Origin of the sequence: Corynebacterium drakensteinense, assembly GCF_041224285.1 — a bacterium.
Lineage (GTDB): Bacteria > Actinomycetota > Actinomycetes > Mycobacteriales > Mycobacteriaceae > Corynebacterium.
On sequence record NZ_JAXOFP010000002.1, the window covers coordinates 1 to 230,686 of the forward strand.

The following is a 230,686-nucleotide window of genomic DNA, read 5'->3' on the forward strand; positions in this document are numbered from 1 at the left end:
TGCCATAAAGCTTTTAGCATCGCTACGGATTGCCCGGTGTATTTCTGTGAGCCTGGTTCGCCTTGGCAGCGAGGGACTAATGAAAACACCAATGGGCTACTACGGCAGTATTTCCCAAAAGGAACAGATTTGAGTCTCTACACTGCTGAAGACCTCGAATTCGTAGCGATGCAGTTAAACCGCCGACCACGCAAGACGCTAAGTTTTGACACCCCGGCCGAACGAATGGCAACCCTGCTAGAGTCAACCGAAACGTAGGACGTGTTTCCACGACCCCCAGAATTCGCCTTAGCTTCCGAAACACAAAAGTCCCTTTCCATGGAAAGGGACTTTTGTGCTCGATGAGAAGCGCTGGTTAAAGCTCAGCAGCTTACAAGTTATAAGCCTGCAGCAGGTTCAGAGCTACGATAGCTGCAATCCAGATCAAGGCCAACACAATGGTGTAGCGCGTCAGGTTCTTCTCCACCACGGTCGAACCCGAAAGGTTGGACTGCACTCCGCCACCGAAGAGGCTCGACAAACCGCCGCCTTTGCCCTTGTGGAGCAGGATAAAAATCGTCATCAAAACAGCTGTCACCAGCAAGATGATCTGCAGCGCTAGTTGCATTCAGGTGTTCCTTCACAAAGAGTGCGAATTAATTGCTTATACCGACCATTGAGTATACCCCAACAGCCAAGCAATGGGTGATCGACCAGCCACTAAATTTGCGCGACCGAAGCAGCAGCAAGTTTAGCGAATTCTTCGCCATCCAACGATGCCCCACCGACTAAGCCACCGTCGACATCGGGCTGTGCGACGATCTCCGCAATGGAATCGGTTCGCACTGAGCCTCCATAAAGAATGCGAACGGCATCGGCGGTTTCCTCATCGGCGAGCCGCGCGATCAGCTCACGCAGAGCCTTACACACTTCCTGTGCATCCTGCGGCGATGCGGCTTTGCCAGTACCAATGGCCCAGACCGGTTCATACGCCAACACAGTATCTTTCAACTGCTGTGCGTTTAAGCCCTCGAGTGACTGCCGGGCTTGGTCGACGATGTAGTCGAGATAACTTCCCGACTCGCGGATATCCAGCGATTCGCCCACGCACACAATCGGTTTGATGCCATGCTGGTGTGCGATCTGCGCCTTGTGTGAGACCAATTCAGAAGTCTCGTGGTGGTAATGACGACGCTCCGAGTGCCCGATGATAACCCAGGTACAGCCAAGTTTTGCGAGCATCGGTGCGGACACATCGCCGGTATACGCGCCCTTTTCTTGCGCTGCGACGTTTTGTGCACCATAGCTGATCCGCATTTTCTCGCCGTTCACCACCGTTTGAATCGACCGCAGATCGGTAAACGGTGCCAAAACAGCGATGTTTACCTTCTCGTAATATTCCTTTGGCAAGGCGAAAGTCAGCTTCTGGATGTTTTTGATGGCCTCGAGGTGGTCGAGGTTCATCTTCCAGTTACCGGCAATCAACGGAGTACGTGCCATGTGTTTCTCCTAGCATGGATGGAAATCAAGCAGCTGTTAAAACTGCATCATTTGTGAATCTACGTCGGTCGATATACACCAATGAAGGTCGGGGCAAAAACCGATTGTGAATCTTGCTTTAGCGTTCCAGTACTGCGACGCCAGGAAGCTGTTTGCCTTCCAGGAATTCCAGAGAAGCCCCACCTCCCGTAGAGATGTGGCTAAAGCCGGTTTCGTCCAGACCAAGTGCACGCACAGCGGCCGCGGAATCGCCACCTCCGACGACGGTGAATGCACCATTGCCGGTTGCAGCGATAATCGCCTTGGCGACGCCTTCGGTACCGTGCGCAAACGGTTCTTTTTCAAACACGCCCATCGGACCGTTCCAGAACACAGTGCGCGATGCCGAAATAACCTCGGCGAATTTCTCCACCGATTGTGGACCGATATCTGGAGAGAGCCAACCTTCTGGAATCTCAGCGAGCTCCACCACCTTTGTGTTGGCATCGGCAGAAAATTCATCAGCTGCGAGTAAGTCCACCGGCAAGCAGATCTTGTCGCCGAAGCGCTCCAACAACTGCTGGCAGGTATCGATCATGTCTTCTTGCAACAAGGAATTTTGCACGTTATATCCTTGCGCTGCCAGGAAGGTGTAGCACATGCCTCCACCGATAATGATGTGTGCAGCCTTATCAGCCAGTGCTTCAATCACGCCAAGTTTGTCCGAAACCTTGGATCCGCCCAGCACGACGGTGTAGTCCTGCGCTGGATCATCCGCCACAGCGGACAATTTCTCCAACTCGGCCTCTACCAAGTATCCGGCATAAGCCTCCAGCTCATTGGCGACGTCGTAGACAGAAGCTTGCGCGCGGTGCACGACGCCGAAGCCATCGGAAACAAAAACTCCACCATCAGCTGCTAATTCTGCCAACTCCTTGGCAAATTCTGCGCGTTCTGCCGCATCTTTCGAAGTTTCGCGCGCATCAAAGCGAACATTTTCGAGCAGCATTACGTCGCCATCATTCAAACCATTGGCACGCTCATGTGCATCCTCGCCGGTGACATCCTGAGCCAAAGCGACCCACTGCCCCAGCGATTCTGACAACGCTTCTGCTACCGGGGCCAGGGAATATTTCTGGTTGAATTCGCCTTTGGGGCGGCCTAGGTGTGCTGCGACGATGACTTTCGCACCAGCTTCAACCAGCGCCTGAATCGTGGGCAATGCGGCGTTGATGCGGCCCGGATCTGAGATGGTGCCGTCATCCGTCAACGGGACATTCAAATCAGCACGCAATAACACGTGCCGAGAATCCAGGTCCTGTTCCAACAGTTCCGCAAGCTTTCGAAATGCCACTGTATCTTCCTTTACGAGTTCAGAATAGAGTGCTTGTTTTAAGGTTTTCTGCGCCGATCTGCCGCATCCCGGCCTGTATTGTACGGCGCAACGTTATCGCCGAAAAGACACCAACGTTGACGCCAAGGTTGATGCCAACGCTGTGCTGCTGCTCAGCTCTAGAGCTGTGCGCCCACGTGCTTGCACAAGCGCAAAAGCTGGCTGCTGTAGCCCCACTCGTTGTCATACCAGGCAACCACCTTAACCAAGTTTTCGCCGATCACCTTCGTCAACGGTGCATCGAAAATGGCGCCGTGGCCATTGCCGACGATATCTGTGGAGACCAGAGGCTCAGTCGAATATTGCACGATGCCGGCCAGTTCGCCCGCAGCAGCATCGTTAATGGCAGCGTTGATTTCGTCAACGGTGACCGCACGTTCTGCTTGGAACGTTAACTCCATCGCGGAACCGGTCAGTGTCGGAACCCGCAGCGCGTAACCATCAAGTTTGCCGTTAAGCTCTGGGATGACGACGCCGACGGCTTTCGCCGCACCCGTCGAGGTGGGAACGATATTGTGTGCAGCCGCACGTGCACGGCGCAGATCTTTATGCGGGCCGTCGACAAGCTGCTGGTCACCGGTGTAGGCATGCACCGTCGTCATCAAACCCGAGATAATGCCAAACTTCTCGTGCAGCACCGAAGCGATTGGAGCTAGACAGTTGGTGGTACACGATGCCGCTGAAATCACGTGATGTTGTTCACTGTCGTAGCTATCTGAATTGATGCCGTAGACAAAAGTAGCGTCAACGTCTTTGCCTGGAGCAGAAAGAATTACCTTTTTCGCACCAGATTCCAGGTGTGGGTGGGCTTGTTCACTGGAGCGGAATTTTCCGGTTGCTTCGACCACAATATCGACGCTGTGGGTCTCCCAGTGCAATTGCGACGGATCTTTAATGCTGGTCAGGGCGATCTTAGTGCCGTCGACAAGCAAGTTGTTGTCGTCGTCGACGGACGCGTCTGCGTCGAGAATGCCGAACACAGTATCGTACTTCAGCAAATGAGCGAGTGTTTCTGGTGCTGCCACGTCGTTGATGGCAACTACCTCGAGATCGCCTGGCGACTCAAGAACGGCGCGCAAAAAGCTGCGCCCAATGCGGCCAAAGCCGTTAATTCCTACGCGAATCATAGCGCCATGCTACCGCGAATCGCTCTCCCCCGTGTGGGCAGCGTCCGCCGTGCGTGCGCCAGTGTCGTCCGCGTCATTGACATCATTGGCTGAATCGACATCATTGGCTAGATCGTCGTCGAAAAGATCCTCGTCGATACCCTCTGTGGTGTTGGGAATGCCTAATTCCTCAGCACGCTTGTCTGCCATGGATAGCAACCGCCGGATTCGCCCGGCTACGGCGTCCTTCGTCATCTGCGGGTCGCCGAGCTTACCAAGTTCTTCCAACGACGCCTGACGGTATTTCACGCGCAGGTTTCCGGCATCTGCCAAATGCTCTGGCACATCATCGCCCAGAATCTCCATCGCCCGGTGTACACGGGCCGCGGCGGTCACAGCCGCACGAGCAGAGCGACGCAAGTTCGCGTCGTCGAAATTAGCCAGCCGGTTCTGCGAGGCGCGGGCCTCGCGGCGCAAGCGTTTGTCATCCCATTCCAAGCGCGTTACTTGTGCACCCATGCGGCTCAGCAGCGCACCAATGGCTTCTCCATCCCGGATGACGACGCGATCGGTTCCGCGCGATTCTTTCGTTTTCGCGGCAATTCCTAATCGACGAGCACAGCCCACCAACGCGAGTGCAGCTTCCTGGCAGGGGCACGCCACCTCGAGTGACGACGAGCGCCCCGGTTCCGTCAGAACACCTTGGGCCAAAAAGGCGCCACGCCAAGCCGCTTCGTTATCTGCAATAGTGCCCGAAATCACCTGTGGGGGCAGCCCGACGACGGCATGCCCGGATTTCGTCACCAACCCGAGACGACGAGCAATCTTTTTCGCATCGCGCGTGATGTTGAGCTGATAACGCGGATTCTTCTGCGCACCAGCCGGACCAATGGACGTCGGATTCACCGCGATATTAAACAGTTCTTCGAGATCATTGGCTAAACGCTGCGCAACAGCGCGTGAGCTCAGCTCCACCTCGATTGCCAGAACATCACCGACGACGTCCATGGTTCCTGCTAGTCGCAGGATTGCCGCAACTTCTGCACTCCGGGCGGATTGCTTAGTAGGTGCTACCCGGGTGAGTTCTTCTTTGACTTGCTCTGTGAGCCCCACAGCATCACCCTGCCTTTCGTCGTTGTGTCATCGTTGTGCCGTGTCTCATCGTTGTGCCGTCATTGACTGGCTGCTAGCGCTTCTCATCGTGGTGCCGCGCATACGTCGTGTAGACCTCGCGCAGGACTTCTGCCAGCTTCGCTTCATCGTGCCGCGAGCTTTCTTTGCCAGAATCATCGATTTCGCGCACATCAGCAAAAACCATCTCTGCGTGCACAATGCGCGCGGCTTTTCGCAAATACTCGCGTTCTGCATCCGAGGTTACCGACGCGGAGTCACAAATGACGACATCGACTTCTAACCCTGGGGCATGCTGGGCAAGCACGTGAATGTGGCGCTCATAGGAGAATCCCTGGGTTTCACCGGGTTCACCGTTCAAATTCAGCACCAGTACGCGTACACCGGAACAATCATTGATGGCGCGCACAACCTCCGGCAATACGAGGTGCGGAATCACGCTGGAAAACCATGACCCCGGCCCGATCGTGAGTAATTCTGCCGCCGTAATAGCCTCCAAGGCCGCCGGGTTGATCTGCGGGGTCGCCGGGATGACGCTCACGCGCCGCACCTGGCCCGGAGTCGAGGCAACTGCAACTTGGCCGCGCACCGAGCGCATCACGCGGGGATCGTCGTCAAGCCCGGACACATCAGCCTGAATATCCAACGGCTCAGTGCACACCGGCAGCACCCTGCCCTGCGCCCCAGTCAATCGTGTGACCGCATCCAAGGCGGCTTGTTCATGTCCAAGAATTTCTTTCAGACCAGTAATCAGCAAATTGCCTAAAGCATGTCCCGCCAACGCACCCCTGCCGCCAAAACGATGCTGCAGGGTTTGCTCCCAAAATTGACCTTGCTCATCATCGCGCACAGACAAAGCCACCAGTGCCATGCGCAAATCGCCCGGCGGGATCATGTCGAATTCTTTGCGCAACCTGCCGGAGCTACCGCCATCGTCGGCAACCGTAACGATCGCCGAAATCTCTGTCGGGCCCAGCCGCCGGGCAGCTTTCAGCGTCTGAAACAACCCGTGCCCGCCGCCCAACGACGCAACGCACGCAGGCATAGTCGGCTCAGTGCTGCTGGGCTCTTGTGCACTCGGATGGTGCGTGCTTTCTGGGTCTGCTGAGCCGTTCCCAGTAGACGGTGTCGTGCTTGCAGCCATATCGCAGTAATTATTCCTATTCGGGGCTAGATATAAACGGGGTCTAATCAGTTCTACGTCGAGGTTAACCGGGGCTAGAACTCGTGCTGTTCGAAGTTCATGGGTTCGGGATTCCCGCAAACTCGGGGTGTGTCCAAAGCTTGCGGTGTCCGGGCTTGTGGTGCCCCGGGTTCGTTGTAGCCCTGGTTAGCCCTGGTTTTCGTAACCGGTAAAGGTTGGGAGATTACGGGCGCTCGAAATCGCGGTGCATCACGTTGATTTCTAGCTCCTCGCGCTCTCGTAGTCTGCGCGCAATCTCTTCTGAGATCGCCACTGATCTGTGGTGGCCACCGGTGCAGCCAATAGCCACTGTGATGAAGTTTTTCCCCTCGTGGCGGTAACCGGCGAGCATAGAATCCAGCATGTTCTCGAAGTTGGCGATGAAACTTTCGGCAGCCGGACTCGCCAAAACATAATCGGAGACGGGGCCATCGGTGCCGCGATATTCCCGTAATTCCGGAATCCAATACGGATTCGGCAAAAAGCGCACGTCAAGCATCAAATCGGCATCGCGCGGGGCTCCGTGTTTGAAACCGAAGGACTCGATGGTCACGTGCTGTTTGTCCAGCCCAGTAGAGCCGAAACTTGCTTCCATCGCGCGACGTAAATCATGCACAGAAAGGTTCGAGCTATCGATAATGACGTCAGCACGCTCTTTCAGCGCAGAAATCGCGGCACGCTCCCGCTCAATGCCGACGTGCAGGGTATCGCCCTCTTGCAACGGATGGGTCCGGCGTACCGAATCAAAACGGCGAATCAACACGTCATCGCGAGCGTCCATGAACAGCATTGTGACCGGCATGCCCCGACGCTCGAGCTCATCCATCGCTGAGAGAATCGAGCCGCCGAACATACGCGAGCGCACGTCAGCCACGACGGCGACCTTATCGACCGGCGAATTTTCATCAGCACACAAGTCCAACAACTGCACCATGAGTTCTGGTGGGAGGTTGTGCGCAACATAAAAACCTTTATCTTCCAGCACACGAGCAGCCGTCGACAGCCCGGCCCCGGACATTCCGGTTAACAAAATTGGGGACGTGGCGAATGCGGTCATGATTTCATCCTAGTCGGTTGTCTCACCCACGGTGTAGTGCGGAATAAATATTCTCTGCCAGCGCTGGCCCGAAGCCCTTGACTGCAGTGATTTCCTCAATGCTGGCCTGTTTGAGCTTTTTCACTGAGCCGAAATGTTTCACCAGATCGGCCCGTCGCGCCGGGCCGAGCCCAGGAACGGCATCGAGGGCGGAAGTGCGCATGCGTTTGGAGCGTTGCTGCCGGTGATAGCTGATGGCGAACCGGTGTGCCTCGTCGCGAATATGCTGCAGCAGATACAAAGCCTCGCTGCCGCGCGGCAAAATGATCGGCTCGTCGTCGCCAGGCACCCAAATTTCCTCCAGGCGCTTGGCCAAACCAATCAGTGCTACATCGACCACGCCTAGCTCGTCAAACACCTTCTGCGCAGCGTTGACCTGTGGCAAGCCACCGTCAACCACGAACAACTGCGGCGGATACGCAAATTTCTTGCCGTCGGCGGATTCTTCGGTCACGTCTTCATCGGCAAACGTGGTCGCTTCGAGTTCTTCATCAGGAACATGCAACTTGTCTTCCTGGTGCCGCTTGAAACGCCGGCGGGTAACTTCCGCGATGGAAGCCACGTCGTCCGAATGGCCGTCGCCGGCTGCTTCTTTGATGCGATAGCGACGGTAGCTAGCCTTGCGCGGCAAACCGTCTTCGAAGACCACGAGCGAGGCAACCACGTCAGTGCCTTGGATATGCGAGATGTCGATACACTCGATTCGCAGCGGCGCAGTATCCAAAAACAATGCCGATTGCAGGTCCTGCAACGCAGCAGAGCGCGCAGTAAGATCGCCAACCCGTTTGAGTTTGTGCTGCTTCAGCGCATCCGTGGCATTACGGTGGACGGTTTCCATCAGTGCCTTTTTGTCACCGCGCTGCGGCACGCGCAGTTCCACGGGGCCGCCGCGTAAATCCGCCAATACCGTGGCCACTTGCTCGCGATCCTGCGGTTCGGTGTGCACCATGATTTGCCGTGGAATCACTGTGCGCGTCGGATTGCTTGCAGATTCTTCCGCATCCGCGCGGGCCTCCTGATCCACCCCTCGGCGATCGATGAGCTTGGCGTCTTCTGCGGCCTCCAGCTGCTCGCGCTCTGCGGCATCCGAATAGAACTGCACCAAAAAGTTTTCGATCAACTCGGGTAGCCCGGTGAGCTTTTCGACGACCCAACCGCGCTGGCCGCGAATGCGTCCATCGCGAACGTGGAAAATCTGCACTGCAGCTTCCAGTTCATCGTCAGCAAAAGCGATGAGATCGGCTGCGGTGCCGTCGCCAAGCACCACGGTTTGTTGTTCCATCAACTTGTCGATAGCCCCGAGATCATCGCGCAAGCGCGCGGCCCGCTCGAATTCGAGCTCTTCGGAGGCGTGCTCCATCTCAGCGGTCAAACGCTTGACGACGTCGTTGGTGCGCCCCCGCATAAACGAGACCAACCCGTTGACAGTTTCGCGGTGCTCGTCAACGCTAACTCTGCCAATGCACGGGGCATCGCATTTCCCGATATACCCCAGCAGACATGGCCTGCCGAGACGCTCATGACGACGATAAACTCCGGCGGAACAACTGCGCATCGGAAACACGCGCAACAACAATTCCATGGTTTCGCGCACTGCCCAAGCATGCGAATACGGCCCGAAGTAGCGCACACCGCGCTTGCGGGGGCCACGGTAGAAAAACACGCGCGGAACTTGTTCTCCTACCGATACCGCGAGCATTGGATAGGTTTTATCATCGCGGTACATGACGTTAAACCGCGGATCAAAACGCTTAATCCAGGTGTATTCCAGCTGCAGCGCTTCCACTTCGCTCGCCACGACGGTCCATTCCACAGAATTGGCCGTTTGCACCATCTGGCGTGTGCGCGGGTGGAGCTGAGTGATGTCCTGGAAATAATTCGATAACCGGGCGCGCAGATTTTTCGCCTTGCCGACATAGACGACACGACGGTTTTCATCGCGAAACTTGTAAACTCCCGGTTCTGTCGGAATTGTTCCGGGGGCTGGGCGGTAAGTTGCTGGATCACTCATGTGCGCGCAGAATCTAGTTTCCTGGGATTATTCTTCTGGCATGTACTGGGCTTCAAGGGCGCGGAATTTCCGCACAGCCTCGATACCGTCTTTGCCATCCGAGGCTTGAATCGCCCACAGCGGCATGTACTCGAACTCGGGAAGCTCGAGACGCGCCATTCGCGCCCCCTCGGGGAAGGTTAAGCCATAAATCAATTCCCAATAATAAAATCGGGTGCCGATGATATTGCGCACTTCGACGCCATCGCTATTGACACGAACCCGTGGTCGAGACAAAGCCAGCCAGACTAACACGGAAATCACTAGGCCGACACCAGGGAACGCGAGGTAATCAATCCCGGTGATCGCCGCGCCGGTAAATTCCAGGCTGAGCTGCCAGGCCATGAAAATGTGCACGGCCATAATGATGGGTATGAGCACCAACGCATAAACACGCAAGCGCCGCGAGCGGATGGTCAACTCCCACGGCTTATCGCTAGTGACAGAGAATGGATCCAACGCGGTATAGGCCGCCAGCTTCTTTTCGTCTAATTGCTTGCGCTCCTGCGCGTGGTGTGGCTGGGAACTCATACGCTAGCTCCTTCCGCTGCTCGCAGTTGGCGCAATGTTGCCAAGGTATCTAACGCCGCAGCCATTGCTTCGCCCCCTTTGTCTTCAATGGAATCAGGGAAACCAGCGCGCTCGAGGGCTTGCTGCTGCGAGTTCACCGTCAGCACACCGTTGGCGACGGGCGTGGATTCATCCAGGCTCACGCGAGTCAAACCTTGTGTCACCGAATCGCACACGTACTCAAAGTGCGGAGTACCACCCCGGATGACACAGCCTAAGGCCACCACGGCGTCATATTGCCGGGCTGCTTGCTGCACCACGACGGGTAATTCAATCGCACCCATCACCCGCGCTTCGACGACGTCTGCCCCAGCCTGCTGGGCAACCTCCACCGCGCGAGCACGCATCTGTTCGCAGACTTCTTCGTTCCAACGGGTCGTCACCACACACACCCGAACGCCTTGGGCATTAGCCAGATTGTTCGCCGGTGCTCCACCGTGTGCCATGTCAGCTCCTTGCTGCTCGTAGTTCGCTATTCGCCCCGAATCTCTTATCGCGCATGGTTCGCATCCCATTCTGCCACCGCTGGCAGGTCATGCCCCATACGATCGCGCTTCGTCCGCAGATAGGAAATATTATCTTCATTTACTTGTGTCATCAGCGGGGTGCGCTTCGACACTTCCACGCCAAAGCCTTCCAACCCTTCTGCCTTGAAGGGGTTGTTGGTCAGCAGGTTTGCGGTGGCAATTCCAAGGTCAGCCAAAATTTGTCCCGCCACGGAAAATTCCCGTGCGTCGGCAGGCAAGCCTTGCTCCAGGTTCGCGTCAACGGTATCCGAGCCGTTTTCCTGCAGACGATAAGCCTTCAGCTTGGCTAATAAACCAATGCCCCGGCCTTCGTGCCCGCGAACATAAATCACCACGCCCTGGCCCGCATCTTGGATGTAGTCAATCGCCTGGTCCAGCTGCTGCCCGCAATCGCACCGGCGAGAGTGGAAGACGTCACCGGTCAAACATTCCGAGTGAACCCGGACCGGCACATCCGTGGCATGTTGCAAGTCGGCGACCGATCCTGCGATCAACGCGATATGTTCAGTTCCGTCGACTTGGTGGCGATAACCAAGCGCGGTCAACGGGCCGGCATCCGTCGGCAAGCTGGTTTCTACTTCCCGCACAACCTGCGATTCATTACGACGGCGCCACTGGATCATTTGCTCAATAGAGATCAACGCCAGATCATGTTCGTCTGCAAATTCGCGCAGTTCTGGCAAACGCGCCATATCGGTGGGATCTTTTTCCGAGACGATTTCACAGATAGCCCCAGCCGGGCGCAATCCAGCCAAACGGGCTAGATCCACGGAAGCTTCGGTGTGACCGTTGCGTTCCAAAACCCCGTTTGGACGCGCACTCAACGGCACGACGTGCCCCGGGCGAGTGAATTGCTCGCGATCGGTCTCTGCGGCAGCCAAGGCGCGCAGTGTTTTTGCACGGGTAGCAGCAGAAATTCCGGTGGTGCCGTCGTTAAAATCCACGGTCACGGTATACGCCGTGCCGCGCACGTCTTCGTTAATGGCAGTCATCGGCGGCAAACCCAAACGATTGAGATCATTGGGCAGCATCGGCGCGCAAATATAGCCAGAGGTATAGCGCACCATGAAAGCAACGAGCTCGGGGGTAGCTTTTTCCGCGGCAAAGATGAGGTCACCTTCGTTCTCGCGGTCCTCATCGTCCACAACTACGACGGCTTTCCCTGCGCGAATATCAGCTATCGCGCGTTCGACGCTATCAAGTTTGATCTCTCTGCCATCCTGGGTGACCTCGGTGCTCATGTGCCTCCACATTAGTGCGTCGTTGACGGAAAGCTATAACCGGTCGCAACTCCCGCGGCCATCAGCTTTTCGACGTATTTGCCGATAATATCGACCTCTAGATTAACCCGTTCGCCCACCGCTAGTTCTCCTAAGGTGGTTTCTGCCAACGTGGTGGGAATCAGCGAAACCTCGAACCAGCTCTCCGCGGATTCCGACTCGCGATGTCCACTGCCCGCACCAGCCGCAGCGGAGGCTGCGGACACTACGGAAACTGCGGAGACAGTGAGCGATACGCCGCTGACCGCAATCGAGCCTTTTTCCACAACATATTTCGCGAGATTATTCGGCAGCTGGAACCGCAGCACGTCCCAGTGTTCAGAGGAGCTGCGCGAAAGTAATTCGGCGGTGCCGTCGACGTGCCCCTGCATTATGTGTCCGCCCAAACGAGCATCTGCCCGTAACGCCCGCTCCAGATTTACTCGACTACCAGGCGCGAGTTCGCCGAGCGCAGAACGGTGCAAGGATTCTTGCATGACATCCGCCCCGAACACACCTGCCTTTGCGTCGAGATCCGCAACAGTCAAGCACACGCCATTGACTGCGATGGAGTCTCCCAGCTGCGCATCCGAGGTGACGATGCCGCCTGCAATGCGCATGCGCACTGCGTCACCGACATCGGCAACTTCCACGACCTCACCCGTCGTTTCTACTAGACCACTAAACATGACATCCCTTTGCTCATTAAATCGTGTGAACTGCGAACGTGTGCACACAAACGTGAGCACTACGGTAATTACTTGTGCACTACAGTAATTTTAGTTTCTCGGCGAACCTGTTCGCTCGCCACTAAGTTACTCTCGCGGTCTGGCCTCATATCCAGCATCTACAGCTCGGCCTTTCCTTAGCTGGGCAGCATCGTCAACAGCAGATCATCGTCGAGTTTTTCGACCGAAGTCAGCTCAAAACGCGATCCGTCGGCCAAGCCCGGCCCGAGCGCTGCTGCAAGCACGCTGCGCCCGCGCCCGAGCAACAGTGGCGCGATATAGGCCTGAACAGCATCGACGTAACCGGAAGCGAAAAAGGAGCTCAGCAGACGCGGTCCGCCCTCCACGAGTACATCGCGGCACCCGTCTTCCCACAACGCTGTCAGCGCGCTGGGTATGTCAGCAAATTGATGGAACCCGAGCCGCTGTAAATTGCTGCATCCCGACAGATCGGCGCTGCCAATAACGACGCGCCGTGGTTGGCTGTCGTAGTAGGCGGTCTCGCCGTTGCCGTCGATATAGCGAGCTGTCAGCGATGGATTATCCGCTAGTGCAGTTCCAGTACCAATGACGATGGCATCGCGGGTACTGCGATCCTGGTGGACGCGTTGACGAGCCGGCACGCCGGTAATCCATTGGCTTGTACCATCGCTAGCGGCACTAAAACCATCCAGCGATTGGGCGAATTTCGCGGTCACGTGAACACGCCCCATCGCGGTGGCTCGCAACCACGGGCCGAGCTCGTCGTCAGGTGCTGCAAGGTCTGCGAGATGTGAAACCGCAATTCCTGCTTCGCGGAGACGCTGCGCGCCGCCCGAGGCGATGGCGTTCGGATCAGCATGCAGATACAACACTGAAGCCACCCCGGCGTCGATCAACGCTTGCGAACAAGGGCCAGTTCGCCCCTGGTGATTGCACGGTTCGAGCGTCACGACGACATGCGCACCACGTGCAGCAGTTCCCACGTAATCTAAAGCGACGATTTCTGCATGTCGGCCACCCGGAGGTTCTGTCGCCCCAACCCCAAGGATCTCACCTGTTTCGGTGACGATGGCAGCGCCCACCGGCGGATTCGGGCTGGTCGTTCCGCGCACGAGGCTGGCTGCCCGGTGCGCTGCAGCCAGGGCTGATTCGATCACCCGGGCATCGAGGATACCCGTTGCATTCTCTCCTGCCATTTAGTGATGGGTGGCCTGGGTCGCTAGTTCCCGTAGCTGCGTAACAGCAGCGCGGGGATCAGCTTTTTTGAACACTGCAGAACCGGCAACGAAGGCATCACACCCGGCTTCTGCAGATTTTTCAATGGTGTGTTCAGAAATGCCACCATCGATCTCGATCACGCAGTCTAAATTCTTCTCATCAATCGTCTGCCGCAGCGCCCGCACTTTATCCAGCTGATCAGGCATGAATGATTGACCACCGAATCCGGGCTCAACGCTCATCACCAACGCGAGATCGAAATGTTCTAGATCCGCGAGATACGGTTCGATCGGGGTTCCCGGCTTCACCGAGAAACCTGCCTTGATTCCTTTCTGCCGAATCTTTTTCGCCAATCCAATGTGATCATCGGTGGCCTCGACGTGGAAAATCAGGCAATCAGCTCCGGCATCGACATAAGCATCAACCCAATCTTCTGGGTTTTCGATCATCAGGTGCACATCGAGGTGTTGCCCCGTGATCTTGTCGACGGTAGCGGTGATATCCGGACCAAAAGACAAGTTCGGCACGAAGTGACCGTCCATAATGTCGACGTGAATCCAATCTGCATTATCCACAGCGCGGACCTGGTCTCCGAGACGGGCAAAATCCGCCGCCAAGATCGACGGCGCAATCAAGGCGCGTTGCTTGACTGCATCTGTCGTCGCGGATGCCGCAGGTGACGATGCGGTGGTGTTAACTGACGATGCGGTGGTGTTAACTGACGATGCGGTGGTGTTAACTGACGATGCGGTGGTGTTAACTGACGATGCGGTGGTGTTAACTGACGATGCAGAGGGATTAACTATCGGGCTCGAGCTAGCAGAATCGCGAACAGACATAACTACTATTCTACGGTGATTCGTGTGCGTGGGTTAATCTTCACCGCGTCGCAAGACGGCAAAAAACATTGCATCCGTTCCATGCCGGTGTGGCCACATTTGCGCCGACAGCGTGGTTGCAGTCGCAGATATACCGGGCATCTCCGGCAGCACTGTGGCAGCAGGTAGTTCTGTAACCTGTGGCGTTTGCTCTGCTTGCACTACTGCATCCACGATCTGCCGCGTTTCGCGAACGTCTGGTGAGCACGTGGAATACACCACGACACCGCCGGGGCGCACCAAGCGCAGCGCAGACTGCACAAGCTGGGTTTGCAAGGCATTCAACTCGGCGATATCGGCATCATCTTTTTTCCAGCGTGCTTCCGGGCGCCGTCGCAAGGCCCCCAAGCCAGAACAAGGGGCGTCGACAAGCACACGGTCGTAACCTGGCGATAATCCCGGGTCCCTACCATCGGCGACATGCACCGTAACCGGAAGATCCTTCACCGTCGACCGGATTAACTCTGCGCGGTGCTGGGAAATCTCCACGGCGTCGACCGTGGCACCATCGATACGCGCCAACGCTCCTAATAAGGCGGCTTTGCCTCCTGGCCCTGCACAGAGATCCAGCCAACGGCCGGAATCAGTTCCACTGAGCTCAACTTCGGCGAGTGCTCGGGCGATCAATTGCGATCCTTCATCTTGGACCGCCGCGAGCGACTGCTGCACCGGTTCCAAGGCTCCCGGATTTCCCCCGGATTCCAGGTAGACAGCATATGGGCTATATCGTCCTTGTTCCCCACCAGTCATCAGCGCGAGTTCTTCCGCACTGATTTCTCCGGGCCGCGCAACCAAATGCACCAGAGGGCGCTGTGAATCGGCCTCGAGCGCTGCTGCCAACTCTGGGTGCACGGTATCTAGTGCCAATTGTGTCTCGGCTGGGTGTGCTGCGTTGTGGGTGATGTCGGTAGTACCAGCGTCAGCACCATCAGCGGCGTCGGCATCGACTCCGTCAGCGGCGTCATGAGGGCCTTGGGTCGCTGCCCACAACGCTGTGTTGAAGGAACGCGCGACCCATTCTGGGTGCGCATGCTCGAAAGCAAGGCCTGCTAGTTCCCCTGGTGGGCGTAGGTCGGTTATCCAGTGCTTCGCAGGTGTGCGCCCGATCGTGCGCAAGATGCCATTGACAAACCCTTTTGCTCGATCGTGGCCAGCAGATTCTACGAGACGTACCGAGGTATCGACCGCCGCGTGATTGTCCACCCGGGTAAACAACAGCTGATAAGCCCCGAGACGCAGCGCATTCAGCACCGGCGTGGCCAAACTATCTAGCTCCCGCGATGAGCAATCCCCCAACACGGTATCGATAATGCCAAGATTACGCAGGCACCCGTAAGTGATCTCCGTGGCGAACGCGGCATCTCTGCCTTTCAGGCCTGCTTCTCGCAAGCTTTTGGGCAACACTAAGTTGGCATAAGCATCGTCGTCACTAACCCGGTTGAGCACGTCAAAAGCCAGCACACGGGGCTTGTCAAGGCCTGCAACCTGGGCACTATCCTGTGCCCCCTTGTTCCTTACGCGCTTGTCCGCAGCCGGGCGCTTGCCCTGGTGCTTATTATGCGGTGGCTTGTGCCCTCCCCGAGCAGATGCATGACGACGTTCGCCGTGATTGCCCTTGCGCTTTTGCTCGGCCGATTTTTCTTGCCTTTTATCCCCCGCTTGTTGTCCGGAACGAGCACGGGAGCGAAAACCTCCAGTAGACGAACTCATGCAAGAATCCCTTCCGGTTGGCTACCTCGCGCCCATGCGGGCGCATCCATCATTTTCTTTCCTGGAGCCTGCACCTTATCCAGCCGCACTGGTGTCGTGGCAGTTCCAACGAAGACGTCGTTTTTACATACATGCAACTCACCCGGTGCGAGTTTCGTATCCCCCAGTACGCTCGCAGCTTTCGAATCAGATGCCACCAGCTGCACCGGCGAAATTTTCAACCGCTGCTCGCCCAACATCGTCCAAGCTCCCGGGCCCGGAGTATAGGCACGGATATGCCGATTCACCGCAAAATCTGGTTGTGACCAGTCGATGTGCGCCTGTTCTGCAGAAATCTTCGGCGCGTAGCTCGCTTCGCCCACCTGTGGTTGCGCTTCCAGGCGGCCGTCGGCAAGCCCGTCCATCGTGGCAACCAGCAGCTGTGAGCCAGAATAAGCCAAGCGCGTCAACAAATCGTCAGCGGTGTCATCGCTGCGAATCGCTTCTGTCACGGTTCCCAGCACATCGCCAGTATCCAGGCCTTCTTCAATGCGAAACGTACTGGCACCAGTGATATCGTCGCCATGCGCAATCGCGGCTTGCACCGGCGCCGCGCCCCTCCACTGTGGCAGCAGAGAAAAATGCAGATTAATCCACCCGTGGCGTGCGACTTGCAACAAATCCGGGCTGATCAGCTTGCCATAAGCAACCACCGCAATAGCCTCTGGCGCAAGCTCACCCAACCACTGACGAACCTGCGCCCCATCGTCGCTATCCGCACGCAAAGTCGACGGCGTCAACACCGGAATGTCCCGTTCACGGGCCAGAGCAGCCACCGGCGACGGCGCAAGACTGCGCCCGCGCCCCTTACGAGCATCCGGGCGGGTCAACACACCGACGATCTCATGCTCCGAATCCAATAAAGCTTCTAGGGCAACCACGGCTGGCTCCGGGGTGCCAGCAAAAACAATGCGCATAGTCCTCCATACTCCTTGATAAGGGCCGCTACGAGCGCACAGCCTAAACACTCAGACTAAACATTCAGCCTAACCGATATGGATAGGGTCTACCTGAATGCGTAAGGGCAACTCATCCTTGCGCACACTCCGAGCAATCGCGGCAACCCGCAATGCTGCTCCAAGCTCGGCACGCGGCCCCAGCGGGCTGCGCACCAAAATCCGCTGTGGTGGTCCGAAACGCTGCTCATCATATTCACCAGGCAAACGGGTCGAATTCGGCAAGTCCACCGGCCCCAAGACTTCGGCATCCTGCGGCAACTCCACAAGATCGACGAACATATCCAGGCTGGCATCTGCCCCATCGATGGCCGCCATATGCACGGCTGGAGGAAAATTAGTTTCCCGCCGACCAGCGAGTTCCGCAGCAGCAGCACCAATCGGATCCCAGCGGATCAGAGCCTGCACCGTCGGCAGCCCCGCGTCTGCGACGACGATGACCGTACCACCGGCAGCACGGGCGTCGACAAGCGCTGCCGCGTGCATCCAGGTCGACAACGTCTCCTCTGCCGCTCGCAAATCCTGCCGTCCGAGCAACGCCCACGTGTCCAGCAATAACGCCGCACCATAGCGCCCACCGTCAACATGAGGCTCCGCACCGGGAGTAGAAACCACCAACACAGGAGCCGACGGCACCGAATCCAATACCCGGGAACCGCCCGAGGTCACCACCCGGGTAGACGGAAAAGCACGTCCCAATTCTTCCGCCGTGCGCTGCGCACCAAGCACCACCGCGCGCAGCTGCTGTGATCCGCACTCGCCACAGCGAAACGCCGAATGTACTGCCCCGCACCAGCGACAAATCGGGACCGAGGCCTCAGCAGCATTAGCGTGCGGTGTGGAACCAGCATTCACATCCTGCCCTGGCAACCCCAATGGTCCGTTACACACTCGGCAACGCGCCGGGTGGCGGCATTTCTTGCACGACAAAGTGGGAATATAGCCTTTCCGTGGCACCTGAATTAGCACGGGTTTGCCGGCTTCGAGTGCGCGCCGGGCGGCCGCAAATGCGAGACTGGGTATCCGAGCTTTGGCAGCCCCAGGGTCTTTTTCCAGCTCGAAATCAGTATCTGCTGCGGCGCGAATCAGCGGTGCAGATTCACGAACCTGCTCGCGAGCAGCCGCGAGGCTGTGCATCCAGCCGGACTCGACCAACAACTGTGTTTCTGCGGTGCGGGAATAACCACCAATCAACAACGAACACGATTCCAGCGCCGCTCGCGTGGTCAACACTTCACGGGCGTGGGTATAGGGTGCGCGCGGATCAATGAGATTCTCATCGCCATCATCGATGACCGCAGCAAAACGCAAGTTCTGTACCGGAGCAAAAGCCGAATTTCGTGTACCAATTACCACGCGCGACTGCCCATTGAGAACAGAAAGAAAACGGCGGTAGCGGGCTTGTGCACCCAATTGCGCGTTGAGTACCGTTACTTGCTTCGGCCCGAGATACTCCCGCAGAGCCTGCTCCAGCCGATCCACATCGCGTTGGTCCGGCACCACGAGCAGCACGCCGCCGCCATCGATAGCGGCTTTCGCCGCCAATGCTGCGAGCGTCATTGGCCACGGCTCCGCTGGGGTCATCTGCCACGCAGCACGCGCGGGTTTGCCAGCCAGGACAGCATCCACGAATGACTGCCCGTAGACATAGCGTGACCAGGCAGAAAGGTCGGGTTCTTCTGGTTTGCCGAGATCCTCCCAGGCACTAGCGAAATCCGCGTTTTCTGCTTGTGCATGCCGGGGCGGTATTGCGTTGCGGATGATATCCGCACGGGTGCCTGCATAGCGCTGTGCCAAAGCCTCTACCAGCTGCGCGGTGTTGGGCGGATAGACCACCTGAGCAGAATAAACCCGCTCGAGGTAACGCAGTTTTCCGGCATGATCAGAATGCGCGCGGCGTTCTAGGACGATGCCGTCGACCAGCCTGCCATGAAAACGGATGCGTACGCGCGTTCCCGGCTGCGCGGCCTCGTCGTCACGCTCAGTAACCAGATAATCGAAGCCGCGGTCCAAATGTGCCAGCCCTAAAAGCGGCAGCACGCAGGCCACTGGACGAGCAAGCTCCATGAGGTTTTAAGACACCCCAGCAGCCGAACGCAGCTGTTCAGTGCGGTTCGTCTGTTCCCAGGGCAGGTTGAGATCATCGCGGCCAAAATGACCGTAGGCAGCAGTCGGGCGGTAGATCGGGCGCAGCAAATCCAGTTCGCGAATGATCACCGCTGGACGCAGATCAAAGGTTTGCGCCACCGCGGCCTGGATGGATTCGTTATCGAGGCCGTGATGGGCGGTACCGAATGTCTCTACGTAAAGACCCACCGGATTGGCGCGACCGATGGCATATGCGACCTGCACCTCAGCGCGATCTGCCAGGCCAGCAGCGACGATGTTCTTGGCAACCCACCGCATCGCGTACGCTCCAGAACGGTCAACCTTCGACGGGTCCTTGCCGGAAAATGCTCCACCACCGTGACGTGCCATGCCGCCGTAGGTGTCGACGATGATTTTTCGTCCGGTCAGCCCAGCATCACCCATGGGGCCACCGAGAATAAAGGAACCAGACGGGTTGATGAGCAAAGTGACGTCGTCGGTATAGAAATCATCCAACCCCGCCTCGGCAATCACATGCTCGATGACGTGAGTGCGCAGTTGCTGTTCGAGCCACTCCTGGCTGACCTCTGGATCATGCTGCGTCGAGATCACGATGGTGTCGATATGCGATGGGGTGTTTCCGCTATAAGCGAAAGTCACCTGGGTTTTCCCATCAGGACGAAGGTGATCGACAATTCCTTGCTTACGTACTTCGGTCAGCCGGCGGGACAAACGGTGCGCCAGTGCAATCGGCAATGGCATGAATTCTGGTGTTTCATTCGTCGCGTAGCCGAACATCAAGCCTTGGTCGCCGGCGCCTGCGAGATCGTCGTCGTCAAGCTGTGAACCTGAGCGTGCCTCGTGGGAGCGATCGACGCCATCACCGATTTCTTGAGATTGTTCGCCAATAGCGATATTGACACCGCAGGTGCGGCCATCGAAGCCAACGTCGGAGCTGGTAAATCCGATATCGAGCAAGGTTTTGCGCACCAGCTGCGGGATTTCGACATAAGCGCTGGTGCGAACTTCGCCAGCCACATGCACCTGCCCGGTGGTCACGAGTGTTTCGACGGCGACGCGTGCATGTTGATCCATCGCCAACAGTGCATCCAGGATGCTATCGGAGATAGCGTCGCAAATTTTGTCCGGGTGACCCTCGGTCACGGATTCGGAGGTAAACAAGCGCAGGCCGGCGGCGCTTGCGCGAACGGGTGCAGCCACGAAAATTCCTTAGACAGCTGAGACAACGACGTACAGTAATTATTTAAAAATAACTGAAACGGTGCGGTAGAACGCACCGGAACCACACTTAGTATAGACAAAGCGGTCTAGAGGTGCAATGGGGAAATTCTCTAATATTCACAGCGGCAGGCAGCTGGCCACCACTATGGTGTTAGAGCTGCACGATGCTAGTCCTGCAAGGAGCTAAAGCTGCACAGCCACTTTGTCCAAAATCTGCGCAGCGACCACATGTTTAGTGCCAGCAGCAACCTCAGCCACTCCGCCGTCTGCGTCCAAGAGGAAACCTTGGTTAGTTGCTTGCCCGAATACTTTGCCCGGCCCCACCTCATTGCACAGCAAAAGATCGCAGCCCTTGCGCTCCAACTTCTGGCGGGCATATTCCAGAATCGAACCGCTGTCATCACCGGTTTCGGCGGCAAACCCCATGATGACGGTATTAGCTGACAACGTGCCCTGCGCCCGAGCAGCCACCAGCCCGGCTAATACATCTGGGTTTTCTGTCATCTCCAACTGGTGCAAGGCAGAGTCGTCATGAGACTTTTTCATCTTGAACTCCGCTGCTTTCGCCGGTCGGAAATCCGAGACCGCCGCTGCCATAATGATGACATCGGCACCCTCGGCATGATTATGCATCGCTTGCTGTAATTCTTGGGTGGTTTCCACGGGAATCACCGTGGCCCCCGGAGGGTGCGGCAACGTGGAATTGTTGGCAGCAACGAGAGTCACATTCGCGCCCCGATGGATAGCGATATCCGCCAAGGCGAAACCCTGGCGACCGGATGAGCGATTACCAATGAACCGAACGGGATCAATGATTTCCTGGGTGCCGCCAGCGCTAATGAGCACGTTGACCCCATCAAGATTGTGATCCATGCACACACCGGAAAACACCGTGCGTGCGATCTCCGCGATGTGTGCCGGTTCTGGTAGTCGACCCGCCCCAGAATCGGTACCCGTCAAACGCCCGACTGCCGGGTTGAGTACGACGATGCCGCGCTCGCGCAAGGTTGCCACGTTCGCTTGCGTCGCCGGATTATTCCACATCTCAGTGTGCATCGCCGGCGCGATGACCACGGGGCAGGTCGCGACCAGCACGGTCGCCGCCAACAGGTCGTCGGCTCGCCCACCAGCCACGCGCGCCAAAAAATCGGCTGTCGCCGGAGCGATGACAATACCGTCAGCCTCTTGCCCGAGACGCACATGCGCGACCTCGTCGACGTCGTCAAAGACTGTGGTGGACACTGGGTTGCCAGAAAGCGCCTCGAAAGTCGCTGCACCAACAAAGCGCAGTGCAGAATTCGTCGGAATCACGCGGACATGATCACCGGCTTCTCCGAAGTCACGGATAATCTGGCACGACTTATACGCCGCGATCCCACCGCACACCCCGACGATGATGTTGCGTGGGGTGTGCGGGACATTCGGCATGCCGCCTGCAATAGTTTCCATGCCGCTCGCTGTGTGTGTCGCAGCGTGTGTCTCAGACGATGTTTCTGCCATCGAAGACGCTCCTGTTTACTGGCTCATAATGGGGACGTAGAACAACCCTACCGCCGTGAACAGGATGGCGATAAAACCGATTGCACCGTAGATGTATTTGTTGGTGCGTTTGACTTCTTCCACAGTGACATCAGATTCGACGCGTTGCTTCAGATCAGAAATGTACTGCCAGGAGCTTTGTTCCACAGGCTTGACCTTCGAGCCCACCAGCACCGCGATCAGGCTTGCTGCCAGTCCGAACAACACTGGGTGGAAAGCCATCGGCCATTCGACGCCACCGAAAGTCTTGATGCTTTCCAGGATCAAAGTGATCACACCACCAAGCAGCATGCCCCAGAAGGCTCCGGTCTCAGAGATCCGCTTCGACTGCGTCGAGGCGAAGGCCACGATGCCCCAGGAGGCAGCAAAGAACGACGCTGCCATGTATCCGATGTCCAAGACGCTCGGGGTAGCAACGTAGGCCAACAGCAACGCGATCGCACCAACGATGAGCATGGACCACCGCGCACTACGGACGTTGTCGGTTTTGGTTTCATCACCGTCCAGGCCCTCGCCGCGGCGGAACAATGGTCCGACGTCGTGCGCGGCGCTGAAACCAACCAGGGACAAGAAAGTCGAGGCTGAGGACAGACCGGCGGCAATGATACCCGTCACCAAAATAACGCCCACTGCCGTCGGCATGATGTTATACGCAGCCCAGATAAAGACCTGTGAGTTTGGCTCGATATCAGGGTTAATCAGGTTAACCGCATAGGCGGCAAACATGATGAAGAGGTAGAAAGCCGGGATAATCAGCAGCGTGATGATGCCAGCGCGAATCGCGGTATGGCTAGATTTTGCCATCATGTAACGCGAAGCCTGCCACGGGCTCACCGCGGTGACAAAGGCCCACACGAGACCGAAAGTGAAGATATAAATCAAGGCCTCGCCGATGGAGTTCAGGCGCTCGCCCGGGCCCTCCACTTGGCCATGCCAGAGCAATCCCTCACGCAGCGTCGGATCGGCAGCGAGTTTGGTGAAAGCCTCCCGTACTCCGCCGGCTTCCCGGAATATCGCGATAGATCCCAGGACACCACCGATGATGAAGAAGAAGAACATCATCGTGTCGGTAATGATCACGCCCTTGGAACCCGAGAGCACCGTGAAAATGGTGAAAGCGACCCAGGTAATAAATACTGCCCAGAAACCATCGATTCCAAGAATCGCCTCGATGACGACGGCAAGGCCACGGGTGACAGTGACCAGGTACAAGCCCATACCCACCAGCACCGAGGCGCCAGCAAGCCCGCGCAAGCGTGACGAATTAAATCGTTTCCCGAAAAATTCCGGGATCGTCAGTGCCTCTGAATCACGCAAATACCGACCGAACAGCACCACGCCGGCGAGGTAGCCCATTTTGGACATCACGCCAAGCAGCAGAATTGGCCACGGGAAGCCGTCGTAGGCCATCCCGGCTTCACCCATCAGCGCAACGGTTGACAGAAATGAGGCAACCAGGGTGCCGACGATGAACAACACCCCGACGTTACGGCCAGCAACAAAGTAGTCGTTTTTATTGCTGATCCCCCGGCTCACCCAAATTCCGACTACCAAAAATCCAATAAACGAGAGGATGACAGTGATGGTAAAAGTATCCACTATTTCTCAGCCTCCCCCTTCTTCTCGGTGGTGCGCTGGGCGTTTTTGAGTTCCGAATTCAGCTTCCAATATGCCAAGCCGAGTCCGATACTAAACACCACGATGTGCAAAATGCTGGGAAATAGCAGTTCGAGCATTCATCACTCCATTCACAAACTGGTCATCCAATAACTCGTCGTACAAAACAATGCGAGCCTAGCGCATTGTTAGGGATTTGTCAGGTTTCTCACACACGAATACCAGCGTTGACACCCTCCCTACCCCCAAACCGGAACACAGCCTTGGCGCTGTGGAGCTCGGCTGGAGCAGTCGACGACGCATCTGCGCCAGGCTTTGCGGGTTGCAGCGCCGGCGGGAAGCTACGCGCACGGCATGACACAGAAAAACCCACCCATCCGCGTGCGGAGGGTGGGAAACAAACTTTCGGCCAAGCGCGCAGCGCTGGTTAAAATGCGGCCGTGTGAGATGCACGGCGCTGTGCAGCATGAGAGATTACTTACACGCTGACGAACACGAACTAGCGGGCTTCCTCGTGATCAAGCAGCCCTTCTTCGATCTCACGCAAGGACAGCGACAATGGCTTCTCGCCTGGCTCTGGGGTTACCAGTGGTCCAACGAATTCGAAGACACCTTCGTCTTGTTCCTGGTAATAACTGTTGATCTGACGAGCGCGCTTGGCAGCAAAAATTACCAGAGCGTACTTCGACGAAACCTTCTTCAGCAACTCGTCGATCGGTGGATCCGTGATGCCTTCGGGCGTATCGAAGACGCTGTCAGTTTTCGTGGACTCGGTAGTCACTACGAGACCAACCCCTTTTCGCGTTGATTATGAAAAATTATGCGTTGCTAGTACAGAGAGTGTGCGCAGCAACTGAGTAGATGGCATTCCTGGCAGAAGCCGTCTGGTAGGCACTGTACTCCCGCTAGCTCTGCAGAAAATTGCGGATGGTTTCTACGGCCTTGTCAAGATCATCGTTGACGACAATATGATCGAATTCGCCTTGCGCGTCCAACTCGACCCGGGCGGTTTCCAGACGACGACGGACGACGTCATCCGGCTCGGTACCCCGGTTGCTTAATCGATCACAGAGCACGTCCCAGGATGGCGGTGCGAGAAACAGTGTCGTGGCTTCCGGCATCTTGGCCTTCACATTGCGCGCACCTTCCAAATCCACCTCCACGAGCACCGGGCGACCATGCGCAAGGGCTTCGTTCACGGGTTGTGCTGGTGTGCCAGACCGTTGCAATCCGGAATGAACTTCCGCCCATTCCAGCATTTCGCCGTTATCGATGGTTTGTTGAAACTGCTCTGGAGTGACGAAATAATAATCAATTCCGTCTGTCTCACCAGGACGAGGAGCCCGCGTAGTCATCGAGACTGAGAAGTAGAGGTCGGTGACGGCATTGCGCAGTTGCTTCACAACCGTGGATTTTCCAACGGCTGTGGGGCCAGCGAGCACGACCAAACGGCCACGTGATGTCACGTCGGGCATAGTTATTAGTTTTCGGAGTAGCCGAAGCGATCCAACAACGCACGGCGCTGGCGCTCGCCGAGGCCACGCAGACGGCGGGTCTGGGCAATCTCCAGATCTTCCATGATTTCACGAGCCTTGACCTTGCCTACCTTTGGCAGAGCCTCCAAGAGAGCGGCGACCTTGGTCTTGCCGATGATCTCATCGGTTTCAGCCTTGTCGAGAACTTCCTTGAGGTTGGTTCCGCCACGCTTCAATTCAGCTTTGAGCTCTGCGCGTGCCTTGCGAGCCTCAGCGGCCTTAGCCAGGGCTTCTTTACGCTGCTCATCGGTCAACTGTGGAAGGGCCACGTGGATTCCTCCGATTCAATGTGGGTTTAGGGTTGTTTTCAACGGCAACTCTAGCAGTCGCCGCCCGAATGGGAATTATAGAGCTTTGACGCTGCCCATGTACGTGCGACTGGCTCACTGGCTGCCGACGTACACAGCATCATCTGCTTTTTGCATATCTTAACACCGTAACCAGGCATTCCGCGATTTTGCGGATCTGCCCGCTACGTATTTCGCGACGTCACAGAGCTGAACGGACCAAACTCGGCACCGGGCCACCGCTTTATTGCGGCTGCATTATGCGCGCCTGGAAAGTCAGCTGCCCGGAAACTTCGATGCCTGCTCAAGTGCTGCTTTACGCAGGTCAGCAACATCTGGTCCTGCCGCGAGAACACTACGTGAGACATTCGGGAAAGCCCAGTTCTCGGTGTCAGCGGCAATGCGTGCGATATCAGCCACAGTTCCGCCTTGTGCGCCAACTCCCGGCATGAGTACTGGGCCGTTGAAGCCCTGTAAATCTGGTGGATTCTGCAAAGTTGCGCCCACCACGACCCCCAGCACGCCGTCGTCATGTGCCGAATTAAATTCTCGGCAATAGTCCACCACGTGCTGCGCCAGGCTCGTGCCATCATTACGGCGGAAGTTCTGGAACTCTACTGCTTCTGGGTTCGACGTTGCCGCCAACACGAAAACGCCAGTACCGGTTTCGCGCGCCGCAGTAAACGCCGGATCCAGCGCACCTAATCCGAGGTACGGAGCCACTGTCACGGCATCAGCGCGCAGCGGCGATGCCGGATCCAACCATGCCGAGGCATAACCGGCCATCGTGGAACCGATGTCTCCACGTTTGGCGTCTGCGATCACCAGAGCACCGGCGCCGCGTAAGTCACGCAGTGTCTCTTCCAGCACGGCGAAGCCCGCAGCACCGAAGCGTTCATAAAATGCCACCTGGGGCTTGACGACGCAGGCAACATCTGCGAACGCAGCGACGCAACGCTGCGAGAACTCCCGCAGTCCAGCCACGTCGTCGGCAAGCCCCCAATCACGTAGCAAACCGGCGTGTGGGTCAATGCCGACGCACAATCTACCACGCTGTGCAGCACGCTCCCGTAACCGTTGGCCAAAGCTCACGGGCGCGGCACTCTGGCGCACGTTGTTATCCTGCGCGCTATTCTCCATGGTTGAGTTCCTGCAAGCTGCGCACGGTCAGTTCATCTCCGCGCAGTGCTTCGATGCCTTGTACCGCTGCGGTAATGCCTTGCACGGTGGTCACCGCGGGGATGCCAACAGAAATCGCGGCAGTACGGATGTCATACCCATCGTGGCGCGCGCCGGAAGAACCAGCCGGGGTATTCAAGATCAGGTCGATATGACCTTCGGTGATCAAATCGACAATCGATTTACCCTCAACATTGCCAGCACGGATTGCAGACGCCTTGTGGGCAATCTCGCACTCGATTCCATTACGACGCAACATCTGCGCGGTGCCTGCCGTCGCCACGAGGTTGAACCCGAGCGAGGCCAAACGCTGGATCGGCACAATCAGGGTGCGCTTGTCGCGGTTGGCCACTGAAACAAACACAGTGCCATGCCGTGGTGGACAACCAAACGCTGCGGTTTCTGCCTTGGCATAGGCTGCGCCGAAATTATCGGCCAAGCCCATAACCTCACCGGTCGATTTCATCTCCGGCGACAGCAACGTATCCAGCGGAGTGCCGTCTGGGCGACGGAAACGCTTGAACGGCATCACTGCTTCTTTCACCGCGATCGGGTGATCCAACGGCAGGGAGCCACCATCGTAAGAAGTCGGAATCATGCCTTCGGCGCGCAGGTCTTGCAAGCTGTCGCCCAGCATGATGCGCGCGGCGGCCTTCGCCAGTGGCACACCGGTGGCTTTGGAGACAAAAGGCACGGTGCGTGAAGCCCGCGGGTTCGCCTCGATGACGTACAAAATGTCGTCTTTCAAGGCAAACTGGACGTTGATCAATCCTCGCACACCAATGCCGTGGGCCAAGGCCTTGGTGGATTCCCGAACTTTATCGATGTCTTCTGGCCCCAGTGTCATCGGTGGCAGTGCACACGACGAGTCACCGGAGTGAATACCAGCTTCTTCGATGTGCTCCATTACACCAGCCAAGTAGACCTCGTCGCCATCGCACAGAGCATCCACGTCGATCTCGATCGCGGAATCCAAGAACCGGTCAACCAATACCGGGTGGTCTTCGCTGAGTTCGGTTGCGCGCTCGATGTAGTTTTCCAAGCTCACTTCGTCGTAGACGATTTCCATGCCACGGCCACCGAGCACATACGACGGACGTACCAAGACTGGGTAGCCGATCTGAGCGGCGACTTCCCGAGCTTCTGCGTACGAGGTAGCAGTACCGAAATCTGGTGCCGGCAGTTGCGCTTTGGCCAAAACCTTGCCGAACACTCCACGGTCTTCTGCATTGTTGATGGCCTCTGGGCTGGTGCCGACCACTGGAACGCCTGCAGCTTCGAGCCGCTCAGCCAAACCAAGTGGGGTCTGTCCACCGAGTTGCACAATCACACCGGCGACGTTTCCGGACTGAGATTCTGCGTGGTAGACCTCCATGACGTCTTCAAAGGTCAACGGCTCAAAGTAGAGACGATCGGCGGTGTCATAGTCTGTGGAGACAGTCTCTGGGTTGCAGTTGACCATGACGGTTTCGTAGCCGATGCGCGAAAGCTCGAGTGCCGCGTGCACACAGGAATAGTCAAACTCGATGCCCTGCCCAATACGGTTCGGCCCGGAGCCGAGAATGATGACCTTATCTTTGTCGCGCTGTTCCGAAACCTCGGATTCTGCATTCGGGTCATATTCGTACGCGGAATAGTGATACGGGGTGTGGGCTTCGAATTCGCCGGCACACGTATCCACTGTCTTATAAACCGGGCGGATTCCCAGGCTCCACCGCAACGAACGCACACCGTCTTCACCAGCGAACTCTGGGCGCAAGGCAGCGATCTGGGCGTCGGAAAGACCCATGACTTTGGCTTGGCGCAGCAGTCGTTCGTCTAAGACTGGCGCAGTGCGCAAGAAATTGCCGAATTCGACGAGGTGTTCCAGCTCAGCGATAAACCACGGATCGATTTCGGAGGCTTCATGGACAGCATCGACGCTCGCACCCCAGCGTAGGGCCAACTCGACATCGTACATGCGGCCTGCGGTTGGACGGCGCAGCCGATCCAGAACTTCCGAGACCTTGGTGGCCTCGCCAGCGATTACCTCATCAGGAACCGTCCACAATCCAAATGGTTTAGATTCCAACGAGCGCATGACTTTGTTCAAGCCCTGGATGTAGTTACGGCCAATGCCCATCGCTTCGCCCACCGATTTCATGGTGGTGGTCAAGGTGTCATCCGCACCCGGGAATTTTTCGAACGCAAACCGAGGTGCTTTCACGATGACATAGTCCAGCGTGGGTTCGAACGCTGCAGGGGTGGTTCCGGTGATGTCATTGGTGACCTCGTCCAGCGAATAACCGATCGCCAGTTTGGCAGCCAATTTCGCAATCGGGAAACCAGTGGCTTTCGACGCCAACGCCGACGAGCGAGACACGCGTGGGTTCATCTCGATGACGATGATGCGACCATCGTCAGGGTTGATCGCGAACTGGATATTGCATCCACCGGTATCGACGCCAACCTCGCGGATGATGTCGATGCCCAAATCGCGCATCTTCTGGAATTCCCGGTCCGTCAACGTCAACGCTGGTGCTACCGTCACAGAGTCACCGGTGTGCACACCCAGCGCATCGACGTTTTCGATCGAAGCAATGACCACAACGTTGTCGTCGCCATCGCGCATCAGCTCCAGTTCGAATTCTTTCCATCCAAGAATGGATTCTTCGATCAGAACGTTTGCATCCGGTGAGGCAGCGATACCGCCACCAGCAATGCGGTCCAAATCCTCATAGTTATAGGCGAGACCAGAACCTAATCCGCCCATTGTGAACGACGGACGCACGACAACCGGCAGACCCAAACGCTCGACGCAGGCGTGGACTTCGTCCATCGTGTAACAGACTTCCGAACGCGCAGATTCACCGCCGACCTTCTCGACGATATCTTTAAACTTCTGTCGGTCTTCACCACGCTCGATGGCGTCGATGTCTGCACCAATGAGTTCGATGCCGTGCTTGTCCAAAATTCCAGCGCGATCTAGCTGGATCGCCGCATTCAGCGCGGTCTGTCCACCGAGTGTTGCGAGCACAGCGTCAATCGGGTGACCGCCGGCGCGTTCTTTGTTGATGATCTTTTCGATGTATTCCGTCTCAATCGGTTCCACATAGGTGGCATCCGCGAATTCCGGATCAGTCATGATCGTCGCCGGGTTCGAGTTCACCAAAGTCACCCGCAACCCTTCGGATTTCAGTACGCGGCACGCCTGGGTACCGGAGTAGTCAAATTCGCAGGCTTGACCGATAACGATAGGTCCGGAACCAATGACCAGGACGTGGTGAATATCAGAGCGCTTGGGCATAACTAAGCTTTCCTTTCCTGGCTGTTCTTATTGCGGCCGTGTTCATCAAGCAATGTAAGGAATTGATCAAATAGTGGGTGTGCATCATGTGGGCCGGCGGCCGACTCGGGGTGGTATTGCACCGAATATGCTAATCCGCTGCGCAGTGCCACGCCTTCAACGGTGCCATCATTCAGGCACGTGTGGGTGATCAGCGCTGGACCAAACTCAGTGGAAAAAGCGCGCTCATCATCGCCACTGTCGACGGCGACGGTGGTCGCGTTACCGGGAGCAGCCAGGGCGAAGCCGTGATTTTGCGAGGTGATATCAATCTTGCCGGTCTCATGGTGGATAACCGGGACGTTGATACCGCGGTGGCCGAACTTCATCTTGTAGGTATCCAAGCCGAGTGCCCGTCCCAACAACTGGTTGCCGAAACAAATGCCGAAGAACGGAATCTTCGCCGCCAAAATCTCTCGCAGAATAGCAACCATCTCATCGGCGGCGGCTGGATCTCCCGGACCATTCGAGATGAACACGCCGTCCGGATTCAACTGCTGAATCTCCGCGAAACTGGTACCAGCGGGTACGACGACCGTTTCGATACCGCGCTGGGCAAAATTGCGTGGCGTGGCAGTTTTAATACCCATATCGAAAGCCACGATACGGTGTTTGGTCTCGCCTACCGCAGAAACCGTATAGCTTTTGTCGACGGAGACTTCCCCCGCAAGGTCTGCGCCAGCCATGTCGGCTTGGTTCTGGACTTCTTCGATGAGCTCGGCGTGTGGGCGTAGCGCCTGCTCGCCAGAGAAAATACCGGCTTTGACGGAGCCATGATCACGCAACCTGCGTACCACCGTGCGGGTATCGATCCCGGAAATTCCGATGATGCCCTGTTTTTCCATTTCTTCCGGCAGAGAACTCGTTGCACGCCAGTTGGATACTCGGTGCGCCAGATCGCGTACGACCAGGCCAGCGACCCAGATGCGGCCGTCATGAGATTCATCATCTTCATCATTCCAACCGGTATTTCCGATGTGTGGTGCTGCCGTAACAACGATCTGGCGGTGGTATGACGGGTCGGTCATGGTTTCTTGATAGCCCGTCATGGCCGTCGTAAAGACCGCCTCGCCGAGGTTTTTGCCGGTAGCACCGAAGCCACTGCCGCTAAAAACGCTGCCGTCGGCAAGGACGAGCACCGCTGGGATTGTCTCCGCTGGGTAGCTACGGGGTGAAGAGAAATTCACTGCTTAGGCCTTTCGCTTAGGATTCCTGTGGTTTCTGTGGGGTTTCTGGTTTCTGTGTTGGGTCGCTAGTGCTCTGTGCTCTGGCGCTGTTGCTCGGCTCCGCGGTCGCGAGCTCGAAACTCAAGCCACCACGCAAAATGGTGTGGGTGACCTTCGCACCGAATTCATAGCCTTCATACGGGTTATTGCGAGATTTCGAGGCAAACTCATCGGCTTTCGACGTCCACGGATAGTGTGGGTCCACCACGGTCAGATTGGCAGGCTCACCCACCGCAATCGGGCGACCATGATCCGGAAGCCGAGTGATTTCTGCTGGCCGCTCAGACATGACGCGGGCGACGAAGCGCCAGTCTGCGAGACCGGATTCTACGAATATCTGGGCGATCACAGCCAGCGATGATTCCAGGCCCAACATGCCGGGCTTTGCGTGCTCAAACTCGACGCATTTATCTTCGCTGCCGTGCGGAGCATGGTCGGTGGCCACGCAGTCAATCACGCCATCAATCAAAGCCTGGCGCAGTGCGAGGGTGTCGCTTTCTTCCCGCAGGGGCGGATTTACGCGGAAAATGCCGTCGTAGGTGCGCAGCTTTTCGTCGTGCAGCAGAAGGTGGTGTGGAGTGACTTCAGCAGTAATCGGGATCTCGTGTTGCTTCGACCAGCGCAGTAATTCCACGGCTCCGGCAGTCGACGCATGGCAAATGTGTACCCGGTTACCGTAGTCGCGGGCGAGCAGCGCATCACGCACGACGATGGATTCTTCCGCCACGCGCGGCCAGCCAGACAAACCGAGCTGGGCCGCAGTCGCACCCTCGTGAGCCACTGCAGTCGCCGTCATGCGGTGATCTTCGGCGTGCTGGGCGATCAACACATTAAGGCCTTTGGCATATTCCAAGGCCCGTCGCATCAGTTGCGGGTCATTGACGCATTTGCCGTCATCGGAAAACATACGGACTTTCGCTGCGCTGCGGGCGAGCATGCCAAATTCCGTGAGCTGTTTGCCCTGTAGACCTTGCGAAATCGACCCCACCGGGTGAACATCACAGACGCCATGCTGTTGGCCCTTGTACCACACTGACTCTGCGATCACTGGTTGGTCAGTCACCGGTTGGGTATTCGCCATGGTAAACACGGCGGTGAAACCACCGCGTGCAGCCGCCTCGGAACCGCTCGCAATCGTTTCCGTATCTTCCCTGCCAGGTTCACGCAGATGAACATGCATATCTACCAAACCAGGCAACAAGACTTTTCCGCCCAAATCGCGCTTGTCATCAGCCGCTAATTGGGCAGCGGATTCCGAGCCGGTGGTTTCGATCGCACTGATGCGGCCGTCGGAAAGCAAAACATCAACCGGATCGCCCTCGCCATACGGGCGGACGTTGTGCAGCAGCAAGCTCCGGCCTTCCGCCGGACGCAAGGTGCCCGTCGGTGGATATGATTCGTGCGTCGGCGTCGGCTCTGATCCCTGAGACGGGTTCTGGTGAGTAGTCATGGTGGATTCCCCTGTGTTCTGCGAATTGTGCGCTGGCTCATTCGCTTGTACCGCTTTTACGTTCCGTTGTTCACTCATAGTGGATTGGCCTCGCGTTGCCTATCCCGCGCTGGCTCCGGCTAGCAAGGTAAACAGCACAGCCATGCGCATGTGCACACCATTGTTCACCTGGCCTAAAACCACGGTATTCGGGTAATCCGCGACGTCATAGTTGATTTCCATACCGCGGAGCATCGGCCCTGGGTGCATAATGATCGCATCATCGCGCAATAATGCCGCACGATCCTTGGATAGACCGTAATAGGTGGCATATTCGCGGTGCGAGGGGAAAAACCCACCATTCATGCGCTCTTTTTGTACGCGCAGCATCATCACAGCATCGGCGCCAGCAAGTTCGCCGTCGAAATCATGACTAGTGCGCACCGGCCAGTGCTCCACCCCATGCGGCAACAACGTCTGCGGAGCGACAAGCACGACGTCTGCGCCCATCGTCGACAACAAATCGACGTTGGAGCGCACCACCCGCGAGTGCAGGCAATCGCCGACGATAACCACGCGGCGACCAGCAATTTCTCCCAGATGCTGGCGCAACGTCATCGCATCCAACAGTGCCTGAGTGGGGTGCTGGTGTGCGCCGTCACCTGCGTTAATGACCGATGGTCCCGTGCCATCGGTATCGACCCAGTTCGCCAACAATTGCGCTGCGCCCGACGATGGGTGCCGGGTAATGATCGCATCAGCACCGATAGCAGCCAACGTCAGCCCAGTATCACGCAGTGATTCGCCCTTGGACACCGAAGACGATGAGGCCGACAAGTTGATCACATCTGCGCTCATCCACTTGCCCGCAGTCTCGAACGACGAACGAGTACGCGTGGAGTTTTCATAGAACAATGTATAAATCGTACGCCCACGCAGCGTCGGGAGCTTCTTTACGTCGCGGTCAGCCAAGGCTTCCGAAAAACGCTCGGCTTCATCCAACAAACCCGTAATTTCGTCCGCGCTCAGATCTGCGATCGACAATAGGTGCTTCACGTTTACTCCCCTCCCGCTTGTGCAGATTCACGGAGTCGGCGAGACAAAATCACCGAGTCACGTCCGTCGATATCCGCATTCAACACGGTGATGTCTTCTGCTCGCGCCGTCGGCAGATTCTTGCCGACGAAATCAGCGCGGATGGGCAACTCGCGGTGGCCGCGATCGACTAACACAGCAAGTTGAATTGCGCGCGGGCGGCCGATATCAGACATTGCGTCGAGAGCCGCGCGAATCGTACGACCCGAAAACAGGACGTCGTCGACAAGCACGACAATCGCGTCATCGATACCGCCGCGCGGAATCGTCGTGGGCTTCAACGCCCGGTGTGGTTTCGAGCGCAAATCATCGCGATACAGGGTGACGTCCAAAGCACCGGTCGCGACAGCCGAGCCGGAAAATTCCTGGATTTTTTCTGCGAGGTTTTCTGCCAATGGCACACCACCCGAAGGGATGCCGAGCAAAATCACCGGTGCCGAGTCTGGCGAACCAATGGCGTTTTTCTCAATGATCTGGTGCGCGATGCGTGCGATCGTGCGCGAAATCGCAGCAGCATTCAACAATTCAGTCGAGTCTGCTTGCTCCACGGACGGTTGTTCCACAGTCATCGTGCCCTCCTTCCCCGCCTCTCTGTGCGGACTTTAAAGGATGCCGATTGCATTCATGGTTGAGTTGATTGGGTCTATGATAGAGACACCGCTTCAGTCTAGCACTAAGGATTACGCGCGTGAGCTTTTCCGCCCAACATCTCGTTCCCGCACCACGTTCGCTGGTGTGGGACTGGCATACCCGGCCGGGAGCAATCAGCCGCTTAACACCGCCGTTTCTCGCCATGACGGCACACACCGAAGCCGCGAGTCTTGCCGACGGCACGACGGTATTCCGGCTGCCGGCGGGTCTGAAATGGATCGCGCGCCATGATCTGACCCGGTACCAGCCCGAGGTCTCTTTTTCTGATGTCTGTTTAAATTCCCCAATTAGACAACTAGCGCAATGGCGCCATGACCACCACTTCGCAGATGGTGTACAACCCGAGACCACACTGATTACCGATACCGTGCACACGCGTGCACCTGCCAGCTTGTTGCGACCAATGTTCGCCTACCGGCAGCGCCAACTAGTATCTGACCTCAATTTCCTGCGTTCGCTTAGTCCAGACGGCTCTATTACACCGGGCACACCTCTGGTGATCGCTATGACCGGCGCTCACGGCTCAGTCGGACGCAGTTTGCGGGCACAGTTAACGACTGCCGGGCATCGTGTCATCGAACTTGTGCGCGGCGAAGCCAAGGAAGGGCAACGCCACTGGAATACCGAATATCCTTCCTCCCACCTACTCAGCGGCGTGGATGTATTGGTTCACCTGGCCGGGGAACCAATTTTTGGCCGGTTTAATGATTCACACAAAAAAGAAATCCGCGAATCACGGGTCGATCCAACCTACAAACTCGCCCGCCTCGTCGCAGATTCCGCGTCGGTTAAGGCCTTTGTGTGTGCCTCAGCCATCGGTTTTTACGGCCCAGAACGCGGCGCGGAGATTTTAGCTGAAGACTCAGAGCGTGGCGACGGTTTTCTTGCCGACGTCGTCACCGATTGGGAAGCAGCCTGCCAGCCAGCCCGTGATGCCGGCGTCCGCGTGGTTAATATCCGCACCGGCGTTGCATTATCCGGTGGCTCGGGGCTATTACCCCTGCTGAAAGCACTGTTTTCTACAGGCTTGGGTGGCAGTTTTGGTGACGGGAACTTCTGGTTCAGCTGGATTGCTCTCGACGACCTCACCGATATTTACACTCGAGCGACCATCGACACGCGAATCACCGGCCCCATTAACGCGGTTGCGCCTACCCCGCTGCTGAACAAAGACCTGGCGAGGGCGCTCGGCGCAGAGCTCAACCGTCCCACGCTTTTGCCGATCCCAGCATTCGGACCGAAGCTCTTGCTGGGCAAAGAAGGAGCACGTGAACTAGCGCTGGCCGATCAGCGGGTTTCCAGCGCGAAAATTTCCAAACTTGGCCACCAATTCCGCTTCGAGACTATTTCCACCGCCCTGGCGCACGAACTTGGTGGAGAACAGCTCTGCTCTGCTGCCGGCGCCTAGTTCCGACGGAGTGTGCCAACCGCGAAGGAGCAAACGAAACGGGCTTCATCCATGAATCCGCGGGCGATTTACCGGTACGGTGGCAAGGGTTAGTAGAAAACCAACCGCGATTGGAAAAGCAGATGACGAATCAGTCCACGCCGGACGCTACAGAGCGCCCAGCGGAAACCGTTGACGACATCGCCGAGGTAACTTTTGAGCGTATCGGCGAGATCTTTGAAGCGGAACAATTACGCTACCGCTTCGAAGAGCAAGAACTGCCAGATGGCAGCACACTGAAGGTGGTACGCACTGGATTCAGCAATGCCGCAATTGCCATTAGCGTGCGCCAGAATATGCTCATCACAGATTCGCTGTGGCGCGGCGAATTGAGCACCAGCGCGGCCGTCGACGTGCTCGCCGTCACCAACTCGTGGAACCAGGCACAATTTGCCCCTACGCTGCGCTTTTTTGAACAAGGCGAGAACTCGCTGGCAATTTCTGCCGTACGGGAAGCCGACGTGAGTGCAGGCATGACCCGCAATCAGCTGGGCGCATTCTTGCTGAGCACGCTCGATGCAGTTGTGGAATCATTCCAAGCATTGGAAAAGCAATTCCCTGATGCTGTCACGTGGAAAGACAACCACGAACACGCAGATACGGGCGCGGACGCCAACCTGCCGAGCGACAACGACGCCAGTGAGCAGAACTAGGAGTGGCAACAATGAGTACAGAAAAACAGCTTGCACCGGCAACGATCGAGCGCGTATCGCAGGCAATGCGCGAATTCGATGTCGAGCTCACGAAGGTCGACGATAAAGAAATTGCTACCGCGAACCTCAACGACACATTGTGCACGTTCGCCGTATTAGGTTCTGCGATGGTGGTCCGCTCGGAAGTTGCCACAGACATCGACTTTGATAAAGCAGACGCAGGGTTGTTCCTCGCGGCGAACCAAATTAACTCCACGTCAATCGGCGCACGCGCGGTGATCGCTGAGCACAGTGGAAAACTGCTGGTTCGCACAGAACGTGACATCGTAGTCGCGGCAGGAATTTCCGATGAGCAGTTGAAAGTCTCGCTCAAAGCCGCGGTTGATGGAGTCATCCGCGCGCAGGATGCCATGGTTGCTGCAGCAGAAGAAATGCGTAAGCTCAACGAACACCGCGACGAAGGCGCACACGAGCTATAACCAACTATCACTAGCCGCTTGAACGTTAGGGGTTCTTCGTGAACCCACGAGGCGGCTAGCGGTGCAACCGGTCGTATTCTTCCTCGACGTTGTAGCCTGGCTCTGGCCAGGACAATTTCATTGCCCGTAGCCGACGAAGCAACAAATACTTCACGACGGTGCGGGCGTAGAGCTTATTATCGCCGGGGACGATGTACCAAGGAGCGTGCTCGGTGCTCGTGCGGTTAATCGCTATCTCGTATGCATGCTGATAGTCGTCCCATTTTTTCCGATTGTCGATATCGGAGGGATCAAACTTCCACTGTTTATCATCTCGCCGCAACCGACGGAGCAAATTCGCTTTCTGAAATTCTGGCGAGATATGCAGCATGACCTTGATGATGTTGACCCCACGTGCCGCTAATTGCGACTCAAAATCAACAATGGCGTCATACCGACGCTCAATTTCTGCATCTGAAGCCAGCTTTTCGACGCGCTGGATAAGCACGTCCTCGTAGTGCGAACGGTCAAAAACGACGATTTCTCCAGCACGCGGTACCTGCTTTTCAATGCGCCATAGGAAATCGTGCTGCAATTCTTCTGCTGTTGGCGCCCCAAATCCCACCGGCCGCATACCCTGCGGGTCAAAGACAGACAAGGCATGGCGGATCATGCCGCCTTTGCCAGAGGTATCCATCCCCTGCAGGACCAACAGCACAGATTCCGTTTCCGGTACCCCCAGGCGTGAATGCGCATAGAGCTGTTCTTGCAGGGTTTGTAATTCGGAATCAAATTTGCGGAACCTGCGCTGCATGCGTTTCCCCCGAGGGTTTCCGGAAAACCCGGGGGTCGATGCTGGATCTATCGCGGACAAATCCACTGGTGGAACGGCCCGCAATTGTTCAACGTGTCGAGGTTTAAAGGCCACGGTTGTTAGTCTAGCTCTTCTGCGTCATCGGGAACGGCATTTTCTGCAGCATTCCCGTCGCTGCCTTCTGCTTCGAGATCACCGCGGTTCATCGGATTGTTCTCTGATGCCGATTGTGCGATGTCATCCAAGACTGCGTGAATATATGGTGCAGCTGAATCCGTGGAATACTCACTCGCTAATTCGACGCCCTCGACAACGGCGACGGCAGCAGGAACCCCTGGATTGAACAAAATCTCCCAGGCAGCAACCCGCATGATCGCGCGATCCACCGCGGGCAGTCGCCCCAGCTCCCATTGTTGGGACAGGTAACGCGCGATCAGATCATCGATCTCGTCGAGCTTCTCTGCTGCTCCGGCAACAATTTCCTTGGTGTATTCTGCTACCGGAGGCACCGGGGATTGTGCCCAACCTGCAAGTTCCACGCGGTCCTCGACGATCGCGACGGGATCCAGGTCGCGGGTCTCAGCCTCATACAAAATATCAGCAGCCCGCCGCCGTGCTCGGTACCGCTTGGTGTGCAAGCGCTTGTCCGAACGGGTGAAGCGAGCGCCAGACGCTGAGCGTTTCTTCTTCTCTGACATACCTTGCGGGTTAGTTGTTGCTACGGGAGAGGTAGTCACCAGTACGGGTGTCGATCTTGACGACGTTACCGGTTTCGATGAACAACGGCACCTGAACTTCTGCACCGGTTTCCAGGGTCGCCGGCTTGGTGCCGCCGCTCGAACGATCACCCTGCAAACCTGGATCGGTGTGTTCAACCTTCAAATCAACGTTGATTGGCAGCTCGGCGAACAATGGCTCGTTGTCGTGGAAAGAAACCTGAATGCGCATGTTTTCCAGCAAGAAGTCAACGGCGCGACCGAACTTCTCGGCATCCAGCTCAACCTGATCGAAAGTCTTGTCATCCATGACGACGTAGTTGGTGCCATCGTTGTACAGGTAGGTCATGTCACGACGGTCCACCGTCGCTAGTTCAGCTTTCGCACCGGCGTTCCAGGTTTTGTCAGTGACCTTTCCGGTCATGACATCTTTGAGCTTGGTGCGAACGAATGCCGGGCCTTTACCTGGCTTGACGTGTTGAAATTCAACAATCTGTTGCAGTTTGTTGTCGATTTTCAGCACAACGCCGTTTTTGAATGCAGTGGTATCAGCCACGAATCAACTCTCCAATATTTGTCTGTTGTGGCATCACCGGAAACTTCGGTGATGCCAGGTACATCTTTGCTTCTGCCAGTATAACCGAGACAACCCAGGCCGATAAAGCATCGGCCTGGGTGACAGTTTGTCGTCCAGGGCCTTCACCTCAAGAAACTCTCGAGAGGTTGTATTTCAGCTACATCGCAAGCCCTACCGTGCGGACGGTATCGACCGTGCCAACCGTGATTACAGTTCACGCAATTGCTTGGTCGGGGTGGACAAGTTCTTCGGCTTGCCCTCAGTGATCACCAGAGTGTCTTCGATACGTACGCCGACCTTGCCTGGGATGTAAATGCCTGGCTCAATCGTGAGCGTCATGCCAGCTTCCAGTTTGCCTTTGCCTGTGGTAGCGGCTGCTGGAGCTTCGTGGACATCGAGTCCGATGCCATGACCGGTGGAGTGCACAAAATACTGGTCATAACCAGCCTCGCGGATGATATCGCGGCAGACGGCATCGACCTCAGCCAACGGCGTACCCGGGGTCGCCGCTCGTACGCCAGCCTCTTGGGCTTTGAGCACGATGTCATAGATTTCACGCGAGAAATCATCGACCTTACCGACAGCGACGGTGCGCGTCATATCTGAGTTAAAGCCTGCGAGATGTGCGCCGTAGTCGATCGTGACCAAATCTCCTTCTTGCAGCGCACGATCGCCGGCGCCGTGGTGGGGCTTAGCACCGTTGAAACCGCTGGCGACAATCGTGTCAAAGCTTGGACGCTCCGCGCCCAGCACGCGCATGCGGTATTCCAAGTCGGCAGCAACCTGGCGTTCGGTCCGCCCGGCAGCAATCTCGCCGGCTGCGATCATGTCTTCCAAAGCCTGGGAGGCGAGCTCTGCCACGCCAGTCAACTTATCAATCTCAACGTTATCTTTGATAAGTCGGATCTTTTCGATCATGCCCGAAACTGGCACCAGTTCGACGTCCTCAGGGCACTGTTTTTCCAGATTTTTGAACTGCTCGATGCTCACAAAGTCAGACTCCACACCTACGCGCCTGGGACCTTCGAGCTTCGCCAACAAATCTTTCGTGATTGCGCTGGTGACCACGGCATCAATGTCTGGCACTTCTTCGGCAATCTGCGTTGCATAGCGACCATCGGTACTGATTGCAGCCGATTGGTCTTTCGACAAAAGCACAGCACCGTTTGATCCCGAAAAACCGGAGAGGTAGCGGACGTGAATCAGGTGTGTGACCAAGAAATCATCGAGGCGCTCTTCGGCAAGGGCTGTCGCGAGTTTACGACGACGCTTGCTAAATCGAGTATCTGCTAAAGCCATTTTTCTCCTCTACCCTTTAGATTTACCTGGTGTTTCTGAAGCCCATATCTTCTACAAGAAACTATCTGTGTTCAGTGTACGGTAAATTGCGGGCCCAATAATCTAAAGCTGCGGTGTACCCATAAATCCCGAGGCCGGCAATCACTCCCCGCGCGATGGGTGACAGATAGGAATGGGAGCGAAAAGATTCTCTGGCATGCACATTCGAAATATGCACCTCGATAAAGCCAGCCTGATCAGCAATTTCTGCTAATGCATCACGCAAGGCTATCGAGGTATGGGTAAACCCTCCTGGATTGATGATCATCGGCCAGTGGTGATCTGCTGCTTCATGAACGTAGTTCAGCAGCTCGTGTTCTGCATTCGATTGTCGGCAGACAACCTCCAACCCGCGAGAGCCGCCGACGGAAATAAGCTCGTTTTCTAGATCGGCGAGCGTCGTCGTGCCATAGATTTCCGGCTGTCTTTTGCCCAGACGATTCAGATTTGGACCGTTGAGCACCATAACCGTTGGTCGCATTGTCGAAGACATTTCTTGTTCACTCGTTTCTCTTGATCCCGTATCGGCGCTTGACCCGCCCGCAGCGGAAGATCGCGGAAGATCTTAGTGGCAGATAGCCTGGTACGCCGCGCGCAATTCGTCATCAGAGGCATCGGCGATTCGCGTGCATTCACCGATTGCGGTGAGTGCGACAAAACGTGGCTTGCCGTCCCGATTCTTCTTATCCCGGCTCATTCCAGCCGCCAATTCGTCGAAATGCCCCGCCTCATAGCTCACCGGAAGGCCCACTGATTTGAGTATCTCTTGGTGCTGGCGCAGCAATTCATCGCTGATGAGCCTGCGGTTGTGCGCCAAATGCGCGATAAACATCATGCCTACTGCGACCGCATTACCATGCCGCCACTGGAAGTTTTCGCGTAGCTCCACCGCGTGGCCGAAAGTATGCCCGTAATTCAAGGTCTCTCGCAGGCCGGATTCACGCAGATCCATGCCTACCACGTTGGCTTTCACCGCGATCGAACGAGTAATCAATTCGGGTAGATAGCCATCTGGATCGAGGCATTTGGCGGGATCGTTTTCATAGCGCTCGATGATGATGCTGTCACTGATGAACCCGGTTTTAATGATTTCCGCGGACCCGGCGATGATTTCTTCTTCCGGCAACGTAGTTAGCCGATCGAGATCAACGAATACGCTGTCAGGTTCATGGAATGATCCAACGAGGTTTTTGCCATGCTCGGTGTTAATTCCGGTTTTACCACCAACTGCAGCATCAACCATCGCTAACAACGTCGTCGGCACCTGAATCACCTTGATTCCACGCATCCAGGTAGCCGCTACGAATCCAGCAAGATCAGTTACGGCACCGCCGCCAAAGCCCAGTACGACATCACGTCGAGAAAAATTGTGCTCTGCCAGTTGATCCCAGAGCTTGCCGACGACCTCGAGCGATTTTGCAGCTTCGGCATCCGGAACTGCAAACAGGTGGACGGTGAGGCCGTGGTTTTCGATCGAGCGCGCTACTTGACGAGCCGGAGCGGCCATCGTCGGCTGATGGATGATGCCGACCGTCTGCGCTCCCGTGTGTTTGGTTCGTTCTGCGATGGCTTCGGTCAGGCCACGATCAACGGTTACCTGATACGGACTCGGGCCATTGACCTCGATAGTCTCCGCAGTTCCCGCGGTGTATCGGTGACCATCTGGCGACGGAGAAAATATATTTATACTCATCTTCTGCTGCTACTTTCCTGTGGCTTACACGCGGTATTACAGAGTTTCCAAAAAGCCTAAAATGTCTGCCACGACTTGCTGCGGGCTGCGCTGATCCGTCCGTGCGCGATAATCAGCAACCTCGCGGTAGAGCGGACGCCGTTGTGCCATCAACCTCCGGTAGCGCGTACCGGCGTCTGCTCCCGCGAGCAGGGGCCGCTGATGCCGGTTATGCGGGCGCGTCGTGCGCTCAATACCGGTGTCGTCACTGACATCGACAAACACTACTGTCTGTTCTTCCAACAAGCTGCGCGTTCCCGCATTAGTGACTGCTCCTCCACCAAGTGCGAGAATGCCCGGTTCTTGCAGGGCATCGGCGATGACTTCGGCTTCCAAGGTGCGAAAATATTCTTCGCCGCTTTCCGCAAAAATTTCCGAGCAGGTTTTGCCGGCTTTTTGTTCAATCACCGAGTCCGAATCAACGAATTGTTGGTTGAGCACCCGGGCGAGCCGACGACCGATGGTCGTCTTACCTGCACCCGGTGGACCAATCAAAACCACCGCTGGCCGTGTGTTTTCTGTACTCATCGTTATTCCTCTACGCCGTCGGCTGCTGCCGAAAATGCGAGTTTTTCATCGACACGCTGTTGATACGCCAGAAAGTTACGGCGGGTTTCAGCAATGCTGTCTCCGCCAAATTTTTCGATGACCGCTTGCGCCAAAACCAAACTCACCATGGCCTCGGCCACCACGCCGGCCGCAGGAACCGCGCACACATCTGATCGCTGGTGAATAGCAGTCGCTGAGGCACCGGTAGCCATATCGACCGAACGTAGAGCACGTGGAACCGTAGAGATAGGTTTCATGGCAGCGCGCAGACGCAATTGCTCGCCGTTGGTGGTTCCGCCTTCCAAACCTCCCGCGCGATTGGTTGCACGGTGCACCCCAGATTCTGTGCGAATAATCTCATCGTGCGATTGTGAACCGCGTGAGCGCGCCTGGGTAAACCCATCACCAATTTCGACGCCTTTGATCGCTTGGATGCTCATCAATGCCCCGGCAAGCTGAGCATCCAGACGCGTCTGGCCAGAAACGTGCGAGCCCAGACCGATCGGCAGGCCATCCACGACGACTTCCACGATGCCACCGAGCGTATCGCCTGACTTCTTCGCCGCTTCGATCTCTTCGATCATCGACGCTTCGGCATCTTTGCCGAAGGCACGCACGGGCGAGGCGTCAATAGTCTCGATATCAGTCGGCGTCGGTGCCGCACCTTCGTAAGGCTGCGACGGTCCAATCGAAATCACGTGAGAAAGCACTTCTACACCGATGACCTGGCGCAAAAAATTACGTGCGACGGTAGCGCATGCCACGCGGGCAGCGGTCTCGCGCGCAGAAGATCGTTCAAGGATATTGCGAGCGTCGTCGTGGTCGTATTTCACCATTCCCGAAAAATCGGCATGGCCAGGGCGGGGTCGGGTCAGTTGTGCTCCGCGACCAGAGTTGAGAGCTTTGGCCACCTCCGGGTCATTTTCATCGACGGGATGTGCCGCCATGATGGTTTCCCACTTGGGCCATTCTGTATTACCAATCATGATGGCAATCGGGCTACCCAGGGTTTTGCCGTGTCGGATACCGGCGAGCAAACTTAATTCATCTGCTTCAAACTTCATCCGAGCACCACGACCATAGCCCAACCGACGGCGCGCGAGTTGGTAGGCAATATCGTCTGCCGTCACCTCAACGTGTGCAGGCATGTTCTCCACCACGGCCACCAGTGCTTGGCCGTGCGATTCCCCAGCGGTAGTCCAACGAAGCATGCAGCCTATTATTCCACATGCAGTATCGAAATCATCACAGTGGCCAGAATCATAGCTGGGCCATGCGCGACAAAACCGCGGCGCAACAACATGGCAGCGCACAAGCTGAGCACAGCCGCGCTACCTGCCGCCACCAACACAGCGACGATACCTCCCGCTGCAGCAGCAATAACCCCCAACGACGCGGACAATTTAATATCTCCCCCGCCCAGGCCAACTGGTGGGCGGGCTGAATCATGCCGCCGAGCAGCCATCGCCGTCTGTATCCAGACCTGCAACAAATACAAGGCGGGCCAGGCAGCACCAGCGAATAAAAGTGCGAGTCTTTCTGGTTGTACTAATGCCCACCCAATGGCAATTACCGCCGCCGGCAACGTCAAATAATCGGGTAACCGATGATCACGTAAGTCGAAATAAACCAAAGCGCCAGCCCATACGAGGCCTACCGCGATGACGATGGCACCGATGAAATATCCCCCAGCAAAAAATTCCCCCATGCCCGTTCAGGCTACCGGAATCCTACTACTCCCCGCGTGGTGACTCTAGGTGTTCACGTAACGCTTCCCACATCTCCTTTTCTGGGGCGGGCTGCGAGGTAAAAGCACGAAATTGCCCGAAGGCTTGGTGCGCCAACATAACATGCCCACCGACGCTGCGGTGGCCATTGGCTGCGGCTTGGATAGTCAGCGGAGTTGGCCAGGGGTCATAGACAACATCAAATACCGGCGCGTGCGCCAGTTTTCGTTCGAAACCAGCAAGTGCAGCGGCAGGCACCGTAGAAATCACCGCATCACAGTCCGGCAGTGGCTGCTCCCACGTCGCACAGCGCCAGCGCAACCCCACTGCTTCAGCCAGCGGTGCCCATTCATTGCTGCGATCGCGCCGGTTAACCACCGTGACGTCGTGGACCCCCAGTGTGCCCAAAGCCCACAACACCGGCCGTGAGGTACCTCCCGATCCCAGCACGATGATGTGTTCTAAAGATCCGCTGCTGCCGGGAAACAATTCAGCAAGTGCTCCCAGCACTCCATCGCCATCGGTATTATCTGCACACCAACCGTGCTCACGACGAACCAAGGTGTTCGCCGTACCGATCATATTTGCCCGCCCACTGACATGATCGGCAAATTCTAATGCTTCGAATTTTCCGGGCATTGTCACAGAAAAACCTTGGTATGCCGGATCCGCCTGCGCTATGAAGTCTGCCAGTTGGCCTTTCGGTACCTCGAATCGATCATAGTGCCAGTGCTCCAGACCGAGTGCTGCATAGCCCGCGTTATGCAAGACAGGAGAGAGTGAATGCGCAACCGGGCTTCCCAGCACGGCTGCCCGGTGGGTTATTGCAGAATCGGTCACCTCTGGCCTATTCATGATGGTCCAAAATTCCAGACTCCAGGGCACGGTCAACATCTTCTAAGTGTTGCTCGAAGGTGTCGTTAAAGACGGTGGTTCCGTCCGCGTCGATCGTGACGAAAAACTTCCAATTTCCTTCGGCTGGGTGTTCCATTGCGTGCACCGCTTCGTCCGAAGGGGCTGCGATCGGCGTCGCAGGCAAGCCGTCCATCGCGTAGGTATTCCACGGAGTTTCACGCTGGCGGTCTGCATCCGAGGTCGCAAGCTCCACATCATCAAGCCCATAGTTGACGGTGGAGTCGAATTCTAAGCGCATCGGCTCATCCAAGCGGTTGAGGATAACCCGTGCAACTTTGTCGAAATCGCCTGCTGGAGCTTCACGTTCGACCAGTGAAGCTGCGATCAGCAAATCGTACGGCGACAGATTCACTGCGCGGGCCCGGTCCACAATATTTGACTCGTTGTAGCGCTGCGTCGTGCGCGACACCAGATCCGTCAAAATCTCTTCAGCATCCATCTGCGGATCGATGACGTATTGTCCCGGAGCGATTAAGCCTTCCAGGCGTTTCGAATCGGCACCCTGCTCGCGTACGCGTTCCAGTGCCCATTCCGGTGCTCCGAGATCTGCTGGGTCTGTCGTCGCAGCGACCGACTCCAGCTCTTCAACGCTCACGCAGTCGCCATCATGGCCATCTGCACAGCTGACATCCGAAATTTGCGTGTAAATTCCCTTACGCACGTTGCCGCCTTTCACGTTGACATCGTGCATGGTAGCGCCGCCATGAACATCGAGCAACTCGACCTGCTTTTCCGGGTCCAGCAAGGCTGCTACGGCAGACTGCGCACTCATTTCTTCTTCCAAGCGGTAAAAACCTGGTTGCACGTTTCCGGCATCAGGGTTACTCGCTGCCGCTGTTTGGAACACCGAATCGGAAGCCACGATGCCGCGTTCTTCCAGCTCCGGGCCTAACGAAGAGATCGAATCGCCTTCTTTGATCTGCACCATTGCGATGACACCGTTGCCGTCGCCGTCGTAGTCATCCACGGAGGCACCTCCTCGGTCGCCAAAAACGACATTAAACGCGATATAACCACTAACCCCGACGATGAGGATGAACGACGCGATCAATACAGCAAGACCCCGCTGTCGACGTTTCACGTACTTTGGTGCCATGCTGCGTTTGACGCGCACGCGAGTCTGATTGCTCATGTAAAAATCTCTTCTTCGTTCGGGTTACTTCAGTGAGTCGTTTTCACGCTGGCGCGCCAGCTGCCGCGAGTCCAACCATGATTGCAAAATTTCCACTGCCGCTGCCTGGTCAATAACCGAGCGTCCGGCTTTTTCCGACACGCCCGATGCCCGCAAAGCTTGGCTGGCAGCGACCGTCGTCAAGCGCTCATCCGCGAACACGACTGGCGTGTCGTCTCCCGAATTACGCAGCCGACGCCGAATGCGAAACGCAATCTCTTTGGCATGCTTCACGCTTTTTGAACCGTGGGCGTGCAAATCGCGCGGTAAACCAACGACGACTTCCGCGGCCTCATATTCCGCAATCAATTCCAGTAGCCGATCAATGTCTGCTTGATCGCGGTCTTTGAATCCGGTTTCGCGCTGCACGGTTTCTACGGGGAAGGCGATGGTGGCTTCTCTATTCGATGCGGCAACGCCCATACGAACGGTGCCGACATCAATTCCAATGCGCCGCCCGTCGATCCCCTGAGAGTGTTCAGGAGAATCAACGCGCGGGGCGTCTGGCTCGAGTGTGCTCACTACTGCGTGTCACCTTCCTGTTTCCTCGTGAAGCCGCACCGCAGGTGTGCTTCCGTTACCTGACGGCAATCGAGATGTCTCCATCGCCGCGCCGCTGTAAAGCATGTGCAGGCTTAGTCTATAACTAAACGGTAACAAACCGGAGACCGGCAGGCACTACGGGACAGTTGGTAGTGATTTTCGCCATCCGCATTGCGTAGGATCCTCGAGATTATGCCTGCGCAATCTCATCGCACACGGCCGCAAAACCTTGCTCGATGCCTGCAGCTTGGCTGCCAGATCCTTGTGCCATATCAGGTTTACCGCCGCCTTTACCGCCGACGTAGCCGCCAAACAGCGATACCAGGTTGCCGGCGGTCAGCCCCTTGTCGACGGCTTCTGGGCTCAGCGCAGTGACGAACGGCACCTTACCTCCATTGTCGGCTGCCAGAACGACGACTGCTGGGCGAGAATTGAGTCGATGGCGAATATCTGCAGCGATCGAACGCAACTGTCCACCATTAACCTCGGCAGGCAATTGTGCGCAGACCACCGCGATACCGTTCACCTCGACCGCATCATTGGCATACTCTGTGGCTTTTGCTGCCATTTGTTGTTGTCGCAACGCAGCAACTTGCTTTTCGGCTTCTTTCAGCTTGCGCGTCAACGATTCGATGCGCTCAGGCACCTCATTGGGCTTGGCTTTCAGCGATTGTGCGACACCGTGTGCCAGTGCGGCTTCCTGCGAGAAGTAGCGGAAGGCATCCAAACCGGAATAGGCCTCGATGCGGCGTGCACCCGAACCGACGGAGGATTCTCCCAACACAGAAACCGGGCCAATCTGCGAAGAATGGCTCACATGGGTGCCACCGCACAGCTCGGTGGAAAACGGTCCGGCGATCTCTACGACGCGAACACGCTCACCATAGTTTTCGCCGAACAATGCGAGTGCGCCCATGTCTTTGGCGTGATCCAGCGACGTTTCCAGCGTGTTGACTTCGTGATCGGCATCGACCACCTGGTTGGTGATCGTCGCGATCTGCTCGAGCTGTTGTGGACTCAGTTGCTCGGTGTAATTGAAGTCAAAGCGGAGATACCCTGGGCGGTTCATCGAGCCAGCCTGCACCGCGGTGGGGCCAAGGACCTCGCGCAGCGCGCCGTGAATCAAGTGAGTGGCAGTATGTGCCTGACGCGCACCATGTCGCCATTGCTGATCGTATTCCGCAGTGACGGCTTGACCGATTTCTATCGATCCCCCCAGCACTTGGCCGCGGTGTACCCACAGCTTCTTGGCGATCTTTTGCACATCGGTGATTTCCACGGTGGCTTCACCAGCCACGATCGTGCCGCGGTCGGCCAACTGACCACCGGATTCTGCATACATCGGGGTAACGTCCAAAATCACTTCGACGCTATCGCCACTGTGTGCCGAGGTCACTGATTGTCCATCACGCACAAGGCCAATGATGGTGGAATTCGTCGCTTGTTCGGAATAGCCGGCAAATTCGGTCGGCTGGTTATCCACCCACTCGCGGTAGACGGATTCGTCGGCATGGGTATTCTTCTTCGCTTTATTATCAGCTTTGGCGCGTGCTTTTTGCTCTGCCATTGCTTTCTCGAAGCCAGCCATGTCGACGTCTAGTCCGGCTTCGGCTGCCATTTCCATGGTCAGGTCAATCGGGAACCCATAGGTATCATGCAGCAAGAACGCGTCAGAACCGGTCAAGACCTTGTCACCGCGCTTATTTAGTTGCTGCGCCGTTTCATCAAAACGGCTGGTTCCCGACTCCAGTGTCTTCAAAAACGCCCGTTCTTCAGCAAAAGATACGGCCAGGATGCGTTCGCGGCTGTCTGCAATCTCTGGGTACGACGGTTCCATGGTGTCCATGACCGTCGACATGAAGGTCTTGATCGTCTCTCCCTGTGCGCCGAGCAGCCGCGCCGAACGGATGATGCGACGCAACAGCCGACGGAGGATATATCCGCGGCCTTCGTTCGACGGAGTCACGCCATCGAGAATCAACATCATCGCCGTGCGCGAGTGATCCGCAATCACACGGAAACGTACGTCGTCATCGTGCTTCGCACCATAGGCAGCGCCGGTGAGTTTTTCTGCGGCGGTGATCACGGGACGCAAAAGGTCAGTCTCGTAGACGTTATCGACGCCCTGCAACAAACAGGCTAGGCGTTCAATGCCGAGACCGGTATCGATGTTTTTCGCCGGCAGCTCACCGAGGATTTCGAAATCGCCTTTGCCGGAACCGGTCGCCTCGCCGCGTTCATACTGCATGAAGACCAGGTTCCAGATCTCCATGTAGCGGTGCTCGTCGGCTGCCGGTCCCCCCTCGGCGCCATATGCCGGGCCGCGATCATAGTAAATCTCTGAACACGGACCACACGGGCCAGGAACACCCATGTGCCAGTAGTTGTCTTCGACACCCATGCGCTGAATGCGTTCGGCGGGCACACCAACGCGCTTATTCCAGATTTCAGCGGCTTCATCGTCGGTCTCGTAGACCGTGACCCATAAACGTTCTGGATCGAGTCCGAGCCCGCCGTCGGCAAGCGAGCCGGTCAGCAGCGCCCAAGCATTCGTGATAGCGCCTTCTTTGAAGTACTGGCCAAACGAAAAGTTACCCGCCATCTGGAAAAATGTGTTGTGCCGGGTGGTGATGCCGACTTCATCAATATCCAGAGTACGCACGCACTTCTGGATCGATGTGGCAGTACCGTTCGGATACGGCGGGTTTTGTTGCCCCAGGAAGTAGGGCTTAAACGGCACCATGCCTGCGTTAACGAACAGCAGGTTCGGATCATCTAAGATCAGCGATGCACTCGGCACCACCTCGTGCCCGCGCTCAGCGAAATGCTGAGTGAACCGCTCTCGAATCTCATGAGTTTTCACTACTTTGCTTCCTTTTCGTTGATAACACGTTGCTACACACGCTGTTTGCCGAGTGTACTAATTCCACCGCTGGGGTTTATTTCTTGCCCCGTACCAACCTACGCAGTCGGCCCAGATATTCCGAAATACGGCTCTCGTTTCCGTGCTCGCTCGGCTGGTAATATACCGCATCCTGCAGCTCATCCGGAATATATTGCTGGTGCACCACCCCGCGCGGATAATCATGTGGATATTTATAGCCTTGCGCATGTCCCAAGCGCTTTGCGCCTGCATAATGGCCATCACGCAGATGCGCTGGCACTGTGCCGGATTTCCCGGCTCGCACATCAGCTAATGCAGCAGTGATTGCTTGGTTGACGCTTGCGGATTTGGGGGCAGTCGCGAGATGAATCACCGCCTGCGCTAGAGTCAGCTTGCCTTCTGGCATGCCAATGAGCTGGACCGCCTGCGAGGCTGCTACGGCAATCTGCAACGCTTGCGGATCGGCCATCCCAATATCTTCGCTCGCCAAGATAACCAGACGCCGAGCAATAAAACGGGGGTCTTCCCCGGCTTCGATCATGCGGGCTAAATAATGCAGCCCCGCGTCTACATCTGAACCACGAATCGATTTGATAAGAGCGCTGGAGACGTCATAGTGCTGATCGCCGTCGCGGTCGTAGCGCACCAAGGCCTTGTCGACACTTTGTGCGACAATCTCAGCGCTAATCTCTTCGACATTCGCACCACTGGCAGTCTCGGCGGCCGCTTCCAGGTAGGTCAGTGCCCGACGGGCATCACCGCCGGCGAGCCGGACGATATCGTCCACTGCTTCTGCAGCAATTGCGACGCGATCAGCCAGCCCCCGCTCATCGTGCACGGCACGCTCGACAAGTTCGGCAATATCACTGGCTTCCAACGGTTGCAAGGTCAACAGCAACGAGCGGGAGAGCAATGGCGAAACCACAGCGAAGGAAGGATTTTCGGTAGTCGCTGCCACCAACAGCACCGTTTGGTTTTCTACTGCAGCCAGCAGTGCATCCTGTTGTGTTTTAGAAAAACGGTGTACTTCGTCGAGAAACAACACGGTACGTTTGCCGTGTTGCGCTGACCGGCGAGCGCTACTAATAACTTCACGGACTTGTTTAACGCCAGAGTCCAAGGCTGAAAGACCGACAAAATGATGGCCCATTTGGGAAGCGATCAGTGACGCGATTGTCGTTTTTCCGGTGCCCGGTGGGCCATACAAGATCACCGAGCTGCGTCCGCGACCTTCGACGAGTTTACGCAGCGGCTTGCCGTCATCAAGCAAATGGGCTTGACCAAGCACTTCATCCAGGCTCGTTGGGCGCATTCGAGCCGCCAACGGCGCATCCGCGCCCGATTGGAAGAGCTCCGCACCACGAAACCGGTCGAAGTCGTGCCCAGCACCACGCCCAGAATCGTCGTCCTGTGCATGATCGCCGAACGCCGAGCCGAACAATGAGTCTTGACTCATTATTTCCAACCGGGTTTTTCTACGCGCTGTGCGATGTTACGGGCGAATTCCGCGATCTCGGGGCTGCTTTCTTCAGTACCCTGCGAACCATACCGCGCCATCGCTTCAAAGGTTTCGAAGATGTCGCGGCGTGCGAGCAGCTCGTCCTCGCTAAAACTGTCTGCAGATCCGACACGCAACAACGCTGCTGCTTGGTCGAGGTCATCTGAAATGTCTTCGCCTTTTTCGAGCATGCCGACCACCCCACTCAGGTTGCCGGCGGACATGGTTGCTAATGTCGACAACCCCCACCCAACTAGGGCTGCAAGCACGCGGGCATGCAGCGTGCGTGATTCGGTCAAGTTGGGGAATACTTCTTTGATTTCGCGCTTCCACGCAGAGATGAAGGTATCGGCTTCCTCATCGGTAATGGGATGGGTGAACACGAACTGCGGGAATCCCGCGATCACGCATGCGATATCGAACGAGACATCACGGAAACCGGCCCATTCATAGTCCAAGAAATGGGTTTTATCGGCGACAATGATGTTATCTGGGGACAAATCAAACGGGGTGAAAGCACGGGCAGAACCGCCGACGACACGCCTGCGAGCTACCTGAGCCGCATCATGGAACGCGCTCGGAATTGTGAATCCAGATTTCTCCAGGATTTGTTCGCCCAGCAGAATCGACTGCTGCAATGCTTCATCGCGGACTCCCTGGTTTTCACCGAACTGCGGGTGATGTTTGAGCATCCGATTCATCAGGATGTCGAATTCTTTCTCGCGCTCCGCGGTGCCCGCGTGCATCCGCCCCAACGACGAACCCAAGTTGCGCAGAATTTTGCCGCGAGTATCGTGCTTCGCGGTTTCCAACAAATCATCGAACGTATCGCCGTCGCCGGAATCGGTCATCACGACGAGCCGCTGATCGATATCATGCGCCAGGATCATCGGACCCGGGCGAACACCTTCCGGCAACGCGGTAGTGAACTGGTACGCAACCACCTCACGCATCAATGCGGCGTCGTAAAGCACCTCGCCAGTCATGGGAACGTACTTCAATACGACGGTACGGTGCTGCAGAAACGGCTGGCTCGCTACCCGGGCCCGCAGTACCGTGGATTCACCAGATCCTGCCAGTGTTTCGACGTCTTCTAGCCGCTGGGAGCCGCCAAAACGATGCGACAGCAAATCCTGCGCGATGCTGACTAATTGCTCTTGGCTAGGCACGTTATTCACTCCATGATCTATGTGATCCGCGTTTACTGTATCGGCTACTGGCGGACCGTTGATTTATTGAGCCCGGTCGTGTGCTGTGTCGTTGTCAGTGATGTACTCACTGTTGCACCTACGTTGGACCCACGGTGGACTCAGTCTCTTACTTCGCGGTGCCCTCGTCGGTTTTCTCGGCATTTTTGGCACCGGCTTTATCAGCTTTCGGTTTGTAATCCACACCCGTTTCTTTACGCTGCGCTGCAGAAATCGGCGCTGGCGCATCGGTCAGCGGGTCCACGCCGCCACCAGACTTCGGGAACGCAATGACATCACGAATGGAATCGTAACCGCCGAGCAAAGAAACGATACGGTCCCAACCAAACGCGATACCGCCATGTGGTGGAGCGCCGTAGCTCATCGCGTCGAGCAGAAAACCGAACTTCTCTTGTGCATCTTCTTCACTGATGCCCATCACGCTGAAGACCCGCTCTTGCAGTTCTTTGTTGTGGATACGGATAGAACCGCCACCGATCTCGTTGCCGTTGCATACTAGATCGTAGGCATAAGCGGTTGCCTCGCCAGGGTTTTCGTCGAAAGAATCGATCCATTCTGGCTTCGGAGACGTAAAGGCGTGGTGAACGGCGGTCCACTTCGAATCGCCGAGTGCAACATCGCCGTCAGCAACGGCAGCCTCGGCTGGTTCGAACAGCGGGGCGTCAACCACCCATACGAATGACCAGTCGCCTTCCTGGATGAGGTCGAGTTTCCGGGCGATTTCGTTACGCGCCGCTCCCAGCAACGCGCGCGAAGAGCGGGTATCGCCAGCTGCGAAAAAGATACAGTCGCCGGGTTGCGCGCCGACGTGCTCAGCAATTCCTGCACGCTCTGCCTCGGTGATGTTCTTGGCGACCGGGCCAGACAACGTGCCATCTTCTCCGACCAGAATATAGGCCAGCCCCTTGGCACCACGCTGTTTCGCCCATTCTTGCCAAGCATCTAGCTGTCGACGTGGCTGATCCGCACCACCACGCATGACGACGGCGCCAACGTATTCGTTTTGGAAGACGCGGAAAGTGGTGTCGCGGAAAAACTCGGCACATTCGGTGATTTCGATATCGAAACGCAGATCCGGCTTGTCCGAACCATATTTCCGCATCGCATCGGCGTAGGTAATGCGCGGAATCGGCTGCGAGATTTCATAACCGATCAGTTTCCACAGCTCCGCAGCAATCTCTTCACCGAGCGCGATGACATCTTCCTGGTCGACGAAAGACATCTCTACGTCCAACTGCGTGAATTCCGGCTGGCGGTCAGCTCGGAAGTCCTCATCGCGGTAGCAGCGGGCAATCTGGTAATAACGCTCCATACCGGCGACCATCAACAGCTGTTTAAACAGCTGCGGCGACTGTGGCAATGCGTACCACGAACCTGGCTTCAAGCGAGCCGGTACAACGAAGTCACGAGCGCCTTCAGGTGTCGACCGCGTCAGTGTTGGGGTCTCGATTTCTAGGAAGTCGTGCTTGTCCAGCACACGCCGCGCAGCTTGGTTAGCACGGGAACGCAGCTTCAAGGCTGCGGCCTGCTTCTGGCGGCGTAGATCGAGGTACCGGTGGCGCAGGCGAGCTTCTTCCCCCACGTCAGACGATGATGCATCTTCGACCTGGAAAGGAAGCGCCTCGGACGTCGACAAGACTTTCAGCTCAGTGACGTTGACTTCGATCTCGCCTGAGGCCAGGTTGGGGTTTTCCGAACCTGCTGGACGTGGTTCAACCTCGCCTGTGATCGCAATGCAGTATTCCGAACGCAGGGCGTGGGCTTGTTCTGCAACCTGAGAATCACGGAAAACGGCTTGCACGTATCCAGAGTGATCACGCAAATCGATAAAGATCACGCCTCCGTGGTCACGGCGGCGAGCAACCCATCCGGCCAAGGTAACTGAGTTTCCTGCAAGATCTTTGCCTAGTTGGCCTGCTGAATGTGTGCGCAGCACGATTATCGACAATCCTTCCGTGGGTCGTGTGGTTCTTGGCAGCTATACGTCATTGCACCTATAGCTCGCGGCACCTACGTGCACTTTTTGCGTGCATGGCAGAAGCCAGCACCGCAAACGGCACTGAACCGAATTTAGACTGTTCCAAGTCTACATTGTTTGCTACGACACGTAGACTAGGCGGCAAACCTACTTTAATTGTTCAACAAATTAATTTTAAATCTTTTATGCAATGCGGAAAGGATTGTTATGACCATTAGCGTCACCGATATCTTCTCAATTGGCATTGGCCCCTCATCCTCACACACCGTCGGCCCGATGCGCGCGGCAAAAGCATTCGTCGACTCCTTAGAATCCGCACCACATGTGGTCAAGGCGCAATTACGCGGTTCTCTATCAGCAACCGGCCGCGGTCATGCCAGCGACCGTGCCGTGATCTTAGGGCTCGTCGGGTGGAACCCACTAGATGTACCACTCGATGCCGAGCCACGCGCTGATCAACCTATCCCCGCCCGCGGTACCGCCACTGGCCCAAGCGGTGAAATCAACTACGAGCTCGATTTCGATAACGAGCCACTACCGCAACACCCCAATGCAGTGGTATTTAGCGCCTGGGACGAAGAGGGCAACAACATTGTCTCGGGTGCGGAATACTTCTCCGTCGGAGGCGGTTTCATTCTCACCCGCGAAGAGCTAGATACAGAGGTGGAAAAAGATGACGAGGTCCCCGCTGGCATGGCTGCGGCCGACGAAGGATCTGCCGTTCCCTACCCATTCAATTCCGGCGCAGAGTTGCTCGCAATGTGCAAGGAATCCGGGTTAGAAATCTGGCAGCTCGTCGAAGCTAACGAACAAGTTTTACACAAAGACGACGGCGGGCTTGATTTCGTCAACGAACACCTTTCGACCGTGTGGGATGTGATGCGCTCCTGCGTCACCGAAGGCATCGCCGCGAAAGGTCATCTGCCGGGCGGCCTGCATGTCCCGCGTCGTGCGCACCGGGTATATGCACAATTGCTCGATGCCGAAGCCGACGCCTCGCATGGATTCGACGCGATGGAATGGGTCAACCTTTACGCACTTGCCGTTAACGAGCAAAATGCGGCCGGTGGGCGTGTAATCACCGCACCGACGAACGGCGCCTGCGGCATCATTCCGGCTGTGCTGCATTATGCCCGCGACTTTCAAGCGAATTTCACCCGCGAATCCGCCCGACGCTACCTGCTCACCGCGGGTGCGATCGGCATGATTATCAAACAGAATGCTTCGATCTCGGGTGCCGAGGTCGGATGCCAGGGTGAGGTCGGTTCCGCATCAGCCATGGCTGCAGCCGGTATGGCGCATCTGCTGGGGTGCAACGCCGCCCAAATTGAAAATGCCGCCGAAATCGCACTCGAGCACAACCTGGGCTTGACCTGCGATCCTGTGGGAGGACTCGTGCAAATCCCCTGTATCGAGCGCAACGCGATCGGTGGCGTGAAATCCATCAACGCCGCCCGCTTAGCAATGTACGGCGAGGGCACACACCACGTCACGCTTGATAACGCCATCGAGACCATGGCTGAGACTGGCCGTGACATGCTCTCGAAATATAAAGAGACCTCCATCGGAGGCCTCGCAAAAACCCTAGGATTCACGGTCAGCCAGGTAGAATGCTAAATCGCGCAGTTGCGAAGCCGGAAGCTACGACGCCGCCGGTTCGCTAGTCTCTAGCGCAACTTCGTGAGCAGCCACTCCCCCAACTGCCCGGCTGGCACCTCGGTCTGCTCGTGGGCGGCGAGGTCTTTCACGGCTACCACACCGTCGGCTAGTTCTGCTTCACCCAGCACCAGGGCGTAGGCAGCCCCCGAACGGTTCGCAGCCTTCATCGCGCCTTTCATGCCCTTGCCGCCGAAAGCCATATCCGCAGAAATGCCTGCCTGCCGAAGTGAATTGATGATCACCGGCATGCGCGCGGCCGCAACCTCGCCCAGGGGAACGCCAAATACTTCCACTCGCTGCTCGATCCCGCGAAGCTCGATGCCTTCGGCCTCCAGGGCCAGAACTGCACGATCGACACCGAGACCAAAACCAATTCCAGACAGCTCCTGGCCACCCAATTGCGCCATCAAGCCGTCATAGCGGCCTCCGCCACCAATTCCCGACTGCGCACCTAGACCATCGTGAACGAACTCGAAGCAAGTCTTGGTGTAATAATCTAGTCCGCGCACCATGCGTGGATTCAGCGTATATTCGATGCCCATCTCGTCGAGAAGCCCGGTGACGGCCTCGAAGTGCGCGCGGCACTCGTCGTTAAGGTGGTCTATCATGAGCGGCGCGTCGACAAGCTGGCGCTGGACCTCTTCACGCTTATCATCCAATACTCGCAAAGGATTAATCTCCGCGCGTTTCCGTGTTTCATCGTCGAGATCGAGGCCGAAGAGAAATTCCTGCAATTTTTCGCGATAAGCCGGGCGACAGTTCTGGTCACCCAAACTCGTTATCTCCAGCCGGTAGCCACGCAGCCCCAAAGCGCGGTAGGCCCGGTCGGCGATCGCGATAACCTCTGCGTCCAACGCCGGATCGTCTACGCCAATCGCTTCCACGCCCACCTGCTGCAACTGCCGATAGCGGCCGGCCTGTGGGCGTTCGTAACGGAAAAAAGGTCCGTTATACACCAGTTTTGCAGGCAGCGGGCCACGGTCCATACCGTGCTGAATCACGGCACGCACGACGCCAGCGGTACCTTCCGGACGCAGAGTGACGGAACGATCGCCACGGTCGGCAAAGGTATACATTTCCTTTGAAACCACATCCGTCGACTCACCCACTCCGCGAGCGAACAATTGGGTGTCTTCAAAAATCGGCAGCTCGATGTGTTCAAAACCAGACAGACGCGCGTGATGAAGCAAAGTATCGCGCACCTTAACAAAGGTCGCCGATTGCGGTGGGATGTAATCAGGTACGCCCTTCGGGGCTGCTGCTTTGAATTTCGAAGTACTCACGAATAACAGTCTAGCCGCTGAGCTGTGTCAAAAATGGATTGGTGGCTTTCTCGTAGCGCATCGTGCTCGTCGGCCCGTGTCCAGGCAAAACCTGTAAATCATCAGGAAGATTCAGCACCACCTCACGCAGCGAGGCATCCATAGCTCGCGGATCAGAAAACGGTAAATCTGTGCGCCCGATTGCTCCACGAAACAACACGTCGCCAGCAAAAACTACGTTATCGGCTTGCAGCATCAAGCACCCCGGAGAATGTCCTGGAGCATGAAAGGTCGAGAACTGGTGGCCCAAAAGCTCAAGTGTCCCTGGCTCATTGCGCTTGCCGACGGTGCCCAATGTGCGTAAGTCTGCGATCGGCACCATGTTGGCAACATCGAAAAGTGCCTGCATACGCTGCGGCAGACCACTGGTATCGCCAAGCCAAAATTCATCGGCGGCGTGAATATAGACCGGTATATCAAATTTTGCGGCAAGATCGCCGGCACAGCGGGTGTGGTCGAAGTGACCGTGGGTCAGAAAAACCGCGTCAAGCTGCAACGATTGCGTTGCCGCTAGGACGCGGTCAAAAGAGTGCATTCCCGGATCAACCACGAATGCGTGGCCGTTATCGGAAACGATATAGCAATTTGTTTGGTACGGGCCTGCTGCGAATCCGGAAATCTCCATGTAGGGATTCTACATAGTTATTCCTCAGCGATATTCCAGAGCGTCAGCGTTGGTTATTTTTGCAGCGCTTCCAAGGCTGCGTCGTAGTTTGGCTCGGAGGTGATCTCGTCCACAAGCTCCACGTGAGTGATCTCGTGGTTTTCATCGGTCACGATTACGGTGCGCGCCAACAAACCCTTCAGAGGGGAGCCGTCGAGCTGCAAGCCGAACTCCTGCCCAAAATTCGAGCGGAATACCGAACCGGTTTTGACGTTCTCAATGCCTTCAGCATCGGTGAAACGACCTTGCGCCATGGGCAAGTCAGCAGAAATGCCGAGAACGACGGTATTGTCCAGCGCGGTTGCTTCCTCGTTAAAGCGGCGAACCGAAGTGGCGCACACGCCGGTATCGACCGAAGGGAAGATGTTCAGAACGAGTTTTTTGCCTGCATAATCGGACGGGGAGAATTCCTGCAAGTCGGAACCCACGACAGTAAAGTCCGGCAACTTGTCGCCTACCTGAGGCAACTCGCCAACGGTGTTCGTGTCTTGACCTTGAAACTTAGTAGTAGCCATATCTCCAACAATAATGACTTGCAGAAATCCCCGCTACCACTTTTCTAGATACAGCAAGGACTGTTGCTTATTTGCTACGCAAGTTCCAGCCACCCCAGAAAATCTCCAGCAGAGCCCAGAAGATGCCAGCGAAAATCCAGCAAACCGCTGGACTATGTTCCGCACCGCACTCCCCGAGCGCAAAACTAATTAGCTAGAATCTTCGCAGATGCCAAACAAGGCGAGCCCCGGCAATAAATCCTCGCCGGGCAATGAAACCACAACAGGAAAGACTAAACGTGGCCGACAATCACACTGATAACAAACAACGTGGCGCCGATGCGCTCGAAGAACTGGATAAGGCGTTGAAGTCGCGGGAGCGCAAAGAAAAATCGCAGCCTTTGGGAATCGCAGCGGTTGCTGCACTCGCGATCGTCGCACTCGTTGGCGGTATTTGGCTCATGGCAACCCGCGACGGTGACGACGCCGAACTCACTGCCGAAGAAGAAACCACCACGACAGACACCCCTGAAGCCGAGCCTCTTGCCATGGAGCGCAAAGACCAGCTCGACGAAACAGTCTCGTGCACCTACGAGGAACGTGACAATGAAGCGGGCGCTTCCGATGCCGGTCTGCCGAAAACTGAGAATGTATCGGCGCGTGGCAACGTCACTGTCACTTTAGAGACCTCTCAAGGTGACATCGGCATGGATCTTGACCGTGAAGTAGCGCCATGTACCGTCAACGCCATCGAACACCTCGCCAGCGAAGGCTACTACGATGACACAGTCTGCCACCGTCTGACCACCGAGGGAATCCACGTATTGCAATGTGGCGACCCCACCGGAAAGGGCTCTGGCGGCCCAGGCTTCCAGTTCGCCAACGAATACCCGACCGATGAGCTCGGCGACGACGCTGCCACTACCCAAGTTGTCTACCCACGTGGGTCTATCGCCATGGCGAACGCGGGTGCAGGCACGAACGGTTCGCAATTCTTCTTGAACTACGACGACTCTCCACTGCAAGCCAACTACACGTACTTCGGCCAAATCGATGAAGAAGGCTTGAAGGCACTCGACAGCATCGCAGAAGCGGGCACTGGAGACGGTTCTGGGGACGGCGCTCCTGCCGAAGAAGTGCGGATTAAAACGGCGTCCGTGAAAAAATCCTAATTTTCACAAACTTTTTATCGGAAATGGTTGCAAATTAAGGTTTGTTTCCGTTAATCTGAATGCGTTCTGCACACACCGACTTCTAAGGAATTCAGGCAACATGAAGTTTTCCCCTCGCAAGGCTGTCCTCGCCGGCGTTACTGCTCTTGCTCTGTCCACCACCGCGCTGACCGCTGCTCCAGCCATCGCTGAAGAAAACCAGCAGAAGACACCCGGAATTTCAGGCTCATCGGAGCTCTTCGAGAAGTCTGGATCGTCCGAGGGCAACGACAAAGAGAGCAAAGAGAGCACTGAAACCTCGAAGCCAGCCGACTCTGAGAAGAAAGAAAAGCCAGCTGAAGACAAGAAGGAAGGCAGCTCTCAAGAGCCAGCTGGAGACAAGAAGGAAGGCAGCTCCCTAGAGAACAAAGGAAGCTCTGAAGGCGGCTTTAACTTCAAGAAGTTCAGCGAGATCCTGAAGGCTATCTCCGGTGTTGTTGGCGTTGCCAGCACCATCTTCGCTTTCCTGAAATCCTTGAAGATCATCTAATAAATCTTCGATCTCAGCGATCGGCTACCGCAGGATAACTTTCGAAGTCTAGACTGCACCCCACGGCTAGGAGCATTTCCTCGCCACCGAAAACCACCCGCCAAGCACTCTGAAAAGTTGCCGGGCGGGTGGTTTCTTTTTGCATCGGTGACGCTAAGCCGTCACACGATAAACGTCAAAAACGCCTTCGGTATTGCGCAAAGTATTCATCAACGCCCCCAACTGTTTACTGCCCGATACCGTGAAGGTAAAGCGAACGGTCGCCACATGATCTTCCGAACAGTGCGAACTCATTGACAACACCGACAAGCTTGATTGTTGGAATATCCCCGTCAGCTCGTACAGCAACCCTTGCCGGTCAAGTGCCTCCAGCTGGAGCGTCGCACTAAACGCACCTTCGGTATCGACGTTGTTTGCCCAAGTGACTGAAAGTACGCGTTCCGGCTCATCACGCAGTTTCGTCGCATTAGTGCAATCCGCGCGGTGCACGGATACACCGCCGCCTCGGGTGACGAAACCAAAAATTTCATCACCAGGCACCGGCTGACAACACTTCGCGATCTTGGCCATAACGTCGGGGTTGCCCTCGACGAGAATCGCACTTCCACTCTTGTCCTGACCCGCTGCCTGTTGCTTCGACTCCAATAGTTGACTCCACGGAGTTCGATCGGCCAGGGCGTCGACTGCATCTTCTTGGTCGCCGAACATCGCCATCAACTGATTCGACACGTGCTGCGCCGAAACATGTCCAGCACCGATCGCGGTATAGAGTGCATCGATGTCTGGATAGTGCAGCTGCGTCGCAACCTGCTTCATTGAAGCGGTGGTAAACAGCCTGTGCATCGGAAGGCCACCACGTTGAATCTCGGCGGCTAATGCATCGCGGCCGGCCTCCAAGTGAACCTCACGCATTTCTTTGGCGAACCACTGCCGGATGTTTGCCCGTGCACGCGGGGATACCACGAAATTTTGCCAATCGCGGGATGGCCCGGCGTTGGGGTCCTTCGAGGTAAAAATCTCTACCCGATCACCCGAGTTAAGCTTTGATTCTAACGCGACCAGCTTGCCATTCACTTTGGCACCAATACAACGATGACCAACCTCTGTGTGCACGGTATAGGCGAAGTCCACCGGGGTGGAATCTGCCGGAAGCGTGATCACATCGCCTTTCGGCGTGAATGCGAAAATTTGGTTCGAGGTGAGATCGTAACGCAGCGAATCCAGAAACTCGTTGGGATCAGCAGCTTCTTTTTGCCAGTCCAGCAATTGGCGCATCCACGCCATCTGATCGACTTCCGCGTCTTTTTCGCTGTTTTTGCCTTTCAGCTCTTTATAGCGCCAGTGCGCGGCAACACCATATTCAGCATTATGGTGCATCTCGTGGGTTCTGACCTGCACCTCCAAGGGCTTGCCAGCACCGGAAATTACCGTGGTGTGCAGCGATTGATAAACACCAAAGCGCGGCTGCGCAATATAGTCTTTGAAACGCCCGGGAAGCGCAGAATATAGCCCGTGAACGACGCCGATCGCGGCATAGCAGCTGTTGACGTCGTTGACGAGAATACGAATTCCCACCAAATCGAAGATTTCGGCGAAATCACGGCCACGCACAATCATCTTTTGATAGACGGACCAGTAATGCTTTGGTCGTCCACGAACTTCGGCTTCGATGCCATTGTCTTTGAGGGTCGAGGAGACTTCGTCGATGATTTCCGCGAGGACGCGATCACGCTGCGGTGCGCGGTCGGCAATCATGCGCACGATTTCGTCGTATTTCTTCGGATAAAGAATAGCGAACGCGAGATCTTCGAGTTCCCATTTCACCGAGGCCATGCCCAATCGATGCGCCAAAGGCGCGATAATCTCAATGGTTTCGCGGGCTTTCTTCGCTTGCTTTTCTGGAGGCAAAAACCGCATCGTGCGCATGTTGTGCAAGCGGTCAGAGACCTTAATGACCAGCACGCGAGGGTCTTTGGACATGGCAACGATCATCTTCCGGATCGTCTCGGCCTCAGCTCCGCTACCAAACGCTAATTTGTCGAGCTTGGTCACGCCGTCGACAAGGCGTGCGACCTCTGCCCCAAAATCGCGGGTGAGATCGTCTAACGAGTAATCGGTGTCTTCGACGGTGTCATGCAATAAAGCTGCCACCACGGTTGTGGTATCCATGCCGATTTCCGCGGCAATCGTGGCCACCGCCAATGGATGTGTGATGTAAGGATCGCCAGAGTTCCTGGTTACGCCTTCGTGTAGACGCTCCGCTGTCTCATATGCACGGTTAATGAGATCTGCATCGGCCTTTGGGTGAAACTCACGATGGATCGACATCAGTGGTTCGAGAACCGGTTTGATCTTCACTTTGCCGGAGGTCAGTGACCTTGCGAGGCGCGCTGACATACTGCGCACGCTCGGTGATGATCGCTTTCCTGCTTTATTGTCAGTCATTATTGCATCTCCGCACTCTAGCGCACTGAATTCGGATAGATAACCACCAGATTATCGTCTCCCAGCTTTGTGCGCCCGTCTAAACCAGGGATTTCCAAGATGACGACGTTGGCGACAATATTGGCGCCGCACGCAGTAAGCAGCTTCTTCGCAGCACCGAGCGTGCCACCCGTGGCAAGAATGTCGTCGACCAGAGCAACATTCTTCCCCGCAAGATCGATTCCATCAGCGGGTACTTCAAGTGCCGCGTCACCGTATTCCAGGCTGTAGTCTTGGGTGTGCACCGGTGGTGGCAACTTACCCTTTTTGCGGATAGCCAGAATGCCTAATCCCAGCTTGTAAGCGACAGCAGAACCCAGCAAGAAGCCACGGGCGTCCAAACCGCCGATGATTTCAGCGCCAGCTGCTTTGCACTGTTCCGCCAATGCATCGACCAGCGTGGCGAATGCGGTAGGATCCGCGAGTACCGGAGTCAAGTCTTCAAAAACGATACCCGGCTGCGGGAAATCGTGGACCCGACGGATCTTTTCTTCCAGAACATTCTGGGCTCCGGCTAGAGTCGTGGTTCTAACGAATTCAGTCACAGTATTTTTCCCAATATCGGCGGTCAATGAGTCAGCTAGCTGGTGATTCGCAGCGCAGCTCCAGATGTGGAACGACGAATAAGCCGGACGTTAGCCGGTTTTCTGCCAGCGATCCATATTCCAGCCTATTCCCGACTCACCAGTATAAGGCACTGCGTGAGCAACGTTGCGGTTAATCACGAACACGCGTGGCTGTGCCGCTAAGGGGATCGCACGCATTTCTTCCCACATCCTCGATTCCGCCTCGCGCAGCCCCGCAATGTCCGCTACTTGCACCGCTGCGCGCACATCCAAGTTCGGCGGATACACCGCACCCAAATAGGCATCAATCTTGCGGGAGGCTGCTCCGGCTTCTTCTGCAGTAGATTCCCCTCCCGCAGAAGATTCGGAACTCGCACCATCACCAGCATCATCGGTGATAAAGAGATCATCCGCTGTCGTTTCTGCTTGGGAGGCATCCACTACTTCGATCTCGGCATGCTGACAGTCCGCAGCGATGGTTTCGACCATTCTTTTTAGGCGCTGGTCTTGGCCGCGATAGCCAATGCGAACCGTCTGGCCTGCAAGTTGACGAGCCCTCTCATGATCAACCGCTGCGTGCGGTTCAGCGATGTCGCGAAGGTGGGCGCGTGCGGGGTCTTCATGCTCGATGCTTTGCCAAAGCACTGGCTCGACTTCGACGCCGGAGGCTTGCGACGAGGTCGCTGCAACCGCTGCTTGGTCAATACATGCAGCAAAGGCTTGCCGATTACCGGCTTCGGCAAAGATCCCATCGTCGGCAAGCAACAAAGCATCCGTGAGTTCGCCGACCTCGGGGTAGACATCGAAATTATTACCCATGGCATCCCGGTCCAACCAATCAGGATCAATCTGGCTGATATCTGCGATGTCAAGGGAATCAGCTTGTACCAGCTGTTCGGAATCGGCACGCGCTGGCCAGACAGCCAGACTGTCCAACTGCGCACTATCCCCGTAATACGCGTCATTGCGGGCTAAGACAGCAGCCCCGTCGTCGTTAACATGATCAATGAGGAAGGGCCCAAACGACACTTGCAGCAGCGCGTCAAAGTTTTCTAGGTCGAAGCCTTCCGACCAAATTCTCGCTGGCTCCCTGAGCGTGTCGACATCACGCTGTTCTAGGGCTTCATGTAACTGTGACTTCGAGATCCCAGCTTTCGAGGCTATCGCATGTGCCGGTAACACGGTTCCAGGAGCGAATAATTCTCGCCAGCGTCCACCTGCGCCTTCCTTGAATTTCACGACGAATCGTGTCGAGCCCGGATGGCAATCAAACTGACTCACATGTTGCATCAGCGGCAACCTGGAATCGAATAACTCGGGCATGACACCGGCTGTATAGGTTAATAAAAAATCTGTGCAGGTGATTGCGGCGCCGTCCGAAAACTGTGCGCCATCCACGAGGTTAAAAAGAACTTGTGGCTCCGGGCCAGGTATGTAACGGACATTGATCAAATCGCTATTTTGGATCATCTGCCCGTGCGGTCCCGGGACATGGACTCCGGGATACAACCGCGCCGATAATTGTTGGGCCGCAGTAGCGCTGCCCTGCGTGGAACCAGCATTCGTCGTTGTCAACGGAGAAGACGACTGAAAATTGAGGTCTTGCGCACCGTCGGCAACCGTGCTGATCCAACCAAGATGATCAGATGCCTCTGGTTCGGGTTCATCAGCGCAAGAAACGAGCACACCAGCCAATGCCAGTGACGCAGTGATCGCTGAAACACGGCGTCGGCCGTGCCGTCGTGCTGATCTTGCATTCGAATCGAGAGACTCCGCCATGGGGTACTTGTTCCTCACTTATTCCAGATAATAAACAGTGAGCGTACGAAACTCGGCGACGATGGGCAAACCTATCGTCGCCGAGTTTTATTCAGGCCGCCACGTACTGCCAGTAGGGTTGTGTCCATTCCGTTGAGTCTCCGGAGCCGGCGCATTGACTGGTGCGTTTTCCGGAGAGGCAAACGTGCGGTGCTCAATGTCGTCGTTGGTGGCTGCATCGGCAGAAAGATCGCTGCCTTGCTCACCACGTGCACGATATTGCGCTACTTCTTCGTTGTGCTTTTTGATCTTCTTACTGCGGTTAACGAGGGAAACCAGCAACGGCGTCGCCAAGAAAATCGAAGAGAAAATGCCTTCGATGACACCAATCAGCTGGACCAAAGCAAGATCACGCAGCGTTCCGATCCCCATCAGCCACACGGCCACCGCGAAAAGCGCGATGATCGGCAGCGCAGAAATCACCGAAGTCGAAATCGAACGCATCACGGTCTGGTTGATAGCTCGGTTCGCCTCTTCCGAATAGGTCGCACGCCGCGAGGCAGTCACGCCCTCAGTGTTCTCATTCACCTTGTCGAACACAATGACTGTGTCATAAATCGAGAAGGTCAACACCGTCAGCAGACCGATGATGACAGCTGGCGAGACTTCAAAGCCAAACAGAGAATAAATTCCCGCGATGACGATGCCGTCGACGACGAGCGCGCCCATCGCAGCAACGGCCATGTATTTCTGCAGACGGAAAGCAACATAAATCGTCGCGAATACCAGAAAGACCACCATAGACAACAGCATGCGCTGCGTAATCGTATCGCCCCAGGATTCCGAAACTGTCGAGTCTCCAATGGCATCAGGCGATGGTTTTCCCGTGTGATCGACCGGTTCATGCTCTTCGAAGATGGCGAGACGCGCCTCGTCGATTTGGGCCGGCGATAGGTGTTCAGAGGTGATCTCAAGAGTCTCCGAATCGCCAGAACCGACAATTTGTGTGATCTCCGGCGTTACTCCGGTAGCTTCAACGAAGGTCTCTTCGACTTCTTCAGCGACCAGATCGCCCGCAGGCATGGTGATCCGGGTGCCGCCTTCGAAATCGATAGACATGGAAAAACCCCGGAAAAGCATCGACGCCAGGCTTATCAGGATAAGCGCGGCAGTGATGACGTAGAACAGCTTGGTGCGACCGATGAAATCGATGCCGCCATCTCCGGTGGTTAAGCGGTTGACGAGTGATTGTTTAGCCATGGATTTTCTCCTCATCCGCAGATTCGGCTTCTGCACGGCGCTGTTCGACTAAGTCATAAACTTTGCCCAGGCCGTTTACCTGTGGTTTCGCCCAGAATGGTTTGCGAGCTGCAAGGATCATCAACGGAGCGGTCACCAAGAAGGAGACAACAATGTCGAATACCGTCGTAATTCCCAGAGTGAACGCAAAACCTTTCACATCACCGACTGCCAGGAAGTAAACGACGACGGAACCAATCAGGGTCACGACGTTACCGGTGACAATCGTGCGCTTCGCTCGCTCCCAAGCCCGTGGTGCGGCGGAGCGGAATGTTCGGCCCTGCAACAGCTCATCCTTGATGCGCTCGTAGAGGACAACAAACGAGTCAGCTGCGGTGGCAATACCAATGATCAGACCCGCGATACCTGACAGATCCAATGAGTAACCGATCCAACGCCCCAGCAGAACGATCGCCGCATAGGTAATGACGCCAGCCGCTGCGAGTGAAACCAGAGAAACGAGGGCAAGTAGGCGGTAGTAGAAGAAAACGTAGACTGCGATTAATGCTAAGCCAACCAATCCGGCGATAAGCCCGGCTTTGAGTGCAGCTTGCCCCAGTGATGGTGGGACGGTTTCTGCGGTACCACCAGGGGTTCCGTCTTCGCCGACAAACGACAACGGCAGTGCACCGTAGCGCAGGTTGTTTGCGAGTTCTTGCGCTTCATCCTGGCTGAATTGTCCCGTGATCGAGGTCGTCGAACCGTATGGGGTAACGCCCTGAATGACCGGTGCAGAAATCACATTCGAGTCCAAGGTGATGGCAATTTGCTGCTGCAAATATTCCTGTGTGAGATCAGCCCAGGTTTGTGCGCCCGAAGGGCCAGAGCCGGTCTTAAACGCGAAAGAGATCTCCATTTGCCCGCTGTGCTGGTTAAAACCACCGTTAATCGGGCTATCGGTATCGATTTCATTACCCGTCAAACGCGGACCATCGGGGTCAGTGACACCGTTGAGTAACGGCGCAGGCTGCAGCAAATATGGCTGCCCTTGTTCATAGTCACACGTCACCAGCGGACGCGCCGGATCATCCGCACCCGACAGAGGATCAATATCACCTTCGCACGTCATCAATGCACTGGCAGCAGCTTGTGTAGTCGGGTCATCCGACTGCCGATCTTTAATCAACAGCTCAGTGATTTCTTCCCTGCGCTCCGCCTGTTCAATCGAGTTAGTCGGCTCGGGTTTCGGCTTCGCCGTAATTTTCGGCTTCTCCCCCGGGTCAGGCGCCTGCTCCCCCTCACCTTGACTCCGCTGGTCTTCGATCGCCGCGAAAATCTGGTCGATCGTTTCTTCGGCTTCTTCTTTGCTCAGCAAGTCATATTCGACCCACCGGTTCGCCATTTCCGCGAGCGTCTCAGTCAACGCTGTTGGATCTGGTGCAGGCTGCTGCGCTACTGGACGAAATAGCAACTGCGAGGTCTGGCCCACGGCGCGTGCCTGTGCTGTGTCCTCGCCAGGCACGGTAATAACCAAGGTATTACCGTCGGCGACGACTTGTGCACCCGAAACTCCCATACCGTTGACACGCTGCTCCAAAATTGTGCGCGCTTGGTCTAACTGGTCTTGGGTGGGCTCGTCGCCTTGCGGAACCAACGTCACCCGGGTTCCACCTTGTAGATCGATGCCAAGACGTGGCGTCGCTTGGCGGTCACCCGTAAACAAAATCAGCGAAAAGAGTGCCACGGTGACGAGAATAAACCAGGCCAAGGCCTTGGCAGGCCACGTGCGGGCATTGCCGACGCGTTTGGCCTTTGTATTTGGTTCCGGCAAGGGTGTTTCTCCTGAAAAAACTTTTAAGCAGGCTGCGATGATGCAGCAATGAGGTTAATACACGATCAGTGTTGACTGATTTGCCGCATTGACACCATCACAGCCTAAGCCCTAGTTAACTGTTACGGTTGTCGTTTTCTGGATGATCAGAGTAATCCTGCTCACCACGGTCGTCGTTACTGTGGTCCGCAATGCTTTGTTCACCGTGTGCATCGCCTGGTTCGCCCGCAATCGGGGAATTCTGCGCTGGGGTTACTTGGTCGGCAGGGCGCAAAATGGCAATTTTTTCCATAGTAACTTCTACGCCATCGGCCACCTCACCAGTAACGCTGGTCTCTCCAACATCCGTCAGTACCAAGTGGATGCCGCCAGCAGAGATCACACGATCACCCGGTTGCAACGCCTGCTGGAAGGAACGCATCTCTTCCTGCTGTTTGCGCTGTTTGCGCATCATAAAAAATGATGGCAGCAAGAACAACGCCAAAAGGACAATAATGATCATAATATCCATGTCCCACAGTGTGCCAGACAGGGCTAAGGCAATGCTACTTAGCCCCGGTGGACACACACGTGGGCAGAGTGATCTTGAGGACGCGAAGCCGAGCAATCACTCCGCGTTATTGTCCTGCATAGTCGTCGAACTGTCCCGGGGCATGGTCCGGCGCTGGTAATCCGAGATGATTCCATGCGCGCGCAGTCGCTACCCTGCCGCGTCCAGTGCGTGCCAGTAATCCTGCCCGCACCAAAAATGGTTCACAGACTTCTTCTACAGTGGCAGCTTCTTCTCCGACAGCCACCGCCAAGGTGTTTACGCCCACTGGTCCACCACCGTGCCCTTTCACCAGAGCGCCCAGAACCGCTCTATCCAGACGGTCGAGCCCGAGGTTGTCGACGTCGAAAACATCCAGCGCTCCCTGCGCAGCAGCGAAGTCGATGCGACCGGTGCCGTGCACGTCAGCGTAGTCGCGCACGCGCCGCAACAAGCGATTGGCAATTCGTGGGGTCCCGCGCGAACGCGAGCCGATTTCTACCGCTGCATCATGGTCAATCTCTACCTGCAATATCTTGGCAGTGCGCTCAATGACTTCGGTCAGATCGGCAGTGTCATAAAACTCCATCTGTGCGTTGAACCCGAAGCGGTCACGTAGCGGTCCCGTCAGCATGCCAGCGCGCGTCGTTGCCCCCACCAGAGTAAATGGAGGAATCTCTAGTGGAATTGACGTCGCTCCAGGACCTTTACCGACGATGACATCGATGCGAAAATCTTCCATGGCCATATACAGCATTTCCTCGGCCGATCGCGCCATTCGGTGAATCTCGTCGATAAATAGCACATCGCCTTCGATGAGGTTAGACAGCATCGCAGCCAGATCGCCTGCTCGCTCTAGTGCTGGCCCGGAGGTCATGCGCAAACTAGAACCGAGTTCTCCGGCGATAATCATCGCCATCGTTGTCTTACCCAAACCCGGTGGTCCCGAGAGCAAGACATGGTCCGGGGTAACGCTACGCCCACGCGCGCCGTCTAACACGAGTGAGAGCTGTTCGCGCACCTTCGGCTGCCCAATAAATTCGGCTAAATTTTTCGGCCGTAGCGAACGCTCAATGTCTTGTTCGCCATTGTGTCGATGGGGATCTACAGCAGCATCCTGCGATCGTCCCCGACCCCCGCCAGCCACAGCGGACGGCTGCTCCGAATTCCTGCTGCTGTCAGCGGTGTAATCGGCTGGTAATTCAAACTCTGTGCGCTCTAAATCAGACATTTTCTACCGCTTCTATCCAGCGTTATTTCTGTGGCCCCAGTTTAGCTAAAGCCCCACGAAGGACCTGTGAGGAATCGGCGTGCGGAGTCTCCGCCAACACGCGCTCGACTGCAGTCGCTGCCTGTTTTTCCCGAAACCCGAGACCCAACAAGGCTTCGATGACGTGCTCTGAAACTCCTGCAGTACCCTGCTGCTCATTCAAGTCTGTGCTCAGCTGCTGGCCCGCGGTGGCATCATCGCTGGCCGCGGGTTGCCAGGCTGCGACTTTATCTTTAAGTTCCACGATCAGCCGCTCTGCAACACGCTTGCCAATACCGGGGATACGCTGCAAACTCTTAGATTCAGCACCGGCTATCGCACTCGCCAATTCTTCCGCATTGAGCACCGACAACGCCGTCATCGCAAGCTTCGGACCAAATCCGGATACCTTTTGCAAGACCGTGAACATTTCCTGGTCGCTAGAATCGGTGAACCCGTATAAGGTCATCGAATCTTCTTTGACAGCTAACGTCGTCAAGATAAACGCTTCTTCTCCGCGCGTTAATCGCGCCAAGGTGCGTGGGGTGGCGATCACTCGGTACCCGACACCTGAGCATTCCAACACAGCGGCATTCAGGCTGATATCGATGACGGTTCCGCGTAGCGAGGAGATCATGACTAACTAAGAGCCTTTCTCTAACGATTGATGTAATAACCGACGACGTTGGGCTAGTGCGGGGGCACGCCAGCAATGACAAATTGCCAAGGCCAGTGCGTCCGCAGCGTCAGCCGGTTGCGGTGGTTCGGAAAGGCCTAAAATGCGGGTGACCATCGCGGTCATCTGCTTCTTATCCGCACGACCATTGCCGCTAATGGCCTTTTTCACTTCCGAAGGGGTGTACATATCTACCGGCAACCCGCGCTCGGCTGCGGCTAACATCAAAACCCCGACGGCGTGTGCAGTGTGTATCACTGTGGAGACGTTTCCGCGCTCAAACAAGCGCTCGATCGCGACGACATCAGGCTGATAATCATCGATCCACTCGTTGACCGCACGAGAAATCCGCAGCAAACGCTCGGTTAACGGGGCATCACTCGGTGTGCGTATCACCCCGACTGAGACCGGATAGATAGCGCGGCCTTTGCCAGATTGCACCACGGATAATCCACATCGCGTCAATCCGGGATCAATGCCCATGACGCGCAATCCCTCGAGGTTCATCGATTTTTAGGCGTTGAGTTCGTCCATGACCTCATCAGAGACAGTCATGTTGGTGTAAACATCTTGCACATCGTCGACGTCTTCCAGCGCATCGATCAATTTCAGGACCTTTTTTGCCCCTTCGGCATCGAGTGGCACATCAACGGAAGCGCGGAAATCTTGATCAGAATCATCGACGTCGATACCGGCTTCTTCCAATGCCGTGCGCACGGCGGGAACGTCGGTCGGCTGACAGATGATCTCGAATTTTTCACCTTCGTCTTTGACCTCTTCAGCGCCGGCTTCCAAAACAGCGAGCAAGAGATCGTCTTCGGTCAGACCATCCTTTTTTTCGACCAACACATATCCGGTGCGGCTAAACATATATGCCACGGAGCCGGATTCTCCAAGGTTTCCGCCGTTTTTGCTCATCGCGGTACGAACATCGGTGGCAGCACGGTTCTTATTGTCGGTCAGGCACTCGATCAGCATCGCTACCCCATTTGGGGCGTAGCCTTCATACATGAGTGGCTGCCAGTCGGCGCCACCGGCTTCTTCACCTGATCCACGTTTCCGTGCCCGCTCAATATTGTCGGCCGGCACAGAGGCTTTCTTCGCCTTTTTGATCATGTCATCCAACGTCGGATTAGCTGCTGGATCACCGCCGCCATTGCGTGCCGCTACTTCAATGTTTTTGACGAGCTTGGCGAATTCTTTGCCACGCTTAGCGTCGTTGGCAGCTTTTTTATGTTTGTTATTCGCCCATTTTGAGTGGCCTGCCATATCAATCCTTCCCACAGCATCGTGTGTGCTGGTGCAGCGTCTGCAACGCCGCACAATGTCTACGCGGACGTTGAATTATTGCACTGATTTCATGCTTAGTAATTTTGACTCCGTCAATTATACGTGTCGGCCAAAACTTAGCGGTGATCACGCACGAGACCTTCTTGCGTGGCCATTGCAACCAGCGTGCCGTCGCTGCGGTAAAACCGACCAATCGCAAAACCACGTCCGGCATTGGCTGCAGGCGACCACTGGTCGTATAACAACCATTCATCGACCCGGAACGGTTCAAACATCCACATGGAGTGGTCCAAGCTTGCCATCTGTACGTGACGTTTCGGTTCTAAGCTCGTGGTGTTCGACAGTAATGTCGTATCAGAAATATAGCCGAGTGCCGCGGCATGGAAGTTCGAGTCATCAGCAATCTCGCCGTTATAGCGCAGCCAGATGCTGAGGCGATTTCCAGGCTCAAAGCCATCGGTAATTTTTTCTTGCGGAACCACGAGACCGTCCCAATCACCACTGTGTTCCAGCGTTTCGGACTTGCTGAAGTCGACGAACACTTCACGTGGCGTCGTATCCGGGTACGGAACCGCCGGCATCGGGTGCCCATGGGTGGGGCCAGTGTCTCCTGGACGGTGATAGCTCACATTGACGGTGCAAATTTCGGATCCGTGCTGAAAGATCCGCACACGGCGATTCGCAAAGCTGCGGCCGTCACGTACGATTTCGACGAACAGATCCACACCATGTTTTGGGTCTCCGCCTTGTAGAAAATATGTGTGCAATGAGTGCAGATGCTTATTCGAGACGGTCGCATTCGCCGCAGCCAACGCTTGCCCGACAAACTGGCCACCATAGGTGCGTTCGGCTTTCGACGATAGCCACGGCGCATGAAACCATCGGCCTTCTGGGAGCAGACGAACTCGCTCACCTGCAGCGGTCACCGCGGATTGCACATCTGCATCCGATAACTCGATTGCATCCTCTGCGGCGATTTCGTCAACCCGCAGCACCCGACTGATTTCACTCGCACTCATTGACTACTCTTTCACTTGACGACGTTTAGTGAGATCCGACACAAGCCTACCGCATGACTGTCCTTGCAACTCCAGCACGAAGCCCACCCTAGCCACCGTCAGTGCCGCCAAGATAGCTACAGTTGCGTGTATGAAACCGAACCAATTACACCGTGTGGCTGCCGCGCTCGAAATGGTCACATGGGCCCTGTTGATTTTCGGAATGATCCTGAAATACTCTGGGACCACAGACGTCGTAGTACCGATCACCGGAAGCATTCATGGCTTCGGATTCTTGTGTTTTGTGGTGATGACACTTCTGATCTGGATCAACAACCGTTGGCCGGCAGCAGTGGGTATCGTAGGCCTACTCGTTTCCGTCATCCCATTCGCAGCCTGGCCATTCACGCTCTGGCTCGACAAACGCGGCCACCTCAACGCCGGGTGGCGCTATCGTGATACCGCCTCCACACAACAACCATGTGGGCTATTCGACCATGCCCTGTACCAAGCCGTGCGTTATCCCGCACGCAGCATCCTCGTGGTACTCGTCGTTGTCGCGGTGGTCTTCGCTGTGCTGCTTATGCTCGGACCACCCGTCTCAGTCGAAGACGTCGTCAACTAAGCAAGAGGCCGTCTGCACAACTCGGTTTCGTAAAACTCAGCTTCATAAAAACGAGGTGTATTGGAAAAAATCCGGGAGTGGCGCGCGCCCTCCCAGACGGAATGTCTTCACGAGTGGGCGCAACCGTAGCCCGCGGGTGCTGGAGACAGCTTCGTTATAAAACCGATGCGCGAGCTCGACTCGGACGTCGGCGTCGACAAGCTCCGTACTGCTCATATTTTGGTGGTCCACAGCTGCCGCTAATTCACGTTCGGCAGATTCACGGGAGGCCATATCTCCATGCACGAGCCGGATTGCCTCGACGTCCCTAGCCTGTGCGGCAAGCTCGGAAACCACCGCCGCGACCACGGCTGCCCGGCGATCGAGTGCCGCTTGTAGCGACTGCAACGCAGCATCAAGACGAATGTGCAGACGGTGCAGCCGTTGCGCCGTGAAATAACTCCATAACAACGCACTGACTATACCGACCAAGACAACAGCGAGAATCAGGTCCAATATCATTTTCCGACCTGCACCTTAGTTCCATCGACAACGGTTTCGTAGACGGTTTCTACTTGAGTCGCCACCGATTCCCAGTCAAAGTTTTGCGCGCGTTGGATCCCGGCTGCCACCAAGCGCTTTCTGTGCTCGAAGTCGTCGACAAGCATCCGCAACACTCGCGTGAGATCGGTACTATCGCCGGTGCGAAACAGCGCTCCCGCCGGGTTTTCGCTCGCAGCATCACACACGACCTCGAAAGCTTCCAGGTCACTGGCGACGACAGCACAGCCGGCCGCCATGGCTTCAACGAGTACGATCCCGAAACTTTCTCCACCTAGATTAGGAGCGACGTAGATATCAGCGCGCCCCAAGATCGCAGCCTTATCCGCATCGCTCACGCGGCCGACAAAATCAACCCCGTCAACATCGCGCTTGCGACCGCCTCCCATGACGGTCACACGCACCGAACGATCTAGCTGACGCAAAGAATCCAGCAACACGTCCAAGCCCTTGCGCGATTCATCGAGACGGCCGAGGAACACGATTTCTATGGGGGTATCCGCATGCTCTGCATTCTTGTTCACCAAAGGCACGCGCTGTTTCGCATAGACAGAAGTATCAACCCCATTGGGAATGAGGACGGGGTCTCCGCCGAGCTGTTCAACTTGCCATCGCCGCGCCATTTCCGACACCGCGATGCCCGCGCGAACTTTATCCAAAATTGGCCGTAAGATTGGCTTCGCCATATTTAACAGCAGAGAACTCGCTGCAGAAGCATGGTAGGTCGCGACGATCGGCCCTTGCGCGATTCTGAGCACAGCCATGGAATAGCTGGGAGAGTTCGGCTCGTGCACATGAATCACATCAAATTGGCCGTCGCGAATAAATGCCTTGACGGTACGACGAACATGCGGGCCAACCGACAGACGCGCCACCGAGCCGTTATAGCGGATCGGAAAAGAACGTCCTCCCTTGACGACGAAATCGGGCACGGCAGTATCTTCTGCAGCAGGCCCCAACACGCGCACGATGTGTCCGCGGCTGATCAAAATCGTCGCCAAGTCATAAATATGGGCCTGGACGCCGCCAGGCTCGTCAAAAGAATAAGGACAGACTATGCCAATTCGCATCGGGCAACCTTAGTGCTTGTCGGGACTGCTGGCAGCCAGGGCTTCTCGTTGGCGCTGGCTCATCCGCGCAGGGTCCAAATCACGCAGCCAAATGGGTTGCAGCATATGCCAGTCCTGCGGGGTGCGCGCAATATTTTTTGCAAACGCATCAGCTAATCGTTGCGTGGTAGATTCCACATCTGTGACAGCAATTTCATCGGTGGCGGCCAAGCCCCAATTCGCTGATTCACCGTCGTCGTCACCTTGGTACCACGAATGAACGGCGAACAAGGTTGCCCCGGTTTCGCGGGCAAGCACGGCCGGTCCCGCTGCCATCGACGCGGGTTCACCAAAAAAGTCAACGATTACGCCGGAATTTTTCAGGTCTCGTTCGCACAATAAGGCGACGACTCCGCCGTCTTCTAGAACCTGCTTCAGGTAGGCAAACGGCCGGGTATCTCCGCCTGTCAACGGAATGACGTCAAACCCCATGGAATTCCGGTACTCCACGAAGGCATCAAACAAGGATTCTGGCTTGACTCGCTCTGCAACGGTCGCGAACTGGCCGTAATGCGCCACAACGAACGCACCCGCCATGTCCCAGTTTCCGGTGTGCGGTAAGGCCAATACCACTCCTTTGCCACGGGCGAGAGCCGCATCGAAATCGTCTCTGCCGGAGACTCCGTCGGCGAGACGACGCGGCAGGTTGCTTTCGTATTGCATCGTCGGCAAGCGGAAAGCCTCGAGCCAATAACGGAAATAGCTGCGCATCGAATCCCGGACCAGTTTTCTGGTGACATTTTCCGCGCCAACTACCCGCGTAAGATTCTTCCGCAGCTGTTCTGCTCCCTTACCACCATTGCTGGCCAGGTCCGCGATCCTGTCGAAGCTCCACCGTGCAATCGGGAGTGGAAGACGCCGTACGAGCGACCAGCCTGCAAAATATCCGTAAGCAGCGAGGTTTTCTTGGAGACTACCTTCGGGTTGGTTTGTGGTGGTTTCCGAATAGTGTGTCATGCAGTGGCCTTTCCGTCTTTCGGATCAAGACGGCGTGCCATGGCAATGCGCTGATACACCGTGAACAAAGAACCAATTGCCAAAATCCAGAGTGCAACGTCAATGGCATACGGCACGCCAAGACCTTGCAGCCCAATTCCGGTGAGCCCGATTATGAGCCGCTCCGGGCGCTCGATCAAACCGCCAACCATCGCCAGCCCGGAGGCTTCCCCACGAGCTTTGATGTAGCTAATGACCTGTGAAGCTACCAAGACAATAAAGGATGCGACCACCAATGCTTGTGGAGCGTCGTATTCATAGATCAACCACCAGGTGATCGCTGCGAATAACGCACCATCGGTGATCCGGTCACACGTAGCGTCCAGGGTGGCACCAAATCTACTCGCGCCACCTTTTAGCCGTGCCATGGTGCCGTCAATCATGTCGAAAGCTGCGAACGCACCAGATAGCACCGCAGCCCAAAACAAAAATCCTGCTGGAATCAGCACCACAGCAATGGCTGTCGTGACAACCGCGCCGATCACTGTCACCATATTGGGGGTTAAGCCAGCGGCAATCGCCAACTTGGCAACCGGTTCTACGAATACTGCCGCGGGTTTACGACCATGAACGCTCAGCATTAGTGGCAGTTAGCTCCCTTTTCATCGGCAAATTCAGCAGAAATTTCTTTCCATCCTTGTGCCAGGATAGTGCGCGTATCAGCCAAAAGCTCCGGCAACACCTTAGTACCGTCAATTATTGTCAGAAAATTTGCATCTCCTTGCCAGCGTGGCACGATATGCGCGTGCAAATGATCCCGCACGCTGCCGCCGCTAGCACCGCCCAGGTTCATGCCGACGTTAATCGCGTGTGGATTGGAGACCTTTTTCAATACCCGAATCGCCATCTGAATAAAACTCATGAATTCCTGCGATTCCTCGATATCGAGGTCTTCCACATTGGCAACTTTCCGGTACGGCACCACCAACAGGTGTCCAGCATTGTAAGGAAACAGGTTGAGCAGCGCATAAACCTGGTTTCCGCGTGCCACAATCAGACTCTCTTCATCCGATTTTTGTGGCGCGGCAACGAAAGGATCAGCACTCTTTTCCGTCAGATAGGCCTTCCGGTACGGCGCCCACAGACGCTGCAACCGGTCCGGCTCCCCGGCCCCCTGGTCTACCCAGGGAGCGTCAGCGTTAACGTGGTCGGTCTGGTGGCCGTGAGCATTGTCGCGGACGATGTCCTGGGCGTTGTCGTTACCGTGTGCCAAAGGTCTCCTTCGATGGCGCATCGTTGCGGCGCTGAGTGATCCACTCACCGATCAGCTCGACTGCATCGTTGACGGCAACACCATTGAGTTGAGTTCCGTCCAAGAATCGGAACGACACTGCCCCGGCTTCCACATCACGTCCGCCGGCCAGCAACATGAACGGAATTTTTCCGGTGGTGTGGTTACGAATCTTTTTCTGCATGCGGTCATCAGAGGTATCGACATCCGCACGGATTCCGCGCTCACGCAATTTCGCCGTGACCTCTTCGAGGTGAGGCACGAACTCATCAGCAACAGGAATCCCCATGACCTGTTGCGGTGCCAACCACGCCGGGAATACTCCGGCATAGTGCTCGAGCAAAACGCCGAAGAATCGCTCAATCGACCCGAACAGTGCACGGTGGACCATGATCGGACGCTTCTTGCTGCCGTCTGGTGCGGTGTACTCCAATTCGAAGCGTTCCGGCAGGTTGAAATCGAGCTGCACCGTCGACATCTGCCAGGTACGTCCGATGGCATCGCGCGCTTGCACAGAAATCTTCGGTCCATAAAACGCCGCACCTTCTGGGTCAGGCACCAGATCCAAACCAGAAGAATCCGCGACTCGCTGCAGGATAGAGGTCGAGCGCTCCCAGATTTCGTCAGACCCCACGAACTTCGCCGGGTCTTTCGTCGAAAGCTCTAGGTAGAAATCGTCCAAACCATAATCACGCAGCAAGGAGATGATGAAGTCGAGAACTTTGCGCAGCTCATCTTCGAGCTGATCCTCCGTGCAATAGATGTGGGCGTCATCTTGGGTAAAGCCACGGGCACGAGTCAATCCATGCACCACGCCGGATTTCTCATAGCGATAAACCGTACCGAACTCGAACAGGCGCAATGGCAGTTCGCGGTAGGAACGACCACGCGAGGCAAAGATCAAGTTGTGCATTGGGCAGTTCATCGGTTTGGCGTAGTAGTCTTGCGCCGGTTTCGTGACGTTACCCTCGGCGTCGTATTCGCCATCAAGCTGCATCGGTGGGAACATACCCTCCGAATAAAAATCGAGGTGCCCGGATTTGCGGAACAAATCACCCTTCGTCAAGTGCGGGGTGTTGACAAAGGAATAGCCCGCTGCGATGTGGCGACGTCGGGAGAATTCTTCCATCTCCATACGCACGGTGGCGCCATTCGGGTGGAAGACAGGGAACCCAGAACCGATTTCATCGGGGAACGAGAACAGGTCGAGTTCTGCACCGAGTCGTCGGTGATCACGCTTTTCTGCTTCCTCCAGCATCAATTGGTACGCATCGAGAGCTTCGGTGGATTCCCATGCGGTGCCGTAAACACGTTGCAGGTCGGCCTGTGACTGGTCACCGCGCCAGTAAGCAGCTGATGCCCGGGTGAGGCTAAATGCCGGGATGTACTTCGTCGTTGGAATGTGCGGACCGCGACACAAATCTGACCATTCGACTTCACCCGTTCGCGGGTTGAGGTTGTCGTAATAGGTCAATTCGCCAACGCCAACCTCGGTTGCCTCGTCGGAATCTGGATCCACGTTGCCTTTGTCAGCAACCAATTCTAGCTTGAAGGGTTCGTCGGCAAGAGCTTTTTCCGCATCGGCAGTATCAGCAAACACCCCACGTGAGAATCGTTGCCCCGTCTTGATGATTTTTTTCATCCGCTTCTCGATCTTTTTCAGATCTTCTGGCGTAAAGGGCTCTGCAACCTGGAAGTCGTAATAAAAGCCGTTATCGATCGCTGGGCCAATACCCAATTTGGTACCGGGGAATTCTTTTTGCACGGCCTGTGCCAACACGTGGGCGCAGGAGTGGCGGATCACTCCCCTTCCATCTTCGGAACCAGCAATCACCGGCCAGAATTCACCATCGACGTCAGGAACGTGGCTGAGATCTTTGAGAACTCCTTCTGCGTCTTTCACGCAGACGACTGCTTCCGGCCCCTTGTTCGGATATCCCAGATCCTTCATCGCCGCGCCGACGGCGGTGCCGGCAGTCACGCAAAAAGATTCGGACGGGTTTGCCAGTGGCTCAAGTGCATGGACCATGAAAGCTTGCGCTCCTTTGCGCTCATAGGCTGCGGCATACCTGGCCGCAACCTGAAAAAACTAGTTACTGGCCCATTTTAGCGCCTCAGTGTGCACACGCAGTAGCTAGGGCTAGCAATGCTGGCAACGTGGAGCCCATACCTGGTCTTCTCTACCAAATCGCTACGCTTCGAGCAGCGATTGTCCCCAATATTCATCACGCGTGCGCCCCGTAGCATCAGTTCCGGGTGGGATGGCCCAGACTGACGAGCCAATATGCGTGATCCATTCATTGAGCCGATCAACTTCGTCGAGTCGCTGTTGGATCGGAATGAATTGCTTCCGAGGATCTTGCTGGAAACAGATAAAAACTAGCCCAGAATTCGACAATTGTCCGTCACCAGGTTCTGGCGGAAGATCATAGCTAAATGGCCGCCGGAGAATCTTTTGTTCCGGCTTATCGTCCGGATGATGTGCACGCGCGATGTGACTGGTGGGATCGATAACCGGAAGGCCGAATTTATCGCGTGCAGAAAAATCTGGGTCATCATGCTCATCGCTACCGGTCAGCGGGGCACCGGAGTCAAGTTTGCGTCCCATCGCATTTTCGCGTGACGTCCGATCCAATTTCTCCCAAGTGTCCAGGTTCATTCGAATGCGGCGAATGACCATGGCGCTACCGCCGTGGATCCACGCCGGGTCCGACGAATCTTCCTGCACGAATACCTGGTTGGCGAACTCCTCGGCAGTATGCGGATTGACGGTACCGTCGAATTGACCAAACAGGTTGCGTGGAGTCGTGCTCTGCGTACGGGCACCGTCTGCGTGAGAAAATCCTTGCTGCAACCACGCAACATCGACATAATCAACGCCCGAGCGGACCATGTGCCGCAATGCATAGGTAGCTGTAAGTGGTTCATCAGCCGCGATCTGTAGCAACAGATCAGCCTCTGCCCACTGCGAATCTAATTTGTCGCGACTAAATTCCGGTATGGGCTCGAGCCAGTCTGGCCGCTGTTCTTCAGCGCCAATTACGCTAAACAGCCTAGGGCCAAAACCCGCGGTGATAGTGAGGTTTGCTGGAGCATGCAGCAATTCTGGTTCGAGGGTTCCGCGAGGCGCAATACCTGCGGTTAACCGCCGTGCATCTTCAGTCCACAATTTCAGTAACCGACGAACGCCATCCCGGTCCACCCCATCTTTCAGGTGAAACGCGACGACGTTTGCCCGTGCTTGTTGCGGTTCCATGATGCCTGCCTGGTGCGCACCGTCGAAGTCGACAACTGCGGTTTGCAACCTCACATCAGCAGCCCCATCCGCACCGGATTCGCTACGGCTAGCTGCATTACTGCTATTCGACGCTTGCTGCGAGTTAACGCAGCCATGCAACGCAGCCGCAGATGCACCAGTACCCAGTCCTGCGAGGAAGTGACGACGTGAAAAACCAGCCACGGGACATGCTCCTTATGCGTTCTTAGTTATGCTCGCCATGGCCGTGGTCGCCGTGCCCGTGCTCGCCGTGGCCCTCGTGACCATGTCCACCGTGATCGTGCGCACCGTGGCCTTCGATATCACCGTATTTTTCATCACCAGCGCCGATAGTGCGCACTGGCACTGCAGCCAGCTCTACCTCACTACCGTCGGACAGCTGCAAGGTCACTGTGATTTCATCGCCGGCTGCGATCTCTTTGTCATATTCCATGATCATCAAGTGGTCGCCACCGGGCTTGAGCTCGTGCGATTCTCCTGCCTTGATGCTCAATGCTTCCTCGCGCTGACGCATGGCACCATCAACAACTTCATGAATTTCATAGCGCGCGTCGCCAAGGCTTGTAGTGAAGCTTGCAACCGTAATGTCTTTGTCCGAATCATTTTTGATCTCACCGAAAATGGCGGTCATCGGTGCACCCGCTTCTTTCGCCTTGACGACGCCATCTTCCAGCGTAATCATTTCGGCGGCGTCGCTGTCACTCACGGAATCGGTGGATTCAGCGGCAGAACTTTCGGCGGCAGTCGTCGCAGCAGAATCGGTGTTTGCGTCGTCATTCGAGCATGCGGCCAACGTCAGTCCTGCGGTGACGATGAGAGCAGGCAGTGCTAATGCGGGGTGTTTCATGGTGTTTCCATCCTTTTCAAAAAATTAATGGCGAACCGAATTGATTGATGAACCGTCTGTCAAGCGGTTTGGGTCACCGGGGAATTATTTATCGTCGAAACGCTTGCGTTTTTGTACCAACAAGACAATGACCGCGATCGCTGCCGCGATTGCGCCGACAGCGATCAAAACGTTGGCGACAACCCTTGCCCCACCTTCGTCGGCGCTGGCATCGTCAGACATTTCGGAGCCAGCTTCGTCAGCAGCGTCAGTGGATCCCTTACTCGAATCTTGCGCCGCCGTGTCTGTATCCCCAGATGATGCAGAATCTGCGTCTCCGACGCTAAATTCGAGTCCACCACGGGTGGCATGGCCGTCAGAAGACGTGATTTGGTAGCCCACGGAATATGATCCGTCAGCAGCGTCGACGTCATCAGGGACGTCGACGGTCAAAATCCGACCATCGAGCTCTGGTTCACCTTCGAATACAATTTCGCCGTTCGAATCAGTTACCGCGATGGTGTTGAACCCTTCGCGCGGCTCACCAGAAAACTCGAGAACGATGCTTTCTGGGAACTCCTCGACTACAGCACCATCTGCGGGGTGACTCTCGACCACAACGTCATGAGCCGAGGCTTGTGGTGCGAATGACCACAGACCAGCGGTACTCAAGGTTGCGGCAGCTAAGCCGGCGCCAAGGCGGCGCACTGGTGTCTTACGAGCGTGAGCGCTCATTAGTTTTCAGCCTCCGTGTTAATAACTCGTTCTCTAATTTCCGACAAGCGGCATAGGAGTAGTCGGCAAGCATGACCCTTTAGTTCCAGCCGGGCTACATTTTAGTGCTGTAATGCTGCACACAATGCACGTGGGTAATCACACGGAGAATAGTGCTCATAGGCACGACAAGACTATGGCGAGAAATAGCGATGCACCACCCCTTACGATGAAGAGGTGGTGCATTGCTCCAGCTATTGGAAAGACCCAATGTTGGGAACCAGAGCGGATGACGAGACTCGAACTCGCGACCCTCACCTTGGCAAGGTGATGCGCTACCAGCTGCGCTACATCCGCGAAAGAAAACCACAGGCCCGGCTTCCTTGGGGATTACTCGAAGGTAATCGAGCAGCTCCCGTGTGCGCGATACTGGACTTGAACCAGTGACCCCTACCGTGTCGAGGTAGTACTCTACCAACTGAGCTAATCGCGCCGACAATGACAGCGTTGCTGCCATTGCGAGTAGAGGTGGAAACGGGAATCGAACCCGTGTGCACGGTTTTGCAGACCGTTGCCTCACCACTCGGCCATTCCACCGTGGCGATACCGCCTCTATAAGGATACCCATTTCTGGGAACCAGAGCGGATGACGAGACTCGAACTCGCGACCCTCACCTTGGCAAGGTGATGCGCTACCAGCTGCGCTACATCCGCGGGCGAGGACACCGTGAGATGTGCCCTCTGTGCGCGATACTGGACTTGAACCAGTGACCCCTACCGTGTCGAGGTAGTGCTCTACCAACTGAGCTAATCGCGCTAAATATGGAGTTTTCACTCTGCGTCCACCACGGTTTGCTCCAGTGAGACTGAAACGAAACCCATGGTGTTCGCTGAGCGGATGACGAGACTCGAACTCGCGACCCTCACCTTGGCAAGGTGATGCGCTACCAGCTGCGCTACATCCGCAAACAGTGCCTTGTGCACTGCTTAAGAGACTCTAGCGTTAAACCGTGCTAAACACCAAATCCCCTAGTTAACGCTACTTTTCCGAATCCTCTTCGCTACGTTCATTATGCAGCGTTTGGAGATAATATCGAGCAACCGTGAATTCCAGGGGTTCTGTCAGAGGGTCAGAATAAGTTTTCGTGCCATAATGCTCTGAAAGACTTTCTCGAGCAGCAGAAATCAAACCCGCAAGCCCTCCACTCGAAATCTGCATCGGAGATTTCGGTGCAAAGCAATATTCTTCTGGCACTCCCGCTTTTGCGGCTGCTGTGCGAAATATTTTTTTGTCCAGGTCCATTTTTTGACCTCTGACAGCAGCAGGATGCAAGCGTCGTGCAAGTTCCACAGCCGAGGTCGTTTGCCAAACCTTATAGTGGTTCTCTGGTCGACAGAGGAGCCTGTCATAAAAATCGGGAATAAAACGTTTCTCAGTAAAAGTTCGTGCTATCTCTGATTGAACCTCGCTAGCCCACGCATTGATCGTTTCTACATCATTTTCTCGTGGCACGAAATCTTTGCCACCGAGCGTAAGCACATCGGCGCCGGCACCGGATATGAGCGGCCCAGTTAAATTTCGACGTAGGCAAAATTGGTCAACCGAAAAATATACATAGCCTGCTAATACTTCCCACGGCTCGGTAGTTTCTAGCCTTTGCACAACTCTGCCTATATCAGCTCTATATTCCTCACTCGAGGGAGCTAAAACATAGTGATCAAGCCCAAAAAGTTTAGCAACCTGGGAAGCATTATCAACTTCTATTTGTGTATCCGCAGAATTCGGCGAGTGAAAGGTGATAGCAGCACTTGCTGGTTCCAATTCAGACAAAACAGCGGCGATGAGAATCGAGTCTATTCCGCCGGATAACATCAAGACTGGCGGTTGCTGTGCACGATTAATAATTAGTTGTAACCGCGAGCGCACGTACCGCAATACCTCGTTGACCGCTAATGCTTCATCCGTAACGTCATGTTTTCGCGGAATTTCCTCTTGCCACCCTTCAGGCAAATATTCTTCCGGATTGTCCGTTAACGGGGTTTCGAAAAGGTGCATCTTAAATCCTATTTCTGTTTTCTGATGATATACATGAGCAAGAAGAAGAAGCCTACGACCATAGTCGATGAACTAAGCATGATGAGTACTCGTTCATGCCATGCGAGTTGACCTATGAAGGCCATTCCAACCGTACCCGCAAGCACACCAAGCAGCGCGATAAACAATCCCAGCAGTTCAATCGAACGAAACAACATTTTCTGCGACTCCGCCCGCATGTCTTCAGTAATCCGTTTAACGACCTTTTCTAACTCTTCATCAAAGTTCTGCACTTTCCGATCAAAGCGATCTTCCGCCTGCAATTCTTGCACTACCATCATTCTTTGCCTGACAAAATCTTGATGCACCAAGGTTTCGCTTGCATCCAGTTTTTCCAGCCCCTCATCAAGGATTTCGACGGCCGTTATATAGTCTTGGTTTCGTCTGAGCCCTTCCGCATATCTCATATACGAGATCGCGTCTGTAGGATCTTGCCTAATTAAACGATGCGCCAGTTCTTCGAGAAGTTGACCCTCGCTCGGGCTGGGTTCAAGCCATAATGCATGAACTATGAGTTGTCTGAGCTTGAATGAATGAGTTTCAACAAAAATCGCTTCAATTTCAGCATCACTATAGAACCTCCTGTCACCGCGCGAAACTTTTGCGAACAGATCGAAGACAGTACCGACGTTGTTCACATCAACTGCCTGGAAATGCCGACCAAGGATGTTCTCAATTTCCCGGCAATTGAAATCAAACCGAGAAGACTGGAGCATGAGGAAGACTAAGGCAAATTGTTGCGCTGATGATTTTGCTGAATCGACGTCCGCATCACCAACAACATTTATTGCCGGGTGCCCGCAATCCCGTGCATACCAAGCCACACTCGTGAGAAAGCCAGTGATATCAGCGAACCGCTCATCAGAAGTTGTCAGACAATCACCGAACGTCGGGGAACCACCGAACCATCGTGCGATTTGCAACGCCCATTCGCTACCCATTTCATCAATAATCCAGCGTTTTGCAGCGTATTCCGCCCGCGGATCGCGAACCGCAACGTCACAGACGTCTAACAGGCGTTCCTCCGGGCTTTGAGTAGCTACCCCTTTTTCCCAACCTTGGATGAATCGTGATAGGTCCGGTTGCGAAGACATAATATAAGTATACCGACTAACAAAATTTCGTCCTCGGACAACGAGAGCACCAATGTTTGGAGAATCATGGACCAGCCTCTGCTGAAAGATTTACTTGGGCCAACAAGTCCGACCCCGGAAATACTTTCGGTACGCGCAATTTGCGCGAGTACTCTTAACGGCTCCGCTACAATTGACGGCCGTTCAAAGGCGCTCGGCAACGACCTTGACGGTAAACTCCTCAATGCATTGCGGGACTGGTGTGACGTCGTACTAGTCGGGGCGGAAACAGTACGTTCAGAAAATTATTTTGGTGTACAGCCGACGGAGAACTCCCCTGTCCCTGCTCGCATGGCTGTAGTGACCGCTTCTATGGAGTTTCATTGGGAGAAACAATTTTTTTACAACTATTTCACTCCCCATATTTTCCTAGTCCCTGATAACTCATTGTCAGATTCGACAAAGAAACCATTAATCCATCGCCTTGAAAAATTTGGAGATGTTCACAACGTCAACGATGGAAACCCGCAAAATTGGATTGACACGCTAAAGCACCTAGGTTTCAAGCGAATCTTGTGCGAAGGTGGACCTGCAATTTTCGGAGGCTTGATCGCCATGAATGCCGTAGATCAGTTCTATCTCACCCTCGACCCGACACTGAGCTCAGCGGTGGAATCTCCTATCACCCGCGACCCCAGCGACCGCCTCGCTACCCAAAATATGCATTTAGAATCTGTGCAATCATGCCCGGACAGCACTATTTTCCTGCGCTATGGTCGAGGCGACAGCTAAGCTCAAAGCAATGGAAACAGCGAGAAACACAGCGAGCATGGCAGGTGGAAAAATTTCGTCAGGACAACGAGATGGGACAAGAGCTGGCCTAGTAGGCACTCATTTACAGGTGCTCGCCCCGCTAATTTTGTGGCCACTCGCCACCATCTTGGGTCTGCAGCTGGTATTTGTCGACAGTCTGAATGGTGCTGTCACCGACGATTTCACCACTGTGTACGCCGCGTTACAGCGGTTTGTCCATGGCGAGAATATCTACGAGCAGGTGTATCACCACACCGATCCGCTGTATCTTTATAATCCCGGCGCAACCTTGATCCTGTCACCGTTGGGCTTGATCAACGACGCTGGGCTCGCGCGCGCGTTATTCATTTTCGCTAACGCCGCTGGTATTGTCGCTTCGTTAGCGATTTTGACCCGCATGTTTGGCTATTCGCTGCGCAGCGCAGTGTTGCCTTTCAGCATCGTCATCGCGACCATGACTGAAGCTGTGCGCAATACGTTGATTTTTTCAAATATTAACGGTTTGTTGTTGTTGGCATTAGTCGGCTATCTCTGGTGTCTCACCAAAAACTACCGCTGGGCACGCTGGGCAGCGGGGCTGATTATCGGATTCGCGATCGTCATTAAGCCACAGTTTGCGCCATTGCTATTCCTCCCGTTGATAATGCGCTGGTGGTCCACAATCGCAATCGGAATCGCGGTCCCCGTGGTGTTGAACGTCATCGCTTGGCCCATTGCCCCGGGAGCTGGCAATTACCGTGCTGAGCTCGTCCCACATCTGCGTCAGACGCGCGATTTCGCAAATTCTTCGCTGCCCGGCCTTGCAGAATATTTTGCGATGCCTGAATGGCTGTATTATCCGCTGTGGTTGTTGTTCGCCGCCTTGGCGGGGATCGCAGTCCTGGCCCTTCTTGCAGTCCGCACACACGATCATTTGCTGTGGCTGGTCACCACGTCCGGGGTGCTATTCTGCGGCGTATTTTTCTTGTCTTCACTGGGGCAAATGTATTATTCAATGCTGCTGTTTCCGATGATTTTTAGCTTCACACGGCAATACAGCGTATTCCACATTTGGCCTTCATGGCTAGCGGCAGTCTTATTCCTTTCGCCTTTGAACTGGACGATGGCGTGGACATCAACGGCCACACTCCCTATCGGCACGTGGATGAATTTTTTCAGTGCCACCTTAGGCTGGGGGCTGTTGCTGTTGACCACAGCTGTCTGCTCCGTGGCTTGGTTGCGACAGCATGTGCGCCACGCTGACGTAGAATATCGGACATGACAGATTTTTCTCTGATTGCCGATGACCAATGGCGGAAGCGCCTGAGCGCAGAAGAGTTTCGTGTGTTGCGTGAAGGCGGCACCGAGGCACCGCACACAGGCGAATACACCGATACCACCACCGAAGGCATTTACTCGTGCCGCGCATGTGGTGCAGAATTATTCCGTTCCAACCAGAAATTTTCTTCGCACTGCGGCTGGCCATCCTTCTTTTCCCCGTTAGCCGGCGACTCCGTAATCGAACGCGAAGATCGCTCGCTAGGCATGGTACGCACCGAAGTTTTGTGCGCTAGTTGTCACTCGCACTTAGGCCATGTGTTTGCCGGTGAAGGTTACGACACACCAACGGACCTGCGTTATTGCATTAATTCAATTGCGATGACACTCACAGAAGCTGAATAGGCAACCGCAGTTTTGACCGGAAGTATCTACAACGCTAAGCCACTGAAAAAGCGCGCTAACAGGCACATGTCGGGTTAGCGCGCGGAACATCATGGTGTGCGTAGTATGGGTAGTCCCCGATGAACCTAAGGCAAAATCTGCACTAATTCGTCGAGGTTTTCTACCATGCGTCCGGTATAAAACGGCAGTTCTTCGCGAACGTGCAAGCGAGCTTCCGTGTAACGCATGGTGTGCATCAAGTCCACGATGCGCCCCAAGTCGTCTGCTTCGAACGAAAGCATCCATTCGTAGTCGCTGACCACGAATGCGGCAATGGTGTTTGCACGCACATCTGCGTAATCACGTGCTTTCATACCGTGCTCACGCAGAATGCGCGCGCGTTTTTCTTCGTCCATGATGTACCAATCATACGAACGAATGAACGGGTACACACAGCACCATTTTTCAGGCTCTTCGCCCATGATGAAGGCGGGCAAGTGCCGTTTATTGAATTCAGACGGCCGGTGTACACCATTACCAGCCCAGACCAGCGAGCTAGCTTTGCCCAACGCGGTCTCACGACGGAACGCAGAAAAAGCGGCCTGGAGATCCTCGAAATTTTCTGCATGCCACCAGATCATGAAGTCTGCGCCTGCCTTCATGCCCGCGAGGTCATAAATGCCACGAACGGTGACCACGCCTTCATCGACAAGATTATCGAAGAATTGTTGCGCTTCTGCCGCGATCTTGTTGCGCGATGCCTGGTCGCCGGCGGTGAAACTATCCTGGATCTTGAAGACCGCGTGCTGGCTGTAACGCTGCACCTTGTTGAGTTCGTCGTAATTAATTTCGTTGTGGGAATCCGCCATCGAAACCTCCTGGTTTACAAATTTGTCGAGCGCCAGGCACTCCGTCGAGCGCGAAACACTCTGTTGAGTCAAGCACGGTGCATGCCATGCTGTGAACCGCACACGTGCACCACCAGTATTCACGCAGTCCACAACGATACTCGCCGAAAGTGACCACGCGAACGGTGGTTCTACAGGCGATTCTACCCCACGGCGCGCCTTCACCACTATGCAGAGTCTCAACATTAGGTTGAACTTTGTGAATGACACAGATGCGTCGATGAACTCGCGGGGATCCGCCTCCTCCACACCGGATCGGAAACTGACTCCACCGGCATTTACGGCCGCCGTGGAATCTATGCACCAGGCACGCCTGCGTGAAGGTATCTCGCTCGGAACAATCCGGCCCCCGCAGCGCCTAGCACCTTTTAGCCATGCCATCGGTTTAGAAGTCGAACATCGTGAGTCTGCAGCTATTCCCACGAACTCAGACGGCGACGCTTTCGGTCGCCTCATCCTGTTACACGACCCGGGCGCCCAGGAATCCTGGGATGGCGAAATGCGGCTGGTTGCCTATATTCAAGCTGACATGGAATCATCGGTCGCCACTGATCCCCTATTGCCCGATGTCGCCTGGCAGTGGCTCAGCGAAGGTTTAGAGGCCCATACCGCAGGGTTCACCAATCTTGGCGGAACGGTGACCTCGACAACTTCGGTGCGTTTCGGTGAAGTAGGCGGACCACCGCGCGCATATCAGCTGGAAATGCGCGCGTCGTGGACCGCAGAAAATAATGAGTTGTCCAATCACGTAGAAGCATTCGCAGAAGTTCTCGCCCACGTCGCTGGTCTTCCCCCAGAAGGCGTCAGCCAACTTCACTCGTAACACCTGTTCCCCTAGTAACACCATCCACTATGACTGAATTTCTCAGCCGCCCTGCTTCAGGCGTGCCACCAGTGCTGTCATCTGAAGCCGAATTCTCCGCGGCGGCGGACGCGATTGCAGTCGGCACTGGGCCCATCGCCATCGATACCGAGCGTGCCTCGGCTTTTCGCTACGACGACCGTGCATTTCTCATTCAGATTAAGCGCGCCGGGGCCGGCACTTTCTTGTTCGCCCCAGAAGGCCTCCGTGCCGAGCTTGGCGACGCGCTCGCCCCTGTTGTCAACAAACTGACTTGGGTGGTGCATGCCGCAGTGTCAGACCTCCCCTGTCTTGCCTGGCTCGGGCTATATCCCGCGAGACTGATCGATACCGAATTGGGCGGCCGCTTGGCTGGCCTTTCGCGAGTGGGCTTGGGTGCGATGTACGAGGAGTTGCTCGGTATACGCGTGGCAAAAGAACATAGCACGCAAAACTGGTCGTCGACTCCGCTACCGAAATCATGGTTGGCGTATGCAGCACTTGATGTTGACCAGTTATTAGAACTTGCCGACGAAGTTGAATACCTTCTGCGTAGCCAAGATAAGTGGGACTGGGCAACCGAAGAATTCGAGTACGTCCGTCAGCAACACGCGAGTATCACCGAGCCCGAGGTTCGCGCTTGGCACATGATCAAAGGCATGCGTGGGCTACGTGATCCGCGCGAATTAGCGATCGCACGAGAATTGTGGCGAGTACGCGAATATATTGCTGCTAGCGACGATGTCTCTCCTGGCAAGCTTATGCCCAACAAGGTGATTCTCGCGATCGCTGCACGTCGACCAACCAGCCTTGCCCAGTTGTGTCGAGTACCTGGTGCGAGAAATTCACGCCTGGCATCGCGCATCTGGTTCGATGCCGTTCAACAGGCTGAGCGCTTGCCGGAATCTGCTTTGCCGGTGCCAGGCAGCGGTGAATTAGCAGCGTGGGGTACCCCCGGTGGAATTAACACCCGGGTGTGGAAAAAGAATAATCCGGATGCTTGGACTCAATGGCAGTTAGTGCGTGATGATTTGCAATCCATCGCAGACGAGATTGCCGTGCCACCGGAAAACTTGGTCAGTAAAGCTCACGCACAAAAAATCACCTGGGATCTAACCGTTTCCCACAATATCCGCACCGAGGATGACCTAGAAGATAGCCTTGCGCAACATCAGCTACGCGAATGGCAAAAAGATATTATTTGGCCGGTTTTTGCGGCTTTTCTTCCGGATCCTGCATAAGCTCACTCATTGCTGCGGAAATACCAGCAGCGTCGAGTCCGACTTCATGCAGCAACTCGCTGCGAGAAGCATGTAACGGGAACACCGACGGGAATCCCAATTGCCGAACCGGGATCTGTAAGCCGGCAGAAGAAAATTCTTCAGCGATAAGCGAACCAATTCCACCGCGAACGATGCCGTCTTCAACGGTCAGCACTGCGTCGTGATTGGCAGCCAAACTAAACAAGGAATCCGCAACCGGGACAACCCAACCTGGATCGACCACAGTCACGTTAGTGTGGTCACCGGCGGCCGTGATTGCAGTGTCGACCATCGCACCCACTGCGATGACCAGAACAGAGCGCGCGGTGCTTCCAGTAACGTCACTGTCAACATCATCACCGGCAGCATCATCTGCAGCATCACTATAGTGCACGATGTCCACGCCGTCGGCCAGCGTGGTCCACGCAGGAATCTCAGCAGGCAGATTGCCTTTCGGGAACCGAACGATCGTCGGGCCGTCGTCGACAAGCAAAGCCTGCTGAAACAGCCGTGCTAGCTGATTGCCATCCCGCGGAGCGGCGATGCGGATGCCAGGAACCACGCTGGCAATCGAAAGGTCCCAGACCCCGTTGTGGCTTGCGCCGTCAGAACCAGTCACGCCCGCACGATCTAATACCAAGGTCACCGGTTGGTCTAGCAGCGCCACATCCATCAAAAGCTGATCGAAGGCACGGTTCAGAAACGTAGAGTAAATGGCAACAACCGGGTGCAGGCCCGCCAGAGCGAGCCCCGAGGCCGAGGCCACCGCGTGTTGTTCGGCGATACCGACATCAAAAAAGCGCTCCGGAAACCGCTTGGCAAACGGCGTCAGACCTGTGGGGCCGGCCATCGCGGCAGTAATCGCGACAATATCCGAGCGTTTTTCCGCCGCCTCGAGCAACTCTTCGGTAAAAATCTGCGTCCAGCCAGGCTGAGATTTGGATTTCGGCAAACCAGTAACGGGATCTATCGCTCCTGTCGAATGCATCTGGTCAGCTTCATCGTTTACTGCCGGTTCATAACCGTGTCCTTTTTCGGTGACCACGTGGACGATGATGGGTCCGTGATGATTTTTCGCGTAATTGAGTGCGTGGTCAAGCGATTCGAAATCATGTCCGTCGACAGGACCGACGTATTTCATGCCTAGTTCTGGAAACATTTCGGTCGGCAAAACCGTATGCTTCACGCCTTCTTTGAAAGCATGCAGCGCATCAAATGCACGGTTACCCACCCAGCCCATAGACTTCAGGGTCTTCTTGCCATGCTCCATCAAACCGTCGTACGGGCTCGAGATGCGCAAATGTGCCAAATTTTCGGCGAATCCGCCAATTGTCGGAGAATAACTACGCCCATTGTCATTGACCACGATCACCACGTTGCGGTCTTTGCCAGCGGCGATATTGTTGAGGGCTTCCCAGCACATGCCCCCGGTCAACGCGCCATCACCGACGACGGCAACGACGTTGTTGTCGCCTCGTCCATCGAGTGCAAACCCCTTGGAAAGACCATCGGCATATGCCAACGACGCCGAGGCATGCGAAGACTCAGTCCAATCATGCTCAGACTCAGCCCGGGCTGTATACCCAGACAAGCCGTCTTTTTGCCGCAACGTCGTAAAGCGATCAGCACGGCCAGTCACGATTTTGTGCACGTAGGACTGGTGAGAGGTATCGAAAATGAACGGCTCATCAGGTGAATCGAACACGCGGTGCAGCGCGAGCGTGAGCTCCACTACCCCCAGATTCGGACCGAGGTGGCCACCAGTCACCGACACGTTCTCAATGAGAAAGTCACGAACTTCCTCCGCTAACTGTGGGAGCTGTTCGGGCGACAATGCCTTGAGGTCGGCGGGAGTGCGTATTCCGCGAAGAAGGCCCATTGTCTCTACCTCAACTCCTCGTCTCATCTGTACTCGTCGGTAGCTAACGTTTCTATCTTACTCGTTACCGCCCCATAAACCGGAACTGGGAAATTACTGGGAAGTTTCCTGCTTTTCCAGCAGCGCCAGAATTTCGAAGTGATGCGTTCCTGGGAAGGCATTCACCAGGGTGAGTTTGTCGACGGTATAGCCATTGTCTACCCAGCTACGCAGATCACGTGCGCATGTGGCGGGATCGCACCCGATGTGCACAACCTTGCTCGGCCCGGCTTGTGCTACCTCATCCACCACGGCAGAACCAGCACCTTTCCGTGGTGGGTCAAGCACGACGACATCGGGAGTCTCCAAATCACCCACGGCTTTTTCCACCTGCTTTTTGTGCATCTGCACCGAAAGCTCGCGCAGTGCGGGCTGGGTTTTAGCGAGAGCCGCAGCAGAAGTATCAACGCTATGAATCGTGCTTGTCGACGGATCCTGCGGTTGTAATGCCCGGGCAATCGTAGGGATGAACAGGCCCACGCCGCCATAGAGATCCCAGCCAATACCGGCACCGGCCGTTGCGATTGACTGCAGCCACTCGCCAATAATCGCGCAATAGGCTTGCGGTGCCCTACTGTGTGCTTGCCAAAATGCAGTCACCGGAAACGTGAAAGTCTGACCGTCGACGGTTTCAGTAACCGTAGAGCTGCCTTCGAGGACTTTTTCCACTTTTTCTGTGCGCTTGCCGCGCCCAGATTTTCGGGATTCCACCACATGGCGGGTGCCGGTCGAATCCATCGCAACGATTAATTCAGCACCGGGGCGGAAGCTGCGCGCATCTGTGCCGACGATGCCGTCGGCAAGCCCGCTGACGAGCTGGCTACAGACTTGATCGGTAACCAACTCGTGGCTGTTTTTCTTGCGCAACCCAGCCCGGCCATTTTCATCGACACCGAAGCGAACGCGCGTGCGCCAACCGCGGGTCGGCTCGAGTTCTTTGATCGTGACCTCGGGCAACTCGTGTGGGGCGAACTTACCAATGCGTTGCAACTGGTCGTGAAACACCTCGCGCTTAAGTTGCGCTTCGTGCGCGGGATCCAAACTGGCGAAATCACAGCAGCCCGCGCCAGCGGCAACCGCCGGGCACCGTGACTGCGTGCGATAATGGCTCGGCTCAATGACTGACTCGACTTCAGCAGCAATGAAGGATTTCTTGTCTTTGGTGATCTGCGCCTGCACCCGGTCGCCTGGGTAGGTCGATCCCACAAAAACCACACGACCGTCGCTAGCAGTGCCGATGCCAACTCCGCCGTGCCCCATCCGTTCGATGGTCAGTTCAATGTTGGACACTACTATCGCTGTTCCTTTGAATTCTGCGCTGTGCTTGGTGCATTTTGCGCTTGTGTTGTCTGCTGGTCTTCTGCATCTGCTGCTGTGCCAGTGCTGGTGCCGTCGGCGATATTGCGCAGTGACTGTGAAGCCTCTGCGACGCCCGGAGATTGCTGCTGGCTTTGCGCTTGGCGTTGCTGCATCGCTTGTTGCACTTGCTGCATCAAGCTAGCTGGCATCGTCACCGGCAAAGAGTTTCCTGCCAAAATTGGTTGTTGGCCACGGTAGACAAACGTCCGGGCGATAACCTCGCGGGCGAGTTCTGCGAGTTTTTCTGCGCGGTCAGCCGGACCTGCCAATGTCACTCGCAACATCCACCGTGGTCTTTCTGCACCGATAACACGGGTGGTCGCTTGGTTATGCTCACTAACAACTTCTCTACCCCAGGGGCCGTGCTCGAAAGATACGTCGGCACCGCTTTGCTTCATCGTTGCGGCGATCTCCTCGGCAGCTTCGTCCCACTGCCCGGCCGACGACGGGGCGGCAAAGGCGATCGGGGTCATGCGTCCATAATGCGTGACAAGGTGCAGCATCTTCGGACCCTTTTCGCCCATCTCGACTTGTACCTGGGAATCCTTCGGGATCGCGATTTTCACCGAGCCAAGATCCAAGATGCCGGCAGAAAAATCGCCAAAGTCGAATTCATTGATATCGACGGTATCGCCGTCAAAAGGCCCCGTTTCCCCGGCGGCATCGTTCACACCGGAAGCGTTCGTCGCCGCCACTGGTTCGACGTGCTCAACTGACGGAACAGCTTCATCCTCCAGCGCTGAATTGTCTATAACAGACTGGTTTGCCTGTCGCGCCGCCTCCTGATCTGCAGTCTGTTCTTTCAGTGGGTCAGCGTTATTTTTCGCTGCTTTCTTTTTCTTAGAAAAACCCCATAAAGCCATGGTGAATATCATCCTTTCCCGTCGCGGTAGTCCCGCAGCGGAGTCATCAGCGATGGAATCGTCGTATGCGCAGATTGTCTGGTCTGTATTTCTAGCTACCTCTACGCTAATGCGTGCCCGTCGAACCGTATCCGCGCGCACCGCGCTCGGTGTCGTCGAGTTCTGCAACCTCGCTAAATTCCACCAATTCCACGCGCTGGATAAGTAATTGTGCGATACGCATGCCACGTGTAATCTCGATCGGCTCAGTCGGATCATGGTTTATCAGGCAGACTTTGATTTCGCCCCGGTATTGCGCGTCGATGGTGCCCGGGGTATTCACCACGCTCAGCCCAGATTTTGCGGCTAAGCCCGAACGTGGATGCACCAGCCCCACGGTACCTTCTGGCAACGCGATCGCGATGCCAGTGCCGACGAGAGCTCGCTGCCCAGGTTGCAGGGTCAGATTTTCGGTGGAGTGCAAATCCGCGCCAGCATCGCCGGGGTGCGCACGGTGCGGTAGCGGAATTTCGGGATCCAACCGTTTTATGCGTACCGGGCTAAAATCAGACAAGCTCATGTTCCACAGGTTACTCCCTGCCTGGCAGAACCGTCATGGTTGGGTTTGTTTTCACTCGTGGCATTAACATGGATTTCATGAGCGAGACTGCTAATTCAGCTGCATCTGCGAATTCCCCCGGTGATGAACCTACTTCCGGGGCCGAATATTCCCCAGAGGTGCTGTACCAAGAACGCCAATGGGTCCCGTGGCATTGGTGGCTTATCGCATTAGCAGCCGTGACCATAGGTACCGGCCAGTTGGCACTCAACCGCAACTTGTGGTGGTTCGCGGTGCCTTTTTTGGTGATCGCAGCGCTTGTCGCCTGGGTATTGATTCATTGGTCGGCAACTGTGATTCGCGTGGAACGCGATACCGACGGTACGCGCTGGCTGGTCGCGGGTTCGGCCCAATTGCCTGCCGACGTCGTCAGCCGGAGTTTAGCCGTCCCCAAAAGTGCGAAGCGCAATGCCATGGGCCCGCAACTCGATCCTGCTGCCTTTTTGGTCACCCATAGTTGGGTTCCGCACCTAGTGATGTTGGTGCTGGATGACGAGAATGACCCCACCCCATATTGGTTAGTGAGTTCGAAAAACCCACGTGCGTTACTAGAGGCATTCGTTCCAGAGCAGGCACAGCAGGCTTCCCGCCCGCTAGCCGACTAGCCCGGAGACGAACGCCTGAACACTGTTTGCGCCTTTAATAGCCTCTAAGCCCTGCAGGCTTCATTGTGGGCAGAGCGAGGTTACGCACAGTCGAGGCAGATTTTTTGGCCGTCTTCCTCGTGCGAGAACCGGTTTTTCCGTTGCACTAAGAAGCAGCTATCGCAGGTGAATTCGTCTGCCTGGCGTGGCACGACTGTGACATTGAGCTCTTCACCGGAGACATCGACTGTCGGTGGCTCGAAAGGCTCTACAATCTCCCCATCTTCATCCATGGGGTCGGAATCGTTCTCCGCTGCCTTGAGCCCCTCGAGCGAATCTGCTTCCAATTCGTCTTCTGGGCGAGTACGGGCTGCGTCGTAGTCTGTCGCCATTATCCACGTCCTATTGCGTAATTATTCTTGGAGTATGTGGGAGGGATACTAAGCTAAAATAATTACATTGTCATATTTGCTGATCAGACCCATTTTTCCGTGCTGTTTTTCAGTATGGTTTCTCTGCTGAGAGTTCTACCACTCGGAGACCGGTATTGCATCGAGAGCACCAGCAGCGCGCAATTTCGGTTCCATGGTTTCGACCAGGCCCGGCGCATAGGCAACCAGGACTTCACCAGCACTGCCTTCTGTAGCAAACTCCGGTGCATCGACCACTGCCCCGGCTTCTGTAGCAATCAACATTCCGGCAGCGTAATCCCATTTGTTTAACGCCGATTCATAAAACACGTCAACCTGCCCGCTGGCCACGCGGCATAGATCAAGCGCCGCAGAGCCCATGCGACGGATATCCCGAACGTGACCTAGCAGCGTCGGCAAAATTTCTGCTTGCCGAATCCGACGCTCACGCACATAAGAAAACCCGGTCGCTACCAGTGCTTGCGCTGGATCCCTGACGGGGTTCGCGTGCAGGATCTCTGCCTGACGCGAGCTGGTTGTGGCCGTCGCACCGCCACCGAGGTACGCCGAATAAAGCACATCTTGCTGCACGTTATATACTGCGCCAGCCACTGGGCTGCCGTTCCACACAGCTGCAACCGATACAGAATATTCTGGTATTCCATATAAGAAATTCACGGTGCCGTCGATGGGATCGATAATCCACTCGATTCCTGAGTCTCCGGCTTTACCTGCGCCCTCCTCTCCTACGACCGCATCGCGTGGCCGTAGTGTGGCGAGCTTATCGACGAGTGCTGTCTCCGTCGCCTTATCTACCGCTGTCACTGGATCTACCGCGCTACTTTTAGTCTCCACGGTGCTGGCGAGCGCTGTGGCTCCACCGATCTCACGCGATTGTTGGTTGATCACGGTGCCACCCAAGGATGCAAGTTCGCAGGCCACCGCGCGTAGCTCTTCCGGAGTAGCCTCCCCGTGATGTACGCGAAATTCCGAATAAGCAGAAAGTACGGATTCATGCTGAGTACTGCTGGAATTCATATCCATAGGCTACCTCTCGGGATGCTTGCGCCACAGTAAGGATCATCACTGTCAACAGCACCGGTCGACGCCCATCGTCAGCGGACAGCGAACCAATCGTCGCATGCCGCGGTGTGTAGGCTAATCTGTCATCCATGCACGAACAGCAACTTGGTTTTGGCATTGATATCGGCGGCTCTGGCACCAAAGGCGCCTTAGTAAATCTGCACACAGGCGAATTCGTTGGAGAACGGATCAAGTTCGAAACCCCGAAACCCGCAACTCCCGAGGCTGTCGCAGCGACCGCAGCTCGCATCGTCAAGCAAGCCGGGTGGGATGGCCCCGTCGGCATTACGCTTCCGGGCGTCGTTCGCGGTTCCACTATGTTGACGGCAGCCAATATCGACCCGTCGTGGCTGCACACAAACATCCACGAAGTTTTCGGTGCACACCTCGGTGATCGCCCCATCACCTTCCTTAACGACGCCGATGCCGCCGGGTTGGCGGAGGTTGCCTACGGGAACCCCCAAGCCAAATCCGGTGCGGTGATTTTCTTGACGCTGGGCACCGGCATCGGTTCGGCATTTTTGGTGGAAGGAAAGCTGTTTCCGAATACAGAGCTCGGACACCTCTTTGTCGATGGCGAAGAAGCTGAAAAGCTCGCTTCCTCCGGGGTCAAAAAATCCCTCGGCTTGAGTTACCAAGAATGGGCTCCGCGCTTAGAAAAAGTTCTCAGCGAATACGAGCGCCTATTCAACCCCACAGCATTCGTTATCGGCGGCGGAATCTCTCGCAAATCAGCTCGTTGGCTGCCGTTGTTGCACTTAGCAACACCGATCATCCCTGCGACCTTGTTAAATCGCGCGGGAATCGTCGGGGCTGCTTTAGCTGCTCGGGAGCCGGATTACATCGCCGACTAGCCCAAAACCCCTGGGCACATACCCAATCGAACACAAAGCAGTCAGCGTCCGTTATACTGGGCGCTCATTCCAAACAATTTGCCTGCTGAATATTGTGACCACCCCATGTTTCTACATCTGAGCACCAGCTCGAATGTGTGACATGTCAGTCACGTCTGCAGCCACAACTCGCTGCGTACATAGGTAGGCTTGTTCAATGATGTCAGTACAATCCGGCGAAAGGGCGTACGTGTCAGCCACTGAATCTTCCGATCAGCCTCTCGGCAAGAGCGCACCAAGCTCTGCGCGCACGCGGGGCGCGAAGACGGTATCCAGGAAGTCAAACAGCAAGTCGGCGTCGAAGGCTGCACAGGCTAAAACTTCGAAGGCTTCGCAGACTAGCGTGTCTATCGAGCCCGAGGAAATTCCTGCTGCTACCTCACCGGCAGCCGATCCTTTGTTGGACGAGCCAGATGACGCCGACGTGGAGCCAGATCTTGACGACGCAGATGCCTTCGAGGACGAAGCGCTGGACGAACCCGATGCTGCGGAGCCTGAGCTCGGTGAAGAAGACGACGAAGATGCGGGCAATTCCGTCTGGGATGAGGACGAGTCCGCTGCCTTAAGGCAAGCCCGCAAAGATGCCGAGCTCACTGCATCTGCAGACTCGGTGCGCGCTTATCTGAAGCAAATTGGTAAGGTCGCGCTGCTAAACGCGGAACAAGAAGTCTCGCTTGCCGAACGCATTGAAGCAGGCCTTTACGCGCAATTCCGCATCGAAGAAATGTCGAAAGCGCTCGAGGCCGGCGATAAGCAAGCGAAACTTTCCCCCGCTCTCAAGCGTGACTTACGCTCGATTGCCCGCGATGGCCGCAAGGCAAAAAATCACTTGCTGGAAGCCAACCTTCGCTTGGTGGTATCACTCGCTAAACGCTATACGGGCCGAGGCATGGCCTTTTTGGACCTCATTCAAGAAGGAAACTTGGGCCTGATCCGTGCAGTCGAAAAGTTTGACTACACCAAGGGCTATAAGTTCTCCACCTATGCCACGTGGTGGATTCGTCAGGCCATTACCCGAGCCATGGCTGATCAAGCACGTACGATTCGCATTCCGGTGCACATGGTCGAGGTCATCAACAAACTTGGCCGGATTCAGCGTGAGCTCCTGCAGGATCTTGGACGCGAACCAACCCCACAGGAATTGGCAAAGGAAATGGACATCACCGAAGAAAAGGTGATGGAAATCCAGCAGTATGCTCGGGAACCAATTTCTTTGGATCAGACGATCGGCGATGAAGGCGATAGCCAACTCGGTGATTTCATTGAGGATTCCGAGGCGGTCATTGCAGTCGATGCAGTCTCGTTCACACTGTTGCAAGACCAACTGCAAGATGTTCTCACCACCCTCTCGGAGCGCGAAGCTGGCGTGGTTCGTCTCCGCTTCGGCCTGACCGACGGCATGCCGAGGACTTTGGATGAAATTGGGCAAGTCTATGGTGTGACCCGCGAACGCATCCGGCAGATTGAGTCGAAGACGATGTCGAAGTTGCGACACCCTTCGCGTTCCCAGGTGCTGCGCGACTACCTCGACTAAATCAAGTTGTTCTGACGGCCCACCTCACCACCTCGTCGTCAGTAGCCAAGGTCAGTCCCCTCAATATCCTCAGCCCCTCAGTACCCTGCGAAACAGAAAATCCTCACCGAGCTGCATGCCCGGTGAGGATTTGTTTTTGCACTAAGTGCGGTTTAGTTATCGCTTTGTTCTATGCTGTCGGTAATGCACTGTTCGATAGCGGCTTCGTCGTCGCCATGTTGTTCAACACAATCGAGCACCCCGGATTCATTCAAGAACGAGACGCCAATCATTAGAATGACGACACCGACGATCACCGACAAGATTGAGGTCACTAAGCCGACGACGGACATGACCGTGCGGCGGTTTTCCGGGCGACGCTTCTTGCCCACGACCAAGCTGACGATCGCGAGAATAATGCCGATAACGCCCAACAGCGATCCCAAAAGAATTAAGGATCCCACTAGCGAGAGAATACCGATACCCAAAGCCCATGGCGCAACTGGGTTCTTTGATTCTTGTTGGGCTTCGAAACCGCCAAATTGCGGGGCTTCATACCCGCCCGCATAGTAGGCATTGTCAGCAGATTGGTACGCAGCCGGCTGGTTTTCTGCTGGCTGTGACTGATCAGCAGAAAAATTATAGCCGCCGGAGTCATATCCTCCGTCGGCATTCGCAGCGCCTTTTCCTTCTGTAAATCCACCTTCGCCGGAATAGTCGCCGTACTGGTTAAAATCGTCACCGGAGTGCTGAGAATCTTTTGGGTTAGACATATCGGTCGTTGTCCCTTCATGCATAGATGCTCTGAACTATATTTATCTTACCCTGTATGCTGCAGCGCGCGCAGGGGCATCCCGGCCGTATTGACCGTAGAATACCGGCAAATACCGACAGAAATTTCGGCCTGCCGGAACGCTTGAGGCACACTACCATTGGCGCAAATATTCAATGCGTTCTTTCAATTGCTGGGCATTGCACAATGCTGTCGGCGGGCCGCCACAGGCTTTACGCACCTCATTATGAATCGCTCCATGCGGTCGCGAGGTGTGCTCAGCCCGAACTGCTACCAAAGTATTCAGTTTCTTCCGTAGTTTCGGAATCTCTACTGCCGCTAACTCATCAGCTTCGTTGTCGGTTGAGTTCGCAGCTGCAGAGCCACCGGTCACAGAAGAAGTCGCCTGCCCGTTCTCGGGTTCCAATAAGCCGTTTTTCAACTTATGCTGGCGTTCCAATTCAGCTTGTCTGCGGGCTTTTTCTTCAGCTTCGCGGGCGTCAAGTTGTTCAGCTTGACGCTTGCGCAACAATGCCCTGACTTGCTCTTGATCCAGCAAACCCGGTAGCCCGAGAAAATCAGCCTCGTCGTCAGAACCGCTCAGCGCTCCCGTCCCAAACGTGGATCCGTCGTAAATCAAGGAGTCAAGTTCGGCCGAGGCTCCTACGGACTCATACGATTTTTCGTCGGTCTTCTCATTTTTCTCTTTATTAGCTTCGGCGACGGCTTCTTCATCCCAGGCTTCTTCGCGGTGCGGTTTACCGATGACATGGTCGCGCGAAGTCTCCAATTTCTCCGCCAGATCCAACAACGTCGGCACCGAGGGCAGAAAGACACTGGCAGTCTCTCCCGGCATTCGAGAGCGAACAAAACGCCCAATAGCTTGGGCGAAAAACAATGGGGTGGACGCAGACGTGGCATATACCCCCACGGCCAGCCGCGGGACGTCAACGCCTTCCGAAACCATGCGTACCGCCACCATCCACTCGTCGGTGGATTCAGAAAAAGCGTTGATACGTTCGGACGAACCAGGTTCATCGGAGAGAATCACCGACACCGGCGTCGAAGAAATCTTTTCCAAAATTTTGGCGTACGCACGTGCAGTGGTGGTATCCGTAGCGATGACCAAGCCACCTGCGTCAGGCATATTGGTCCGGATTTGCTCCAGGCGGGTGTGCGCAGCCTGCAACACGGCAGGGATCCATTCGCCTTTCGGGTCCAAGGCAGTCCGCCAAGCACGCGCGGTTTCTTCCGCGCTCAAAGGCGTTCCCAAGCGCGCAGAAATTTCCTCGCCCGCGCTAGTGCGCCAGGTGGCCTCACCCGAATAGGCCAGAAAAACCACCGGGCGCACAACTCCGTCGGCAAGCGCATCGCCATAGTCATAGGTGTGGTCGGCTTGGGAAATCTCGTGGCCTTCCCCGTCTTCTTCATAGCGGACGAAGGGAATATACGAGTTATCGGAACGAAACGGAGTACCCGTCAGCGCTAAGCGATATTCCGCTGTGTCATAGGCTTCGCGGACTCCATCACCCCAGCTTTTCGCATCACCTGCATGGTGAATCTCATCGAGAATAACCAGGGTGCGTTTCGTGGAGGCCAGAGCATGGTGCTTCGTTGGGTGCATGCCGACCTGCGCATAGGTGACAACTATTCCGTCGTAGGCGTGGTTGATCGCTGCAGAGTTTGTGAAATGGTCGTCCAACGACACCCCGACCCGGCGCGCGGCAGCTGCCCACTGTCGTTTCAGGTGTTCAGTGGGTACGACAACGATAATGCGGTCGACAGAGTAATCTTCCAAAAGCTCGGTGGCGACCCGAATGGCAAAGGTGGTTTTACCCGCACCCGGGGTTGCCACCGCCATGAAATCGCGGGGGCGCGTCGTCAAGAACTTGTGCAAGGCAGCCTGCTGCCACGCGCGCAGGCTGGAATTATTGTTAAAGCTACGAGATCTCGCCACTCACTACCACCATTACTTCTTGCGCAGGCCGGAATAGATTTCCTGGCATTTTGGGCATACCGGAGAACCTGGTTTCGCTTGTTTGCGCACCGGGAATTTTTCTCCGCATAGGGCAACAATCATCTTGCCACTGACTGCAGAAGCTACAATCTGATTCTTTTTTACGTAGTGGAAAAACTTCGGGGTGTCGTCGTCGGTCCCGGTTTGATCGCGGGTTTCTGGGCGCTCGAGGGTTTGGGTTGATGTGCTCGTCATGGCCATCCATTTTGCCGTATTCGTAGGATTTTGGGTAGCCAGCCTCTAGGGTGGAGTTTATGACTTACGGAAGCTCACGTGGCACCCGGAGACCAGATTCGCAACGTCGCTCTGTCTGGCAGCGCTTCCGTAATCGCTCCCATCGCGAAAAACCTGTTCTGATCACCACTGCGCGGATCACGCGTTCGCAGGATCGCAAGAAGCGTGAATGGTGGTATGCGTTCTTACAGTTTTTGCGTGTTCCGCTCACTTTAGCTTGCGTGGGCATGTATTTGGCCTGGGACTGGGTGCTCATTCCAGTTATTTTGGCGTCGCTGACCTTTCCCCTGCCGTGGATTGCCGTAATGATCGCCAATATGGAGGGCACCCCGAAAGATAAGCGCCAACCACGGATGTATAAGCCTGCGATCGCGCGTCAGGCCGATCGCAACACTATGCAACAAATAGATACCTCCGGAGCAGGCCAGCATGCTGGACAGGCACAACAGGCGCTGCCACCAGGAATTATTGATGCAACACCGCACGATTCCGCTGCTGAATCCGACGATTAGCCTCGACGGGGTGCGCCGGGTGCGCATGCTTAGCTGACACGCCCGCATGCCGAGGGCAACGAGGTGAAACCGGTGCTTTCCGACGCTGTTCTGGTCACTCGATGCTGCTCTGCTTGAACGGCACTGTCCTGCTTGAACGGCACGCTCCTCCTTGACAAAGCCCAGCACTATGCAGGGCACTACAATGAAAAGCGATGAGCACGCATCCACATTCCACTGATCCAGCATCCAAAAATTCGACGGACCCAAATGCCGCAGGCTTGAACGCCGCAGGCCTGAACTCCGCGATGTCGAATCCCGCAGACCTCAATCCCGCAACACCAAATCCTGCCGAGAAAATTGGCGAGGCAGCCAGCGAGTTAATCGCGCATTTTGCCGCCGTGGGGTTTGACTCCGCAGGTTTGAGCGCACACCTCGGGCCGGAATACCTTTCTGCCCTGCACCGTGGTGATCCCGGAGCACTGCGTTTTCGCACCCAACACGGAAAAGAATTAGATCAACTGATCCAAGCATTTATTCTCCGCGATCCGGTAGAAAAGAACGAGTTTTTCCAGTTGCTTGGCGACGAATTAGCCGCCAAAGTCATCGACGCCAATATTGCGGTGCATCACGGCCCGGCGATAGTGCGCGTCGTCATTGATGTCCGGCCGCATATCATTAATGGAAAATCGCGCTGGGTCTTTTCTGATCCCGACGCCGCCATGGTGCGGCAAGATGCCGCCGAAGATCATGTCCCCGGCGTCGGTGCCGCGTCATTATCGCTGCTGCAGTTCTGCCCCACTACCCCGGTTGATTCGGTGCTCGATTTAGGCACTGGCTCGGGTGTGCAGATTTTGGGTCAAGCCGGGTCAGCACAAAAGATTACGGGTACGGATGTCTCGACTCGCGCTCTGGCGCTTGCCGATGCCACAGTGCGCGGCGCAAACATCGCCGACGATGTCACACTGTTAGCTGGTTCATGGTTTTCTCCGGTAGCCGGACAGCGCTTCGACCGCATCGTTGCCAACCCACCGTTTGTGGTGGGCTCGCAAGAAATTGCGCACACCTACCGCGATTCCGGCTTGGACTTAGATGGTGCGAGTGAGCTCGTGATCTCGGAAGCACCCAGTTACCTCGCACCGGGCGGCGCAGCGTATCTATTGGCTTCATGGGTGCACGTTGACGGCCAACCTTGGCAACATCGTGTTGCGAGTTGGCTGCCGAGCCGTGGTGTTGCAGCGTGGGTCTTGCAGCGGGATTTTGCTGATCCGGCCCATTACGTCAGCACGTGGCTGCGCGATGAAGCAATTGATCCACGCTCGCATGAGGCGAGTGAGCGCTTCGCGCAGTGGCTGCAGCACTTTTCCACGCACGATGTCACCGCAATCGGATTCGGCTACGTCGCAATCCAAGATATCGGCGACCAGCCATCAGAAATCATCGCTGAAGAAATTCCCCAGGCATTTGACGACCGGCTTGCCGACGAAGTCGAAGAATACTTCCAGCGTGCAGCTTGGCTACGGGAGCAATCGAAATCCGACATCGCAAGCTCCCGGTTTCAATTGCGCCCGCAGCTCGCGCGCGAGATCGTTGAGGTTCCCGACGCGGCTGCTGGCATGGGCTTTAGCCCACGGGTCTACCGGCTTACTCGCATGGATGGCCCCCGGTGGTCGCATGAAGTCGACGAGCATGTCGCTGCGATCGTTGCCGGTTTACACCCCGACGGATTGCCGTTGGAAGAAGTCGTTGCCATGTATGCCTTGGGCCATGGGCTTAGCGACGACGAATTGCTCGACGAAGCAATTGGGGTAATTGTCGACCTAGTCCGACATGGAATGGTTCTTCCCGCTGAGCTTGTCGACGCCGAGGCACTCGGCGACGCTGACGCGGGTGCCGACGCAGACAATGAGTCCTAGGAGGCAGAGCAGATGAAAGCAGTTTTAACGCGTGTTTCGTCAGCCAGCGTCGCAGTCGATGGTGACGTCGTCGGCAAGATTGTTGCACCGGAGACCGGGGGCATCCTCGCACTCGTTGGCGTAAGCGTGAATGATGCCGACGATGCTGCAGCATGGCAGAAGATGGCGAAAAAGATTGCTGAGTTGCGCATTTTAGATGGTGAAAAATCCGTGACTGATTTAGACGCCCCAGTATTGGTGGTGAGCCAATTCACCCTTTACGGGCAGACCGCGAAAGGTCGACGCCCGTCGTGGTCGCAAGCAGCGCCGGCCGAAATCGCGGAGCCGATCATCAACTCAATCGTCGAGGACTTACGCGGGCGCGGATTAGAGGTTGCGACCGGGCGCTTCGGAGCAATGATGGAAGTCTCGTCGGTAAACCAGGGACCGTTCACCGTGCTGGTAGAGACGTAAAAACTGTGCCATGCCCGTATGCGCGTACAGGTAAGTATTGAGTTAAAGATTGGTAACGCCTTATACCGGAAATTGTTACCCCTGCGACCTTAATCACCCCCGATTATCACCCCTGCCATGACACAGGGAACAATCACGGGCAACGAGCCGTTATTAGCTATGTAAACGGCAACTTGAGGAGGCCATCACAGTGACTACCGCTCCCGTGCAAGAATTCGACGAAGAAGAGCAGGATCGCGGCTCCCGTCGTGGCCATACCAACGACAATCCTAGTGCGGATTTGGTTCGTGTTTATCTCAACGGCATCGGTAAGACCGATCTTTTGACCGCCGATGATGAGATCGAATTAGCCCAACAAATTGAGGTCGGACTCTACGCTCAACATCTGCTGAACGATCCCGAGCAGCACTTGACTCGCGCCAAAAAGCGTGACCTGAAGATTTTGGCGAAGCAAGGTAAAAAGGCTCGCTCTCACCTGCTGGAAGCAAACCTGCGACTCGTAGTGTCGTTGGCGAAGCGTTATACCGGCCGTGGGATGCCACTGCTGGATCTGATCCAAGAAGGCAACTTGGGCCTAATTCGCGCCATGGAAAAATTCGATTATGACAAAGGCTTTAAGTTCTCCACGTATGCGACGTGGTGGATTCGCCAAGCAATTACCCGTGGCATGGCAGATCAATCTCGCACCATTCGCCTACCGGTGCACTTGGTGGAGCAAGTCAATAAGCTTTCTCGCATCAAGCGCGAAATGTATCAGTCACTAGGCCGTGAAGCGACAAACGAAGAGCTGTCCGAAGAATCCGGCATTCCGGAGGACAAAATCGAGATGCTGCTGCACCAGTCACGCGATCCAGTCTCTTTGGACATGCCGGTGGGTGCAGATGAGGAAGCTCCGCTCGGAGATTTCATCGAAGATGCAGAAGCGACCGACGCAGAATCGGCCGTTGTCGCCTCGTTGCGCCATTCAGACATCCGCGATGTCATCGGTACGCTCGAACAGCGCGAACAAGACGTCATTCGTTTGCGCTATGGCTTAGATGATGGTGTGCCTCGCACACTCGACCAGATTGGCCGCCGTTTTGAGCTGTCCCGTGAGCGCGTGCGCCAGATTGAGCGTGAAGTGATGGCAAAGCTTCGCGATGGCCACCGAGCTGATCGACTGCGCGAATATGCGTTATAGGCACGATGTATTAGCTCCTTAGCGGAGTACAGGAGGTCTGGTAGTTCCGTACCAGGCCTTCATTTTGCGCTAGAATGATTCACAGGCATTAGACGAATAACAGGAAGGTTTCCCAGAGTGAGGGACTTAGTCGATACGACAGAGATGTACCTGCGTACCATCTATGAGCTTGAAGAAGAAGGCATCACCCCACTTCGCGCTCGTATCGCGGAGCGTTTAGAACAATCTGGCCCGACGGTCTCCCAGACTGTTGCCCGCATGGAGCGTGACGGGCTACTACACGTGCGCCCAGATCGCAGCTTAGATTTGACCGCTCGCGGCCGCGAATTAGCCACCAAAGTGATGCGCAAGCACCGCTTGGCCGAACTTCTGCTGACCGAAGTCCTCGGCGTTGATATCCACGATGTGCACGACGAAGCATGCCGCTGGGAGCACGTCATGAGCGATAACGTGGAGCGTCGCGTGACCTCCATCGTGAAAGACTGCACCCGTTCGCCATTTGGTAACCCAGTTCCAGCATTAGATGAACTGGGTGTCGATGCCCCCTCGGTACCTAAGGTTGCGCGTGCGATTGATCTTCCAGAAGAAGAAGAAATCGAAGGTACCGTTGCCCAGATCAACGAGATCTTGCAGGTCGAAGGTGACCGCCTGCGTGAGCTCACCGAAGCTGGAATCGTCGTCGGTGCTACCGTCAACGTCGTCAACTACGGTCACTCGGTTATTTTGACCGCCGGCGATGGCCCAAAGGTCGTGTTGAACGAGACGCTTGGACACGCGGTCCGTATCGCAACCAAGTAAGCGCGTGCAGCGCGGCCTACGCGCTGCCAGTACTAATTCACGGGAGCAAATTTAGTATGCATGTGCTGGTCACTGGTGGTGCTGGATACGTCGGAAGCGTATGCAGCGCGGTACTGCTCGAAGCTGGCCACGAGGTCACGATTATCGATGATTTTTCCACCGGAAATCGTTTCGCGGTACCAGCCGGGGCCCGCCTCGTCGAAGGCGAATTAACACAAGTGATCGACGAGACACTGGCACAGTACAGCGTCGATGCGGTGGTGCACTGCGCCGCCCGCAGCCTCGTTGGGGAATCCGTTACATCCCCTGAGCTTTATTGGCATGGCAATGTCGTCACATCGCTTCGTTTATTAGACGCCATGCGCACCCACGGTGTGAATAATCTTGTTTTTTCGTCAACAGCCGCAACCTACGGCGAGCCGAAGACAGTGCCGATTCTCGAATCGGCACCAACAGCTCCTACCAATCCTTACGGAGCTAGCAAGCTCTCCATCGATCACATGATCAGTTCTTATGCCACAGCGCATGGGCTGGCCGCGACCTCACTGCGTTATTTCAACGTCGCTGGTGCTTACGGGAGCATTGGGGAAAACCGGGCAATCGAAACCCACCTGATTCCACTAATCCTGCAGGTGGCGTTGGGCCACCGCGAAAAAATCATGATTTTCGGCGATGATTATCCCACTGCCGATGGCACTGCCGTGCGTGACTATATTCACGTCCGCGATTTGGCTGCAGCACATCTGTTGGCACTGGAATCCAACAGCTCAGGTAACCACAGAATCTATAACCTCGGCTCAGGCGACGGTTATTCCGTCAAACAAGTCATCGCGCAAGTACGCGAGACCACCGGACACCCCATCCCTGCCGAGCTTGCGCCGCGTCGTAGCGGAGACCCAGCCACGTTGATTGCCTCCTCCGCTAAGATCACGGCCGAACTTGGGTGGGAACCGCAACGTACCGACCTTGCCACCATCGTCCGCGACGCCTGGGAGTTTACCCGGCATTTGGGCTCTCGTGCCCATTCTCATCACGGATCGCACGCTTAATAGCAGCCAAGGCTGAATCATGGGCGCCCGCGCTGACTGCCGCAAACAATAATTGACTCATGCGGTGATCGGGATCTTCATGCAACGCCACCGTGAGCGCTTGGCTAGCTTGCAGCACTTTGTCACGCTCAAGAAAAACTATTGCGAGCACAGCTAACGCATTGATTCGTGGCAGTCCGCTAAAACTGCGCACAACGGCGATCAACAATTCTTGCGCAGATTCAGCATGACGCACCATCACTTCCATGACCTCGTCACGGCTCGCAGTAGTTGCCATCCACAGTCCCGCCGCTTCTACGATATCGGTTTCTTTCAGTAGCTCTGCGGCGCACAAACCTGACGCTTCGATTCCGGCTAGCAACGGCGCAGCCTCTTCTTGCGCAGATTTTTCCCGCGAGTCCAGTTGCGTTGCAGTACGCAGAACTCGCTGTGTGCGACTAGCGCATTCCTCATCGCGTTGCTCATCTTTGTCACCCAGCAGGTACGCGAATGCCTCATCGCGAGTCAGACTCGGCAGTTCATTCCTTTTACTCCAGGGACGCATCGCCGGTGAGCCGAGCACTGAGGCAACCTGCCCGCTGCGCCAGATTTCCGGAGTGCCCGCGTCGTCAAGAATCTGGCTGCCGAACAGCAATTGATAATTCGCTCCTTGACGGGTTTCTTCGACTAACCAACACCCCATGAGGCTGATCTCGTCGACAAGCCAAGCGTGTCGCAGAGCATGCCACCACGGCAATTGTTCCAGCAGGTAGCCACTATCGGAGGCGAGGCCAGCGCCTAGTTGCGTGGTGACGACAAAGCCCACGTGGAACGAACACTCCGCGTTGTCCAGGTACCGGGTTATTTCTGCGAACGGCAGCTCATCTGATAAATCGACACGAACCGTGGGACCGATATATGCGCTGCCATCATCGCGCGAATAATAGCCTTGCACGATCAGGGATTCTTCCGGATAGAACCCTAAGAGCCCCGGCAGGTTGGCAATGAGTTCATCCGGCGTGGATGCATGCGGCGCTGTTCCCGTGGATTCGTCGGTGCGGCCTTGTGCGGTCGCGTTCTGTGGTCTTTTCCTATGCTGTTGGCTCATGGCTGCCAGTATCGACCCCGTGCCTGCTCGCTACCAGGCGATGAGCGTCGATAAGCGTTTTTCTGTGGATAACTCAAGTTATCCACAGGCTTTCTCAAATCTAGCTTGCACCAGCACTGCGGGAATAGACACACCACTTCAGCTGTTGTACACCGTAGAAACGCTTCCCCAGCGACGCAGGTGCTGTGCTCAACAACGTGTCATGGAAACGAGTCAATGAAACATGTCATCGGGGTGCAATCGGCGATAGAATGCAATGAGGAGGTACGCCTATGTACGACGAAGCACGTGAGATTTATGAACTGGAATATCCGGCGCCCGATGTGGGGACGAATTCCGACGATGGGCTAACCCTCGTGGTGGCATTAAACGGATACGCTGATGCCGGCATGGCAGTAGAAAACGCGGCTGATCACCTCGTTTCAGCACTTGATCATCGCCCGGTCGCCACGTTTAATTCCGATGAGCTCATCGACTATCGTTCGCGGCGCCCGGCGGTCACCATCGCTAATAACCAACCAGTCGAGATCGAAGATACCGAAATTGATATCAAGGCCTTACGCGATAGCCAAGGAAGGCCGTTTTTGTTGCTGTCTGGGCCAGAACCGGACCTGCGTTGGAATTCTTTTACCGAAGCTGTCGCTGACCTCGCAGATAAGCTCGACGTACAGCAGACAATTTGTCTTTATGCGGCACCGATGACTGTTCCGCACACGCGGCCGATGACGATCTCCGGGCACGGCCACTCACCGAAGTTGATTGATCGTCTGGTTTCCTGGGATCAAAAATTGATGGTGCCTGGCTCTGCGGCACTTTTTCTCGAACGAGCACTGCACAAGCGCGGGCGCCACGTCGCCGGATACACCGCTCACGTGCCCCACTATCTGGCATCATCACCGTATCCGCTAGCAACCTATAACCTGTTGCGGTCGGTGGCAAGCGTCAGTGGGCTGGATTTCCCTTTGGGCAGTCTGGACCACGATATTCAGCGTGTTAATCACCAATTAGAAGAACAGGTCGAACAGGCGGATGAGGTCCAGTCACTGGTTGCAGGGTTAGAGGAGCAATTCGACGAGGGATTGGAGCGGTATCGCGAGAAAAATCCTCAGGCGATTTTACCCGGCGAGCAGAACATGCCCACCGGCGAAGAGATCGGTGCCTCGTTCGAACGGTTCCTCGACTCTCTAGATAACGACTCTCGCGACGACGACAGCGAGTAATGTTTCGCTGATCGACTATCGACTACGGTGGTGAGTGTGAATCTCAACGACGTAGTGCCAGATTTGTCAGAAGTGCCTTCCTCCTTATTGGAAGAATCCATATGGGAGTCATTTCTGCGATGGACCCGTGAGAAAAATATCTCGCTGTACCCAGCCCAGGAAGAAGCGAGCCTTGCCGCCTTGACCGGTGATAACGTGATCTTGTCGACGCCCACCGGTTCCGGCAAGACCATGGTGGCCACGGCGGCGCACTTTTTCTGTCTCGCCGAAGGCAAACGCTCGTTTTATACCGCACCAATTAAAGCACTGGTCAGCGAAAAGTTTTTTGCACTCTGTGGAGTCTTTGGGCCCGAAAACGTCGGCATGATGACGGGAGATGCCACCGTCAACGGCAACGCCCCCATCATCGCTGCCACCGCGGAAATCGTCGCGAATATTGCGCTGCGCGACGGCAAAAATGCCTGCATAGACCAAGTCGTGATGGACGAATTCCATTTCTACTCCGAACCCGACCGCGGGTGGGCGTGGCAGGTACCGCTTCTGGAATTGCCGCAGGCGCAGTTCATTTTGATGTCCGCCACGCTGGGCAACGTCGACTGGTTGCGCGAAGATCTCAGCCAGCGCACTGGGCGCAACACCACGCTAGTTTCTGGTGCTACTCGCCCGGTCCCGTTGTCGTTTAGCTACGAGTTCATCGCCGTGGAAGAGATGATCAACAATCTCGTCGAAGACAACAAAGCACCGATCTATGTCGTCCATTTCTCGCAGCGCAAAGCCACCGAACAAGCGCAATCACTGACCGGCACCTCATTTTTGAACGCCGAAGAAAAACAACGCATCGTCGACGAAATCGGGAACTTCCGCTTCAGCACTACCTTCGGCAAGCAGCTGTCGAAAATGGTACGCCGCGGGATCGGGCTACACCATGCCGGTATGCTGCCAAAATATCGCCGGTTGATCGAAAAACTGGCACAAACCGGTTTGCTGAAAGTCATTTGCGGGACGGACACACTCGGAGTGGGCATCAACATCCCCATCCGCACTGTGTTAATGACCGGCCTGGCAAAATTCGATGGTCGGCGCGAGCGCATTGTGAAATCCCGCGAATTCCACCAAATTGCTGGTCGCGCCGGTCGCGCCGGTTATGACACCGAAGGCACCGTCGTCGTGCTTGCGCCAGAGTTTGAGATCGAGAACGCTAAGATGCGTCGGAAAGCCGGGGATGACCCGAAACGACTGAAGAAACTAAAAAAGAAGGCTCCGCGCGACGGCGAGGTCTCATGGTCGGAAAAAACCTATGAGCGTCTCATTGCTGCCGAACCAGAACCGCTGAGCAGCCAGTTCCACATGAGCAACGCGATGCTGTTGAACCTCATTGGCCGCCCAGGTGATCTCTATGAGCATGCCAAGCATCTGTTGCGCACCAACCACGACACCCACACCCAACAAAACCAATCGATTCTGGCAACAATCTCGCTATTTCGTGGGCTCCGGAATGCAGGTATCGTCGACAAACCGGACTCTCCGGATGGAATCGATGAGCAGGGGCGACGCTACCACCTCACTGAAGATTTACAGCGCGATTTTGCCCTGAACCAGCCGTTAGCTCCGTTCGCGTTGGCAGCAGTTGAGCTGTGGGATCGTGAATCACCAACGTATACCTTGGATGTGATTTCGACGTTCGAAGCGATCTTGGATGATCCGCGCCAACTCCTGCAGGCCCAGCAGTCTGCCGCGCGTGGTGACGAGATCAATGCGCTGAAAGCCGAAGGCGTTGATTACACCGAGCGGATGAAGATCATCGAGGAAATTACCTGGCCAATGCCGCGCCGCGAAGAACTCGATGAGGCTTTTGAAACCTACTGCCAGGGCCACCCGTGGGCACGGGAATTCGATATCTCGCCGAAATCTGTAGTACGCGACATGTTGGAAAATTCCATGACGTTTTCCGACCTTATCGCCACTTATGGCCTCGCTCGTTCAGAGGGCGTGGTGTTGCGTTACCTCACCGACGCCTGGCGTACTCTGAGCCATTCGGTGCCCGCCGAAGCCAAAACCGACGAGCTTTCCGACGTCATCGTGTGGCTCGGCGAATTGATTCAACAGGTGGACTCCTCGCTTGTCGACGAATGGGCGACGATGACCGATGACGACGCTCCGGTTTCACAAGAGCGCGTGGATCAAGAACTCGCTTTCGGCGTCGATGATCCAACCGCATTGAGTGCGAACCCACGGGCGTTGAAGATCATGGTGCGCAACTACATGTTCCGCCTAGTGCAGTTGTTCGCACTCGAACAGGAAGAACGCTTGGAGCAGTTGCTGGATTATTTGGATGACTACCCCGATGTCAGCGACGCATTGGATGATTATTTCGATGCCTACACCGACTTAGACACCGGCCCAGATGCACGCGGCCCAGAATTTTTCCACCTGGATGCTTCGGCACGCTCACGTCTGTGGCCAGTGCGCCAGATTATTAAGGACCCTGAGGGCAACAACGATTTCCAATTCGTCGCTGTCGTCGACCTGGACGCCAGCGACGAGGCCGGGGAAGTGCGACTGCGCCAACTACGCATCGATCGCTAGCGCAGCGGGTCGAACGGATCCAGGATCGGGTCGGTAACTCCGGTAGCGATCTGTTGCGCGAGCAATTTACCGGAAATCGGGCCAAGCACCACACCCCACATACCATGGCCGCCGCAAGCATAGACGTTCGGCACTTGGGTGCGCCCGATAAGCGGTAGCCCGTCCGGCGTCACGGGTCGCGAGCCTACCCACTCGTCTTCGATGTCATTCCAGTCAATGCCATTAAACATCGGGGCTGTGACATTGATGATGGATTCGATGCGTCGGGGCTGAAATGGTTCGTCGGGACCACGAAATTCCATGGTTCCGGCCAATTGGAATCTCCCGCGGCTTGGTGCGGGAGTACATGCCACGCGCATCTCCGGCAGATAGATCGGGTATTTGGCTTCGGTATCTGTCCGTACGGTGAAAGAATAGCCGCGGCCTGCCTGCACACTAGTGCGCACACCCAACGATCGTGCCAGGTCTGGCAGCCAGGCACCGGTGGCGATGACCACCACATCAGCAGACTTCGACTCACCGGTGGACAGGCGAACTACTGGTTTGCGGGTGGACTGCACGTGGGTGACTTCCGCTCCCGTCGTGATCTTCCCACCACGGGAGGTCACAGCCTGCGCGATAGCGTGGCAAAAGACCTGTGGTTCGATGTAGCGCTGCCCGCCGAGCTTATAAAAGGTTTGTACTCGTTCGGACAACATCGGCGCATACCGCAAGGCTTCCTCGCGAGTGATTTCATCAAAAGGGACATTTTGGCCGTGACGAGCCGCGCCTTCTATTTCTTCGATCACATCGGCGACCGCGCTCTCGTTCTGAAACGCAGTGATAAACGGTACATCATGGGCTACGGCGTCGACGCCACCGTCGATAAGCTCGTCGTAGGCGCCCAAAGCGGCTTTGTCGATGGGGGTCAGCGCGGCCATGGTTTTATCCCACGACCGTTGATTCGCCCGGGCCATGAACTGGGCAACGAAGGACCACAATTTGGGATCGATCCGCGGGGGTACGCTAAGCGCTGCGTCTTTATCGAACAGCGCGGTCGGACCGTAACCCCACAAGCCGGAATTAGCCAGTGGGATGGTTTTACCGGGAGCCAACCAGCCAGCGTTACCCCAGGATGCGCCAGCGGCGACGCCAACTTTGTCGATGATTTCTACATCGTAATCGCGTTCTTGGAGATACCAGGCTGTCGACAACCCAGTCATGCCTGCGCCAACCACGATTGCTTTCGTCATGAGTTCCCCTCCACGGGTATTGATAGCTACGTACTAAATTATTAGATAAACTGATAGTTATGTCTAATAAGGAGTTTAGCCCGACACTGTCACAGCTACGCACTTTTGCGACCGTTGCGGAGAATCGCCACTTTGGCACCGCAGCTACGAAGTTGGGCATCTCCCAGCCATCATTATCACAGGCGTTGGTCACCCTTGAGCAAGGCTTGGGTGTACAGCTGATCGAACGCTCAACTCGTAAAGTCATCGTGACTGCCGCTGGTGAGCAACTTCTCCCCTATGCGCTGGCGACGCTGCAGGCCGCAGAACTTTTCGTCACCGAATCCCGTGGCTCTGCGGGCACGTTGGACGGCCCGTTAACTCTTGGAATCATCCCCACTGTCGCGCCCTATATTTTGCCCGACGTCTTACGTACCACAGCTGCAGAATATCCGAATTTAACTTTGCGCATCGTGGAAGAGCAGACGAATCACTTAGTGCAACAACTACGTGATGGGCAGATCGACGTCGCGATGATAGCCCTGCCCGCCAAGGTTTCGGCGCTGGTAGAAAAGCCCTTATATACCGAAAAAATGGCCGTAGTTGTCGATGACAAGCACGAATTAGCTAATCGCCATGACCTCAGTTTGGATGCCTTGCACGATGTCGAATTACTGTTGCTTGACGACGGCCACTGCCTGCGCGACCAGGTGCTTGAGCTGTGCCGGCGGATAGATCGGCAGCCACCATCACAGAATTCGTGGGTCACGCGTGCAGCATCACTGACCACGATCATGCAATTGGTCGTCGCCCGCTTCGGAGCTACTTTAGTTCCGGAATCCGCGCTGGACGCAGAATGCCGCAAGCCCGGACTGTCAGTGTCTCATTTTTCCACTGATGTGCAAGCAGATCGCACAATCGGGTTGGTTTACCGGGCCTCAAGCTCTCGCGGTGATGACTATGAAGCCCTGGGGGCGGTCTTACAACGCGCCCACGAAGCCGCACTCGAGCGCGCAACCGATTTCCGGGCGCGCAACTGATTTTTGCTCAGGCAACTGGAAGCACCGGCTGCCTGGAATGCTTAGTAGGATTCATGCCCCACTGCTTGTCGGAACATGTGCGCCATCATCAGGCAATAAGCCGGCATAATCACGATGATGCCTAACGACAGGGTGATGACCACGAAGATAGTCATTGCGATATTGGCAACGATGATGAAAAGCAGAAGTCTGCCGAAGTTACTCCACCCGATCTTCCAGCCAGCGCGGAAGCTTGCGCTGAATCCGAATTGACCGCTGGCGGCTGCCCATTGCATAAACGCACTGACGATGGACCACACGAGCATCGCTACTGCGCCTACGAGCATGAGTACTAATTCCGAGGCACCAATCGAAGTTTCGTCGGTGACAGCATCGCCAAAGCCTCGGCTCACCGGGAACAGCGTGACGAGGTACAGGATTGTGCTGACGATTCCGGTGCACAGCATAACCCCGATCGCACGAAGGACAGGCGTGTCTTTCCACAGGTGCCCCCACCCCGTGTTTGGGTCGTCGACCTGGAAAAGTGCAAGACGATAAAGATACGGGGCTAATACTAAGGTTGCCAGCATGATGATCAAGGTGAACACCGTGCTCGCTGCGTCACCGGTGGCATTAGCGCCCGCGGCGGGTTCTTCCGGATTATCAAAGACTCCACTGCTAGCAAGGATCGCGAAATTGGCAGCAGCGGCGCCAATGATTGCAAGGAAGATGATAAGCCCGATCAGCAACCACAGTTTGGCGTTTTTGAAGGTTGTCGAAAAGCCCCATGAAACTGCCTGGAGCACATCAATTTTGCCGGCTGGGCCAGCCTGGGCAGCAGACGCACCGGTAGCGTTGGCTCCTGCTGCGTGTGCGCCGTCATCGGCGCTCCCGGCATAGGCTCCGTATGCTGCTTGTTCCGCACCGGCGTAACCGAAATCTGTCCGGTCTTCCGGGTGATTGCTTGGCGGATAATAGGGTTTATCTTCGTTATCGCCATCGTGTGGAGGGTTTGTTCCGTCATGTGGAGGATTAGTCATGACCGGCACCTACCTTTCTCTGTCCTCTATTTGCACTCTTTCGCCGTATCCGTTTTCGCCGTATCCGTTGTGCGCTGTCCGTAGTCTGTTGTGTACAGCCCACTGCACGTTGACGAAAACCATTCTCAATTTACATCCTACCTAGAGTTAGGATTACCAGATTAGTGACGACTAGACTAGGGCAATCGCCATGAATAGTTCACACCACCCCCACCAGCCCTCCTCTCCTGCTATGAACCCGTCATCAGCGCCCGCAACCTCATCTACCGATACACACCGGCAGCAACCAGCTGCTGTCACCAAAAAAGAGTTGTACCAACGGCTCGACGAACTCCGCTTGGCCGACCAGCAGCGATTTCGTCGTCGGCTATCCAAAGCCAAAGCTGAGCGGGCGTTACGTGCTATCGCACAAGATTTAGAGCGAGCAGCTGCCCGTATCCCTGCGATTGAGCAAGCTATACCGCCCATTGAATTTCCCGATGAATTGCCGGTGAGCCACAGCGTTGCGGAGATTTCTGCAGCGATTGCGAAAAACCAGGTCGTGGTAATCGCAGGTGAGACGGGTTCGGGTAAAACCACACAGATCCCGAAGATTTGTTTGCAGTTAGGCCGTGGGCGTTCCGGCTTGATCGGCCACACGCAGCCACGTCGATTGGCAGCCCGCACGGTGGCAGAGCGCATTAGTGACGAACTAGGACAGTCAATCGGTGAGTCGGTGGGCTATGCGATTCGCTTTGACGATCGCGTCGGCAAGCACACCGCGGTCAAATTGATGACCGATGGTATCTTGCTTGCAGAATTGCAGCGTGATCCGCACCTGTATGCCTACGACACGATCATTATCGACGAGGCACACGAGCGCAGCCTGAATATCGATTTCCTGTTGGGCTATCTCAAGCGACTGCTGCCCAAGCGTCCAGAACTCAAACTGATCATTACCTCAGCAACGATTGATCCGGAGAGTTTTGCCGAGCACTTCCGCGATCCGCGCACACACGAACCTGCCCCGATTATCGAGGTTTCTGGACGAACCTACCCCGTCGAGGTGCGCTACCGTCCATTGGAGATTGAGGTGGATGGCAAAACCGTCGCCATTGAGCCGCTGGATGGCCTGTGCACCTCGGTGGAAGAGTTACTTGCCGAAGGTAGCGGCAATATTTTGTGCTTTTTCCCGGGAGAACGAGATATTCGGGATGCCCAAGATGCGCTAGAGAAAAAACATTGGCGCGGCGTGGAAATCGTGCCGTTGTTCGGTCGGTTATCGAATCAGGAACAGCACCGGGTTTTTGCCCCACACAACAAGCGGCGCATCGTGCTGGCGACCAATATTGCAGAAACCTCGCTGACCGTACCAGGAATTCATTATGTGATTGATACCGGCACCGCACGCATTTCACGGTATTCCACGCGCACGAAGGTGCAGCGTCTGCCCATTGAGCCGATCTCGCAGGCGAGCGCGAATCAGCGTGCGGGGCGCTGCGGCCGTATCGCTGATGGTATTGCGATTCGGTTGTATTCCGAGGAAGATTTCGCCGCACGTCCGGAATTTACCGATCCGGAGATTCTGCGCACCAACTTGGCGAGCGTAATTTTGCAAATGTCTTCACTCCAGCTTGGTACCGTCGCGGACTTCCCGTTTGTGCAACCACCGGAGCCGAAGGCGGTACGCGATGGCTTGGTGCTGCTCGACGAACTCGACGCCATCGCTTCCCCTCCAGCGGCCGATGCAGCGCCACGTTTAACGAAGATCGGTCGACAGCTGGCGCGGATCCCGGTGGACCCACGCTTAGCTCGCATGTTGGTCGAAGCAGAAAAATTGCAGTGTTTGGAGCCCGTCATCATTCTGGTTGCTGCCATGACGCTGCAGGATGTGCGTGAACGCCCACTAGAAAAACAACAGCAGGCCGATCAAGCACATGCGCGTTTTCGTTCTCGCACCAGTGACTTTCTCGGGCTGTTGTCTTTGTGGGGTTATATCACCAGCCAGCGCGCCGAGCTGTCAGGAAACCAGTTCCGCAAGCGGATGAAAGAAGAATTTTTGCACTTCATGCGCATCCGTGAGTGGTCTGATTTGGTGCGCCAGCTCAAAGACATTGCACGCGATATGAACTGGGAACTACCGGAGAAAAACTCTGCGCACGCTTCGGAGCTGAGGTTTGCAGACGGCGAATTCTCCGGTGACGTGGCTGCGGTCCACCGTGCCTTGCTGACCGGCTTGCTGTCGAATATTGGTGCACGCATCAGCGATTCGGCGGAATTCCAGGGTGCGCGGGGCACGAAGTTTCTGATTTTCCCGGGCTCTGGGGTGGCAAAAAAGCCGCCTGAACTGGTGATGGCCTCCGAACTGGTAGAAACCTCGAAGTTGTGGGCACGTGGGGTGGCTGCCATCGAACCCTCGTGGGTGGAAAATGCCGCCCAGTCGTTGTTAAAACACCAGTACTCGGATCCACGGTGGTCATTCAAACGGGGTGCGGCCGTCGTGACGCAGCGTTCCACGCTTTATGGCGTACCTATTGTGGCCGACCGCACCATTTCCTACCACCGCGTGGAACCAGAAACTGCGCGTTCGATGTTTATCCAGCATGCCCTGATTGCTGGCGAGTGGAAGACTTCGCACAAATTCTTTCACGACAACCTAGACAAGCTGTCGGCTGCAGGAGAATACGAAGAAAAGGCTCGTCGGCGCGGTATCATCGCCGATGAAGAGGCTTTATTCGAATTTTATGACCGCCGCATTCCTGAAACCGTCACCCATTCAAAGGCATTTGATGGTTGGTGGAAAAAGGCACGCAAAAAGCAGCCAGACCTGCTAGATTTCGACCCGGCGCAGCTGGTCAGTGAAGAAGCTGAATCGGTCACCGAGCAAGCTTTTCCTGATTATTGGCGACACGGAGGCCTGGATTTTGAATTAGAGTATTTGTTCGAGCCCGGCCACCGCCGTGATGGCGTGACAGTCAATATTCCCGTGCCGATGCTGGCCAGCGTGGAGGCGTGGCCTTTCGAATGGCTGGTTCCCGGCTTGCGCGAAGAATTAGTCACCGAGCTGATTCGCGGTTTGCCGAAAGCTTTACGACGCAGTCTGGTGCCAGCGCCGGATTTTGCAGCCCGCGCGATGGAGCACCTGCTGCCCTACGAATCTGATCTGCTAAGCCAAGTGACTACCGCGTTCCGCTCTCTGGGTGCGCGGGGTATCAATGCCAGCGATTTTTCCTTGGAGAAGTTGCAGCCGCATCTGCAGATGACGTTTGCTGCGATTGATAAGCGTGGCCACATCATCGATAGTGATAAAGATCTTGCTGCCTTACAAGAGCGACAGGCCGGAAAGATTAGCGCCTCTATCACGAAAAAGGTACAGCAGGTTGAGCAGCGCTCTCCTCACAAACCGAAACCTGCAAAGCCTGCTCGTCGAGAATATTTCTCGAACTGGACTGCCGATAACCTCGGTACGATTGCCGAAGAAATCGAGCACGACGTCGATGCGCACACTGTGAAAGCATATCCAGCGTTAACGATCAGCGAACAAGGCTTATGCGTGCAGTATTATCCGACACGCAGTGCTGCTGATTCGGCCATGCTCACTGCCACGTTGACGTTGTTGTTGCGTGAGCTTACCGTCAATACCCAGAAGATGGTCAACGGTTTGCCGCTGCAACAACGCGTTGCTGTTGATCATTACCCACACGGTGGTGCGGACGGCCTCGTCAATGACGCGCGTATCGCGGCGTTGCGTGATTTATTACTCGCCCACGGTGGGCCGGTACGGAGCCCGGAAAAATTTGCGGAGCTAAAAGCGACGATTTCACAGTCGTTGCCAGGTGAAGTTCGGCAGGCAGTGGTCACGCTCGCGCCGGGTCTGGTGCGTTTTTCCAAGATTGCCGACGAGCTGCAGCAATGGGAAGGCCCAGCAATCGACGACATGCAACAGCAATTAGATTTCTTGTTGCCGAAAAATGCGATTAGCACACACGGCCTGCAGCAGTTACGCCATCTTCCTCGCTATTTACAGGCTATGGAGATCCGTTTAGCGGATATGGCCGCTGATCCAGATAAAGATGGTGAGCGCCAAGACATCATCGACGACTGTCGGGCTTACCTGCGCAATCAATTGCGAAATCTGCCAGCGGGTGCAGAGAAGTCTCCTGCCGCGGCGAAAATCCGGTGGATGCTCGAAGAGCTCCGGGTTAGTTTGTTTGCCCAGCGTTTGGGCACGGCTCACCCAGTTTCGGCGCGCCGAGTGAAGAAGGCTGTCGATGCGCTGACGAAGAAAACCTAGCGCCGTCAAAGAAAAATACGGGCTGCAGTACGGGAATGCCCTGGCTTCTTGCTAGTCTTCCCGCTCGCGGCGACGCATCAGCCGGATTTCCGATTCGAAGTCTTGGGCACTATCGAATGATTTATAGACAGAAGCGAAACGCAGATAGGCGACCTCATCAAGCTCCCGCAGCGGTTCCAGGATTGCCAAACCGATGGCATTAGCATCAACCTGCGAGCTGCCGTGACCGCGTACGGTTTCTTCAACTTGTTGGGCGAGACGCTTGAGCGAGTCTTCCGTCACCGGCCGGCCCTGGCATGCACGGTGAACTCCGCGGATCAGCTTGTCACGAGAAAACGGCTCTGTGAGTCCATTGCGTTTGACCACCAGCAGAACTGATTTTTCGACAGTCGTAAACCGCCCATGACATTCCGTGCATTCCCGGCGGCGTCGAATCGCAACCCCGGCATCAACCAAACGAGAGTCGACGACTCTGGATTGTTCATGGTGACAAAATGGGCAGTACACGGCCTCGCCAATGCTCCTTAGTTACTGATGAATGCACACTAGAAATTTGCTGCTGCTTTTATGATGCTACCGCCAAAACTCGGGTTGCGGAATTTGCCGGTTTCCCAGGGGTATTATCCGATCCCGAACACAACGCCGACAGCCAGAATCGCCCCTAACATTGCGCCCAGCAAATATGACACCGCCGCTGCTGAAGTTTGTGCTCTCGAGACGACGGATGGCGGAAATTGTGCGGTGCCAGATTCGTCCGGTTCGCCACCGGTTTTCGGACTTGCGGCAGTTTCACGGATGCCATGAGCACCCGAAATTTCCGACAGCGGTTGCAAGGTGCAAATCACTTCCGGATAACGTGGTGCATGACCGTCCGAGCGGGAGCTATGTGGTAATTCCTCATGGGTTTCTCGTGATATTTCCCATTGTGCGGCCGCTGGAACGATCGATACGGCCGGCGTCGAAGCAGCGGGTAGTCGTGCTTCCCGTAGCTGTTGGTGAATGTGCATCATGTTTAATGCTCACGCTCCTTTCCAGAATGGTTTGCTCAATCCAACTGAAAAGAAGGTTAAAACGCGGCTGTCACACACGTTCGAAAAACTAGTACTTGTGTTCGATAAATGTTTGCATTAGACTCATTTTCGCCACACGGAAACATATTCTCACGTAAGTTTTATAGCAAGCATGTGAGTTAGGACATAACGATGTTCTGCACGCATTTTCCCTGACGACACTTTTAGGAGCTATGTATGCCGCGCCCACGCACAACCTCCGCGCCGAAACCTACTTTCGAACAGCTCACCCACCGCCAACGTCGCATTTTAGAAGTTATCCGCGATGCAGTGATACTGCGCGGTTACCCGCCAAGCATTCGTGAGATTGGTGATACCGCAGGGCTGCAGTCCACATCTTCGGTTGCTTATCAGTTAAAGCAATTAGAAGAAAAAGGATTTTTGCAGCGCGATCCCAATAAGCCACGCGCGATGATTGTGCGCAACATGCCGGATGCGAAAAAACCCGGCAAGCGCGTCGTGAGCAGCACAAAATCTACAGATACACCAGAAGCACCTGGCGATGCCTCCGGCTACTGCTACGTACCGGTGTTGGGCCGGATCGCTGCAGGCACGCCAATTACCGCAGAAGAAAATATTGATTCGTACTACCCCATGCCCGAAGAAATCGTCGGCGGCGGCGATCTGTTCATGCTGCAAGTCGTGGGAGAATCGATGAAAGATGCCGGCATCCTTGACGGTGACTGGGTGGTTGTGCGCTCGCAAAAGGTCGCGGAGGTCGGCGAGTTTGTTGCTGCTTTGCTCGAAGGCGAAGAAGCCACTGTCAAAGAGTTTCATCGTGATTCTTCAGGGGTATGGCTGTTACCGCACAATGATGCCTTCAGCCCAATCCCTGGTGATGAAGCCGAAATCATGGGCAAAGTAGTCTCTGTAATGCGCAAGCTATAGCTCATCTGCACCACTAGCTCTAGTTCAGCGTCCTGTCACCGCAGAACACTCAACACCCCACCCAGACCACGAAGCCCAGCACGACAGAAGGGACCCTGCACGTAGATGTACGCGGAAGAACGGCGCCGCCATATCGCTTCCCTGGCTGCAGTGGAGGGATGGGTTAAAGTTGGCGACCTCGCCGAGCGATTTTCAGTAACTTCCGAGACCATTCGCCGCGATCTAGCAGCGCTCGACGAGATCGGCGCTGTGCACCGGGTGCGTGGTGGTGCACGCGCTGCGCATAACTACCAGACCTCCGAAGTTCCGCTAGCAGACCGCAACCGTTCGGCTGCCGAAGCAAAAATCGCCATCGCCACGGCTGCTTTACGATTCGTCCCTGAGACCGGCACTGTCTTCATCGGAGCTGGCACCACCAACAATTCGTTGGCGGATTTTCTGGGCCAAACAGACCGGGCGGCAAACCTCGAGATCGTAATCAACAGCCTGCCGGGTGCATTAAATCTCGCTGCCTACGGATTAGACAATGTCCAGCTGCTAGGCGGAACTGTACGCAGTATGACCCAATCGATTGTGGGTCCGGCAGCGCTGCGGTATTTGGCGCTGAAGCGCGCCGATGTAGCTTTTATTGGCACCGACGCCCTGACCGTCGAACACGGTTTGTCCACTGCAGATACCCAAGAGGCTGCGATCAAAACCGCGTTCATGACCAACGCTGCCAAATCCGTCGTGCTGTGCGATTCCAGCAAACTGGGGCGCGATTATCTCGTGAGTTTTGCCACCGTGGGCGATATCGACGTACTCATCACTGACTCCGCGGCCCCAAGCGCTCTGGTAACAGAACTGGAACAACGCGGAGTGGAAGTCGTTGTCGTCGAACGTTGATAGCCGTCGAACGCTAGGACTTTAGCGCTGCCCTTCCCCGATGCGGGCATACAGCCAACGCAAAATTGGGTATACCACCATGATGCCAACCGAGCCCCAGGCAATTCCTTCCAATTCCACAGCGCCAATTGACAAGGTCAGGTTACCGATGCCGGCGACCAACGCGATCGCAGCAGCAGTGAGGTTCACAGGGTTGTTGAAGTTGACGTTGTTATCCATCCAAATACGGACACCGAGCATGCCGATCAACCCATAGAGCAACAACGTTGCCCCGCCGAGTACACCAACCGGAATGCTAAAAATCAGCGCGCCGAATTTCGGGATGAAGGCTAATGCCACCGCACACGCTGCTGCCACCCAGTAAGCTGCGGTGGAATAGACTTTCGTCGCTGCCATCACGCCGATATTTTCCGCGTAGGTCGTAGTACCGGATCCACCGGCACCTCCAGCCAAGGTGGTTGCCAAACCGTCGGCAAGCAAAGCATCACCAGCCAAATGATCGACATTGCGCCCGGTCATCGCCGAAACTGCTTTGACGTGGCCAACGTTTTCCGCAATCAATACCACCAGCACCGGCAGAGTCGTCAGAATTACCGAAAGCTGAAACTCAGGCGCGTGAAACTCCGGAATACCTACCCACGGAGCATCCGAAATAGCCTGGGAGGCTTCCGCGTCAACATTTCCCGACAGTGCCGCGAAAACCCACCCGGCAACCACTCCGATGAGAATTCCCAGTCGGCTGACCATGCCGCGACCAGCGACTGTTGCCAGGACGATGACCGCCAACGTCACGGCCGCTACCAATGGCTGGGTTTGGAAATTTTCTGTAGCCGTCGGCGCTAGGTTTAACCCAATCAGTGCCACGATGGCGCCGGTGACTGCCGGTGGCAAGACGGCATCAATAACTTTCCGTCCGGCGATTTTCACCGCCACGCCAACCGCCATGAGCACCGCACCAGTGACGAAGATTCCGCCCAGCTGCGCTGCGATGCCATGTTGTTGCGAAGCAATCAACGGCGCGATAAAGGCAAACGACGAGCCGAGGTATGACGGCAATTGGTTCCGGGTGATGAGCAAGAAGAGCATCGTTCCCAAGCCGGAAAACAACAGCGTGGTATTGACCGGAAAGCCGGTCAGGGTAGGAACCAGCAACGTGGCCCCGAACATCGCAAAGACATGTTGCATGCCAATGCCAATGGTCCGGGGCCACGAAAGCCGTTCATCGGGTGCAACAACGGCACCTTTGTTTATCGTCTTGCCATCACCGTGGAGCGTCCAGCCAATCGAAGTAGTCACGATTAGCCATTATTGTTGGCGGTGACCTCTACATGGTAATCGGCTAGCTCTTTTGCCATGATTGCAGGTAAACGCACATCGAGTACGGTTCCTGTCGCGGTGTATTCTTCTCTGTGCACCGTACCGTATTCGTGGACCCGAGAAACCAGGTCACCGCGGGTATAGGGAATTTCGACGACGACGCGGGTATCCAAAGAATTCAAAAACAGCTCAACCCGGCCAGACAGTTCTGCGATGCCTTCGCCGGTTTTCGCCGACACGTAGACAACATTGTCGTTATCAAGCACATGGCGCACTTCGGCCAATACCAGTGGATCGGCAGCATCAATCTTGTTGAGCACGATGATCTCGGGTGGCGCAGGCTGGCCGGTTTCTTCGACAATATCGTGGATGACTTTGTTCACGGCTGTGATCTGTTTCAACGGGAACGGGTCAGCCGCATCGACCACATGCAGCATCAAATCAGCCGCTAAGACTTCTTCCAACGTTGATTTGAAAGCCTCGACCAGCTGCGTCGGCAAGTGACGGACGAAGCCTACGGTATCGGTGAACACGACGCTGCGGCCGTCGCCAAGCTGGGCTTTCCTCGTCGTCGGATCCAGCGTGGCAAACAATGCGTCTTCCACGAGCACACCGGCATCCGTCATCGCATTAATCAACGACGACTTGCCCGCGTTGGTATAGCCAGCGATGGCGATTTGTGGCACCAGAGAATCTTGCCGACGAGCGCGTTTGATTTCTCGGGCGGTTTTCATTCCCGCCAACGATTTACGCAGGCGCGCCATCTCCGCGCGAATACGACGTCGGTCGGTTTCAATCTTCGTCTCACCAGGGCCACGCAAGCCGACACCACCGTTGGAACCAGCACGTCCACCAGCCTGACGCGACAGACTGCCACCCCAACCACGTGTGTGCGTGTAGAGGTATTCCAGTTGGGCTAGAGAAACCTGTGCCTTACCTTCTTTGGACTTTGCGTGCTGGGCGAAAATATCCAAGATCAACATGGTTCGGTCAATAACCTTGGTGTCCAGTTCGCGTTCCAAAGCTGTCAGCTGGCCGGGGTTGAGCTCGCCGTCGCAAATCACGGTATCTGCGCCGTATTCTTGCACCAGCGATTTCAGCTGTTGGACTTTGCCGGAACCGATAAACGTTCCGGGATCTGGCGAGTCGCGTTTTTGATACAAAATCTCTAGTACTTCGGCACCCGCAGTTTCGGCAAGCGCAGCAAGTTCTTCCAGGGTTGCTTCCAGTTCGGCGACCGTACCTTCTGTCCACACGCCGACGAGAATGACTTGCTCTAGTCGGAGCTTGCGGTATTCCACCTCATAACCGTCGGTGGTGTCCTCGGCGCGAATGGTAGTATCACGGGAGACTCGTCGAAAAGCGTTGCGTTCCGCCAACTCCATATCACCAGTGGTGGGAGCATCATCGACGTTATTGTTCGAGTTGTTCGTGGTGTTCTCGCCGGATTGCTCGGATGCCGCACTCAGCGCCTGGTCAGCATCACTGAATAACAGCGAATCTTGCGGTTCATTGTCTTTGAAGGCCGCGTCGAGAATGTCGTCGTGGTTACCTGTGTGACTACCCGCTGACTCGCGGCTAGCAGAAAAATTATTCGGAAATTTTTTTGTCATCTTAGCTTCCATTATGCCAGCCGAACGGCGATAAATCGAGGTTTCGTAGGAACTGGCTGATTCGCTAAAATAGGACAATATGACGGCAACGAAACAGACCAACCTTTCTGCGATCGGTATGCACTTCGACAACTGGCAAGATGCCGTCGAAGCTGCGATCGCCACCAATCAGCTGATGGTCACCGGTGAAGTCCGCGGCGGCCAACTTGTGCAATTCAACGACACTTCTGGTGCCCAGCTCAACATCTTGGCTGTAGAGCCGTTTTCCACATTCGTCGGCTTCAATTCGCTCAGCCAAACCTACGCACACGTGGAAATGATCAACGACGTGCTCGGTCTCTGTGAAGTCATCGATTCTTCGGGCAGTCCGGTACAAACCGTCACTGCACACTTGGCGCAAGGCCCTTTGCTTGCCGACGAGCCTGCCCAACCCTGGCAGCAGCTCACCGTCGCAGCACTTGCCAACGACGTCTCCGTTTATGCTGATGGTTCTGCATGGCAACAGTCACACCCAGATGCGCAACTCGGCGCTGTGGAATCCCCCGGTGCAGACATCATCGCCTCCGGTAGCGGCGCGCAAGCCCCAGATGCAACAGCTAGTTTTTCCGGGCGGGTTATGCAATCCACGACCCTGCGCAATCAGCTGACCGGGCAGGAGTTCCATCACGTGGTGCTGGATTCTCAGTTCCCGCTCGACGTCTGCATTTCCGCCGATGCGCTGGATAAACTACCGGAGCGCGACGAAATCATCAGTGGCACCGGTACCTTGACAGCTGCGATTTTGGCGCCATCTGGGGGTTGCGGTTCTGGCGGCTGCGGCTGTGGCTCCGGAGGTTGCGGCTGTGGTGGCCATTAAAGACGCACCACAGTATCGTTAACCACAGCACAGCAATATCCAGGCCAGCACCCACACAGAACGCAAAAGGAATCTCGAACCACATTATGGCTGCACTTCCTTCAGGCGAGAATTCTCGCCAGGGCATCGGCATAATCTGTGCCGCGCTGTTGGCATTGCTGCTGGTCTGGTGGCTCAAAGCACCAGGAGTAATCCTGGTATTGGTCCTGGCAATCCTTGCATGGTTTTATCTCGCATTGCGCCCATCGTCTAACGAAGTGCAGGCCCTGCGCACTTCGATCAAATTATCCCTGGACGAGCTCGACGATATCCTTAGCGAATTTGATAATTTCGCTTTCTCCCAGGACTCCGACCATCTTGCTGATCGCACCATTCACCGGCCCGAGCTATTGAATACCGATAGCACGGATCCGGACATTGAGAGTTTTCATTACGAATATTCCACGGCACAGCGCTACAGCAAACGCATGCATGCGCACCTGGCAAAACACCGCCTGAGCGTGGGACAGCTCGAACGCTTACTCACAATCTCCGACGAGCGCGTTGCGATCCTGCGCGAGCGATGGTTGGCAGCCCGGCGCGCCGCACACAAACTGGGCCCCGGCGGCGCCAGCTAACGTATCTACGCGGGTAGTTCAACGCTAAAGGTTCCGCGCGCCACAATCCTTGACGGGCCGGTCAAGGTTGCCCCATTAGATCGAATCTCTACCTCAACAGTGCCACCAGGCACCACCACTTGGACTGTTCCCTCACCTAAGCCAGCTTCGGCGAGTGCCGCACACGCGGTAGCCACGGTGCCGGTTCCGCAGGATTTCGTCTCTCCCACCCCGCGTTCAAATACGCGCATGTGCGTAGTGCCAGCAACCAGCGGGGTCGCAATTTCCAGGTTTGCGCCAGCTGGGAAAAACTCGTCGTCCAGACGCGGGGCAGTTAAGTGCAGGTTAGCGATCTCTTCTGCTCCCCAACCAGGGACCACAACCGCCAGGTGGGGGTTTCCCACGTCTACTGCAAGGCCCGCAAAATTTTCACTACCAACCTGTGCCGTTGACAATCCCGTGACTTCTGCGACGCCCATTTCGACGCTGACAACCGCTTGCTGGCTGTCGGGGGCGCGGCCAGCGTCGTCGGTATCAGCAACCGTAATAGCTTTATCCCCGGCGCGAGTCGCGATGCTAAAGCGGCTTGCCGCCTCGTAGCCCTGGCGGTGCAGCCAGTGTGCGAAAACGCGGGTGCCGTTGCCGCACATTTCGGCGATTGAACCATCGGCGTTGCGGTAGTCCATAAACCAATTCGCGTGCGATTCTGCAGCCTGCTCAACTTCTGCTGTCATGTGCTCGGTGCGCACGACCCGCAATACCCCGTCGGCCCCAATACCGCCGGTACGGTCGCAGAGTGCGCGTACCTGCTGGGCGGTGAGATCGCGTTGTCCGTTGGGATCGTCGATGATGACGAAGTCGTTGTGGGTACCGTGTCCTTTGGCAAAATCAATCTGGAAGTTCACAGCTGCCTAGTTTACGCGCAACTGTGCGTGCTATTGCGCTCAGCGCAGGTGCTGTAGTGCTTGCTCGAAGGGCTTGTCTGCAGCATCGAGCCACGTGATGCGTTTATCGCGGCGGAACCACGACCGTTGGCGGCGTGCGTATTGGCGAGTGGCGATCAAGGTTTTTTCTTCGGCTTCTTCCAGATTGAGCTGGCCGGCGAAATGCGCGAGGACTTGTGCATAGCCTATTGCTCGTCCGGCGGTGGAATCTGCAACCAGGCCGTGCTGGAGCAGCTCGCGGACTTCGTCGACAAGCCCCTGCTGGAACATTGTCCGGGTGCGCAAACGAATGCGTTCGGCGTACCAGTCAGTTTCTGCTCGGAGGCCGAATACGCGGGCATGCCAGCGGTAGGCGGCAGTCTTATCGGGTTGGCTGGCGCGAAATGGTTGACCGGTGAGTTCGATAACTTCCAGGGCGCGCACGATGCGGCGGGGATCATTTTCCTCGATAATGTTCGCGGCTTCTGGATCCACCGAGGCTAGTTCGCGGTGGAGCGCCTGGGTTCCGATCTCTTCTTGGCGGGCATAGTATTTTTCGCGCACCTCGCGTTGCGTGGGTGGGAACTGCCATTCATCGAGCAGCGCTTGCGCATACATCATGGACCCGCCGACGATAACTGGTGTTTTCCCGCGAGAAAGAATGTCGTTGACATCGGCGACGGCGGCTTGTTGGTAGGCAGCCACGGATGCGGTATCGGTCACGGAGAGCACGTCGAGCTGGTGGTGCGGGATTCCTTCGCGCTCTTCGACGCTAAGTTTGGCGGTGCCGATGTCCATGCCACGGTAGAGCTGCATGGAATCGACGTTGACCACTTCGCCGTCAAGGTGATGGGCCAATGCCAGCCCAAGGTCTGATTTGCCTGCCCCGGTAGGCCCAACCACCGCGATGGGCACTCGGTTGCTGCCATCGTGTTGGGGTGATCCTGACGTCGTTGCGCACGGTGCACCGAAAGATATTGGCTGCGAGTGGTTTATTGTCATGGTTTCTCTCACTCGGCTGCGGTTGGGTCTGCTACGTCGGACTCGGCCCCAGCGCTAGCTGGCCTGGTTGCCAGCAGGCCCGTAGCGATATAGCGGGCCACCCCATGGCTGGTATCGACATGGCGAAGCTGCATGTCAGCAAGATCGCCGCGCGCATTCAACTGCGCAAGTTCAAGCCACAGGGCTGGTTCCCAGATGCCCGCATCGTGGAGCTGTTGGCTACGTGGTAGTGCTGGCAGCTGCGTATTGGGCGCACCACCGGCATCGGTCGACGATTCGTCGTCGCCTAACAACCAGCGTGCCCAGCGATCCGCCTGTGGCGCGTGTGCAAGTTCTGCCAGCGGCGCCCGCGGGCCCAGGCCTGCGCTGCCATCGATGCCCAGCAGCACCAACGTGCCCGGCTGCACCGGATGCGATTCCAACTCGGCGAAACTAGAGTAACTGGCACTGATCAATGGCTCATAGTCGCCGCAGAGGTAGCGCATGACAAGTTCAGCTAGATAGTAGCCGTCGGCAAGCTGAATACTGTTAGCCCCCCACGCACGCAAACTACCCCGATGCTCAGTGCGCCAGTCCTGCGCTTGCGAGCCAAGCAACACGATTTCGGTCACGGGTTGTTGACTAGGCGCGCAATCGTCGACAAGCTGGCGGAGAATATCGCGTACCGCATGGAGAATGTGCGCGCTCGCGGTATCTGCTGGTGATAGCTCTGTGACCAGCGCGGGACTCGTTGGCACCACGCAGATTCGGCACTGCACTGCGGGTGTTCGGTGTGTCGAAGGTTTCGTGCTCACGGCTACAAGCCTAACGGCTCCCGTGAGCTAACTCGGTATCAACGACTAACAACAGCAGTCGGAAACATCGCCCACGAAGCTGGCCCCGTATGACATCGTCCACGAAGCTGGCCCCGTATGACACTACAGAAACCAGACGGGTAAGTTTGAGTGAAAGGACAAGCAGCTTCGAGGACGAGCAACAATGACACAGCAGCACACCCCTAGCCCTTCCCCCGCCTCCATGCCAAAGCCGGGTCCACGCCCGAAGGCCCCAGACACAGCCACGTACACAACAGGTATGGCTGCTTCTACGCCAACTCCGGTACCGGTTTCTGCACCGATTGCTTCTATTCCCAGTGAACACGGATATATCGCCGACGACGGCTCGGTGTACCTGACTAGTGTGCTCAGTGGAGACAAGCGCGTAGTGGGTTCTTGGCAGGCAGGTAGCCACGACGAGGGATTGGCGCACTTCGGTGCGAAATTTGATGAGCTCGCCACCCAGGCCGAGGTTTTGGAGACCCGTCTACGCGCACACCCGCAGGATGCTGCCGATATCGCGCGTTCCGCCGAAAACCAGCGCGCCGGGCTTGCAGAAGCAGCCGTGGTGGGAGATCTTCCAGCACTGGAACGACGGCTCCGGGAAATCATCAATCGCTGCGACGATGCCGCAGAGCAGGCGCGTCGGGATCAAGAACAACGCGCTGCTGATGCGCACTCGGCGAAGTCCACGTTGCTGGAAGAAGCCGAGCAGATCGCGGAACATTCCACCGAATGGAAAGCCTCCGGTGACCGGCTGCGGGCGATGTTGCAAGAATGGAAGTCGATTAAGGGCCTAGACCGCACGACTGACGACGAGTTGTGGAAGCGGTTTTCACGCGCCCGTGATGCTTTCCACCGGCGTCGTGGGGCACATTTCGCCGAGTTGGATAAACAACGCGCCCAGGCACAAAAGACAAAAGAAGCGCTGGTGGAAAAAGCTGAGGCCTTGCAAAACTCCACAGATTGGTCACGCACAGCCGGTGCCTACCGGGATTTGATGAGAGAGTGGAAAGCAGCTGGACGGGCTCCCCGCGGCGCCGACGACGCTCTATGGGCGCGGTTCCGTGGCGCACAAGACCACTTTTTCGCTGCCCGCGATGCCGAACAAGCCGCCAAGGATGAAGAATTTGCCGAAAACGCCGCACGCAAGGATGAGCTTTTGGCGAGTTATGACGCGCTCATTGATCCGTCTAAAGGTATCGCGCCTGCGCGAGAAAAACTCCGGGAACTGCAAGAAAAATGGGAAGAAATCGGTTTCGTTCCGCGCGGACAGGTACGAGAATATGAAGACAAGATTGCTGCGATCGAAGCACGAGTCTCCGAGGCCGAAGATGCCGAGTGGAAGCGCACAGACCCGGAAGCGCAAGCTCGGGTAGCGCAATTCCAGGCGAAGGTTGATGACTTGTTGGCGCAGGCCGAATCGGCTGAGTCGGCCGGCAAGACAGCGCAGGCGCAGTCGTTGCGCGAGCAGGCCCAACAATGGCAAGACTGGATTCGCATGGCCGCACAATCGCAGGATTAGGCTAGTTTTTCTCGCCCATGGATTTCGTGCAATATGCGACACCGCTGCATTCCGAGCCCACAACCGCAGCCGGTACTCCCAGTGCAGGCGGGCCATCAGTAGACAACAGGCAACGGGCTGGAACTGCACAACACCGAGCGCCCAGCGACGAGATTCGCGAATTCGTTCTTGCTGCCAATGTCGCTGCCCAGGATGCAACACAGGACCCCGCCGCATCCGCCGCACCAGAGCGGGTGGTTTCGCAGCTCGCTGGCTCAGCGGAATCTGCGACCTATCTTTTTGCGCTGTGTGATTCCGCTGCAATCGGTGAAGTCTCCGAGCTGGGCTACCCGTTAATCAGCTCCACCGAAAACCCACAGCATTCCGGGATCAAGGGGCACGCGTGGCCGGGCGGCGAGCCATCCTTCGCCGGATTCATACACCTGACATTGCCGCTGTTGGAAGATACGGACATCGCTGAGATCGAATGCGTCCTTGACCTTGATCTACTGCCCCTACCAGGTTCCCCAGCCAGCGAGGCAACGCACACGGTGACCGCGATGCTCGTGGCGGAAGCCGAAAAAATCGCCACCCGGCTCGGACGCGGGCGAGCGCAGGTCACGCTGCATCACGGATCCGCGTACCCTGTCAGCGCCGATCCGTTTCATGCGGCCATTGTCGCAGCCGGTTACCTCCGCTCTGTAGGGCACATCCAGGCCTTTACCCCACGCGCTACTACGCCGTCGACGGCAACTACAGCTTCTGCAACGGACACAGACACAACAGAAGCCTTTCCAGCTAAGCACGGCTACCGCCTTGACACTTGGTGTGATTATGACATCCCCGAGGCTTACGCCGCACAAGTGCGTGAATTGCTCACGGTTGCTTCTGTCGACGTTCCCAGCGGTGAATTAGAACTCGAGCCCATTGAATGGACACCTACCCGAATGGCCCACGCTGCACAACGATTGCGCGCACGCGACGGCACCACCTTGCTGGTTGCGCTCGTCGACAAGCACAACGATGAGATTTGTGCGTTGACAGAAATCGCCCGCCATCGTGGGGCCGATCCGACGGTCGCAGAATGGACGTTGACAGTCACGGGCCGCAGCCATCGTCATCAGGGGTTGGCGACCACGGTGAAAACTCAGGCGCTGCGCACCATGCACGAGCATTGGCCCAGCGTAGAGCGAGTCTACGGTTCGATCCCCGAACAACCTGGGTATATGCGGGCGATTTATCGCAGACTGCAGGCGACCGAGCTAAGCTGCAGTTCGACCTGGGAAAAGCGCCTGCTGCCGGCTGGCACAGAAAAATAATGCGCCCCGGTCAGTGTGGTCAGTATGGCCGTGTAGTCAATGGGCCAGTGTGGCCGCACCGTAGGGGGTGAGAGTTCAAGCTTTAAGCCTAGTTCGCAGCTTGCTTACTGTGCTTTGCGCTGAGTGCGGGACCCCGCCCGTCGACGCCGATCATCGACGAACAACGGATTGGAATCATAATCTGTGTGTTGAATTTCCATGCCGGATTCTCGCTGCAGCTGCGCGATATCGTCGACGGTTGTCGAATCAGCACGCCGATCCGCTGCTGCCTGTTGTTGTGGATTGCGTTTGAGAGCCACGTTGCAATAAGCAGCGAATGCGCACACCACCCCAACTATTCCGATATACATGCCGATGGAATTCGGCGTACTCGCGCCGTCTTGCGGGCCAGTATGGCGCACCCACAGTGAAAACAACGAATACGGCAGCGCGACCGTCACACACATCCAACCGACTAAACCTGCCGGAGCATAGCGTGTCACCAGCACGATGGTGGTTGCGATGCCGATTCCTACTGTGAGCAATACCGCATAGACCTGTTCGATCATGGTCGTGATGTCACTGGTTCCCAGCAGTACTTCGTAGCCACGAGCGGCCCCTGCGTGCGGGAGGATCAGATAGGCCAGGTATGCCAAAACGGCAGTGGCCAACGGGTAGACGGCCTTACCCAACGACATGGTGCGGGCTGCACGTTTCTCGGCTGCGGCTGATTCAGCCGCCGAGGGTTGGGTATTCGTCTGCGCTGGTTGCGACGATGGCGAAGAATTCATAGACCCGATGGTAATAGCCTTACTGTACTCGTTGTTGTGGCCCGGGTTGTGGCCCGGTTTGTTCTGCACAAGCCCGTCATTGCAGTGCACTATTTACAGCGCAACAATTACTGCCTACTAATTGTTGCGTGCTGCCACCGTCGGCAAGCCCAAGCTCACACCAACCGGTGCGGTGCTCGGCGTTTTCCCCGCACTCGACATGTCTCCGGCTTTGGTGCGGCGGTGGTGGCTGACCCCGCCGTCGGCGATCAAGAAATATGGTTTCGCCGCTGTCACGGTCGTGACCACGACATCACCAGGGCGAATTTCTCCATCAAGATTGCCACGTGGGTCAAAGTGCACTAAGCGGCCGTCACGGGCACGCCCCGACAGGCGGTTAGTCTTGGCATTTTTGCGCCCACCACCAGCTTGGACGAGCAACTCGACTTCACTGCCGACAAGCGCCCGGTTGTCTTCTAGCATGATCTCGTCCTGCAGCGCCACCAAGCGTTCGAAGCGATCTTGCACAACTTCTTTCGGAACCTGTTGTTCCATCTCCGCGGCGGGGGTACCGGGGCGTGGTGAATATTGGAAAGTAAAGGCAGACGAAAAACGGGCACGCTTGACGATGTCCATCGTGCCTTGAAAATCTTCTTCCGTTTCGCCGGGGAATCCCACGATGATATCGGTGGTGATCGCCGCACCGGGAATTTTCTCGCGTGCCTCGTCGACGATTTTCATGAATTTTTTGGTGCGATACGACCGGCGCATGTCTTTGAGCACCTTGTCCGAACCCGATTGCAGTGGCATGTGCAGCTGGGGGCAGATCACTGGGTATTGTGCCATCACATCGATGACGTCGCTGGTAAATTCTGCCGGGTGTGGGCTAGTAAACCGCAACCGGTCAAGTCCCTCAATCTGCGCACACGCTGCCAGCAGTTTGGAAAAGGCGCTGCGATCCCGCGCGAGATCCGGATCGACGAAATTCACGCCATAGGCATTGACGTTTTGGCCCAGCAACGTAACCTCGCTGACGCCTTGTTCAACGAGCGCTTTAACCTCCGCGAGAATGTCTCCTGGGCGGCGGTCGATTTCTTTGCCGCGCAACGACGGCACGATGCAAAACGTGCAGGTATTGTTACACCCTACTGAGATCGATACCCAGCCAGAATATGCAGATTCGCGTTTTGCGGGCAGCACGGAAGGAAACTCTTCCAACGCATCTACGATTTCTACCTGCGCTTCCTCGTTGTGGCGTGCACGTTCGAGCAGCGTAGGCAACGATCCCATGTTGTGCGTGCCGAATACCGCATCGACCCAGGGTGCGTTGTCCAGGACAGCATCTTTATCTTTTTGCGCCAAGCATCCACCAACGGCAATCTGCATGCCCGGATGGTTCTGCTTAGTCTTTTTCAGGTTACCGAGGGTGCCGTACAAGCGCTGGTCAGCGTTTTCACGCACCGCGCAGGTATTGAACACGATGAGGTCCGGTTCTACCGACTGCTGGTCAGCGCCATCGCGGGCTCCTGGTTGTCCGTTTCCGCCGTCGCCACCGTATTCAGCCGCTGACACGTAGCCAGCATCTTCCAGAAGGCCAGCCAAACGCTCCGAGTCATGCACATTCATTTGGCAGCCAAAAGTGCGGACCTCATAGGTCCGCGGGCGCTCAGCAGTGGAGTCGCCGACGCTGCCGGTGGTGACATCCAATGCTGATTCCCGGATTTCGGTGGTGTTTTCCCTGTTTTCGTTGCGCATGCTCACGGGTTGTCATTGTAGTAATGAGCGGCGTGAGTTCATAACGACGGCAAAATTAGCTTAGTTTCGCTTCGGCGCAGCTGGAATCACATCTGGGTATTGCTCCAGCCATGCCTCGATTGCTTTGTCTTCGTCACCGTCGAATTCATTAACGACCAGGTCTTCGAGTGCACCGTATTCTTCATCGGTCATACTCAACTGCTCAAACCACTCGGCAAGTTCTGGGTAGTCTTCGGTAAAGCCAGAACGAGCCAACCAGTGCAACGATTCAGCTTCGCCCATGACCTTGTCTGGATCTTCTAGGTCACGAATTGGGAAGACGTGGTTGGCGAAGTGTGGGCGCCACAGCGTAACGACGATGTCCTCCTTGTTCTGGATAGCGTCGTCAAGCTCTGCGAGCATTGCAGGGGTCGACGACGTGGCCAGATCGTATTCGTCATCCAAATCGTAAGCAGGCATCGCGGTGTTTTGGGTTTGCTCGGTCAAGCCTGCGGAAGGTTCGATTCCGACGATGCGACCACCAAAGCGGCCTGCTTGACCTTTCAAATCCTCGATGGTGTCGACGCCTTCGACGTAGTCCGGCACCGCGAGGGTGAGTTCGGCGTTGTCGTAGTACGAGCCCAGATCTTCGATGTTGTCCGAGTACTGCTGCATGTACTGGTCGTGGGTCTTTTCCGGCCAGGCGGATGGGTACATATCAACGTCGCCGTTAGACAAGGCGGTGTAGAGCACACCGGCTTCGCTCATGTCCTCGTGCTCGACTTCGTAGCCGGCCTCTTCTAAAAAGTGCTCAAGCAAATACGCGGTCGATAGTCCGTCTGGCCAGGATGGCAGGTATCCAAGCGTGATGGTCGCATCTGCCTCACCGCTGGCGGCAGTGTCCCCGGAATCATCGGAACATGCGGCGAGGGTGAGTGCGAGTGCACTAGCTCCAAGTCCTGCTATAATTTTGCGGTTCATCATGGGTATTCCCTTTCTGTCTCTCCCGCTGTAACCAAATACGCGTTAGGCGTTGTAACTACGTAGCTAGGTTGCGGGTGAGAACTAATAATCAAGCACGTGTACAAGAAAATATGTCGGTATGAAATTTTCCGTAACCACTACTTGTGCTCCGTGAGTGTTTACGGTGATCTGTGTGCACCGCGTAGGCTGGGGCTAATGCTTAAGCGGTAGCTCGCTGTGCGCCGGCATTCTGTTTATCGCGCCGGTTTTTCCGCCAGAGTGCCAGCAATGACGACGGATAATCGGCAGGGTTACCAAGCGCGGCTGTGAGGCGATCCAAAAAGACCGCGAGAATGACAACTGCCAATCCGGCCTCCAGTCCTTGCGCAAGGTTGAGCGTGGAAATCGCGGCAACGACTTCTTTTCCGAGGCCATCGGCACCGACCATGCCTGCAATCACCGCCATCGACAGCGACAGCATGATGATTTGGTTGATACCAGCCATAATTGACGGCAACGCCAACGGCAGTTCAATGCCCCGCAGAATTTGCCGGTCGGTTGCACCGTAGGACCGCCCTGCTTCCACGGTTTCGGCATCGACGTGGCGTATGCCCAGTTCTGTCATGCGCACTCCGGGTGCGAGCGCGAAAATGATTGTCGAGAAAGTACCAGGGACTACACCGATGGAAAAGAACATCACCGCCGGTAACAGGTAGACGAACGCCGGCATGGTTTGCATGAAGTCAAGGATAGGGCGAACCACAGCAGAAACGCGGTCGTTTTTCGCAGCCCAGATTCCGACCGGGATCGCAATCACCACTGCCACCAGGGTGGCTATGATCACCAACGCCATCGTATCGAGCATTTGCTCCCACTGGCGCATTCCCATCACCAGCAAGAAGGTAAGTCCGACACCAAGCGCCAGACGCCACGAGCGAAATAGCCACCCGGCCAAGGCAAAGATCAGCAACAGCACGAACGCCGGTATCGCTTTGAGACCATCAGCAAGCCCTTCCACCAGAAACCGCGTGATGGTAGAAAACACGTCGAAGATAATCGAAGCATTTTCCCGCAGCCACATCAGGACTTCATCGCCCCAAGCCCCCAGCGGAATGCGTGGAATCAATTCCTCACTCATGGCCATTAGTGTCCACCTTCTTCACTCGCTTGGTTCGATTCCTGCGCATCGCTTGCGGCTGCTGCCAGCAGGTTTTCGCGTGTAATAATGCCTTGAATCTCGCCGCTATCATTCTTGACGACGAGCGGCTGCTCGCTGTGTGCCGAGCGAGCAAATAACTGCCCGATCGGCGTGTCAGCTGCCACCGTGATCCCTGCGGTGCCGGGGTCAGTATCCGCCGCCGCTGCTGCGTCGTGGGCGCGCTGTTGGAGCGAAACATCAGGTGAGGTACAAATATCGCCTGCCACTAATACGCGTGTGCGGTCAATGTCTTGGATAAATTGCGCGACGTAGTCGTTGGCGGGTGTGCGCAGGATTTCGCCTGCGGTACCGATTTGCTCGATACGCCCATCACGCATCATGGCGATACGATCGCCGATGCGCATCGCTTCATTCAGATCGTGAGTGATGAACAAAACGGTTTTGCCCAGTTCTTGTTGCAAGTTCATCAAGTGATCTTGCATTTCTTTCCTGATCAACGGATCCAGGGCAGAAAATGCCTCGTCCATCAATAAAATATCGGTATCGTTGGCGAGTGCTCGAGCAAGACCAACGCGTTGTTTCATACCGCCCGAAAGCTCATCGGGGCGATAGTGCGCCCACCCTTCCAAACCAACCATGCGTAAAGCTTCCTGAGCTTTTGCTTCGCGTTCGGCTTTATTCACGCCTTTGATGCTCAACCCGTATGCAGCGTTTTCTCCCACGCTGCGGTGTGGCAACAACGCAAAGTTTTGAAAGACCATGGAGATATTGTTCCGCCGAACTGCCCGCAGCTCGGATTCGGACATATCCGTTATCAGCCGTCCGTCTAGGCGCAGTTCGCCTGCGGTCGCGGGGTGCAGGCCGTTGACCATGCGGATCAACGTGGATTTACCACTACCGGATAAGCCCATGACGACGAATACTTCGCCCGGGGTGATGTCAAAGCTGGCGTCGATGACCGCAGCCGTCATTCCTTGTTCACGCAACTCATCACGGCTTGTTCCGCTTTTGAGTGCTTCTACGCCTCGCTGCGGATTTTTGCCGAAGACTTTGTATAATCCGCTGGCAGAAATTCCAGTCACTAAGGTTCTCCTCTAAGTTTAATGAAAACTGTGCGCAGAAAATGCCCACGTATAGGAGCTTTTTAGTCACGATTTCATCGTCGCCTAAATTTCTATCATTAAAAATCCAGCTTGCCATCATTTTCCCAGTTGCGCTACCTCTGCGTTGACACCGTGCCGTTGATGAACGCAGAGGTTATAATTACGGAATCTGGATTCCAAGCTCCGTGCATTGTGCATCTAGTGCTTGCCGCGCAATTTTTAGTGCCATTCCGTGCCCGAACCCCCGACGGGCAAGCACTCCAACGATTTTGCGGAGTTCTTTGTCATAGTCGGCGCGGCTGCCAATCCGCTTGACTTTCCGGGCTTTCTTTTCCGCGAGCGCCTGCGCGAGTTCGGCTTCATCGTCATCGTCGATCTGGTCCAAAGCTTGGGCACGAATCGCAGGTGAGATGCCTTTATCCGCGAGTTCATGATCGAGCACCAACCGAGTCTTGCCTCGCCGATGATGGCGTTGATAGACCCATTCGTGGGCGAAAGCCTCGTCGTCGAGGAGGTCGCTGCGTTCCAGATCGGCAATGACTTCATCGATGAGGTCCACATCAAATTCTGCGTCTCGCAGCTTTCCCCGCAGCTCTTGCGTGGACCGCGCACGGTAGTTCAGCAAGCCCAGTGCTTTTTTACGCACCGGGGCTTTAGCTTGTTCTAATTCGTGATCGATAAACGCTGAGCCATCAGCACTCTCGGCAGTATAAGCAGCGATCGCATCGCGAAGTTTCTCAATCTTTTCCGGGGTGGAATGCGAGTCAGCAGGGTGCTGCCCCGCCCCATGATTATTCTTCGGAGTCATCGAAGTCCGGGTTTGCATCTCCGTGTGGATCAGCCTTTTCGCTCAAAGGTGTATCGGAACCGGGAACGTCTAGGTTTTCACCTTCATTTTTCTTCGCAGCGTATTTGCCGATGCCAAGCTTCTGGAAGATTTTTTGCTCCAGCTCATCGCTCAGCTCAGGGTTCGACTTCAAGAATTGGCGTACCTTTTCTTTACCTTGTCCAAGCTGCTCGCCTTCATAGGTGAACCACGAACCAGATTTCTTGACGATGTTGTTTTCCACAGCAAGGTCGATGATCGATGATTCACGAGAGATACCCTCGCCATACATGATGTCGAATTCCGCGACCTTAAATGGTGGAGAGACCTTGTTCTTCACGATCTTAATCTTGGTGCGGTTACCGATCGAGTCTTGCCCATCTTTCAAGGTTTGGATACGGCGAATATCGCAGCGCACTGAAGAATAGAACTTCAGCGCTTTACCACCGGTCGTGGTTTCTGGCGAACCGAACATGACGCCGATCTTCTCGCGCAGCTGGTTAATGAAGATAGCCGTGGTGCCGGAGTTGTACAAGGCACCGGTCATCTTACGCAATGCTTGCGACATCAGGCGAGCTTGCAGGCCGACGTGGCTATCGCCCATCTCACCTTCGATTTCAGCCTTCGGTGTCAGGGCTGCGACCGAGTCCACGACGATAATATCGATGGCGCCGGAACGCACCAACATATCAGCAATTTCCAGAGCTTGTTCACCGGTATCTGGCTGCGATACCAACAAGTTGTCAGTATCGACGCCCAGCAGGCGTGCATATTCTGGATCGAGCGCGTGCTCGGCGTCAATGAATGCAGCAATGCCGCCGGCCTTTTGCGCTTCTGCAATGGCATGTAGGGTCACGGTAGTTTTACCGGATGACTCCGGGCCATAAATTTCTACGACACGACCACGCGGGAATCCGCCAATGCCCAGCGCCACGTCGATAGCGGTATTACCGGACGAAATGGCTTGGATTGGAGGGCGATCATCATCGCCCAGGCGCATCACGGCGCCTTTGCCGTAGTCTTTCTCGATCATGGCCATTGCGGCATCGAGTGCCTTTTGCCGGTCTGCACCAGACGTTTCGGTCTTTTTGCTCGTGGTTTTCTTTTTTGCTGCCATTTATCTACTTCCTGCTGTTTTTGTTATCGCTGCCATGTCACTTCAGTCATCATCGCCGAAGTCATTGTCACTGCAGTCATTGTCGCCGCTGGCATTTTCGCTACTGGTGTGAGCTCAACAACATCCGTCACCGAGTTGGCTTTCATGATCACGTGATCGCCTTTGTCACCATGCTCAATGCCCGATGTGCATGAGTGCCACGCGAGCGACAAAATTATTAGACTGCATTACTCACCGAATGGTTCCCAGTCAGACGTTCACTGCACCAATCCTAAACGCCGCATAACCCCAAACCTTCAGCCCCTTTGGTTCCGAATGGTGTGTACCGGCGTGAGCGCTGAGCAATTGTTACCAGCCAGGGTTGTCTTTGCCTAGTCGGCGCTCTTCGGGAATACGAAAATCTTGCATAATTCCGTCCCATACCGCTGCAGGGTCCACCCCTGCAGCGATGAGTTCGTCGGCAGTTGCTTCGCGCCCGGTCAACACATGTGAGTGCGCGATCCACTTCGCTTGCGTTTCTCCAAACTCATCGTTTAGCAGCCTGCTAAATTCCGTCAATCGCATAACTCAACTACCTCGCGACGATTCTTGAATAACCGCAGACTATTCCCCGCGCAGTTCTCTCATGCGCTTGGCGATCTCGTCCTCGGAAACTTGTGGTTGTGCCTGTTGGTCTGCTTGCGAATTCGATTGCGAACCCGGGCCGACTTGCTTCTGTCCTGCGGACTGGCCTTGGGACACCGCAGAGTGCGACGATTGGTTTCCGCTCATTTCTGCACGAATTTGCTGCAACCGGGAGTGACCAGCCATTTGGATACCCGATTGCTTTACTTCATGCATGCGGTTTTGCACCGAATTCTCGGCCAGCTCCGCTTGGCCAAGCGCGCGCGAATAACGTTGTTCAATCTTATCGCGAACACTATCGAGCGATGGTGAGGAATCGTTGGTCAATGAATTCATGGAATTCAGCGACTCTGAAACCTTCTCCTGCATCTTCGCCTGCTCAAGTTGGCTCAGCAGCTTGGAACGTTGCTGAACCTTTTCTTGCAGTTGCATATTATTGCGTTCAACCGCCTGCTTGGCCTGATCTGCCTGCTTAAGAGCCTGGTCGTGCAATTCTTTGGTTTCTTCAACCGACTGCTCGGCAGTCACCAATTGTGCAGCGAATGCCTCTGCGGCGTTCTCGTATTCCACAGCCTTGCGTTCGTCGCCCTCGCTGCGCGCCTTGTCGGACAATTCGAGAGCCTGTTTAGTGTTCGACTGCAGCTTTTCCACTTCGTTAAGTCGACGATTCAGCTGCATCTCTAATTGGCGCTGATTACCAATCACCGCCGCAGCCTGCTGGGAAAGCTCCTGGTGCTGCCGCTTAGCATCGCTAATCGCCTGCTCAATTTGCACCTTAGGGTCTGCATGCTCGTCAATTTTCGAGTCAAACAGTGCCATGAAATATTTCCATGCTTTGCTAAACGGATTAGCCATGCTATTAACGGTGCCTTCCTGTATGCGTGTCGAATCTAATGATGATCGTCGTAGTGGGATTAGTGGATGCAATTGCATCCAGAATCGAGCTTAACTTCTCGCTGTTGAAGAAAATCTGCTCGCCGATTGCAGCGAACTTTGAGCCATTGCAAAAATTAGCTTTGCGACGCAGGCTCCGCAGCCGCCGGCGACGTCTCCGCGAGTTCCTGGTCCACAGAAGTCATTGCCATGTTGCCCGCAGCCTCAATAAGGACGTCTGCAACGGTCGCATTAAGAGCATGGCATACCGATGCCAACAGCTCAGACGAGACTTCTTTACGCCCTCGTTCCAGCTCTGAAATATATCCCGGAGAAACTCGCGCAGCGCGTGCTAATTCGCGTAATGTCACACCCTTATCCGCACGATATGCGCGCAACGCAAGCCCGAGCGCTTGGCGCAACAGTGGTTCTGGCTGCACCAAACGCTCGTGGTACGCAGTGGTTTCCCCCGTGATAATAGGAGTGTCGAGTACTACTGATTGAGTTGCCATCACTACATCCAACGTTTCGAGTTCGAATTTTGTTCCCACCAACGCCGTGGGATCTTTGGCAAGTATACAACGGCTCTGCACATCGACGAGCACATTCTTGATCTTTTTCGAAAATATAAGCTATATTAGCCCGGCTGCTCAACGAAATATGTGTGATTAGGAGTCGATTACGATTTCATGCAGCAAAAATAACGCCGCTGCAATTGATTTCTGCCGAACATCAGCACGATCGCAGCCAGGCCATTGATATAAACGGGTCTGTACACTTCCTGCTGTAGGGCCTGCGACGGCAATATAAACATCACCAGCGGCATGACCATCTGCCGGGCCAGGGCCTGCTACCCCGGTGAGTGCCACTGCCCAATCACTGGAACACACGGTGCGCGCACCGTGCGCCATCGCCGCTGCACATTCTGCTGATACAACGCCATAGTCTGCGATCAACTGTGCATCAACGCCCGCTAAAGAAGTCTTCAGCTCTGCAGAATACGTTACTAATCCACCGCGCAACACCGCAGAAGCACCAGGCACATCAGCACAACGGGCTGCAACTGCCCCTGCAGTCAATGACTCACACGTAGCTAATGTCTGCCCACGATGTGTGAGCAGATCTATGAGCATATGAACATCTGTCATTGTCAATTTTCCCGACGTTAGTTTTCCCGATGCGAATCACGCAGATAGGCAAAACCCGTCCACAGTGTCACAACGACGGCTGCCAGCATAACCACAAAAATAGGAATACCGAACCATTCCGGCAATGGACACAGATACAAGGCCACAGCTAGTGATTGCAGCGCAGTCTTCAGCTTGCCACCTTTGCTAGCCGGAACGATCTTGCCGCGGCGCAGTAATGCCATTCGCCACAAGGTAATGCCAAATTCCCGTACCAAAATGACCACGGTGATCCACACGGGCAGCATGCCGATAATGTTTAAGCTCACCAGCGCCGCTGTCATTAAGGCTTTGTCGGCGATCGGGTCGGCGATTTTACCGAAATTGGTGACCAGTCCCCGTGCGCGGGCGATATCACCGTCGAGTTTATCGGTGATCATCAGCGCGGCAAAGACCAGAAACGCAGCCCACATCCAGCCGGTTTCCGTGCCTCCGCCTGCAAGAACAAGCCACACAAAAACCGGAATGAAAGCGATCCGCAAACTCGTGAGAATGTTCGGTAGATTCAGGTTGGACGGCGTCGCAGCAGGTGTACTCACGCCTTTAATTCTACCGCGTTAATTTTCCGCACAGGCTTAGGCCCCCGGGCGTTGACGGGTATCGATAGCTCCCTGTGCAATGTCCCTCCGCGACTTAATTACCGAAGCAATTACCGTCACGGCCAACGTGGCAACGATGAAAACCAGCGATCCGACAGTTGAGATCTCCGGCACTGCTATGTTTTCTCCACCGTTGATGAACGGCAGGTTATTTTCGTGCAGCGCATGCAACAGCAGCTTGATCCCAATGAACCCGAGAATGACGCCGAGACCATAGGCCAGGTAAATCAATCGATCCAGCAATCCGTCGAGGAGGAAATACAGCTGTCGCAAGCCCATCAATGAGAAGGCGTTCGCGGCGAAAACCAAATAAGCCTCGGTGGTGATGCCATAAATCGCTGGAATAGAGTCGAAGGCGAACATCACATCGATGAAGCCGATCGCGAGCAAGGCGACCAATAGTGGCGTGACCGCCAGTTTTCCGGATTTCCGCACCACGAGTTTGTCGCCTTCGTAGTCCTTCGTCACCGGCATAACTTTGCGGATCATTTTGATGACCAGCATGTCGTTCGGGTGCTTTTCTGGTTTGTCCCGGAACTCATCAACAACCAACTTGATCGCGACATACAACAAGAAAACAGCGAAAACATAAAAGATATCCGACCATGCGGAAATCAGCGCTGAACCAGCCAAGATGAAAATCAGGCGGAATATCAGGGCCAAAACGATACCGATCAACAATACTTTTTGTTGATATTCACGTGGCACTTGGAATGCGCCAATGATTAAGGCGAAAACAAAGAGATTGTCGATGGACAACGCTTTTTCTGTCACGTAGCCGGTGAAGTATTCAATACCGTGTTGCGCATCCCAGCCGAGCCATACGATGACACCAAATACCAGCGCAAGGCAGATATAGAATGCGGACCAAAGTCCAGCTTCCTTCAGCGTCGGCGCATGTGGAGTGCGCACGTGGCTATAAAAGTCGAAGATAAAAAATCCTGCGATGACTGCAATCGTAATCAGCCAAATAAAAAGTGGTACTCCCACCATGACCTCCGGTCAGTATATTGATCGACCAGAGGTCTCTCCTGCCGCCATCAGCACAACACGCACACCCCAGCGCAGAAGCAACGAGTGGCAAGAGACTGTTTGGCGGCCGACAGAACCGGGTGCAGCAATGGCTGTTAACACCGTGTTGACGATTACTGTCGCGTTGAGGATACTCCCCTCCATGGACTGCGCACTAGTTTAGCGCAAATTTGGGATTGAGGATTAAAACGCTTGTGAGGTTGGATTATGCGTCGCTTTGCTCACCTGCGGTGCTCCTGCTTCTGCCCCGCCACTACCATCTGCTTGGCCTTGCTGTGCTTCCGCATCAAGCACCTCCTGTGGAGCTTCGGCAGGATCTGCGCCCTTAATCATCCAAATAGTGGTGTCCAATTCTTCGGGTTTTGTCAATACTTCACGTGCTTTCGAGCCTTCCGACGGGCCGACGATGCCACGCGTTTCCATCAAGTCCATGAGTCGACCGGCTTTGGCAAAACCAATGCGCAATTTCCGCTGCAACATCGACGTCGATCCCAAGCCAGAAGTAACAACCAACTCGACGGCTTCGAGCAAATCGTCCATGTCCTTGCCGATGTCGTCATCAATGGCTTTTTTCGCCTCGGCTTGCTTATCTTCGGTAACGCCCTCGGTGTAATCTGGTTCGCCTTGCGCCTTAGCTGCTTCCACGACCGCGTAAACCTCGTCATCGGAGACAAATGCACCTTGCATACGCAACGGACGACCGCCTTGCGGGATGAACAGTCCATCGCCCATGCCGATCAAAGATTCTGCACCAACTTGGTCCAGAATCACGCGGGAGTCCGTCGACGACGACGTTGCGAAAGCCAAGCGCGATGGAACGTTTGTCTTGATCAAGCCAGTAACCACGTCGACAGACGGACGTTGCGTCGCCAAGACCAAATGGATCCCGGCAGCGCGGGCTTTCTGGGTGATGCGCACGATCGATTCCTCGATTTCTTTCGGTGCTGTCATCATCAGGTCTGCCAGCTCGTCGACAACGCACACAATGAACGGGTACGGTTCCATGACTCGCTCTGAACCCGCTGGAGCCTGCACTTGCCCGGTGCGCACCTTGTGGTTGAAGTCCTTGATGTGGCGCACCCTAGCCGAGCGCATGTCTTGGTAACGCTGTTCCATTTCTTCAACCAACCACTGCAACGCCGCCGCGGCTTTTTTGGGTTGCGTAATAATCGGGGTGATCAGGTGCGGAATACCTTCATATGGAGTCAGCTCCACCATCTTCGGGTCAACCAAAATCAAGCGCACGTCATCCGGAGTCGCACGCGTCAATAGCGAGACCAACATAGCGTTCACGAACGCCGATTTACCGGAACCAGTCGAACCAGCGACCAACAGATGCGGCATCTTTTGGATGGACGAGGAGATGAATTCGCCTTCGATGTCCTTGCCCAAACCAACCAGGGTTGGATCTGTATCGCCTGCAATAGCTTCGGATTCTAAGACATCACGCAAGCGCACGATCTCGCGGTCGGAGTTCGGCACTTCAATACCCACTGCAGATTTGCCTGGAATCGGCGCCAAAATCCGCACATTGCCGGTCGCGACTGCATAAGCCAAGTTGGACTGCAGATTCGTGATTTTGCTGACCTTCACACCGGGGCCGAGCTCGACAATGTAGCGCGTGACTGTCGGACCACGGGTAAAGCCCGTCACTTGCGCGTCAACCTTGAATTCCGCAAAGCAAGCGTCGATAGCTTCAATGGTGCGATCGTTCATTTCCGTCCGCGTCTTCGGCGCACGGCCAGGCTCTAATAATCCCGGCGACGGGATCGCATATTCTGCCACCGGTGCAGTCGAATCATCCGCGGCAGCAGACGCACTTACTAACTCAGCATCGAGCACCTCGGGCTCAGCAGCTGACGATGCCCGTTGTGCCGGACGAGGATTCGCGTCCGGGGATCCTTCTGGAGTCTGCCGCGGCTGTGGTGGTTGCACGGTCTGTGGGGTCGGCTGCTGCACTCGCGAAGCCTTGGTGCTTTCCAAGTTAGCTCGGCTTTGTTCCACTGCATCAGCGGGCTTATCGGACAGGACTTCTGTCTTCTCGATATCTCGCGTGTTCGGCGTGGCCGTTGTGGAGTGGCTACCCGCACCAGCATTGCTTGATACAGGCTCGACTACTGGGATTTCGTCAGTATCGCTGGCCGATGGCGCACCGGCCACAGTGCCGCCAGGAATCGGCGGCTGCTCTTCTCGTGGTCCGGCACCGCTGCTACGTAAGACCTCGGTGTGTTCGGAATCCGAAGCATCGTGCACCCTGCTTGATGCAGTCCCCGCTGGCTGTCCGGTTGCGCGCCCGAACCGCGATACCGAGCGCGTAGCTGGAGCGGTGCGCAGAGGGGTTCGCCGACGCGGAGTCCGCGGTTCTCCAGCAGCAATTGCGTCGATCTCATCATCGACGTATCCGTAGGTATCGGCAGCCTCGTCCTCGGTAACGAGCTCCGAGTCTTTGTCCGTTCTGAGATCACCTTTGGCGACACTGCGCAGATAAGCAACCAGTTCCTTGACCGTAATGCCGGTAATTTTCAGCGCACCGTAAATGATGAGCAACAGCAGTAGCGGGATTGCAACATACGGGCTAAAGCCTGCAGCCAAAGCTCCGCCGGTCCACGCACCAAGCGCACCGCCGGCAACGAATCGTTCTGCCCACGCATCCGGGGCACCCGAAAACAGGTGAATTAGCCCCAACATGGAGACAATAATCAACCCGGTACCAGCGGCCACGCGCAGCCGGTTTTCTACAGCTACGCGCTGCCCGGAAAACAACGCTGTTGCCGCGACCACCAATGCCACCGGGATTATAAAAGCACCTGCGCCCAGCACCGCATGGGTCGCGGTGGCGATGCCACGGCCAATAAAACCAGCGATATCCAGCCACACCGAAGCACCGAGCACGATGGCCAGGGCAATCAACAACAATGCGATGGCATCGGAACGTGCCGACGGACCGGCTACTTTCTCTGTCACGCTTCCTTGGTCGACTGGTTCCGCTGTCTGCGCCTCGCTACGTTTCTTGTGAGATAGCCGCACCGGTGCGTCCTCTGCATAGAGGTCATCGTCTAGTCCACCATTTGTGAACGCTGTAGAACGTGATTTCCGGGAAGTTTTTGACCTGTTCTTTGCTTCGGCTTCGTCAACATCGACGGCCTCGCTGGTGTCGGTTGCGTCATCGAAGTCAGCAAAATCGTCGTACTCATCGTCTGGGTCATCAGCTTGCCCAATATTTCCGAAACTTTTCAGTGCCTGAGTAGTTTTCGAAAAAGCTGCACTGATCCCCGAACCGACAGCTTTGAAAGCACTGCCGGTGCGTTCATGTGAGGTGTTGGCAGCACGGTTAGCAGAACCGAACATGGTGGTTTCTGGCTGCACAGCCTCCATCGCGGTCGTGGAATTGTTAGCTGTTTTGCTGCCACTAGCTTTGGTGGATGCTTTGCCCGTGGACCGCTTTGCTGCCGTCGATGCACCCGGCGTACGGCCGGTGCGGGTTGGCGATGCCGGACGAGTGGAGTTAGCGCGTGACTTCTTGCGCTCTCCGCCGCTTCGAGTATTGCGGGGGCTAGTGGACTTCACAGACATGCCCCATAGACTAATACCTCAACACGACTAATTCACAAGCGCCACACCGGTCGGCAAGAATTAACTTACATAACTGTTAGTCAAGCCTAGAGGCTAGATTGAATAATTTTTGACTGGTCGCCGTCGATAGTGACGTCGACAGCACTGCGGCCAAATACCCACAAGATCAACTCTCCCACCGCACCTGATACGCGTACGACGTCATCGCCACGTTCGACGACGCCGCGAGTGCCGCCTACGGTAACCGGTGTCAACCCATGTGGATTGAGCACCACCGGCACACGCGATTTCCGCAAAAACACCTTCGCTAACGTCGGCAAAGCCTTACGAAATCCTGCAATGGCCTGGGCATCGACCTCACGTACGTCCCAGTCGCTTCCGGCTCGGCGCACATCTTCGTGATGCACAAAATTCTCAGTCAGGTTGATTTTCGCATCCAGTAGACCGAAAGGCGATAGCTTTGGTGGCCCAGCTCGCCATTTCTCTACCAGTTGATAATAGTCCTGTGCCTTGACTTTCTTGCTCACAGCTTCCAAGTGCCCGGCTACTGGCGATGCCACCATCCCGACGATCGCATCGGGGCGGTGTTCACGCACCCACAAGTGCACCGCAAGATCAGCCGTGGTCCACCCTTCGCATAGTGTTGGGGCGTCCGGTCCACACTCGAGCAAAAGATCGGCAAGACCGTGGCGTTCAGAATTAGCAAAAGACATGGCCCCAGGCTACCCCGGATGCCATGCCTTCGACGGATGCTCGCTGCTCACCGAACGACGGTGACAGCATCAGTGTGTGGATCAGCTACCAGCTGTCATCTAAACAGATTCACGAGTGTTATCGAGTTCTTCATCATCAATAATCTCGATCTCTGAGGCCATCGGAACCACGGTCGGCAAAATAACTGGTTCGCGCTTCCAATTGTTTTCGATGAACCGTGACACCTTGCGTCGCAATTTTTGCACCATGCGGTAGGTGTCGTTTTCGCCTTCGGCGGCAAGATCATTCATCGTCTTGTCTACCAATTCGACAACCTGCGGGATCAACGCGCGATCATCCTCGGCAAAACCGGTGGTTTCTACGCGTGGGGTCTCCAGCAGCTGCGAAGTACGGTTATCCACCACGCAGGTGATTGATACAACGCCGCCAGCGCCCAGGCTCGTACGATCTGCAAGCGTATCGGCATCGACATTGCCCATGTTCACACCATCGACGTAGAGATTACCGACGGTCATCTGGCCGACAACTTCAGCCTTGCCGTTCGCCAAATCAATCACGACGCCGTTTTGTGCAAGCATTACGCGCTCACTTGGCACACCGGTAGAAATGGCCAATTCTTTGTTGGCGCGCAGGTGGCGCCATTCGCCGTGTACCGGCCAGGCATTTTTCGGACGCGCAGCATTGTACAAAAATAGCAGCTCACCAGCGTATCCGTGGCCAGATGAGTGCACCTTCGCGTCTGCGTTGGTGATCAGTTCGGCACCGATCTGCGACAGCATGTTGATCACGCCGAACACAGCTTCTTCGTTGCCTGGGATCAATGACGACGACAAGATGATCAAGTCGCCAGCACGCACGGTGATTTGCCGGTGCTCGCGACGCGCCATCCGCGACAGCGCAGCCATCGGCTCACCCTGTGTACCGGTGGTGATGAGCATGGTCTTGTGCGGTGCCATCTTGGACGCTTCTTCGATTGGGATGATCGTGCCCTTCGGCACGCTCAGGTATCCCATCTTCTCGGCAATTTCCATGTTGCGCAGCATAGACCGACCGTTGAATGCCACCTTGCGGTGCGAAGCCACGGCTGCATCGATGGCTGCCTGCACGCGGTAGACGTTTGATGCGAAGGAGGCAACGATGACGCGGTTTTTCGCGGACTGCACGATACGCTTCAATGTCGGCGCGATATCTGCTTCAGTTGCCGACACGCCTGGGACGGTTGCGTTGGTGGAATCGCAGAGCATCAGGTCTACGCCCTCATCGCCATAACGCGACAGTGCCGGAAGGTCAGTTGGGCGATTGTCCAACGGTGTCTGGTCCAGCTTGATGTCACCGGTGTGAATAATCGATCCAGCTGGGGTATTCAGCATGATGCCCAAAGCATCGGGAATCGAGTGATTCACAGCCCAGAATCGACAGCGGAACGGACCGTAGCTTACGTCGGATTTCTCGTTGACCTCGATCATCTTCGGCTTTTGCCGGTGCTCTTTGGTCTTTGCTGCGATCAACGCCAAGGTGAACTTCGAAGCCACGATTGGGATATCCGGACGCAGCTTCAACAGCCATGGAATTGCGCCAATGTGGTCTTCGTGGGCGTGGGTAACAACCAGCGCCTCAACTTTGTCGATCTTCTTCTCAATCGGACCAAAGTCCGGCAAAATCAGATCAACGCCAGGCTCACCTGACGACGGGAACAGCACGCCGCAGTCGATGATCAACAACTTGCTGTCGTATTCGAACACGGTCATGTTGCGGCCGATTTCTGAAATACCGCCCAAGGCGTACATGCGCAGGGTGTTTTTCGGCGCTTGTGGTGGCTCTGGCAAGCGTTTAGTCAGGTCAGCACCCTGCATCGACTTGGGAACGTTGCGGCGCCCACGGTTATTACCGTGGTTTTTGCCGCCTCCCTGGTTGTTTCCCTGGTTATTGCCGTGGTTGTTGTTACCACCGCGTCCCCGGCCAGAACGTCCGCGGGATCCGCGGCGACCACGTCCGGACCCACCGCCGTTGTTGGCATCGTTATTGTTACCAGAGTTGTTTGCGGATTTTTTGTTATTCGATTTATTCGAATTATCCGCGTTGTCGGACTTGGCCTGTTTCTCAGGCTTGTTCGACTTCTGTTGGTTTTGGTTCTTGCCCGATCCTGCCGATTGCGGATTCGCCTCCGGCGGCTTGAACGATGGATTCGGGGCAGTATCAGCAGCGTTATTCGATTGCGACAACGATTGCGATACGGTTGCAGCGTCCTCCGGAGGCCCCGCTTTGCGAGAAACTTTCCGGGAACGTGAACGAGATTCAGTCATCTATAAGACTCCAGCTTGGTCCAAATCACGGCGCAACCCGGCTACCTGCTCGTCGTCAAGCGGAGCAAGTGGTAGCCGCGGTTCGCCTACTTCAATGCCCTGTTCGCGCAGGGCTGCTTTAGCAAAATTTGCACCCCCCAGACGCTGCTGCGCCTGAATGAGTGGTGTTAATACAGTTGTGTGGATCTCTCGCGCGCGGGCGAGATCTCCGTTGTCATACGCATCATAAAGCTCACGCAATGCCTTCGGTGCGGCATGCCCGATCACCGAGATAAAGCCACTGGCCCCAACGGAAAGCCATGGTAGGTTCGCCGGGTCATCACCCGAGTACCAGGCCAAACCAGTTTCTTGCATGAGATTGCAAGCGGCGTGTAAATCGCCTTTTGCGTCTTTGACGGCTTGAATTGTGGGCAACTCAGCGAGTTTCGCGATCGTGCTCGACTCCACTGGGATCCCCGAGCGGCCAGGAATGTCATACAGACTGATTGGCAGGTCTGTTGCCTGCGCAACCGCAGTGTAATGAGCGATGAGGCCTTGTTGGCTCGGCTTGGAGTAATACGGGGTAACCACCAACAACGAATCTGCCCCAGCCGCTGCGGACTGCTGGGCAAGGTCAATGGTCGTTGCCGTATTGTTCGTGCCGACGCCCGCCATAATCTTGGCGCGATCACCGACCTCATTTTTGACGGCCTTGATGAGCTCGAGCTTTTCTTCCACCGTCGTGGTGGGCGACTCACCGGTGGTACCAGAGACCACGAGGGCATCTAGTCCATTATCCACCAGATGAGCGGCTAGCTTTCGGGCAGCGGGAAAATCCACGGCGCCATCCTTGTCGAACGGCGTGACCATGGCGACACTAACGCTACCGAATGTCTCGACTCCGGTCTTGACTGTCAAACCTGTGCTCATGCTGGTCTAGGTTACCCGTTAATCATGCTCAACTGACAACCGGCACGCGTATCGCCTGTTCTCTACAGCGGGCATGGACGAAAAAGCTAAGGCCCGAAAAAGCAGGGCGCTGCAACGTTGAACACCACCCCGCGCAACGTTGCAGCACAATAAGCAAACTCAGGCGTACGGGCTCGCGGCCATTTCGGTGCCGTCGGACAGCGTGCTGATGTGAAAGTCAGCAAACAGCGCTGGCGCTTGCTTATACAACAGCCGCAAACATTCCACAGCTAGCCGACGCATTTCCACATCCGCATGTTCACTCGCTCGCGCACCGATGAAATGCCGCCACGCCCGATAATTGCCAGTGACAACGATGCGCGATTCCGTTGCGTTCGGCAGTACTGCTCGCGCTGCCTGGCGGGCTTGTTTTTTCCGCAGCAAGGCATTGGGCTCGTCGGCAAGCCGGTCTTCTAAGGCCGCCAACAATTCGTTATATACAAAGCGAGAATCATCGATTGCTTGCTCTACCAGGCGCGAAAGTTCTTCATCGCCCGCCGCAGCATCTGGCATCACGAATTGTGCATCACCAGAGTGTACGAAGCGTTGCGAGAGCTGGCTGAAGGAGAAATGGCGGTGGCGCACGAGTTCATGACTCACCGACCGCGAAATCCCGCGGATATACAGCGTCGCGGTGGCATGCTCCAGCAACGCGGTATGCCCGACCTCCATGATGTGGTGCAGATAAGCATCGTTCGCCGCAGTATGCGGGTTTGGTTTATCAAAAGTTTCGTAGCATGCCCTGCCCGCGAACTCCACGAGTGATTCCGCGTCGGTGGCAGTGTTGTCGGCCTGCCAACCGATATCAGGATCCTGCGGTGGGAAAAACTGCGTCGCTGCGAGCAGATGGACACGCAAGTTCGTGGCTGTAGCCATGGATTAGTGCAACCCTAAGAACTTGTCCAAGCCGACCGTAAGGCCAGGGTTTTCCTGTATTTTACGCACTCCAACGAATACACCCGGCACGAACGAGGTGCGATCATACGAGTCTTGGCGAATCGTCAATGATTGACCTTGCGCACCAAAAATAACTTCTTCGTGCGCCACCATTCCACGGGTACGCACCGCGTGTACGGGCACGCCATCCACGTTTGCACCGCGAGCGCCATCCAAAGCCTGGTTGGTGGCATCCGGCATGGTTGGCATATTTGCTTGTCGACGAGCCTGAGCAATGCCCTCCGCGGTGTGAATCGCGGTACCCGATGGTGCATCGAGTTTCGTTGGGTGGTGATATTCCACGACCTCAGCGGTTTCGAAATATTCTGCGGCTTGGCGTGCAAAATGCATCGTGAGGATCGCAGAAATCGCAAAATTCGGTGCGATCAGGACGTGGCCGGCACCGTCGGCTTGCGCCCACTGCTCTACTTCTTCGAGCCGTTGTTGATCAAAACCGGTGGTACCCACCACGCAGTGAATTCCCCGCGCCAGGCAGTACTGCAAATTACCCATGACTACGCCCGGCTGGGTGAAATCAACAACGACTTCAGCGCCGTTGTCCACTAATGCATCGAGGCTATCGTCTCGATCCAACGCTGTCACCAGTTCCAGGTCGTCTGCTTCAGCCAGTGCTTCCACGATTGCGCTGCCGACGCGTCCGTGGGCGCCGAGTACTCCAACTTTAATGCTCATAAATATTCCCCTCACGGGTAGGTTGTCTCGATTTTCTTTCTTGTTACCTAATTGTATCGACAGTTTCCGCCGTTTTCGGCGATTGCAGCCGATAGACACGATAAACTAAAAGCATGAACACACCTCGGAAATTCCTCAGTCTGGCTGCTGCCGTCACCACCGTGGGATTAGTGCTTGCCGCCTGCACCACTGCCAACGATGCGGACGATTCCGCAGATTCCGCACAACGGCCGACCAGCACGGTGACCTCGACTTCGCCGCAACCGTCAGAATCCTCCGAGTCTGCCTCGACAACGGAAGCGGAAGACAAACCGTCAGAGACTTCTCGCACGACCGCAGCACGAGGGCAATCTTCTGCCCAACCAGAGGGACCTGGAATGATGGGCACCCCATCATTGGAAGACCGGCAGGACATTCCGGATGATTACGGAGACTTAAGCCCTACGGACGTGCGGGTCGGCACCCATGCAGGTTTTGACCGCGTCGTTTTTGAATTTGAGGGCACCGGAAAGCCAGGTTGGTTCACCCGCTACACTGATTCACCCGCGCAACCGGGTTCTGGGTTCCCAGTGGAGTTTGCCGGTGGTACTGCTCTGTCCGTCGCGATCGAGGGCACCCCTGCCCCAATCGACCCAGCAAAACAAGCAAAATGGATCGACTTGGATGCTCGATTCCCGGGTGCCGGTGTTGTCACTGAAGTCAAGGTTGCGGGCGCTTTTGAGGCACAGTCCGTGTTCGTCATCGGTCTGGACAAGCCACGTCCATATTCGATAACACGTCTAGAAAATCCCACCCGCGTCGTGGTGGACATTCAGAAATAACTCGGCACTTCTGCGTTAATGCGCTGCAGTCCTGTCATTAGAGCAGACGCAAAAAGCAGCACCCCGGCCGTCGTATAGCCGGGGTGCTGCTTTCGTCGTTATTAAGACACTCTGGTGCGTTGGTCTGGCACGGACGGCTCACACCGCGCCGTCTACCACGCTAGTCTTCTTGGACCGGAACCAACGAGATCTTACCGCGGTCGTCGATATCAGCGATTTCAACCTGCACCTTATCGCCAACGTTGATTTCGTCTTCGACCTTCTCGATGCGACGGCTGCCGCCGATCTTCGAAATGTGCATCAAACCATCGCGGCCTGGCATCAACGAGATGAAGGCACCAAAAGCAACGGTCTTGACGACAGTTCCCAAGAAACGCTCACCGACCTTCGGCAGTTGCGGGTTTGCAATCGCGTTAATCTTTTCGACGGCGGCGTCCGCTTCTTCACCAGTAGCAGCTGAGACATAGACGGTGCCGTCATCTTCAATCGAGATTTCTGCGCCTGTCTCGTCGTGAATGGCGTTGATAGTCTTACCCTTCGGGCCGATCAACTCGCCAATCTTTGACGGTGGAATGCTCACGGTGATCACACGCGGAGCGGTCTCTGCCATCTCATCTGGGGAATCGATGACCTCAGCCATCGTGTCCAGGATGGTCAAACGAGCTTCGCGGGCTTGTTCCAGTGCCTGCGCCAAAACATCAGATGGAATACCGTCTAATTTGGTATCCAACTGCAGCGCGGTGATGAAGTCCGGGGTACCGGCGACTTTAAAGTCCATATCACCGAAGGCATCTTCGACGCCCAAGATATCGGTCAAGGTCACGAAACGATCTTCGCCGTCAACCTCACCCGAGACCAAGCCCATGGCGATGCCGGCTACCGGAGCTTTCAGTGGCACACCAGCGTTGTACAGCGACAACGTCGATGCGCAGACCGAGCCCATGGACGTCGAGCCGTTGGATCCCAGTGCTTCGGAGACCTGGCGGATGGCATAAGGGAACTCTTCGCGGGACGGAATAACCGGAACTACTGCACGTTCCGCCAGTGCACCGTGGCCGATTTCGCGGCGCTTCGGTGAGCCCACGCGACCAGTTTCGCCCGTGGAAAACGGCGGGAAGTTGTAGTGGTGCATGTACCGCTTGGATTCGCCTGGGGTGAGCGAATCGACGCGCTGCACCATTTCCAACATGTTCAAGGTGGTGACACCCAAGATCTGGGTTTCGCCGCGCTCGAACAAAGCCGAACCGTGTGCACGCGGAATTAACTCAACTTCGACTTCCAAATCACGGATATCCGTCGTCCGGCGTCCGTCGACGCGGTAGCCATCACGAAGGATCTTTTCGCGGACGATTTCCTTTTGCAGCGCGCTATATGCGGCACGGATTTCCAGCAGAGCATCGTCATCGTCAATGTCGTACTTATCTTCAATGGTGTCTGCGAGGTCTTCGTCCCACTCGCTGATGTAGTCATTGATGGCCTCATCGCGAGCCTGCTTTTCACCAATGGACAACAGTTTATGCAGCTTCTTGCGTGCTTTTTTCCCAACCTCGTCATAAACGACATCGGAATACTCCACGAACAACGGGAACTCCGCGGTTTCTTTCGCCGCAAGCTTGGCGAGCTCAACCTGCGCTTCGCACAGCAGCGAAATGAATGGCTTGGCAGCCTCCAAGCCTTCGGCGACGGTACTTTCCGTCGGTGCCGGTGCACCCTGGGCAACGCGGTCAGCCACGTTGACTCCAGCGCCAGCTTCCACCATCATGATCGCGACATCGCTTGCGCCAGACTTCGCACCCTTCGAGTTGCGTCGCCCTTTCTTCTTGTCGCCATCCTTCTTTTCGACGATCCGGCCAGCAACCACCATCTCGAACAGCGCCTCTTGGTGCTGTTGGTGGTTCGGGAACGCTACCCAGGCGCCTTCAGGGTGCTCATCATCGGCAAGCAAAGCCACTCGAACGGCGCCAACTGCACCAGAAACTGGCAAACCAGAAATCTGCGTGGCTGCCGAAGCGCCGTTGATCGCGAGCACGTCATAGTATTCGCCCGGTGCCATCGACAGCACCGTGTTGACGTTTTGTACCTCGTTGCGCAGCCCTTTGACGAAGGTCGGGCGCAGCGGGCGGTCAATCAAACGGCAGGCCAAAATGGCTTCGGTCGACGGGCGGCCTTCACGGCGAAAAAAGCTTCCCGGAATGCGGCCGGCGGCATACATACGCTCTTCGACATCCACGGTCAGTGGGAAGAAGTTGAGGCCTTCTTTTGGCTTCGATGATGCCGTCGTCGTTGACAGAATCATCGTGTCTTCGTCCAAATAGGTGGTGACGGAACCGTCAGCCTGCCGCGCCAATTGGCCGGTTTCAAAACGAATGGTGCGGGTGCCAAAATCACCGTTGTCGATTGTGGCTTCTACGCCATTGACCCCGACTTCTTCATCAATAAATTTTTGCACAGCTTTATTGCTGCTCATACAAACTCCTTAGCTCTTTAGCGAGCTCATTCATTCTGACGATCATCGTAGCCGTCAGTGTCATACCCACCGTTAGCTTAGCACGCAAAAACCACCCTGCCTAGAAAATCAAGGCAAGGTGGTAGAAGACTCAGCTATGCAAACGGCTGCTTAGCGACTTAGCGACGCAGACCCAAGCGAGAAATCAAGTCACGGTAACGGTTGACGTCCTTGGACTGCAGGTACTTCAGCAGACCACGACGACGACCAACCAGCAGCAACAGACCACGACGGGAGTGGTGATCGTGCTTGTGGTCCTTCAAGTGCTCGGTCAGGTTGGTAATGCGGTAAGTCAGCAGCGCAACCTGGGCCTCAGGGGAACCGGTGTCAGTCTCGTGAACGCCGTATTCCTTCAGAATCTCTTGCTTCTTTTCCGTAGAAAGAGCCATGCTTATCTCCTTATTTCAGTCCACACGAAAATTCATTTGCAACCATTGTGGACCATAGTCGCAAACCAACAACTCAGCCTAGTCCTTGCTTGGACTGTCTTGCAAATAATACTCGGCAGCGACGGTGGCATCCCCGCTGCTGGCGTCCAAATCTTGGCGAAGCACCTTTCGCACTTCATCCACATCCCGGGAGATCGCCGCCAATAACTCATCCAGGCTGTCGTATTTTTCCATTGCGCGTATACGCTCCACGAAATGCACCGTTGCGCTAAAACCATACAAGTCTGCTTCGCGGTCTAACACGAACGATTCCACACTGCGTTCGTCATCACCAAAGGTCGGATTCGTTCCGACCGAAATCGCTGCAGCATAAGCAACCCCCGGCGTGATGTTTCCATCTACCGGCGAATTCGCCCCTTCGACCACGAGCCATCCGGCGTAGACACCATCAGCTGGCAACGCTAGATTTTCTGGGAAATATTGGTTGGCTGTCGGAAAACCGAGTTCCTTGCCTCCCCTACCAGCACCGCGCACGATCGGGCCGTACACGCTGAACGGGCGGCCCAAAGCCCATCGCGCCGAACCAACGTCGCCAGCAGCGAGAAATTTGCGCACCGCCGTGGAACAAATCAGCGTGTCGTCGTCTACATGCCGATCATGCAGCAGCGTGATCACATTAACCGAAATGCCATGCGGTTGACACAGTTGCTCCATGACCGCGGGTGTGCCAACAGCGTCCTTGCCGAAAGTGAAATTTTCTCCAATAATCACGTGGGAGGCATGCAGCTTCCCGACCAGCAAGCGGTCCACGTATTCTTGCGGCGACCAACCAGCCATCTCGACAGTGAAATCAATCACCATCACGTGGTCAATTCCCATCTTGTCGACGACCGCCATGCGCTGGTCAAACGTCGCTAGAGCCAGCGGCGCACGCTCCGGCAAAAACACGCTGACCGGATGCGGGTCAAAAGTAACCAACACCGATTCTTGGCCGGTGGAACGTGCGCGTTCGACCGCCGCAGAAATCAATTCTTGGTGCCCGCGGTGTACACCGTCGAATACCCCAATGGTAACTACCGTGGAACCCACATCTGCCGGGATTTCATCCATGCCGTGCCAAATATTCACCCTGCCAGCTTAAGGCATAGACTGACTGCTATGAATTCTGCTTCGAATTTTTCGCAGCCCGACCCCCTGTCAGGTTCCGGTGTGGTCGTCGTCGACAAGCCTGCGGGCATGACCTCTCACGATGTCGTCGGCAAGCTTCGCCGCATTTTCCGCACGAAAAAGGTCGGCCACGCGGGAACGCTCGATCCGATGGCAACCGGTGTACTCGTTGCCGGTATTGAGCGCGGTACGAAATTTCTCGCGCACATGGTGGCGGCAACCAAGACTTATCAGGCCACCATTCGTCTCGGTGCGGCCACCACCACCGACGACGCCGAAGGTGAATTCCTGCCCGTCGCAGAAACTTTCCCGGGCAACACCGATGACGACATTATGCAGCGGCTGGCCGAGGTTTCCGACGAGCGGATCGGCGCAGCGTGTGCAGCTTGGACTGGAACCGTGGAGCAGGTTCCGGCGAAAGTTTCAGCAATCAAAATTGCAGGCAAGCGCGCGCACCAACGGGTACGCGACGGTGAAGATATTGTCATCCCCGCCCGAAGTGTCACGATCCATCGTTTCGATATTCATGCAATTCAGCGTGGCAATGGCGACGGGCATTTCATCGACATCGAATGCACCGTGTCGTGTTCGTCCGGAACTTATATCCGCAGCCTCGCTCGTGACATCGGTACAGATCTCGGCGTTGGTGGCCATTTGACCGCCCTGCGCCGCACACAGGTCGGCCCGTATACGCTTGCCGACGCCGCCAGCCTTGACGAGCTTGCTGCACAACCACGGCTCAGCCTCAGCCTCGATGAGGCGCTGATCCGCAGTTACCCGTCGTGGAAAGTCAGCGAGCAGCAAGCCCAAGATTTGAGCATGGGCAAACGATTGCCCGCCTGTGGTTTAAACGGAGTGCATGCGGCGATCGCTCCCGACGGTCGAGCCATCGCACTGGTCAAAGAAAATGATAAAGGCACAGAGATCAAGACCGTCTTCGTTGCCCGTCCCAGCACGCTCTAGCGCAGCAACCAGAATTCGGTGCGGCAGGGCGGCGGGGGCAGCATGTCTCGGCAGTGCGCCTCGCACAGCACACAAGGCGCGATTATGCCTGTCGCGGTCAGCGCCACCCAGACTCTGCGCCCACAATCGCTGCCGCTGTGATGACAAAGCCATCATCGACCATCCAGCGCCCGCTGATGAACGGCACCGGTGTCGGCCGCACCAGCAGATACGCGATGAACGTCCCATCTTCTCGCACATCGATTTCGGCTTGTTCAAACCCCAGCCAACGCTGCGTGACGGGAAACCACGTTTTGTACACGGCCTCTTTCGCACAGAAAATAATACGATCCGCATACGGAATACCGGCGGCCCGGAGTCGTGCGATTTGCGGCTTTTCCGAATTCCGCAAAATCAGTTCCACGATATCGACGGGAAGTTTTTCTGCTGGCTCAATATCAATTCCGAGGCTGCGCACTCGTTCGGTCGGCGCCACAGCAGCCGCGCGCATCCCCGAGGTATGCGACAGTGAGCCACAAAAACCATCCGGCCATAACGGCATCCCCCGGTTACCGCGCAAAATCGGCTGGGTACCGGAATATCCCAGTTGCGCCAGCGCTTGGTGCGCACACCAGCGCGCGTCTCCAAATTCCGCTTTCCGCTTTTGCACCGAATGCGAAACCACTGTCTGCTCCAAAGGATGTAGACTCTGGAAATTCACCAGGTCGCCATCATCAGTGCTGCGTACCGAAACCATGCGGGCAGATTCCGGCAAGAGCAAATCATGCTTACTCATCGGTATCCCCTGCCCCAACTCCGGCTACCCGCTGTGCCACCACTCCGCCAGTGCCGTCGTCGACAAGCTCTAAGATTGGGCACGGCCACGCCCGCCGCTCATCACGACGCGTCCATTCCCGTGGATAACCCAGCGAAGCTTCGTAATGGACGACCCCGTCGAGCTCAAATTCACTCGGTATGTGCAGATGACCATAGACCACTGCTTTCGCGTTATAACGCCGCGGCCAATGGCGAGTATGCCGAGTCCCGCACCACAACGCGATCTCTGGCAGAGCCATGCGCAAGGTAGGTTCTTGCACCAAAGGCCAGTGATTAACCAGAACCGTCGGACCGGTAACACGAGATAACCGAGTGATTGAATACGTCAAACGATCCCAGCACCAGGCACGAATATCGGTGAATGGCGCGATGGCGATTTCGTCGGTCATCATCACGTTTTTCTGTGCCGCAGCATCCAAAGCCGCTTCCACGCTCATGCCCGCGGGGCGAAAGCTGTAATCGTAGAGAGTGAACAAGGGCACGATCGTGGTATCGCCGAAAACCGGAAAGCTATCTTCCGGGGTAAGCACGTCAATTTCGCGGCACATCTGTACAAGTTGGTCGTATTTTGCACGGCCCACGTGAGTGTCGGCTGAACGACAAAACAACTCATGATTGCCAGGCACCCAAATAACTTGAGCGAATCGGCTGCGCAGCTCACTGAGTATCGTGGCGATCAACTCGGTGCGCTCGGCGACGTCACCAGCCACTAGCAGCCAGTCATCGGGATTTCGTGGAACTATCTCGGCGACACGTTGACGGTTCGCACGCACGGCGGCGTGCAAATCTGCGACCGCCCACAATGTTTGCGGATAGGTCGGCTCCGCGGAATCAGCGTACGGGGCCGTCGAATCAGTCGACGGTGTTTTCTTGGCTTGCTCTGCTTTCTTCGTGTGTTCCAGCATCAGTCTGTCACCGCCCATTTCATCGACTGGAAGCGATAGACCACGGCGAGAGTGCGTAAAGCAATAAATGCCAACAATCCGCACCAAATACCGGTCAATCCACCATCGACCAGGTACGCAATCCACACACCGGGTAAGAACCCTAGTAGCACCGACGCGATCGTGATAGTGCGCAAAAATGCGACATCGCCAGCCCCCAGCAACACACCGTCGAAAGCGAATAAGACGCCACCAAGCACGATCATGATGATCAATAACCACCACGGAGTAGCGATGGTCTCCAGCACGCCAACATCATCGGTGAACAAGCGGGGAATCCAGCTGGCGAAGATTGCGAAAACAACAGCCAGACCGAGCGCGAAAATCGTAGAATACCAGGTAATTTTCAGGCCTGCCCGGCGTGCCTTCGCCACTGTTTTTCCGCCGAGTGCCGCACCGATGAGCGCTTGCGCTGCGATCGCCAGAGAATCCAACACGAGCGTTAAGAAGTTCCAGAGTTGGAGCATGATCTGGTGGGCAGCAAGTGCATGCGTGCCAAACCGCGCGGCAACTCCGGCAGCGGATAAAAACGCCACCTGAAAGGCCAACGAACGCAGAATTAAGTCGCGCCCCAACACGAGCTGCTGGACAATGACACGTGCACGCGGTGCCCAACCACCATCATGTGCCCGTAGCAAACACACCACAAAACACAGTGCGGTCAGCCCCATGCCCAGCACATTTGCCCACGCAGAACCAACCAGACCAAAGGCAGAAACCAAAAAAGGCAAGGCTATCGCACCCGGAATAATACCGGCCAGGGTGAAATAAAACGGCCACCGCGTATTTTGGATCCCACGCATCCAGCCATTCCCGGCCATGATGACCAGCGTCAGAGGAATCGCGAGTGCCGAGACGTGCAACCAGCTCGCCGTCGCACCCGCTACCTCGGCATCACCTGTCAGCCAGCGGGCAATCGTGTCACCAAAAATCCACAGGATAGCGGCCAGCAATCCGCCAACCACCAATGCGACCCAGGTCGCTTGCACGCCTTCGGCGATCGCCAATGCTTTCTTACCTTGCCCGAACAACCGCGACGCACGCGCCGTCGTACCGTAGGACAGGAAAGTCAGCTGAGTGGTCAACATGGACTGCACCGTCGCACCCGCCCCCAGAGCAGCGAGCTCAAAACTTCCCAGTCTGCCGACGACCGCGGTATCCAATAGCAAATACAGCGGCATTGCTGCCAGCACACCGAGTGCGGGCAGCGCTAGACCAAAAATAGTCCGGGCGGTAACCTCCGTAGAACCCGTCGCAGGTGCGTCTGCCTCACGATTTTCCGTCACAGTCGCGGTTTCGTCGTTGCTTTTCACGTTTATCTGTAACTCTCCAGTTCAGCGGCGTGCATCAATAGCCTTCCCGTTCAATAACACCCAGCAGTTCGTCGATCACCTGGGCGTTCGAGCCGCGCGTCGAATAACCGGCGGCTGGCACATGGCCGCCGCCACCCAAATGCATCGCAACCGCCGAACAGTCGATTGCCCGAGATCGCAGCGAAACATTCCAATACTCAGGCGCCATCTCTTTGTAAACCACCCCGAGGTTGGTTCCATCGAGTGAACGCACAAAATCTACCAGCTTTTCTATCGCTGATTGGCTGTGCGAAGCAACGATGCGGTGCGGGACCTGCAAGATCGCCATGGTTACCGTTCCCGCTGATCTGATTTGCAGATCCGACAGCACCTCGCCGGTCATCTGCAGATCTTGCGGGGCCGAAAGGTCAATGAGATCCACCGCAATTTGTTTTGGGTCGAGGCCAAAATCCATGAGTTCTGCGGCAAGCGTGTGCATAGCCGCGCTACCCCAGCGAAAACTACCGGTGTCAGTCATCAATCCGGCATACAGCCCATGAGCAATTTCTTTATCCAGGTGTATGCCTAAGTGCCCGAAAAGCTCATACAGCACCACAGTGGTCGATTCCCGGGTGGGATCCACCAGATTGAGATCACCATAGCCCGGGTTGGTGTCATGGTGATCGATATTGATACAAGGTCCGGCAAATGCCTGATAGCTTGCTGCGGCCGCTCCCGTGCGCGAGAGTGAGCCGCAGTCAACGCTGATCATCACATCCGCCGGTGGAAGTTCTCGCGTGCCGTCAACAAGCTCAACATGCTCAGCGTGCGGAATGGACAGCAAGTTGTCCGGAATTTCTCTGTCTTGGCCGACGAAAATCCGCGAGCCAATACCAAGTTGTTGTAACCCCAGGGCAAGCGCGCAAGCAGAGCCGATTGCATCGGCATCAGGATTGATGTGCGCCAGAATGTTGACCTGGCGAGCCTGCTTAATCGCGCTAGCGACCTGAGAATACGTCATTACTCTGAGTCCTTGTATGGGTCAACCTCACCTGCCGGGCGTGCTTGCTCTCGCAATCGAGCGAGTTCTTCATCGCGCGCTCGGGCTTTCGCCAACAACCCTTCCATGTGCGCAGAAGCTTGCGGCACTTCGTCATAAGCAAACTCGAGGGTTGGGGTAAATCGCACCGACAAGGCGTCGCCTACGAGTTTGCGCAGTTGGCCACGGTGGCGCTGGAGTGCCTCCGCCGCCTGTTCGAGGTCTGGTTCTTCGTTGATATCGCGGCCGCGCACCGTGTAATACACCGTCGCGTTGTGTAAATCTCCGGTTACACGCGTATCAGTGACGGTGATGAGTTCCAAGCGGCGGTCCTTAATGTGGTGCTCGAGCGCATTGGCGACGATCTCCTGGATTCGCTTCGCGATCCGTCCCGTACGTGCATTATCAGCCATGATTTGTTCACCTTTCGTTTCTTGTTTCTGCCGCTATTTTAGCGCAGACGAAAACACCCACCCGGTGTCTCTGTGGACACGGCGGGTGGGTGTTCTCAACTAGTACAACAACCAGGGGTTAGCACGCGGGAATTAATCGCGTGGAACCTCGACCTCTTCGTATGCCTGGATGATGTCGCCAACGGCAATGTCTGGGTACGACAGCGTCATACCGCATTCGTAACCGGCCTTGATCTCGTTCATATCGTCTTTTTCGTGACGCAAAGATTCGATCGTCGCATTCGGAGCGATGACGTTGCCATCGCGCAAAATGCGGGCCTTGGCATTGCGCTTGACCGAGCCTTCGTTGACCATACAACCTGCGATAAGGCCGACAGCAGAAGACTTGAACAGTGCGCGGATCTCGGCTTCACCGGTATCACGCTCTTCGTAGATCGGCTTGAGCATGCCCTTGAGAGCTTGCTCGATCTCTTCGATCGCACGGTAGATGACCGTGTAGTAGCGCACGTCAACGCCTTCTTGGTTGGCAGCTTCGGTAGCTTTGCCTTCCGCGCGGACGTTGAAGGCCACGATAACGGCATCCGAGGCAGCAGCCAGCGAAACGTTGGTCTGTGTGACTGCACCGACGCCACGGTCGATGATGTTCAGCTCGACCTCGTCGTCGATCTCGATCTGCAGCAAGGCATCTTCCAGCGCTTCGACGGAACCGGCATTGTCGCCCTTCAGGATCAGGTTGAGCGTGCTGGTCTCCTGCAACACCTTGTCCAGATCTTCCAGGGAAACGCGCTTCTTCGTCTTCGCCTGCAGCGCAGAACGACGGCGGGCATCACGCTGCGCAGCAATCTGGCGGGCAACGCGGTCATCTTCGACAACCAGCAATGAGTCACCAGCACCAGGCACACCGTTGAGACCCTGCACCTGAACTGGGCGCGATGGGCCAGCCTCATCAACGTCATTACCGAATTCGTCGACCATGCGGCGCACACGACCATGCGCATCGCCGACGACGATCGAGTCGCCGACGTGCAAGGTACCACGTTGAACGATGACGGTAGCCACCGGTCCACGACCACGGTCCAGGTTAGCCTCGATGGCCAATCCTTGCGCGTTCATTTCTGGGTTGGCTGTCAGCTCCAGCGACGCGTCGGCAGTCAACACGACTGCTTCCAGCAAATCATCGATGTTGGTTCCCTGGCGCGCAGAGATATCGATGAACATGGTGTCGCCGCCGTACTCTTCTGGAATCAACCCGTACTCAGTCAGCTGACCACGGATCTTATCCGGTTGCGCTTCTGGCTTATCGATCTTGTTCACCGCTACAACGACCGGGATATCGGCTGCTTTCGCGTGGTTAATCGCCTCGACGGTCTGTGGCATCACGCCGTCATCAGCGGCGACAACGAGGATGGCGAGGTCGGTAGCTTTAGCACCACGAGCACGCATCTGCGTGAAGGCTTCGTGACCTGGGGTATCCAGGAAGGTCAGCGTACGTGGCTGGCCTTCTGCAATAACCTCAGTCTGGTATGCGCCGATGCCCTGGGTAATTCCGCCGGCTTCGCCTTCACCTTCGTTGGTCTTACGAATAGTGTCCAGCAGGCGAGTCTTACCGTGGTCAACGTGACCCATCACGGTGATGACTGGAGGGCGCTTCGCGAGGTCGTCCTCATCGCCTTCATCCTCACCAAACTGCAGGTCGAACGATTCGAGCAGCTCGCGGTCTTCGTCTTCTGGCGAGACGACTTCGAGTTCGTAGTTGATCTCGGCTGCCAGCAACTGCAAGGTCTCTTCGGACACGGTCGCGGTCGCAGTGACCATTTCGCCCATGTTGAACAGCGCCTGTACCAATGCGGCTGGATCAGCATTGATCTTGTCTGCGAAATCAGAAACCGAAGCACCACGACGGAGGCGAATGGTCTTGCCCTTGCCGTCTGGCAAGCGCACGCCACCGACAACGTTTGGTGCGTGCAGCTCCTCGTACTCAGCTTTCTTCTGCCGTTTGGACTTCTTACCACGACGTGGTGGCCCACCTGGGCGTCCGAAAGCACCTGCGGTACCGCCACGACGTCCGCCGCGACCACCGCGGAAACCGCCTGGAGGTCCTCCACGACCTGGAGCGCCCGGGCCGCTGGATTTGCCGCGTCCACGTCCGCTGCCAGCTTGCTTGTTCGGCATCGCTGCAGGCGTCGGGCTCGCAGGCATCATCGCTGGGGTTGGACGACGGCTGCCACCGCTGCGTTCGTTTGTAGAACCCGAACGGTTATCGCGTGGTTTCGAGCCGCCATCGCGAGACGGCTTGCCTTGGCCTTGTTTTGGCTGCCCTGGTTTTGGTCCCTTGGAACCGCCGGGACGTGGCGCTGGCTTCGCACGGTCGTCTCCTGCACCAGAGGAAAACGGGTTGTTGGCCATCTTTGGGCGTCCGCCGGGTTTCGGCATTGGGCGTGGCATTGCGTTGCCTGGCGACGGTGCAGCAGGTTTCGGAGCACCAGATTTTGCTTGCCCAGGTTTTGCTTGTCCTGGCTTCGGTTGCCCTGGTTTTGGCTGTCCAGGTTTTGCCGCGCTTGGCTTTGCTGCTGCCGGTTTCGGCGCGCTTGTGCTTGGGCGCTCTCCCCGGCTCTTTTCTGCTCCGGCACCAGCTGGACCGCGGCTAGATTGCGCAGACTGCCCACGCTGAGCTGCAGCTGCTTGGTTATTGCCAGGCTTGGCAACACGTTCTTGCCCAGGCTTCGGTGTGCCGGGTTTCGGCTGTCCTGGTTTCGCTTGTCCGCGCGGTGCGGCTCCTGGCTTCGGCGCGCCAGCAGATGCTTGCGCTTGCGCACCAGGTTTTGCTGGCGCTGAAGATTTTTGGGCACCAGTTTTTGCTGCGGCTGCTGTATTAGCAGCTCCGCCCGCGTTGGCATCGTTAGACGCGTCTTGCTCGTAGTGCGCACGCATCTTTTTCACTACTGGTGGCTCAATTGTCGACGACGCTGTTTTGACGAATTCGCCTTTTTCTTTCAGCGTCGCAAGTAGTTCCTTACTGGTAATGCCGAGCTGTTTTGCCAGCTCGTGCACGCGTAGTTTTCCGGGCACTTGACTCCTCTGTTGTTTACTAGAGGCCCAAGTAACCCTTGTGACCTCTAGTGATTGCTAGTGACTTTCATCGCTGATGCAACTTCATGGTTGAGTGCTCATCAGTGTCGGTCTTCCTTACATTCTCTAGTCGGTGAAGCGGCGCGGGCTTCCAGGTACCTACGTACATGACCAGCATCCAGTTTCCTGGACGTTTTGAACGCACGCGCGAAAGCGCGGCGCTGCAGCGCCTGATCGAGTGCAGACAGGTTCGGCGTGATCCACGCTCCGCGGCCGGGCAGGCTACGGTGCGGATCCGCGATTACTCGGTGGTGATCATTGGGGTCAATCACCAGGCGAAGCAGGTGAGCATCTTGGCGACGTTCACGGGTTGCAATGCAGGTCCGAACCGGGTTCACACCTCGTGCCATCGCATCCCTTCAGTGACGTTGTCCTTGCTCGCCTGCAATCGTTCTGCACGCAATAGTCCAGTCTAATAGAAAACTGGCGAAAGGTGAACTTGGCAAAACTTGCCGAATGGCACGGCCCTAGTATTCGTCAGTTTATTCCGCAGCCTCGTCGGCCTGCTCACCTGCATCGGCTGCTTCTGCCTGCACACGTTTGCGCACCTGCTCGAGTGGTTCGAGCTTTTCGGTATCCGAATGGATATCGATCTTCCAGCCTGTTAGTCGCGCCGCCAAACGGGCATTTTGCCCTTCTTTACCGATGGCAAGCGAGAGCTGGTAGTCCGGCACCACGACGCGGGCTTTTTGCTCGTGTTCGTCGAGGACTTCTGATTTCACCACTTTCGACGGCGCCAGCGCATTGCCGACGAACACGGCAGGATTGTCCGAATAGCCGATGATGTCAATCTTCTCGCCACCTAGTGCATGCATGACGTTGTTGACACGCTCCCCCCGGGGCCCGATGCACGCACCTTTCGGGTTGAGACCTTTCGCGTTCGCGCGCACGGCAATCTTGGTACGGTGTCCAGCCTCGCGGGCAATCGAGAGGATCTCCACGCTGCCATCAGCAACCTCGGGTACCTCAAGCTCGAATAGGCCACGCACCAGTTCCGGGTGAGTGCGCGAGAGGTTGACCTGCACGTTGGTGTTCTGCCGGTTAACGCCAACGACGTAGGCTTTCACGCGGTCGCCGTGCTGCAATTTTTCGCCCGGAACCTGCTCGGCTGGCAATAAAATACCGTCTTGCGCTTCAATTTCGGTTCCCAACTCGACGACGACGATACCGCGCGCATTCGCCCGTGCATCGGCCTGCACGATTCCAGAGACCACGCGTCCTTCAGTTTCGGAATAAGTCTCGAATGTGCGCCCTGCTTCTGCCTCACGCAGTTTGTGCACGATGGCGTTGCGCACGGCCGGAGCACCGATACGTGCAAAGTTGATCGGGGTGTCATCATATTCTGATTCCAATTCCCCAGCGGAATCGAATTCTTGCACGATCACCGTTGCTGTGCCGGTGTCGGTATCGATATCAATGCGTGCGCGGTCAGTCGGGCCAGCTTCGCCAGTGGCTGCTGCTCGCGCGCGGTTCGCTTTACCTGCACCCGACAAATCCTCTTCCAAACCGCGGTGCTCACGGTAGGCCCCCAGCAGTGCACGGGCAATCGTTTCCAGCAGTTCCTCAAAAGGAATGCCTTTTTCGGTTTCAATACTGCGAAGTGCGTTGAGATCGATATTCACTTGTGGTCGTCCTAGTCTGTGCTCGTCGTATCCGTACTGTCAGTGCTTTTCTCGTCGGCACGCGTGGCTGGCGCCAAGGTCTCTGCTATCTCCACTGATGCAAAGGGCTGTTCTGTAAGCGCGAGTTCAGCACGCGGCGGCTGCGAGAATTCAATTTCTACCACCGCATACACCGAAGACGCCAATTCTAAGGCAACCGGATCGCGTCGTTTATTCGCGCTCGCCTTTCCCCCGGATTTCTTAGCACCAGAACCCGCAGGCCCCACTCCCGATTGTTTCGTCGGCACCAGAATTACCGCAGAGTCATCGTCGGCAAGCGCTCCGATGCGCCACACTTCCGGGGTTCCCTGACCTTGGCCCTGCTGTTGGATAGCCACCAAACGGTGACGATTACGCCGCCAGTGGCGCGGCTGGGTCAATGGCATGTCCAAGCCCGGGGTAGAAACTTCCAGGGTATAGCCCGGGCCAAAGCTCATCTCTCCGGCGTCTTCGCGCGCGTCTAGCTCTTCACCAATGTGTTGTGCGAGGCTTTCTAGCAGATCAGAATCAGGGCGCTGGTCACCATCGAGGTAGATGCCTACCTGTGATTTCTTACCGGCGCGCGTAACTTTGATGTGTTCAATATCTAGTTGGGCCGCTTGTGCGATCGGAGCGAGTGCTTGCTGCAATTGAGTCGTTGACGGGAATGCCATGCACACCAGCCTAACCGTCGACGGTATCCTATTCGCTGTGAACCCCATGCGAGTTTTCGCCCGACTGTCATCCCGCAGGCCCGCAACAGCCGCAACAGGCACCCGTCCTCGAAGTGTTGCGGCGCGTGGTGGCCGCAGGCGCGCCGGCATCACTGCGAGCCTGGCCGCGACCAGTCTCATGCTCACTGGTTGCGAGTTCTCCCTGGACAACTCCCTTTCGGGTATTACCCAGTTTTTCGGGCCTGAGCCAGAAACAGCACTCGTTGAGTTGGCGTTTAGCGCAGAAGATGAGGCCGCAGCGTTTGCCGAAACCAACCCGGCCCTGTCCGAACTGCGTGCCCAGCAAGCTGGTGTGCTTTTCGACGAAATCGCGCGGGTGTGCGGGCACTATCCAGACGGAACAGCACCGGAGACTTGTGAGGTTGATCGAACAGAACGCAGCGGATACGACGGCAACCATGAGATCGCCGATTCCGCGGAACAGTCATTAGATCAGCTACTGGATTCGGTACCGCAGGCCCCGGAGCAGTCGCGCGCACTTTTGATTGAACAAGCAGTCATGCTGGCCCTGCAGATTCCGGACCACGAGCACGCCATCACCGCGGTGCGAGATGAGCTGCTGGCCGAGGATTCCACTGCGCCAGATTCTTGGTCAGAGATGGCGGATTGGGAATACCGATTGGGTTATGGTTTGGAGGCTGCGCGCGCGTTCCTCGATGGCGATGCGGCTGTTTCCACCGACGATGCAGCCGCAAATTCGGATGCACGCCTGGCCACCTTGCGAGAACTTGGCATCGACATGCCGCAGCGTGCGCTTGCGTATCACGCCGGCGAGCTGGCACCCGATCATCTGGAAGAACTCGATGATGACAACGCTGTTGCGTTCGTCGACAATGCGCTGCAGCAGACTTCGCAGCAGTGGAAACACCAGGCACTGGATGCCAAAGACGCTGGGTGGCGAAAGCTAGCCGTGTTATTTGCCGCCGTGGCTAACCCCGTTGTTGGTTAGACTGGCGGCATGACTACCCATGACTTTCTTCAGCTCGATGTCTTCAGCACCGGGTCTTTTACCGGAAACCCGTTGGCGGTAATCAACGACGCCGATGAGCTCAGTGATGAGCAGATGCAAAATATTGCCCGGTGGACTGGGCTTTCCGAAACTGCATTTTTGTGCGCCCCAGACGAGGGCACGACCGCCGATTACAAGGTCCGCATTTTTACCCCAGACCGCGAGCTTAGTTTTGCCGGGCACCCCACGTTGGGTGCTGCTTTTGCGTGGCGTGAATTTCACGAACAAACAGCTCGCAAAGATAAAAGCAACCAAGATAAAAGCAACCAAGATAAAAGCAACCAAGATAAAAGCGACCAAGCCGATCAGGATGGCGGCCAAAAAACTGCTGGAAAAACAGAATTTATTCAGCAATGCCAAGCAGGCACTGTCACTGTGAAGGAAGACGACGGCAAACTATATTTCGCCGCTCCAGAATTGCAGCGCACCGGGCCGTTGGACGATAACACCATCGGCACGATCGTGCGTGCCCTTGGCATTTCGCATTACGACATCATCGATCATGCCTGGGGCGATAATGGTCCCGGCTGGGCGCTGATCCAACTGAAAAATGCTGACGCTGTGCGTCGCATCAAAGCCCGCACCCACGGCCACGTGAACATGGCGATTTTCGGGTTCGAAGAGGCAGTCACCCACAAAAACGTAGAACCACTCGTGGGTGCCACCGATGAAGAATTCGTCGCTGATGCAGGTCATGCTGCAGAAGGCGAAGTGATCCTCGAGGTACGCGCGGTGCAAGGCTCCCATGAGGACCCGGTAACGGGATCAGCCAATGCTGCTATCGCACAATTCCTGCACGCAAAGAATGCCGTACCGAAACGCTACCGGGCAAAACAAGGATCCCGCATCGGTTTCAACGGTGAAATTGATATAAACATCGATTCCGAAATTTGGGTCGGCGGCAAGGTAGCACGCATCATTCGCGGCAGCATCGAGATTTAGACAGTCGGCTGCACCGGCCGGTCGTTGCCAAGCAGTTGAATAATCTTGGCGACGATTTCTTCTTCCGCTACCTCCACGGTTTCACCGCCGCGAATGCGCAATTCCATTTTGCCATCCGCATAAGCACGACCGACCACCGCGATCAACGGCATGCCCAGCAGTTCTGCGTCCTTAAAGCGCACGCCCGGGCTTACTTTAGCGCGGTCGTCGTAAAGCACATCGATGCCGTGATCCGACAGGCTGCTAGCTAGGCGGTCACCGGCTTGCTGCGCTTCTTCGCCCTTGGCTGCGACTGCAACGTGCACCTGGTACGGAGCAGCGGAAGTTGGCCAGCACAAACCTTTATCGTCATGATTTTGCTCGGCCAGTACCGCCAGCATGCGGGAAACACCGATACCGTATGACCCCATCGTCGGCACGACCTGCTTGCCATTTTCGTCGAGAATGTTGACGTTAAACGCTTCGGTGTATTTCCTGCCCAGCTGGAAAATATGCCCGAGCTCGATGCCACGCTGGATGCTAAGGACCTCGCCGTTCGGCGCGATATCGCCGTCTTTGACCTCGGCAGCTTCGATGGTTTCGGTGACTGCAAAATCACGTCCAGCAACCAGGCCGACAACGTGGTGGTTTTTCTTATCGGCGCCGGCGATCCAGGTGGTTCCGCGTACCACGCGTGGATCCGCGAGAGTGCGAATCCCGGCTTCTGCCAGCCCGCGAGGCCCCACGTAACCGCGCACCAAGTCATGCTCTGCGAAATCTTTGGGTTCGGCCAACGACACCGTAGCTGGTTCCAGTGCAGCTTCCAGGCGCTTCATATCCACGTCACGGTCGCCGGGGATGAGCACGCCAACCAGCTCGGGTTTGTCCGCGGCAGGTTGCTGGATGCGTACCAGGAGAGTTTTCAAGGTATCGGCAGCGCTGACAGCATGGCCGTCGATTTCTACCCCTTCGCTTTGCGCCCACTGCACCAAAGCGTCGATGGTAGCTGCCTGCGGCGTCTCAAATTCTTCGGCGTCGGGGCGTTGGTTCGGGTCGGTTTCCTCACCCGGTTTGGTGGTCACGGCTTCCACGTTGGCGGTGTAATCACCGGCACTAACGAAGGTATCTTCGCCGTTCGGGGAAATCGCCAGGAATTCTTCGGATGCCGAACCTCCCATCGCACCCGAGGTGGCCTGACAGATGGCATAGTCAATCCCGACTCGATCGAAAATGCGACGATAGGCATCACGATGACGCTGGTAAGCCGCTTCGAGGCCATCATCGGTGAGGTCGAAAGAATAAGAATCCTTCATCAAGAATTCCCGGCCACGCAAAATGCCCGCGCGTGGGCGTTCTTCATCGCGGTATTTCGTCTGAATCTGGTACAAAGTGACCGGAAAGTCCTTGTACGACCCGAACATGTCTTTCACCGCAGTGGCAAACATCTCTTCGTGGGTTGGCCCCAGCAACAAGTCGGCATTTTTCCGATCTTTCAGGCGGAACAGGTTGTCCCCGTACTCCTGCCAGCGGTCGGTGGCCTCATAGGGCTCACGCGGTAGCAGCGCGGGAAACAGCAGCTCTTGCCCCCCAATCGCATCCATTTCTTCACGCACGATACCTTCCAGCCTGCGTAATGCTTTCAGCCCCAGTGGCAGCCAGGTATAAATTCCTGGTGCAACGCGCCGAATATAGCCGGCACGCACAAGCAGCTTGTGGGAAATAACCTCGGCATCTGCAGGGTCTTCGCGCAACGTGCGCAAAAACAGTGTGGACATACGTGTGATCATGGGACTAGCTTACATTCTGTTCATACTGCTTAGTATGGGGGCATGCTGATCGTTCTTCCCCCTTCCGAAACTAAGGCCTTCGGCGGCGATGGTGCCCCGTTAAACTGGGACAGTCTTAGCGAATTGTCATTTCCCCATTTGCACGAGGTGCGCCGCGAGATCGCTCGCGACTTGGCCGCGTTACCGATAGAACACGCCTTCGCCGTGCTCGGGGTCTCCGAAAAATTACGCCCAGAGCTCGAGGCCAATCAAGACCTAGCTACTGCTGCCACGATGCCCGCGATTTTCCGCTATACCGGGGTTCTTTACGACGCCCTCGATGCACATAATTTGCCCGCTGCCGCATTGGATTCACTAGCGGTTGGTTCTGCACTGTTCGGCGTCGTTGGTGCACGAGATCCTATCCCGTACTACCGACTTTCCGGCGGCACGAAGCTTCCCGTACGAGGTGATGCTGGCGCCGGCACCGAGGCCAATGCGCGCGATGCAGCGCATGCGACAAATGCTGCAACCAGTGCCCCGACAATGAAAAAACGGTGGGGATCTGCCATCACTCAGGCGCTCAAAGAAACCAACGAACTGATCGTCGATCTGCGGTCTGGAACGTACCAACAGTTAGGGCGCGTACCCGCGGTGACCGTGCGTGTGGAAACTATCCACGACGACGGTACGCGCAAGGTGGTCTCGCACTTCAACAAACATTACAAAGGAGAACTCGCTCGCGAGTTATCCCTGGCCGCTGCCCAAGGCGCGCGTCCAGAGACAGCCGAAGAAGTCGCTGCTATCGCGCGTGCAGCAGGAATGACGGTCGAGGGCCCCGTCGACAAGCAAAAATGCCGCGAACTCACCCTGGTGGTTTCTTAAACTCCACGGTTTGTTCAACGACATTCCACCTGCGCGCAGTTTTCTCGCTAGAATTAAACAACGTGATCCCTGCTACACTTTCGCTGTCTCTGTTTTTGGTGACAGCCAGTGCAGGGTAAATCGTGTCCATCTAGCAAGGAGATTCGTTCATGACCCAAGAGTTCTTCCACATCGACGCTGCGAAATTGCGCGAGCTCATGAGCCCCAAAAACGCGGCCGATGCCTTACGGCAAACCATTCTGGACGGTTTCGATCCCGCAGATGATTTTGATAAAACCCGCGCGGTCGTCGACAAGGAAGACAACGCAAAATTCCTGCTGCTACCAGCGATTAACCCCGATTACTTCGGCGCGAAGCTGATCACCGTCGCCCACATCAACCCCACCCGCGGACGGGAAACGGTGCAAGGCACCTACGTGCTGTTTTCTAACACCACCTACGGTCCGCTGTTCTCGATCGACGGTGCCGAGCTGACCAACTTGCGCACCCCGGCGGTGACAATGGCGGCGTTCAAAGACTTCATCGAATCCCGCGATGAAGACCTCAAAGTCGCCGTGTTCGGTTCCGGTGTGCAGGCCCGCGCGCACAAAGAAGCGATCGACGATAACTTCGGTGACCGCAATCCGAGCTACACCTTCATCTCCCGCACCAATCCCGGTGACCTGGAAAACTGGGTGCAAATCGGCTCTGACAAGGCCAAGCAGGCCACCAAAGAGGCCGAAGTCGTGGTGTGCTCCACCTCTGCGCACGAGGCTTACCTGGACATCGACGAAGTACGTAGCGATGCCTTGGTCGTGGCACTCGGTGCCGGAAACCCGAATGACCGCGAGCTGAGCACCAACTTCATGGAAAAAGCCCAAATCATTCTGGAAGGCGGCGACGTCACCTTGAAGTACGGCGGCGATGCAGCTCGCGCGTTGAAAGAAGGCGCAGACCTGTCCCACGCTGTTACGCTGCGTGACATCATCACTGGCGATAAACAACTCGACCGCGAATCACCGATCGTGTTCAAAACCACCGGTATGCCGTGGTTGGACCTCGCCGTTGCCGGACGTATCGCCAAGCAATTGGGAGTCAAGTAACTAGTGCACGCCTCTCGCCTGCCCGAACTGCACCACGATTTCGCTGATCACCTGCCCGAGCTCTGCCTCGACTGGCAAGCCGCCAAAACCCCGAACCCGCAGCTGCTGTGCCTGAACGAACCGTTAGCACGGCAACTCGGCCTCGACCCAGAGTGGTTACGCAGCTCGGCAGGCGTGAGTTTTCTGTGTGGGACAAACCTGCCGGACGGTGCCCGGCCTGTCGCGATGGGGTATGCGGGCCACCAGTTTGGCCAGCTCTCACCGCGTCTCGGCGACGGCCGCGCGTTGCTGTTAGGCGAGATCACAGATTCTTCCGGCAAACTGCGCGACATCCACCTGAAGGGTTCCGGACCGACCACATTCTCCCGTGGCGGTGATGGTTGGGGTGCACTCGGGCCGATGCTTCGCGAATACCTCGTTTCTGAGGCCATGCATGCTCTGGGCGTTCCAACGACACGAGCACTCGCGGTCATAAGTACCGGCCGCAAGATTGCCCGCGAGCGCGTGGTACCGGCAGCACTTTTGGTGCGCGTGGCCGATTCACACATTCGTGTCGGCAGTTTTCAATACGCACAGCTGACCGGTGGCAATACGCTTGCATCCCGATTGGCTGACTACACCCGCCAGCGCCACTACCCTGCTGCTGACGATGCCCGCGGCGTGTTTACTAGCGCCCTGGATGCGCAACTGGCGACCGTGGCACAGTGGATGCGTCTGGGTTTTATCCACGGGGTGATGAACACCGATAACACCACGCTGTCTGGCGAGACCATCGACTATGGTCCGTGTGCGTTTATGGATGAATACGACGAGCAGGCAGTGTTTTCCTCGATCGATCATGGTGGTCGTTATCGCTACCGCAACCAGCCGCAGATCATTGGCTGGAATTTTGCCCGGCTCGCAGAAGCCATGCTGCCTGCGTTCGACGATAATCCCGATGTAGCCGTGGAATTTGCGCAGGAGACCATGAATGGCTTCCAGCAGCGTTGGCTTTCTGCCCAGGCTGTTGAACGCTGCCGCGCAATCGGGGTGGACGATACTGTGCTTGCCGACGAATTCTACGCGCTCGTAGACAGAGCGCGGCCGGATTTAACGTCGGTGCAGCGCAGCCTCGTGGCCGCGGCGCGCACTCTGCGCGGCGCGGAACGCACCGATGACGGTATCGATCGACTCGCCCGCCACCTTGGAGGTTCTGCAGATGCGCACGAGTGGATTACTCGCTGGTGCCAACGCGGACCAGATGCCGCTGCACTAGCTCGGCTGCACCCGGTTGTGGTCCCGCGCAATCACGTGCTGGAAAAAGCGCTGCGGGCGGCCACAGACGGTGACATGGAACCATTCCACGAGCTTCTCGATGTTGTCGCCGACCCATTTAATGAAAAACATCCGGAGAAATACCGGAAACCCGCGCCGCTAGAATTCAGCGAATCCTATCAGACGTTTTGTGGAACATAATCTGGCCGACGGTTTATTTCCGGTCAATGACGGCGCGTATATGAGACATAACTGACGGCGCAGTCTAGGTTTTCCAGAATTCGAAAATGCTCCCCACTAGCCGGAAACCATTTTTCGGTACAGCTAATGGGGAGCACTTTTGGCATTTAACGCACGTTAACTAGCCGTAGCTACTTTAGTCTTCCAGCTTCAGCGTCTTCTGGGTGAACTCCCACAGCTCGTGGTACATCTTCTCGTCCTTGAACAACTTAGTGCCATAAGACGGGATCATTTCGTAGATCTTGTCGGCCCATTCAATCATCTTCTCACCGAAGCAGCGTTCCAGCAGTTCCAGCATGGCGGCAGGGGCGATGGATGCACCAGGTGATGCCCCCAGCAGACCAGCGATGGAGCCTTCGGTGTTGTTGATCAACGCGGTACCGAATTCCAGGGAACCGAAGCGCGGTGGTGCGGCTGGCTTAATAACCTGCACACGCTGGCCTGCGGTAACGATCTCCCAGTCTTCGTTTTTCGCATCTGGGACATAGTTGCGCAAGTTTTCCATGCGCTTGTCAAAGTCCTGCAAAACCTCAGTAACCAGGTACTTGGTCAGGTTGAACTCCTGTACCGCAACGCCCAGGTAGGAAGGAATGTTGTCCGGCCGGATCGATTTGAATAGATCCAGGTACGAACCCTTCTTCAAAAACTTCGGCGACCAGCCACCGTAAGGGCCAAACATCAAGCCCTTCTTGCCGTCGATCACACGGGTGTCCAGGTGCGGAACTGACATTGGAGGGGCATTCTTGGTCATCGCCTGGCCATAAACCTTGGCGCTGTGGCGGTCGATCAAGTCTTGATTTGTCGAACGCAGCCACAAACCAGAGACCGGGAAACCAGCAAAACCGTGGACCTCAGACAAGCCAGCCTTGCGCAGCAAGTCCAGCGCGTAACCACCGGCACCAACGAATACGAAATTGGCCTTGACGACGCTGGTGTCACCGGTGTGCAGATTCTTGACGGTTACTTTCCATTTGTTTCCGTCTTTGGTGAGGTTTTTCACCTCGTGTCCGTAACGCATCTCTGTGCCGGCAGCTTTTGCTGCGGTGAAGAACTGCTTGGTCAAGGCACCGAAGTTGATGTCGGTTCCTTTGTCAGTCCACGAGATCGCAACTTTTTCATTGTCGTTACGTCCGCTGGCCATCACCGGGAGTTTTTCCGCGAACTCATCGCGGTCGTCGGTGAATTTCATGTCTGGGAACATGTGGTTATCGCGCAGTGCTTCAAAGCGACGCTCGATATAACCAACCTGGTCGGTACCTTTACCAAAGGAAACGTGCGGAACCTTGTTAATAAACTGCTTCGGATCCGACAAAATGCCGTTGTTGAGCTGGTGAGACCAGAACTGCCGCGAAATTTGGAATTTCTCGTTGACACCAACAGCCTTGGACAGGTCAATGGTGCCATTCTTTTCCGGGGTATAGTTCAGCTCGCACAGCGCGGAGTGACCCGTACCCGCGTTGTTCCACGGCGACGAGGATTCCATGGCCGGAGCATCCAAGCGCTCGACAACCATTTGCGACCAGCTGGGTTCCAATTCGCGGAGCATCGCACCAAGCGTGGCGCTCATGATGCCGCCGCCAATAAGAACGATGTCTACATCATCGGTGGGTTTCGGGTTTGGGTTTTTGGACACCTGACTACCTCTTCGTATTCGATTGCACCACTTCCACTGCGCGTGCCGATCCCCGCCGGAGTTATGAGCGCTTCACATTACCCACAGTGAAAATTTACTCGTCATTTACCATACGCCCCGTGTGAGCTAATAGGCGAATAACTGTGGCATGTTTATCCCCCATCCGGAGACGCAAGCGCTTCAATTGGCTAATGGTCCCCGGCCGCTACGCCACCAGAGCAATGTGCCTAGACTATTACCATGCATAATTCTTGGGTCACCGACAGCCTACTGGGAGCGCCATTCGAGCAGCTCACCTTTGATTTTGGCACCGAATCAACCGAGGACACAACTGCTTATGCCACGCTGGTGCGCTATACCGGCAACACGGGCACAATGTCAGGCACCGCATCTGCAACAGGCGAAGCGTCCACACGAAGCGAAGCGTCTGCAACTACGCCATGCTCTGCTCCACAGGCACCGTGCCACGACTGGGCCCAGCGCCCAGCAATCTTATGGATTCATGGCCTCACCGATTATTTCTTCCACGACCACGTCGCCAAGTACTTTCACGAGCACGGTTATGCGTTTTACGCCCTCGATCTCCGCAAATGCGGCCGTTCGCTGCGCGAAGGGCAAACCGCCCACCACTGTCTGGATATCTCCGAATACTTCGAAGAACTCGACGCCGCCGCAGAGCTGATTTCCGCCACCCACGATCAAGCACCCACCAAGCGCCTCACGCCACTTGCGCATTCAACCGGCGGACTCATTGCTCCGATCTGGTTGGATTACCTGCGCCGGACGAAGCCAGAGCTGCACCAACACTGCGCTGCGCTGGTGCTCAACAGCCCCTGGCTAGAACTGCCTGTGCCGGACAGTGTCGCAAAGATCGCACGTCCGGTTCTGGCAAGCATCGGCAAGTTCCTGCCCGGCATCCCCTTCCCCGGCGGCGTGATGGATATATATGGTCGCTCGCTGCACAAAGACTACGACGGTGAGTGGGATATCGACCTGCGGTTCAAGCCGCTAGGAAGCTTTAAGAAGCACATGGGCTGGATTCGGGCGATCATCGCCGCACAGCAAAGTATTCATCGTGATGAAATAAACGCAGGCGTTCCGGTGTTGACTTTGTCGTCGACGCAATCGGCGGTCGGGACTTCGGTCATGGATAAAGCACACCAGGCAGACATCATCTTGATCGTCGATCACATGTGGAAATGGGCACCAAATCTGGCTGCCAACGTCTCTCTGGCTCCGTTGGACGGCGCCATGCATGATGTCTTCTTATCGCGATCGGCTGTACGGCACAACGCCTTAGAAACCACCTGCACCTGGTTAAACAAACACGTAGGACTACAAGAAACGGAGTAAGCACCCACTCATGACTACGACGACTTCCAACTCCAACTCCAACTCCAACTCCAACTCCAACGACGCTGCATCACAAACCAGCGCTGCATCGCAAGCCTCCGAGCAAACAGCGGCGAAACATTATGACTTGGTGATCATCGGCACTGGTTCTGCAAACTCCATTCCGAATGAGAGCTTTGAGAATAAATCCATCGCGATTATCGAAAAAGGCAAGTTCGGTGGCACGTGTCTGAATGTGGGTTGCATTCCGACGAAAATGTTCGTCTACGCTGCCGACATCGCGCTTGCGGCCCGCAGCTCGCAACATTTGGGCGTGCACGGTGAAGTGACCAAGGTGGATTGGAATTCCATCGTGGAACGGGTTTTTGCTAACCGCATCGATCTTATCGCCGAAGGTGGCGAGAATTACCGACGCGGTGACGAGTGCCCGAATATCGATGTTTATGCCGGACACGCTAAGTTCGTTGGCCCGAAAACATTGACTGTCGTTGGTGCTGGTGAAAACGGTGAGGATTGTACTGTCACCGGTGACGAAGTCGTCATCGCTACTGGTTCGCGCCCGATGATCCCAGCCCCCATTGCAGAATCTGGCGCGCGTTACTACACCAACGAAGACATCATGCGTCTGGACAAACAGCCAGAATCAATGATCATCGTCGGTGCGGGATTCATCGCGATGGAATTCGCCCACGTTTTCCACGGCTTGGGTACTGAGGTGACCGTCGCGGTGCGCGGACAGGAGTTGCTCAAGCATCTGGATGCAGACATCAAATCACGGTTTAACCAGGCTATGGTCGAAGCTGTCGACGTGCGTTTCGGTATCAACGTCGCCAAAGTAGAAGATACCGCTGCGGGTGTGCGCGTGACCTACGACGACGGCAGCACGCAGGAGGCCGAGATCTTGTTGGTTGCCACTGGGCGCATCCCGAACGGCGATCAGATGAACCTGGAAGCCGCAGGAATTGAGATGCGTAACGACGGCCGCGTCAAAGTCGATGATTTTGGCCGCACCACCGCCGACGGCGTCTGGGCACTCGGAGACGTTTCTTCGCCGTACATGCTCAAGCACGTCGCCAACGCAGAAACCCGTGCGATTCAGCACAATTTGCTGCACCCAGAAGATCTCCGCGCGATGCCACATGAGCATGTGCCGTCAGCAATTTTCACACATCCACAGATCGCAACCGTCGGCTTGACCGAGGATGAAGCCCGCGATGCGGGGTTTGATATCACCGTCAAGGTGCAAAATTATGGTGATGTTGCCTATGGCTGGGCGATGAATGACTCGCAGGGTATCTGCAAACTCATAGCTGATCGCAAAAATGGGCGACTGTTGGGCGCGCACTACTACGGCGAGCAGGCCTCGACGCTGATCCAACAGATGATTCAGGTCATGGCCTTTGACCAGGACGTACGCGAGGTGGCCACCCAGCAGTACTGGATTCACCCAGCACTGCCCGAGTTGACCGAAAACGCCCTGCTCGGCCTGGAGTTTTAGGCCGAACGGCAGGGCTCGCCAATTATTGCATAGCCGATTGGTGGCTAGCCGACTATTACCTAGTCGGCTAGTTGAACTTCGCCTGCTGTTAAATAGTTGGCTTGGTCAGAATTTCGTTGCCTTCGTCGGTGATGACGATGGTGTGCTCGAACTGGGCGGTGAACTTTCCATCAGAGTTCTGAATGGTCCAGTCGTCATCCCAGACGTCATAATCCAGTGAGCCAAGGTTGATCATCGGCTCGATAGTCAAGGTCATGCCCGGTTCCAGCACGTCACGGTAGTGGTTGGAGTCGTAGTGCAAGATGACCAGACCGTTGTGGAACGTGGGGCCGACACCGTGGCCGGTGAAATCACGCACGACGTTGTAGCCGAAACGATTGGCATAGGATTCAATCACCCGGCCGATAACGTTAACTTCACGGCCTGGCTTGGCAACCTTTATTGCGCGCAGCATCGCCTCTTCAGTGCGCTCGACGAGCAGGCGGTGTTCTTCCGATACCTCACCAGCAAAGAATGTCCGGTTAGTGTCACCATGGACACCATTTTTGTACGCGGTGACGTCAATATTGACGATGTCACCTTCTTTGATCACGGTAGTATCCGGAATTCCGTGACAGACGATCTCGTTCAACGACGTACAGCAGGATTTCGGGAAATTCATATAGCCCAGCGGCGATGGATAAGCGCCATGGTCGCACATGTACTCATGCGCGATGCGATCGAGTTCGTCGGTGGTAACACCTGGGGCGACAGCGCGTCCTGCCACTTCTAGCGCGTTAGCTGCGATCTCGCAGGATTCACGCATCGCCTCGATCGTTTCTGGTTTTTGAATGAACGGCTCACCGATGTTTTCTTGAACGGTGTCCTTCCACACGTATTCTGGCCGTTCGATGTGATCCGGAACGGTGCGGATGGGAGTTGGTTTTCCTGGGCTAAGCTTTCCGCGTGTTGTCATGGCTCCTATGGTAATAGCCTAACCTGGCGGAGGTTTACCCGGTCTCCCGACACCGAACGAGATCACAGCAAATCAGCAGGTAGGCTGGCGCCATGTCTGGCCTGCGAAAAGCCCCGGAAACTGTACGTGCGGGCTACTGCAGTACAACTTTCTTCAGTTCATCTTCGTCTTGCGAGAGATATACCTTCGAACGCATCCAGAAAAATCCCAATCCCAGAATCAGCCATACGAACAGCGCATAGAACGACTCCGTGCTGAGAATTCCAGGTGATCCGGGCACCAGCAGCAGCGCCATGAATCCCAGTGACAAGATGCAGCCCGCCAAGCTAATCCACTTTTGGGTGGCATTGCGCCCGACCTCGAGATTAACCGCCGTCAACTGGCCATCCCGGGCGATCTTGTAGGCGCAGTAGCAGGCATAGAAATACGCGATGGTGATGCCCACGCTGGTCATATCCACGACCCAGTTCAGCGCGGCACGGCCGAACCATGGGCTGATCAAACACAGCAGTGCCGTGACGATGATCGCGATCACGGGAGTGTTGTGCTTTTCGTGAATATGCGCGACTTTCCCCGGCAGCATCCGGGCTTTGCCCATCGTGAACAACACGCGTGAGGTCGCCGTATAGAAACCATTCAATCCGGTAAGAACACCAGCACTCACTGCAATCACCATGAGCAACAAGCCGACTGGGCCCATAACGTCGGCGATCGCAGCAGCCGGCGGCCAGGCATCATCTTCGTAGTTGGAATGCCCGTCGGCGACGGCGATCGAGGTGGCAATCATCATCGTCATGTAGATCAGCGTCGCGATGGATACACCCCAGATCAACAGCCCCAATGCCTTGCGTGGCGAGAAATTGAACTCCCCCGCCAGTTGCGGCACGCTATCGAATCCGACATATGCCCACGGAGCAAACGCCACGATCACCGCAATTGCAGCTAACGGCGAGGTATCCGTCGGAAAGCTCGGTGCCATCGTCACATCGTTGTTGAAGTAATAGACCAGCATGGACACGAAAATGATGGCCACGCTGACGATGATCAGGACGACTGCATAAAACTGAAAACGGCCAGAAATTGAGGCGCCACGGAAATTCAGATAGCCGAATACGACGATGAACAACGAAGCGATAAGCACTTCCGGCAGATAGATATCCCAACCAGCGACTTCATAAAGTTTGATGCGCATAAAAAGGTCGGGCAACGTCACCCGGAACACCAATGTGATCGCCGAAGCGTTCAGCGCGACGATTCCGGCATACCCCAGCGTCAGTGCCCAGCCGGCGATAAACGCGTGAATGCGGCCCAACGACGCCAAGGCGAAAGCCACACCACCGCCCGTGACTGGCAGAGCACGCACGACGAAACCATAGCTAAATGCGACGACCAGAATCGCGAATCCGCCAATGAGAAAGCCCAATAGGGTTCCTGCCAAACCACCGTCGGTCATCCAATCGAAAGGCAGGATGAACGCTCCCCAACCGATCGCTGAGCCCAGTGCCATAGCAAAGACCCAGGAGGGTTTGAAGGTTTTATCCAACACTGGCGCATTGTCGACGGCGGTCGCGGTCGATGCGGATGCTGCGCCGCTGGCTGTCGCTGATCTATCTACTTGTCCACTTTCCGGCATGGATCAAGCATAACGTGAATCACATAATACTGTGATTCACACAGCACAATTGATTCACATCGCTGGAGCTATTCGGACTCACCCGTACCAGCACGCAACTCGTCGAGACGCTGGAAAAACCGGTCGGAGACATTTACCGCCGTCGTCGATCCGCCACCATCGACGATGAGCGTCGCGAAGGCAATATCGTCGTCGCGGAATCCGGTAAACCAAGCATGCGAACCCCCGGAGTATTCTGCTTCACCAGTCTTGCCATGAATGGTGCCACCGGCTTGCATACCTGCGGCAGTGCCCGAGATAACGACCGCACGCATCATCTCACGTAACCCTTCGATGGTCTCTGGTGCAGGACCGGGGACATCCTCGCTCGGCGTGGTCTCGTGACCGGCAATGAGCGTCGGTACCGGGCGATATCCAGCAGCCACGGTCGACGAGACCAACGCAAAACCGAATGGGCTGGCCAAATCGAGGCCCTGGCCGTAGCCTGCTTCCGTACGCTCGAAGGCCGTCTCACCCTCCGGAATTTCACCAGTGACCGTGACAAGGCCGGGAATGTCATAGTCGATCCCCAAACCAAATTGCTTGCCGATATCCTCGAGCTCCCCCGGTGCGAGATTCGTCGACATTTCCGCAAACGTGGTGTTACACGAGGCAGCAAACGCCCGCTGCAATGGCACCGTGCCTAAGGCGAACTGGTTGTAATTGATCACGGTGCGCCCCTGGATATTCATCACCCCTGGACAGCCCACAGACGTCGATGGGTGCAGATCCTGTTTTTCTAAACCTGCTGCAGCGGTGATGATCTTGAAAACCGAGCCTGGTGGATAGTGACCATTCAGCGCGATATCACCATCTTTATCAGCCGCACGGGTTTGGGCGACAGCAAGAATCTCGCCTGTCGACGGGCGCATGGCCACCAACATGGTCTGTTTATCTTCTCGCAAGGCCACCGCGTCTTGTGCGGCGCGTTGAACGTTGTAGTCGATGGAGACTTTCAACGCCGGGGCTGGATCCGCATCGTGGACCGAGACATTAGAAAGTGCAGCCCCCTGCGGGTTAACCACACTAACTTTCCAGCCGTTAGCACCGACGAGGTCGTCACCGACAATGCGTGTTACCCGCGACATGATGTCTGGGGCGAAGTCTTTTTCCACCGGAACCATCGCAGGTTCATCGTTCAAACGCACCCCGGGTACTCCAGCGAGGTCAGCTTCGATGGCGGGGCCTTCATCCATGGAATAGACACCAACTGAATAGATGCCATCAACCGCTTCCAAGAAGTCCGCGAGCTCACTGGCATCGAGGGTGGCAATCCCAGAATCACGTTCTGCGGCTTTATTTACTGCGCTCGCGATACGTGCGGCAGCAACGCGCGTATCGTCCAATTGCGCAGTATCAACCAGCAAGCGGTGCGAAATACCTGGTGACAAAAGCTCGACCCCATCAGACGAAACCACGCTAGCGCGGGCGGCTTCTACTGCACGCAGTTCCAGGTGTTGATTCGCGCCCAAGCGCGGGTGGATCACCGTCGGTTTGTAGCGAACCGTCCACTCGTCAGAGGCCTTAGTGAGCGTCATTTCGGTGTCGTAGACCAGCTCGCGGTCACGAGGTAGATCCCAGTGCAGTGAATAACGGGCGGTGGCGATGGAGTCATTGACATCCACGTCGTTAAGCGTCGCCGTAACTGCCTCGGCCTGCAAGCCGGAAAAAGTATTGTCGATAGCCTCGTTGGCCAGCTGCGGATTATCGACAATGTCAGATAGAGCCTCTGCGTCCCGGTGAGTTATCGCATCCAAAAACTCTTGGGCGACCGGGTCGGCAGAGGCTGGTTTGGGGGTACACGCTGCCAGTGTCCCACCGCTGATCACAGCGGTAATAAGCAGCGCAACCGTCTTTTTCATAGCGAAAAGACTAACACGCAACAGCGCTGTTATTAGGAAGTGACGCGCACATCAGCTTTGGCGCCTTCTTGGGCTTCCAAACCTTGTTCTTCAGCAATGATATTGGCTTGTTCAATCAGGGTTTCAACGATTTGCGATTCTGGAACGGTCTTGACAACCTGCCCCTTCACAAAAATCTGTCCCTTGCCGTTACCGGAGGCAACACCAAGGTCGGCATCGCGGGCCTCGCCTGGGCCATTGACGACGCATCCCATCACGGCAACGCGCAGTGGGAACTCCAAACCATCGAGGCCTTCGGTGACTTCTTCGGCCAATTTGTACACATCGACCTGTGCGCGGCCACACGATGGGCAGGAAACGATTTCCAGCTTGCGCTCTTTCAGGTTCATCGCCTGCAGAATCTGCTCGCCGACTTTGATCTCTTCGACTGGGTCAGCCGACAACGAAACGCGAATGGTATCGCCGATACCTTGCGAAAGCAGCGCCCCGAAGGCCACTGAAGACTTGATAGTGCCCATCATCAACGGACCAGCCTCAGTCACGCCAAGGTGCAGCGGGTAGTCCGTTTTCGCTGCGAGCTGGCGGTAGGCTTCGACCATCAGCACTGGGTCAGAGTGTTTGACAGAAATCGCGATATCACCGAAACCGTGCTCTTCGAACAGCGAAGCCTCCCATATCGCCGACTCCACGAGCGCTTCGGGGGTTGCTTTGCCATATTTTTCCAATAGCCGTTTATCCAACGAGCCGCCGTTGACGCCGATGCGGATGGGAATGCCCGCATCGCCAGCTGCCTGGGCGACTTCTTTCACACGACCATCGAACTCTTTAATATTGCCGGGGTTCACGCGCACCGCTGCGCACCCAGCATCGATGGCCTGAAAAATGTATTTCGGCTGGAAGTGAATATCCGCAATAACGGGAATCGGCGATTTTTTCGCGATCGCCGGAAGTGCCTCAGCATCAATTGGCTTGGGGCATGCAACACGCACGATATCGCAGCCTGTAGCCGTCAATTGTGCAATCTGCTGCAGCGTGCCATTGATATCGTGGGTTTTCGTTGTCGTCATCGACTGCACGGAAACCGGATAGTCCGACCCGACTCCCACATCGCCGACCATCAACTGACGCGTCTTACGCCGCGGAGCCAAGGTTGGCGGCGGACCTTCCGGCATTCCGAGTCCAATCGGAGTTGGCATTTACTCTCCTTGCTTATTGCGAACGTGCTGGCAACAGTTTAACACTGCTGCATCAGTGCTACACACTGCTAAAACAGCACGATTGGGTTGACCAGGTCGGCGATAATGACAATCACACCGACGGTCAATAGCAGCGCCGCCATGCCGTAGGTCAACGGCAGCAGTTTCTCGTAGTTCGCCGGTCCGCCCGGTTCCTGTCCACGCAGGCGGCGGAAGCCATTGCGGATTTTTTCCCACAGCACCACCGCGATGTGTCCACCGTCGAAAGGCGGCAGCGGGATCATGTTAAACAATGCGAGGAAGAAATTCAGCGTTGCCAGCATCATCCAGAACATGGGCCAGAGTTCACGCTCGACCAGTTCACCACCCGCACGCGAAGCTCCGACGACACTGATTGGACCGTCTTGATCACGTTCCCCGCCGAAAATCGAGGCAGCAACATCGGGGATCTTGCCGGGGAAAGCGATGATGCCTTGTACTGTGGCCTTCAGCATGAACCAGGAATAATCCAGGCTTGCAGGAATTGCCCCCACCACGCTGTATTCACGATGAATGTCCAGCGGCGCACTCGCCAAGCCCACCGATCCGACGGTCTGCGAGTTGCCAGAGGCGTCGTAACGCACCACAGAATCCAGCTCTACCTCCAGCTGTAACTCACGGTCGCCACGTTCTACGTCCAAGGTGACGGTTTCGCCGGGACGAGCCTGCACCTCATCACGCAACTGCACGAAGCTTTCTAACTCTTCGCCGTTCAGCGCAGTGATAATGTCCCCGGTTTGCACGCCTGCCCGTCCACCTGCGCCGTCACCGGTGCAGTCTTCCAATTCAGCGGGTGCACCGGGCTGGGTAGGTGCTTTCTGGTCCGCCGAACAGGTGACCTCCCCCACGGTGGCACGAACGTCGGCATGCGGGTCCGGCAGCCCGGCACTGGCCGCCACCAGGAAAAGGATGAACAGACCCAACACGATGTTGACGAACGGGCCAGCTGCCAGGACCACGATGCGCTGCCACGCAGGCTTGGAATACATCGCGTGCGGTTTTTCGTCCTCGGTCAGCTCATCCATCGCTGTCATACCTGCGATATCACAAAACCCACCGAGTGGCAGCGCCGCCACGCCATAGCGCGTGTGCCCCTTTGTAAACGAGAACACCGAGGGACCGAAGCCGACGTAAAACCGTCGCACGCGCATACCAAACGCCCGCGCCGAGATCATATGCCCGGCTTCATGCAAGGCGATCGTGGCAGCAATGCCCAGTGCAAACAGGAAAATACCCAGAATAAATGCCATTGCGAAACCTTTATCTCAACTGCGAAATCTGCTCACCGGCGATGCGTCGGGCTGTGGTTTCCAGCTCATAGACGTCGGCAAGACTGCTTGCGAGCGGGCCGGATTGCGCGGCAAGTGTTTCCATGACTACACCGATGACATCAACGATCTGCGGAAAGCAAATCTGTTGTTGCAAAAATGCCGCGGCGGCCTCTTCATTCGCCGCATTGAATACTGCGGGCATTCCCTCTGTTTCTAGTGCGCTGCGCGCCAGCTCAAGCGCCGGGAAGGCTTGATTGTCGACGGGCTGGAACTCCCAGGTCTGCGCATCTTGCCAATTCAGCGGCGGCTGGGCATGGGCAACCCGATTCGGCCAAGCCAATGCGTGTGCGATCGGCAACTTCATCGACGGTGGAGATGCTTGTGCAAGGGTGGATCCATCACAAAACGTGGCTGCGGAGTGCACAATGGATTGCGGGTGCACCACGACGTCGATATGGCTAGCAGGGAAGTCAAAAAGGTAGCTCGCTTCAATGAGTTCGAGGCCTTTATTGACCAACGTTGCTGAGTTCAGCGTATTCATCTGCCCCATCGACCAGGTGGGGTGGGCAGCGGCCTGTTGCGGGGTCACCTCCCACATGTCTTCGCGGCTCCAGCCGCGAAATGGCCCACCCGAGGCTGTCAGCACCAGGCGAGACAATTCACTGCGACGTCCAGAGCGCAGCGCTTGGGCCATGGCTGAATGTTCAGAATCAACGGGCACGATCTGGTTGGTACCTGCCTGATCGAGCACCCAGCGCCCGCCGGCCACCAGGGATTCTTTGTTCGCTAAAGCAAGCGTGGATCCTGCGGCCAACGCCGCTAAGGTGACGGGAAGACCACGGGAACCATCCATTGCGTTGAGAATGACGTCGGCGGCGGCATTTTTGCACAGATCTGCGGCAGCATCTGGCCCACTAGGAATGGTGAAGCCGAGAGCGCGCGAGATAGTTGCGGCAGCCTCATGGTCAGCGATGGCGAGGTTGCCTGCTGCGATGCCGAAGTGTCGGGCTTGGTCGATGAATACCTCTGCTCGCGTTCCGCCGGCGGCAAGGCCAACCAGACGGAATTTATCCGGGTTATCAGCGATGACTTCGAGAGCTTGGGTACCAATCGATCCGGTCGAGCCAATGACGACGACCGAGCGTGGCTCATCCGCGCAGTACGACGGTTCCGCTGCGGCGGGCCGGGCACTTGTTGCGTCGATTCCCTGCTCGCTTGCCTGTGCTGGTTGCTGGGAATGCTGCTGGGTTTCATGCTCACGATTCACCCTCAATACTTTATCGCCTGAGTGAATACAACGTAATTCGAGAATGCTACGGGCTTGCTACGGGCTTGCTACGGGCTTGCTACGAGATCCCCGCCCGCTAGCTTGTTGCAGCCTAAAAACGTTGCAGCCTAAAAACTAAGTGCCTGTAAACACGGAACCTGTAATCGCTTTATCGGCGTCGGTATGCGAGAATAAAAGCAGCTATGTAATGCGCTCGGGTGCTAGCCCACTGCGTTAGCCCACATATGTGGTCCGGCCGAGTGCATGTTTTTACTGATGTTGATGTGAAGGAGTATCCGCCGTGGCTTCCCATGAACCCGCACCGCAGATACATAACGGTGTATCTACCAACGATGTTCCCTCGGCTGCCTGGGGTTATAGTGCCGTTAAGCGCACCACCATCCAGGTGTCCGGCTGGATTTCAGTTCTGTGGCTGCTGGGGCTGAACTTTGGTAACCACGAAGGCCACGTCGAAACGATTTACTTGTTCACCTTCGCGATCTTGATCGCGGTTGGCCTGCTCATTCATCTTTTTGAGCCAAAGTTGTCGCAGGTACGCACAATCACCGGCCGCAACAAGGGCGAAAACCACCACGAGCCAGAGTGGGCTTATCAGCAGGCTACCTTGACTGGCGTCTACGCTGATCTGACCGATTCCCAGCTGCGTTCGCTGAATATCGATCCTGCTCGTGTCGCACAGTTGCGCGCAGGCAAGCGCGACGAGGCCATCGAAGGTTAAGGTCCGCCCCACGTGGCCGGCATGTTGGTCGCGACAAACTTTTAGCCACCCCGGTTTCGGGGTGGCTAGTTTTGTATTTGCCAGAGTGTGTTCACGCGGAAAGCCAATTTTCCGCACGCACAGACTCCGTACAGGGCCGCGTGGCCCTGCGCATCCGCGCAGCCTAGGCGCGGGCTTCCATCTTTCGGTCGGCTTCTTCCTCGGCTGCAAGCTGACCACACGCCGCAGCGATTTCTTGGCCCTTTGTGTCGCGCACGGTGCACGGCACCCACTGAGAAACTCGGCGCACGAACTCAGCCTGCCGGTCCTTCGGCGAAGCATCCCACTCCGAGCCCGGGGTCGGGTTCAGGGGAATCAAGTTCACGTGCACCTTGGTACCCAAAGCATTCCACAGCTTCTCGCCGAGTAAGTCCGCACGCCAGTCTTGATCATTCTTATCGCGGATCAAGGCATATTCGATCGAGACACGACGCGAAGTCTTTTCTACGTAGTACTTTGCAGCATCCAGTACTTCTTCCACAGACCAGCGGTTATTCACTGGAACGAGAGTATCGCGGAATTCGTCGTCAGGAGTGTGCAGAGATACCGCAAGGGTGACGTTCATCTGCGCATCGGCGAGCTTGCGAATGGCAGGCGCCAAGCCCACCGTCGAGACCGTCACGTTACGAGCAGAGATTCCGAATCCTTGTGGACCAGGTGCAATGATCTGGGCGACGGTATCTTTGACGCGCTTGTAGTTGGCCAGCGGCTCCCCCATGCCCATAAACACGATATTCGACAACCGCGAGCCTTCGTCGGCAAGCGTTTTCGCTGCGTGTCGCACTTGCTCAGTCATTTCTGCGACGGAGAGATTGCGATCCAACCCGCCTTGACCTGTGGCACAGAACGGACAGTTCATGCCACAGCCTGCCTGCGAGGAAATGCACAATGTCGCGCGGTTGGGATAGCGCATGACGACGGATTCCAACAGCGTCCCATCGTGCAGACGCCACAGCGACTTGGAGGTGTGCCCGTCGTCAGTTTCCTTGGAGTACAGGTGTGTCATCAACTGCGGGAATAGCGCTTCAGCAACTTTCTCGCGTGCGGCAGCAGGAAGATCCGTCATCGTGGTCGGATCGGCTTCGTAGCGTTCGTAATAATGCCGCGCGATCTGATTGGCGCGAAATTTTGGCAGCCCCAGTTCGGCCAACGCGGCGATGCGTTGTTCTTCACTCAAATCCGCGAAGTGTTTTGGCGGAAGACCCCGCTTGGGGGAGGAAAAGTCGAGTTTTACTGGTTGTGGCATGACGACCATACTGCCTTGTTCGACGGGTATGGACAAATCAACTAGACGTGGATTACACCAACACGTTAATGACCAACCAGGTCACCATAGCCGCGGGCAACATGCCATCGATGCGATCCATGAGTCCGCCGTGTCCCGGAAGGATTGCAGACATGTCTTTGATGCCGAATTCACGCTTGAATTGTGATTCGACAAGGTCTCCCAGGCTGGCGCACACCACCAAGCCCAAGCCCAAGATAATGCCGATGCGCCAATCATCGTGCAACACAAAATGCACGGTCAGCGCACCAGTAATAGTGCCGAATAAGACAGACCCGCCGAAACCTTCCCAGGATTTCTTGGGGCTCACGGCTGGCGCCATCGGGTGCGTACCAAACATCACCCCTGCGGCATATCCACCAACATCGGAAGCAACGACGCACAGCATAAACGTCGCGATCGCGGCACTCCCCGACGCCCACGGCGTGGAGACTTGCGAGAGCATCGCAGCAAAAGAGGCGAACAGCGGGATCCACAGCAGCACGAATACGCCGACGGACATATCCCGCAAGTAATTCTGCGGCGCAGAATGCCGCCCATTATGGAACAGGCGACCGAACATCAACACCAGTACGGAAGCAACGAATGCTGCCATCAACCCGGTGACATCAAACGGCCACGACAACCAGATCATGGCCTGCCCCATGACAATCATGGAAACAAACGGCAGGCTGTAATTGTTTTCCCGCAGCCTGGAAAGCACTTCCCACATCGCCACGGCGACGCCAACTGAAACCAGCGGGTACCACGCCAACGGACCGATGAATAAGGCGCCGATAACCAGAGCGCCCAGCACCAAGCTCACGATGATTGCCATACTGAGATCACGCCCGGCATCATTTTTGGGGTACGGAAGGTGGCCGCGTAAGGACCAGTTCGATAGAGATTCCTTCATACCACTCCGTCAGGCATGTCGTTATTGGTGGGTTTTGGGTAGTGAGCAGCGCACAATTACGCAGCAGCTTAAACTTCCATCAATTCGTTTTCTTTGTTTCCTACAACATCATCGATGGATTCGACGTATTTCGCAGTAACTTTCTCCATCTCAGCTTCTGCTGCCTTGACCTCGTCTTCGCCGCTCTCGCCATCTTTCTGCAGTTTTTTCAACTGTTCCATGGCTTTACGACGCACGTTGCGGATAGCGATCTTGCCGTCTTCACCCTTTGAACGTGCCAGCTTCACCATGTCTTTACGACGCTCTTCGGTCAGCTGCGGAATGGTCACGCGCAACACCTGGCCGTCGTTGGTGGGGTTGACGCCCAAATCGGAGTTACGAATAGCGTTTTCGATTTCGCCGATCATCGACTGCTCATAAGGCTTGATCAGCAACATGCGTGGCTCTGGCACCGAGACAGTCGCCATCTGCGTAATTGGGGTTGGTGCACCGTAGTACTCGGCAACCAGACCGTTGAACATGGATGGGTTCGCACGTCCGGTGCGGATGGTGGTGAGGTCTTCGCGGGTGTGTTCTACAGAAGCGGCCATGCGCTCTTCTGCTTCTAGCAAAATATCGTCAATCATGAGTATTTCCTGTACCTAATTTTTCCTGTATCTAATTGGGCAGAGTGTTTTTCTAGGCGAACCGAGGTGCATTGCGCCAAAGTGAGTTCGCGGAACTGTCTTTCACGCAGTACACCCAGTGCCGTGGAGTGGTTCTTAGCTTTCTCGTGAGGTTACCAGGGTGCCGATGCGTTCCCCAGCAACAGCACGCGCAATATTGCCTTCAGTGAGCAGATTAAACACCAAAATTGGCATGTCATTGTCCATGCACAAGCTGAAGGCAGTGGCATCCGCTACTTTGAGGCCTTTTTCGATGACTTCACGTGGAGTGATCTCTGTGTAGAGTTCAGCGTCCGGGTTGTAGCGCGGGTCGTCGGAGTAAACGCCATCGACGCCCTTCGCCAAAAACAGCACTTCTGCCCCGATTTCGAGAGCGCGCTGTGCTGCAGTCGTGTCCGTAGAGAAATATGGCATGCCCATGCCGGCGCCAAAGATCACGACGCGGCCTTTTTCGAGGTGCCTGTCGGCACGCAGCGGCAAATAAGGCTCAGCAATCTGTGCCATGTTGATCGAGGTTTGCACCCTACAATCGACGCCAAGTTGTTTGAGGAAGTCCTGCAACGCCAGTGAGTTCATCACTGTACCGAGCATTCCCATGTAGTCGGAGCGCGCGCGATCCATACCACGCTGAGATAGTTCGGCGCCGCGGAAGAAGTTTCCGCCACCGATCACCACTGCGATTTCCGCACCGGTTTTTGCTACTTCCGCGATTTGGCGGGCAACGTTTTCGACAACGTCAGGGTCAATGCCGACGGTACCGCCGCCGAACATTTCGCCGCCGAGTTTCAACATAACGCGTTTATAGCTGGTTCTTTGTGCACTTGCGGCGTCAGTCACCGTGATTCTCTCCTTGGCTGTGCAGACATTGTTTCTTATGCTACCTTCTCCGTTTTCTACACTAGCAACTAGCCAGCACGCGAATTGTTAAACCGTGCTCTCGCCGGTTTGGTGTGCGCATCCCGTAGCAAGCTTGGTTCGTCGCGGAAAAACCGACTTGGCAGATTCTAGGGTGGCGAATCCTAGGGGCCGTGCAGATACGGCAAAACCCTCGCCAGAACTGGCGAGGGTTGCACGAAAAGCTGTCTATACAGACTGAGACGGTAAGGCTTAGGCCTGGCCGACCTCGAAACGACGGAAGCCGGTGAGCTTGACGCCAGCTTCTTCGGTTACCTGCGCAACAGTCTTCTTGTTGTCTTCCAGGGACGGCTGTTCCAGCAGAACAACATCCTTGTAGAAGCCGTTCAGGCGGCCTTCGACAATCTTCGGGATTGCCTTTTCTGGCTTGCCTTCTTCGCGGGTGATCTGCTCGGCGATGCCCTTTTCCTTCTCGACGATCTCAGCAGGAACGTCTTCGCGGGACAGGTACTTCGCCTTGAGAGCGGCCACCTGCATAGCAGCGGCGCGAGCAACGTTATCAGCGTTGTCAGCGTCGGACTCGTAGGAAACCATAACGCCAACTGATGGTGGCAAGTCGCCGGAACGCTTGTGCAGGTAGATAGCAACCTTGTCGCTGTCCACAGTAGCGGCACGCTTGAGTTCCAGCTTCTCGCCGATCTTTGCGGACTGTTCTTGGATCAGGTCGCCAGCGGTGGAGCCGTCAACCTCAACAGCCAACAGTTCTTCCTGCGAGTCTGCCTTTGCAGCTCCAGCTGCTTCAGCGATCTTGTTCGCGAAGTCGATGAAGTCCTGGTTCTTGGCAACGAAGTCAGTTTCGCAGTTGACCTCGATCATGGTGTTTCCAGAAACAGCGATCAGGCCCTCGGAAGCGTCGCGGTCTGCGCGCTTGCCGACGTCCTTGGCACCCTGAATACGCAGGGTTTCCACGGCCTTGTCGAAGTCGCCGTCGTTTTCTGCCAACGCTTTTTTGCAGTCCATCATGCCGGAACCGGTCATGTCACGGAGCTTCTTTACGTCTGCAGCGGTGTAGTTCGCCATAGTGTGGGCGATCCTCCTTGTATAGGAACGATGTGAAAACGGTGACACGTCAAAAGACGTGCGTTTCGGTGTCTTGCGCCAGCCTAGTGATTAGGCTTGCTCAGACGAAGCGCCTTCAGCCGATGCTGGATCAGCAGCAGCTGCAGCTTCTGCGGCATCGCGCTGTTCCTTGTCGGCGGAATCGCCAGCGGATTCCTTGGCAGCCGCCAGCTTACGCTCTTCGCGTGCTTTCTTGCCTTCTTCTACAGCGTGGCCGATGACGCGGGACAGCAGCTTGGTAGCACCGATGGCGTCGTCGTTTCCTGGAATTGGGAAGTCTACATCGTCCGGATCACAGTTGGTGTCCAGAATGGCGACGATTGGGATGTTGAGCTTGTGTGCCTCAGCAACCGCGATGTGTTCTTTGTTGGTGTCAACAATCCACAGAGCGGAAGGAGTCTTGGTCATCTCAGAGATGCCACCCAACACGCGCTCGAGCTTGACGCGCTCGCGGGTCAGGGTCAGGACTTCCTTCTTGGTGCGGCCCTTGTAGCCATCTTCAGCAGCATCCATGGCCTGCAGTTCTTTCATGCGGGCCAGACGCTTGGTGACGGTCTGGAAGTTGGTGAGCATACCGCCGAGCCAACGGTGGTTGACGTATGGCATGCCGACGCGCTTGGCTTCTTCTTCGACAGCTTCCTGCGCCTGCTTCTTGGTGCCGACGAACAGGATGGTGCCGCCATGAGCGACGGTTTCTTTAACGAATTCGTATGCCTCATCGATGAAGGTCAGCGTCTGCTGCAAGTCGATGATGTAGATGCCGTTACGATCGGTGAAGATGTGACGACGCATCTTTGGGTTCCAGCGACGCGTCTGGTGACCGAAGTGGACACCCGCGTCGAGGAGCTCGCGCATGGTTACAACTGCCATGGTTAGCTTCCTTTTCGGTAGATAGTTTTTTGGTTTTCCTGGACAATGCAAGGGTTTTTATCCCCTGCCCTAGCAATGAAGTCCGCCGCCAACACTTCGTGGGCTGCAGAGTTCGCATCACTCTGGGCCTACAAAGACCACGTCGGCGTGGTTTTTCACTGTCTTCGTTTCTGTTATGAGACAAGCGAAAACTTCATCGCGCGTAGTCAGTGCGCATAACACACACTGCTAGCCGGAATCATAGGCTAATTCTCGCCGAAACACCAATCCTTTTGGCGATTTCTCCACAGCTCAGCGCGGTTATGTCACTTGAATAATCATGCATCACAGTTATCCACAACCACAGCAGGTGTACGCTGCGCTCGTCGCTCACACGACACACACTATGTTGTATGGCAGCACCTGGAAAACGCTTGAGATACCTTCCGCTAAACGACTCGAAAGTCCCCTCGGAATTCAGCCCCTCGTTCAATTACGCTCAGGCACCTGGCTGTCGGATGTGCACCGCTTACACTTACGCCAGTCAGCGTCGTCCATGTGTCCGTCCTGCACGCTTGGTTCTCCTCGTCATCACATGCGTGCTTACTTTGGTCGTTACGCCGACAAATGCGAGTTCAGCAAGCGCTGATCCCGAAAGTCTGCGCACCGCGGGCGTTCACACCACAGCCGAGGCATATTCCGGCAATTACGTTGACCCCGGCACCCGAAGCGCTAGCCCGTCTCCAGTCTTACGCGGATTTGATCCCCCGGAGAAAGACTGGCTGCCGGGCCACCGAGGCGTCGATTTAGATATCCCAGTCGGTGCGCAGGTGGCAGCAGCAGGCGATGGCACGGTGCATTTTGCCGGCTCGGTTGCGGGCACACCCACCGTCTCGATTGAGCATGACGACGGCATCCGCACCACCTATCAACCTGTCTTCGCCCACGTCCGTGCTGGCGATTCTGTCGCTGCTGGTGACTCGATTGGAACACTGGCTCCACCCACCGATGGTGATCCCGGGTTGCACTGGGGTGCGCGCGTGGGGCCGAAATCCTATATCAATCCCCTAGATCTGCTCGGCGAGGTATTCATCCGGCTCAAGCCCTGGGATGGCTAGCAATCTTGCTCACGCAGTGGGATCTCACGCTATGGGCTGCAGACGGGCGGCAGAAGACCTGCAGAATTATGCCCGCGGGTGCGCCTGACGATGCACCTGCTTCAGGCGTTCTGCCGTGACGTGCGTATAGCGTTGCGTCGTTTGCAAAGACGCATGTCCTAAGATCTCTTGCACGACGCGCAGATCTGCCCCACCTTCCAACAAATGGGTGGCCGCTGAGTGTCGCAAGCCGTGCGGGCTAAGACCTGCAATACCGTGCTCCATGCCCGCGCGTTCGACGATCCGTCGTACCTGGCGCTGGTCAATTCTTTTGCCACGGTTGCCAAGAAATAGGGCGCGGTCACTCCCGAGGTTCGCCCCGCCCGCGTTTTTGCTGGCTCGTGCGGCAACCTGAGGCCTTCCGCCGTTGATCCACGCGGCTAGCGCCCGTGCTGCGGTATCACCAAACGGCACCACACGTTGTTTATTGCCTTTACCCGTAACTTTGCAGGTGCCGCGAGCCGTATCAACCTCATCCACATCGAGTGATACCAGCTCAGCAACGCGCATCCCGGAGGCATACAGCAGCTCCAGAATGGCGGTATCGCGCAAGCCTTCTGGATTATTCCCCGCGCTGTGCTGCTCAGTCTCGTTGCTGTGTTGCTCAGTCTCGTCGCTATTCGAGCCTGAACTAACCACCGTCGCTGCTTCATCAACGGCCAGCACCGTCGGCAACGTATTACTGACACGAGGACTTTGCAGGCGGGCGGCGATGTCAGCCTCGAGGTGGCCTTGCCGTTGTGCCCACGTCGAAAAGGCTCTGGCAGCCGAGGCCCGGCGCGCTAGTGTTGCCCGGGATTTGCCGTCGCGTACGGCTTGGGCAAGCCAGGCGCGCAATGCGGGGAGACGAAAATCCGCAAAGGTTGTGATCTCGCGTGCGAGATCGTTCAGGTCGCTGCGATAGCTGCGCACGGTGGCTGCCGAGCGCCCTTGCACATAGTGCTGGTAATCGGCGAAGTCGTCGACGGCTGCAAGCAGCTGGTTCGTGTGCGGGCGGCTGTCCATATCAGTTAAGTATAGGCTCGTACCGCTCTCGCACGGCTCTGGCGGTGAGTGATGATGCTCTGATGCTTAGCCATAATGCTCGGGCGCTTAGTCGTGATTCGGTGTGCGAGTGAATGCGCCACCTTCGCGCGCGAGAAGTCCGGCTTTGTGTAAATCCAGCAGTAGGTGCACGGTCAGGCCGAGGGGCATGCCGGCATCTGTTGCGATATCTTCGGCTTCTTTTGCACGATACCCGTGGGGCGGCACGCAGTCATACACCCGCAATTCGCTGCGGGATAGTTGCTGAATTGGGTTCGGGCCAAATTGCAGCTCATACTGTCCGGTGGCGTCTACCTCGCCGATTCCTCCCAGTAATTCGCGTATGTCCTCGGCACTGGTAACCAATTGCGCGCGGCCGTCTTTGAGAAGTTGATGGCAGCCGAGTGAGCCAACTGTTGTAACTGGGCCGGGCACGGCCATTGTGGTTTTTCCGAATCCTTCTGCCCAGTGCAACGTGTTCAATGCTCCGGATCGCCACGCCGCTTCGACGACCACGGTTCCTTCTGTCAGCGCTGCCACCAAGCGGTTACGAGTGAGAAACCGGTGTCGCTGGGGCGAGGTTTCTGGTGGGTATTCGGTCACCAACGCGCCATGCCCGTTACCCGTTCCGGCGCCGTTGCCGGTCCCGGCGATGGTATTGAAGAGGTTCACATTAGGGCGTGGATACGCCGAATCAATCCCACAGGCAGATATCACCACCGTCGATCCGCCTGCCGCAACAGCTGCCGAATGTGCTGCTGTATCAATGCCTAATGCACCGCCAGAGATCACGGTCCACTGGGCAGGGCTTAAACCACGTACTAAATGTTCGGTGGCTGCCCGACCGTATTCACTCATTGCGCGCGTGCCCACGATTGCGACTGACTGCTGTACTAGTTCACGCAGATTTCCTCCCCGTACCCACAGCCCGTGTGGCGGTGCGCTGCCTGCTGCCCCATTGCTGGCGCCACTAGCGCCCCGGGAGGCACCGAGTTCGGCAAAATTAAATGCGCTGGCAAAAGTCTCGCGCGGGAATTCCTCATCATCTGGTGTGACCAATCGCGCTTTATAGCGTCTCGCGATTTCTAGGTCTTCTTCCCAGCGACACCAGCTGTGCCGTGCTTCAGTCTGCTTTAAAACGTTATGCAGCCAGCTGGCACGTCGTCGAATACCCCGTGCGATTTCTGTGCAATCACGCCCGGCGCGCAACAGCTGCCAGAGAGACTGCGATGGTCCTTCGATAACCCGGTTGAGGTAGGCCCACGCGTAGCGTTCGGCACTCGTGTCAAGCACGTTTTCCGGCCCATCCGAATCATGTGTCGCTTCATCGTGCGCTGTCATACCGCTACCTCCTGGTGCTGCAGGCGGGTCATATCGCCACGTACTTCGATGGCTTGCGCAATATGGCCTAAGCCTGGCGTGCTGCTGCCATCCAGGTCGCATAACGTCCAGGCGAGTTTAAGAACCTTGTCGACGGCGCGTTGGGTGATATCACCGTTGGACAGATGCGCTTGCAGCAGCGCCATGCCTGCTGGATCGGCAGCAAATTCGCGGCGCAGGAGTGTCGTGGGCACTGCAGCATTCGTGGATTCCGCGATGCCGGCTTTCGTCCAACGATAGGCTCCGCGTTGCCGGGCCTCGGCGACGCTTTCTGCAATCTCGGCTGAGCTGCGCGCATTTTCGGCGATTAAGGTGGCGGTCTGCGTATGCGTATGTACCGTGATATCCAGTCGGTCTCGCATTGGGCCAGACAAGTTATTCAGATAGCGCATGCGCTCGTGTGCTCGGCAGCGACATTTTTCGGCATTTTCGGCGGCACACCGGCAGGGGTTTGCCGCAAGCACCAATTGGCAGCGAGCCGGAAATACAATCTCTCGTCGATTGCGCACCAACCGCACTTCGCCCTGCTCGAGCGGTGTCCGTAAGCTGTCGACGATGGCTGCTGGCATCTCCGAGATTTCGTCGAGAAACAACACCCCGTGGTGCGCCAGGCTGACAGCCCCCGGGCGTGGGTTTCCCGAGCCACCGCCGAGGAGTCCCGCGCGGGTGATGGAATGGTGCGGGGCGATATACGGCGGTTGGGTGATCACTGAACGCGGTGCGCTTCCCGTCCCCAGAACAGAGTGCACTGCGCTGATTTCTAATGCCTGGGTAGTCGACAGCTCCGGCATGATTCCGGGGATGCGTGCTGCGATCATGGATTTGCCTGAGCCCGGTGGGCCGATCATCAGCAGATGATGTCCGCCGGTGGCAGCGATTTCTGCGGCCCGGATTGCCTCGCGTTGCCCTGCGATATCAGCAAAATCGAGCTGTGGTGGTGCATAGCTTTCTTGTTGTCCGCGATAATCAGCTGCCGGAGCTAGATCGGCCCGGCCGCGCATCCAGTGGTAGGCAGCAGACAGCGTAGGGGCAACAAGGACGTCCATGTCATCGATGAGCGCGGCTTCGGCTGCATTCGCAGGTGGGATGATCACCGTCTGGAAGTTATACCGGCGCGCCGCTAACAATGCTGGAACGATACCGGCGACTGCACGCACGCGGCCATCGAGGCCAAGTTCGCCCAATACAACCGTTGCATCAAGATCGCGTTGCGAGCGGCTATCTGCGTTGTCGGCGGCCTCTAACACGGCCAGCGCGGTGGGTAAATCGAAATGCGAACCGGATTTCGGCAACCCTGCCGGGGACATCGAGACCACAATTTTGGTTTTTGGCCAGCGCAAGTGTGTATTAGCTACCGCGGTGCGGATGCGATCGCGGGATTCGTTGACAGCGGCATCGCCCAGTCCGACGACGTGAATCCCGGGCAGACCGGGCCCGATATTCGCTTCCACCGTCACGATATCGGCGTGAACACCAGAAAGTGCGACGGTATGAGTTTTAGCAAGCACCGTGTTCGACCCCCTCGAAGACTTCTACGCAGGCACCGTTCACGGCATCCCGGTCGGCGCTCACCACCACAACATCGAAGCGAATTTCGCCGATAAACGATGGCTCCTCAGCACAGTTGCGCTCTTGCAACCAACGGGCAGCCGCATGACGCATCCGGCGAAATTTTGTTGCCGTCACCGTCTCTGCGGTGCCAAAGGCATCACTACTGCGCGTTTTCACTTCCACGAAGACAATCGCACCTGGCGGGCCCGAACTGGGTCGAACGACTAAATCAAGTTCTCCGCCGCGGTAGTAGACATTGCTCGCCACAATGTCGTAGCCGTGTTTGCGGTAAAAATCTTGTGCGATTAATTCACCGCGTTTGCCTAATTCGCGTGCATAGGCTGGCATGTAAAAATCCCCCAAAAACTACGGTTGAAAAATCTGAAGCTTTTCCAGATACCGCTAGTTTTCGTCGGCAAGCACGATGCGACAACCGAGTTTTCCAGTCGTCGGCATTTTTTGTGGATAACTCAAGTTATCCACAACCCTGGTGAGGCGGAGTTGACAGCCTGAAGGCCGCCTGTTTAATCCGGCATGATCATGTCTGGTTTATCGAGTTCTTCGATATTGACGTCTTTGTAGGTGATCACGCGGACGTAGCGCACAAAACGGGCGGCGCGATACATATCCCAGACCCAAGCATCAGACATGCGCACTTCGTAATACACATCGCCACCACCGGAGGTGTGCGGAATGAGCTCAACGGCATTGGCCAGGTAAAACCGTCGCTCCGTTTCGATGACGTAGGAAAACTGGCTGACAACATCGCGATATTCGCGGTACAGGGACAGCTCAACTTCAGCTTCGTAGTTGTCCAGTTCTTCTGCGCTCATCAGCGATTACTCCTTCAGGCAGTGCCGCCCGTGTGGTGCGGCCGTCCGATATGGTGCGAACAATTCGCAGACCAGTCTAACTACCGAACGTATCGACGCGTCGCTGCCACTCCGCATGAGCAGCAGCAACATTCGCATAACTGTGGCGGTGGTGCTTGCTCGCGCCCAGCTGTGCGATCGCCTCGCGGTGTGCTGCAGTGCCATAGCCTTTATGCTTGGCCAGCCCATAGCCGGGGTATTCGTCGTCAAGCTCCACCATCAAGCGGTCACGGCTGACTTTAGCCAACACGCTCGCAGCAGAAATACAGCGCGCAGCAGCATCTCCGCCAATGATAGGCAGATGTGGGACCGTCAGTCCGGGAATTTTCATCGCATCGCTGAGCACGTACGACACCGGTTGGTCAAGCCGCGCCAGCGCGCGCCGCATCCCAGAAAGGTTTGCGTGTTGGATACCCCGGGCGTCGATCTCCGCCGCACCAATATGCACGACGGTAAAGTCCACTGCCTTGTCAACGATGATATCGAACAGCTTCTCACGCCGACCAGGGCTCAATTTCTTCGAATCAGTCAGTGCTGCCAGTTCGGGAATGGGCACTAATGGCAACACGCATGCGGCGATAGTCACCGGGCCGCAACAAGCGCCCCTGCCTGCTTCATCAACTCCTGCGATATGAGCGAAACCATGCCGCTCGAGGTGCTGTTCCATCCAACTGGCGCCACCACCCGCGGGGGCGAAATGCATCGTCGCGTTTACTGCAGCCGGCACCGCTTGCTGATCAACTCGCGCCATGTGGTTATTCCACCCCGCCGAAGCGATTAAGCGGAAGCACGATACCGCGCACCTTGCCGATGAAGTGGTCCTCCGGCACCGTACCTTGGTAGGGATCTCCCACATACTCCCGCGAATCGAGTGAATTCGTGCGGTTATCCCCCATCACCCACACCTGGCCATCCGGCACAGTCACCGGGCCAAAAAATTGGCCACCGCAGGCAGCAGCACCCCCCTGCGCAGTCACCGCATGGTGAGCGGGAGCGCTAGCAACATAGGGCTCGGCCAACAACTTCGCGTCGACAAGCACCCCGGCATCGCCAGGCAGACACTGCACCGTCTGACCTTCGGTGGCGATAACGCGTTTGACGAAGCTATTGGCATCCGGGGCTATCAGGCCAATCGCAGAGCCCAGGTTCTGCAGCCCACGCACAAAACGGTTGTCGCTACGCGGAGAAGAAAAACCCGCCTGCCAAGATTCTGTGCCGTCGAAAACCGCAACATCACCAGGCTGCGGCGAGCCGAAACGATAAGCAAGCTTGTCGACGAGGATCCGATCATTCTTGGTCGCACAGTCCGTACAGCCCTGCAAGGTCGGTTCCATCGAACTCGACGGGACCACATACACCCTGCCCACGAACGCCTGAATGCCGGCCAGCAGTGCAAACGTGACGACGGCAGTGGCACCAATTACCCACCATCGCCACAAACCCGAACTACTGTTGGATGTCCGGGTCATCGATACCGCCAAAGCGGTTGAACGGGAAGAAAATGAACTGGGCTTTGCCACGAATATTTTCTGCCGGGATGGTTCCGTGACGATCATCGAACATATGCGCGCGCGAGTCCGCAGAATTAGTGCGGTTATCCCCCATCATGAAATAAGAATCTTCTGGCACTTCGATCGGGCCGAAATACGGTCCGCCACATGCCTGGGAGCCAGCGGTTTCATCCACCGGATACTGCGGCGGGGTTTGCACATACGACTGCTCAATGGGCCTGCCATCCACCATCACGGCCTCGTCGCCTTCCTGACACGAGACAGTCTGCCCACCGGTGGCAATCACACGCTTGACCAGAGTGTTTTCATCTGGTGCCGCCAACCCCACCAGCGACAAGACGTCCTGGACACGAGCCAACGCGGCGTTATCAGAGCGCGGCGATTGATACATGCCATCCCACGACGGCGTGCCCTTGAATACGACGACATCACCCGGCTGCGGATCGGAAAAATAATAACTGAGCTTTTCGACGAAGATGCGGTCGTCCGTGCACTCCGGGCACCCGTGCAGCGTGGGCTCCATCGACGCCGACGGAATCACGTATTGCCTTCCCACGAAGTTTTGGAATAAGCCAACAACCACTAAGACCACCAAAACGGTCAGCACCGTCTCTGCCCACGCGGGCATGCGCGAGGTTTTTTCTGCGGCATCTTCTGCATCAGCGCCGCCGTGGCTGCGCGCAGCATCAGCGGCGTGGCTTCCGGGGTGGTTTTCTTCGTTAGTCACGGATTACACCTTAGCAGTGGGTGGTGTGCTCTGAAGCAGGTGAGAGTGCAGGGAAACAACAAGCAGTCGGCGAGAAGCAAACGGACAGCGATTAAAAACCAACGACAAATTGCAACAGCATAAACAAAAACCCAGGCCGCAGTAACCAGCCTGGGTGATTGCAACATCTGCGAAAAACTATTAGCGCTTTTCTTTGATACGAGCCTTCTTGCCGCGCAGGTTGCGCAGGTAGTACAGCTTCGCACGACGGACCTTACCGCGGCGAGTCACCTTGATCGAGTCGATGTTTGGCGAGTGAACCGGGAAAGTACGCTCGATACCGATACCGAAGGAGACCTTACGCACGGTGAAGGTCTCACGAACACCAGAGCCCTGGCGACGGATGCAGACTCCGGAGAACAGCTGGGTACGCTGAGTGGAGCCCTCGATGACCTTGACGTCTACGTCAAGGGAGTCACCGGCACGGAATTCTGGGATGTCGTCGCGCAGCTGCGCCGCATCGACTTTGTCAAGAATGTTGTTCATAGCAGTGTCCTTAATACGTCGGGAAAGAGGAGCCTGGCAACCATAACACCCAGTACGGGTGACTGTTGGTGTGACCGGTTCGTATCCATAACAATCAACCGCTCTAGTCTGGCACAATAGTTATGCAGTTTTCAAATTCCGCGACCCTGCTATAGCGAATGAAGTGGTGGTTTCATGCCCGTGCCCTTTCCCGAACGCAGCACCAGCGCGCGCACCAATCTCGACCTGCGGTGCTACTTCGTCACCGGCAACGGCACCCACGACGAGATCATCGAACGCGCGGTTGCCGCAGCCCGCGGCGGCGCTGGCATCATCCAGGTGCGCTCCAAACCCATTAGCGATGCTGCACTCTACGATCTCACCGCCGCGCTCTCGGTGGCCGTGCACGAGGAAAACCCGCACTGCGCCGTAGTCGTTGACGATGCCGTAGAACTCGTCGGCAAGCTCAAAACCGATGGTTACCCGATCGCCGGTGTGCACGTGGGGCAAGGCGACATGGCCGTCGATAAGGTCCGCGCGTTACTGGGACCCGGCGCGATCATTGGCTTAACGACGGGCACCGTCGAACTTGCCCGGGCTGCCAATGCGCACGCTGCCGAGCTAGATTACATCGGATGCGGGCCCTTCCGGGCAACCCCGACGAAAGATTCTGGCCGCAGCCCACTGGGGCTCGACGGTTATCCTCCGATCGTGGCTGCGAGTCAGGTGCCGGTGGTTGCGATTGGTGATGTCACCGTCGACGATGCCCAGGCTTTAGCGAAAACCGGTGTAGCTGGTGTGGCGATCGTGCGCGGAATCATGCATGCCACTTCCCCTGCGGATTACGTCGCTGCTGTCATCAACAATGTGGATGCTGGTCACGCTGACTTGCACGGCGCGCAGGAAAGTGAGCGCCCAACCTCCCCGCGCACAGTGGACGTCAACATCATCGGTGCCGGCCTCGTCGGGCTGACAACCGCGGTGGAACTTGCCCACCATGGCTATAGCGTGCGCGTGATCGACCCGGCACCGGCTTCTGGGGCAACCCACCACGCCGGCGGAATGTTGGCACCGGCTGCCGAAGTCGTCTACCAGCAAGACCCGCTGTTTCCGCTGATGCAAAAATCTGGGCAATGGTATCCCGAACTGATGCAGGTATTGGCTGCGCACACAGAGCTTGATACCGGCTACCGCACCGATGGCACACTGGTCGTCGCCGCAGATCGTGCGGATTCGCAGCACTTGGCAGAGTTGATGGACTACCAGAACACGCACGGGATGGAAGTTTCCAAGCTCACGGTGCGCCAAGCGCGGCGGGCAGAACCTGCACTGTCACCGGCTGTGACGGGCGCGGTGGAAATCCCCGGCGATCACCAGGTGTTTCCACGCTTAACCGCCCGCGCGGCACTGGATGCACTGCAGAATTTGGGTGCAGAGATCATCCGTGAGCGAGCAACGCGCATCGCTGCTGGCACTGTGTACACCACAACCGGCTGTTACCCAGCTTCGCAGGTGGTGCTCGCTAATGGTTTGGGCGCCAATGACATCGACGGCGTGCTGGCGGCGGCAGACGTCGACAAGCACGAGGGAGCCAACCACGACGGCGACAACCACAACAACGACCACGACAGCGCCGGGCTTTCCCAGGCTTCCCACCCGTTCCAGTTACGTCCGGTCTATGGCGAAGTACTCCAGTTGCGTTGCCCGGAACACCTACAGCCGCTGTGTAACCGGGTGATTCGTGGTTTTGTGGAAGACCGTCCGATCTACATCATCCCGCGCGACGACGGACGCATCACCATCGGGGCGACCAGCCGGGAAGATCACCGCGCCGGACCACCAGCATCATCGGTCTATGACTTGCTGCGTGATGCCATTCGCATCGTGCCAGGCATCGAGGAATGCGAGTTTCTCGAAGCCACCACCGGCGCCCGCCCTGGAACCCCCAATGACCTGCCCTATCTGGGTCGGGTGAATGCTAACCTGGTCGTATCAACCGGCTATTTCCGGCATGGGATTTTGTTGTCCGCACTCGCTGCACGCATTACCCGCGAGCTGATCGCGGGTAAAACCGCAGACGAGCTCAGTGCAGACATCAGCGCCTGCGCCCCGCTGCGCGACGCCCGTTAACTACCCACCGGGCCACAGCCGAAGACGAACGGCGAGAGCCGAAGAAAGGAATCCACGATGAGCGAAAACGCTTGTGCCGATGCTGAGTCCGCTACCTCAGTCACCGTGACAGTCAACGGCGACGAACACACCACGGCAGCGCACGATGTGTCCGCGCTAGTCAAAGAAATCACCGGCAAGGACGTCACCGCCGGTATTGCCGTTGCTATCGATGGCGAGGTCGTGCCGGCTTCGCAATGGTGCCGCGCGTTGCACGACGGTGAAAGCATCGACATCCTCAACGCACGCCAGGGAGGCTAGCTCTTTCATGCTCACGATTGCTGATCGCTCGTATCACTCCCGCCTGATCATGGGCACCGGCGGCTCCTCGTCGCAGGAGATGCTGGAAAAAGCCCTAGTTGCTTCCGGGACTGAGCTCACTACGGTAGCGATGCGCCGCTATTCTGCGTCCACGGGTGCGACTGGCGGCGGCGAGTCGGTTTTCGAGTTAATGCAGCGCCTGGGTATTGATCCATTGCCGAATACCGCAGGGTGCCGCACCGCCCGTGATGCGGTGATCACGGCAAAACTCGCTCGCGAAGCCCTCAACACCAATTGGGTAAAGCTGGAAGTCATCGCCGACGAGCACACCCTGTTGCCTGACGTCACCGAAACCTTGGATGCCTGCGAGCTGCTTGTCGACGAAGGTTTCACCGTTTTGGCTTATACCTCGGACGATCCGGTCGTCGCCCGTAAACTCGAGGATGCTGGTGCGGCCGCCGTCATGCCGTTGGGTTCACCGATTGGCACGGGCCTGGGGATTTTGAACCCACACAATATTGAGCTGATTTGCTCACGTGCCGAGATACCGGTGCTGATCGACGCTGGGATCGGCACCGCCTCGGATGCTGCGTTTGCCATGGAATTGGGGTGTTCCGGTGTGCTGCTTGCAAGTGCAATCAACCGTTGCCAGAACCCCGTCGCGATGGCCGAGGCGATGCGCCATGCTGTCATCAGCGGCCAGCTCTCCCGCGGTGCCGGGCGCATTCCGCGCCGCGAGCACGCCCAGGCTTCCAGCAGCTTCGACGGGTTGGCGTCGTGGTCGGAGCAGGTTCTCTAGGCAGGACCAGCTCGAAGAATTACTAAGGAGCGGTACTCGCAACGATGGCTAGGCAAACACGCAGAAGCGATGCTGTGGACACTGCGCGTGCAGAAAACGAGGCGCTGGCGCGGCTACCGCAGCGCGAAATCCAGCGCACCGCCCGACACATGAACCTACCGGGGTTCGGGCCCGTCCAGCAGGAGCGTGTGCATGACAGCCACGTGCTCATCGTCGGCGCTGGCGGGCTGGGGTGCCCCGCCTTGCAGCAGCTTGCCGCCGCCGGCGTGGGAACCATTACCCTGCTCGATGATGACACCGTAGATCTCAGCAACATCCACCGGCAGATCCTGTTCGGCGTCGACGACGTCGGCAAGCACAAGGTTACGGTCGCCGCGGATCGTGCCCGCCAACTGCAGCCCGATATCCACATCCATGCCCGCGCAGAACGGGTGCGAGTGGATAATGTGCTCGAGCTTGTCGACGGCGTAGATCTGGTTCTTGATGGTTCAGATACATTCGCGACAAAATACCTGGTAGCCGACGCTTGTGAGATCCTTGGGGTACCGCTGGTGTGGGGCTCGGTGTTGCGCTATGCCGGCGAAGTTGCGCTGTGGCATTCCGGACCGAGCAGCGCGGATGAGCGTGGCGTGGGCCTGCGAGATCTGTTTCCCAGCCAGCCCGATGCCGCGAGCGCCCCGGATTGCGCGACCGCCGGTGTGCTTGGCGTGACGACCTCTGTGGTCGCGGGGCTGATGGCAACCGAGGCCATCGCCTACCTTGCAGGGCTGGGTTCACAGCCTGGTCGAGTGCTGAGTTATCAGGCGCTTCCGGCCTCGTTGACGAGCTTTCGGGTGGGCGCCGATCCAGCCCGCGAGCTCGTTGCAGAATTGGCCGAGTTTTATGGGGCGAGTTGTGCCCTCGATGTTGGAGCCGCTGGCGCTACTGGGCTGGACGGCGAGCGCGCGGGGTCTGCCGAGGTGCGTGACGACGTGCTTGACGACGCAGCCACACAGTTGTTGCAGCATGTGCGCTCGGGTGCTGCGATCGCGGTTGATGTGCGTGAGCCACACGAAAAGTATCTGGCGGATCTGCCCGCCGAGTATCATCCACTGCGGCTGCCGCTGAGTGAAATCACCGGGGCTGACGATCTGGCGCGCATCATCGGCGAGCATGACGAAGTTGTGGTTTACTGCGCCTCCGGTGGGCGCAGTCAGCGCGTCGTCGACGACTATGGTCCGGCGTTGCCGCAGGTGCGGCTATTCAGTCTGCCAGGCGGAGTTGGGGCTGGCTAAGCTGCCGGTGGCCTGCCCACACAAAAAGCCCACTTCCTATCACAGGAAGCGGGCAGGTTTTACTCCACGCTTTAAGCCACGCTTTAAACGCAGAGTGCCGCGGCTTTAGAGGTATTCCAGAGCGTTGAATCCGCCGATAACCAGGCCAAGGCCGACGGCCATGACGACGAAGAAACCAATGAATGGCAAGTAAACCTCGGACATGTTCGAAGGCTGGTCCTCGGCAGCCTTAATATCCTGGGCTTCTTCTTGCCGATCCTGCTTGGTGCTCATGCTCTGCCCCTAAAACTTAGTGAAACGTGATTGGAAACGTAATTGGACTCGCACCCAAGACCATGATTGTTCATGCACTCGCCTCAGGTGTTCTTAACTACTGTTAGTATACTGCCAGCTTCATACAGAATCCAACAGGATGTAGTGCGCTGGGCATCAGGAAGCCGCAGAGCTAGGAGCCAAAGCCGGCATTGCGCAGGGCATCAGCCATCGCCCCTGCTGGAGAACCGGTGTGTGACTTTTGCGACCGCGCACCACGGCCAGGTTTGCCGCTAGATTTACCTCCAGATTTGCCGTTCTTAGCGCCGGTTTTGCCGCCGCCTTTGGCCACACCACCTTTGCTACCCTGCGCACCCGCACCGGGCTCATCGTCCAAACGCAAGCTCAGCCCAATGCGTTGACGATCAACATCAACGTCCATGACCTTGACCTGCACGATATCGCCAGAGCGCACCACCGTGTGCGGATCTGACACGAACTTGCTGCTCATCGCCGAGATATGCACCAGGCCGTCTTGGTGCACCCCGACGTCAACGAACGCGCCGAATGCTGCCACGTTCGTCACAGTACCCTCCAAAATCATGCCGGGCTGCAGATCGGAGACTTTCGTGACCCCTTCTTTGAAGCTAGCCGTGCGGAATTCTGGACGCGGATCTCGCCCTGGTTTATCGAGCTCAGTAATAATATCGGCGACCGTCAGGGCACCAAATTCTGCGTCCGCGAAGTGCTCAGGTCGCAGCCGTGACAACCGCTGCGAATCCCCGATCAGGTCACCGACACCAACCCCAACGTCGGCGGCGATCTTCTTCACCACTGGGTAGGCCTCGGGGTGAACCGCAGAGGCATCCAAAGGATTGTCTCCATCAATAATGCGCAAAAACCCCGCCGCCTGTTCAAAGGCTTTGGGACCCAAACGCGGCACTTTCGACAATTCCTTGCGGGTAGCGAACCGACCATTCTCGTGACGGTAGGTCACCAGGTTTTCTGCAACGGTGGCGTTCAACCCGGCCACGCGCTCTAACAGCGGTACAGAGGCAGTGTTGACATCCACTCCCACGCTGTTCACCGCATCCTCGACGACGTCGTCAAGCGCCCGCGCCAAATTCGCCTGGTTCACATCGTGCTGGTACTGCCCGACGCCGATGGATTTCGGATCAATCTTGACCAACTCAGCCAACGGATCCTGCAAACGCCGCGCAATCGAGACCGCACCACGCAGCGACACATCCATCTCTGGCAACTCGGTGGCTGCCTGCTCCGAAGCGGAATATACCGAGGCGCCGGATTCTGAAACCACCACGACTTGCGGGCGCGCATCCAGCTTGTCGACGACCTCCGCCGCCAGTTCTTCAGATTCGCGCGACGCCGTGCCATTGCCGACGGCCACCAATTCCACATCGTGCTTAGCGCACAAATCGTGCAAAGTTGCTAGTGCCTGCTGCCATTGTTTCTGCGGCTGGTGTGGGTAAACCACCGCGGTATCGACGACCTTGCCGGTGGCATCGACCACCGCGCATTTCACGCCGTTACGGTAGCCCGGGTCCATCCCCAACGTGGCTTTTTGCCCAGCTGGTGCGGCTAGCAACACATCGCGCAGGTTCGTCGAAAAGACCTTCAAGGCCTCCTCTTCGGCGAAGCTGCGCAGGCGGTTACGCGCATCCAACCCCGCAGAGACCATCAGTTTGGTACGCCACCCCCAGCGCACGGCCTGCCCCAGCCACTTCGAGGTCTGGGTATCCAAATCGCAGTGTTCGGCAATGAGATGTTCAAAGCCGGCATCGTCGCCACCAGCGAACTCGAGCTGGATAACGCCTTCGGTATCCGCGCGCAGCAGCGCCAGAATGCGGTGCGAGGGCAGCTTGGTCAGTTCTTGGGAGAAGTCGAAGTAGTCGCGGAATTTCGCGCCTTCGGCTTCCTTGCCAGCGACTACCTGCGCGCGTAGCTCGCCTTCGCTGTAAAATTTTTCGCGAACTTGGCCGACCAGATCGGCATCCAAGGCGAAGCGGTCGACCAAAATTGCGCGAGCACCGTCCAAAGCTGATTTGGCATCGGAGTAGCCGTCGACAAGAAAATCCTGTGCGGCGGCTTCTGGGTCCAGCGAGGGGTTGTCGATAAGCGCGTCGGTCAGCGGCTCCAGGCCGGCCTCGCGGGCTTTGTCGGCTTTGGTCTTGCGGCGCTTTTTGTATGGCAGGTAGAGATCTTCCAGGCGCGCTTTGGAATCACACTCGATGATTGCCGTGCGTAACTCGTCGTTAAGCTGGCCTTGTTCCTCGATCGCGGCGAGGATAGTTTGTTTGCGTGATTCGAGTTCTTCCAGGTAATCCGCGCGTTGTTGGATGTGGCGCAGCTGGCTATCATCCAACGCCCCGGTGGCTTCCTTGCGGTAGCGGGCGATAAACGGAACGGTGTTGCCTTCCGCAAGCAGGGACAAAGCCGCCTGCACACGGTTGGTCGCGACCTCTAATTCTTCGGCAATAACACGTGCGATCATTAGGCTAAGCCTAGTTATTCGCCGCCGTCGCCACCACCCCTGCTTGCCGGGTCGGCCGCAACCCCAGCCGCGTGCCCGGCTTCTTCTTCGGCCTCCTGCTGTGCTTTAGCGAGCACAGCTCGGTCGTGTTTCGACAGCTCAACCTGTTCTAAGAGCTCTGGGCGACGCTGCCAAGTTCGCAGCAACGATTGTTCCCTGCGCCACTGTTCTACTTTGCCGTGGTGGCCCGAGGTAAGTACTTCTGGGATTTCCCGTCCGCGCCACACCCGCGGTTTGGTGTACGACGGCGCTTCCAACAGGCCGTCCGAAAACGAATCTTCCTGGTGCGAGCGTTGGTTGCCCAACACCCCGGGAATCAGCCGCACGATGGCTTCGGCGATCACCAAGGTGGCGACTTCCCCGCCAATCAACACGTAATCGCCGACAGAGACTTCGCGCACACGGTAGCGGTTGGCAGCATCATCGATGACGCGTTGGTCGATGCCCTCGTAGCGCCCGCAGGCAAAGACTATGTGGTGCTCGTTCGACCACGCTTGGGCTTGCTGCTGGCTAAACACCGCACCCGCAGGGCTGGGAACCAACAACAGCGGTGCTGCGGGATCTTCACCGTCGCGGATGTCGCGGCCGTCGTAGCGAGTCGGGATGGTGCCAGCGAGTTCATCGTGGGTTGCACCGTGAACGTGGTGTGCCGCCGAGTCCAGTTGGCTCGCAGGGCTACCAGCACCGCATGCGATGTCGTCGAGCGCGGGCCCCCATACCTCTGGTTTCATGACCATTCCGGGCCCACCACCGTATGGCGAATCGTCAACCGATTTATGCACGCCGGTGGCCCAGTCGCGCAGGTCATGCACGCCCACGCTGATCAGTTCACGCTCGATTGCCCGACCGAGCAGCGCGTGGCGTAGCGGTTGTAGGTATTCCGGGAAAATGGAGACGACGTCTAGCCTCACAGGTCCAATAATCCTTCCGGCGGGGTGATCATGATGGTTTCAGCATCGAGGTCGACCTCGGCAATAAACTCGTCGACGAAAGGCACGAGTGCGTCTCGTCCATTATCCAGCGCGATTTCCAGCAAGCTCCGGTTGATGGTCTCGACCACCCCGGTAACCTCGCCGATGGCTGTGCCCTCATGCCAGACCCGCAGGCCCTCCAGGTCGTGGTCATAGTAACCGTCGTCATCGGATTCGTCGGCAGGGGCGAAAAACTCCATGCCCCGCAGGGATTCTGCGTGAGTGCGGTCGGTAATCTCCGCAAAAGAAATAAGCCAGCGCCCCTTGTGCGGGCGTGCGCCGGTAATGCGCAGCGACTGCGTGCGTCCTGCTTGTCGGCCGTCGACGACGGTCTCGGGGCTGAAGCGTCCTTCTGGGTCGTCTGTGGTGGCATCCACGACTACTTCGCCGCGGATGCCGTGGGTCTTGATTACTCGACCAATGCGTACGTCCATATCCACTAACCTAGCGCGGCGCTATGGTCTGTTTGCCGACGGGCTGGTGTTAGCACGTTGGTCGGCGTCGGCTGGCGCAGCGCAGTGGTATTGGCTGGCGCAGTGGTATTGCAACAGAAAAACCGCGCGAGCCCCGTTGGGGAACTTCACGCGGTGAAATCTAGACGGCTAAGCATCTCGGCCGACTCAGCCGTTGGCGATTAGTCGTTGGACTCTGCCTCTGCCTCAGCTTCGCCTTCGGCAGCAGCAGCTTTTTCAGCTTCTGCCTTTTCCTTAGCAGCCTTAGCTTCAGCTTCTTCCTTGGCCTTCTTCTTCTTTTCGGTGATGGCCTCGATGGAAGGGCCGTTGTTAGCCTCTTCCAGAGCCTTGTTGAACAGCTCCAGCTTGGAAGGCTTTGCTTCTACCTTCTTCAGGGTGCCTTCTGCACCAGGCAGACCCTTGTGCTTCTGCCAGTCACCGGTAACCTTCAGCAGAGCCAGAACAGGCTCGGTTGGCTGTGCACCAACGGACAGCCAGTACTGAGCGCGCTCGGAGTCGATGTCGATCAGGGATGGCTCCTGCTTTGGCTGGTAGCGACCGATAACCTCGATCTCTTTGCCGTCGCGGCGGGTGCGCGAGTCAGCGATGACCACACGGTATTGTGGGGTACGAATCTTGCCGAGGCGTTGCAGTTTAATCTTGACAGCCATTGTTGGCTCCTTTTCTTGCTAGAGATTCACTGGGCAGTGCAGACACCTGCGGTAGCAGGCCGGTTCAACCCTTGGATTAGTCTGCGCGTGATCCCAACCGCGACGACCGTAGACGCACGCGGTGTTACGCAGATACACAGACAGCGGATAATCTTAGCTTGCCACCCCCGACGAAGCAAACCCTCGACTACAATATCTCGACTGAAACATCCAGGCATCACCTCCATCCCCGACGCGAGCACCCTATACACAGCCGTCGAAAAGCGCGCTGCCCCCTGCCAACTAGGGAAGATTAACTGCAAGCGTTAAACTACCGGGGAACGTTTTTCCGCACTGGGCTTTGCGTGATAGTCATTCCCTGATGGGCTTTCCGCGATTGTCCCGGCATCAATTATCACGAATACCGATCTTAACCTGTTGTGACCCAAACACTAGACAAGCCTTCCTACCGCTATGACTTGGATGGCCTCCGCGGCCTGGCCATCGCTCTAGTGGTAGTTTTTCACGTCTTCGTCGGCCGTGTCTCTGGCGGCGTCGATGTGTTCTTGCTGTTGTCGGGCTATTTCTTCCTCGGTTCGCAACTGCGCTATGCCACACGCGCCAATGCCTCGCTCAACCCGTGGTGGCCACTCTGGCGCACGATTAGACGGCTCGTGCCAGCGCTCGCGTTGGTCATCGCGGTCACCGTCGTGCTGGTGTTCACCACCACACCGTGGCTAATGAGTATCGATTTTGCCCAGCAGATCACCGCCAGCCTGCTGTACTACCAGAACTGGGAACTCACCCGGCAAGATGCCGCCTATGCCGCCGCTGCCCCGGAGATCTCCCCTCTACAGCACTTGTGGTCAATGTCTGTCCAAGGGCAGTTCTATCTTGCTGCCATAATTTTCGCCTTAGTGCTGGCCTGGCTTCTGCGTTCCCGCCGCTCACACATCAACCGGGTGGCCGGCCCGATTTTGCTCGTCGTCACGCTCATTTCTTTCGGCTACGCATCCCGATTCGGCTGGTACGGCACACCGGAAAACTATTATTCGACGGTTTCGCGTGTCTGGGAGCTCACCCTCGGTGCCGTTCTAGTGGTTTATGGCAGCAAACTCACGCTGCCACGTTGGCTGGCCGACGTCACCGGCGTCGTCGGTCTGGTGCTGTTGTTTGCCACTGGCATCATCGTCGAAGACTCCACTGCCTACCCCGGACCGTTGTCCTTATTGCCAATCGGCGGCGCAGTCTTGTTGATCCTCGGCGGTAACGGTTATCTCGCTCGCGGCCTGGCGACCCGCCCGATGCGTTGGCTCGGCGACATTGCATACTCGCTGTATTTGTGGCACTGGTCGCTGTTGATCTTGGCGACGAACTACTGGAATCAATCGAGCCCGAGCGCGGTGCTGGGAGTCAGCATCATTGCCGTCTCGCTGCTGCTGGCGTGGCTGACCTACCAGTTCGTCGAAAAGCCACTGCGGCAACACAGCAAACGCCGCAACAAAACCTCATCCAAGGTGGTCTGGCGTGGGCAGCTCCGAGAGCACCCTGGCAAAGTTACGGGCGCAGTCGTGACGGTGATCGCCGTACTCGCGTTGTCTGCTGTGCAACCCTGGTGGACCCAACGCTTGCACGCCGAACGCAACCAACCGTTGCCACCGGATATCTATCCCGGAGTGCTGGCGCAGTTTGACGCCAAGGTACCGGAAGGAATCGACACCGCGCCTGATCCACAGCTGGTATCTAGCTTGCAGCCCGTCGTCTCTGAGGTGCATTGCTTCGTGCCAAGCTCATTTCCTTCGACGGCTGTGCAATTCGAAGAATCTCGTTATGGCGAGCCGTGTGTATTCGGTGACCGCGCAGCGGACAAGACGGTGTATTTAGTAGGTGGATCGCACTCTGAGCAGTGGTCTGGACCGCTGGATGCACTCGGGAAACAATACGGCTTCCGCCTGGAGGTTATGCTGCGTGCAGGCTGTCCCGTCGTGACGGGGCCGAAGGATCTGATCATGGGCGCACACCAGATCGACGAAGATTGTTACGACTGGAGCCAACGGGTGATCGACAAGCTTGTCGACGAAAAACCCGACCTGGTGATTTCTAATTCGACCCGTCCCGTGGGGGAATTCGGGCATGGCCCGGATTATGTGCCGTATGGTTATGCGGCTTTCTGGCAGAAGCTTGCCGACGCCGATATCGAATTCGTCGGGCTTCGTGATAATCCTTGGGGCTTCCGCCCCGATGGCGAGCCCTTTGACTTCAGCAATTGCTTAGTCGAAGGCGGGCTGTGTTCCGTTGCGCGTAAGCAGGTCTACCAGGAACGCGACCCCGCCGAGCCGGTCTTGGAGGAGCTCGGAATGGAATCTGTTGATACCGCAGATTGGTTCTGCGGGCCGCGTCGCTGTGAAGTCGTGATCGGTAATATCGCCGTCTACCGCGACATGCACCATATTTCGAATGCATACGCAAAATCGGCCCAGCCTTTGCTGGAGCCGATTATCAAACGTTACATGCGCTAGTAGGCTTATTTCTTTCCGAGATTCAGCTTGCTCAGGTCAATATTTTCCATGCCCGGCGGCATCTGCTGCTGCATTTGCTGCAGGTTTTTCATGGAAGGCATTCCGCCGCCCATAGGCATGTTCGGCATCGCTGGGCCCTGTCCGCCGCCTTTGCCTTTCTTGCGTTTGCCCTTCTTGTTCTTCCGTCCCTTTGGCTTCTTCTTCGTCGCCGAGCGCTTGGAACCACCCATGCCCGGCATGCCAAACTGACCAGCCATTTTACTCATCATCTTCTTGGCCTCAAAGAAGCGCTCGACAAGCTGGTTGACCTCAGAGACTTCTACACCAGAACCGGTGGCAATACGCTTACGTCGTGAAGCATTGAGGATCTTCGGATCGTTGCGCTCAGCGGGAGTCATACCGCGTATGATGGCCTGGATACGGTCGAGCTGTTTTTCGTCGACCATATCGGCCATCTTCGACATTTGGCTGCCGCCAGGCATCATCTTCAGCAGATTGCCGATCGGCCCCATCTTGCGGACCATCATGAGCTGGTCGAGGAAGTCGTTCAGCGTCATCTCGCCGGAGCCGAGCTTGTGGGCGGCTTCCTCGGCTTTTTGCTGGTCCAGGTTTGCCTCGGCCTGCTCGATCAGGGTGAGCATATCGCCCATACCCAAAATGCGGCTGGCCATGCGCTCTGGGTGGAAAACGTCGAAGTCAGTGAGTTTCTCACCGGTAGAGGCATACAGAATCGGTTTACCGGTGACCTCACGGATCGACAGCGCTGCACCACCGCGGGCGTCACCGTCGAGTTTGGTCAACACAACACCGGTGAAGTCGACGCCATCGCGGAAAGCTTCGGCGGTGTGCACGGCGTCCTGGCCGATCATCGAATCGATGACGAACAACACTTCATCCGGGTTGACGGCATCGCGGATATTCCGGGCCTGGGTCATCAGCGTTTCATCAATACCCAACCGGCCCGCGGTGTCGATGATGACGACGTCGTGTTGTGCCTTGCGCGCCTCCTCGATACCCTGCCGGGCAACCTCAACGGGATCGCCGTGCGAGGTACCCATCTCGTGCTGCGAGTCCATCGAGGTACCAGGATCTGGCGCAAAAGTTTTCACACCAGCGCGCTCACCGACGATGCGCAGCTGATTCACCGCTCCCGGACGCTGCAAGTCACAGGCAACCAGCATCGGCGCATGACCTTTGCCTTCCAAGTGCTTGGCAAGCTTGCCGGCCAGCGTGGTCTTACCGGCACCCTGCAGACCCGCCAACATGATGACGGTGGGTGGGTTTTTCGCCAGGTTTAGACGACGAGTTTCGCCACCGAGGATGTCTTGCAATTCCTCGTTGACGATCTTGATGACCTGCTGTGCAGGGTTCAGCGCCTCGGAGACCTCTGCCCCCACGGCGCGCTCTTTGATGCGCTTGATGAAACCACGCACAACGGTAAGCGAGACGTCGGCCTCCAGTAACGCCAGCCGGATTTCCCGGGCAGTGGCGTTGATATCAGCTTCAGTCAGTTTGCCCTTGCCGCGAAGCCCTTTCAGGGCAGATTGTAGCCTGTCGGACAATGACTCAAACACGTCGTGTAACTCCCTACCGTTGGCATTTACTAGCCCTACCAGCCTAGCCGGTTTCACCCGCGCAGGTCATATCAACCCGCACTAGATCGCTTTTTCACCACGCTCCCCCGTACGCACACGGATGACGTCTTCGACGGTCGTGATCCAGATCTTGCCATCACCGATTTCACCGGTGCATGCGGCCTCGACGATAGCGTCGACCACAGCTTCTACATCATCGTCGACCACAATCAGCTCGATCTTGGTTTTCGGCACAAACGAGGTCGCATATTCCGCACCGCGGTAGATTTCTTTGTTTCCGCGCTGTTGACCAAAGCCTTCGATTTCGGAAACCGTCATGCCTGGCGACCCGATCTTGGCCAGTGCTTCTTGAATGTCGTCGAGTGTAAAGGGCTTGACGACGGCTGTCACGAGTTTCATTGCTTCTCCTTGTTATCAGGGCTTGTCCGGGCTCTTCTGGACGTGTCTCATGGCTCGGTCTGCCCGCTATCTTAGTTTCGGCTCGTGTGGCCACGCACACCACGGCTACTGATGTCGTAGCCGGTTTCACGGTGTCCACCGAAGTCGATGCCATCGGCTTCGATCTGTTCAGAGACGCGCCAGCCCATCGTGGACTTCAGAATCAGCGCGATGATGGTGGTGATGATAATGGTGAAAACCATTGCAATCAGTGCGATCAAGATCTGCACGATCAACAACTTCCAACCTTCCGCACCGCCACCGGTGAAGATGCCGCGATCATTGGCGACGAATGCCACAGCGACCGTGCCCCACAGGCCAGCCACCAAGTGCACGCCAACCACATCGAGCGAGTCATCGAAGCCGAAGCGGAACTTCAAGCCGACGCCCAAGCAACCAAGCATGCCGCCGAAAACACCCAAAAGCAGCGATGTCACCGGGTTGAGATCACCGGCGGCTGGGGTAATGGTTACCAGACCAGCAACTACACCAGAGGCAGCACCCAACGAGGTGCAGTAACCGTCGCGAAGCTTTTCGACGAGCAACCATCCCGTGATCGCCGCCGCAGTAGCCGCAGTAGTGTTCACCCAGGCCAAACCAGCCAAGCCGTCGGCAGCGAAAGCCGAGCCACCGTTGAATCCGAACCAACCAAACCAGAGCATGCCGGCGCCCAGCATGACCATCGGCAGATTGTGCGGACGCTGCACGCTTTTCGGGAATCCTTGGCGCTTACCGACGACGATCGCCAACACCAGGGCTGCAGTACCAGCGGAAATGTGCACGACGGTACCGCCCGCAAAGTCGATTGGGGCGACGAGCGCTTCCCCGCCTTCTGCGCCGAAGATCCAGGCCGTCACGCTGTTGTCGCCTTCAGCCAGGATGCCGCCGCCCCAGACCATGTGCGCAAGTGGGAAATATACGAATGTTGCCCACAACCCACTGAATACCAACCACGTACCAATCTTCACCCGCCCTGCCAGTGCACCCGAGATAATTGCGGTCGAGATCACGGCAAAGGTGAGCTGGAAGCCAATATCAATAATATTGGCATAACCTTCTGCCCCGGCTAGGTAGTCGCCGGAGCCATCGATGATGGAATCTTTGAGTCCGAAAAACTCAAAGGGGCTGGCGACGATCCCGGCCCACGATTGTGTTCCGTAACTCATCGACCAACCCCACAGAATGTAGATCATGCTGACCACGGCGAGTGAACCGAAAGACATCAGCATCATGTTGAGCACACCTCTGCGCTCTGTCATGCCTCCGTAAAAAAGAGCTAACGCTGGAGTCATGAGCAAAACCAGAGATGCGCTCATCAACATCCAGGCGGCATTGCCTACTATTACCGTTTCCATATTTTCTCCTCTCGTGCCTACAACAGATAACGGTAGTACTACAGGTACTAAATATCTATCGAAGAATAGTTAGTTCCCTAATATGGGGTAAGCAAAAAAGCCCCAGGCCGGATGGCCTGGGGCTTGGAGGTTCTTGGGCTAGTCGCGCTTTCGCGCCTGCCCGGTCGCCTGTTTGTACGCAAAATCTGAGGGCGAAACGAATTCACCTTCCCAGACATTTGCCTCGTTAAACTGCACGTCAACGATGGCGACGTGGCGCAGAATGGACGAGCGTGAGATCAGGATAGACCCGATCGCCGAGGTGCCCAGCAACAAAATAATCGCGCCAATCCCGACCACCGCCGTCGACCAGCTCGGCTCCAATAAGAACACGCCAATGATGATCATAGAGACGCCGAAGCCTGAGGCAGTCGACAGTACGGACATGCGGGCATAAACATCGCGGAATGTGAGCATGCCCGCGCCACAGATAACGAAGTTGGCGGCCCCGATAAGGATGAATATCGAGGAAATAATTTCCATAACGTCCATTAACGAGCACCCCTCAACAAAGCACGAGACAGCGAGACCGCGGACAAAAAGCCCACCACCGAGGCCACGAGCATCAGGTCAAAGGTATAACCCGAGCCTTTCAAAAACCCGCTCAGCCCCAACAGCGCGACCAGGACGAACAACAGGAAGTCCGCGGCGGATACACGGTCAGATCGCGTAGGCCCGACCAGCATGCGGTATGCGGCTGGGAGAGCCGACAGGGCGATCATGACGATTGCGATTGCGATTACGGTTGTCATTTGGCGTCCTCATTCAGTCGCGGACGGAACATAATTCCTTTAAGCATGCGTTCTTCCATATCCCGCAGATCTTCACGCAGTTCATCGGCCGATTTGTTGTACATGCCGTGCACATACATGATGCGCACACCATCTTTGGTCTCGCCCGCACCGACGACGAGCGTGCCCGGTGTGATAGTCACCAGCGCTGCGAACAACGTGTAGTGACCTGCCTTGAAGCAGCGCGACTCGTAGCAAGCAACACCCGGGGTGGAATCGTGGCCGCGGGAGATGATGTCGCGGATCACCGACATGTTGGCGACCACGAACTCTTTCAGGTACCACAGCCAAAAACCGATCATGCGGAATGGCCACGTCAGAATATCCATTAGTTCTTCACCGCCTCGACATAGCTGGAGGTATCCATCAGGTTATTCGCGGCCACCTCAGAAAATTGCATCAAGTATTCACCGCCGATGCCCAGCACCAGCGTGATCACTGCGGTAATCACAGCCGGAGCTGCCAACCAGAAACCAATACGGGATTTCGGTTTCGTGGAGGTTTCGGTCAAAGTCTGCGAGTCGCTGCGAGTGTAGGTCGCGACACCGCCACCCAACGTGGCGTGCGCACCGTCGGGGTCTTGGCCCTCGGCTGGATCCGGAACCGGCGTTTTCGGGTCGCCCCAGAATACTCCGCCCCAAATCTTCAGCATGGACAGAAGAGTGAACAGAGACACAACCACCATGACGGCCAGCGCATAGATCCAACCAGAATCCCAGGTGGCCATCATCAGCGAGAACTTCGCGACGAAACCAGAAAATGGTGGAATACCAGCCAACGAGAGCGCAGCAACGAAGAATGCCACGGCCATGATTGGCTCGCGTTTCGCCATCGCGGTAACTTTGCCCAACTCACCAGTGCCGTATTTCACTTCGATGGCACCAGTCGACATAAACAGCGAGGCTTTCACGATCATGTGGTGAACCAGGTAGAAAATGCCGGCTGCCATACCAAGCTCAGTGAACAACGCGACACCCATCATGATGTAGCCCAGCTGCGAGACCATGTGGAAGGCAAGAATCGAACGGGTGGTCTTTTCACCGACCGCACCTAACACGCCGACCAGCATCGTCAGGCTGAAAAGGGCCACCATGACCCACAAGAAGCGCTCGTCGCCGTCGAAAAGCACCGCGTAAATGCGGTAGATCATGTAGACGCCGACCTTGGTGTGCAGGCCAGAAAACAGCGCGGTGATCGCTGGGCTGGTATACGGATAGGTCTGCGCCAACCAGGAGTGTACCGGCACGATCGAGGCCTTGATGAACATCGCCAACAGGCACACTGAGCCTGCCAACGCGACGGCTGGGTCTTCTTTCGCTGCACCGGCTAGCTCGGCGAGGTTGATGCTGCCCGCGGTGCCGTACACCAGGCCGACTCCGACCATGTACAGCGTCGAGCCCAACAGGTTCGAGGCGATGAACAAGCGCATGCCGCCAACCAGCAAAGATCCACCGCGCTTGTGAATCGTCAGCGCGTACAGCCCGTAGGACGGCAGCAGCATGATCTCCAAGCAGACGAAGAAGTTAAACAAATCGCCGGTGAGGATGGCACCGAAGACACCCGCCATCAAGATCAAAATCAGAGGGGCGGAAAAACGTTGCTTCGTCAGACCACTCGCTGCGGCAAACCAGGCGCACACCAGGCCGAGCACGGCCGTCGTCACGAGCATCAGCACCGCGAACATATCGGCAACGAAGGGAATCGAATAGCCGAAGCCCCACATGCCAATGCCGTGGGCAATGGTCTGCCCGTCAGATACCAGCGGGAACAGCGCTACGGAGGCGATAACGGCGCCGATGAGGGTGGCAAACAAAACGAAGTCTTGCAGGAACTGGAAGCGGTGGCCGACAACCAGCACGCCACCCAAAATCAGTGGTAGCGCAGTAAACAGTGGTAGTAGTGCAGCTATATCCATTACAGAACCACATCCTGCTCGCGTGCGAGGTTAACTTCTGGGCGGGTGGCGTCATCCTTCTTTCCGACGGCGGCGGTCACGAACATCAGCACCGAGATAGAGAAGGAAATAACGATGGCGGTCAACACCAGCGCCTGCGGCAGCGGGTCTGCCGCTTCGGCAACGGCAGCAGCGTCGTGGCTACCGAATGGTTCGTTGCGCGAGGCAGTGCCACCGGCGGCAATAAGAATCAGGTTGGCGCCGTGCGAAAGCAGCGTAAAGCCGAGCGCAATGCGCAGCATGTCCCGGCGCATCATCAGATACACCGCGCAGCCGACAAGCAAGCCGGCAGAAATGGCGAGAGTCATGGGTTAGTTCCTTTCTGCCTGGGGTTCGGCTTCCAGGGACCGGTCTGCAAGATCCGCATCCGCTCCTGGCTCACGGGCATCGGCTTCATCGGAATTCAGCCGCGGCATTCCCAACAGGTTGAACGCTGCAAGGATCATGCCGATCACGGCCAGGTAGACACCAAGGTCGAACAGCAAGGCCGTCGACAAGTGCAGGCCGAAAATGTGGGTATCTAGTGGTTTGAGGAACGAGCCCTCAACGAAGCCCAACAGGCCCGTCGTCACGGCAATGGTGATGCCACCACCAATCAGTGCCATGTATGGCAGACGAATCTTTGCCTCGGCATTCGATGGCGCGGACAGGTAGACCAGCGCGAAACCAGCGGAAGCGATCAAAGCAGCGACGAAGCCACCTCCGGCTTCATTGTGGCCGCGGAAGAAAAGCAAGAGCGACAGAGCGACGATGATCGGGCCGACCAGCTTCGTCGTCGAACGCAAGAACACGGAGTTCGCGCGGGCGTCGATCAGCGGCGAGTGCTTGTCCATGTGAGTGTCGTGGACGGCAAGCAGGCGGTTGTTCGACAACAGCACGGCGATTGCGATACCAGCCACGCCCAACACGGTCAGCTCGCCCAACGTATCGAATGCACGGAATTCTACGAGGATGACGTTGACGATGTTGGAGCCGCCGGTCAGTTCCTCGGTTTCACGTAGGAAGTACTCGGAGACATCGGAGATCTCACGGCGTCCGGTCAGTGCCAAGACAGCCAGCATCGTGGAGACACCCACGGCAACGGCAAGAACGATGGACCAGAAGTGCGAACGACGGGTATCCGGCGTGAAGTGGTCTGGCAGACGGTGCAAGATCAGCACGAGTACGCAGACCGTGAGGATCTCGACTGTCAACTGGGTATTCGCCACATCGGCGGCACCCAGGATGTAGAACCACAGGCACATGCCGAAACCGGCAATGGAAACAACGACCACCACGGTTAGGCGTGATTTCGCCATCACGGTAGCGATACAACCCATCGCCACCAGCAGCACGAAAATCCAGTCAATCGCCCAGGCGCGCTCGCCAACGACTTCTGGAAGATCGTTCAGGGTGAAAATTCCGACAACGGTCAACGCGATCACGCCGAGCAGCGGTAGCACCAGGTGGCGCCGCATCGAAGTCGTGCCCGTGGCTGCGGTGAAGTACTTGTTACCGGTGTCGATGATTCCCTGGCGCAGGAATTCCACGACGTAGAGTCCAGTCAGCGGTGCGCCGAAGACGGACATCGCACGGAAGAGCTGCTCGCGGTTGAGAACCAACAACGTACCGACGACGATAATGAGCGCAGACATGCCCAGTGCCATGTTGAAGCCATGCCAAATCGCAAGGTGCACATGTTGGTCTGCGCCGGTTGCTGCGAGCGCGGCATCGTCGACAAGACCATCGACAGCACCCGGGTAAAGACCGAGCACGAGTGTAAGTGCGGCCAGCAACGCGGGAATGATCCAGAAAGTCGGAGCAGCCTCGGCAACCTCTTTTTCGATCTCAGCGTTTTTGCGAGCTCCGAAGACACCGATGATGTACTTGAAGGAATACACAAAGGTGAACATCGACGTCAGCACAACACCGCCGGTGATGATGACGTTGATGTGATCGCCGAATGGGGCCGCGAGCGCGGCTTCGATCAAGCCTTCTTTCGAGATGAAACCGAACAGCAGCGGCAAGCCCGCCATCGAAGCGGCAGCGATGACCACGAGGGTTTTCGTGATCGGCATGTTTGTGCGCACGTAGCGCAGCTCGGAATACAAGCGCGTGCCGGATTCATGCTCGACGATACCGACGGACATAAACAGCGCTGCCTTAAAGCAGGCGTGTGCGATGGTATGCACGATCGCGGCAGTCAGTGCGGCATCGGTACCGATACCCACCGTGGCGACGAGCAGGCCGAGCTGCGACATCGTCGAGTAGGCAAGCAGTTCTTTGAGGTCATCGCGCGTGACGGCAGTCATCGCACCGAATGCAGCGGTAAACAAACCGCACACGATCAGCAAAACATTCCAGATCGCGACCTCGCCGAACAGTGGCGAGTAACGCAGAATGAGGTAAATGCCGGCTTTGACCATCGCTGCGGCGTGCAGGTATGCCGAGACTGGCGCAATCGCGACCATGGAGTCTGGCAACCAGGCCTGGAATGGGAACTGTGCGGACTTGGTGAATGCCGCACCAGCGACCAGCATCGCCACGGCAGTCAAGACTCCAGGGTTGTCCGCCCAATAGTCAGATGCGATGACTTCGCTAAGCTGTAGCGTTCCCGTGGATACAGCCATGATGATGGTGGCTGTCAGCAGCAATAATCCACCCAGCACCGTGACAAGCAAGGTACGGATGGCGGGCTGGTGGCCCTTCTCCCCCGAATTACCGATGAGGAAGAACGAACATAGGGTCGTCATCTCCCACGCGACGTAGAAGACAAAAATGTTGTCAGTCGTGACCAACAGCGCCATCGCCGCGGCGAAGCCGACGATGAAGAAGTAGAACGCGGAATCTTTGTGGTGCAGGTACCGCGTGGAATACATCAGCACCCCGGCACCGATCACGAGGACCAGCAGTAGGAATACGAACGATAAACCGTCGAGGCGGATATTAAAATCCACCCCAAGCGAGGGAATCCACGGCACTGATTCCGTGTGTATCCCGTCATATACCGAGACCGCCAGGGCGGTCGAAATGATTAGCGGTAGAGCCAACACCCAACCCGCGTTTCGGCCTAGCAGGCGCGAAAAAAGCGGGGCGCTGGCCACCGTCACCCCGAGTAGCGCTAATACGGAAAAAATCATCGTCGATTAGAGTATCACGGTTCGCTAATGTTCATTTCCCAGGAGTGCGTCGACGAAGGACTCAATTTCGAATGGTGCCAAGTCGTCGGCACCCTCACCCAATCCAACGAGCTTGACGGGGACTCCGAGTTCTTCTTGCACCTGGAAGACGATGCCGCCTTTCGCGGTGCCGTCGAGTTTGGTGAGCACGACTCCGCTGATGTCAACGACTTCGCGGAACACGCGTGCCTGCATTAAACCGTTTTGGCCGACGGTGGCGTCGATGACGAGCAAGACCTCGTCGACGGCTGCCTTCTTTTCGATGACACGCTTGACCTTGCCCAGCTGATCCATCAGGTTATTCGAGGTGTGCAAGCGCCCGGCGGTATCCACCAGCACCACATCAACGCCCTCATTGACACCCGTCGCGACGGCATCGAAAGCAACCGAAGCTGGGTCTGCGCCTTCGGCGCCACGCACTGTAGTCGCCCCGACACGTCGTCCCCAGGTTTCGAGCTGGTCAGCGGCGGCCGCACGGAAGGTATCGGCTGCACCGAAGACGACGTCGTGCCCCATCGCGACGAGGACGCGCCCAAGCTTGCCGGTCGTGGTGGTCTTCCCCGTGCCGTTAACGCCGACGATCATGGCGACGGCTGGCTTACCGTCGTGCGGCATGGCCTTGATGGAGCGATCCATTTCGGGCTTGCCTACTTCAATCAGGGCTTCGCGCAGCATGGCGCGGGCTTCGGCTTCACTGGATACACCGCGCTCGGTGATCTTTTCCCGCAGGAGCTCGGTGACCTTCATGGTGGCGTTGGTGCCCAGATCCGCCATGATCAGGGTGTCTTCGATTTCTTCCCAAGCGTCCTCGTCGAGGTCCCCGGCGGTCAACAAGCCAAGCACGCCCTGGCCGATAGCGTTTTGGGATTTCGACAGTCGACCACGCAGCTTCGACAGGCGTCCGGTTGCTGGCGCAATTTCGTCCTGCGGCTGCGGCGCTGGTTCTGCGGCTGGCTCTGCAGGAGCTTCTACAATGTCTTCGCTTGCTTGCTCTGTTGCTGGCGTCTGTTCAGGTTCAACTTGTTCGGGCTCATCCTGCTCAGTCTCGGATTCGTCCGATACTGGTTCTTCGGTCTCCGCTGGTTCTGCGGCTTCAGGTTCTGCGGTTTCAGGTTCGGCAACCTCAGGTTCGCTCGCCTCGGGGCTCTGAGGCTGAACTTGATCGGCAGGTTCTTCATCGGTTGGCTCTTCATCGGTTGGCTCTGCGGTTTCAGGCCCTGGCTCCGCCTTAGTTTCCTGCTCTGGCTCGGAATCAACCAGCGGCTCTAGCTCGGGCTCTGGCTCAGGCTTCAGCTCCGGTTTCGCTACCGGCGCCTTCTCTCCTGCCCCACCGGCTGAGAAGTTAAAACCACCGGTGGCCTGATAGTTACCGGACTTTTGCTGTTGCGTGAGCTCTTTCGGTTCATCTGTTTCGTCGGCGCCAAAGCTCACCGTCTTTGATTTTTTGCGCTTGGTGCCGATGATTAAAGCGATGATGACGATCAGCGCCACCACAACGGCAGCAACGATCACCCAAAATGCGACCGCGTTGTTGGTCGCAAAATCCACGAGGCTATCCCACCATGATTCTGAAGTATTCATGGTTTCCATTCTGGCAGCCTTCCTTGTTTTTTACATGTGTAGCCCTCGAATTGGCACTCTGTTTTTCCCGGCGCAGCTTCGCGCCGGGTGCCCGCTCGGCTGCCACCGACTGATTCGTGGCGAATCTTCCATCGGCATACCTATGCCCGACCCTTCCGGAGTTCGGGTCTCTTTCTGCATGCCCCATATTGTTATTACCATTGTGTTTGTCGTTGTTATCGGTATGATGTGCCCGACAGAGCAACGTCATATTTGCAATATCAGTTCTGCCACCGGCAATCCAAGGATCAAGATGATGAACATCGCATTCGTACCAATACGTCGAACAACCGGGGTGCGTGCACGTTAATTCCGTGGTCGCAAGCGCTAATTTCTGATACAAATTAGCGTTTCTTCTCCCCTTCGCCAATGCCAATGGCAACGAACCGCCAGGCGTGGTCAACGAAACAAAGTCATGAGCTGCTGCCCCGAGCGCAAGCAGGTCCTGCGGAGTGAGTTGATCACCGGTACCGGTGGTCAACAACGTCGAGCCGGTCAGGTTTTCCAGTTCTGCAACGGTAGTGGTCACAATAATGCTGCTGACTCCGCCATTGCGGTGCTGCCGGTAGCGGTCTACGTGCAGGCACAGGTCCGCAAGCTTGTCGACGCGACGCTGCGCGAGCGTGCGTGAATCGCTAGATTCATCGCGTGGTGTAGCACCACAACCAATCACCGCTTTGATGACTGCCGCACGCTTAGCATCCAAATATCCCGAAAAGCGCACGCCGCCATATTTATCTGGCTCAGAAAAACGTAAGCCGCGCCGCCGAGTCGATTCCGCCCGCCCACGGGTTAGTGCATGATCATCAACATTGCTATTCGCGGCACGGATTCGCTCCACTAACCATGCGCGAAGGTCTCGCAGATCGCGTCCGCCACGAAATTCTGCAATCGCTTCCTGCATAATCTGTACCGGTGACACCAGTGCAAACGGCAACAGCTGTTTTGCTTCACGACGAATCATCGCCAGCACATGTTCCGGAACAGGGTCTTCGAGTTGCTCTTGAATGCTGTTCGCCTGGGCGGTGCGTGTGTCATTGTCACGCTTTTTCATCTGTTCGCGAATGCGCAGACGTTGCTCGCTATCGATCCCGAGCTCGGCTAATTTTTCTTCGTCGATTTCCGTATTCGGCACGTCGAAAAGCAGCGCCGCCTGGTCTAACCGCCCCTGCGCCATTGCACGTGAAAGACCAAGCACCTGCATGAGGTACTGAATGGTTTTAGATGATCCAACAATTCGCCCGGCATCAGCCTGCGCCGCCGCCTGCGCAAAATACGCATCCAGCAACGCCTTTTTCGCCACGGTT

At 56.4% G+C, this 230,686-nt stretch carries 211 protein-coding genes, 6 tRNA genes and 1 pseudogene (1 of these 218 cut by a window edge); 50 read left to right on the plus strand and 168 right to left on the minus strand.

Annotated elements, in window-relative coordinates; genetic code table 11:
- Positions 1–258 (plus strand): IS30 family transposase (locus U1140_RS01385; RefSeq protein WP_369845661.1); only part of this gene is annotated, 258 nt, incomplete at its 5' end.
- Positions 259–370: 112 nt separating this feature from the next.
- Here U1140_RS01385 and secG read toward each other — a convergent pair.
- The 30 genes from secG to pyrR form a co-directional block, all read right to left on the minus strand.
- Entirely contained in the window at positions 371–607 is a 237-nt protein-coding gene (secG, locus tag U1140_RS01390; RefSeq protein ID WP_018119595.1) for a preprotein translocase subunit SecG, read from the minus strand.
- A 92-nt stretch (positions 608–699) separates the two neighbouring features.
- The gene (tpiA, locus tag U1140_RS01395) at positions 700–1,479 is read right to left on the minus strand and encodes a triose-phosphate isomerase (protein WP_369845662.1); all 780 of its coding nucleotides are present in this window, start codon (positions 1,477–1,479) and stop codon (positions 700–702) included.
- A gap of 118 nt (positions 1,480–1,597) precedes the next feature.
- Entirely contained in the window at positions 1,598–2,812 is a 1,215-nt protein-coding gene (locus tag U1140_RS01400) for a phosphoglycerate kinase (protein WP_369845663.1), read from the minus strand.
- A 158-nt stretch (positions 2,813–2,970) separates the two neighbouring features.
- On the minus strand, positions 2,971–3,978 hold the full coding sequence (gap, locus tag U1140_RS01405; RefSeq protein WP_369845664.1) for a type I glyceraldehyde-3-phosphate dehydrogenase: 1,008 nt from the start codon (positions 3,976–3,978) through the stop codon (positions 2,971–2,973).
- A gap of 9 nt (positions 3,979–3,987) precedes the next feature.
- Positions 3,988–5,070, minus strand: coding sequence for a DNA-binding protein WhiA (gene whiA, locus U1140_RS01410; RefSeq protein ID WP_369845665.1), 1,083 nt, complete (start codon positions 5,068–5,070; stop codon positions 3,988–3,990).
- A 73-nt stretch (positions 5,071–5,143) separates the two neighbouring features.
- The gene (locus U1140_RS01415) at positions 5,144–6,232 is read right to left on the minus strand and encodes a gluconeogenesis factor YvcK family protein (protein ID WP_369845666.1); all 1,089 of its coding nucleotides are present in this window, start codon (positions 6,230–6,232) and stop codon (positions 5,144–5,146) included.
- Positions 6,233–6,455: 223 nt separating this feature from the next.
- Positions 6,456–7,328: an RNase adapter RapZ gene (gene rapZ, locus U1140_RS01420; RefSeq protein WP_369845667.1), complete on the minus strand. Its 873-nt coding sequence runs from the start codon at positions 7,326–7,328 to the stop codon at positions 6,456–6,458.
- Between the two features lie 22 nt (positions 7,329–7,350).
- Positions 7,351–9,378: an excinuclease ABC subunit UvrC gene (uvrC, locus tag U1140_RS01425; RefSeq protein WP_369845668.1), complete on the minus strand. Its 2,028-nt coding sequence runs from the start codon at positions 9,376–9,378 to the stop codon at positions 7,351–7,353.
- 27 nt (positions 9,379–9,405) lie between these two features.
- On the minus strand, positions 9,406–9,948 hold the full coding sequence (locus tag U1140_RS01430; protein WP_369845669.1) for a PH domain-containing protein: 543 nt from the start codon (positions 9,946–9,948) through the stop codon (positions 9,406–9,408).
- Positions 9,945–10,433, minus strand: coding sequence for a 6,7-dimethyl-8-ribityllumazine synthase (gene ribH / locus U1140_RS01435; RefSeq protein ID WP_369845670.1), 489 nt, complete (start codon positions 10,431–10,433; stop codon positions 9,945–9,947). The genes U1140_RS01430 and ribH overlap by 4 nt, the downstream gene beginning before the upstream one ends.
- Positions 10,434–10,477: 44 nt before the next feature.
- On the minus strand, positions 10,478–11,755 hold the full coding sequence (locus U1140_RS01440; protein WP_369845671.1) for a bifunctional 3,4-dihydroxy-2-butanone-4-phosphate synthase/GTP cyclohydrolase II: 1,278 nt from the start codon (positions 11,753–11,755) through the stop codon (positions 10,478–10,480).
- Between the two features lie 11 nt (positions 11,756–11,766).
- Positions 11,767–12,462 (minus strand): riboflavin synthase, encoded by a 696-nt coding sequence (locus U1140_RS01445; protein ID WP_369845672.1) that lies wholly within the window; start codon positions 12,460–12,462, stop codon positions 11,767–11,769.
- A gap of 176 nt (positions 12,463–12,638) precedes the next feature.
- Positions 12,639–13,679, minus strand: a complete 1,041-nt coding sequence (gene ribD, locus U1140_RS01450) for a bifunctional diaminohydroxyphosphoribosylaminopyrimidine deaminase/5-amino-6-(5-phosphoribosylamino)uracil reductase RibD (RefSeq protein WP_369845673.1) — start codon at positions 13,677–13,679, stop codon at positions 12,639–12,641.
- Complete coding sequence (gene rpe / locus U1140_RS01455; protein WP_369845893.1) at positions 13,680–14,336, minus strand: ribulose-phosphate 3-epimerase; 657 nt, start codon at positions 14,334–14,336, stop codon at positions 13,680–13,682. It lies immediately after the preceding gene.
- 237 nt (positions 14,337–14,573) lie between these two features.
- On the minus strand, positions 14,574–16,289 hold the full coding sequence (locus U1140_RS01460) for an RsmB/NOP family class I SAM-dependent RNA methyltransferase (protein WP_369845675.1): 1,716 nt from the start codon (positions 16,287–16,289) through the stop codon (positions 14,574–14,576).
- Complete coding sequence (gene fmt / locus U1140_RS01465) at positions 16,286–17,245, minus strand: methionyl-tRNA formyltransferase (protein WP_369845676.1); 960 nt, start codon at positions 17,243–17,245, stop codon at positions 16,286–16,288. The genes U1140_RS01460 and fmt overlap by 4 nt, the downstream gene beginning before the upstream one ends.
- A 69-nt stretch (positions 17,246–17,314) precedes the next feature.
- Complete coding sequence (locus U1140_RS01470) at positions 17,315–19,351, minus strand: primosomal protein N' (RefSeq protein WP_369845677.1); 2,037 nt, start codon at positions 19,349–19,351, stop codon at positions 17,315–17,317.
- A gap of 6 nt (positions 19,352–19,357) precedes the next feature.
- Complete coding sequence (gene metK, locus U1140_RS01475; RefSeq protein ID WP_369845678.1) at positions 19,358–20,593, minus strand: methionine adenosyltransferase; 1,236 nt, start codon at positions 20,591–20,593, stop codon at positions 19,358–19,360.
- 204 nt (positions 20,594–20,797) lie between these two features.
- On the minus strand, positions 20,798–22,063 hold the full coding sequence (coaBC, locus tag U1140_RS01480; RefSeq protein WP_369845894.1) for a bifunctional phosphopantothenoylcysteine decarboxylase/phosphopantothenate--cysteine ligase CoaBC: 1,266 nt from the start codon (positions 22,061–22,063) through the stop codon (positions 20,798–20,800).
- A gap of 66 nt (positions 22,064–22,129) precedes the next feature.
- Positions 22,130–23,752, minus strand: coding sequence for a sodium:solute symporter family protein (locus tag U1140_RS01485; RefSeq protein ID WP_369845679.1), 1,623 nt, complete (start codon positions 23,750–23,752; stop codon positions 22,130–22,132).
- On the minus strand, positions 23,752–23,889 hold the full coding sequence (locus U1140_RS01490; protein ID WP_369845680.1) for a hypothetical protein: 138 nt from the start codon (positions 23,887–23,889) through the stop codon (positions 23,752–23,754). The genes U1140_RS01485 and U1140_RS01490 overlap by 1 nt, the downstream gene beginning before the upstream one ends.
- Before the next feature lie 380 nt (positions 23,890–24,269).
- Entirely contained in the window at positions 24,270–24,551 is a 282-nt protein-coding gene (gene rpoZ, locus U1140_RS01495) for a DNA-directed RNA polymerase subunit omega (RefSeq protein ID WP_369845681.1), read from the minus strand.
- A 124-nt stretch (positions 24,552–24,675) separates the two neighbouring features.
- Positions 24,676–25,245, minus strand: coding sequence for a guanylate kinase (gene gmk, locus U1140_RS01500; RefSeq protein ID WP_369845682.1), 570 nt, complete (start codon positions 25,243–25,245; stop codon positions 24,676–24,678).
- A 5-nt stretch (positions 25,246–25,250) separates the two neighbouring features.
- Positions 25,251–25,574 carry an integration host factor, actinobacterial type gene (mihF, locus tag U1140_RS01505; protein ID WP_306516123.1) on the minus strand — a complete coding sequence of 108 codons (324 nt, stop codon included), beginning with the start codon at positions 25,572–25,574 and terminating at the stop codon, positions 25,251–25,253.
- A 294-nt stretch (positions 25,575–25,868) separates the two neighbouring features.
- Positions 25,869–26,732: an orotidine-5'-phosphate decarboxylase gene (pyrF, locus tag U1140_RS01510; protein ID WP_369845683.1), complete on the minus strand. Its 864-nt coding sequence runs from the start codon at positions 26,730–26,732 to the stop codon at positions 25,869–25,871.
- The gene (carB, locus tag U1140_RS01515; RefSeq protein WP_369845684.1) at positions 26,722–30,057 is read right to left on the minus strand and encodes a carbamoyl-phosphate synthase large subunit; all 3,336 of its coding nucleotides are present in this window, start codon (positions 30,055–30,057) and stop codon (positions 26,722–26,724) included. Before carB ends, pyrF begins: the two co-directional genes overlap by 11 nt.
- 2 nt (positions 30,058–30,059) lie before the next feature.
- Positions 30,060–31,283 carry a glutamine-hydrolyzing carbamoyl-phosphate synthase small subunit gene (gene carA, locus U1140_RS01520; RefSeq protein WP_369845685.1) on the minus strand — a complete coding sequence of 408 codons (1,224 nt, stop codon included), beginning with the start codon at positions 31,281–31,283 and terminating at the stop codon, positions 30,060–30,062.
- A 16-nt stretch (positions 31,284–31,299) separates the two neighbouring features.
- On the minus strand, positions 31,300–32,772 hold the full coding sequence (locus tag U1140_RS01525; RefSeq protein ID WP_369845686.1) for a dihydroorotase: 1,473 nt from the start codon (positions 32,770–32,772) through the stop codon (positions 31,300–31,302).
- Positions 32,773–32,871: 99 nt separating this feature from the next.
- Positions 32,872–33,807: an aspartate carbamoyltransferase catalytic subunit gene (locus U1140_RS01530; RefSeq protein WP_369845687.1), complete on the minus strand. Its 936-nt coding sequence runs from the start codon at positions 33,805–33,807 to the stop codon at positions 32,872–32,874.
- Positions 33,808–33,809: 2 nt separating this feature from the next.
- Positions 33,810–34,415, minus strand: a complete 606-nt coding sequence (pyrR, locus tag U1140_RS01535) for a bifunctional pyr operon transcriptional regulator/uracil phosphoribosyltransferase PyrR (protein WP_369845688.1) — start codon at positions 34,413–34,415, stop codon at positions 33,810–33,812.
- 119 nt (positions 34,416–34,534) lie between these two features.
- Here pyrR and U1140_RS01540 point away from each other — a divergent pair, with 119 nt between their 5' ends.
- The 3 genes from U1140_RS01540 (at position 34,535) to U1140_RS01550 (ending at position 37,076) form a co-directional block, all read left to right on the plus strand.
- Positions 34,535–35,905 carry a TIGR01777 family oxidoreductase gene (locus U1140_RS01540; protein WP_369845689.1) on the plus strand — a complete coding sequence of 457 codons (1,371 nt, stop codon included), beginning with the start codon at positions 34,535–34,537 and terminating at the stop codon, positions 35,903–35,905.
- A 122-nt stretch (positions 35,906–36,027) separates the two neighbouring features.
- Positions 36,028–36,597, plus strand: coding sequence for a YbjN domain-containing protein (locus U1140_RS01545; protein WP_369845690.1), 570 nt, complete (start codon positions 36,028–36,030; stop codon positions 36,595–36,597).
- A gap of 11 nt (positions 36,598–36,608) precedes the next feature.
- A complete protein-coding gene (locus U1140_RS01550; RefSeq protein WP_369845691.1) occupies positions 36,609–37,076 on the plus strand; it encodes a YbjN domain-containing protein in 468 nt (155 codons plus the stop codon).
- Positions 37,077–37,131: 55 nt separating this feature from the next.
- Here the strand turns inward: U1140_RS01550 and U1140_RS01555 are convergent, their stop codons facing one another.
- The 16 genes from U1140_RS01555 to aspS all read right to left on the minus strand — a co-directional run bounded on the left by U1140_RS01555 (position 37,132) and on the right by aspS (position 54,663).
- Entirely contained in the window at positions 37,132–37,983 is an 852-nt protein-coding gene (locus U1140_RS01555; RefSeq protein WP_369845692.1) for a PPK2 family polyphosphate kinase, read from the minus strand.
- A gap of 5 nt (positions 37,984–37,988) precedes the next feature.
- Positions 37,989–38,567 carry a transcription antitermination factor NusB gene (gene nusB / locus U1140_RS01560; RefSeq protein ID WP_369845693.1) on the minus strand — a complete coding sequence of 193 codons (579 nt, stop codon included), beginning with the start codon at positions 38,565–38,567 and terminating at the stop codon, positions 37,989–37,991.
- 10 nt (positions 38,568–38,577) lie between these two features.
- The gene (efp, locus tag U1140_RS01565) at positions 38,578–39,141 is read right to left on the minus strand and encodes an elongation factor P (protein WP_369845694.1); all 564 of its coding nucleotides are present in this window, start codon (positions 39,139–39,141) and stop codon (positions 38,578–38,580) included.
- Between the two features lie 228 nt (positions 39,142–39,369).
- Positions 39,370–40,461 (minus strand): aminopeptidase P family protein, encoded by a 1,092-nt coding sequence (locus tag U1140_RS01570; RefSeq protein ID WP_369845695.1) that lies wholly within the window; start codon positions 40,459–40,461, stop codon positions 39,370–39,372.
- Positions 40,462–40,522: 61 nt separating this feature from the next.
- Positions 40,523–40,981, minus strand: a complete 459-nt coding sequence (gene aroQ / locus U1140_RS01575) for a type II 3-dehydroquinate dehydratase (protein ID WP_369845696.1) — start codon at positions 40,979–40,981, stop codon at positions 40,523–40,525.
- Positions 40,982–41,065: 84 nt separating this feature from the next.
- Positions 41,066–42,193: a 3-dehydroquinate synthase gene (gene aroB / locus U1140_RS01580; protein WP_369845697.1), complete on the minus strand. Its 1,128-nt coding sequence runs from the start codon at positions 42,191–42,193 to the stop codon at positions 41,066–41,068.
- A gap of 36 nt (positions 42,194–42,229) precedes the next feature.
- The gene (locus U1140_RS01585) at positions 42,230–42,760 is read right to left on the minus strand and encodes a shikimate kinase (protein ID WP_369845698.1); all 531 of its coding nucleotides are present in this window, start codon (positions 42,758–42,760) and stop codon (positions 42,230–42,232) included.
- A 2-nt stretch (positions 42,761–42,762) separates the two neighbouring features.
- Entirely contained in the window at positions 42,763–43,992 is a 1,230-nt protein-coding gene (gene aroC / locus U1140_RS01590; RefSeq protein WP_369845699.1) for a chorismate synthase, read from the minus strand.
- A gap of 8 nt (positions 43,993–44,000) precedes the next feature.
- A complete protein-coding gene (locus tag U1140_RS01595; protein WP_369845700.1) occupies positions 44,001–44,489 on the minus strand; it encodes a prepilin peptidase in 489 nt (162 codons plus the stop codon).
- 25 nt (positions 44,490–44,514) lie between these two features.
- The gene (locus U1140_RS01600) at positions 44,515–45,363 is read right to left on the minus strand and encodes a shikimate dehydrogenase (protein WP_369845702.1); all 849 of its coding nucleotides are present in this window, start codon (positions 45,361–45,363) and stop codon (positions 44,515–44,517) included.
- Entirely contained in the window at positions 45,356–46,555 is a 1,200-nt protein-coding gene (mltG, locus tag U1140_RS01605; protein ID WP_369845703.1) for an endolytic transglycosylase MltG, read from the minus strand. The genes U1140_RS01600 and mltG overlap by 8 nt, the downstream gene beginning before the upstream one ends.
- Before the next feature lie 24 nt (positions 46,556–46,579).
- The gene (gene ruvX, locus U1140_RS01610) at positions 46,580–47,116 is read right to left on the minus strand and encodes a Holliday junction resolvase RuvX (protein ID WP_369845705.1); all 537 of its coding nucleotides are present in this window, start codon (positions 47,114–47,116) and stop codon (positions 46,580–46,582) included.
- A 211-nt stretch (positions 47,117–47,327) separates the two neighbouring features.
- The gene (gene alaS / locus U1140_RS01615; protein ID WP_369845707.1) at positions 47,328–50,000 is read right to left on the minus strand and encodes an alanine--tRNA ligase; all 2,673 of its coding nucleotides are present in this window, start codon (positions 49,998–50,000) and stop codon (positions 47,328–47,330) included.
- 76 nt (positions 50,001–50,076) lie between these two features.
- Positions 50,077–51,477: a replication-associated recombination protein A gene (locus tag U1140_RS01620; RefSeq protein ID WP_369845708.1), complete on the minus strand. Its 1,401-nt coding sequence runs from the start codon at positions 51,475–51,477 to the stop codon at positions 50,077–50,079.
- Positions 51,477–52,688: a phosphotransferase family protein gene (locus U1140_RS01625; protein WP_369845895.1), complete on the minus strand. Its 1,212-nt coding sequence runs from the start codon at positions 52,686–52,688 to the stop codon at positions 51,477–51,479. Before U1140_RS01625 ends, U1140_RS01620 begins: the two co-directional genes overlap by 1 nt.
- 148 nt (positions 52,689–52,836) lie before the next feature.
- Positions 52,837–54,663 carry an aspartate--tRNA ligase gene (aspS, locus tag U1140_RS01630; protein WP_369845709.1) on the minus strand — a complete coding sequence of 609 codons (1,827 nt, stop codon included), beginning with the start codon at positions 54,661–54,663 and terminating at the stop codon, positions 52,837–52,839.
- Positions 54,664–54,912: 249 nt separating this feature from the next.
- On the opposite strand from aspS, the gene U1140_RS01635 reads away from it, so the two are divergent.
- The gene (locus U1140_RS01635) at positions 54,913–56,322 is read left to right on the plus strand and encodes an L-serine ammonia-lyase (RefSeq protein WP_369845710.1); all 1,410 of its coding nucleotides are present in this window, start codon (positions 54,913–54,915) and stop codon (positions 56,320–56,322) included.
- A gap of 50 nt (positions 56,323–56,372) precedes the next feature.
- Here the strand turns inward: U1140_RS01635 and hisS are convergent, their stop codons facing one another.
- Genes hisS through tpx form a run of 3 tightly spaced genes read right to left on the minus strand, consistent with a single transcriptional unit; the run spans position 56,373 to position 58,865 of the window.
- Entirely contained in the window at positions 56,373–57,647 is a 1,275-nt protein-coding gene (gene hisS, locus U1140_RS01640) for a histidine--tRNA ligase (protein ID WP_369845711.1), read from the minus strand.
- Between the two features lie 10 nt (positions 57,648–57,657).
- On the minus strand, positions 57,658–58,311 hold the full coding sequence (locus U1140_RS01645; RefSeq protein WP_369845712.1) for an MBL fold metallo-hydrolase: 654 nt from the start codon (positions 58,309–58,311) through the stop codon (positions 57,658–57,660).
- 53 nt (positions 58,312–58,364) lie between these two features.
- Positions 58,365–58,865: a thiol peroxidase gene (gene tpx, locus U1140_RS01650; RefSeq protein ID WP_369845713.1), complete on the minus strand. Its 501-nt coding sequence runs from the start codon at positions 58,863–58,865 to the stop codon at positions 58,365–58,367.
- Positions 58,866–59,143: 278 nt separating this feature from the next.
- On the opposite strand from tpx, the gene U1140_RS01655 reads away from it, so the two are divergent.
- Entirely contained in the window at positions 59,144–60,016 is an 873-nt protein-coding gene (locus tag U1140_RS01655) for a peptidylprolyl isomerase (RefSeq protein ID WP_369845714.1), read from the plus strand.
- A 100-nt stretch (positions 60,017–60,116) separates the two neighbouring features.
- Complete coding sequence (locus tag U1140_RS01660; protein WP_369845715.1) at positions 60,117–60,545, plus strand: hypothetical protein; 429 nt, start codon at positions 60,117–60,119, stop codon at positions 60,543–60,545.
- A gap of 153 nt (positions 60,546–60,698) precedes the next feature.
- On the opposite strand, the gene U1140_RS01665 is transcribed toward U1140_RS01660, so the two are convergent.
- The 11 genes from U1140_RS01665 to U1140_RS01715 form a co-directional block, all read right to left on the minus strand.
- Positions 60,699–62,990 carry a RelA/SpoT family protein gene (locus U1140_RS01665; protein WP_369845716.1) on the minus strand — a complete coding sequence of 764 codons (2,292 nt, stop codon included), beginning with the start codon at positions 62,988–62,990 and terminating at the stop codon, positions 60,699–60,701.
- Between the two features lie 17 nt (positions 62,991–63,007).
- A complete protein-coding gene (locus U1140_RS01670; protein WP_369845717.1) occupies positions 63,008–63,574 on the minus strand; it encodes an adenine phosphoribosyltransferase in 567 nt (188 codons plus the stop codon).
- A gap of 90 nt (positions 63,575–63,664) precedes the next feature.
- On the minus strand, positions 63,665–65,374 hold the full coding sequence (locus tag U1140_RS01675) for an ABC transporter substrate-binding protein (protein WP_369845718.1): 1,710 nt from the start codon (positions 65,372–65,374) through the stop codon (positions 63,665–63,667).
- 87 nt (positions 65,375–65,461) lie between these two features.
- Positions 65,462–66,613, minus strand: a complete 1,152-nt coding sequence (gene secF, locus U1140_RS01680; RefSeq protein ID WP_369845719.1) for a protein translocase subunit SecF — start codon at positions 66,611–66,613, stop codon at positions 65,462–65,464.
- Positions 66,606–68,423, minus strand: a complete 1,818-nt coding sequence (gene secD, locus U1140_RS01685; RefSeq protein WP_369845720.1) for a protein translocase subunit SecD — start codon at positions 68,421–68,423, stop codon at positions 66,606–66,608. The genes secF and secD overlap by 8 nt, the downstream gene beginning before the upstream one ends.
- A gap of 115 nt (positions 68,424–68,538) precedes the next feature.
- Positions 68,539–68,934, minus strand: a complete 396-nt coding sequence (yajC, locus tag U1140_RS01690; protein ID WP_369845721.1) for a preprotein translocase subunit YajC — start codon at positions 68,932–68,934, stop codon at positions 68,539–68,541.
- A 106-nt stretch (positions 68,935–69,040) separates the two neighbouring features.
- Positions 69,041–70,183: a Holliday junction branch migration DNA helicase RuvB gene (gene ruvB, locus U1140_RS01695; protein ID WP_369845722.1), complete on the minus strand. Its 1,143-nt coding sequence runs from the start codon at positions 70,181–70,183 to the stop codon at positions 69,041–69,043.
- 22 nt (positions 70,184–70,205) lie between these two features.
- Positions 70,206–70,838 (minus strand): Holliday junction branch migration protein RuvA, encoded by a 633-nt coding sequence (ruvA, locus tag U1140_RS01700; RefSeq protein ID WP_369845723.1) that lies wholly within the window; start codon positions 70,836–70,838, stop codon positions 70,206–70,208.
- 6 nt (positions 70,839–70,844) lie between these two features.
- On the minus strand, positions 70,845–71,384 hold the full coding sequence (ruvC, locus tag U1140_RS01705; RefSeq protein WP_369845724.1) for a crossover junction endodeoxyribonuclease RuvC: 540 nt from the start codon (positions 71,382–71,384) through the stop codon (positions 70,845–70,847).
- A gap of 6 nt (positions 71,385–71,390) precedes the next feature.
- On the minus strand, positions 71,391–72,146 hold the full coding sequence (locus U1140_RS01710; RefSeq protein ID WP_369845725.1) for a YebC/PmpR family DNA-binding transcriptional regulator: 756 nt from the start codon (positions 72,144–72,146) through the stop codon (positions 71,391–71,393).
- Positions 72,147–72,283: 137 nt separating this feature from the next.
- Positions 72,284–73,186, minus strand: coding sequence for an acyl-CoA thioesterase (locus tag U1140_RS01715; RefSeq protein WP_369845726.1), 903 nt, complete (start codon positions 73,184–73,186; stop codon positions 72,284–72,286).
- A 130-nt stretch (positions 73,187–73,316) separates the two neighbouring features.
- Here U1140_RS01715 and U1140_RS01720 point away from each other — a divergent pair, with 130 nt between their 5' ends.
- Positions 73,317–73,790 carry a DUF3817 domain-containing protein gene (locus U1140_RS01720; protein WP_369845727.1) on the plus strand — a complete coding sequence of 158 codons (474 nt, stop codon included), beginning with the start codon at positions 73,317–73,319 and terminating at the stop codon, positions 73,788–73,790.
- Between the two features lie 42 nt (positions 73,791–73,832).
- On the opposite strand, the gene U1140_RS01725 is transcribed toward U1140_RS01720, so the two are convergent.
- The 17 genes from U1140_RS01725 to U1140_RS01805 form a co-directional block, all read right to left on the minus strand.
- Positions 73,833–74,291, minus strand: a complete 459-nt coding sequence (locus U1140_RS01725; RefSeq protein WP_369845728.1) for a hypothetical protein — start codon at positions 74,289–74,291, stop codon at positions 73,833–73,835.
- Complete coding sequence (locus tag U1140_RS01730) at positions 74,288–75,400, minus strand: glycosyltransferase family 4 protein (RefSeq protein ID WP_369845730.1); 1,113 nt, start codon at positions 75,398–75,400, stop codon at positions 74,288–74,290. The genes U1140_RS01725 and U1140_RS01730 overlap by 4 nt, the downstream gene beginning before the upstream one ends.
- Before the next feature lie 9 nt (positions 75,401–75,409).
- Positions 75,410–76,396, minus strand: coding sequence for a phosphatidylinositol mannoside acyltransferase (locus U1140_RS01735; protein WP_369845731.1), 987 nt, complete (start codon positions 76,394–76,396; stop codon positions 75,410–75,412).
- Complete coding sequence (gene pgsA / locus U1140_RS01740) at positions 76,393–77,016, minus strand: phosphatidylinositol phosphate synthase (RefSeq protein WP_369845732.1); 624 nt, start codon at positions 77,014–77,016, stop codon at positions 76,393–76,395. Before pgsA (U1140_RS01740) ends, U1140_RS01735 begins: the two co-directional genes overlap by 4 nt.
- Positions 77,016–77,618 (minus strand): HIT family protein, encoded by a 603-nt coding sequence (locus tag U1140_RS01745; RefSeq protein WP_369845896.1) that lies wholly within the window; start codon positions 77,616–77,618, stop codon positions 77,016–77,018. The genes pgsA (U1140_RS01740) and U1140_RS01745 overlap by 1 nt, the downstream gene beginning before the upstream one ends.
- A gap of 16 nt (positions 77,619–77,634) precedes the next feature.
- Complete coding sequence (gene thrS, locus U1140_RS01750; RefSeq protein ID WP_369845733.1) at positions 77,635–79,695, minus strand: threonine--tRNA ligase; 2,061 nt, start codon at positions 79,693–79,695, stop codon at positions 77,635–77,637.
- 162 nt (positions 79,696–79,857) lie between these two features.
- Positions 79,858–81,126 (minus strand): Dyp-type peroxidase, encoded by a 1,269-nt coding sequence (locus tag U1140_RS01755; RefSeq protein WP_369845734.1) that lies wholly within the window; start codon positions 81,124–81,126, stop codon positions 79,858–79,860.
- A gap of 22 nt (positions 81,127–81,148) precedes the next feature.
- Complete coding sequence (locus tag U1140_RS01760; RefSeq protein ID WP_369845735.1) at positions 81,149–81,790, minus strand: copper chaperone PCu(A)C; 642 nt, start codon at positions 81,788–81,790, stop codon at positions 81,149–81,151.
- Between the two features lie 84 nt (positions 81,791–81,874).
- The gene (locus U1140_RS01765) at positions 81,875–82,504 is read right to left on the minus strand and encodes a copper resistance CopC family protein (RefSeq protein ID WP_369845736.1); all 630 of its coding nucleotides are present in this window, start codon (positions 82,502–82,504) and stop codon (positions 81,875–81,877) included.
- Between the two features lie 263 nt (positions 82,505–82,767).
- Positions 82,768–82,840, minus strand: a tRNA-Gly gene (locus U1140_RS01770).
- A 63-nt stretch (positions 82,841–82,903) separates the two neighbouring features.
- Positions 82,904–82,976 (minus strand) — tRNA-Val (locus U1140_RS01775).
- Between the two features lie 33 nt (positions 82,977–83,009).
- Positions 83,010–83,080, minus strand: a tRNA-Cys gene (locus U1140_RS01780).
- 44 nt (positions 83,081–83,124) lie between these two features.
- Positions 83,125–83,197: transfer RNA gene (locus tag U1140_RS01785), tRNA-Gly, on the minus strand.
- Positions 83,198–83,227: 30 nt separating this feature from the next.
- Positions 83,228–83,300 (minus strand) — tRNA-Val (locus U1140_RS01790).
- A 76-nt stretch (positions 83,301–83,376) separates the two neighbouring features.
- Positions 83,377–83,449 (minus strand) — tRNA-Gly (locus U1140_RS01795).
- Positions 83,450–83,522: 73 nt separating this feature from the next.
- A complete protein-coding gene (locus U1140_RS01800; RefSeq protein ID WP_369845737.1) occupies positions 83,523–84,539 on the minus strand; it encodes an asparagine synthase-related protein in 1,017 nt (338 codons plus the stop codon).
- A gap of 8 nt (positions 84,540–84,547) precedes the next feature.
- Entirely contained in the window at positions 84,548–85,672 is a 1,125-nt protein-coding gene (locus U1140_RS01805; protein WP_369845738.1) for a hypothetical protein, read from the minus strand.
- A 66-nt stretch (positions 85,673–85,738) separates the two neighbouring features.
- On the opposite strand from U1140_RS01805, the gene U1140_RS01810 reads away from it, so the two are divergent.
- The 3 genes from U1140_RS01810 to msrB all read left to right on the plus strand — a co-directional run bounded on the left by U1140_RS01810 (position 85,739) and on the right by msrB (position 88,126).
- Complete coding sequence (locus U1140_RS01810) at positions 85,739–86,443, plus strand: dihydrofolate reductase family protein (RefSeq protein ID WP_369845739.1); 705 nt, start codon at positions 85,739–85,741, stop codon at positions 86,441–86,443.
- Positions 86,444–86,552: 109 nt separating this feature from the next.
- On the plus strand, positions 86,553–87,725 hold the full coding sequence (locus tag U1140_RS01815) for a glycosyltransferase family 87 protein (RefSeq protein WP_369845740.1): 1,173 nt from the start codon (positions 86,553–86,555) through the stop codon (positions 87,723–87,725).
- Positions 87,722–88,126 carry a peptide-methionine (R)-S-oxide reductase MsrB gene (gene msrB / locus U1140_RS01820; protein WP_369845741.1) on the plus strand — a complete coding sequence of 135 codons (405 nt, stop codon included), beginning with the start codon at positions 87,722–87,724 and terminating at the stop codon, positions 88,124–88,126. The genes U1140_RS01815 and msrB overlap by 4 nt, the downstream gene beginning before the upstream one ends.
- Before the next feature lie 125 nt (positions 88,127–88,251).
- Here msrB and hemQ read toward each other — a convergent pair whose 3' ends face one another.
- The gene (gene hemQ, locus U1140_RS01825) at positions 88,252–88,974 is read right to left on the minus strand and encodes a hydrogen peroxide-dependent heme synthase (RefSeq protein ID WP_369845742.1); all 723 of its coding nucleotides are present in this window, start codon (positions 88,972–88,974) and stop codon (positions 88,252–88,254) included.
- A 259-nt stretch (positions 88,975–89,233) separates the two neighbouring features.
- On the opposite strand from hemQ, the gene U1140_RS01830 reads away from it, so the two are divergent.
- A complete protein-coding gene (locus U1140_RS01830; protein ID WP_369845897.1) occupies positions 89,234–89,836 on the plus strand; it encodes a DUF3000 domain-containing protein in 603 nt (200 codons plus the stop codon).
- 29 nt (positions 89,837–89,865) lie between these two features.
- Complete coding sequence (locus U1140_RS01835) at positions 89,866–91,095, plus strand: HRDC domain-containing protein (RefSeq protein ID WP_369845743.1); 1,230 nt, start codon at positions 89,866–89,868, stop codon at positions 91,093–91,095.
- Here U1140_RS01835 and dxs read toward each other — a convergent pair.
- From dxs to dut, 4 genes are all read right to left on the minus strand, one after another.
- Positions 91,052–92,995 carry a 1-deoxy-D-xylulose-5-phosphate synthase gene (gene dxs / locus U1140_RS01840; RefSeq protein ID WP_369845744.1) on the minus strand — a complete coding sequence of 648 codons (1,944 nt, stop codon included), beginning with the start codon at positions 92,993–92,995 and terminating at the stop codon, positions 91,052–91,054. The two genes, U1140_RS01835 and dxs, sit on opposite strands and share 44 nt — an antisense overlap.
- Positions 92,996–93,088: 93 nt before the next feature.
- The gene (locus U1140_RS01845) at positions 93,089–94,324 is read right to left on the minus strand and encodes a class I SAM-dependent RNA methyltransferase (protein WP_369845745.1); all 1,236 of its coding nucleotides are present in this window, start codon (positions 94,322–94,324) and stop codon (positions 93,089–93,091) included.
- Positions 94,325–94,326: 2 nt separating this feature from the next.
- Complete coding sequence (locus U1140_RS01850) at positions 94,327–95,256, minus strand: DUF3710 domain-containing protein (protein ID WP_369845746.1); 930 nt, start codon at positions 95,254–95,256, stop codon at positions 94,327–94,329.
- Between the two features lie 106 nt (positions 95,257–95,362).
- Positions 95,363–95,815 (minus strand): dUTP diphosphatase, encoded by a 453-nt coding sequence (gene dut, locus U1140_RS01855; protein WP_369845747.1) that lies wholly within the window; start codon positions 95,813–95,815, stop codon positions 95,363–95,365.
- 77 nt (positions 95,816–95,892) lie between these two features.
- Between dut and U1140_RS01860 the strand changes: the two genes are divergently transcribed.
- Positions 95,893–96,459: a DUF3093 domain-containing protein gene (locus U1140_RS01860; RefSeq protein WP_369845748.1), complete on the plus strand. Its 567-nt coding sequence runs from the start codon at positions 95,893–95,895 to the stop codon at positions 96,457–96,459.
- A gap of 80 nt (positions 96,460–96,539) precedes the next feature.
- Here the strand turns inward: U1140_RS01860 and U1140_RS01865 are convergent, their stop codons facing one another.
- Both U1140_RS01865 and U1140_RS01870 read right to left on the minus strand, forming a co-directional pair.
- Positions 96,540–96,830, minus strand: coding sequence for a DUF4193 domain-containing protein (locus tag U1140_RS01865; RefSeq protein ID WP_369845749.1), 291 nt, complete (start codon positions 96,828–96,830; stop codon positions 96,540–96,542).
- 135 nt (positions 96,831–96,965) lie between these two features.
- Positions 96,966–97,886 (minus strand): inositol monophosphatase family protein, encoded by a 921-nt coding sequence (locus U1140_RS01870; protein WP_369845750.1) that lies wholly within the window; start codon positions 97,884–97,886, stop codon positions 96,966–96,968.
- Between the two features lie 134 nt (positions 97,887–98,020).
- On the opposite strand from U1140_RS01870, the gene ppgK reads away from it, so the two are divergent.
- Both ppgK and U1140_RS01880 read left to right on the plus strand, forming a co-directional pair.
- Entirely contained in the window at positions 98,021–98,785 is a 765-nt protein-coding gene (ppgK, locus tag U1140_RS01875) for a polyphosphate--glucose phosphotransferase (RefSeq protein WP_369845752.1), read from the plus strand.
- A gap of 229 nt (positions 98,786–99,014) precedes the next feature.
- Positions 99,015–100,358, plus strand: a complete 1,344-nt coding sequence (locus U1140_RS01880) for an RNA polymerase sigma factor (RefSeq protein ID WP_369845753.1) — start codon at positions 99,015–99,017, stop codon at positions 100,356–100,358.
- Positions 100,359–100,510: 152 nt separating this feature from the next.
- Here the strand turns inward: U1140_RS01880 and U1140_RS01885 are convergent, their stop codons facing one another.
- The 3 genes from U1140_RS01885 to U1140_RS01895 form a co-directional block, all read right to left on the minus strand.
- Positions 100,511–101,110: a hypothetical protein gene (locus tag U1140_RS01885; RefSeq protein ID WP_369845754.1), complete on the minus strand. Its 600-nt coding sequence runs from the start codon at positions 101,108–101,110 to the stop codon at positions 100,511–100,513.
- 153 nt (positions 101,111–101,263) lie between these two features.
- Entirely contained in the window at positions 101,264–103,066 is a 1,803-nt protein-coding gene (locus tag U1140_RS01890) for a DEAD/DEAH box helicase (RefSeq protein ID WP_369845755.1), read from the minus strand.
- A 12-nt stretch (positions 103,067–103,078) separates the two neighbouring features.
- A complete protein-coding gene (locus U1140_RS01895) occupies positions 103,079–103,321 on the minus strand; it encodes a DUF3039 domain-containing protein (RefSeq protein WP_369845756.1) in 243 nt (80 codons plus the stop codon).
- A 59-nt stretch (positions 103,322–103,380) separates the two neighbouring features.
- On the opposite strand from U1140_RS01895, the gene U1140_RS01900 reads away from it, so the two are divergent.
- The 6 genes from U1140_RS01900 to galE all read left to right on the plus strand — a co-directional run bounded on the left by U1140_RS01900 (position 103,381) and on the right by galE (position 109,247).
- Complete coding sequence (locus tag U1140_RS01900) at positions 103,381–103,872, plus strand: DUF3099 domain-containing protein (protein ID WP_369845757.1); 492 nt, start codon at positions 103,381–103,383, stop codon at positions 103,870–103,872.
- Between the two features lie 287 nt (positions 103,873–104,159).
- On the plus strand, positions 104,160–105,767 hold the full coding sequence (locus U1140_RS01905) for a DUF7782 domain-containing protein (RefSeq protein WP_369845898.1): 1,608 nt from the start codon (positions 104,160–104,162) through the stop codon (positions 105,765–105,767).
- A gap of 12 nt (positions 105,768–105,779) precedes the next feature.
- Positions 105,780–106,220 carry a D-aminoacyl-tRNA deacylase gene (dtd, locus tag U1140_RS01910; protein WP_369845758.1) on the plus strand — a complete coding sequence of 147 codons (441 nt, stop codon included), beginning with the start codon at positions 105,780–105,782 and terminating at the stop codon, positions 106,218–106,220.
- Positions 106,221–106,410: 190 nt separating this feature from the next.
- A complete protein-coding gene (locus tag U1140_RS01915; RefSeq protein WP_369845759.1) occupies positions 106,411–107,400 on the plus strand; it encodes a sigma-70 family RNA polymerase sigma factor in 990 nt (329 codons plus the stop codon).
- A gap of 117 nt (positions 107,401–107,517) precedes the next feature.
- Entirely contained in the window at positions 107,518–108,198 is a 681-nt protein-coding gene (locus tag U1140_RS01920) for a metal-dependent transcriptional regulator (RefSeq protein ID WP_369845760.1), read from the plus strand.
- Positions 108,199–108,254: 56 nt separating this feature from the next.
- Complete coding sequence (gene galE, locus U1140_RS01925; protein WP_369845761.1) at positions 108,255–109,247, plus strand: UDP-glucose 4-epimerase GalE; 993 nt, start codon at positions 108,255–108,257, stop codon at positions 109,245–109,247.
- Here the strand turns inward: galE and U1140_RS01930 are convergent.
- Complete coding sequence (locus U1140_RS01930; protein WP_369845762.1) at positions 109,195–110,334, minus strand: DUF4192 domain-containing protein; 1,140 nt, start codon at positions 110,332–110,334, stop codon at positions 109,195–109,197. The genes galE and U1140_RS01930 overlap by 53 nt on opposite strands.
- A 272-nt stretch (positions 110,335–110,606) precedes the next feature.
- Here U1140_RS01930 and U1140_RS01935 point away from each other — a divergent pair, with 272 nt between their 5' ends.
- Complete coding sequence (locus tag U1140_RS01935) at positions 110,607–111,554, plus strand: PAC2 family protein (protein ID WP_369845763.1); 948 nt, start codon at positions 110,607–110,609, stop codon at positions 111,552–111,554.
- 36 nt (positions 111,555–111,590) lie between these two features.
- Positions 111,591–114,140 carry a DEAD/DEAH box helicase gene (locus U1140_RS01940; protein ID WP_369845764.1) on the plus strand — a complete coding sequence of 850 codons (2,550 nt, stop codon included), beginning with the start codon at positions 111,591–111,593 and terminating at the stop codon, positions 114,138–114,140.
- Here U1140_RS01940 and U1140_RS01945 read toward each other — a convergent pair.
- Complete coding sequence (locus U1140_RS01945; RefSeq protein WP_369845765.1) at positions 114,137–115,372, minus strand: NAD(P)/FAD-dependent oxidoreductase; 1,236 nt, start codon at positions 115,370–115,372, stop codon at positions 114,137–114,139. The two genes, U1140_RS01940 and U1140_RS01945, sit on opposite strands and share 4 nt — an antisense overlap.
- A gap of 59 nt (positions 115,373–115,431) precedes the next feature.
- Here U1140_RS01945 and U1140_RS01950 point away from each other — a divergent pair, with 59 nt between their 5' ends.
- Positions 115,432–116,391 carry a hydrogen peroxide-inducible genes activator gene (locus U1140_RS01950; protein ID WP_369845766.1) on the plus strand — a complete coding sequence of 320 codons (960 nt, stop codon included), beginning with the start codon at positions 115,432–115,434 and terminating at the stop codon, positions 116,389–116,391.
- 41 nt (positions 116,392–116,432) lie between these two features.
- Here U1140_RS01950 and U1140_RS01955 read toward each other — a convergent pair whose 3' ends face one another.
- Positions 116,433–117,410, minus strand: coding sequence for a hypothetical protein (locus U1140_RS01955; protein WP_369845767.1), 978 nt, complete (start codon positions 117,408–117,410; stop codon positions 116,433–116,435).
- Positions 117,411–117,642: 232 nt separating this feature from the next.
- Here U1140_RS01955 and hrpA point away from each other — a divergent pair, with 232 nt between their 5' ends.
- Positions 117,643–121,683, plus strand: coding sequence for an ATP-dependent RNA helicase HrpA (gene hrpA / locus U1140_RS01960; protein WP_369845768.1), 4,041 nt, complete (start codon positions 117,643–117,645; stop codon positions 121,681–121,683).
- A gap of 51 nt (positions 121,684–121,734) precedes the next feature.
- On the opposite strand, the gene nrdR is transcribed toward hrpA, so the two are convergent.
- Positions 121,735–122,139: a transcriptional regulator NrdR gene (nrdR, locus tag U1140_RS01965; protein WP_369845899.1), complete on the minus strand. Its 405-nt coding sequence runs from the start codon at positions 122,137–122,139 to the stop codon at positions 121,735–121,737.
- On the opposite strand from nrdR, the gene U1140_RS01970 reads away from it, so the two are divergent.
- Entirely contained in the window at positions 122,086–122,211 is a 126-nt protein-coding gene (locus tag U1140_RS01970; RefSeq protein ID WP_369845912.1) for a hypothetical protein, read from the plus strand. The two genes, nrdR and U1140_RS01970, sit on opposite strands and share 54 nt — an antisense overlap.
- 92 nt (positions 122,212–122,303) lie before the next feature.
- Here U1140_RS01970 and U1140_RS01975 read toward each other — a convergent pair whose 3' ends face one another.
- Entirely contained in the window at positions 122,304–122,693 is a 390-nt protein-coding gene (locus tag U1140_RS01975) for a hypothetical protein (RefSeq protein ID WP_369845769.1), read from the minus strand.
- A gap of 237 nt (positions 122,694–122,930) precedes the next feature.
- Between U1140_RS01975 and lexA the strand changes: the two genes are divergently transcribed.
- The gene (gene lexA / locus U1140_RS01980; RefSeq protein WP_369845770.1) at positions 122,931–123,641 is read left to right on the plus strand and encodes a transcriptional repressor LexA; all 711 of its coding nucleotides are present in this window, start codon (positions 122,931–122,933) and stop codon (positions 123,639–123,641) included.
- A 105-nt stretch (positions 123,642–123,746) separates the two neighbouring features.
- Entirely contained in the window at positions 123,747–124,526 is a 780-nt protein-coding gene (locus U1140_RS01985; RefSeq protein ID WP_369845771.1) for a DeoR/GlpR family DNA-binding transcription regulator, read from the plus strand.
- A gap of 21 nt (positions 124,527–124,547) precedes the next feature.
- On the opposite strand, the gene U1140_RS01990 is transcribed toward U1140_RS01985, so the two are convergent.
- Complete coding sequence (locus tag U1140_RS01990; protein ID WP_369845900.1) at positions 124,548–125,825, minus strand: uracil-xanthine permease family protein; 1,278 nt, start codon at positions 125,823–125,825, stop codon at positions 124,548–124,550.
- Positions 125,825–127,456: a GTPase HflX gene (gene hflX / locus U1140_RS01995; protein ID WP_369845772.1), complete on the minus strand. Its 1,632-nt coding sequence runs from the start codon at positions 127,454–127,456 to the stop codon at positions 125,825–125,827. The genes U1140_RS01990 and hflX overlap by 1 nt, the downstream gene beginning before the upstream one ends.
- A 79-nt stretch (positions 127,457–127,535) precedes the next feature.
- Here hflX and U1140_RS02000 point away from each other — a divergent pair, with 79 nt between their 5' ends.
- Together U1140_RS02000 and U1140_RS02005 are read left to right on the plus strand one after the other, a co-directional pair.
- Positions 127,536–128,312: a hypothetical protein gene (locus U1140_RS02000; RefSeq protein ID WP_369845773.1), complete on the plus strand. Its 777-nt coding sequence runs from the start codon at positions 127,536–127,538 to the stop codon at positions 128,310–128,312.
- A gap of 86 nt (positions 128,313–128,398) precedes the next feature.
- The gene (locus U1140_RS02005) at positions 128,399–128,929 is read left to right on the plus strand and encodes a hypothetical protein (RefSeq protein WP_369845774.1); all 531 of its coding nucleotides are present in this window, start codon (positions 128,399–128,401) and stop codon (positions 128,927–128,929) included.
- 5 nt (positions 128,930–128,934) lie between these two features.
- Here the strand turns inward: U1140_RS02005 and dapF are convergent, their stop codons facing one another.
- Genes dapF through U1140_RS02020 form a run of 3 tightly spaced genes read right to left on the minus strand, consistent with a single transcriptional unit; the run spans position 128,935 to position 131,627 of the window.
- Entirely contained in the window at positions 128,935–129,801 is an 867-nt protein-coding gene (gene dapF / locus U1140_RS02010) for a diaminopimelate epimerase (RefSeq protein WP_369845901.1), read from the minus strand.
- A gap of 51 nt (positions 129,802–129,852) precedes the next feature.
- The gene (gene miaA / locus U1140_RS02015) at positions 129,853–130,833 is read right to left on the minus strand and encodes a tRNA (adenosine(37)-N6)-dimethylallyltransferase MiaA (protein ID WP_369845775.1); all 981 of its coding nucleotides are present in this window, start codon (positions 130,831–130,833) and stop codon (positions 129,853–129,855) included.
- A gap of 8 nt (positions 130,834–130,841) precedes the next feature.
- Positions 130,842–131,627 carry a hypothetical protein gene (locus U1140_RS02020; RefSeq protein WP_369845776.1) on the minus strand — a complete coding sequence of 262 codons (786 nt, stop codon included), beginning with the start codon at positions 131,625–131,627 and terminating at the stop codon, positions 130,842–130,844.
- A gap of 184 nt (positions 131,628–131,811) precedes the next feature.
- Between U1140_RS02020 and U1140_RS02025 the strand changes: the two genes are divergently transcribed.
- Positions 131,812–133,173: a DUF349 domain-containing protein gene (locus U1140_RS02025; RefSeq protein ID WP_369845777.1), complete on the plus strand. Its 1,362-nt coding sequence runs from the start codon at positions 131,812–131,814 to the stop codon at positions 133,171–133,173.
- Between the two features lie 17 nt (positions 133,174–133,190).
- The gene (locus U1140_RS02030; protein ID WP_369845778.1) at positions 133,191–134,471 is read left to right on the plus strand and encodes a GNAT family acetyltransferase; all 1,281 of its coding nucleotides are present in this window, start codon (positions 133,191–133,193) and stop codon (positions 134,469–134,471) included.
- 104 nt (positions 134,472–134,575) lie between these two features.
- Here U1140_RS02030 and U1140_RS02035 read toward each other — a convergent pair whose 3' ends face one another.
- The 20 genes from U1140_RS02035 to dapB form a co-directional block, all read right to left on the minus strand.
- Positions 134,576–135,241, minus strand: coding sequence for an Rv2732c family membrane protein (locus U1140_RS02035; protein WP_369845779.1), 666 nt, complete (start codon positions 135,239–135,241; stop codon positions 134,576–134,578).
- Positions 135,242–135,358: 117 nt separating this feature from the next.
- Positions 135,359–136,975 (minus strand): tRNA (N6-isopentenyl adenosine(37)-C2)-methylthiotransferase MiaB, encoded by a 1,617-nt coding sequence (gene miaB, locus U1140_RS02040; RefSeq protein ID WP_465246418.1) that lies wholly within the window; start codon positions 136,973–136,975, stop codon positions 135,359–135,361.
- A 60-nt stretch (positions 136,976–137,035) separates the two neighbouring features.
- Positions 137,036–137,938, minus strand: a complete 903-nt coding sequence (locus tag U1140_RS02045) for a glycine betaine ABC transporter substrate-binding protein (RefSeq protein WP_369845780.1) — start codon at positions 137,936–137,938, stop codon at positions 137,036–137,038.
- Between the two features lie 199 nt (positions 137,939–138,137).
- The gene (locus U1140_RS02050) at positions 138,138–139,055 is read right to left on the minus strand and encodes an ABC transporter permease (RefSeq protein ID WP_369845781.1); all 918 of its coding nucleotides are present in this window, start codon (positions 139,053–139,055) and stop codon (positions 138,138–138,140) included.
- Between the two features lie 5 nt (positions 139,056–139,060).
- Positions 139,061–140,158, minus strand: coding sequence for a quaternary amine ABC transporter ATP-binding protein (locus U1140_RS02055; protein WP_369845782.1), 1,098 nt, complete (start codon positions 140,156–140,158; stop codon positions 139,061–139,063).
- A 181-nt stretch (positions 140,159–140,339) separates the two neighbouring features.
- Positions 140,340–140,987: a regulatory protein RecX gene (locus U1140_RS02060; protein WP_369845903.1), complete on the minus strand. Its 648-nt coding sequence runs from the start codon at positions 140,985–140,987 to the stop codon at positions 140,340–140,342.
- Positions 140,971–142,122: a recombinase RecA gene (gene recA, locus U1140_RS02065; protein ID WP_369845783.1), complete on the minus strand. Its 1,152-nt coding sequence runs from the start codon at positions 142,120–142,122 to the stop codon at positions 140,971–140,973. The genes U1140_RS02060 and recA overlap by 17 nt, the downstream gene beginning before the upstream one ends.
- Before the next feature lie 23 nt (positions 142,123–142,145).
- Positions 142,146–142,268 (minus strand): hypothetical protein, encoded by a 123-nt coding sequence (locus tag U1140_RS02070; RefSeq protein ID WP_369845784.1) that lies wholly within the window; start codon positions 142,266–142,268, stop codon positions 142,146–142,148.
- A gap of 202 nt (positions 142,269–142,470) precedes the next feature.
- Positions 142,471–142,686: a DUF3046 domain-containing protein gene (locus U1140_RS02075; RefSeq protein ID WP_369845785.1), complete on the minus strand. Its 216-nt coding sequence runs from the start codon at positions 142,684–142,686 to the stop codon at positions 142,471–142,473.
- Positions 142,687–142,725: 39 nt separating this feature from the next.
- Positions 142,726–143,601, minus strand: coding sequence for a PspA/IM30 family protein (locus U1140_RS02080; RefSeq protein ID WP_369845786.1), 876 nt, complete (start codon positions 143,599–143,601; stop codon positions 142,726–142,728).
- A 155-nt stretch (positions 143,602–143,756) separates the two neighbouring features.
- Positions 143,757–144,131 (minus strand): helix-turn-helix domain-containing protein, encoded by a 375-nt coding sequence (locus tag U1140_RS02085; protein ID WP_369845787.1) that lies wholly within the window; start codon positions 144,129–144,131, stop codon positions 143,757–143,759.
- A gap of 156 nt (positions 144,132–144,287) precedes the next feature.
- Positions 144,288–144,767 carry a CinA family protein gene (locus tag U1140_RS02090; protein WP_369845788.1) on the minus strand — a complete coding sequence of 160 codons (480 nt, stop codon included), beginning with the start codon at positions 144,765–144,767 and terminating at the stop codon, positions 144,288–144,290.
- A 17-nt stretch (positions 144,768–144,784) separates the two neighbouring features.
- Positions 144,785–145,345, minus strand: a complete 561-nt coding sequence (gene pgsA, locus U1140_RS02095; RefSeq protein WP_369845789.1) for a CDP-diacylglycerol--glycerol-3-phosphate 3-phosphatidyltransferase — start codon at positions 145,343–145,345, stop codon at positions 144,785–144,787.
- A 36-nt stretch (positions 145,346–145,381) separates the two neighbouring features.
- Entirely contained in the window at positions 145,382–146,398 is a 1,017-nt protein-coding gene (locus U1140_RS02100) for a TerC family protein (RefSeq protein WP_369845790.1), read from the minus strand.
- Between the two features lie 222 nt (positions 146,399–146,620).
- Positions 146,621–150,010 (minus strand): FtsK/SpoIIIE family DNA translocase, encoded by a 3,390-nt coding sequence (locus U1140_RS02105; RefSeq protein WP_459076882.1) that lies wholly within the window; start codon positions 150,008–150,010, stop codon positions 146,621–146,623.
- Between the two features lie 86 nt (positions 150,011–150,096).
- Positions 150,097–150,723, minus strand: coding sequence for a TIGR03085 family metal-binding protein (locus U1140_RS02110; RefSeq protein ID WP_369845791.1), 627 nt, complete (start codon positions 150,721–150,723; stop codon positions 150,097–150,099).
- Positions 150,724–150,822: 99 nt separating this feature from the next.
- The gene (locus U1140_RS02115) at positions 150,823–153,027 is read right to left on the minus strand and encodes a ribonuclease J (protein ID WP_369845792.1); all 2,205 of its coding nucleotides are present in this window, start codon (positions 153,025–153,027) and stop codon (positions 150,823–150,825) included.
- Positions 153,028–153,936 carry a 4-hydroxy-tetrahydrodipicolinate synthase gene (gene dapA, locus U1140_RS02120; protein WP_369845794.1) on the minus strand — a complete coding sequence of 303 codons (909 nt, stop codon included), beginning with the start codon at positions 153,934–153,936 and terminating at the stop codon, positions 153,028–153,030.
- A 159-nt stretch (positions 153,937–154,095) separates the two neighbouring features.
- Entirely contained in the window at positions 154,096–154,851 is a 756-nt protein-coding gene (gene thyX, locus U1140_RS02125) for an FAD-dependent thymidylate synthase (protein WP_369845796.1), read from the minus strand.
- Between the two features lie 3 nt (positions 154,852–154,854).
- Complete coding sequence (dapB, locus tag U1140_RS02130) at positions 154,855–155,604, minus strand: 4-hydroxy-tetrahydrodipicolinate reductase (protein WP_369845797.1); 750 nt, start codon at positions 155,602–155,604, stop codon at positions 154,855–154,857.
- A gap of 113 nt (positions 155,605–155,717) precedes the next feature.
- Between dapB and U1140_RS02135 the strand changes: the two genes are divergently transcribed.
- Positions 155,718–156,425 (plus strand): AMIN-like domain-containing (lipo)protein, encoded by a 708-nt coding sequence (locus U1140_RS02135; RefSeq protein ID WP_369845799.1) that lies wholly within the window; start codon positions 155,718–155,720, stop codon positions 156,423–156,425.
- Positions 156,426–156,585: 160 nt separating this feature from the next.
- On the opposite strand, the gene U1140_RS02140 is transcribed toward U1140_RS02135, so the two are convergent.
- The 3 genes from U1140_RS02140 to U1140_RS02150 all read right to left on the minus strand — a co-directional run bounded on the left by U1140_RS02140 (position 156,586) and on the right by U1140_RS02150 (position 160,448).
- The gene (locus tag U1140_RS02140) at positions 156,586–158,892 is read right to left on the minus strand and encodes a polyribonucleotide nucleotidyltransferase (RefSeq protein WP_369845801.1); all 2,307 of its coding nucleotides are present in this window, start codon (positions 158,890–158,892) and stop codon (positions 156,586–156,588) included.
- Positions 158,893–159,050: 158 nt separating this feature from the next.
- Positions 159,051–159,320 carry a 30S ribosomal protein S15 gene (rpsO, locus tag U1140_RS02145; protein WP_369845803.1) on the minus strand — a complete coding sequence of 90 codons (270 nt, stop codon included), beginning with the start codon at positions 159,318–159,320 and terminating at the stop codon, positions 159,051–159,053.
- Positions 159,321–159,398: 78 nt separating this feature from the next.
- Positions 159,399–160,448, minus strand: a complete 1,050-nt coding sequence (locus tag U1140_RS02150; RefSeq protein ID WP_369845805.1) for a bifunctional riboflavin kinase/FAD synthetase — start codon at positions 160,446–160,448, stop codon at positions 159,399–159,401.
- A gap of 30 nt (positions 160,449–160,478) precedes the next feature.
- On the opposite strand from U1140_RS02150, the gene truB reads away from it, so the two are divergent.
- On the plus strand, positions 160,479–161,450 hold the full coding sequence (truB, locus tag U1140_RS02155) for a tRNA pseudouridine(55) synthase TruB (RefSeq protein ID WP_369845807.1): 972 nt from the start codon (positions 160,479–160,481) through the stop codon (positions 161,448–161,450).
- Between the two features lie 97 nt (positions 161,451–161,547).
- Here the strand turns inward: truB and U1140_RS02160 are convergent, their stop codons facing one another.
- From U1140_RS02160 to rimP, 9 genes are all read right to left on the minus strand, one after another.
- The gene (locus U1140_RS02160) at positions 161,548–162,225 is read right to left on the minus strand and encodes a 4'-phosphopantetheinyl transferase family protein (RefSeq protein ID WP_369845809.1); all 678 of its coding nucleotides are present in this window, start codon (positions 162,223–162,225) and stop codon (positions 161,548–161,550) included.
- Positions 162,218–163,171, minus strand: a complete 954-nt coding sequence (locus U1140_RS02165; RefSeq protein WP_369845811.1) for a metallophosphoesterase family protein — start codon at positions 163,169–163,171, stop codon at positions 162,218–162,220. Before U1140_RS02165 ends, U1140_RS02160 begins: the two co-directional genes overlap by 8 nt.
- Positions 163,171–164,496, minus strand: coding sequence for an MATE family efflux transporter (locus U1140_RS02170; RefSeq protein WP_369845905.1), 1,326 nt, complete (start codon positions 164,494–164,496; stop codon positions 163,171–163,173). The genes U1140_RS02165 and U1140_RS02170 overlap by 1 nt, the downstream gene beginning before the upstream one ends.
- Before the next feature lie 61 nt (positions 164,497–164,557).
- The gene (locus U1140_RS02175) at positions 164,558–165,523 is read right to left on the minus strand and encodes a DHH family phosphoesterase (protein ID WP_369845813.1); all 966 of its coding nucleotides are present in this window, start codon (positions 165,521–165,523) and stop codon (positions 164,558–164,560) included.
- Complete coding sequence (gene rbfA / locus U1140_RS02180) at positions 165,523–165,954, minus strand: 30S ribosome-binding factor RbfA (protein WP_369845814.1); 432 nt, start codon at positions 165,952–165,954, stop codon at positions 165,523–165,525. Before rbfA ends, U1140_RS02175 begins: the two co-directional genes overlap by 1 nt.
- Before the next feature lie 132 nt (positions 165,955–166,086).
- Positions 166,087–169,023 (minus strand): translation initiation factor IF-2, encoded by a 2,937-nt coding sequence (infB, locus tag U1140_RS02185; protein ID WP_369845815.1) that lies wholly within the window; start codon positions 169,021–169,023, stop codon positions 166,087–166,089.
- Between the two features lie 101 nt (positions 169,024–169,124).
- On the minus strand, positions 169,125–169,433 hold the full coding sequence (locus U1140_RS02190; protein WP_369845816.1) for a YlxR family protein: 309 nt from the start codon (positions 169,431–169,433) through the stop codon (positions 169,125–169,127).
- Between the two features lie 132 nt (positions 169,434–169,565).
- A complete protein-coding gene (gene nusA, locus U1140_RS02195) occupies positions 169,566–170,705 on the minus strand; it encodes a transcription termination factor NusA (RefSeq protein WP_369845817.1) in 1,140 nt (379 codons plus the stop codon).
- A gap of 11 nt (positions 170,706–170,716) precedes the next feature.
- Positions 170,717–171,397, minus strand: coding sequence for a ribosome maturation factor RimP (gene rimP, locus U1140_RS02200; RefSeq protein WP_369845818.1), 681 nt, complete (start codon positions 171,395–171,397; stop codon positions 170,717–170,719).
- Between rimP and U1140_RS02205 the strand changes: the two genes are divergently transcribed.
- Positions 171,396–172,406, plus strand: coding sequence for a hypothetical protein (locus U1140_RS02205; RefSeq protein WP_369845819.1), 1,011 nt, complete (start codon positions 171,396–171,398; stop codon positions 172,404–172,406). The genes rimP and U1140_RS02205 overlap by 2 nt on opposite strands.
- 9 nt (positions 172,407–172,415) lie before the next feature.
- Positions 172,416–173,408, plus strand: a complete 993-nt coding sequence (locus U1140_RS02210) for a PhzF family phenazine biosynthesis protein (protein WP_369845820.1) — start codon at positions 172,416–172,418, stop codon at positions 173,406–173,408.
- Here the strand turns inward: U1140_RS02210 and U1140_RS02215 are convergent.
- A complete protein-coding gene (locus tag U1140_RS02215; RefSeq protein WP_369845821.1) occupies positions 173,405–175,174 on the minus strand; it encodes a proline--tRNA ligase in 1,770 nt (589 codons plus the stop codon). The genes U1140_RS02210 and U1140_RS02215 overlap by 4 nt on opposite strands.
- A gap of 42 nt (positions 175,175–175,216) precedes the next feature.
- Here U1140_RS02215 and U1140_RS02220 point away from each other — a divergent pair, with 42 nt between their 5' ends.
- The 3 genes from U1140_RS02220 (at position 175,217) to U1140_RS02230 (ending at position 178,575) form a co-directional block, all read left to right on the plus strand.
- A complete protein-coding gene (locus U1140_RS02220) occupies positions 175,217–176,038 on the plus strand; it encodes a YaaA family protein (RefSeq protein WP_369845822.1) in 822 nt (273 codons plus the stop codon).
- A gap of 149 nt (positions 176,039–176,187) precedes the next feature.
- Positions 176,188–177,120 (plus strand): ornithine cyclodeaminase family protein, encoded by a 933-nt coding sequence (locus U1140_RS02225; RefSeq protein ID WP_369845823.1) that lies wholly within the window; start codon positions 176,188–176,190, stop codon positions 177,118–177,120.
- A 3-nt stretch (positions 177,121–177,123) separates the two neighbouring features.
- Positions 177,124–178,575 carry a protein adenylyltransferase SelO gene (locus U1140_RS02230; protein WP_369845824.1) on the plus strand — a complete coding sequence of 484 codons (1,452 nt, stop codon included), beginning with the start codon at positions 177,124–177,126 and terminating at the stop codon, positions 178,573–178,575.
- A gap of 175 nt (positions 178,576–178,750) precedes the next feature.
- Here the strand turns inward: U1140_RS02230 and mqo are convergent, their stop codons facing one another.
- A complete protein-coding gene (mqo, locus tag U1140_RS02235) occupies positions 178,751–180,247 on the minus strand; it encodes a malate dehydrogenase (quinone) (RefSeq protein ID WP_369845825.1) in 1,497 nt (498 codons plus the stop codon).
- Between the two features lie 240 nt (positions 180,248–180,487).
- Between mqo and U1140_RS02240 the strand changes: the two genes are divergently transcribed.
- Together U1140_RS02240 and mtr are read left to right on the plus strand one after the other, a co-directional pair.
- Positions 180,488–181,600: an alpha/beta hydrolase gene (locus tag U1140_RS02240; protein WP_369845827.1), complete on the plus strand. Its 1,113-nt coding sequence runs from the start codon at positions 180,488–180,490 to the stop codon at positions 181,598–181,600.
- 10 nt (positions 181,601–181,610) lie between these two features.
- Complete coding sequence (gene mtr / locus U1140_RS02245) at positions 181,611–183,098, plus strand: mycothione reductase (RefSeq protein ID WP_369845828.1); 1,488 nt, start codon at positions 181,611–181,613, stop codon at positions 183,096–183,098.
- An 88-nt stretch (positions 183,099–183,186) separates the two neighbouring features.
- Here mtr and map read toward each other — a convergent pair whose 3' ends face one another.
- From map to dxr, 6 genes are all read right to left on the minus strand, one after another.
- Positions 183,187–184,053: a type I methionyl aminopeptidase gene (map, locus tag U1140_RS02250; RefSeq protein WP_369845829.1), complete on the minus strand. Its 867-nt coding sequence runs from the start codon at positions 184,051–184,053 to the stop codon at positions 183,187–183,189.
- Between the two features lie 133 nt (positions 184,054–184,186).
- Positions 184,187–185,686, minus strand: a complete 1,500-nt coding sequence (locus U1140_RS02255) for an APC family permease (RefSeq protein WP_369845830.1) — start codon at positions 185,684–185,686, stop codon at positions 184,187–184,189.
- A gap of 68 nt (positions 185,687–185,754) precedes the next feature.
- Positions 185,755–187,587, minus strand: coding sequence for a penicillin-binding transpeptidase domain-containing protein (locus U1140_RS02260; protein WP_369845831.1), 1,833 nt, complete (start codon positions 187,585–187,587; stop codon positions 185,755–185,757).
- A gap of 32 nt (positions 187,588–187,619) precedes the next feature.
- Positions 187,620–188,783 (minus strand): flavodoxin-dependent (E)-4-hydroxy-3-methylbut-2-enyl-diphosphate synthase, encoded by a 1,164-nt coding sequence (gene ispG, locus U1140_RS02265; RefSeq protein WP_369845832.1) that lies wholly within the window; start codon positions 188,781–188,783, stop codon positions 187,620–187,622.
- Positions 188,784–188,851: 68 nt separating this feature from the next.
- Positions 188,852–190,072, minus strand: a complete 1,221-nt coding sequence (locus tag U1140_RS02270) for a M50 family metallopeptidase (RefSeq protein WP_369845833.1) — start codon at positions 190,070–190,072, stop codon at positions 188,852–188,854.
- Between the two features lie 10 nt (positions 190,073–190,082).
- A complete protein-coding gene (dxr, locus tag U1140_RS02275) occupies positions 190,083–191,222 on the minus strand; it encodes a 1-deoxy-D-xylulose-5-phosphate reductoisomerase (protein ID WP_369845906.1) in 1,140 nt (379 codons plus the stop codon).
- Positions 191,223–191,661: 439 nt separating this feature from the next.
- Here dxr and U1140_RS02280 point away from each other — a divergent pair, with 439 nt between their 5' ends.
- The gene (locus U1140_RS02280) at positions 191,662–192,099 is read left to right on the plus strand and encodes a DUF2631 domain-containing protein (protein ID WP_369845834.1); all 438 of its coding nucleotides are present in this window, start codon (positions 191,662–191,664) and stop codon (positions 192,097–192,099) included.
- Positions 192,100–192,262: 163 nt separating this feature from the next.
- Here U1140_RS02280 and rlmN read toward each other — a convergent pair whose 3' ends face one another.
- The 6 genes from rlmN to rpsB form a co-directional block, all read right to left on the minus strand.
- Positions 192,263–193,384, minus strand: coding sequence for a dual-specificity RNA methyltransferase RlmN (rlmN, locus tag U1140_RS02285; RefSeq protein ID WP_369845835.1), 1,122 nt, complete (start codon positions 193,382–193,384; stop codon positions 192,263–192,265).
- A gap of 52 nt (positions 193,385–193,436) precedes the next feature.
- Positions 193,437–194,318: a phosphatidate cytidylyltransferase gene (locus U1140_RS02290; RefSeq protein WP_369845836.1), complete on the minus strand. Its 882-nt coding sequence runs from the start codon at positions 194,316–194,318 to the stop codon at positions 193,437–193,439.
- 68 nt (positions 194,319–194,386) lie between these two features.
- On the minus strand, positions 194,387–194,944 hold the full coding sequence (gene frr, locus U1140_RS02295) for a ribosome recycling factor (RefSeq protein WP_369845837.1): 558 nt from the start codon (positions 194,942–194,944) through the stop codon (positions 194,387–194,389).
- Positions 194,945–195,079: 135 nt separating this feature from the next.
- Entirely contained in the window at positions 195,080–195,775 is a 696-nt protein-coding gene (gene pyrH, locus U1140_RS02300; RefSeq protein WP_369845907.1) for a UMP kinase, read from the minus strand.
- Positions 195,776–196,090: 315 nt separating this feature from the next.
- A complete protein-coding gene (tsf, locus tag U1140_RS02305; RefSeq protein ID WP_369845838.1) occupies positions 196,091–196,918 on the minus strand; it encodes a translation elongation factor Ts in 828 nt (275 codons plus the stop codon).
- Between the two features lie 90 nt (positions 196,919–197,008).
- The gene (gene rpsB / locus U1140_RS02310; RefSeq protein WP_369845839.1) at positions 197,009–197,827 is read right to left on the minus strand and encodes a 30S ribosomal protein S2; all 819 of its coding nucleotides are present in this window, start codon (positions 197,825–197,827) and stop codon (positions 197,009–197,011) included.
- Positions 197,828–198,405: 578 nt separating this feature from the next.
- Here rpsB and U1140_RS02315 point away from each other — a divergent pair.
- A complete protein-coding gene (locus U1140_RS02315) occupies positions 198,406–198,924 on the plus strand; it encodes a murein hydrolase activator EnvC family protein (protein ID WP_369845840.1) in 519 nt (172 codons plus the stop codon).
- Positions 198,925–198,990: 66 nt separating this feature from the next.
- On the opposite strand, the gene U1140_RS02320 is transcribed toward U1140_RS02315, so the two are convergent.
- The 9 genes from U1140_RS02320 to rplS form a co-directional block, all read right to left on the minus strand.
- Positions 198,991–199,968 carry a tyrosine recombinase XerC gene (locus U1140_RS02320; RefSeq protein ID WP_369845841.1) on the minus strand — a complete coding sequence of 326 codons (978 nt, stop codon included), beginning with the start codon at positions 199,966–199,968 and terminating at the stop codon, positions 198,991–198,993.
- A gap of 87 nt (positions 199,969–200,055) precedes the next feature.
- The gene (gene dprA / locus U1140_RS02325) at positions 200,056–201,327 is read right to left on the minus strand and encodes a DNA-processing protein DprA (RefSeq protein ID WP_369845842.1); all 1,272 of its coding nucleotides are present in this window, start codon (positions 201,325–201,327) and stop codon (positions 200,056–200,058) included.
- Entirely contained in the window at positions 201,324–202,874 is a 1,551-nt protein-coding gene (locus U1140_RS02330) for a YifB family Mg chelatase-like AAA ATPase (protein ID WP_369845843.1), read from the minus strand. Before U1140_RS02330 ends, dprA begins: the two co-directional genes overlap by 4 nt.
- Positions 202,864–203,265, minus strand: coding sequence for a YraN family protein (locus U1140_RS02335; protein WP_369845844.1), 402 nt, complete (start codon positions 203,263–203,265; stop codon positions 202,864–202,866). The genes U1140_RS02330 and U1140_RS02335 overlap by 11 nt, the downstream gene beginning before the upstream one ends.
- Positions 203,266–203,441: 176 nt before the next feature.
- Complete coding sequence (locus tag U1140_RS02340) at positions 203,442–203,750, minus strand: DUF2469 domain-containing protein (RefSeq protein ID WP_369845845.1); 309 nt, start codon at positions 203,748–203,750, stop codon at positions 203,442–203,444.
- Positions 203,751–203,826: 76 nt separating this feature from the next.
- On the minus strand, positions 203,827–204,456 hold the full coding sequence (locus tag U1140_RS02345) for a ribonuclease HII (protein ID WP_369845908.1): 630 nt from the start codon (positions 204,454–204,456) through the stop codon (positions 203,827–203,829).
- 88 nt (positions 204,457–204,544) lie between these two features.
- The gene (gene lepB / locus U1140_RS02350) at positions 204,545–205,258 is read right to left on the minus strand and encodes a signal peptidase I (protein WP_369845846.1); all 714 of its coding nucleotides are present in this window, start codon (positions 205,256–205,258) and stop codon (positions 204,545–204,547) included.
- Positions 205,236–206,027, minus strand: a complete 792-nt coding sequence (lepB, locus tag U1140_RS02355; protein ID WP_369845847.1) for a signal peptidase I — start codon at positions 206,025–206,027, stop codon at positions 205,236–205,238. The genes lepB (U1140_RS02350) and lepB (U1140_RS02355) overlap by 23 nt, the downstream gene beginning before the upstream one ends.
- 180 nt (positions 206,028–206,207) lie before the next feature.
- Positions 206,208–206,552, minus strand: coding sequence for a 50S ribosomal protein L19 (gene rplS / locus U1140_RS02360; protein ID WP_369845848.1), 345 nt, complete (start codon positions 206,550–206,552; stop codon positions 206,208–206,210).
- A gap of 174 nt (positions 206,553–206,726) precedes the next feature.
- Between rplS and U1140_RS02365 the strand changes: the two are divergent.
- From U1140_RS02365 to U1140_RS02385, 5 genes and pseudogenes are all read left to right on the plus strand, one after another.
- Positions 206,727–207,410, plus strand: a pseudogene (locus U1140_RS02365) (thiamine phosphate synthase); the annotation flags it as partial.
- Between the two features lie 54 nt (positions 207,411–207,464).
- Complete coding sequence (gene thiO, locus U1140_RS02370) at positions 207,465–208,661, plus strand: glycine oxidase ThiO (RefSeq protein WP_369845909.1); 1,197 nt, start codon at positions 207,465–207,467, stop codon at positions 208,659–208,661.
- A 57-nt stretch (positions 208,662–208,718) separates the two neighbouring features.
- On the plus strand, positions 208,719–208,961 hold the full coding sequence (thiS, locus tag U1140_RS02375; protein WP_369845850.1) for a sulfur carrier protein ThiS: 243 nt from the start codon (positions 208,719–208,721) through the stop codon (positions 208,959–208,961).
- Between the two features lie 7 nt (positions 208,962–208,968).
- A complete protein-coding gene (locus tag U1140_RS02380; RefSeq protein ID WP_369845851.1) occupies positions 208,969–209,760 on the plus strand; it encodes a thiazole synthase in 792 nt (263 codons plus the stop codon).
- Positions 209,761–209,804: 44 nt separating this feature from the next.
- The gene (locus tag U1140_RS02385) at positions 209,805–211,034 is read left to right on the plus strand and encodes a ThiF family adenylyltransferase (protein WP_369845852.1); all 1,230 of its coding nucleotides are present in this window, start codon (positions 209,805–209,807) and stop codon (positions 211,032–211,034) included.
- Positions 211,035–211,139: 105 nt separating this feature from the next.
- Here the strand turns inward: U1140_RS02385 and U1140_RS02390 are convergent, their stop codons facing one another.
- The 5 genes from U1140_RS02390 to rpsP all read right to left on the minus strand — a co-directional run bounded on the left by U1140_RS02390 (position 211,140) and on the right by rpsP (position 215,931).
- Positions 211,140–211,307, minus strand: a complete 168-nt coding sequence (locus U1140_RS02390; RefSeq protein WP_369845854.1) for a hypothetical protein — start codon at positions 211,305–211,307, stop codon at positions 211,140–211,142.
- 172 nt (positions 211,308–211,479) lie between these two features.
- Positions 211,480–213,798, minus strand: a complete 2,319-nt coding sequence (locus U1140_RS02395) for a Tex family protein (protein ID WP_369845856.1) — start codon at positions 213,796–213,798, stop codon at positions 211,480–211,482.
- Between the two features lie 14 nt (positions 213,799–213,812).
- Positions 213,813–214,748 carry a tRNA (guanosine(37)-N1)-methyltransferase TrmD gene (gene trmD, locus U1140_RS02400; RefSeq protein ID WP_369845858.1) on the minus strand — a complete coding sequence of 312 codons (936 nt, stop codon included), beginning with the start codon at positions 214,746–214,748 and terminating at the stop codon, positions 213,813–213,815.
- The gene (rimM, locus tag U1140_RS02405; RefSeq protein WP_369845860.1) at positions 214,745–215,242 is read right to left on the minus strand and encodes a ribosome maturation factor RimM; all 498 of its coding nucleotides are present in this window, start codon (positions 215,240–215,242) and stop codon (positions 214,745–214,747) included. Before rimM ends, trmD begins: the two co-directional genes overlap by 4 nt.
- A gap of 200 nt (positions 215,243–215,442) precedes the next feature.
- Positions 215,443–215,931 carry a 30S ribosomal protein S16 gene (gene rpsP / locus U1140_RS02410; RefSeq protein ID WP_369845862.1) on the minus strand — a complete coding sequence of 163 codons (489 nt, stop codon included), beginning with the start codon at positions 215,929–215,931 and terminating at the stop codon, positions 215,443–215,445.
- Between the two features lie 419 nt (positions 215,932–216,350).
- Between rpsP and U1140_RS02415 the strand changes: the two genes are divergently transcribed.
- The gene (locus tag U1140_RS02415) at positions 216,351–218,429 is read left to right on the plus strand and encodes an acyltransferase family protein (RefSeq protein ID WP_369845864.1); all 2,079 of its coding nucleotides are present in this window, start codon (positions 216,351–216,353) and stop codon (positions 218,427–218,429) included.
- Between the two features lie 5 nt (positions 218,430–218,434).
- Here the strand turns inward: U1140_RS02415 and ffh are convergent, their stop codons facing one another.
- The 11 genes from ffh to U1140_RS02470 all read right to left on the minus strand — a co-directional run.
- The gene (ffh, locus tag U1140_RS02420; RefSeq protein ID WP_369845866.1) at positions 218,435–220,003 is read right to left on the minus strand and encodes a signal recognition particle protein; all 1,569 of its coding nucleotides are present in this window, start codon (positions 220,001–220,003) and stop codon (positions 218,435–218,437) included.
- An 81-nt stretch (positions 220,004–220,084) separates the two neighbouring features.
- Entirely contained in the window at positions 220,085–220,423 is a 339-nt protein-coding gene (locus tag U1140_RS02425) for a P-II family nitrogen regulator (RefSeq protein ID WP_369845868.1), read from the minus strand.
- A gap of 71 nt (positions 220,424–220,494) precedes the next feature.
- Positions 220,495–221,817, minus strand: coding sequence for an ammonium transporter (locus U1140_RS02430; RefSeq protein WP_369845870.1), 1,323 nt, complete (start codon positions 221,815–221,817; stop codon positions 220,495–220,497).
- Positions 221,818–221,955: 138 nt separating this feature from the next.
- Positions 221,956–222,348, minus strand: a complete 393-nt coding sequence (locus U1140_RS02435; protein ID WP_369845872.1) for a cation:proton antiporter — start codon at positions 222,346–222,348, stop codon at positions 221,956–221,958.
- Positions 222,348–222,608, minus strand: a complete 261-nt coding sequence (locus tag U1140_RS02440; protein ID WP_018119796.1) for an MrpF/PhaF family protein — start codon at positions 222,606–222,608, stop codon at positions 222,348–222,350. Before U1140_RS02440 ends, U1140_RS02435 begins: the two co-directional genes overlap by 1 nt.
- On the minus strand, positions 222,605–222,976 hold the full coding sequence (locus U1140_RS02445) for a Na+/H+ antiporter subunit E (RefSeq protein WP_369845874.1): 372 nt from the start codon (positions 222,974–222,976) through the stop codon (positions 222,605–222,607). Before U1140_RS02445 ends, U1140_RS02440 begins: the two co-directional genes overlap by 4 nt.
- On the minus strand, positions 222,976–224,562 hold the full coding sequence (locus U1140_RS02450) for a monovalent cation/H+ antiporter subunit D family protein (protein ID WP_369845876.1): 1,587 nt from the start codon (positions 224,560–224,562) through the stop codon (positions 222,976–222,978). Before U1140_RS02450 ends, U1140_RS02445 begins: the two co-directional genes overlap by 1 nt.
- Positions 224,562–224,909, minus strand: a complete 348-nt coding sequence (locus U1140_RS02455; RefSeq protein WP_369845878.1) for a sodium:proton antiporter — start codon at positions 224,907–224,909, stop codon at positions 224,562–224,564. Before U1140_RS02455 ends, U1140_RS02450 begins: the two co-directional genes overlap by 1 nt.
- 3 nt (positions 224,910–224,912) lie before the next feature.
- Entirely contained in the window at positions 224,913–227,720 is a 2,808-nt protein-coding gene (locus tag U1140_RS02460) for a DUF4040 family protein (RefSeq protein WP_369845880.1), read from the minus strand.
- A gap of 24 nt (positions 227,721–227,744) precedes the next feature.
- Positions 227,745–229,349, minus strand: a complete 1,605-nt coding sequence (gene ftsY, locus U1140_RS02465) for a signal recognition particle-docking protein FtsY (RefSeq protein ID WP_369845881.1) — start codon at positions 229,347–229,349, stop codon at positions 227,745–227,747.
- Positions 229,312–230,686 carry the 3' portion of an HNH endonuclease signature motif containing protein gene (locus tag U1140_RS02470; RefSeq protein ID WP_369845882.1) on the minus strand. 209 nt of this gene lie beyond the right edge of the window, so only the last 1,375 of its 1,584 coding nucleotides appear in the window; its start codon lies off the right edge, out of view; the stop codon is at positions 229,312–229,314. Before U1140_RS02470 ends, ftsY begins: the two co-directional genes overlap by 38 nt.

What these genes read in the sequence shown, in the direction of transcription:
- U1140_RS02430 (WP_369845870.1), bottom strand. Translation starts at nt 221,817, where the DNA reads ATGGAAACGGTAATAGTAGGCAATGCCGCCTGGATGTTGATGAGCGCA.
- dxs (WP_369845744.1), bottom strand. Translation starts at nt 92,995, where the DNA reads ATGGGCCTTCTTCGCGGAATACGCACTCCCGCCGACCTCAAGGCATTG.
- U1140_RS01470 (WP_369845677.1), bottom strand. Translation starts at nt 19,351, where the DNA reads ATGGAGCTTGCTCGTCCAGTGGCCTGCGTGCTGCCGCTTTTAGGGCTG.
- tpx (WP_369845713.1), bottom strand. Translation starts at nt 58,865, where the DNA reads ATGGCTACTACTAAGTTTCAAGGTCAAGACACGAACACCGTTGGCGAG.
- U1140_RS01835 (WP_369845743.1), top strand. Translation starts at nt 89,866, where the DNA reads ATGACTGAATTTCTCAGCCGCCCTGCTTCAGGCGTGCCACCAGTGCTG.
- ribH (WP_369845670.1), bottom strand. Translation starts at nt 10,433, where the DNA reads ATGGCACACGGTGGAGCACCGGCGAACAATCTGGCTAATGCCCAAGGC.
- U1140_RS01600 (WP_369845702.1), bottom strand. Translation starts at nt 45,363, where the DNA reads ATGAATAGGCCAGAGGTGACCGATTCTGCAATAACCCACCGGGCAGCC.
- hrpA (WP_369845768.1), top strand. Translation starts at nt 117,643, where the DNA reads ATGAACCCGTCATCAGCGCCCGCAACCTCATCTACCGATACACACCGG.
- yajC (WP_369845721.1), bottom strand. Translation starts at nt 68,934, where the DNA reads ATGGATATTATGATCATTATTGTCCTTTTGGCGTTGTTCTTGCTGCCA.
- U1140_RS02290 (WP_369845836.1), bottom strand. Translation starts at nt 194,318, where the DNA reads ATGAAGGAATCTCTATCGAACTGGTCCTTACGCGGCCACCTTCCGTAC.
- U1140_RS01660 (WP_369845715.1), top strand. Translation starts at nt 60,117, where the DNA reads ATGAAGTTTTCCCCTCGCAAGGCTGTCCTCGCCGGCGTTACTGCTCTT.
- U1140_RS01490 (WP_369845680.1), bottom strand. Translation starts at nt 23,889, where the DNA reads ATGCTCGAACTGCTATTTCCCAGCATTTTGCACATCGTGGTGTTTAGT.
- aroQ (WP_369845696.1), bottom strand. Translation starts at nt 40,981, where the DNA reads ATGCGACCAACGGTTATGGTGCTCAACGGTCCAAATCTGAATCGTCTG.
- fmt (WP_369845676.1), bottom strand. Translation starts at nt 17,245, where the DNA reads ATGCGCATTGTTTTTGCTGGCACCCCGGAGCCAGCCGTGGTTGCCCTA.
- mtr (WP_369845828.1), top strand. Translation starts at nt 181,611, where the DNA reads ATGACTACGACGACTTCCAACTCCAACTCCAACTCCAACTCCAACTCC.
- ispG (WP_369845832.1), bottom strand. Translation starts at nt 188,783, where the DNA reads ATGCCAACTCCGATTGGACTCGGAATGCCGGAAGGTCCGCCGCCAACC.
- tpiA (WP_369845662.1), bottom strand. Translation starts at nt 1,479, where the DNA reads ATGGCACGTACTCCGTTGATTGCCGGTAACTGGAAGATGAACCTCGAC.
- dtd (WP_369845758.1), top strand. Translation starts at nt 105,780, where the DNA reads ATGAAAGCAGTTTTAACGCGTGTTTCGTCAGCCAGCGTCGCAGTCGAT.
- truB (WP_369845807.1), top strand. Translation starts at nt 160,479, where the DNA reads ATGAATTCTGCTTCGAATTTTTCGCAGCCCGACCCCCTGTCAGGTTCC.
- U1140_RS02025 (WP_369845777.1), top strand. Translation starts at nt 131,812, where the DNA reads ATGACACAGCAGCACACCCCTAGCCCTTCCCCCGCCTCCATGCCAAAG.
- U1140_RS01720 (WP_369845727.1), top strand. Translation starts at nt 73,317, where the DNA reads ATGAAACCGAACCAATTACACCGTGTGGCTGCCGCGCTCGAAATGGTC.
- U1140_RS01440 (WP_369845671.1), bottom strand. Translation starts at nt 11,755, where the DNA reads ATGAGCACCGAGGTCACCCAGGATGGCAGAGAGATCAAACTTGATAGC.
- U1140_RS01945 (WP_369845765.1), bottom strand. Translation starts at nt 115,372, where the DNA reads ATGACGAAAGCAATCGTGGTTGGCGCAGGCATGACTGGGTTGTCGACA.
- U1140_RS01725 (WP_369845728.1), bottom strand. Translation starts at nt 74,291, where the DNA reads ATGATATTGGACCTGATTCTCGCTGTTGTCTTGGTCGGTATAGTCAGT.
- U1140_RS02225 (WP_369845823.1), top strand. Translation starts at nt 176,188, where the DNA reads ATGACCCAAGAGTTCTTCCACATCGACGCTGCGAAATTGCGCGAGCTC.
- ribD (WP_369845673.1), bottom strand. Translation starts at nt 13,679, where the DNA reads ATGGCAGGAGAGAATGCAACGGGTATCCTCGATGCCCGGGTGATCGAA.
- U1140_RS02090 (WP_369845788.1), bottom strand. Translation starts at nt 144,767, where the DNA reads ATGACAGATGTTCATATGCTCATAGATCTGCTCACACATCGTGGGCAG.
- U1140_RS02440 (WP_018119796.1), bottom strand. Translation starts at nt 222,608, where the DNA reads ATGACAACCGTAATCGCAATCGCAATCGTCATGATCGCCCTGTCGGCT.
- U1140_RS01415 (WP_369845666.1), bottom strand. Translation starts at nt 6,232, where the DNA reads ATGGCTGCAAGCACGACACCGTCTACTGGGAACGGCTCAGCAGACCCA.
- rimP (WP_369845818.1), bottom strand. Translation starts at nt 171,397, where the DNA reads ATGGCATTCCCGTCAACGACTCAATTGCAGCAAGCACTCGCTCCGATC.
- dapB (WP_369845797.1), bottom strand. Translation starts at nt 155,604, where the DNA reads ATGAGCATTAAAGTTGGAGTACTCGGCGCCCACGGACGCGTCGGCAGC.
- miaA (WP_369845775.1), bottom strand. Translation starts at nt 130,833, where the DNA reads ATGACAATAAACCACTCGCAGCCAATATCTTTCGGTGCACCGTGCGCA.
- ruvA (WP_369845723.1), bottom strand. Translation starts at nt 70,838, where the DNA reads ATGATCTCCTCGCTACGCGGAACCGTCATCGATATCAGCCTGAATGCC.
- U1140_RS02255 (WP_369845830.1), bottom strand. Translation starts at nt 185,686, where the DNA reads ATGCCGGAAAGTGGACAAGTAGATAGATCAGCGACAGCCAGCGGCGCA.
- aroC (WP_369845699.1), bottom strand. Translation starts at nt 43,992, where the DNA reads ATGCTTCGTTGGACTACCGCTGGGGAATCGCACGGCCAAGCACTGGTG.
- aroB (WP_369845697.1), bottom strand. Translation starts at nt 42,193, where the DNA reads ATGAGTATAAATATATTTTCTCCGTCGCCAGATGGTCACCGATACACC.
- U1140_RS01860 (WP_369845748.1), top strand. Translation starts at nt 95,893, where the DNA reads ATGAGCGAGACTGCTAATTCAGCTGCATCTGCGAATTCCCCCGGTGAT.
- U1140_RS01760 (WP_369845735.1), bottom strand. Translation starts at nt 81,790, where the DNA reads ATGAAACACCCCGCATTAGCACTGCCTGCTCTCATCGTCACCGCAGGA.
- dapA (WP_369845794.1), bottom strand. Translation starts at nt 153,936, where the DNA reads ATGAGCACAGGTTTGACAGTCAAGACCGGAGTCGAGACATTCGGTAGC.
- U1140_RS02345 (WP_369845908.1), bottom strand. Translation starts at nt 204,456, where the DNA reads ATGGAACAGCACCTCGAGCGGCATGGTTTCGCTCATATCGCAGGAGTT.
- U1140_RS01445 (WP_369845672.1), bottom strand. Translation starts at nt 12,462, where the DNA reads ATGTTTAGTGGTCTAGTAGAAACGACGGGTGAGGTCGTGGAAGTTGCC.
- U1140_RS01645 (WP_369845712.1), bottom strand. Translation starts at nt 58,311, where the DNA reads ATGGAGATTTCCGGATTCGCAGCAGGCCCGTACCAAACAAATTGCTAT.
- U1140_RS02135 (WP_369845799.1), top strand. Translation starts at nt 155,718, where the DNA reads ATGAACACACCTCGGAAATTCCTCAGTCTGGCTGCTGCCGTCACCACC.
- U1140_RS02385 (WP_369845852.1), top strand. Translation starts at nt 209,805, where the DNA reads ATGGCTAGGCAAACACGCAGAAGCGATGCTGTGGACACTGCGCGTGCA.
- U1140_RS02075 (WP_369845785.1), bottom strand. Translation starts at nt 142,686, where the DNA reads ATGCGATTGACGGAATTTAGCAGGCTGCTAAACGATGAGTTTGGAGAA.
- U1140_RS02160 (WP_369845809.1), bottom strand. Translation starts at nt 162,225, where the DNA reads ATGAGTAAGCATGATTTGCTCTTGCCGGAATCTGCCCGCATGGTTTCG.
- U1140_RS01735 (WP_369845731.1), bottom strand. Translation starts at nt 76,396, where the DNA reads ATGACACACTATTCGGAAACCACCACAAACCAACCCGAAGGTAGTCTC.
- U1140_RS01715 (WP_369845726.1), bottom strand. Translation starts at nt 73,186, where the DNA reads ATGAGTGCGAGTGAAATCAGTCGGGTGCTGCGGGTTGACGAAATCGCC.
- secF (WP_369845719.1), bottom strand. Translation starts at nt 66,613, where the DNA reads ATGGCTAAACAATCACTCGTCAACCGCTTAACCACCGGAGATGGCGGC.
- U1140_RS01430 (WP_369845669.1), bottom strand. Translation starts at nt 9,948, where the DNA reads ATGAGTTCCCAGCCACACCACGCGCAGGAGCGCAAGCAATTAGACGAA.
- dprA (WP_369845842.1), bottom strand. Translation starts at nt 201,327, where the DNA reads ATGACAGCGCACGATGAAGCGACACATGATTCGGATGGGCCGGAAAAC.
- U1140_RS02320 (WP_369845841.1), bottom strand. Translation starts at nt 199,968, where the DNA reads ATGGACAGCCGCCCGCACACGAACCAGCTGCTTGCAGCCGTCGACGAC.
- ruvC (WP_369845724.1), bottom strand. Translation starts at nt 71,384, where the DNA reads ATGAACCTCGAGGGATTGCGCGTCATGGGCATTGATCCCGGATTGACG.
- U1140_RS02445 (WP_369845874.1), bottom strand. Translation starts at nt 222,976, where the DNA reads ATGGATATTCTGACGTGGCCATTCCGCATGATCGGTTTTTGGCTGTGG.
- U1140_RS01900 (WP_369845757.1), top strand. Translation starts at nt 103,381, where the DNA reads ATGACTTACGGAAGCTCACGTGGCACCCGGAGACCAGATTCGCAACGT.
- U1140_RS01950 (WP_369845766.1), top strand. Translation starts at nt 115,432, where the DNA reads ATGTCTAATAAGGAGTTTAGCCCGACACTGTCACAGCTACGCACTTTT.
- U1140_RS02060 (WP_369845903.1), bottom strand. Translation starts at nt 140,987, where the DNA reads ATGACTCCGAAGAATAATCATGGGGCGGGGCAGCACCCTGCTGACTCG.
- secG (WP_018119595.1), bottom strand. Translation starts at nt 607, where the DNA reads ATGCAACTAGCGCTGCAGATCATCTTGCTGGTGACAGCTGTTTTGATG.
- U1140_RS02210 (WP_369845820.1), top strand. Translation starts at nt 172,416, where the DNA reads ATGACTACCCATGACTTTCTTCAGCTCGATGTCTTCAGCACCGGGTCT.
- pgsA (WP_369845732.1), bottom strand. Translation starts at nt 77,016, where the DNA reads ATGCTGAGCGTTCATGGTCGTAAACCCGCGGCAGTATTCGTAGAACCG.
- U1140_RS02100 (WP_369845790.1), bottom strand. Translation starts at nt 146,398, where the DNA reads ATGGTGGGAGTACCACTTTTTATTTGGCTGATTACGATTGCAGTCATC.
- galE (WP_369845761.1), top strand. Translation starts at nt 108,255, where the DNA reads ATGCATGTGCTGGTCACTGGTGGTGCTGGATACGTCGGAAGCGTATGC.
- thyX (WP_369845796.1), bottom strand. Translation starts at nt 154,851, where the DNA reads ATGGCTACAGCCACGAACTTGCGTGTCCATCTGCTCGCAGCGACGCAG.
- U1140_RS01550 (WP_369845691.1), top strand. Translation starts at nt 36,609, where the DNA reads ATGAGTACAGAAAAACAGCTTGCACCGGCAACGATCGAGCGCGTATCG.
- U1140_RS02215 (WP_369845821.1), bottom strand. Translation starts at nt 175,174, where the DNA reads ATGATCACACGTATGTCCACACTGTTTTTGCGCACGTTGCGCGAAGAC.
- U1140_RS01985 (WP_369845771.1), top strand. Translation starts at nt 123,747, where the DNA reads ATGTACGCGGAAGAACGGCGCCGCCATATCGCTTCCCTGGCTGCAGTG.
- U1140_RS01665 (WP_369845716.1), bottom strand. Translation starts at nt 62,990, where the DNA reads ATGACTGACAATAAAGCAGGAAAGCGATCATCACCGAGCGTGCGCAGT.
- pyrH (WP_369845907.1), bottom strand. Translation starts at nt 195,775, where the DNA reads ATGTTGAAACTCGGCGGCGAAATGTTCGGCGGCGGTACCGTCGGCATT.
- msrB (WP_369845741.1), top strand. Translation starts at nt 87,722, where the DNA reads ATGACAGATTTTTCTCTGATTGCCGATGACCAATGGCGGAAGCGCCTG.
- rbfA (WP_369845814.1), bottom strand. Translation starts at nt 165,954, where the DNA reads ATGGCTGATAATGCACGTACGGGACGGATCGCGAAGCGAATCCAGGAG.
- U1140_RS02105 (WP_459076882.1), bottom strand. Translation starts at nt 150,010, where the DNA reads ATGTCTGTGAAGTCCACTAGCCCCCGCAATACTCGAAGCGGCGGAGAG.
- lexA (WP_369845770.1), top strand. Translation starts at nt 122,931, where the DNA reads ATGCCGCGCCCACGCACAACCTCCGCGCCGAAACCTACTTTCGAACAG.
- U1140_RS02390 (WP_369845854.1), bottom strand. Translation starts at nt 211,307, where the DNA reads ATGAGCACCAAGCAGGATCGGCAAGAAGAAGCCCAGGATATTAAGGCT.
- U1140_RS01730 (WP_369845730.1), bottom strand. Translation starts at nt 75,400, where the DNA reads ATGCGAATTGGCATAGTCTGTCCTTATTCTTTTGACGAGCCTGGCGGC.
- U1140_RS02005 (WP_369845774.1), top strand. Translation starts at nt 128,399, where the DNA reads ATGGCTGCACTTCCTTCAGGCGAGAATTCTCGCCAGGGCATCGGCATA.
- U1140_RS01805 (WP_369845738.1), bottom strand. Translation starts at nt 85,672, where the DNA reads ATGTCTTCGCAACCGGACCTATCACGATTCATCCAAGGTTGGGAAAAA.
- rpsO (WP_369845803.1), bottom strand. Translation starts at nt 159,320, where the DNA reads ATGGCTCTTTCTACGGAAAAGAAGCAAGAGATTCTGAAGGAATACGGC.
- rlmN (WP_369845835.1), bottom strand. Translation starts at nt 193,384, where the DNA reads ATGCCACAACCAGTAAAACTCGACTTTTCCTCCCCCAAGCGGGGTCTT.
- U1140_RS02380 (WP_369845851.1), top strand. Translation starts at nt 208,969, where the DNA reads ATGCTCACGATTGCTGATCGCTCGTATCACTCCCGCCTGATCATGGGC.
- U1140_RS02000 (WP_369845773.1), top strand. Translation starts at nt 127,536, where the DNA reads ATGACGGCAACGAAACAGACCAACCTTTCTGCGATCGGTATGCACTTC.
- U1140_RS02050 (WP_369845781.1), bottom strand. Translation starts at nt 139,055, where the DNA reads ATGAGTGAGGAATTGATTCCACGCATTCCGCTGGGGGCTTGGGGCGAT.
- U1140_RS01930 (WP_369845762.1), bottom strand. Translation starts at nt 110,334, where the DNA reads ATGAGCCAACAGCATAGGAAAAGACCACAGAACGCGACCGCACAAGGC.
- U1140_RS01955 (WP_369845767.1), bottom strand. Translation starts at nt 117,410, where the DNA reads ATGACTAATCCTCCACATGACGGAACAAACCCTCCACACGATGGCGAT.
- U1140_RS01895 (WP_369845756.1), bottom strand. Translation starts at nt 103,321, where the DNA reads ATGACGAGCACATCAACCCAAACCCTCGAGCGCCCAGAAACCCGCGAT.
- U1140_RS02115 (WP_369845792.1), bottom strand. Translation starts at nt 153,027, where the DNA reads ATGACTGAATCTCGTTCACGTTCCCGGAAAGTTTCTCGCAAAGCGGGG.
- U1140_RS01525 (WP_369845686.1), bottom strand. Translation starts at nt 32,772, where the DNA reads ATGACTACTCACCAGAACCCGTCTCAGGGATCAGAGCCGACGCCGACG.
- rapZ (WP_369845667.1), bottom strand. Translation starts at nt 7,328, where the DNA reads ATGACCGCATTCGCCACGTCCCCAATTTTGTTAACCGGAATGTCCGGG.
- U1140_RS01570 (WP_369845695.1), bottom strand. Translation starts at nt 40,461, where the DNA reads ATGGCTTTAGCAGATACTCGATTTAGCAAGCGTCGTCGTAAACTCGCG.
- U1140_RS01970 (WP_369845912.1), top strand. Translation starts at nt 122,086, where the DNA reads ATGACATTCCGTGCATTCCCGGCGGCGTCGAATCGCAACCCCGGCATC.
- U1140_RS02460 (WP_369845880.1), bottom strand. Translation starts at nt 227,720, where the DNA reads ATGATTTTTTCCGTATTAGCGCTACTCGGGGTGACGGTGGCCAGCGCC.
- U1140_RS02175 (WP_369845813.1), bottom strand. Translation starts at nt 165,523, where the DNA reads ATGACGTATTCTCAGGTCGCTAGCGCGATTAAGCAGGCTCGCCAGGTC.
- pyrF (WP_369845683.1), bottom strand. Translation starts at nt 26,732, where the DNA reads ATGGAGAATAGCGCGCAGGATAACAACGTGCGCCAGAGTGCCGCGCCC.
- U1140_RS02260 (WP_369845831.1), bottom strand. Translation starts at nt 187,587, where the DNA reads ATGAAAAAGACGGTTGCGCTGCTTATTACCGCTGTGATCAGCGGTGGG.
- thrS (WP_369845733.1), bottom strand. Translation starts at nt 79,695, where the DNA reads ATGGTCCATGCACTTGAGCCACTGGCAAACCCGTCCGAATCTTTTTGC.
- nusB (WP_369845693.1), bottom strand. Translation starts at nt 38,567, where the DNA reads ATGTCAGAGAAGAAGAAACGCTCAGCGTCTGGCGCTCGCTTCACCCGT.
- U1140_RS01885 (WP_369845754.1), bottom strand. Translation starts at nt 101,110, where the DNA reads ATGTCTAACCCAAAAGATTCTCAGCACTCCGGTGACGATTTTAACCAG.
- U1140_RS01830 (WP_369845897.1), top strand. Translation starts at nt 89,234, where the DNA reads ATGAACTCGCGGGGATCCGCCTCCTCCACACCGGATCGGAAACTGACT.
- U1140_RS02140 (WP_369845801.1), bottom strand. Translation starts at nt 158,892, where the DNA reads ATGAGCAGCAATAAAGCTGTGCAAAAATTTATTGATGAAGAAGTCGGG.
- U1140_RS01870 (WP_369845750.1), bottom strand. Translation starts at nt 97,886, where the DNA reads ATGAATTCCAGCAGTACTCAGCATGAATCCGTACTTTCTGCTTATTCG.
- mltG (WP_369845703.1), bottom strand. Translation starts at nt 46,555, where the DNA reads ATGAGCAATCAGACTCGCGTGCGCGTCAAACGCAGCATGGCACCAAAG.
- carB (WP_369845684.1), bottom strand. Translation starts at nt 30,057, where the DNA reads ATGCCCAAGCGCTCTGATATTCACCACGTCCTGGTCATTGGTTCCGGA.
- U1140_RS02425 (WP_369845868.1), bottom strand. Translation starts at nt 220,423, where the DNA reads ATGAAACTCGTGACAGCCGTCGTCAAGCCCTTTACACTCGACGACATT.
- coaBC (WP_369845894.1), bottom strand. Translation starts at nt 22,063, where the DNA reads ATGGAAACTATTGCAGGCGGCATGCCGAATGTCCCGCACACCCCACGC.
- miaB (WP_465246418.1), bottom strand. Translation starts at nt 136,975, where the DNA reads ATGCGCAACGAAAACAGGGAAAACACCACCGAAATCCGGGAATCAGCA.
- U1140_RS02085 (WP_369845787.1), bottom strand. Translation starts at nt 144,131, where the DNA reads ATGGCAACTCAATCAGTAGTACTCGACACTCCTATTATCACGGGGGAA.
- U1140_RS01935 (WP_369845763.1), top strand. Translation starts at nt 110,607, where the DNA reads ATGTACGACGAAGCACGTGAGATTTATGAACTGGAATATCCGGCGCCC.
- U1140_RS01810 (WP_369845739.1), top strand. Translation starts at nt 85,739, where the DNA reads ATGGACCAGCCTCTGCTGAAAGATTTACTTGGGCCAACAAGTCCGACC.
- ruvB (WP_369845722.1), bottom strand. Translation starts at nt 70,183, where the DNA reads ATGTCTGATTTAGAGCGCACAGAGTTTGAATTACCAGCCGATTACACC.
- U1140_RS01850 (WP_369845746.1), bottom strand. Translation starts at nt 95,256, where the DNA reads ATGGCTTTATGGGGTTTTTCTAAGAAAAAGAAAGCAGCGAAAAATAAC.
- U1140_RS01545 (WP_369845690.1), top strand. Translation starts at nt 36,028, where the DNA reads ATGACGAATCAGTCCACGCCGGACGCTACAGAGCGCCCAGCGGAAACC.
- U1140_RS01905 (WP_369845898.1), top strand. Translation starts at nt 104,160, where the DNA reads ATGTCGAATCCCGCAGACCTCAATCCCGCAACACCAAATCCTGCCGAG.
- U1140_RS02455 (WP_369845878.1), bottom strand. Translation starts at nt 224,909, where the DNA reads ATGACTCTCGCCATTTCTGCCGGCTTGCTTGTCGGCTGCGCGGTGTAT.
- U1140_RS01975 (WP_369845769.1), bottom strand. Translation starts at nt 122,693, where the DNA reads ATGATGCACATTCACCAACAGCTACGGGAAGCACGACTACCCGCTGCT.
- U1140_RS02395 (WP_369845856.1), bottom strand. Translation starts at nt 213,798, where the DNA reads ATGATCGCACGTGTTATTGCCGAAGAATTAGAGGTCGCGACCAACCGT.
- U1140_RS02435 (WP_369845872.1), bottom strand. Translation starts at nt 222,348, where the DNA reads ATGGACGTTATGGAAATTATTTCCTCGATATTCATCCTTATCGGGGCC.
- U1140_RS02080 (WP_369845786.1), bottom strand. Translation starts at nt 143,601, where the DNA reads ATGGCTAATCCGTTTAGCAAAGCATGGAAATATTTCATGGCACTGTTT.
- rplS (WP_369845848.1), bottom strand. Translation starts at nt 206,552, where the DNA reads ATGAACAACATTCTTGACAAAGTCGATGCGGCGCAGCTGCGCGACGAC.
- U1140_RS01710 (WP_369845725.1), bottom strand. Translation starts at nt 72,146, where the DNA reads ATGGCAGGCCACTCAAAATGGGCGAATAACAAACATAAAAAAGCTGCC.
- U1140_RS01620 (WP_369845708.1), bottom strand. Translation starts at nt 51,477, where the DNA reads ATGAGTCAAGACTCATTGTTCGGCTCGGCGTTCGGCGATCATGCACAG.
- tsf (WP_369845838.1), bottom strand. Translation starts at nt 196,918, where the DNA reads ATGGCGAACTACACCGCTGCAGACGTAAAGAAGCTCCGTGACATGACC.
- gmk (WP_369845682.1), bottom strand. Translation starts at nt 25,245, where the DNA reads ATGCCCGACGTGACATCACGTGGCCGTTTGGTCGTGCTCGCTGGCCCC.
- pyrR (WP_369845688.1), bottom strand. Translation starts at nt 34,415, where the DNA reads ATGACTGTGGAACAACCGTCCGTGGAGCAAGCAGACTCGACTGAATTG.
- recA (WP_369845783.1), bottom strand. Translation starts at nt 142,122, where the DNA reads ATGGCAGCAAAAAAGAAAACCACGAGCAAAAAGACCGAAACGTCTGGT.
- hemQ (WP_369845742.1), bottom strand. Translation starts at nt 88,974, where the DNA reads ATGGCGGATTCCCACAACGAAATTAATTACGACGAACTCAACAAGGTG.
- U1140_RS02110 (WP_369845791.1), bottom strand. Translation starts at nt 150,723, where the DNA reads ATGTCTTTTGCTAATTCTGAACGCCACGGTCTTGCCGATCTTTTGCTC.
- U1140_RS02190 (WP_369845816.1), bottom strand. Translation starts at nt 169,433, where the DNA reads ATGGCACGAGGTGTGAACCCGGTTCGGACCTGCATTGCAACCCGTGAA.
- U1140_RS02165 (WP_369845811.1), bottom strand. Translation starts at nt 163,171, where the DNA reads ATGCTGGAACACACGAAGAAAGCAGAGCAAGCCAAGAAAACACCGTCG.
- U1140_RS02340 (WP_369845845.1), bottom strand. Translation starts at nt 203,750, where the DNA reads ATGAGCGCAGAAGAACTGGACAACTACGAAGCTGAAGTTGAGCTGTCC.
- U1140_RS02240 (WP_369845827.1), top strand. Translation starts at nt 180,488, where the DNA reads ATGCATAATTCTTGGGTCACCGACAGCCTACTGGGAGCGCCATTCGAG.
- U1140_RS01675 (WP_369845718.1), bottom strand. Translation starts at nt 65,374, where the DNA reads ATGGCGGAGTCTCTCGATTCGAATGCAAGATCAGCACGACGGCACGGC.
- hflX (WP_369845772.1), bottom strand. Translation starts at nt 127,456, where the DNA reads ATGACAAAAAAATTTCCGAATAATTTTTCTGCTAGCCGCGAGTCAGCG.
- rpsP (WP_369845862.1), bottom strand. Translation starts at nt 215,931, where the DNA reads ATGGCTGTCAAGATTAAACTGCAACGCCTCGGCAAGATTCGTACCCCA.
- ftsY (WP_369845881.1), bottom strand. Translation starts at nt 229,349, where the DNA reads ATGGAAACCATGAATACTTCAGAATCATGGTGGGATAGCCTCGTGGAT.
- U1140_RS01865 (WP_369845749.1), bottom strand. Translation starts at nt 96,830, where the DNA reads ATGGCGACAGACTACGACGCAGCCCGTACTCGCCCAGAAGACGAATTG.
- lepB (WP_369845846.1), bottom strand. Translation starts at nt 205,258, where the DNA reads ATGACCCGGACATCCAACAGTAGTTCGGGTTTGTGGCGATGGTGGGTA.
- U1140_RS01460 (WP_369845675.1), bottom strand. Translation starts at nt 16,289, where the DNA reads ATGAGTTCGTCTACTGGAGGTTTTCGCTCCCGTGCTCGTTCCGGACAA.
- rpsB (WP_369845839.1), bottom strand. Translation starts at nt 197,827, where the DNA reads ATGGCAGTTGTAACCATGCGCGAGCTCCTCGACGCGGGTGTCCACTTC.
- dut (WP_369845747.1), bottom strand. Translation starts at nt 95,815, where the DNA reads ATGAGCTTGTCTGATTTTAGCCCGGTACGCATAAAACGGTTGGATCCC.
- U1140_RS01765 (WP_369845736.1), bottom strand. Translation starts at nt 82,504, where the DNA reads ATGAGCGCTCACGCTCGTAAGACACCAGTGCGCCGCCTTGGCGCCGGC.
- U1140_RS01635 (WP_369845710.1), top strand. Translation starts at nt 54,913, where the DNA reads ATGACCATTAGCGTCACCGATATCTTCTCAATTGGCATTGGCCCCTCA.
- U1140_RS02220 (WP_369845822.1), top strand. Translation starts at nt 175,217, where the DNA reads ATGCTGATCGTTCTTCCCCCTTCCGAAACTAAGGCCTTCGGCGGCGAT.
- U1140_RS02030 (WP_369845778.1), top strand. Translation starts at nt 133,191, where the DNA reads ATGGATTTCGTGCAATATGCGACACCGCTGCATTCCGAGCCCACAACC.
- U1140_RS02335 (WP_369845844.1), bottom strand. Translation starts at nt 203,265, where the DNA reads ATGCCAGCCTATGCACGCGAATTAGGCAAACGCGGTGAATTAATCGCA.
- thiS (WP_369845850.1), top strand. Translation starts at nt 208,719, where the DNA reads ATGAGCGAAAACGCTTGTGCCGATGCTGAGTCCGCTACCTCAGTCACC.
- U1140_RS02270 (WP_369845833.1), bottom strand. Translation starts at nt 190,072, where the DNA reads ATGGCATTTATTCTGGGTATTTTCCTGTTTGCACTGGGCATTGCTGCC.
- map (WP_369845829.1), bottom strand. Translation starts at nt 184,053, where the DNA reads ATGACAACACGCGGAAAGCTTAGCCCAGGAAAACCAACTCCCATCCGC.
- ppgK (WP_369845752.1), top strand. Translation starts at nt 98,021, where the DNA reads ATGCACGAACAGCAACTTGGTTTTGGCATTGATATCGGCGGCTCTGGC.
- U1140_RS02205 (WP_369845819.1), top strand. Translation starts at nt 171,396, where the DNA reads ATGCACACCAGCCTAACCGTCGACGGTATCCTATTCGCTGTGAACCCC.
- U1140_RS01800 (WP_369845737.1), bottom strand. Translation starts at nt 84,539, where the DNA reads ATGCACCTTTTCGAAACCCCGTTAACGGACAATCCGGAAGAATATTTG.
- U1140_RS02450 (WP_369845876.1), bottom strand. Translation starts at nt 224,562, where the DNA reads ATGGATATAGCTGCACTACTACCACTGTTTACTGCGCTACCACTGATT.
- gap (WP_369845664.1), bottom strand. Translation starts at nt 3,978, where the DNA reads ATGATTCGCGTAGGAATTAACGGCTTTGGCCGCATTGGGCGCAGCTTT.
- uvrC (WP_369845668.1), bottom strand. Translation starts at nt 9,378, where the DNA reads ATGAGTGATCCAGCAACTTACCGCCCAGCCCCCGGAACAATTCCGACA.
- U1140_RS02035 (WP_369845779.1), bottom strand. Translation starts at nt 135,241, where the DNA reads ATGAATTCTTCGCCATCGTCGCAACCAGCGCAGACGAATACCCAACCC.
- U1140_RS01595 (WP_369845700.1), bottom strand. Translation starts at nt 44,489, where the DNA reads ATGGGGGAATTTTTTGCTGGGGGATATTTCATCGGTGCCATCGTCATC.
- frr (WP_369845837.1), bottom strand. Translation starts at nt 194,944, where the DNA reads ATGATTGACGATATTTTGCTAGAAGCAGAAGAGCGCATGGCCGCTTCT.
- U1140_RS02070 (WP_369845784.1), bottom strand. Translation starts at nt 142,268, where the DNA reads ATGAAAGCCAACTCGGTGACGGATGTTGTTGAGCTCACACCAGTAGCG.
- rimM (WP_369845860.1), bottom strand. Translation starts at nt 215,242, where the DNA reads ATGGACGTACGCATTGGTCGAGTAATCAAGACCCACGGCATCCGCGGC.
- U1140_RS01585 (WP_369845698.1), bottom strand. Translation starts at nt 42,760, where the DNA reads ATGAGTACAGAAAACACACGGCCAGCGGTGGTTTTGATTGGTCCACCG.
- U1140_RS02045 (WP_369845780.1), bottom strand. Translation starts at nt 137,938, where the DNA reads ATGATGAACCGCAAAATTATAGCAGGACTTGGAGCTAGTGCACTCGCA.